Consider the following 230686-nt stretch of genomic DNA (forward strand, 5'->3'; position numbering starts at 1 on the left):
GGCGCGGGTGATCTGCTGGACGATGGGGTGGTCCTCTTCCAGGCGCAGGGCGCGGCGCTGGGTGAATCCCTCCAGGCGCTCCGGCAGTCCGAAGCGGGATACGGCAGGCGCGGTGAGGACGATCAGCGGGTCGGCGTCGCGGCCGTTTCGGTGCAGCCGCGGGGCGCCCAGGTGGGACTCGGCCAGGGTCCACTCCACCAGCTCCGGGAGGGTGGTGGCCGGGCAGTCCAGCACGAGGCCGTCGATGCCGTAGGCGGTCCCGTCACCGTCCAGCACCGCCAACGGCCCGGACTGGTACGGGGATACGCCCAGATTGGGGATGGGGGTGGGGGTGGGGGTGGGGGTGGGGGTGGGGTGTTTGCGGGCCGCCGGGCGCTGCGGTGTGGACGGTGCGGGTGCGGGTGCCGGCTGGGGTTCCGGCGCGGTTGCCGGGGCCGTTGCCGGGGCGGCAGGGGTGCGGCCGATGCTGTTCCCGCTCGTCCCGGCAGCGGCCTGTGGAGGAGGAGTTTGTGCGGGGGTGGGGGCGTTGTGGGTGGTCGTGGGGGGTGCGGCCGCCGTACCGGGCCCAGGGACGGTGCCGGCCGGGGGATATTTGGCCGGGTACTTGGCCGCCCAGCCCTCCAGCAGTCGCTGGTATGCGGCCAGCCGCGGCGGGCGTGGCTCGGACCGGCCGTTCTCCCAGTTCTTCACCGTCTGCAACGTGCTCTTCAAAGCCTTCGCCAACCGCGCCTGAGTGACCCCGGCAGCCTCCCGCAACCGGGCGCGCTCCGCGGGTGGCGGCAGCTGCGGCTCCTGCTCCAGGAGCTCGTCCACCGACGCGAACAGCTCTTCCTCCGTGGCCATTTCCGCCACCACCTCCCCCCGGGACACTAGCAAAAATTACCCTTGGATTTATCCCCCTGATTTCTCGGACGGTTCTGTTCCGGCGGGTGGCAGACGAGGGGATGGCGGCCGCGCAGCAGAACGGTGCCGTGCCGGTGGGCCGCCTCGTCCGATTCTGCGACCTGCCGGGCATCACGCAGACTGCACGGTCCCGACCGTTGCCCAGTTCGCTGCGAAGGCGGCGCCCCGCCGACGTCTCGGGAACGACGCCCGACCGAACCCGCGCCTTGTGAGCAGGGGTTGCCGCCGGGGTGGTGGATGCAGAACAGGCCCGCCGGGGCCGAGGCGGTGGCGTGCCCGGGTGGGTCGCAGGACAGGCGTGGGAGACGACACCTCTGCAGAGGCGTGAGTGTGAACGAAGGTGCTGACCTCTCGGGTGCCGATGCGGGCGGGTTGGGTGATGCCCGGGTCTGCTCCGGTTCTCCAGCCAGGGACAAGAGGGCCCGGGGGCATTCACAGCGGGCTTGCAGCACTGACCGACCGCGGCACACGCCAGGGCGTGGCCGTCTTGCACAGCCCGCGCCGGGGAAGCTGCGGGGGCCGTGGCGAGGGCCTTGCTGAAGGCAAAGGCGATGCAGCGGCCGCGGGTTCCCACTGTCGGTGAGCAGCGCGAGAGTGGTGACATTCCGGTGTCGGTGCCTGCATGGAGGGCGAGACGGCGATCGCGGAAGCGGCCGTCGCAGCACGTTCATCCCACGCGCAGCGGATGAGATCCAGGCATGGCGGCGCCGGCCCGAGACGGCTCAATGGCCGAGCTTCTCCTCGCTCGGCGCAGGCGCGTAGCCGATCTTGCCCTTGCCGGTGACCAGTCGGCTTCCAGCGGGCCGGCGCCGGCGGGGTTCCTCGAAACCAGGCGCGCGACGCCTGTCCGGTTTCCCGGGCCCGGCGCGGCAAGCGGGCCGAGGCCACGAACGGCACCCTCGCCATGGTCGGCGCGGTGATCAGCCCTCACCGTTGAGACCCCGCACTGGCAGCGGCCCCGGCCGCGATGTGGCGCGGCGTCACATGCCGATGGCTCGTGTGACGCAGCCTCATGCGGTGGACGGGGCCGCATCGTTTGCCGCCCACGGGCGGGCGGCCGGGACCGTCAGAAGCCGGGGCAGGACTGTAAAGGCCGGGCTGTAAAGGCCGGGCTGTAAGGGCCGGGCTGTAAGGGCCGGGGCGGAATTCACTGCGGCATCCAGTGGCATCGTGAGGTGCCGTGAGGTGCCGCATCCCGGTGGGCGGGCCGCTGTGTGCGGCGCAGTTCCGAATGGAGGGAGGAATGTTCCGGCGGGGGGCTCTCCACATGAAATGCTGAAATGCGTTATCCGGTTGCATTTCGGAGACAGCGGACATTCTTTGCGGCAGGGCGCGGAATGAATTATTGAAGTTCGCGCATGCGCAGTTAACCGGCCTCCTGCGGTGGTAAAGGTGTCAGCGAACCATGTGCCTGCGGGGTCTGTCCAACTCCGCCGGCAAAGGGGCGTGTGCAGAAGATCGCTGACCAGGCCGGGTGAGGTTCCGGGCAGCCGGCCGCCGCAAAAAAAAGGGGGCGCCGTCGTGTGGAATCGCATTGCTTCGGTGGAATACGCGGGACGGGCCGGGGCCGGCTGTGTGGTGGCCCCCGGTGTCATCCTCACCGCCCGTCACCTCGTCGAGTACACCCCCGGCTTCGAGAACGAGCCGCGCATCGTGCAGATCTCGAACCACGCGACCGACGGACCGCGGGTGCATGCCGAACTGGCCTGGCAGCGCGGGGAGACGGCCCTGCTGCGGTGCCGGCCGCGCGATCTGGGGCAGGAATTCCCGCCGGTGCGGTGGGGGGAGCCGGCGTGTACGAAGCCGCCCGCGCCGCGGCCGGAGTGCTGCGCGGTCGGGCTGCCGCGCGAGGCGATGCTGCGTATCTTCGGCGAACCCGCCGGCAGGGAAGCCCCGTTCGGCTTCGGGCAGCCGCAGGGTGTGGCGGGGCGGATCAGCAGCGTCGAGACTGCCTCCCGTCTCTACAGCCTGCAGATAGATCACCAGCCGCCGGAGCACCTGCGCGGGGAGGGCTCCCCCTGGCGGGGCATGGCCGGAGCAGCCGTCTTCTGCGGGGAGTTGCTCATCGGCGTGGTCGCGCACCCTCCCGCGGGATGGAGCCACGGGCGTCTGGAGGCGGTGCCTGCGCGGCAGTTGCTGGAGGACCGGGGATTCTGCGACATCATCGCCGCAGCCGGGGGCGGGATCAGGCCGCGGCTGGAAGCCGCGGACCTGGCCGGGCTCTTCGACGGACGGCCCCAACCCGTCGCGGCCGCCTCGTACTTGCTCTCGGCCCGGTCCGAAGTCGTGGATTTCCTGGGGCTGGATGCCGAGATCGGCGCACTGTCCGGCTGGTGCCACACACCTCAGGCGGTGGACGTCGCCGTCCTGGAGGGCGTGGCCGGGTCCGGCAAGACACGGCTGAGCACAGAGCTGGCACGCCGCCTCTCGGAACGGCGCGCGGAGACCGAGTCCGATCCCAGCGGCCCGGACGTTCCCTGGACGGCAGGATTCCTCTCCCAGGTGCCGGCATGGCACCCCGCCCCGTGGGAGATGCTGCGGCACCTGACGCGCCCGGCGCTGATCGTCATCGACGACGCCGAAAGCCGTCTCGAACAGGTCGAGGAACTGCTGACCGCGCTCACGGGCCATCAAGCGCCCCCGGGGCGGCGGATACGGGTACTGCTGACGGCCCGCTCCACCCGCGGCTGGTGGGAACAGCTCAAAGCCCGCCACCCGGGCGCGACCACCGGGACATCGGTCGTCCTCAACCCCCGCGCCATCTACCGGCACTACACGCCCGCCCAGGTACAGGAACTGGCCGAACTGAGCTTCAGCAAACACATCCTGACCCTCCACCGCGCCGGCGTGCAGGACGACTGGGACGCCTACGAAGCCGCCGACCGGCGCGCAGCACTCCCCACCCCCGACAAGCACAGCACCGAAGGCAACACCGGCGCACGCGGCGCCAGGGAAGGCGACGGCAGGGGCGTGCCGGGGGTTTGGGCCGTCCACATGGACGCCCTGGCCGGCGTACTGCTGCAATCCCCCGGCGAACCCACCGACGACCATCCCGCCACCGTGACGCTCCTCGACCACGAACTGCAGTACGTGCAGCGAGCCGCGGCAATCGAGGATTTGACCGACGTCTCCCCGGAGCTGCTGCGGACACTGATCACCGTGCAGGGCATGGCCGGCGCGCAGGACAAGGAAGAGGCCGACGCCGTCATACGCACCGCATGGGACTTCCACCACCGGGACGCACCCTGCCCACTGCACGCGGACACGCTCCTCAGACTGCGGCGTGCGGCCGCGGATGTGTATCCCGCAGTGGACGGGGCCTACTTCGCCCCGGCGGGTCCCGCGGCTGTGACGGCGGCACTGATCGAACATGCCGAAGAGACCTCCGGCGGCACCTTCCTCGACACTGTGCTCCCCTCCCCCGGATTCTCCCCGCATCAGCGGCGGCAGTGCCTTGCAGCCGTAGCGCGCGCGATCTCCACACAGCCGCACCTGGTCCAAGGCGCCACCCATGCGATCGCGGCGCACCCCGATGTACTGGCCAGACCCGCGGCAGGCATCGCACGGCAGCTACCCGAACCCTGGCAAGTGGCATGGCTGAAGTCGATCGAGAAAGCCACACCCGGCCGCGACTCCCCTCGCCCACAAGCAGCCACCACCGGCACAGAAACAGCTGCGGCACCCGCCGCGGAGGAACCCTGGGCCCCCCAGGACACAACAACAACAACACCCGCCCACTTGGGCCCGGTGGACGCGGCTGAACGGGTGTGGGTCATCGGAGACGCTCCGGCATAGCTCTCGGACCGGGTGATGGGCTGGACCCCCCTCCGGTTCGAACACGACGGCCGTGCCCTGATGGTTCGGGCCGAACTGGGGAGGGAGGACGGCGCACCGTAGGCCCGCGAGATGACGGGCGCCTTCACCGCAAAGGCGGACAAGCTGTTTTGCGAGGTGGTGTCAGTACACCGGGGCCGGGATCGCGTACAACGTCTTCCGTTCCTGGACTGACGGAAATGCACGAGCGCTGACGGAATGCACGAGCGCTGAGGTGCGGTCCCGAGTCTTGGCATCATGCCAGGGCGTTCAGCGGGGTTCGTTATCCGGTCGCAATTTTTTCACCAGCGACAACGTCGGCGCGTGATGCAAGGATGCAGCGCAACTCACCCTTTCGGGTACGGCTTTGCCGAACGACCCTGCTGGAGGCTCAAAGGTGTCTGCGCGTGTCCCGATTCGTCCGGTCGCAGTGGCGCTCCCCTTTGTCCTGGCGTCCGGCCTGGTGGCTGGTTGCACCAGCACCAAGTCCTCCGGGGCCGGGGCGGGAGGCTCGAAGGTCCAGCTGGTCGCGCAGGGCAAGCTGACGGTGTGCACACATCTGCCCTACGCACCCTTCCAGTTCAAGAAGTCGGGCAAGATCGTCGGCTTCGACGTCGACATGATGGACTTGGTGGCCGAGAAGCTCAAGGTCGATCAGAAGATCGTGGACACGCCCTGGGAGGGCATCCAGTCCGGCGAGGACCTCAACGCCAACAAGTGCGACGCCGCCGCCGCCGGCATGACCATCAACGACGTGCGCAAGAAGAACCTGGATTTCTCGGCGCCGTACTTCGAGGCCACGCAGGCCCTGATCGTCAAGAAGGGCGCCAAGTACTCCTCGCTGGAGGACCTCAAGGGCAAGAAGCTGGGCGTCCAGGCCTCCACCACCGGTGAGGAGTACGCCAAGAAGCAGGCCCCGAAGGGCGTCGAGCTCGTCCAGTTCGAGGATGTCGCCCTGCTGCTCACCGCGGTCAAGTCCGGCCAGGTCGCCGCGGGCATCAACGACAACGGCGTGCTCTACGACTACGTCAAGAAGAACCCGGACACGGATGTCGCGGCCGAGTTCGACACCGGTGAGCAGTACGGCTTCGGCGTGCGCAAGGGGAACTCCGCCCTGCGCAAGCAGATCAACGAGGCGCTGAAGAAGGCCAAGTCCGACGGCACGTACGACAAGATCTACAAGAAGTGGTTCGGCACCGCGCCCGAGAAGTAGGCCCCGATCCGGCCCGAAGACCGGGAAATGCCCCCGAGCAGGCAGCAGTTGAGGAGTGCACACCACATGTCCATGTCCCGCCGGCAGCGGACGCGGGCCGTCCGGGGCGTCCAGTACGGGGTGCTGGCTCTTGTCGTGGCCGCCGTGGCCTTCGGCGCGAACTGGGGCGAGATCCGCCGCGCCTTCTTCGACCTCGACGTGGCGCAGGCCCAGTTCCCCGACATCATCACCACCGCTCTGGTCAACACCGTCGTCTACACCCTCCTCGGGTTCGGCTTCGGTCTCGCGCTGGGCCTGATCCTGGCACTGATGCGGCTGTCGTCTGTGCCGCCCTACCGGTGGCTGGCGACGGTGTACATCGAATTCTTCCGCGGTGTGCCGGCACTGCTGGTCTTCATCGCACTCGGCTTCGGCGTCCCGATCGCCTTCCAGGTCGTCATCAACCAGTACGTCACCGTGATGCTCGCCCTCGGCCTCGTCGGCGCCGCCTATATGGCGGAGACGATCAGGGCCGGCATCCAGGCCGTGCCCAGGGGCCAGGTGGAAGCGGCCCGTTCACTGGGCATGTCGCAGGGCCGGGCCATGCGCTCGATAGTCATCCCGCAAGCGTTCCGGATCGTCCTGCCGCCGCTGACCAACGAGTTGATCCTGCTGACCAAGGACTCCTCGCTTGTCTATCTCCTCGGTCTCTCCCTCGGCCAGTACGAGCTGGCCAAGTTCGGCCGTGACGCACTGAACGAGAACCGCAGTCTGACCCCGATTCTCGTCGCCGGGCTGTGCTACCTGATCATCACCCTCCCGCTCGGCCACCTGGTTCGGCGACTCGAGGCACGTACCGCGAAGGCCAGGTGACCCAGGTGACCGATCACAAGGCGGACGAGGTCGCGATCCGCGTCGCGGGGCTGCACAAGTCCTTCGGCGAGCTCGAGGTCCTCAAGGGCATCGACGTCACGGTGCGCCCCGGTGAGGTCGTGTGCGTCATCGGCCCGTCCGGCTCAGGCAAGTCGACGCTGCTTCGGTGCGTGAACCTGCTGGAGGAGCCGACGACGGGAACCGTCTCGCTGTCCGGCACCGAACTGACCGACCCCGACGTGGACATCGACCGGGTCCGGCGCCGCGTCGGCATGGTCTTCCAGAGCTTCAATCTCTTCCCCCACCTGTCCGTGCTGGACAATCTGACCATCGCCCAACGGCGCGTCCTGGGGCGCACCAAGGACGAGGCCGAGCGGATCGGTCGGGCCAATCTGCAGCGGGTGGGGGTCTCCGAGAAGGAGTCGGTCTACCCGGCCCAGCTCTCCGGCGGTCAGCAGCAGCGGGTGGCCATCGCACGCGCCCTGTCCATGGAGCCGGAGCTGATGCTCTTCGACGAGCCGACGTCCGCACTCGACCCGGAACTCGTCGGCGACGTCCTCGCCGTCATGCGCCGTCTCGCCGATGAGGGCATGACAATGATGGTCGTCACCCACGAGATGAGCTTCGCCCGCGAAGTCGCGGACCGCGTGGTCTTCATGGACGGCGGCGTCATCGTCGAGGAGGGCACCCCGAGCCGGGTGATCGGCGACCCGCAGCATCAGCGCACCCGCACCTTCCTCTCCCGGGTGCTCGACCCGGCCGCCGCCGCGGTCACCGAGGACGGCGCGCCACCGGCCTGATGGGTCTCGACGTCGCGAACCATCAGCAATCTCCTTCCGTGACGGTGAGGTTGTCGGGAGCTACTTCCTGCCCTGCAACGCTGCGGCGTGGCGCGGCACTCGTCCTCCGAGTTCGACCACTGCGCAATTGACAACCACCACCGTGCGGGCCTCAGCCGATGGTTCATGCCGCGCAGTGCGGCGGCCCGGCTCAGGTCAGGCCTGGCTGCGTTTCGGGCGGCGCCGACGTCCCGTCACATCCGCTGTGCGGCAACGTGCGGGCGCGTGCCGTCGGTTCGGGCCTCCAGCGCACGCAGCACGGCGACCATGTCCTCGCCGCCGTGGCCCTGCGCGACGGTCTCGTCGAAGAGGGTGTGGCAGACATCGAGGAGAGGGGAGGCCAGGTCGGCCTTGCGGGCGGCTTCCGCGATCAGCCGGTTGTTCATCAGGACGTCCTTGGCCGACGCCTGCACGGTGAAGTCACGGTCCAGCAGCTTGGGCACCTTCATGCGGAAGACAGGGCTCGCCATCGGGCCCGCCTCCAGGACGTCCAGGAACCGGCGTTGGTCGAGCCCGTGCCGGTCGGCGAAGTGGAAGGCTTCTGTCAGTCCGGTGACCTGCGTGATCAGGAACAGGTTGACCGAGAGTTTCATCAACAAGGCGCCTGGGACCGGGCCGCAGTCGAACGTCTCACGGCACATGGGGGCGGCCAGGGGCCGTACGGTCTCCACGGCGGCTTCGTCGCCTGCCAGCATCGCCACCAACTGCCCCTGTTCGGCGGGGACTCGGGATCCCGAGACCGGCGCTTCGGCGTACTGCCCGCCCGCGGCACGGATATCGGCCTCCAATGCGGCCGAGTAATCCGGCGATGTCGTGCCCGTGTGGACGACGATGCGTCCGGCGACTCGCTCGGCGAAACCCGGTGTGCCCCGCCCCAGAACCGCATCGATCGCCGACTCGCCGGCCAGCATGAGGATCACGACACCGGCCCGATCGAAGACCTCGGCGGGGCTCGCCGCGACTTCGGCTCCGGCCTCCCTCAGGGCTTCGCACCGGGCCGTGGTGCGGTTCCATACGACGAGCGGTGTCCCGGTCCGGGCAAGGTTGAGCGCCATGGGCTGTCCCATGACTCCGAGGCCGATGAAACCCACGTACACGATGCACCGCCGTCTCTGACCGGCACCCGGATCGAGCCGTCGCTGCTTCTCCGCAGGTTCGCGAGCCGTCGGCCCCTCTATGACAGTGGTCATAGTAGTACGGCCTATGACCGCTGTCATAGAGTGCCACCGAAAACTCTTGAGCAGCAGCGGGAGGGCGAGAGATGACCACGTCGGAACGTGGGCCACGAGAGCGGATGGTCTTCAGCGCGGCTCAGCTCATCCGGCGCGACGGAGTCTCCGCAGCGGGGATGCGTGACGTCGCCGCGCACGCCAGGGCGCCCCGCGGATCGCTTCAGCACTACTTTCCCGGCGGCAAGGAGCAACTCGTCAACGAGGCGGTGGGCTGGGCGGGACGGTACGCGGGCGATCGTGTTGCGCGCTTTCTTGCCGCACTGCCCGAGCCGAAGCCCAGCGAGCTGTTCGCCGAGATGGTGCGCCAGTGGACCGATGAGTACCGGACGGCCGGCTTCGCGGGCGGCTGCCCCGTCGCCGCTGCCACCGTGGACTGCGCGGAGTCCACGGTGTCCACACGCGAGGCCGCATCCGCCGCTTTCACCACCTGGACCGGGTCCGTGGCCCAGGCCCTGGCGGACATGGGTGTGCCCGAGGAGCGGGCCGAAGCCCTGGCCACAGTCGTGATCGGTGCACTGGAAGGGGCCATTCTCATGGCCCGGGCCGAGCGGGACGTCCGCGCCCTGACGACCATGGCCCGGGAGCTCGGTCCCCTGCTCGACGCAGCGGTGGGAAGAGGCGCCTGACCAAGCCATCGTTTGCCAGGCCCCCGGCCGGCACACCCGTCAGCCGCAGGTTGAACCGGTGGTCTGGCGGTTCGCCCAAGGCGCCGTCCAGTATTCAGGCGGATCGCCAGGCACCACCGACGCCAACTGCCGGACGGGCTCAGGGACTCGAGAGCAGACCGCCTCTGATCGTGGGCGTGGTCAGAGGGCGAAGATTCTTCGTGCGTTGCCGGACAGGAACAGTTCGGCAGTCTCGTCGTCCAGGCCGAGTTCACCGAGGTGTTCCAGCGCCCGACAAGGAGTGATCATCGGGTAGTTCGTGCCGAACAGGACCTTGCTGCGGCCGCGGCCGCGTAGGTAGTCGACCAGCTCATGCGGGTAGCGGCGGGTGGTATAGGCGCTGGTGTCGATGTAGACGTTGGCGTGCTTGTCGGCCACCGCAATCATCTCCGTGGTCCACGGGTAGCCGATGTGTCCGCACACGATGGTCAGTTCGGGGAAGTCGAGGGCAACCTGGTCGATGTACGGGATGGGGCGGCCGGTCTCGGACGGTCGCAGCGGACCGGTGTGACCGACCTGGGTGCAGAAGGGGATTCCGAGTTCGACGCAGGCGGAGTACAGGGGGTAGTAGAGCCGGTCGGTGGGCGGGAGTTGCCACAGCCAGGGCACGATTCGCAGGGCTACGAAACCGAGTTCCTCCACCGCGCGGCGCAGTTCTCGCACAGCCCTGACCGGGCGAGTGAGGTCGGCACCGGCTACGCCGCGCAGCAGCCCGTCGGACTGTGCAACGAACTCGGCCACCTCATCGTTGCTGATCAGCGGCCCCTGCGGGCCGTACCAGGCTGCGGACAGTGCGATCTCGACCTCCGCCGCGGACATCGCAGCCATCGTGGCCTGGACCGGCAACGGCTCCTCCAGCAACTCCAGTCCCGTCCACCGGCGCAACGACTCGAACATCTCGTGGTTGGAGTGCCGGAGTGTGGGGTGCTGCATCCATGCGTCGATCACCGGCACAGGCTCCCTGCCTCTCGTCTGAGGTTGCCGTTTCTACCGCACCGGAAGGCGGCTGGGCGTTCGCTTGCCGGCGACCATGAACGTACCTGCTCTCTGTCCCTGTGCCGCAGAGTTGGGCGTGCCGGACCGCCTCAGGACGTCCCGCTGCCTGCGGGGAAGCGTGCCGCCCATGCCTCGAACGGAAGCGCCACCGAGGTCATCACCGTTGACAGGGTTCGATACCAGCCGGTCAGCAGGAGAAGCTCCACCAACTGGGCGTCATCGTAGGCCTGTTGCAGTTTCAGCCAGGTGCTCTCGCTGAGCGTGGCCTGATCGTGGAGCTCGTCCGCGGCGGTGACCAGCAGTCGGGTGTGCTCGTCGAAGACGGCGGCCTCAGCCGGCTGAGTCACGAACGCTTCGAGCAGATCCTGATCGAGGCCGGCTTCAAGGCCGGGACCCGCCGCGTGAACGCCCCACTCGTACTCGGCGCCGGCGCGTGCGGTGGTCCGGCTGATCAGCACTTCCCGGTCACGCGGAGGCAGTGCTCCGTGGTTGAGAGGCCGGATGCCATCGGGTGCATGCGGCTTGCCAATTGACGATGTACAGCGAGGAGCCGGAAGAGAAGCAGTGGCTCCATCTCCACCTCGGGCGGCATCCACTTGGCCAGCAGCCGTTCCGTGTCGTCGTCATAGGGAGGCGCCACCGGGGACATCCGCGGTCCGCTGCTCGCTGATGACGAGGTCGCATCTCCTTCGGCCTGGGGCGCGTCACACTCATGACGCTGGCGATCGGGCACTTCAACCTCCGTTGCTACTTTTTTAGTAGCACAAGCATGCCGCTACCTTTCCCGTAGCGCAACACTGCAGATCGGGGAGCATTGAGAGATGAGCGATGCGCCCATCCCAGCTGAAGACACCCCCGCTCCTGGCAGGTCCGTACGCGGATCGCAGACCGGACGACCGATCATGGCCGCCTTCGACCTGCTGACGCCGGACTCTTCGCATTCTGCGGGAACTGCGCAATGACCCTGTCGCCTTCCGTGCTCTGCAGCAGCAGTGCGACGACGTATCGCCGACCGTCCTGACCACTCGCCTCCGCGAACTGCGCTCGGCCGGCCTGGCGGAACACGCCCCTGACAAGGCTCAGCAGCTGACCCCTCTGGACCAGGACCTCTGAGAGGCACTCGTCCTGCTGCAGGCCTGGTCCGAACGATGGACTCAGAGCAGATCCGACTCCGCCACCGACCTCAACTGCCCCTGCCCGGGTTGGCCTGAAGTCAAGTCAGAGGGCGATCCCACGAGGCCTGTTCAAGAAGCCGCCGTCGAGGCCCTCTTGGGCCTCGACGGCGGCTCCGATCCCATAAGCGTTGGATAGGCAGCCCGGCGAAGAGCGAATCCGGGGAAACCGCGCAGCCCACGAAGGCGAGTCCAGGCGTCGGCACTCAAGGTCGCCTCGTCGTGCAGCTGATCGACTGCGGTGACCAGGAGCCGAGTGCGCTCGTCGAATGCGGGAGCGTCGGCCGGCCGCGTGGCGAGCGCGTCCAGCAGCCCTTGATCCAGGCCGACGGCGGGGCCGAAGAGCGCCGCGTGCACACCCCACTCGTACTCCGCACCGGCGCGGGCCGTGATCCGGCTGATCACCACCTCCCGATCACGGACAGGCAGCAGCCCCTTCGTGAGCAGACCGGCCGCCAGCGGACCCAGTCGAGCGAACAAGTCACGATGCAGGGCGAACACCCGGAACAGCAGCAGGGGTTCGACGTCCGACTGCGGCGGCATCAGCTTGCGAAGCAGCCGTTCTGTGTCTTCGCCGTAAGGGGGTGACAGGGCCTGGGTCCTGGGTCCGGCGACCTCCGCCGGTGGGGTTCCGGGCTTGACGGAAGGCCCCGTACTCCGCCGGTTGTTCATCTCCGGACTCCCTTGCTACGTTTTTAGTAGCACCTCGGACTGTCGGCACAGTCCTGACCACGCAAGCCCCCCGAAGGGAGATCTGCAGGCATCCGGATCAGTTCCTGATCAACCGCGTCTTGGCCGCTGCGAGATGCCGAGATCCATGGAGTTCCCCGAAGCGGCCGTGAAGGCTGTTGTCACCCTGGCCCTGGCGGAGGACGCCGCCGACGACGACATCAGCACGAGGTGGAGCGTTCCGGCAGACCTGCCGGAACAGGCTGAGATCATCACCCGGCAGTCCGGAGTGGCTGCCGGGGCGTCCGTCATCGCGGCGGTCTTCGCTCAGGTCGACCCCGAGGTGGAGGTGCGTGAGCGCGTCGCGGACGGTTCCCAGGTGGAGCCGGGGGACGTCCTGGTCCGACTCTCCGGACGGGCACGCAGTCTGATCACCGGTGAGCGGACGGCCTTGAACCTGCTGCAACGGATGTGCGGCATCGCCTCTTTGACGCGCCGCTACGTCGCGGTCGTGACCGATCTTCCGGTGCGGATTCTCGACACCCGCAAGACGGCACCAGGGCTGCGCGCCCTGGACAAGTACGCAGTCGCGGTGGGCGGCGGCGGCAATCACCGACTGAACCTGTCGGCCATGGTGCTGCTGAAAGAGAACCACATCGCGGCAGCGGGCGGCGTCACCGCGGCGATCGCCGCCGTCCGCAAGGGGATGGCGGAGGAAGGCAGGGACGTACTGATCGACGTCGAGGTGCAGACCGTGGAAGAGGCGGTGGAAGCCCTCCGCGCCCACACGTCCTGGATCATGCTCGACAACATGCCTGTGCAGAAGATCCAGCAGGTGGTCCAGGCACGCGCGAGCATCGCGGACGGCCAGGGCATCCTTCTTGAGGCCTCCGGCGCGATCACCCTGGAACGCATCCGTCCCATCGCCGAAGCGGGGGTGGATGTGATCTCGGTGGGTGCCCTGACCCACAGCGCACCGGCTCTCGACCTGAGCATGCTGCTCGCCGAAGCCTGACCGGGCGTCGGATAATCGCCGCATGGCGGAGATCATCCAGCGCACCGGCACGTGGACGTTCGACGGCGAGACACTGCGGATCGTGCCTGCCATGGGAAAACACATGCACCCGCTGCGCAAAGTGCTGGGCGAAGTGGCTGTACCGATCACAGCGATCTCCGGCATCGCGTACGAGCCGGGCCGCAAGGGCGGCCGGTTGCGGTTGCGGCTACGGGAGGGAGCCGACCCGCTCGCACAGGTGGCGAGCGGGCGCCTGCCGGACGCCTCGGACCCGTACCAACTGCCGGTGGAGAAAGACCGCACCGGCGTCGCCGAGTACTTCGTGGAGGAACTCCGCCGCACCCTGCTGCTGGACGAGGTGCCGGACACGCCCAGCGACCGCTATCTGCTGCCCGGGCCCCCGGTTCCGCTCACGGCGGGCGGCACCGACGGGACCGCTTCGTTCGACGGCGAGCGCGTCCAGCTGGAGTGGAACTGGATGGCCAACGAGAGCAAGTCGCACAGAGGCCCGAGCATCTTCGCCCTCGACGAACTGGACGGTGTGGAGTGGACGCCCGCGATCGGCTGGGAAAACGGCTCGCTGCGCTTCCGCCCGAAGGGCGGGCACGCCGTCCTCAAGCCGGAACATGACCCGACCTGCCTGATGCTGTGGGGCATTCGGCAGGCCCGCGAGACAGGCGGCTCGGTCCTGCTGGCCGCCGCGGTGACCGCCCGGCTTCCTCATCCGGCCGGAGCGAAGCCATCTGCGGGAGCTGGCGCTGACGCGCTTCCCTCGTACCTCGTCAAGGACGGGGGCGAGGGCCCGGCGGAGACACCGGGTGACTCGACCGCCGCGGACCACGACCGGCTGCTGCGGCGCCTGCGCGAACTCGGCGAACTGCACCGCGAAGGCATCCTCACCGACGAGGAGTTCAGCGCGGCCAAGAAGGCGGTCATCGACCGCTTCTGACGCCCGGCCCGGCCGAGTCCGGTGCCCGGCTCCTGCCGCCAGGGCAGAAGGCCTCGGCGACACGCTCGGCGTCAGGACGTCACCGTCCCTCGTCCGCCCCGGCACCTGCGGCGAGCGGCCCGCCGCTCGTCCCCCAGTACTGCGCCACTGCGCCTGGGGGGGGCAGCCGACGGCGACGCCAGCGGGCGCGGCTCCGACAGCGGGACGAGGCCGGAGCGTGGCTCCGGTTACCTCGCTCGGCCGCATGAAGATGCGCAGGGCTTGCCGGTCCCATTTGTCCAGGTAAGGCTACGAAGAGTGAGCCGTGTTATCGCCTCTCAACGCCTCACCCTTCTCGAGGACGGAGAGTTCCCATGCCTGACCGTTCCGGTTCAACACGCTCGAATGGCAAGCAGCAGCAGGTTCAGGAGACGGTCATGTATCCGATGCGAACGATGAGGACTGCTGCCGAGAGAGTCCCTGGGTCGGAGCGTGTCAGGGGGGTTTTCGACGACATGCTGGACACCGTTGGAATCGTTTCGCCGCGTGCCAGGCGCGTTGCGGCGTACACGGGGGCGGGGATCCTCGGCGTGGCGGGTGTCGTCGAGTGGCCGGTGGCCGTGGTGGGCGCCGCGGCGGTGTGGCTGACGCAGCCACGGCCTGCGGACATGGATGGCGAGGCCGAGGACACGGACGTGGCCCGGACGCAGAAGCGGACCGCGAAGCGAGCTGCCTCCAGGTCGGGCAACGGCTCGAGGACGGCGAAGAAGGGATCGAGCAAGAGCACCGCGAAGAAGACCACCGCCAAGAAGACCACCGCCAAGAAGACCACGAGCGCCTCGCGTGCAAAGGCTGGCGGACAGAAGAAGACCTGAGCCCTCCGTCACCGCCGCGATGACCCTTCCCCCACGCCCGCACGGAATCCCCGCGAAGGTGAGGAATGCTGCTTCGATTGCTCGCCGGGCTGCCCAAGCTGACCACCTCTCTTGTCCAGAGCGTCATGGCCGTGCCCGCCAAGACCACTCGCCGGATCTCCCCGCCGGTGGCCGCGGCGGCACGCCTGACGGGCAGGCTTGTGAGCGTCGGTGCGCATGAAGCGGTGAGCGGCGCGACGGAAGTGTGGGCGTCCGCGGGGCGTTTCGGCAGAGTCGGCCGGATCGCGATGACGCCCCAAGCCGGTCACTGGCGCGCGGGGTCCCGGATGCACTTGGGTCTGCGGTACCCCCCTGACGCACCGGTGCGCACCGCGGAACTGCTCAAGACCGCCGCCGGGAAAGTGGCCGTCGAACTGGCCGAGCACCCTGATGTGCTGCTCGCCTACTGGGACGGCGGCCTGGGGTGCGTGGTCGTCAGGACCGTCGAGGACGCGGTCGGCGAGCGTGTGGCCGACAGGGCATCCGAACTCGCGGCCAAGCATGGGCTTGAACGAATCGACGAACCGACGCCGGCGTATGGCCACCAGGGTGACGTCAGGAACGTCCGCGTCAATGTTGCCGCGCTCGCGTTCGACGCGGCAGGCATCGCCACGGTCTTCGCGGGGCGAGCGGTGCTTCCGGCGCGCGCGCCGGAAGCCCTCGTGGCGTCGGTCTCCCTCCTGCGTGAGGACTCGCGAGTGCGTGCGGCATTGAGCCGCCTGCTGGGCTCGGACGCGAGCGACCTGCTCCTGGGCGCAGCCCAGGCGGCTGTCTTGGGGATCGCGCAGTCACCGGGACCTCTGCTGCTCGACGCCGCGCTGCGGGCCACTCAGTTGGTGCGATCGCTCGCCCAGCTCGCAACGTTCGAGGCAGTGCACGACACGCTCTGTGCTCCGGACCGCCTGACGGTGGCAAGAGACGCCACCGTGCTTCCGGCGCTGCGGAGATGCCCGGACGAGTCGTACTCGGACACGGCCGTCAACGGGATGCTGGGCGGTGCCCTCGCCACGCTCCTCTTCACCCGCAGCCTCGACAAGGCGGCGGAGACCGTACTGGCCGGTGTGCCCAAGGCCGCACGGTTCGGTCCGTCGGCCTTCACCGCAGTGCTCGCCGCTGCTCTCGCGCAAGAGGACATGCTGGTCGGCGATCCCGCGAGGCTGCGCCGTCTGGAACTCGTGGACACCGTGGTGCTGCATTCCGGAGCACTCCGCAGCACGCGCCGCACTGTGCTCGAAGTCCATCCCACCACGACGGGCTGGGACCATCGCCGGTTGTGGCACGCGGCCATGAACACACTCAACGATCCCGAGGCCGGGGCGAAATCACCCGGGGAGCCACCCCTCGTGCTTCGTCCGGTGCCCGATGAGACGACGTCGGAAGCGGGGCTGATGATCGCCTCGGTGCTCGGCAGAGATGTGGGAACCGTCCTGGTCGGCTGGGAAGTCGAGCCCATGGCCGAGGCCGCGCTGGACGCGGCGCGCCGGGCCGGGCTGCACGTCGTGGTGGTGGACGAGCACGGCCTCGGCGAGTTCGGCACCCTGGCAGATCAACTAACCTCAGGGGAGGTCCCGTTCGCCGGAACCGTCGCCGCTCTCCAGGACGAGGGCCGTACGGTCCTCACCGTGGCGCGAGTCCCGCATGACCGCCGGACTGAACAACCGGAGCGGGCTCCTTCCGCTCGCGACGTCATCGACGGGTTGCTGAGCGGTGACATCGCCGTCGCGGTCGCCGACGAGGGCAGTGCCGTCGTATGGGGCGCCGATCTGCTGTCCCTGCGCGGGCTGGAAGGCGTCTGGCGGTTGCTGTCCGCGGTGACCTTGTCCCAAGCGGTCAGCGGGTGGGGCAAGTTCTTCGCGGAGGCGGGCGCCGCGCTCTCCGAGCTGCTGGTGCTCACCCGGGAGGCACGGTCCCAGCAGACGCCCGCCTCCCTCGACGTACGTCTCAGCCCGGTCACCGTCGCCACCGCCGCATCGCTGACGTGGGGCTGGGCAGCCGCACTGGTCGTGGCCGCCGGAACAATGCCACGGCCCGAACCGCGAGTGCCCTGGCATGCTCTGCCACCGCACGAAGTCATGGCGCGGCTGCGAAAGGCGGCACGGACCGCGCCCACGGGGTGGTCGGTGACACGACGTCTTGCCGGCCGTCTCGCACGGGAGATGGCGGGGTACCCGGTGCTTGCGCCCGTACGGATGGGGGCTCAGCTTGCCCGCGCCGTGTGGGCTGAACTCGACGATCCGTTCACCCCCGTGCTGGTGGTCGGCGCCACCGCGTCCGCGCTGCTGGGCTCGGCGGTCGATGCCTACCTCGTCATCGGCGCCGTAGGGCTGAACGCCCTGGTCGGCGGGGTCCAACGGCTGCGCGCGCAGAGGGCGCTGTTCGCGCTCGCCACCGAGCAGCGGCCCATGGCCCGACGGCTTGAGCCCTCGACCGGTGAGGTCTCCGTCGTCGAGGCTGCCCGCCTGGCGCAGGGCGAAGTGATCGAGCTGCGCGTCAACGACGTGGTCCCGGCAGACGCGCGGCTGCTGGAGGTCGACGGGTGCGAGGTCGACGAATCCTCGCTGACCGGCGAGTCGTTGCCGACTCCCAAACATGTGGCCGCCGTTCCGGGTGCCTCACTCGCCGACCGAAGCTGCATGGTCTTCGAGGGCACCACCGTGGTGGCCGGCTCCGCGCGGGCCGTCGTGGTGGGTACCGGCCACCAGACGGAAGCGGGTCGTGCTGCATCTCTCGCCGCTCGGGTCCCCATCTCGGCAGGAGTACAAGCACGTCTGCACAGACTGACCAGGCGAGTGCTGCCCTTCACACTCGCGGGCGGTGCAGCCGTCACCGGTCTGTCCTTGTTGCGCGGACGTCCGATGCGTATGGCGCTCCAGGGAGGACTCGCGGTCGCGGTCGCGGCCGTGCCCGAGGGCATGCCCCTGGTGGCGACCGTGGCACAGATGGCCGCCGCACGGCGTCTCAGCCGGCTCGGTGTCCTCGTCCGTACGCCGCGCAGCTTGGAGGCGCTGGGCCGCGTCAACGCGGTCTGCTTCGACAAGACCGGAACGCTCACGGAGAACAAGCTGCGCGTCGTCAGTGTCGTCACCGCGAGCGGTGACCAGCACACGGCGACCGACCCCAAGGCGTCTCTGGTTCTGCGCATCGCCGCCCGCGCGTGCCCCGCCGCAGCGGACCGGGTGGGTGTCCACGCCCATGCCACCGACGAAGCCGTCCTGGCGGCCGCCCCGCGTGAGGCCGGATGGACCACTGTGCGGGCCGAACCCTTCGAATCGAGCCGCGGGTTCGCGGCCGCCATCGGAAGGGTCGCGCAGGGTGACGAAAAACTGGTGGTCAAGGGCGCGCCGGAGGTCGTACTGCCCTGCTGCCCCGATTCGGACGCGGCGGCCGTCGAATTGGCAAACACCCTCGCTGCCCAGGGTCTGCGGCTGATCGCCGTGGCCCAGCGTCCCCTCGGGGTGAACGAGGCCGCCGATGCCCTGGACAAGCCGCTCGAACTGCTGGAACTCATCGGGTTCGTAGCTCTGGCCGACACCCCGCGCGCCAGCTCCGCCCCGCTCGTGTCCGGGTTGCGAGAGGCAGGCGTACGTCCCGTCATGCTGACCGGCGACCATCCTCAGACCGCCCGATGCATGGCGATCGCCCTCGGCTGGCCCTCCGACGTCACAGTGGTCACGGGCCACGACCTGGCGGCGCTCGACCGGGCAGGGCGAGCTCGCATCCTCAAGGACTGCGGCGTCGTGGCCCGCGTCGCACCCGAACAGAAGCTCCAGGTCGTCGAGGCACTCCGGGAGGCGGGACGCGTCGTCGGCATGGTCGGGGACGGCGCGAACGACGCCGCCGCAATCCGGGCCGCCGACGTCGGGATCGGCATCGGCGCCCGCGGTTCAGCGGCCGCACGCAATGCTGCCGACCTCGTGATCACCAACAACGAACTCTCGGTGCTCATCGACGCCATCACCGAGGGGCGGGCCCTGTGGCGCAACGTGGCCGACGCCATCAGCATCCTGCTCGGCGGCAATGCGGGAGAGGTCGGCTTCTCCGTACTGGGCACGCTGCTCTCCGGTACATCACCGCTGTCCGCGCGCCAGCTGCTCCTGGTCAACCTGCTCACCGACATGTTCCCGGCCATGGCGATCGCGGTCACGCCTCACGACCGGGGCCCCGCCTCGGAGGACACCCTGACCGAGACGCGCTCCGTGGGTCTCGCCAACCTGGGGGAACCGCTCACACACGAGATCCGCCAACGTGGCCTGATCACAGGAGCGGGCGCGGCGACGGCGTGGCTGTTCGGCAGCCTCACCCCCGGATCCGCACAGCGCACCAGCACCATGGCCCTGTGCGGCGTGATCGGTTCCCAGCTCACCCAGACCGTGGTCGGACGCCGTGACAGCCCCCTTGTCCTCGGCACGGTCATCAGCACCGCCGCCGTTCTCGTCGCCCTCGTCCAGACGCCCGTCGTCAGTCGCTTCTTCGGGTGCACGCCCTTGGGCCCACTGGCCTGGACCGGAGTAGCCGTTGCCATCGGGACTTCTTCGGTGGGGCCCCGAGTGGTGCCCCAGGCCGACCAGTTGCTCTCGCAGCTCACCTCTCGGCTGGGGTCTGTGCTGTCAACTCGGGACGGGTCCGCCCCGCTGAGTGTTCTCCGACTTCGAACCCGCAGGTCATCGGGGCTGGTATGAGTCAGTGATCTCGTACTCAGCTCCGGGCGGGCAACGGCCGAGGCGTTCCTTGGGCCGTCGGCGGCGAACCGCAGCTCCTACGCATCGGTCCTCGGAGTGAAGAACGTGCGGGTCGCGGTGAGTTCGGTCCGATCGGCCACGAGTGCCGCGAACCGGGCGAACACTCGGTCCCGGTGCGGTGCCAACACCGTCAACTCGCCGGGCGTCTCTTCGCGAAGACGGGGAGCAGCGGCCACCTCCTGCGGAGACGCCGTTCCCAAGAACGCGTCCACTGCGACCTCGTCCACCTCCAGGTGAAACTGCAGTCCCCACGCGGCCCTTCCCACCCGGAACGCCTGCACCGGATACCGATCGCAGGAGGCCAACAACACCGCCTTCTCCGGCAAGTCCATGGTGTCGCCGTGCCAACTCAGAACCCGCAGCCGCTCAGGTGTATCGGAAAGCAGCGGATCGCAGTCGGCCTCGGGGCTGAAAGCCACTTCGCCCCAACCCAGCTGCAGCCCGGATCCCACCCGGGCCGTGCCGCCCGCGGCCAGGGCAAGCAGCTGTGCCCCCAGACAGATCCCGAGCACCGGCACTTCATCGGCCAACGCCATGCGCAGCGACTCCAGTTCGGCGTGGCGTGAGGGAAAGCCGTCGTCGCTGTATGCAGCCTGCGCTCCGCCCATCACCACGAGTGCATCGACATCGGTCAGAGTCTCCGGCACCGGGTCGCCTGCCCACACCTGGCACAGAAGCATCCGCAGCCCGGCAGCTGACAGCGCCTCCCCGAGCTTGTACGGGCCTTCCCCACGTGCATGCTCCACGACCAGTACACCCACAGCCTCACCCCATTCTGCAGATGCACATCAGATTACGGTGATCACCGGTGGCTGCAAGGTGATACGGGCACTTCAACGTGCACCTGGGGAATCGCGGGAAAGGTCGTTTTCGTCACGCTGGAGGCGGTGATGCGCATGTCAGCACTCGTCGGGGGCACTCAGCCGTCCCGAACCCCGTCCAAGGAGTGTTTCGTGATCATCGGGATCGTCTTCGTCTGTGTTGCCGTGGCCGTGCTGGCATTCCTGTTGCCCCGGTTCTCACACCGTCCGCAGCGCGGGGCACAGCGTTCCTTGGGGCCGGCTCCCGTACCGCGGGCAAGGCGCCCGGCTCGCTTGGTCGCCTGCTGAGCAAGCCGTTCCGCAGCAGTTCCCGCGCCGTCGCCAAGAGCGGCAGCGCGGGCCGCCGCACCCGTCGGCGCTTGCCGTTCTGATGCGATTTGGGGCGCGGTTGTTCAAGTCCGGCTGTGGCTCGCCAGGGCGCGAAGTGTCCGCCGGCCTCCTCGGTGTGACCACCGGATCTGCAGCGTAAGAGCGCACCTTGGGCCGGCCACCGCTTCGGTGTCCGTTCCAGCAGACGCCGGGGCAGGTCGGGGTCCCGTATTGCCGGTTCTCCTACTGGCCGTCGTCCTGCGGAGGGCTCAGCACTGCGTCGGTATCGGCCCCAGGTGTTCGCGGAGGCGACGGCGTGTCCGGAACCGTCCGGGAGAAGCGGGGCGCGGGAGCTGCCTGTGTCACTCCGCCCTCGGTGATGTGCGTGCTGCGAGCGGTCATGTGCGGATCCGTCGCCGCTTCAGCGAAGGTGAGGACCGGGGTGACGCAGGCGTCGCCGGTGGCGAAAACTGCAGTCCACTCGTCGCGGGTGCGGGTGGCGAAAGCCGCGGTGAATGCCTCTCGCAGTGCGGGCCACCCCGAGCGTTCGTACTGTGGTGGCAGTTCGTCCGAGTCCAGCCCGAGGCCGGTCAAGAGGAGCGCGAAGAACTGCGGTTCAAGGGCGCCGACCGCCACATGGCGGCCGTCGGCACAGCGGTAGGTGTCGTAGAAGGGTGCCCCTCCGTCGAGGAGATTCTGAGCGGGGCGGTCGTTCCAGGCGCCCTGCGCCCGGAAGGACCAGATGGCCTGCGAGAGCGAGGTGACCCCGTCCACGACGGCCGCGTCGATCACCTGCCCCTGGCCCGAGTTCTGCCGTTCCCACAGCGCGGCAATGACACCCATCACGAGATAGAGGGATCCTCCGCCGAAGTCGCCGATGAGATTGAGCGGTACGGACGGGCGGCCTTGAGGATCGGTGATCGCGTGGAGAACGCCGCTGAGGGACAGGTAGTTGATGTCGTGGCCGGCCGACTGCGCCCTTGGCCCTGTCTGTCCCCAGCCGGTCATCCGGGCGTAGACGAGTGAGGGGTTGAGCCGGAGACATGCTTCGGGACCGACTCCCAACCGTTCGGCCACTCCGGGACGAAAGCCCTCGATGACGACATCCGCGATCGCGATGAGATCCAGGGCGGCCCGAAGTCCGTCCGCAGTCTTCAAGTCCGCATGCACCGACCGCTTTCCGCGCTGCAGCCAGTCGGGTGTGCCGGGTTGAAGGACTTGGTACTCACCGCTGGGCCGTTCCACCCGGACAACGTCGGCACCCAGGTCGGCGAGCAGCATGGCCGCGTGCGGAGCGGGACCGATGCCGCCGAACTCGATGACGCTCAAGGTGCGAAGCGGTCCTGACATTGGTTCCCCTCTGGGTGCTGTGCTGTGCTGTGCCGTGCCGTCCCGCGGGCTTGCTGCGCGCTGGGCGAGGGCCCCAGGGATGTCGCTCCGACCTCACGGGCGGGAACGTCACCTGGGTGGCAGCCGGACGGCACCGTCGAGTCGAATGGTCTCTCCGTTGAGCATCGGGTTCGTCGCTATGTGCTCGACGAGTGCCGCGTACTCCTCGGGACGTCCGAGCCTGCTGGGGTGCGGCACTTGCGCGCCGAGGGACTGCTTCGCCTCCTCGGGCAGCGCAGCCAGCATGGGCGTCTCGAACAGACCGGGAGCGATGGAGACGACCCTGATCAGTCGGTCGGCCAGGTCACGGGCGAGCGGGAGCGTGAGACCGGCGACGCCCCCCTTCGAGGCGGCGTATGCGGCCTGGCCGATCTGGCCCTCGAAGGCCGCGACAGAAGCGGTGTTGACGATGATGCCGCGCTCACCGTCGACTGGTGTTCCGGCAGCTATGCGGGCTGCTGCCAGGCGGGCGATGTTGAAAGTGCCGAAAAGGTTGACCTGGACGACGCGGGCGAAGTCGTCCAGGTCAAGAGGACCGCTCCTCCCCAGTACACGGCCTGGGGTGGCTACCCCTGCGCAGTTCACGGCGAGGCGCAGCGGTCCCTGGCGTTCGGCGGTCTCCAGAGCAGCGAGGACGTCCTGTTCGCTGGTGACGTCGGCCGCCGCGAAGAGGGCACTCTCCCCCAGCTCTTCGGAAACGGCTTCGCCCTCGGAGGAGGGCAGATCCACCAGGGTTACCTGGGCTCCGGCCTCCACAAGCCGCCTGGCGGTTGCCTGTCCCAGTCCCGACGCTCCGCCGGTGACCAGGCACGCGGCTCCCTGAAGCTTCATGAGCTGCTCCTCAACTGCCCGACGCTGCACGGAAGAAGGGCGAGTACGGATCCCGGCAGCGCGGAAGAAGATGCGGCTTGCCGTGTGGCCGGTGATGGAGGTGTGCCGATTCGGCTCATGGCAGCCGCTCCAGTACGGTCGCGTTCGCCATTCCGCCGGCCTCGCACATCGTCTGCAGGCCGTACCTGGCGCCATGGTTCTCAAGCGTTTGAAGGAGCGTCGAAGCGATACGCAGTCCTGACGCGCCGAGCGGATGCCCCAGCGCGATGGCTCCTCCGTTCACGTTCAGTTTCTCGCCGGGCACGCCGCACTCCCGTTGCCAGGCCAGCGGTACGGCCGCGAACGCTTCGTTGACTTCGAAGAAGTCGATGTCGTCCAGCGACAGGCCAGCACGGCGCAGGACCTGTTCGGTCGCCGGGACGACAGCCATCAGCATCAGCACCGGATCATCGCCGGTGACCGCTGTGCTGTGCACCCGGGCTCTGCCGCGCAGTCCCAGGGCTGCCGCCTTCTCTCCGCTCATCACCAGCGCTGCGGACGCCCCGTCGGTGAGCGGCGATGAATTGCCCGCGGTCACGGACCAATTGATCTCCGGGAAGCGATCGAGCATGGTCTCGTCCCTGAAGGACGGTGCGAGCCGTGCAAGACCTTCCATGGTGGTGTCCCCGCGCAGGGTCTCATCCGCCGTGAGTTCACAGCCCTCGGCCGCCACGAGGTCGGGTGCGTAGAGCCCGGATGCGCTGGCTTCCGCTGCGCGTGCGTGTGAAGTGCAGGCGTAGGCGTCGAGTTCCTCTCTGATCAACTTCCAGCGTGCCGCCACGAGTTCGGCGGAGATGCCCTGCGGTACCAGCTGGGGCGCGAACCGTTCGGCGACTCCGGGGCCGTGGGGGTCGGCATCGCCCACGTTCGACCACAGCGGCGCCCTGCTCATGGATTCCACGCCGCATGCGATGACGACGTCCGCGGCGCCCGCGATGACCGTGTGCGCGGCGAAGTGCAGTGCCTGCTGGCTCGAACCGCACTGACGGTCGACCGTGGTGGCCGGCACGCTCACCGGAAAGCCCGCCGCCAGAACGGCACTTCGTGTGATGTTGGAGGACTGAACACCCGCCTGCGTGACACATCCGCCCACCACGTCCTCGATGACGGACGTCTCGATCCCGTTGCGCTCGACCAACTCACGCAGCACCGCGGCCAGCAGATCCGCAGGGTGCAGATGGGAGAGTGCCCCGCCTGGCTTGCCCTTTCCGCTGACGGTGCGCACCACATCGACGATCACCGCGTCACGCATCGCCTGGCACCTCCAGCGCGGTGGGTCCTGTCATGACAGCTCCACTCCCCTCTTGCGCAACGACTCGTCCACGGCGGGGTGTTCGTCGAGGAAGTCCGTCCGGATCGCCGCAACTCGCTTCTGCCACCGGGCCATTTCCGTTTCGGGTGCGGAGGCGAACGTCGCGCCTTTGGCCACGGTCTGTTTGATCACCCTCTGGTCGTCCCGCAGCATCCGCCGCCAGCCGTCGGTCAGTTGACGTCCGGATGCGACGAGCGCCGCACGTTGCTGCTTCGGGATTCCGGCCAGCCACCGTTCTTCGGCGACGAGTGCGTAGGTGATGAACATCAGCCCGGGTACCTGCAGCGCGTGCGGGGCGTGCTGGCGGACCTCGGTCGACCAGCCTCCGGGCGAGGTGAAGACCCCGTCGACCTTGCCGCCTCGAATCGCCTCCCGCAGACGCGGGATGGGAATTGCCACGGGCTCCGCTCCGAGCCCGCGCATGATCCGTTCGTAGATGCCGTCGCCGGCCACCCGTATCTTCTTGCCCTTCACATCCTCGAGCCGGCTCACGTCCTTCTCGGGGAACGCGAAGAGCTGGTCGGCTCCCCGCATGAGGCCGAGCAGAACAAGGCCGTGCGGTCGCACCTGCTCGTCCAGGACTGCGGCGACCGCGTTCCGCCGGCCGGCCTCACCCATGACCGAGTCGTCCAGCCCGAAGGGCAGGTTCATGAAGCCCGTCTTGGTCTCCAGGGCCTCCAGATGGGCCATGTTCACCGCCGCCAGGTCGGCACGCCCCCCTCTCACTGCGTCGAGCGACTCCCGTCCGGCGAGGACGGTGCGCTGAGGGTTGATCCGTACGGTGACGACGCCCTCCGAACGCGTCCTCACCGACGCGGCGAAATCCTCGAAGTACGGGATCCGCGGGTGACCGGGCGGTATGTCGTGCACGAGCGTGACCCGGCTCGTCTTCCCGGGCGGTTTCTCAGCGCCGGAGCTGCATGAGACCGTGCCGACCAGCAAGCCGGTGAGGGAGCATCCGAAGCTTCTACGGCTGAGCATGAGGGCCCTCCTTCTGTGAACGCAGGGCCGACCGCAGCAACTTGCCGACGGAGTTACGGGGCAGCGCGTCCATGTAGTCGAACAGTCGTGGAGTGGCGTGAGCGCCGACCCTTCGGGTCACGGCGGCTCGCATTTCTGCTTCCAACTCCTCGGCAGGAGTCTCGGGTTGGGTGCGTACGATCACGGCGCGGACCACGGTGCCGCCATTGCGCCCGGTCCCGGCGACGGCCGCGGCCTCGGCGACGCCGGGGTGCTCGCTCAGGACGCGTTCCACCTCGACCGGGCTCACGTTGTAGCCGGAGGTGATGATCATGTCGTCCTCGCGTCCGAGGAACTGCCAACGGCCGTCGGGCAGCACACGGGCGCGGTCATCGGTGACGAACAGATTTCCGTGCCACTTCGTCTCCCAAGCTTCCGGCCGGTTCTCGTAGCCGCTGCTGAGGCGGTACTTGGGTCGTTCGACTGCGATCAGCCCGCTCTCGCCATCGCCCACGGGTTCGCCGTTGTGGTCCACGAGACGAACGGTGAAGCCGGGTACGGGCCCGCCGAGTGTGCCGGGCTGCGGAGCGGCACCGCCCGCCAAGTCGGCCAGCACCATGCCGATTTCACTCAGCCCGTAACCGTCGCGGATGGTTGGTGCACCCGACTCGCCCCAGGCGGCTGCGGTATGAGCGTCGAGGGGCTCCCCCGCCGCTGCGGCGGACATGAGGTCGGGCGCTCCCTCACGGCGCAACGCCGGCAGAAGCTTCCGGTACGCACTGGGCGCGGCCGCGATACTGCTGACCCCTTCCTCACGCAGCACCCGCGTCCAGGCGGCCGGGTCGAAGTCCCCGCTGTAGAGCACCCGCGGCACGCCCATCGCCATCGGGGCCGCACCGGTGGAATACAGACCGTAGGCCCAGCCCGGGTCCGCGGCCGTGAACAGCAGATCGCGCGAGGAGACACCGAGCGAGTACCGCGCGAAGGGAAGCACGGCCAGCAGCGCCGAGTGCGGCATGACGCATGACTTGGGGTCTCCGGAGGTGCCGCTGGTGAACAGCAACGTTGCCGGGTCCCGTGCAGCGGTCGCCGCTGCGGGGCTGTCAGCGGGGCTGCGGTCCCACTCCGCCCAGAAGCTCTCATCGCCCCGCACCAGGCCCGAGCCGCGGGGACCGGTGACGGTGAAGACCCTCAGCTCCTCGTCGAGCTCGGCCAGGGCAGCGTCCAGCGTGCTCCTCCAGCGGTGGCCGACGACGACGACCTTCGCGCTCGAGGAACGCAGCCGGTAGACGAGTGCGTCCGTGCCGAAGCCACAGAACAGCGGGACATAGACCAGTCCGCTGCGCCAGGCGGCCAGCGCGACGATCCAGCTCTCGATCTGCCGGGACAGCAAGCCGGCGACACGGTCGCCGCGGCGCAGCCCCGCTCGTGCGAACATCCGGCTCGTCTTGGCCGACGCACGGTCCAGTTCGCGGTAGGTCCACCGCTCGGAGGTACCGTCCGCGTGCCGGACGATCAACGCGAGCCTGCCGCGCTCCTGGCCGAACCTGCCGCATGCCTCCTGTGCGGTGTTGAGCGACTCGGCGGGATCGCAGGAGAGCCCTGATTCGATCCGCCGCCATATGGCCGCCGCGCTCATGGGGTCCCGCACATGGAATTCACGGAGATGCACTGCCGGGCCGTCATACCGTCCTCAGCTCGTCTGCGGTGTGCTTCGAAGAGACGGTGAGCAGAGCGACGTACGTGACCACACATGCCCCGGCGATATACGCGGATATCGCCCAGGACCCACCGGCTCGGGCGAAGAGCGCTGCGGCAACGAAAGGCGCTGGCCCACTGGTTATCATCCCGCCGAACTGATACGCGGCGGAGGCGCCGGTATAGCGGTACTCGGCCTGGAAGAGTTCTGCGAGGAAGCCGGCGATCGCGCTGTAGGTGACCGCGTGTCCGACAGTGACCATCAAGATCATCGCGACCAGGATCAGCGGTGTCGACCCTGAATCGAAGAGCCAGAAGAAGGGGAAGGCGATCACCGCCATGTACGCAGATCCCACCAGCAGCGAATTCCGCTTCCCGAACCTGTCGGAGAGCATGGCCGCCCAGGGGATCGTGAAGATGTCCAGCACGCACGCCAGAATCAGGCACGAGAGGATGACCCCACGGGAGACGCCCAGTTCATGCGGCCCGTAGGAGAGCACGAACACCGTGACCACGTAGAAGGGCACGTTGGCGGCGGCCTGGGTGAGCATTCCCACCAGCAGTGGCTTCTTGGCGTGGCGCAGCAGATCCCCGAGCGGGAACGAGGAAAGGGACTGCTCCTCCTGCACCTTCACGAAGTCCGGTGATTCGATCACCTGAAGGCGGATGTAGAGCCCCAGCACAACCAGGACGACCGAGGCGAGGAAAGGCAGTCGCCACCCCCAGTCGGCGACGGATTGCGCCGGGAGCAGTTCCACCGCGAAGAAGGCACTCGAAGAGAGCACCAGTCCGGCCGGTACACCGGCCTGCGGCCAACTCCCGTAAAAGGCCTTGCGTTCCGGAGGTGCGTGTTCGACTGCCAGGAGCACTGCGCCGCCCCATTCCCCACCGACCGCGAATCCCTGGATGAAGCGGACCACGACGAGGAGAACGGGTGCGCCGATGCCGATCTGGTCGTAGGTGGGCAGCACTCCGATGGCGACCGTGCCCACGCCCATCATCAGCAGTGAGAAGACGAGCATCTTCTTGCGTCCGACGCGGTCGCCGAAGTGACCGAAGACGATGCCGCCGAGCGGTCGGGCGGCGAAGGCGACACCGAAGGTCGCGAATGATGCGAGAGTTCCGGCAGTCGGGCTCAGAGTCGGGAAGAACTGCTCGTTGAAGACCAGAGTGGCTGCGGCCCCGAACAGGAAGAAGTCGTACCACTCGATCGCGGTTCCTATGAAGCTCGCGAAGGCGACCTTCGCCGGGTTGCTCTGTGTTCCGGTCAGCTCCTGTGCGGTCACGAGCGGCTCCCTGTGGTCCGTGGACGGGCTGAGCTGTGCGATGACAGAGCTAACACGCCTCCGAGGCCCACGCAATACCCCTTGGAACGATCGGTACATAAAATGTGAGCGACCACTCACACTCGTCCACGGTGCCTCGAGTCGCACCCGGACCTACCTCTGTCGCATCCCTGACCTGCATTTATGGCGCGATGCGTGCGCAGAAAAGACCACCTCGCAACGGCATGCTCACATCGATTGACGTGCATGCACGAAGACGTGGTTGCATCGATTGGATCGATCGGTACACTCCGACCATGCGTACTCCGGCAGAACTCCACGACGGTCCGCCCGCCCCCTCCTCCACCCGCACCGTGCTGGTGACCGGCGGAACTCGGGGGATCGGAGCGGGTGTCAGCAGGGAGCTCGTGAACCGCAGCCGCAATGTCGCGGTGGGATTCCGCAGCGGCCACGAGGCAGCCGCACGGCTGCGCACCCGGGCGCCCGGTCAGGTCCTCCCGGTGCACTACGACCTCGGTGACGAGCGCACCGCAACGACGGCTGTCGCCGCCGTACTCGAGCGGTGGAAGCGCTTGGACTCCTTGATCCTCAATGCCGGCCAGTGGGAAGGCGGACGACTGTCCGAGATGGATGCTCGGGAGTGGTGGCGGATCATCGAGCTCAACCTCGGTGGTGTCGCCGCACTCACGCGTGCCGCCCTCCCCTCACTGTTGCGCTCCAGCGATCCCAGCATCGTTGTCGTCTCCTCGGTCGTCGGAGTCATCGGGCACGCCGGGGACACCGCGTACGCAAGCGCGAAGGCGGCGATGATCGGCTTTGCCCGCTCGCTGGCGAAGGAGACCGGCCGGGACGGGGTCAGGGTCAATGTGCTCGCACCCGGCTTCGTCGATACGGACATGACCGCCCAGGTGCCGCTCACGGCCCGCGAGGGAATTGCCCGCTCGACACTGCTTCGGCGCCTCGGAACGGTCGAGGAGATAGCTCGCGCTGCGGTGTTCCTCAGCGAGGACGCGACCTACTGCACGGGCTCTGTGCTCTCCGCCGACGGCGGTTGGTCGATCTGACCGCGATCAGCACTCACGACATCTTCCAGGAAGGGACCATCGTGTACGACGGACTCAGCGACAAGGAATACGAGCGGCTCGCCGGTGGCATCCACGCCACGATCTGGGAAACCTTCGCCCCCCTTGAATCCCGCATCGAGGACGAGGAGCAACTCCCCTACGACATCGTGCTGCCGGCACTGCGTGAGTGCGGTGCTTTCGGGCTGCTCGTCCCTCGTGAATACGGCGGCAGCGGCCTTTCGATACGTCAATATCTGCCCATCATCGCCGAGTTCGCCAAGATCCAGGGCGGCATCCGCGTCGTCGTGCACGTACACAACTCTTTCGCGCACGCCCTGTCCGAAGTCGGCGACGATGCCCAGCGGGAGGCGATCCTTCCCGGGGCAGCCACCGGGGCGAAATCGGTGGCGTTCGCGTTGACGGAACCCGAGCACGGCACAGGGGCCGATCTCGGGACGACCGCGCGTCGCAGCAGCTCCGGATTCGTCCTGACCGGTCAGAAGTGGCTCATCACCAACTCCGACCTGGCCAGTCACTTCTTCGTGTTCGCCAAGACCGGGACCGAAGAGGTCTCGGCCTTTCTCATCGAGCGGGACGCCCCGGGGCTGAGCATCGAGCCACTGCCCGAGACGATGGGCTGCAAGGGCGGGGAGCACGGCGTGGTCACCCTCGACGACGTGGCCGTCGATACCTCGGCTCTCGTCGGTGCGCCGGGTGAAGGCCAGAAGCACCTGGAGCGAGCGCTGGAGATCAGCCGCGTCTTCATCGCGGCCAGTTCACTGGGCACATCGGAGCGCGCGCTCGAACTGTCCCTGGCCCACGCCCAGTCGAGGGTGACCTTCGGCAAGGCCATCGGGCAGCGACAGGCCATCCAGCGCTACCTCGCCGAGATGGCCACGGACGTCTACGCCCTGCGGGGCATGCTGGCCGATTCGGCTGCGAAGTGGGACGCGGGCACACGGATACCCGCGGAATCCTCAATGGTCAAACAGTTCGGTCTGGAGGCCGTTGGCCGTGTGACCGACCGGGCGCTGCTGGTGCACGGCGGCATCGGCTACACACGAAAGCACCCGATCGAGCGCCTCTATCGTGACGCCCGTCTCAACTGGCTCGAGGAGGGCACGCCCACCATTCAGTACATGGTCGCAGCCCGTGAGCTGCTGTCAGGGTTCCGCTTCCGCGACGACTTCGGACCTATAGGCTGGAACAGGGGCGATGTCCGGGTCCAGGGGAAAGCAGGCGCATGAGCACCAACTACGGGGAGAACCGGGAACGCGTCATCGCAATCGCAGCCGCGTTGTTCGCCCGTAACAGCTACCACGGCACCGGTGTTGCCGAAATCTGCACGGCCGTCGGCCTGGGGCGCGGAGCCTTGTACCACTACATCGGAAATAAGGAGTCTCTCCTCTACGAAATCAGCAGGACCCAGGTCGACCGAATGAACGACCAGGCTGAAGAGCTGGTGCGTGCCGGGCTTCCCGCTGAGAAGCTCCTGAGGGAGATGGCACGGCAACTCCTGCGGAACATCGCGAGTCACCGTTCCGAGTGGGCGGTGTTCTTCCGGGAGTACACGGCGCTCACAGGAGAGAAGCGGGACAAGCTCGTGGCTGCCCGTGAACGCTACGAAGGCTATTGGCGGCAGGCTCTCGACCGCGGCGTCGACGAGAAGGTGCTGCAACCCATGCCCCGACTGCTCGTCAAGGGAATTCTGGGCATGCTCAACTACACGTACCTGTGGTTCGAACCCGAAGGACCGGTCACTCCGGACGAGTTGGCCGACGAATTCCTCGACGCGCTGCTGGACGGCGTGCGTCTGAAGTCCTGAGACACCAGCTGACGCCCTTGGACGCCCTAACGCTACGCACGGGCCCCTACTCATGCGCCAGGCCGGGCGCCGGCCCCGCACGGTTCGTCGAGGTCCGGTACCGAGGTTACTGAGGGAGACTGCGTTCGGGCGGGCGGGCGGCGGGACAGCAGGCATCCGGTCAGCGCGGCGGCGAGGCCGGCCAGCCCGGCCGCCGCGAAGCCCCCCGCCGGCTCAGACAGGTCGATCACTCCCCCGACGATCGGGGATCCCAACGCGAAGCCTGCGCCCAGCGCTGACGAATGCAGGCCCGTCGCCTCGCCACGCACGCCGGCGGGCGCGAGCCGGCTCACCGCGTCGGTCACCGCGGACAGACTCGGCGCGGCGAGCAGCCCTGCACCGACAACGGCCACGCACAACCAGGGCCAACCGTGAGCCAGCCCGGCGGGAATGGTCGCCAGCCCGAGCAGACCGAGCGGGAGCCACGTTGGCAGCGGCCGGGAGAGCGTGCCGTACACCAGCCCGCCGATGATGGAGGCCAGGCCGTACGCCGCCATCACCACGGCGGCCCAGGACACCTGGCCGGCTTCTTCGAGGGCGGCGACGATGGCCAGGTCGGTGCCGCTGAGCAGCATCGTGGTGCCGAACGCCATCACCAGCACGGCGATCATGCGGGGGCCCAGCCATTCCCGGCGGCGGGGGCGGCCGGCCGTGTCCGCATCCACCTCGTCCTCGGCACGCAGGGAAGGGTTGAGCAGGGCCATCCCGGCTCCGCCGACCACGAGCGCGGCGCCGACACCCCACGTCACCGCGCCAGGAGATGCCTTCGCCGCAAAGAGGATCACGATCGGCGGGCCCACCATGTAGGACAGCTCGCCCTGCACCGATTCCAGCGCGAACGCGGCCTGGCGCTGTCCCCCCGTCGTCATCGCGGCGATCGCCTGCCTGGTCACCGACTGGGCCGGCACCATCAGCAGACCCCCGGCGAAGGCGGCGACCAGCAGGGTTCCGTACGGCAGGGTCGGCACGCTCAGCCAGAACACGACTTGCGCCACGGCCGTTACCAGCAGCACAGTGCGCGGGCCCCGCCGGTCGATCAGGTGGCCGAGGAGCGGCCCGCCCAGAGCCAGCCCGGCGGTCAGTGTCGCTGCGACACCGCCCGCTGCCGCGTAGTTCATGTGCAGGCCCAGCACGACATGCATCATCAGCGCGATCACGGCAGAAGTGATCGCGGTACGGGCGAGCAGCGAAACTCCCAGCAGGGATGCCATCCCTGGCACGGCGAGCACCTGTCGGTATCTGGTCACCTGCGTGACGCTAGATCGTCGATGGCGTCATAGGAACCGGCTAATCTGCTGGAGCTGGCATAATGAATATTTATGGCCAGCGAACTTGAGACCGCGTTGTTGCGGTCGTTCGTCACCGCCGTGCGCGCCGGCAGTATCAGCCGTGCCGCGGCCGCGCTCGGACAAACCCAGCCCGCGCTCAGCCAGCAGTTGCGGAAACTCGAGCGCGCGGTCGGCCGTCCGCTGCTCCATCGATCGCCGTCCGGCGTCTCGCCGACCCGGGCGGGTGAGGAGCTCCTGCCGTACGCCGAGCGCATTCTCTCGTTGTGTGCGCAGGCACTCACCGAAGCTGGGCGCGCGCTCACCGGCCACTGTCGTGTCGGGTTGCTCGAAGATCTCGCCGCGTCCCAGCTTTCACAGGCCCTCGCCGACCTCGCCCGGCTGCACCCTGACGCGACGCTGGAAGTGCTCGACTTGTCCAGCGCTGAAATGCGGGAGGCCTACGACGCGGGCAGCGTCCAACTCGTACTCGATCACGTGCTGGACGTTCCCGGGCCGCCGCGCTGGACGGTACGCCGCCCGCTGGTCTGGGCGATCGGTCAGGGTGTGGACCTGGCTGCCGATCCGCTGCCGGTCGTGTTGTTCTCGAACCCCTGCATCTGGCGTACTTCAGTGCTGGAAGCGCTGCAACGTGCCGACCGGGACTGGCGGGTGGCGTTCGAGAGCAACAGCCTCGTCGGTGTGCTCGCCGCAGTACGGGCCGGGCTCGGCGTCGCGGCGCTCATGCCCGCGAACCTCGAACCGGCCATGGCCTGCCACGACGCGGACGCCCTGCCCACCCTGCCGGACGTCGAACTCGGACTCGTACGGCACCCGCGGACTGAAGGTGATCTGCTGATCGATGCCGTGGAGACCGCGCTACGACGCACGATCTGAGATTCGCGGGTGTCCGGCGAGGGCGAGCGCCGAAGTCGCCCCCGGTGACGGCGCGTTGTGCACGTGCACGATGCGCTCAGTGCTGCGGTGCGCGGGGCGGGACGTGCTCTGCCCCCAAGTACGGCACGAGCCTTCCGCCTCAGGTCTGCATCGTGCCTGGGGTCCCCGGCCGGCAACGTGCTCGTGCGGAACAACCCCAGCACCACCAGCATGACCACCCCGAACGACCCTCACGCCCACCACCCTGACCAGCTACTTGAAGAGGGCGCCGCTTCACTGAAGCTCGCAGCCACGGAGCGTCACGGAGTCCACGTAGGTTTGGTTTCCGAAGCTCGATCGCCGGTTACCGGAAAGTCATATTCGGCGCGGAAACGGCTCCGTCCTGCCAGCGGTAGAGGTCGCGCAGCAGGGAAATCTCGGCGCCGTGATGGATCAGCTCCCTGTTGACGTGCAGGACGATGCCCTCCATGGGAAACCGCTCGGGACCCACCGTGGGCGGATTCTCCAGGTCAGCGTCCGAGAGCTCGCGGACCCCCGCGTTCCATTTCCCATACATCTCATCGAGCTGTTGTAGCGCCTCGTCAGCGGTCCCCGCGTAGGCGAATGTCTGGGAGTCGACATCCCGGCCGCCGAAGTGCCATCCGACCCGATAGCCCAGGCAGGAGACGATGATGTGCGCCAGCCGCCAGGCAATCGTGGTCACCGGCGCCGGCACCGGGTCAGGGGACGCGGAGTCCATCGTCCATTCCCCCGAACCTGCCGACATCGGTGCGGCCGACGTGCCATGTGGGCGGATGCTCCAGCAGCCACGCACCGGCTCCCAGAAGTACTCCGCATCGGCAAGACCGTGCAGCCTCGGCCGCAGGTTCTTGTGCCAGTGCCGGTCCAGTTGGTCCGCGATTCGCTCGCTTCTTGTCACTTCCGCACACTACATACACCGGGTACCTGGCTGCGACCCTCGCGGACGCCGTCGCCGGCCGTGGGCCGCGAGTGCTCGGACGAGGCCCGACCCACGGGACCTCGGGCACCGAATGCGCGTGCAGAGGCGACAAGTTCGGTCCCCCTGAGGTGGTTCAGGACACCACGTCCTTCCGGGCGAACCCCCGGAAGGCGAGGGCGAACAGCACCAGGGCATAGGCCACCGAGACGGAAGTCCCCTTGATCATCCCTGTCCACTCCAGCTGGGGCTGTATCGCGTCCGCCCACGCGAATTGCCAGTGCGCGGGCAGGAACTCCCGCCAGGAGCCGAGAGCTTCGACCGCGTCCAGCAGATTGCCGACGATGGTCAGCCCGACCGCTCCGCCGACCGCGCCCAGCGGCGCGTCCGTGACGGTGGAGAGCCAGAACGCCAGCCCTGCCGTGACCAGTTGGGAGACGAAGACGAATGCGACGGCGAGGGCCAGTCTGAACAGGGCATCGGTGGCCGGAATCGAGCTGCCCGTCGGGCTCTGAAGTGGTTGCCATCCGTAGGCGACCGTGCCCACAGCAAGGGAGATGAGGGGCAGCAGCACGATCGCGGCCAGGCTGAAGGTCAGTGCGACCACGAGCTTGCTCCACAGCAGCCGCGCGCGGGGCACGGGTGCGGCGAGCAGATACCGCAGTGACGACCATCCCGCCTCCGAGGCGACGGTGTCTCCGAAGAACAGTGCCACCGGGATCACCAGCAGGAAGCCGGCCGAGAGGAACAGCGCCGAAGCGGCGAAGTTGAGCCCGGAGGCGGTCGCGGTGTCCATCAGGTTGATCCGTTGTTCCCGCCCTCCCCCACCGTCGTCGTCGCCCCCGCCGATGGCGAAGGCCGCTACCAGGACGAAGGGCAGGACGGTCAGGATCACCGCCACCACCGCAGTGCGGCGGCGCCGAAGCTGTCGTACGGCTTCCACACGGAAGGGGAGGGTGCGGCCTGCTCGGAAGCCGGTCGCGGTATCCAACTGGCCGGTCACGAGGTCTCTCCTTCGATCAGGGTGAGGAAGGCGTCCTCGAGTCGACGGTGCGGGCCGAGACCGTTCACGGGGATCTCCATTCCGACCAGTTCCGCCAGCAACCGGGACGGGCTCGTGCCGCCCAGCCGTACCAGCAAGCCTTCGTCGGCCCGTGCGGCGGAGATGACACCTGGCAGTCCGGCCACCTTCCCCACCAGGGCGTCCGACGGAGGTGGGCCGTCGATGCCGATCAGCAGCGTCTCGCCGGAGCCTGTGATCTCCGCGACCGCCCCCGCCTGCACCAGTCGGCCGCGGTCCATGACCACAAGGTGGGTGCAGGTCTGCTCCACCTCGGCCAGGAGGTGGGAGGAAACGATCACGGTGCGGCCCTGGGCGGCGTATCGGATCATGACGTCGCGCATCTCGCGGATCTGCGGCGGATCGAGTCCGTTGGTCGGCTCGTCGAGGATGAGCAGATCAGGCAGGCCGAGCATGGCCTGGGCGATGGCGAGCCGCTGCCGCATGCCCTGGGAGTAGGTGCGCACTGCGCGTTGGAGCGCGTCCCCGAGGCCGGCGATCTCCAGGACTTCGTCAATGCGGGCGTCTGGGGCGGGACGGGCGGTCGCGGCCCAGTACAGCTCCAGGTTGGCTCGCCCGGACAGATGCGGAAGGAAGCCGGGGCCCTCGACGAAGGAGCCCACCCGGGAGAGCACCGGCGCGCCCGGCCGTACCGCGTGCCCGTAGATCCGGATCTCACCGTCGTCGGGCTTGATCAGGCCCATCAGCATGCGGAGGACGGTGGTCTTGCCCGCGCCGTTGGGGCCGAGCAGACCGAGCACTTGACCCTTCTCGACGCGGAAGGACAGGTCCCGTACGGCGTACCGGTCGGCGGACTTCGAATAGCGCTTCGTCAGCCCGGTGATCTCCAGAGGCACTTCTGCCAGCTTCGGATCGGGAGCCGGGGCCGAGGTGCGGCGCCTGCCGCTCACCAGCAGGACCGCGACGACGGCCCCGGCGAGGGGCAGACCCCAGACCCAGGCGGGCAGCGGGACGGTCTCGGCGGTGACACCGCGCGCGGTGGGAACGCTCAGTTCGCTCTCCACCGTGGCGGTGTACGAGCTCGGTTCGGCGGGAGAGGCGTAGCCGAGGTCGGTGGTGGCGAGCACGAGCCGCAGCCGGTGACCCGCCTCGACCTCGTGGTTCACGGCGGGCAGGCGGAGCTGGACGGTCCGGCCCTTCTGCGCGTCGGCGACCCTGATGGGCGAGACGAGCTGCGAAGGCAGTCTCTGGGCGCCGCCAGGCCCGACGTCGTACACCTTCGCAAAGAGCACGGTGTCGTCGGCGCTCTCGGACTTCACTCGCACCGTGACGGTGGGCGAACCGGTGACGCGCAGGGAACTCTTCAGCGGCTGGGAGTCGAAGCGTGCGTGCTGGCCTGGGAAGTCGATGTTCAGCCCGCCGACGCCGAGGGAGGACAGCTGCGAGAGGCCGCTGCTGAGGCTGGGAATGGCGGAGATCGACGGTGGTCCCGCGCCCGGCGGGTTGTTGAAGGGCTTCTGCGCGGGGTCGAGGGTGACCTTGCGGGCACCGTTGTTCAGCCCGGGATAAGCGGTGCCGGTGGCGCCGCGTGTCTGGAGCGTGCCGTCCGTGGAGTCCATCCCCCCGGCCTCGGTGACGCGGAAGGCCGGACCCGCCTCCACGCCCTTCTCGCCCTTCAGGTAGCGGTCGAACCAGGCCGTCGTACGGGTGTCGAGGCGGGCCGTCTCCAAGTCACCGCCGTCGTGGCCGCCTGCGAACCAGTCGACGGAGACGGGCGCTCCGTTGGCACGGATCGCCTTGGCCATGGCGTCCGCCTGGCCGAGCGGGAAGAGGGAGTCGGACTGGCCCTGGGCGATCAGCGTGGGCACCTTGATCCGGTCCCCCACGGCGGACGGGCTGCGCGCTGCGAGCAGTTCACGGGCGGCGGCGTCCGGCTTGCCGCTCACCGCCACCCGCTCGTACATCTCGCACAGCTCCGCCTCGAAGCGGCCACAGCCGCCCTCGGGAGAGCCGGAGCCGAAGAAGACGCCGGCCCAGAGCTTCTTGAAGACCCCGTCCGGGAACAGCGCGTCGGCCAGGTTCCAGTACGTCATCCGCGGCGCGAGGGCATCGACCCGTTCGTCGTGGCCGGCCGCGAGCAGCGCGATCGCGCCGCCGTAGGAGGCACCGGCCACGCCGACCCGCGGGTCGCCGGTCTCGTCGAGCCGCACCTCGGGGCGCTCGGCCAGCCAGTCGATGAGGCGGGACACGTCTGCGACCTCATGCTTCGGGTCGTTGAGGCCTATCTGACCGGTTGAGGCTCCGAAGCCGCGTGCCGACCAGGTCAGCACGGCGTATCCCTCCCGGGCCAGCTTCTGCGCCTGGGCACGCACGCCGTCCTTGCTGCCGCCGAAGCCGTGGCCGAGGAGCACTGCGGGCCGCTTCTCGGACCGGGAGCCCGAGGTGAAGTACGAGGTGTCGATCTGCGCGCCCGGCATGTCGAGGACGCGGTCTGCGCGATGGACCGGCGGTTGCCCTTCGGATGCCAGCGCGTTCCACGTGCCTGCCCCGGCGAGCGTGACGAGGGCGGCAGCCGCGACGAACAGCCGTCTCGAGCGGCCGCGCACCGTGCCGCGCAGTCGGGCTGACAGTTGAGCCGGCCGGCTCCCACCGCTTTTTCGCAGGTCCATGCTGGAACTTTAGAAGCACGGATCCTGTGTTTCGGGGGCCTTCAGGTGGATCCCTGGTTGCGCTCCGGGGCGTATGCTCACCTGCCCGCGTACAACTGACGGGGTACGGCCGTCTCTCGGGTGCTCGCCGCCCAGCGCCTCGTCAACAGCCGGCCCGGACCGCCGTTGTCGGTTCAGCCCGTGCGGTAGAGCGCGGTGAGCAGCTCGATGGCGGCCTGGGTTGCCGGGTGCGGGTCGCCCCGCCACCAGGTGAGGCGTACGGCGATGGGCTCTGCGTCGCGGACGGGCCGGTAGACGATGCCGGGCCGCTGGTACTGGTTGGCGGTGGACTCCGCCGTCACCCCGACGCTTCGGCCGGTGGCGATCGCGGTGAGCCAGTCGTCGATGTCGTGTATCTCCTTCGTGGCCAAGCCGGAGTCCGGTGGCCACAGCTCAGGTGTGGTGGTGCCCGTCCGGCGGTCGATCAGCAGGGTGCGTCCGCTGATGTCGGAGAGCCAGAGCGACCGGCGCCTGGCCATCGAGTCGTCGGCGGCCATGGCGCAGTAGCGGCGTTCCAGCCCCACGATGGCCGAGTCGAAGCGACGGTCGTCCACTGGTTTGCGCATCACGGCGAGGTCGCATGACCCTTCCGCCAGTCCGGCGGTGGCCGTGTTGGCGCGGACGAGTTGCAGGTCGGTCTCCGGGTGCTGGGCGGCCCAGCGGCGCTGGAAGGCGGTCGTGTGGCGGCCGAGTGCCGACCAGGCGTAGCCGATCCGCAGGTGCGCGTCCCCGGCGGTGGCCGTCCGGTACAGGTCGTCCATGTCGGCGAGGACACGTCGGGCCTGCGCCACCACGCGCAGCCCGGTGCCGGTAGGGGTCACTTCGCGGGAGGTCCGGCGCAACAGCCGTACGCCGAGGGTTCGTTCGAGCGAGGCCAGCGTGCGGGAGGCCGCTGCTTGGGAGATCCCGAGGGCGATGGCGGCGTCGGTGAAGGTGCCTTCATCGACGATCGCGACGAGGCAGCGCAGCTGCCGCAGGTCGGCACCATCCATGACTACAGCGTATAGGTGAGCCCGCAGATGCATTTGGCGCATGCAGCGGGACGCCTCACGATCGGCACATGCAAGCAGCGCCAGAACGGTCAGCGGTACCCGGTCACTGGAGGACGTCGGCATCCGCGGCTTCCAGACCCGGCCGGAACTCAGGCGTGGTCGCGATGGTCGGCAGCGGTCTGTCCAACCAGGTCGGCGCGGCGATCGGGTCCCTGGCCTTCCCCGTCATCGGGCCCGTGGGCGTCGTAGCGGTACGTCAGTACGTCGCCGCAATCGCCCTGATGTCGCTCGCTCGCCCCCGCCTGAAGGCGTTCACGTGGCACCAGTGGTGGCCCGTACTGCTGCTGGGCCTGGCGTTCGGTTCGATGAACTTGTCTCTGTACTGCGCCATCGACCGCATCGGTCTCGGGCTGGCGGTGACCCTCGAGTTCCTCGGTCCGCTCAGCATCGCCCTGGCTGCCTCGCGCCGCCGGACCGACGCGTGCTGCGCGATCATCGCTGCTGCAGGTGTCGTCACCTTGATGCGCCCGCAGCCCTCCACCGACTACCTGGGAATGGGGCTGGGCTTGCTGGCGGCCGTCTGCTGGGCGTCCTACATCATGCTCAACCGCACCGTCGGACGACGCGTCCCCGGAGCGCAGGGGTCGGCAGCCGCCGCTGCGCTCTCTGGCCTGGTCTTCCTCCCGGTCGGCATCACTCTGGTCCTGCGGCATCCGCCGACCACGGGCGCCGTCGCCTACGCCGTGGCCGCCGGAGTGCTCTCCTCGGCCGTGCCGTACCTCGCGGACCTCTTCAGCCTGCGCCGCGTACCGGCCCACGCGTTCGGGCTCTTCATGAGCATCAACCCCGTGCTCGCCGCCGTGACGGGCTGGATCATCCTCGGACAGCGGCTGGGCTGGAGCGAGAGCGCCAGCATCGGTGCCATCGTCGCAGCCAACACGCTCAGCATCGTCACGTCTCGCAGGTGATGAATGACCGGTGGCTGCCTGGCCGCGTCCCGGTCCACACGCCGCGGAGCCATGCTTCAGGCAGCGACTGTCCGGACCGGGCAGCAAGTCGACTGCGACGGTCACCGCAGGGGGAGTTCGTCCTTCAGCCCGTCATTACGGGCACCGGGTCTGCTCCCACGCTGCTTGGGCGCTGAGAGTCACATCGGGTTTGAGCATCGTGCCGTCGAATTCCTCAACGGGGCGGCTGTCTGCGGCAATTCGATGGATCCAGTCGAAGTTGGCGAGGGCCCCGCGGCCCAGCGCCACCATGTCGGCGTGCCCGTCTTCTAGTACGTGGCGAGCCCGGACCCGATCGTGCATTCCGCCGTTGGCGATGACCGGCAGGCCGGTGACATCCCGGGCGAGCCGCGTGACGGTGACGTCCGCGTCCAGTGTGGCCGTCTCGAGCCAGTCCCGCCCCTCACTGGCCAGATGGATGAAATCGGCTCCGGCATCGGCGACTGCGCTGAAGATCGTCTCGGCTTCCTGAACGCCTCCGGGCCAACGGTATTCGAGGTCGTTGACCTTGGTCTGGGACAGCCGGATTCCGACCGGGTAGGCGTGTCCGACCGCCCTGCGCACAGCGGTGAGAACCTCGGCCGCGAGACGTACCCGGCCTCGAACGTCTCCGCCGTAGGCGTCGTCGCGCAGGTTGGTGTAGGTGGTCAGGAACTGGTCGATGAGGTAGCCGTTGGCTCCGTGGACTTCGACCCCGTCGAATCCGGCTGCCTTCGCGCGGACGGCTGCGGCTGCGAATCCGGCGATGACGTCATCGATGTCGGACGTCGTTGCGGCCGTGGGAAGCGCGAAGGACCCCTCCCCGCCGTAGGCGGACATCTTGGTTCCCTTGGGAGCGACAGCTGACGGAGCGATCAGCCTCTCGCGATGGTGGTTGTGCTGCACCAAGGCGCCGGCGTGCATCAACTGGAGCATGATCTTGGAGCCTTCGGTGTGCACAGCGTCGGTGACGGCGCGCCATCCTTCGACCTGCTCCTCGGTCACGGCTGCCGGCTGGTTCGGATACGCCTGGCTGTGCAGGTGGTCGGTGTACGTGCCTTCGCTGACTATCAGCCCGAATCCTCCTGCCGCAAAGCGGGCGTAGTACTTGGCCATTCTTGCGGTGGGGACGCCGTCTCCTGCGGTACTGACGCGCGACATCGGTGCAACGACCGCCCTGTTGGACAGATCGAGCCCGCCGAGCCGCACAGGTGCCAAGACGGGGTGATTCGACACTGGTACTCCTTCGATACTCACAACGAAACGCAGCCGACCGCTGGTTTCGCGGTCGCTGGCACGGCCGTTGGGCTGGGATCGCACGAAACGGCCCACAGACAGAATGTGATGTACTTCCAGGAGTAACAAGTACGGTCTTTTTTGGTACGTAGTATCAAGTTGTATACCGACTCAGGAGCGGGCAATGGGTGAACCTCGGGCCGACACACCGGATTACTGCGTAATCGAGGCGGCCATGGAGGTCATCGGCGGCAAGTGGAAGATGGCGATCTTGAATCTTCTGATTCCAGGGCCGCAGCGGTTCAGTGAACTCCGGCGGGCGATGCCGACCATCACGCAACGGATGCTGACCCGCCAGCTTCGTGAACTCGAAGGCGACGGCCTGGTGCAACGCACGGTCTATCCGCAAGTGCCGCCGAAGGTGGAATACGCCCTGACAGAAGTCGGCTCGAGTCTGCAAGCCATCGCCCACCAACTGGAATCGTGGGGCCAGTGGTATCGCGAACAGCTTGCGAGCAGCCGGCCGTTGCCGCCCACCTGACACTGACCGGCCGGGGGCGACCGGCGCCTTCAGGAACGTGGATCCCGCCAGGGACTCCGGCAGTCGCGCAGGCCCGGTGAGCGAGCAACCCGGCTGCCCGGAGGCGGCCCTCAGCTCAGCGGCAACGCCGCGTTGCCCGTGCCCGCGCCACCGTCGACGCTCAAGGACGCCCCCGTGATCCAGCCCGCGTCGGGGCCGCACAGAAACGCCACCGCCCCGGCGACGTCCTCGGGCGTGCCCGCGCGGGGCCAGGGCTGTCCACCGCGGATGGAGCGCACGTAGTCGGCACCCAGCGGATTGACTTCGCTGCTCACTTCTATGAAGCCGGGCGAGACCGCGTTGACGCTGATCTCGTGCTGGGCCATCTCCAGCGCGAAGGCCTTCGTCAGCATGTCCAGGCCGGCCTTCGAGACGCAGTAGTGCGCGGCGCCACGGCGCGCTCTGGTGGACGCCCCGGAGCTGATGTTGACGATGTGGCCGCCGCGCCCTTCCTCGACGAGCCGCTGCGCGAAGGCGCGGGAGAGCGAGAAGACGGCGGAGAGATTGACGTCAAGCACTGTGTCCCAGGACTCGTCCGCCATGTCGAGCAGGGGCGTGCTGGGGTACAGCCCGGCAGCGTTGACCAGGATGTCCAGCCCTGACCACACCTCACGGGCGGCGTCGACGAAGCCGGGCAGGGACTCCCTGTCCCTGAGGTCCACGGCGAGCGGCACCGCCTCCTCGGGCGGTCCCAACCCTGCTGCCACGTCCGCCAGTCGGTCCTGGCGCTGATCTGCGAGGACGACACGAGCGCCGTCGCGGTGCAACCGCCGTGCGATTGCGGCGCCGATGCCACCGGCCGCGCCGGTGACCAGGGCTCGGCGGCTCTCCGCCACCGCTGGTGGTCCCGTCATCGTTCAGTCCTCGCCTCTCTGCACACGTCCGCCCTCGCCGTCGGCCCGTATGTCAGCTCCGTCAAAGGTGTACGAGGCGTCGAAGCGTCCCCTCAACGCCGCGTAGTCGTCGCGGACTTGAGCCGCGGCGCGGTCGTGTCGCCCCCGGCAGTCGTCGTCGGTCCGGCCCCCGGCGTCCAGGACGCGGCGCGCCTCCGCTGCACCGTCAGCCAGCAGGTCGACCACGCACCAGGCGAGCAGGACGGCAGGTTCGAGGGCTGCCGCGACGTGGTCGGTGACCTGGTAGTCGGGACTGTGCGCGTCGCCCACGGCTCCGGCGGTGAACGGGTGCAGCACGGGCATCACTTCGCCCAGGTCGCCCATGTCGGTGGAGGCGCCGCGATGCCAGCCCCTGACGACCTGCCCGGGCCCGAACAATGTCTCCGCGTTCGCGCGGCACAGTTCCACCAGGTCCGGATCCTGATGGTGCGGAAGGTAGTTGAGGGTGGTCTCGATTGTGGCCGTGGTCCCCAGGGCGACTGCTCCGGCACGCACCGCGCGGTCCACCGCCGCGCATGCGTCCCGCAGGGCGGCGACCGTGCGGGCTCGGATGACGATCTCCAACTCCGCGCGGTCGGGCACGGCGGTCGGGGCCGAACCACCGTGCGGCATCACGGCGTTGACGCGCACCGCGTCGTCGTCACGGAAGGTCTCGCGCTGCGCGTCGATCGCGGCGAGCGCGAGCGTCGCCGACTTGAGCGCGTTCACGCCACGCCACGGGGACGCACCGGCGTGGCTGGCCCGTCCCTGGAAGAGGACTTGTTTGACCACCGAGCCGTTGTGGCTGTCGCCCACGGACAGACGTGGAGCGCCCTCGCCCGCCGTATGGCACAGCATCGCCATGTCGATGTCGTCGAAGGCGCCGCGCGCGATGAGGTCGGCCTTGCCGACGAGGTGGCGCAGTTCACCGGCCCGCACGAGCTCGCGCCGCCAGGCCAGTTCCGTGCTCTCCTCGGCCGGTACGGCGAAGAAGACCACGTCGCCGTCGAGTTGCTCCCGTACCGCGGCGAGACCGGCCGCCGCACCCAGCATCGAGGCGATCTGAGCGTGGTGGCCGCAGGCGTGCGCCGCGCCGGTGGCGGGATCGGCGAGTGGGTGGGACGGCAGCAGCAGCGCGTCGAGTTCGCCCAGGACCGCGACGGTCGGTCCGCTGCCGCGGCCGGTCATACGCGCCTTGACACCGGTACGGGACAGCCCGCGTTCGAAGGGCAGCCCCATGCCGGTGAACCAGTCGGCCACGAGCGCCGCGCTCCGCTCCTCCCTGAACCCGGCCTCCGGGTGGCGCTGCACGTCCTCGCTGACGTTCAGCACGCGGTCACGGGAGCGTTCGACGGCTTCGCGCACCGCCCGCTTGACCTGAGTGGCCTGGCCCACGGTGGTCAAGCGGGCTCCCCGGCAACGCTGTTGGAGGGCGCACTGAGGTGCCGTCCGAGTCCGCGGCGGAAGCCCTCGGCCGTCTGCGGGGTGATGAGTGCGCCGATCACGGCCACCCCTGCGCCGAAGACCAAGAAGGAGAAGGCGACTTCGAAGGAGTAGTGCTCGGCAAGGAACCCCATCACGAACGGGGACACCGCACCGGCCAACTGGCCGCCGAAGTTGACCATGCCGCCGCCCACGCCTGCGTATTCGGCGGGCAGCATGCGCAGCGGAAGCCCGAAGATCTGCATGTACGCGAGGTACATCACCAACGTGCCGGCCGTCTCCCAGAGGATGAACTCCCCGGCGGTCTCCGCCCGCACCATGAAGATCAGCAGCACTGCCGTGATCAGCATGACGGGGATGACGACCCTGCGATGGTTCCCGCGCAGGTAGCGGTCGAACACCCAGCCTCCGAGCACCATGCTGACGGCCGCGGCGAACCACGGGATTCCCGCGAGCACACCCGCGCCGGTCAGGGACACGCCTTTGCTCTCACGCAGGAACGTCGGCACCCAGGAGACGAGCCCCCAACCGATGATGTTGAAGCCGCAGAACATCAATGTGAAGCGCCACATCACCGACGAGCGCAGCAGCCGCAACGCGTCCCGCACGGGCACCTGCACGGGAGCCGCCGTCTTCGCGGCCGGGGCGTCGCCGTCCGTGGCGGTCTCCTCGTCCTTCCTGGTGAGGGCGGGCGGCAGGCCCTTCCACAGGACGAAGACCATCCCGGCGCCCAGCACCGCCACGGCGAAGAACGCACCGCGCCAGCCGAACGCCGCCACCAGGGGCGCGGCGACCATCGGGGCGATCGCGGCCCCGAAGGGGTTCGAGGCGGACATGGCTCCATTCGCGGTCAACCGCTGCTTGCGCGTGGTGCGTTCACTGATCGCCTTGATCGACGCCGCGGGGAAGATGCCCTGCAGCGCACCGAAGAGACCGCGCAGCGCCAGCATCGAACCGAGCCCGCGAGCCAGTCCGCAGGCCGCCGTGAACACACTCCATCCGGCTGCCGCCACCAGCATGGTGCGTTTGGCACCCCAACTGTCCGCCAGGATTCCGCCGGGTATCTGGAAGAGCGCGTACGTGATGAAGAACGCGGTGAGCACCAGGCCCTGTTCGGTCTCGCCGAGGGAGAATTCGTCGCCTATCTCCGGCAGCGCGACGGTGATGACCAGACGGTCGATGTAGTCGACCAGCCAGGCGAGGAACAGCACGACGACGGTCACCTGGGCCACTCTCGACGCGGGCGGGCGCCGGGCCGTGCCGGTCGTCCTCCCCGCGTCACCCGAGTTGTCGGCGCCCTTCGTATTCTCCGTCTCCAGTCCCATGCTTCGCCTCCATGCAGCGCGTCGGGAGACCACCACCCGGCGTGGGCACGGATGATGCAGAGCAGTCTGCAAACCCGGCGCACCGAGCGGCTTGTGGGGGGCGACGAGGTTATGGCCGATCATTCATGCCGTACTCCAAGGGCGAAGAGCTGTATGCCCGCGCTGAGCCGCTCGTGCGGATCGGCCAGGTCCAGGCCGGTCAACTCACGTACGCGGCCGAGCCGGTAGCGGAGCGTGTTCGCGTGGATGTTCAGCGCACGGGCCGCCGTCCCGGTGTCCCCGAAGGCGTCGAGGTAGACCGCCAGCGTCGAGGTGTAGTCGGTGCCGCGTCTGCGGTCGTGCGCCCGGAGACGCGAAACCGGGCCCGCCTGGAGACGTTCGTCGGTGGCCACCGTCTCGCTCAGAACGATGAGGTTGGCCGTACCGCGCACGTCGTCGTACGAGGCGCAGCGCACTCCCCTTCGGCCTCGCCGCTTCAATGCCCGTACCACCAGCTCGGCCTCCGTGCGGGACGCGGGCAGCTCACCGATGTGGGCGACGCTCGGGCCCATGCCCACCAGCAGCTCCACGCCTACCGATTCGGCCACGGACGCGGCCATGCCGGACGCGGCCCGTGTGATCCCCTCCGGATCGGCGGCATCGAGCAGGACGATGACGACGCGGTCCGGTCCCGTCGTGGCCACCGCACGCCAGCGGTATCCGGCGAGGTGGCGCAGCGACTCCTCGCGTACGCGGTGCGCCACGGCCGGGCCTCCCGCCGGCGGGCCGCTCCCGCCGCCTGAGGCCGTGAGATCAGCGAAGTCCGCGACGATGACGGCCGCGGGCACATCGGGCGGGATCCCCAGGTGCGCGCCAGCCGTCCGCGGATCGACCTCTCCGAGCAGCAGCCGCCCGACCAGTTCCTCGCTCATCCGGTGCCGGGCCAGCTCCTCCTGATCGAGGCCGAGCAGACGGACCGCCGCCACCGGGGCGGTCTCCGCGAGGAGCGAGGCGGCGTTCCCGGCGAGCGGTCCGCCGCTCTCCGCGACCCAGATCGAACCCAGGTTCTCCTTCCCCGCCCGCACGGCCACGGCCAGCCTGCGGCCCGCGCCGAGTTCGGGGACGGCCTCCACCGCGACCACGCCGTCGTCCGACCACAGCCTGCGGTAGACGCCCAACTGCGTCAGCTTGCTGCGGTACCCGGGCGGACCGTGCTGCTCCAGCACTGCCGCCCTGCGCATGTCGTCGTCGCCCTCGGTGAGGCGTGAGGCGGCGAGCAGCTCCTGCCCCGGCGTGAAGATCATGACCGAGCCGTGCACGAGTCCCGCGAGAGTATTGGCCAGGCTCGAGAGGTCCTGCTGGCGGGAGAGCACCCCCACGTTTCCGTGCCGTGGCGTGGCCGCAAGGGCGAGCAGCGCCCGCAGCCTGCCGATCACCTCGGCCCACTCCAGCTCGGTCGACAACCCCAGCAGAGCCACGCCGTGTCCTTCGGCGAGGGCTGCCGCTCCCGGCGGGGGTCCCCCGCGGTTCCGGACGAGCACAGCGCGCGCGCCGTCGGAGGCAGCGGCGGCGAGCAGCTCCGGGAGGCCCCCCTGACCGTCGGCACCGCGAGTACCACTCGGAGCACGGGGGCTGCCGGCAGCGCCGGTACCGATGGCCAGCAACAGGTCGGCGTGGTGCGGGTGTTCGTCGCACTGCTCGCGTACGGCGATGTCCGAGACGGGCACCTCCAGGCCGTGCGGGGCGGCCCAGACCTCGGCCCCGTCCGGGCCGAGGGACTCGATGACCGCCGCCAGCGTCACCGGTCCGGCACGCCCGGCATCTCCGTACCCCGGGTCCGCCTGCCCGCGCTCTCCCGGGCTGCCCGCCGTGGGCTTGTGCTCCGCCATGAAGGATCAGCTCCAAAGCTTGGTGGCTGGCACAGACTGTCGCACGGCGACGGCCGGTGATGCTGGTCGGCGACCACGGGACTTACGCACGTCCGGTCCCGCCCACCCGGTACCACCCGGCGAACGCGGCAAAGGAGCCTCGCTGTGCCAGCCTCGTCCCTGCCTGATCCGCAGGACTTCCTCGAGAAGCTCATCGCGGAAAGGCACGCCATGCTCGACGACCTGGACAGGCTGGTCTCCGCCGAGTCGCCCTCCTCGGATCCCGTTGCGCTGCGCACCTGCCGGTCCGTGCTGGAGGACATCGGCACGCGACTGCTCGGCGAGCGGCCCACCGTGCTCCCCGACGCGGACAGCCCGGAGGGAAACGGGACCCCGGGCGGCCTGCTGTGGCGACTCGGCCCGGCCGGACGCCCGCCGGTGCTGCTCGTCGGACACCTCGACACCGTCTGGCCCCTGGGGACGCTGCGCCACCGCCCCTTCGACGTACGCGAGTCGCGGGCCACGGGGCCCGGCGTCTTCGACATGAAGGCGGGGCTGGTCCAGGGTCTGCACGCGCTGGCCGGGCTGCATGCCGCGACGGGCGCCTACCCGTCCGTGGCCTTCCTCGTCACCACGGACGAAGAGGTCGGATCACCACTGGGCGGCCCCGTCGTCACCAAGTTGGCAGGGGAGTCGCGCGCCGCGCTCGTCCTGGAGGGGGCAGCCGACGGCGGAGCGCTCAAGCACGCGCGGAAGGGCTGGTCCTTCTACGACATCTCCGTGACGGGACGGGCCGCCCACGCCGGCCTCGATCCACATCAGGGCCGCAACGCCCTGGTGGACCTGGCCGGTCTCGTCGTCCGCCTGAGCCAGTTGGCGTCCGCCGACGGGGAGACGACGGTGACACCCACGATGGCCGCAGCCGGAACCACGCAGAACACCGTCCCGGACCGCGCTCACGTGACGATCGACGTACGGGCCCCGGACTCGGCGGCGCAGCGGGAGTTGGATGCTGCGTTGCGCCGACTGGTCGCCGGGACTGCCCAGTTGCCGTACGAGATCAGCGGCGGGATCAACCGCCCGCCGCTCGAGGAGACGCAGGCACGCGAACTCCTGGGGCTCGCACGCACCGCCTTCGGCCGCCTCGGGCTGCACTGGCCGGGCTCGGCACGGGTCGGAGGTGTCTCCGACGGCAATCTGTGCGCCGCGGCCGGCGCTCCGACACTGGACGGACTCGGCGCTGTGGGCGGCGGCGCGCACGCCGATCACGAGTGGGCCGACATCGCTCGCATGCCGGAACGGGCCGCGCTCGTAGGGCAGATGACTGCCGACCTCGACAGCACGCCCCGGCCCGACTGACCGATACGAGGAACGTTACGCTCCCCGCCGGGTTCGGAACGACGCCGAAGGAGGCCTCGTGTCCGCTCAGGACCTCCACCCCAGTGCCAGGTCGACCGCCGTCCAGGCAAGCGCTGTCGCACCATCGGTGAGGGTCCGCTCGGCGACCTCGCCGATGCAATGATCGGCGAACTCCTTCTGATGGTTCAGCACCGGAAAACAGTCGAGTCCGATGTAGGGGTGAATGGCGGGGACGACCTGCGAGACGTTGCCCATGTCCGTCGACGCGCGGCACATCTGCGTCTCGGGGCCCTCGGTGGCAAGTTGGCGCCCCAACTCGACGGCATTCTGCTCGTACAACTTCAACGCCGACTCTTGGGTGCGGAAGTCGGAGTACGGCTGCGACTCCGGCTCGATCTCCAAGTCGCACCCGGTGGCCAGAGCACCCGCCTCGAAGCAGCGGCGCACCTTCTCCTCGGTTTCGGCAAGTTCCGCCAAGTCCTTCGCGCGCACATACCAACGTCCCGCCGTCGTCTGTGGGATGGCGTTCGGAGCCTCTCCGCCTGAAGTGACGATGCCGTGCACACGGACGCTCGTCGGCAACTGCTGGCGCAGCATCCCGATCGCGACCTGCGCGATCGTGAACGCGTCCGCCGCGTTTCTTCCATGGGTCGGGTAGGCCGCCGCATGCGCGGCCTTGCCCCTGTAGCGGATCGCCGAGTGCGACACGGCGAAGGGGGCGGCGCGGGCGACGTCCACCGGGGCCGGGTGGGCCATCATCGCGAAGTCGAGGCCCTCGAACGCGCCGCGGTCCAGCATCTCGATCTTGCCGCCACCGCCCTCCTCGGCAGGGGTACCGAAGACCTCGACGGTGATTCCGAGTTCGTCTGCTCGCTGGGCCAGCGCGATCGCCGCACCCACCGACATCGCCGAAATGAGGTTGTGCCCGCACGCATGGCCGATGCCCGGCAAGGCGTCGTACTCGGCCATGAAGCCGATGCGCTGCGCACCTGATCCGAGCCGGGCGTGAAAGGCGGTCGGCAGGCCGACGAAGCTCTCCGTGACCTCGAAGCCGTTGCGGCGCAGGACCTCGGCCACGTTCCTGGCGGACTCGATCTCCTGCCACGCCGTCTCGGGGTTTCGGTACAGGCTCTCCGACAGCGCGATCAGTTCGCCGCGGATGCTCTCGACGTCTCCCTGGACGCGCCTCTTCGCCTCACTCATCGCCGGGCACCCCGTATGCCGGGGCCGTACTGGGGTCGATGCCGCGCGTCACGTAGTCCCGACGCTGCGGCAGCCACCTCTCCAGCAGCACCTCCAGGTCCGAGATCGGAGTCTCGCTCCAGTCGACACGGAGGTCGGTCTCGCGCCACCCGGAGTCGCGAACGACCGCGAGTCCCGCCGAGTGGAGATCGCCGGCTTCGCCACCGGCGGTCAGGCCGGCCTTCAGCGCTGTGAGCAGCTGCCGCTCGAACTCGCCGGCGGTGGACTCGAACCCCTTCAGGACGGCATCGACGACACCGGCGTTGTCGAGCAGGTTACCGGCGGCCACTGCGTTCTCCGACGTGCGTGAGTGGTGGACACCGAGGGTCCGCACACCGGAATGGACTGCCGGAGCGTGCTGAGCTCCGATGACGGCCACCTGGCGGTAGTCCATCGTGTCATCGTGTTCGCGGAGTCCGGCCAGAGCCTCGTCCGCCGCGTCCCCCGCGGCGAGCCTGTCGAGGAGCCAGTCACCGAACCGGGGGTCGGTGATGTTCTGGGAGGCCACGACTCCCACACCACTGCGAAGGTGAAGGCAGCGCGCAGCCACGCAGGGAGAGGACGAAGTGACCGCCATTCCGAAGGCGCCTGAGTCGTCCCTGGCCAGGATGGAGAACGTCATGCGCGCTCCCCGAGAACGGCCGTGGCATCGATCTCGACGAGCCACTCGGGACGGGCGAGCGCCTGGACGACAATGCCGGTCGAGACCGGGTGAACGCCCTTGAGCCAACGCCCCATCACGCGGTACACGGTCTCGCGGTAGCGGATGTCGGTGAGGTAGACGACGACCTTGACGATGTCCTGGAGCTCACCGCCGGCCTCTTCCAGCAGCATGGCGATGTTCGACATCGCCTTCTCCGCCTGGGCCTCGACGTCGCCGATGCCCACGCTCTCGCGGGTTTCCAGATCCTGCCCGATCTGACCCCGCAGATACACGACGCCACCGGCGACGACGGCCTGGCACAGATCGTTGTCGAGATTCTGCTCGGGGTAGGTGTCCTTGGTGTTGAAGGTACGGATTCTGGTGTGCTTCATGAGCGTTCCCCAATCTCTTGGAGCTCCCGGGCCGAACCAGCGGGCGGCTCCCACTACGTGGTCGCCGCCGCCTCCGCGGAGTTGTAGGCGCGGTAGGCCCGGCGGATCATGATGTGGTCGGCGAGGAATCCGGCGTCGTGCCAGACACCCCAGATGAAGCTCGATCCGCGCCGTGACTGCCACGGCAGGCCGAGGAAGAAGACGCCGGGCTCGGACGAGATGCCACGACGGTGCTGCGGTCGCCCCTTCTCGTCGAACGCGTCGACCTTCAGCCAGCCGTAGTCCTGTGTGAAGCCGGTGGCCCAGACGATCGAGGTCACGCCCGCCCCGGCGAGGTCGAGTTCGAGCAGGGGGTTCGTCACACAATCCGGGTCGGGCTGGAGGTGGTGGGCCCCTGGCTCCTCGGGTAGGTCGAGGCCGTTGCGTTCGATGTAGGCGTCGGCCTCCTGGAGCAGTGACAGGTAGTTGGCGTCACCCAGGGCGATGTTCTGCTCGAGGTCCGAAGCGAAGCGGATCTTCCCGTCCTTGTAGGACTCTGCCGTCCCGACCAGCCTGATGCCGTCCGCGGCGAGGTTGCGGAAGTCGACGGTGTGGCCGCCCCTGGCGCCGCTGACCGCGATGGTGACGTGCTCGGCGCCCTGGGGCGGCGTTGCCGCCTCCCACTTGTTGAGGACACCGAGCCACCAGACGAAGTCACGGCCGCGGTAGCGTCGCGGGGGCCGGTCGTGCGGGCTGACGGCGAGGTAGACCTCGCGGCCCGACCCACGGAGTTCATCGGCGATCTGCACACCGGAGGACCCGGCCCCGATCACGAGGACGGCCCCTTCCGGCAGCTGCCGCGGGTTGCAGTAGGTGCTGGAGTGGATCTGCTGGATGCCGGCCGCGTCAGGCACGACGGCCGGGATCACCGGCTTCTGGAAGGGACCCGTCGCGGCCACCACGTAGCGGGCGTCGATGGTGCCCTCCGAGGTGACCACGTGGAATCCGGGCTCGCCGATGTTCTTGGTCACGGATATCACCTCGACCCCGGTGCGGATCGGAGCGTTGATCTTCTCCGCGTACTCCGCAAGATAGGCCGCCACCTCTTCCTTCGTGGGGAAGGCGTCGGGTGCGCATGGGAATTCCAGGTTCGGGAAACGGTCGTGCCACGCAGGGCCGTTGGCCACGAGGGAGTCCCAACGGGACGTCCGCCACCGCTCGGCGACGCGGTCGCGCTCCAGGACGATGTGCGGGACACCGTGGTTACCGAGGTGCTCGCTCATGGCGATCCCGGCCTGGCCCCCGCCCACGACGACAACTTCCGTCGCTGTGCTCGACATCCGTACGTACCTCCACTCGATATCATCTGGTGCACCGCCCGTTGGCGACTCGTCCGGGAAGGAATCACTTTGTCCTGCAACCGGCGACGGCGGAGGCGAGGTGGAGTGAGGAGCGTCTGCCGTCCTGGCCAGTCGGCGATTCCTACGTCGAGACACTCAGGAACTCGACGAGTTCTGCTTCAATGCGCAGCACTTACTTGACTCCCTTTGTCTTCACGACATTGCCCGGGGTCGGATGTTCACCACCGTACGGAGAAGCGGTCTCGTCATCCAGAATGGATTTCCGTAGGTCCCTTCGGTTATCTCAATACCTCGGGCCTGAGGAGATGCACGGCCATCTCGATGAAAGTCGCGACCCGTTTGCTGGGCACGCGGTCGCCCGGCGTGACCGCGACGACATCCAATCCCTCGTGTCTGACTGTGAGTTCCTTGGCCACGTACGGCAGGCCCTCGTAACTGACCGTCGTCCTCGGCCGTTGACTCAGCAGCGAATACCCCGCACCCCTGGCGACCAGACAGCGCACCAGCTCGGAATTGGGCGTGCGGAAGCGGATGTTGGGGGTCACACCCTCCGCATCGAAGACGGACAGGAAGTACTGCCCGCCCGGCTCGAGGTCGAAGAGGATATAGGGCTCCTCCGCCAGTTCACGCAATGCCACGGTGTCCGCCTGGGCAAGGCTGTGCTCAGGATGCAGCAGGACGTAGGGCGGCACGGCCGTCAGCTTGGTGGCGGTGTGGCCGAGGTCCGTCAAATGGTTCCGGAATCGGTACGCATACATGACGGCCACGTCGCTCTTGCCCTGTTCCATCTGTTCCAGGAGCGCGTGCTGCGATCCTTCCGAGAAGTTCACGTCCACAGCCGGGTAATGGAGCATGAACTCGGTGACGATGGCGGGAAGAAGGAGGGGCGCAATCGTCGAATAGCAACCGATGTGAAGTTCCCCTGCCAACTCCCCACTCAGGCCGGCCACCCGGCGCTCCAGGCTCGAGACCTCCCGCAGCAGGCGCCTGGCCTCGGCCAGGACCATCTGGCCGTCACGGGTGAGCGAGAGTCCCCGGGCATGCCGCACGAAGAGGTTGATCTTGAGGACGCGCTCGAGGTCGGCGATCGCGGAGGAGACCGTCGACTGCGAGAGATGGAGTGCCTGCGCCGCGGCAGTGACCGTCCCATGTTCGGCGACCGCGACCAGGTAGTCGAGCTGTCGCAGGGTCACGTTGATCATGAGCACTCCTGTCCGCCACGGTGCACCGACAGCGGGGCCGGCCTGTCGGCGGCCTTCATCGCTGCTGCTCAGCGTACGGGGGCAGAGAGTCCGCCTCCCGCGGAGACGTCCGACTCGTGGAGGAGGTCGGTGCTCTTGGTCTCCGGGATCGTCAGGACCGTCAGCAGGCCCACGATGCCGACGACGATGAGGGTGTAGGCCGGGATCATCGGGTCATCCGTTGCCGAGATGAGCCACGTGTTGATGTACGGCAGGGTGCCGGCGAAGGCGGCACCGGCAATCGCGTAGGCCATGGACAGACCGCTCTGCCGGGTGCGGGTGGGGAAGAGCTCGGCGACGGTCGCGGAGTGCGTGCCCAGGATGATCGCCAGAATGGCGGCAAGGCCGGCGGTCGCCGCGAAGGCAGCGGACTCGGAGCCTTGGCGCATGAGGAGGAACAGGGGCACCGCACCCACGATGAGCATCCCGGCAGCGCTCAGCAGGACCGGCTTGCGCCCCACATGGTCGGAGGCGATGCCGGAGAGCGGGATGAGGGCGATGGCGACCAGCGACGCGGCCGTCGAGAGCAGAGCGGCCTGATCGGGGTGCAGCCCCACAATCTCCTCCTGGTAGGTGAGGAGGTAGACCAGCACCACGTAGAACGTGCAGTTCATGAAGGTCTCAATACCGATGGTCTGGAAGAACTGCTTGCGGTTGCTCTTGAAGACCTCGGTGACGGGCGAGGCCGGGATGGTGTCGAGTTCCTCCAGCGCGCGGTACTCCGGGGTGTCCTCGACCTTCAGGCGTATGTACAGACCGACGAGGGCCAGGGGAACCGTCAGGAGGAAGGGAATGCGCCAGCCGCCGGCGAAGATCGCCTCTTCGCTCAACGTCGCATGGAGCGCCCACACGACGAAGGACGCGAGCAGGAAGCCGAGTACGGAGCCGACCTCGATGGCCGAGGTCCCCAGACCACGACGCTTCGCCGGGGAGTACTCCGCGAGGAAGGCGGCGGCTGAACCGAACTCACCACCGGCCGCGAGACCCTGGATGATCCGGGCGACGACGAGGAGTATCGGAGCAACCACACCGATCGTGTCGTAGCCCGGGATCAGACCGAGCAGCAGAGTTCCGGCGGCCATGGAAATGATGACCAGGGAGAGGGTCTTCTTGCGGCCGAAGCGATCACCCAGGTGCCCGAAGATGACCGATCCGAGGGGTCGGACAAAGAAGGCGATGGCGAAAACGGCGAAAACGGAGAGGAGGCTCGCCGTGCCGTCCTGGTTGGGGAAGAAGATGTCCGCCACGGTCGTGGCCATATAGGCGTAGACCGCCCAGTCGAACCAGTGGACGAGGACGCCGATAGACCCAGCGATGACACTGCGTCGTAGACCTTTTTGCGTTGTCCGGTCATCCGCAAGCGTGGTTGCCATCGATGCTCCTACATCAGCGGGGAATCTCCCGGTAGCCGGGGTGCGCAGCAGCGTAGGTGGCCATCTCGGTCCCAACCAGAGGAAAAAATCGATGGTCCCCACGGTCTCGTCGATGCCTTTTCCCACAGGGGCCGCAAGACGTCAGGGATGTGCGGCCGATGCTGCCGAGGCGTTCGCGATTGGTCCGGCCCGTGAACGGGGCGGCGGCCCGCGCCGCGGGGCGGCGATCAAGTTGCCCACCTGCCCTTCTGGGCTCGGTACCGAACAAGCTGACGTCGTCGATGACGTGACCTGACAGCGGCGCGAGAACGCCTCGCAGAGGGCGGGAACTCTGCGATGTCGATGCGGTGGTGGCGCCGCAAATGAGCCGTCAGCACCGTCGTCGAAGTGGCATCCCAGACCGTCCGGACCGCTGCCCGTCCCGTGCCAGTAGCATGAGCCCTTAAAGGTACACACCAATGCGACCTCACCACGATCACCGACCTGCAGGAGAGCGCGCTGTACTCCGGCCTGAAGGTCGCCGAGAAACTCAACCCCGACGGACCGCAGCTCACTTCCTTCAAGCAGCGGCTCGCGGACGACGACCTCCTCGACACCTCGTACGACATCCCTGACCGGGTCCGCGTCCTCCCCAGGCAACCGTCATCCAACCCACCACAGGAGAACGACCATGACCGACAAGGACGTTGAAAGGACCGGAGGGCAGGCACACCCGCAGGCTCCTTGGTGGGCGGGCCTCGGGACGCTTGGCGCCCTCACTCTGATCGTCCTCGGTGGAATCGCGGCAGCCTGGACCTTCCTCGCCCCCGCCGCAGGGCTGTCATGGCTGCCCTTCACCCCGGACGAACCGGCGGTCGGCCACCACCAGGCCGCCAAGATCGTCGCCATCGGCCTGGTGATCCTGGGAACCGCCCTGCTGGGCCGCCGCGATCGCACCGCGGTCGCCGAGGAGCCGGAGAAGCCACAGCGGACCTGAGCGGCTGGACGAGCCTCCCGCCCCCCTGTCAGCGCTCGGCGCTGGTCAGGCCGGTCTGCGGCCTCTCGACGACGAGAGTGATCCCGGTGATGAACCGGGCCCACCCCGAAGGCAGGAACGGCACTGCGCGCAGCCCGATCCGCGCCGAATCCAGTACCGACGACGGCGCGCTGGCCCTTACCGATCACTCGGCGACCGGGAAGATGTTGCTGCGCCCTGGCGGTCGCGGACGCTTGCCGCGAGTACGGGATCACTGTCGCCACATGATGAGTTCTCGTCCCGATCATGGATGAACCTGCAAGGTTTGCTCAACTTCGGGCAGGCACCCCCGTTGAGGCTGCCGCCTCGTTCTCGCACCACCCCGCGTAAGGAGCCGATGATGGCATTTCCCAGTGACCTCGAGATCGCTCGATCGGCGGCGTTGAAGCCGATCGAGGATGTGGCCAATGGGATGGGTCTGAGCAGCCGGTCGCTGCAGGCGTACGGCGATGATGTGTGCAAGGTGCGGCTGGAGGCACTGGACGACCTCGCCGACCGGCCGCGCGGCAAGTACGTGGTCGTATCGGCGATCACTCCGACGCCGTTGGGCGAGGGGAAGACCACCACCACAGTGGGACTCGGCCAGGCGTTCGCGCACATCGGGAGGAAGGCTTCGATCGCGATCCGGCAGCCGTCGATGGGTCCGACATTCGGCATCAAGGGCGGCGCCGCGGGGGGTGGCTATTCCCAGGTCGTGCCGATGGAACTGCTGAACCTGCACCTGACCGGGGACTCCCATGCGGTGACCGCGGCGCACAACCTGCTGTCCGCGACGATCGACAACCACCTCTTCCAGGGCAACGACCTGGACCTGGACCCGCACCAGATCACCTGGCGGCGCGTTCTCGACATCAACGACCGCGCGCTGCGCAACGTCATCGTCGGGCTGGGGTCGCGGGCGGACGGGGTGCCGCGGCAGACCGGGTTCGACATCACCGCCGCCAGCGAGGTGATGGCCGTGCTGGGGCTGACCACTTCGCTGCCTGATCTGCGGGCGCGGCTGGGGCGGATCGTGGTCGGCTACACCCGCGGCGGCGAACCGGTCACTGCCGAACAGCTGCAGGCGGCGGGGTCGATGGCGGTGATCATGCGGGAAGCGATCAAGCCCAACCTGATGCAGACCCTGGAGAACACCCCCGTCCTCGTGCATGCCGGCCCCTTCGGCAACATCGCAACGGGCAACTCCTCAGTGATCGCGGATTCGATCGGCCTGCGCTGTTCCGAATTCCATGTGACGGAGGCCGGATTCGGCGCGGACATGGGCGCCGAACGGTTCTTCAACATCAAGTGCCGCACATCCGGCGAGTCCCCCGACGCGGCCGTCGTCGTCGCCACCGTCCGCGCCCTCAAGGCCCATTCGGGCAAGTACAAGATCGTCGCAGGCAAGGAACTCTCCCCGGAACTGCTGGCGGAGAACCCCGACGATGTTGCGCTCGGGGCGGAGAACCTTCGCAAGCAGATCGACAATATCCGGATGCACGGCATCCCGGCCGTGGTCGCGATCAACGCGTTCCCCACCGACCACCCCTCGGAACACCAGGTGATACAGAAGATCGCTGCCGAGATGGGTGCCAGGTCGGCGGTGTGCACCAACTTCGCCGACGGCGGACGCGGGGCGACAGAGCTGGCCGAAGCGGTCGCTGAAGCGTGCGAGGAACCCTCGAAGTTCCAGCTTCTCTACCCCGACGCCGCCACCCTGCGCGAAAAGATCGAGACCGTCGCCACAAAGGTCTACGGCGCCGAGGGCGTCGACTACACCGCCGCAGCCGAACGCCAACTCGACACCTACGAACGAGCCGGCTTCAGCAACCTCCCCGTCTGCATTGCCAAGACCCACCTCTCGATCTCCTCGGACGCTGCCCTCAAGGGCGCACCCACCGGCTGGCGGCTCCCCGTCCGCGAGGTCCGCGCGTCCGCCGGAGCCGGGTTCGTCTATCCCCTGTGCGGTGCGATGCGCACCATGCCGGGGCTCGGCAGCAACCCCGCCGCGGCCCGCATCGACCTTGACGAGAACAGCGAAATCGTCGGACTGTCGTGAGCGAACCGACCGATTTCCCGTCGGCGACCGTCCGCGGGTTCCTCGACCAGGTAGCCGCACGCACGCCCGCGCCGAGTGGCGGCGCGGCGTGTGCGGTCGCCGTCGGGACAGCGGCGGCGCTGGTCGCGATGGCGGCCCGCTTCTCCACGAAACAACTGCCCGACGCCGACCGGCTCGCGGCGAGCGCCGACGAACTGCGCGCGGAGGCGCTGCCGTTGGCAGACGCGGACGCGGAGGTGTACGGGGAGCTGCTCGCCGCTTCCCGTGACAAGGGGCCCGGCCACCAGGAGCGGTTCACCGAGGCATGCCGTGCGGCGTGCGACGTGCCGTTGCGGATGGCCGACACCGCGGTCAGGGTCGCCGAACTGGCCGAGCGGGTGGGCACCGAGGGCAATCCGAACCTCCGCGGCGACGCATACACGGCGGTGATGCTGTGCTCCGCGGCCGCGGAGTCGGCGGCTGTGCTCGTTGAGATCAACACTCGTGCAGGCAACCTCCGCAACGAACGGGCGCGCAGAGCCACCGATCACACGCTCGCCGTCGCACGGGCGGTGGCGGCCCTGAGGGAAGACCTCGGGCCGCCGTCGGCTTCGGAGTCTGGCCGAGCAGCCCGGCCATCGCCTGAATAAAGCTTTCGCGCGCGCCGCCGTCCGGATGGTGGGGTGGCACGGTGACCAACCACGATGAGTCGGCGGCTGTCCGACCGTTGACACTGGCTTGGGTGAGCCGGCACCTCGAGGTCGGCGAACGGATCGTCGCAACCGAGGCGCTGCACGGCGGCATCACTGCCGAAATGCGGAGGCTGACCCTCGGCACACGGGACGGAGGCACCCGTGACCTCGTGCTGCGGACCTTCGTCGACGTGGAGGACGCCGAGGACAGTCTGAACAGGGAGGCCGGCGCCCTGACCCTGCTCACGGGGGCCAGCGTGCCGGCTCCTGAACTGGTCGCGGTTGATCCGACCGCCGCGCAGTGCGAGCATCCATCGCTCCTCATGACACATCTGCCGGGCCGGACGTTCCTCGACGATGAGGGATTGGAGACGCGCCTCCCTCTGCTGGCCCGTCAACTCGTGGCGATCCACGTCATGCGACCGGCCGAGCGGCCCCGGGAGTATGTGGCGTTGACGACCGCCGACACCGTGGTGACTCCGAAGGGCGCCGACGCGGCGGCATGGGCCGCAGCCATCGACGTGATCCGCAAGCCTGCGCCGCCCTACGAAGGGCGCTTCCTGCACAGGGACTTCCACCCCGGCAACGTGCTGTTCGACCTGCCGCCCCGAAGGTCGGCAGGTGCCCGGATCACCGGCGTGGTCGACTGGGCAGGGGCCTCCTGGGGCCCGGCGGACCTCGATGTCGCGCACTGCTCCACCAATCTCGCGCTGCTGCACGGCCCGGCGTGGGGTCTCGGGTTCGCTGAGGCGTATGAGGAGGCCGGCGGGGTGCTGGCCGCGGCCGCGAGCGAGCGGCTGTACTGGCGGGTGCGGGACGGGCTGGCGTTCTCAGAGGACCTGCGGTTGGTGGCGCAGGCGTGGCGGGAGGCAGGGAGGACAGAGCTGACGACGCGAGCCGTGGAGGAGCGGCTGGATGCCTATGTCACCGCGCTGATGGACACGCTGGGCTGAACGACCCCGGTCCAGGGCCTCGTTCGGGACCTGCATCGGCACCCGTGACAAAGGTAAAGCGATGCTTCGATCTCGCCCGGCAGCCGGAGGATGCGACCTAGGGTGCTTCCCGTAGCAGGCTCAACTCTCGCCGATTGGGCGCTCCTTCGTGCGAACTGGCCGACTTGCCAGCCGCACCCAGTGCGGGCACTTCTGAGTCGTGCCGAGCCGGTGGGCGTCGTACTCCCCGCTGAGAACGCAGAGTTCGCAGAGTTCGCAGAGCATGTGCCTGCCACGGGCCACGGGGGCCAGCAGGGAAGCCCAAGGGAAGGACATCCATGGAATCGCTCAGCAGGAGACGTGCCCTCGCGCTCGGCAGCGGCGCCGCTCTCGGCACGGCGGGCATCCTGGCCGGTGCCGCCGGGGCGGACGCGGCACGTGCAAAGGCCGATGGCCCTGAAAGTGCAGGCGATTGGCAACGTCTCGTCGTCGTGACCGCGAACATCGGACGCGACCATCTGGACGAACGCGAACGGGCCATCCGCGACGTACGGCACGCCGTGTCGATCGACGGCGAACTCGAGACGCCTCTCGTGGGCTGGCAGGAGATCGGCGAAGGAGACGATGACGGGAAGGAGGCCGGGTTCATCCGCAAGCATTTCGGGAGCTCGTTCCACAACCTTTTCGTCGCCGACAAGGTCGCCGGCCAAGTCCCGATATCGGTCCCGCGCACGTTCAACGTCGTCGACCGCCGAATGACCTTCGCCCACGGCGGCAAGTCCGATGTCTCCCCGCACCGCGTCATCACAGAGGCAGTTCTGGAACTCGCTGCCGACCCACAGGTGAGGTTCGTGTTCGCGAATACCCACTACGTTGCCGGTGCCTGGAACGGCAAGGACGACCCCGCAGAGGCGTGGCGGGTCAAGATGTGGGGACGGCACTTCCGCAAGCACCGCGACGACGTGCTCAAGCACTGGCACGACAAGGGCTACCCGGTCATCTGGACCGGCGACGTCAACCGCAGCCCCATGCCGCTGCTCATTCCTCATGAGGAGAAGCGCGCTTTCCCCCGCGGCATCGACCAGATCGCCTGGCTGCCCGGCACCAATGGCACGGAGATCAGGCTCAAGCGCACGGCGAGCGTACCGATGCACGTCGACGGACACGACGCCCGCGTCGCAATCATGCAGGTCCGGCGAGGCTGACGCGGCTTCCCCACGGACGGCCGCACTGGCCCACCCGCGCATCGGTGACACCTACACCTGCCTCGCCGACTTGATCCCGGCCGACCCGCGCACGTCGTGCTCCGCCTCCGGATCCGTCACTGGATCAGCCATGCCGACCGACGCCAGTGATGAGTTGTCGCGCTCGCACCCGTCACACCTACGACGGGACACGACGAGGCGGAAGGACGATGACGTGATGAGTGCGGACACGCGGCTGGAGGAGCTGTGCATGAGCGGGCTGGGCGAGGTCGACGAGCCGGCGTTCTCGGGGCTGTCGGAGCGGCACCGGCGGGAGTTGCACGTGCACTGCTACCGGATGCTCGGATCGTTCGAGGACGCCGAGGACACCGTTCAGGAGACGTTCCTGCGTGCCTGGCGGCGGCGGGAGACCTTCGAGGGGCGGTCGACGTTCCGGGCCTGGCTGTACCGGATCGCCACCAACGCCTGTCTGGACCTGCTGGCCAAGCGCCGCCCGGAGCCCGCGACCGGCGGCGAGGTGCTGTGGCTGCAGCCCTACCCGGACCGGCTGCTCGACGAGCTGCCCGCGCGTGACACTGACGAGCCTGAGACCCTCGCCGTCGCGCGGGAGACGATCGAGCTGGCGTACCTGGTCGCAGTCCAGCACCTCGCGCCGCGCCCGCGGGCCGTGCTGATCCTGCGGGACGTGCTGGGCTGGCCTGCGAAGGACGTCGCCGAGCTCCTCGGGGACTCCGTCAACTCCGTGAACAGTGCGCTGCAGCGGGCCCGCGCCGGCATGCGGGAGCACCTGCCCGCCGAGCGGCAGGACTGGACCGGCGGCGAGGAGGACGCCGGGACACGCGAGCTGGTGCGCCGCTATACCGACGCGAGCGTGGCCACGGACGTGGACCGGCTCGCCACACTGCTGCGGGACGATGTCCGCTGCTCGATGCCGCCCACGCCGGGCCTGTACATCGGCCGCGACACGGTGGTGACGTACTGGGCCGAGAGCGGCTTCGAGGGCATGAAGGGTCTGCGCACCGTCCTCACCTCCGTGAACCGGCAACCCGCCATCGCCTTCTACCACTGGCAGAAGCGGGAGGGCACGTACCTGCCTCTGACGATCGACGTCCTGCGCGTCACCGGCGGGACGATCACCGAGATCATCACCTTCCACGACGACCAGTTCCCGCGACTGGGGCTGCCGGAGCGACTGCCGCCGGAGGGCACGGAGTAGTCCCGGTGTGGACTCTCGCGCTGCGCGGTGGCGCGCGTGTCGCGGTGGTCGCGGAGGAGTGGTGCGACGCGTTCGGCGTCGTCACCAGCGGGCGGGTGCAGCTGGAGCTGCGCGACGGCGAGCGCGGGCCCGTCCTCGGACGCGACGCCGGGTTCTGGTTCCGCGGCACCGGCGTCCGCGCCCTGCGGAACCCCGGCCGTCGCACGGCGAGGGTGCGCATCGTCACCCCCAGGTCCAGGACCGTCACATACCGGTCAACTCACCCCGTACGCCAGTTGCCGAATGACGGAGGAACGATATGAACAGCATGAATGACAGCGGGATCGTCGCAGGCCCGGCATCGGGCCGGACCAGCCACACCCACAGACTCCGCCGGCTCTCCGGCACCGGCTTCATGGCCACGATCGCCGCGACAGTGGCCACCACCCTCGCCGCTGCGCTTGCCCAGGCCGTTGGCGTCGACTTCGAGGTACCCGATGGTGGCGAGACGATCCCCTTGTCCGGGTTCGCCGTGGTGACCGGCTTCTTCTCGGTCGTGGGCGTCGTCATTGCCGTCGCTCTTCTTCGTTGGAGCGCTCGCCCCGCCGAGCGGTTCGTGTGGACGGCGGTGTCGCTGACCGCGATCTCGTTGGTCCCGCCCGTCCTCTCCGGGGCAAACACCGCCACCACCCTCGCCCTCGTCGGGCTGCACCTCGTCCCTGCGGCGGTGATGATTCCCACCCTGATAGGCGGCCTCCGCAACCGGCCCTCTCCACCGAATCGCACGGCTTCCGGGTAGCTATAACGTCGATCCAAGGACACATGGTGAGAGGGGAGCGAGACATGGTGGACGCATCGGACCGTGCGAAGCGGACGCCGGCCGGACGGCTACGGGAGTTGCTCGCCGCAGCACCGTCGCAGGGCCCGCTCCTCGCCCCGGGAGCCTACGATGCGCTGTCCGGTCGCCTGGTCGCCGACGCCGGGTTCGACGCCGTCTACATGACCGGGTTCGGCAGCACCGCGTCGCTCATCGGGCAGCCGGACATCGGGCTGCTCACCGGGACCGAGATGGCCGGCAACGCCCGACGGATCGCCGCCGCCATCGGCGATACGCCGCTGATCGCCGATGCGGACACCGGCTACGGCAACGCGCTCAACGTCGCCCGCACCGTGGAGACCTACGAGCGGTCCGGCGTTGCCGGCATCCAACTCGAGGACCAGGTGATGCCCAAGCGATGCGGGCACATGGCCGGAAAGCGGGTCATCCCCGCAGCGGAGATGACCGGGAAGATCCGCGCCGCCTGCGACGCCCGGCGTGATCCGGACACCGTGATCATCGCCCGGACCGATGCGGTCGCCACCGATGGTGTCGACGCGGCACTGGACCGCGCGCGAGCATTCCGGGACGCCGGAGCGGACGTGCTGTTCGTCGAGGCACCGACCGGAGAATCGGACATCGAGAGGATCGCCGGCACACTCGCCGCCGATACCCCACTGCTCTTCAACTGGGCCGAAGGCGGCAGGACGCCGCCACTGCCGCTGTCCCGTCTGCGCGAGTTGGGCTTCGCGCTGGTCCTCTACCCGATCGGCACTCTGCTGGCCGCCACCGCGGGGGTGCGCTCGCTGCTGTCGACCCTGCGCCGCGACGGGACGCCAACTGCCGCCCTGAGCGGCCCGCAGAGTGTCAGCCTCCCCGGCTTCGACGAGTTCAACGAGCTGGTGGGACTTCCGGCCGCGCGGGAGCGCGAAGCCCGCTACAGCTGATACGGGCGAGGATGTCTCGCCCGTGAAGGCGGGCGGGAAGGCACCGGTTCCTGCCGTCGTGGACGTGGCACGATCGTCTGAGACACGGATTCTGAGGCCATGACGACCACGCACCCGGAACTCCCCCGCCTCTACTCGCTCGATGCGACAGCGCGCCGGCGTTTCGAAGGTCAGGGCTTCGCCAAGCTTCCCGGCGTGCTCTCCCCCGGCACCGTCCGCAGCTACGAGCCGGACATCACTTCGCGGGTCATCGAGCTGAACACCCGGCATCTCCTTCTCGCTGAGCGGGATACCTCCGGCAAGGCGTTCCTACAGGTGACCAACCTGTGGCAGCACAGCGAGGTCGTCCGGGACTTCGTCTTCTCCACTCGACCGGCCGGCGTCGCGGCCGAGTTGCTCGGCGTCGACGCGGTACGCCTTTACCACGATCAGGCGCTCTGCAAGGAGGCAGGCGGCGGCATCACTCCCTGACACGCCGACCAGTCCTACTTGCCGCTGTCCACCGACCGCACGGTCACAGCCTGGATCCCCTTGCAGCAGACGCCTGTCCAGATGGGACCCCTGACCTTCGCTGTCGGCAGGCACCGCTTCGTCCACGGCCGTGACCGCCGATCAGCGACGCGTCCGAACACGAACTCCAACGCGCCCTTGTCGAGCGGGACTTCGCTGTGCTCGAGACGCCCTACGAGCTGGGCGATGTCAGCCTCCACAACGGCTGGACCTTCCATCGCGCCTCACCCAACGGCGCGGTCACCCCGCGACGCGTGATGACAGTCATCTACATGGACGCTGACATCACCGTCGCCGAACCGGTCAACGACAATCAGCGCGCGGATCTTACTGCCTGGATGCCGGGCACTGCCGTCGGCGAGATCCCCGCGACGTACCCCCCTCTACCGTCGTCGACCCACCCGAGCCGTGCCAGGAAAATCCGGCATGGAAGAGGCAGATGCTGTCGCGCCCATTGACATCCGGAGGCGGCAGGAGTTGGCTGCCGCGCAACATGTTAACGATAACACCCGCACGTGAGGGGCCGGTCCCATGCATGGACGCCGTCACAGCACGACCCCGAGAGCCACCTTGAACCGCCGAGGTCTCCTCGCGGCGGCCGGTGCCGCCGCCCTGACCACCGCCTGCGGAACCGCCGCGGGCCAGCCTCCCGGCGAGGTCGCCCTCCACGGCGACAACGCGGGGTGGGGCAAACCGATCGCCGCCGCGGGCCGGCGGATGAAGTCGATCTCGGGCATCGGACTGGTCCCGCAGGTCATACCGTCGCTCGAGTCGTTCGAGCAGATCGTCAAGTCCTCACTGCGCACCAGCAAGACGCCGGACATGCTCAAGTACTGGTCGGGGTACCGCCTGCAGGATCTGGCACGCACCGGCGGCATCATCGAGATGACCGGCCACTGGGAAAGGGCCGAGGCGCGCGGCTGGGTCTACCCGGAACTGCGCAGTGCCTTCACCTACAAGAACCGCGTGTGGGCCCTGCCGATGAACCTGGCCTACTGGGTCTTCTTCTACAACACCGAGGTCTTCGCCGAGCACGACCTCGAAGCCCCGCAGACCTGGGAGGACTTCCTCGCGGCCTGCAAGCGCCTCAAGAGCGCCGGCATCACACCGCTGCACGCCACGACCGACGGCCGCTGGCCCGCCTTCATCTGGTTCATGGAGGTCCTTGTCCGGCAGGACCCCCGCTTCTACCAGGACTTGATGAACGGGCGCGGAAGCTACAACGACCCGCGCGCGGTGCGGGCGTTGCGCACGATCGCCTCCTTCTTCGACAACGACTGGTTCACGCCCATGGACATGAGCCATGAGGACGCGGCCGCCGCTGTGGTACACGGCAAGGTCGGGATGATGCCCGGCGGCACCTTCCTCACACCCAGCCTGCAGGCCGCCGGCGGCAAGCCGGGCGGCAATGTGGACGCCTTCGTGCTGCCCATGGCCGACCCCCGGGCGCGGCCCAGCATGATCTTCGAATCGAGTGCACTGGTGTGCACGAGCAAGGGCCCGGACCGCGAGGAAGCCGTCAAAGCGGCGGGGCAGTGGCTGCATCCGCGGGTGGCCGAGGCGTTCGCGCACACCCTGCAGGACGGCTGTCCCAACCCCCGTGTGGATCCGGCCAATCCGATGGTCGACGGCATCGCCCGCACCGCGAAGGAGAAGCGGCTGTGGATGCTCAACCGCTTCTGGGAGCAGGGTCCGCCGGAACTGGTGGAGTCGACCGTAGATGACCTGGCGGGGTTCCTGCTCGACCCGCCCAGCTACCGCCAGGTGCTCAGGACGATGCAGGAGCGCGCCGACGAGGCGTGGCAGGTGTGGAGGGAGGCGGAGAAGGTATGAGCGAGACGCTGAGCACTGCCGGGCCGATTCGGGTCAAGCGGCGGATCCCCACCCGGACGCCCGGGCAGGCCTCCGGCGCCGCGACGGCGCGGGGCCGGCTGGGCAGCCCCGCCGGATCGCTGGTGTGGGCCGCCCCGGCGCTGGCCTTCGTCGGAGTCCTGCTGGTCTATCCGTTCTTCCGCAGCGTCTACGGCAGCCTCTTCGAGGACAACGGCTTCACCAGCGAATTCATCGGGCTCGACAACTATGTCCGGCTGGCGGAGGACCCCATCCTGGGCCGTTCGCTGATCAACACGGTGATGTGGGTCGCGGGGACGTTGCTGCTTCCGGTGGTGGCCGGGCTGCTGATCGCGGTCGCCACGCACCGGATGCGCCTGGGGAATCTGGCGCAACTGGTGATCGTCCTGCCGTATGCGATCTCCGGGGCGTCGACGGCCGTGCTGTGGAAGTTCATGCTGACCTCGGACGGCGCCGTCAACCAGGTGCTCGGTGCGGTCGGTCTGGGTTCGCTGGCGCAGCCGTGGCTGCTGGAGTGGCCGCAGAACACCGTGTCCCTGATCATCGCCGGCACCTGGCAGGCGACCGGCATCAACGTGGTGCTCTTCACCATCGGGCTGCGTGCCATCCCTCGCGACATCGTCGAGGCGGCGCACCTGGACGGCGTGAGCGGCTGGAGCATGTTCCGCCACATCACGTTGCCGCAGCTGCGGGCCATGACGGTGGTGGTCGTCGGCATGGCCATCGTCAACTCCCTCAAGGCGTTCGACCTGATCTGGGTGCTCACGCAGGGCGGCCCGTCCCGGTCCTCCGAGACCCTGGCCCTGACGATGTACCGCGAGGCCTTCCGGCTCTTCCACGTCGGCTACGGCTCGGCCGTGGCCCTGATTCTGTCCGTCATCGTCGTCGCCGCGTCATGGCTGTATCTGCGCCGCCAGATGCCCGGCGCCCGGGACTGAGGAGGCAGGATGATGGGACGTGCGCTGCGCAACTTGTTCGTCGCCGGATGCGTGCTGCTCTGGCTGATCCCGCTCTATCTGCTGATCGTCAACGCCCTTACCCCGGCGGGCGGTTACACCGGCACGCCCGACTGGGCACCGCGCGGGTTCGCGATCCTCGACAACCTGCACATCGCGTGGAGCGAGGCGGGCATCGGGGAGAGCTTCCTGGTCTCGCTGCTGTATTCGGTGGTGTGCGGCTCGGTGGCAGTACTCGTCGCCGCGATGGCGGCGTTCGCCGTCGTGGTGCTGCCGGTTCCCAGGCCCGCGTTCTGGTTCTGGCTGATCTACTCCGGGACGCTCTTCCCGCTTCAGATGTTCCTCGCGCCGCTGTTCGGGCTGTACGCGGACGCCAACCTCTACGACACGCGGCTCGGTCTGATGCTGGTGTATGCGGCGTGGGCGGTGCCGTTCGCGTTCTTCCTCATCCGCAACCAGATGACGACCATGCCGCCGGAGGTCACCGAGGCGGCGATGCTGGACGGGGCGTCCTTCCGCCGGATCTTCTGGCGCATCCACGTGCCGCTGATGAGCTCCGGTCTGGGAGCGGCGTTCATCTTCCAGTTCACCGCCGTATGGAACGACCTGCTGCTGGGCATCACGCTCAGCCGCAGCCCCGAGGTGCAGCCGGTGATGGCGGCGCTGACAACGCTCAACTCCGCGTACGGCTCCTCCGGTCCGCCCGTGATCCTGGCCGGGGCCCTGATCGTCTCGGTGCCCACTCTGCTCGTCTTCCTCCTCTTCCGCGGTCTCTTCCTCCGCGGAGTCACCGCCATCGCCCGATGAAAGCGAGTGCCGCATGACGACCCGTGCTCTCGTACGGACAAACGACTGGGACCATGAGCGGATCCACGACAGCCTGCGCGAGTCCGTGGTCTCGGCGGAGGGCCGGCTGTCGGACCGCCACCTGCGGCTGATCCAGGAGCCGCTGCTCAGCCGCTCCGGCGACGGGCTGCTGCAGTCGCTGCGCGTGGAGACGGCCGACGGCTCCGCCGTGCCGGATGAGCTGGCGGTACGCACCGGATCGGGTGCGGCACTGCCCGTCGAACGGCGCCCCGGGCCGGCGGGTTCGGTGCGGCTGATGGTGCCGGCCGTCGAGTCCGCGCAGCAGGTCACCGTCGGGGTGCCGGGCGGAGAGGACGAGGGCCTCGCGGTGACGCTGACGCCGCAGCGGCGGTGGACGGTCCATCTGGTTCACCACTCGCACCTCGACATCGGATACACCGATCCGCAGGGGTTGGTGCTGGCCGAGCACCTGTCCTACCTGGATTCGTGTCTGGAGCTGACACGGGCGACGGACGACTGGCCCGCCGACTCGCAGTTCCGCTGGTGCGTGGAGTCGCTGTGGTCCTTCCAGCAGTGGGCCGCGGCCAGGCCCGCGGAGCAGGTGGAGGAGTTCGTACGCCGGGTCAGGCAAGGACGTATCGAGCTGACGGCGATGCCCTTCAACCTGCACACCGAGACCTGCTCCACCGATGAACTCCACGAACTCCTGCGCTCCGCACGGACGGTGGGCGACGAGTGGGGCCTGACACTCACCTCCGCGATGCAGACGGACGTGCCGGGGTCGGTCGTGGGACTCGTCGACGCGCTCGCCTCGGCAGGCGTGAAGTATCTATCGGTGGCGCACAATTGGGCGGGCCGTTCCGTGCCGCACCTCGTGGGCGGGGACAAGCTGCCCCGGCTGTTCCGCTGGGCGGCCCCCAGCGGCAACAGCCTGCTGGTGTGGGTGACGGACACCCCGCACGGCCTGGCCTACATGGAGGGCCCGCTGCTCGGCTTCGACACGGACTACGGACGTGTCGACGATCTGCTGCCCGCCTATCTGACGGCGCTGGCCACGCGCCCCTACCCGTATCCGGGCGGCGTCTTCGGCTGGAGCATGGACCAGGAGGAGAGCGAACGCGAGCCCTACCCGTGGGACGTGCTCCATCTGCGCGTACAGGGCAAGTTCGGGGACAACGCGCCGCCGCGCCGCATCATCGCCGACACCGTCCGCCGCTGGAACGAGACCTGGGCCTACCCGCAGCTGCGGCTCTCCCGCAACGAGGACTTCTTCACCGACGCCGAGAGCCGCCTCGGCGACAGTATCCGGACCTTCGAGGGCGACTGGACGGACTGGTGGGTCGACGGAGTCGGCTCGGGTGCCCACCCCCTGTCGATGGCCCGCACCGCCCAGCCCACGGCCGCCGACGCTCAGACCATCGGCACCTTCGCCGGAATACTCGGCGCGGACGGCGCCCATCAGGAGACCGCCGGGGCCGCCGGCGTCTATGAGGCGGTTTCCCTCTTCGACGAGCACACCTGGGGCGCGGCCGACCCCTGGACCCACGGCCACGAGCACATGCACTCCGGCGAGCAGCAGTGGCACTGGAAGTACGGGCAGGCGCTGCGCGCCCACGACGACTCCCGTTCGCTGCTGGACCGCGCCACGGCGCGGCTCGGGCAGCGACTGGCCCCCGCCGAGGGGGCGGACGCGTCGTACCACGTGGTCAACACCTGCTCATGGCCGCGTACCGAGGTCGCGGAGATCTTCCTGCCGGAGAGCAGCGTCGGGCTCGGCGCGTCCGTGGCAGTGCACGACGCCCGAACGGGACACCTCCTCGACCACGAGGAACGCGCCCAGGTCAACCCCGAACACCGCGACGCGGGACGCTTCCTGCGCGTGCGCGTGGAGGACGTGCCACCGGCGGGGTCGGTACGCCTCGACATCCTCGCGGGGCCCGAGCCGGCGGAGACACCACGTGCCGCTCCACCGTGGAATCCGACCGGCGGTCCCGAGAAGCACGACCCCGGCGAGAGCGCGGCACGGGCGCAGGCCCACGCGGACCCCACCCTGCTGGAGAACGAGTTCCTCGCGGTGCGGGTCGATCTGGCTCGCGCGTGCGTGTCCTCCGTGGTCGACAAGGCGACCGGCCGGGAACTGGTACGCACGGACGCGACCGTCGGATTCAACGCCTACATCCACGACAGCTACACCACCGCCGGAGGCTTCAACCACAATTCCAGCCGCACCACGGCCTCCGAGCGGCTGGAGCACCTGGGGGCGCGCGTGGTCGCGCCGCCCGCGGCGCTGATCGCCCGTACGTCCACCGCCACTTCGGAGTCCGTCACGTACGAGACGGGGCCCGGCGGCGCGAAGCGGGTGCGCACCACCCTGACCCTGCCCCGCGGCATCGCAAGGCTCGACATCGACAACCGCGTCGACAAGGACGCCACGCTGGGCAAGGAGAGCGCCTACTTCGCGTTCCCCTTCGCCTTCGACGACCCCGAGGTACGGATGGAGGCCTCTGGCGGCGTCACCGGCAGCGGCCTTCCCGTCGTGCCCGGCTCGGCTCTCCATATGCGGGCAGTGCGCCGCTGGATCACGCTCGCCGAGGACGACTGGACCGTCGCCTGGGCCACGCAGGACGCACCGCTGGTGCAGTCCGGCAACATCGCCCTGCCGTACGCGCCGTTCCCCCGGACGCTGGAGCACGACGAGCCGGCCACGGTCTTCTCCTGGATTTACAACAACCTCTGGGACACCAACTTCCCGAGCGAGCAGGGCTTCGACTTCAGCTTCCGCTACAGCCTGGCCTGCGCCTCGGGCCCGGCCGCGATCGGCATCGGCCCGCGCACGGCGGCGGCCGGCAGCCGCCCGCTGCACGCCGTACGGGCACGAGGCGGCCCCGTCGGCGGGGGCGGGGACGGGGACGGTTCGGACGGCGGGGGTGCCCGCTCGCTGCTGAGCGACTCCCTCGCCTTCGCCGAACTCGGCGACCCGCGCGTGCGTCTCGTCGGCGCGACGACTCCCGGCCCCGGCAATGCCGTTCTGCTGCGGCTGCAGTCCTTCGCCGAGGAACACCTGACGTGCCCGGTACGGGCGCTCTTCCCCGTGACGGCCGCGCACAGCGCCGACTACCTCGGCCGCGCCGTGAGCCCACTCCAACTCGCCGACGGGGGCACGCGCGTGGACATTCCCCCGCTGAGCACGGCGGCGGTGCTTCTCGAACGTCCGTGAAGCGGCGCCCGACGCCGCACCCTGTTTCCGTCCCGAAGGAGAACGTGTGTACCGGCTCGACCCGCGATACGACCCCGCGCCGCAGGCCCGCCTCGCCACCGGCTGGCAGGCCGTGTCCGCGGAACTGCCGCAAGGGCCGGCGGTCGTGGCGGTGGACGGGCCACCCGCCGTGGACTGGGACACGCTGCTGAGCCGGCTGGCGGAGCAACTCTCCTACCGGGGCGCGGCGGTGGAGGTGCTCGACGTGCGCGACCACTACGCAGCGGCGGAGGTCGTGGTGCGGCGCACCGTGCGGCCCGAGGACGCCGGTGACCCCTACTACTGCAAGCTCGCCGGCAATCCGCTGGAGCACCTCTTCGACACGCTCCCGGAGCCGGCCCCGCCGCAGCAGGGCGTGCTGCTGATCTGCGGGCCGGGCGCGGCCGCACTCGCACACGACGTGCTGTGGTACGCGGACGTGCCCAAGCGCCATGCGGAGGCTGCTGTAGCGGCGGGTACCGGGTCCAACCTCGGGCTGCCCGGCCGGCGCGGCGAGTTGCGCCGGCTGTTCTACGTCGACTGGCCCATGCTCGACCGGCACCGGGACGCCATGGCGCCCCGCGTCGAAGCCTGGCTCGACGTGCAGGAGCCCCAACACCCCGTACTCATCGACGGGGACGGGCTGCGCGCGACGCTGGCTACGCTCGCCCGGCGGCCCGTGCGCACCCGGCCGTACTTCAACTCCACGCCGTGGGGCGGCCATTGGGCGCAGCGCACGCTCGGCTTCAACCCGGGCGCACGCAACACCGCCCTGGGCTACGAACTGATCGCCCCGGAGTCCGGTGTGCTCATCGGCGAGGGCCCCAGGGCACAGGCCGAGATTCCCTTCCAACTGCTGTGCGTGCTGCATCCGTTGGAGATGCTGGGCTCCGGAGTGCATGCCCGCTACGGCACGTCGTTCCCCATCCGCTTCGACTACCTGGACACCGTCGGCGGCGGCAATCTCTCGCTGCACTGCCATCCCCAGGAGCGGTACATGCGGGAGCGCTTCGGCTGGCACTACACGCAGCACGAGACGTACTACATGACCGTCGGCGGCCACGACACGCGCGTCTTCCTCGGCCTGCGGGAGGACGCCGACGTCGCGCTGTTCCGGAAGCAGATCGAGGACGCCGTCTCCGAGGGCACGCCCATGCGTCCCGAGGACCACGTGCTGACGTTCCCGGCCGAGCGGGGACGGCTGTTCATGATCCCCGCCGGCACGCCGCATGCGAGCGGCACCGGCAACCTCGTACTGGAGATCAGCGCCACTCCCTACCTCTACAGCCTCCGCTTCTACGACTGGCTGCGCCCGGACGCCGACGGCAACCCCCGTCCGCTCCCCTACGAGCACGGCCTGGCCAACCTCGACACACGGCGCCGCGGCGACGACGTCGCCCATGATCTGGTGCCGCAACCACGCACCGTGCGCGGCGGGGACGGCTGGCGCGAGGAAGTCCTCGGCGCGCTCCCGGAGATGTTCTACGAGGTGCGCCGCATGGTCCTCGACGGCACCGCGGCCGCCGAGGACGACACCGAGGGCCGCTTCCACGTGCTGAACGTCGTCGAGGGCGAAGGTGTGATCGTGGAGACCGCGTCCGGACACCGGCACGAACTCGCCCACGCGGAGACCCTGACCGTGCCCGCGGCGGTCGGCCCGTACCGGCTGCATCCTGCGGGCGGCGGCCCGGCCAAGGTCGTCAAGGCGCTCGTACGGACACAGGATGCGCTGTGAGAGCCGTACTCGAGATCGGCGGCACCCATGTGACCGCAGCGATGGCCGACCCCGGTAGTGCCGAGGTCACCGCACGGGTCAGCCGGCGGCTCGATGCGCAGAGCAGCGCGGAGAACATCCTCGGCAGCGTCATCTCCTGCGCCGCCGGGCTTCCCGCACCGCCCGGCGCCGTGTGGGGAGTGGCCGTGCCCGGTCCTTTCGACTACGCCCGGGGCATCGGACTCTTCGAGGGCGTCGGCAAGTTCGACAGCCTGCGCGGCATCGACATACGCGCGGCGCTGCTCGACGGACTCCCCCGCCGCCCCGCCGGCATGGTCTTCCTCAACGACGCGCACGCCTTCCTCCTCGGGGAATGGCACGCGGGAGCGGCGCAGGGCCACGCGCGCTGTGCCGGCATCACACTCGGCACGGGCGTGGGCTCGGCCTTCCTCGCGGACGGCTCCCCGCAGACCGAGGGGCGCGGCGTGCCGCCCCAGGGCCGCGTCGATCTGCTGCAGTTGGACGGGCGGCCGCTGGAGGAGTCGGTCTCCCGCCGTGCCATCCGCGAACGGTACGGCCACGCGCAGCTCGACGTGGACGTCATCGCCTCCCGCGCACGCAGCGGCGAGGAGCGGGCGCGGACCGTTCTCGACGAGGCGTTCACCCCCCTGGGCCGCGTGCTGGCACCGTATCTGGCCTCCTTCGGTGCCTCGGTTCTCATCGCTGGCGGTTCGATGACGGGCTCCTGGGACCTGATCGGCCCCGCGCTCCGCGCCGGACTGGGGGATACTCCGGTCACGGTGAGGACCAGCCGTCTCACCGGCGACGCCGCGCTCGTCGGCGCGGCCGTCGCGGCGGCTGCGACGTGAGAGGGGGCATGGCCGGCATGGCGGACGGGCGAGCGGCGAAGGGCGGGAAACCGACACTGCGGGACGTCGCCGAACTGGCGGGCGTCAGCTCCATGACGGCCTCGCGCGTGCTGCGCGGCGACCCGCGCGCCTCGGCGGCGACGCGGGAGCGCGTACAGGCGGCGGCCGACGAACTGGGCTACATGCCCAATCACTTGGCCCGCAGTCTGCGCCTCGGCGAGGGCACGGGACTCGTCGGTCTCCTCGTCACCAACCTCGCCAACCCCTTCTACTCGCAGCTCGCGCTCGGGGTCGACTCGGTGCTCGCACCGCACGGCCTGAAGACCGTCATCGCCAACACCAAGCAGGACCCGGTCACCGAGAGGGAACTCGTCGACGACCTCGTCGCGCGGCGCGTCGACGGCATCGTCGCCGTGCCCGCCTCCACCGACCAGCGCCATCTGGCCACGGCCGCGGCGGGCGGGGTGCCCGTCGTCCTGGCCAGCCGTCCGCCCGAGGGGTTCGAGGCCGACTGCGTCCTGGTGGACGACTTCGGCGGAGCACGCCGCGCCACCGAGGACCTGCTCGCCCAGGGCCACCGCAGGATCGGCTTCGTCGGTTCGCCCCGGACCGTCTACACCGGCACGCAGCGTCTGAAGGGCTTCACCGACGCCCTTGATGCCGCGGGGCTTCCCGTCGACGAACGCTACGTACGGCAGGGGCAGAAGACGACCGGGGAGGCCACGCTCGCCGCGCGGGAGCTCCTCTCGCTGCCCGATCCGCCCACCGCGCTGTTCTGCTCCAACAACCGCAACACCATCGGTGCGTACCACGCCATCCGCGCGGCGGGCCGCTCCACCGCCCTCACCGGATTCGACGACTTCGAACTCGCCGACGCCCTGGGACTTCCGCTCACCGTCGTCGCGTACGACACCGACCAACTCGGCCGCCGCTCCGCGGAGTTGCTCGTCTCTCGCATACGACCCGCCGACCAGCCGTCGTCCGGGAAGCCTCGCGAGCCCCGCCGGATCACCGTGCCCACCGAACTCGTCACGTACAACTCGGGGGGCAAGCAGGTCCGCTGAGCGCCGGGGCAAGCACACGGGGAGCAGCGAGAATCATCGGGCGGACGGTGCCGGCAACCCTGCGGGGCCAACGGCGTACGGCGTCAGGCGAAGAAGCAGCGCTACTGTGTGAGCGCCTCGTAGTCCACCATTCCGGTCTCTTCCAGCACGGAGACGTGATCGAGGACGATGGAGTTGGCCCTGGTCGCCAATGACCGCACCATCGAGTTGCTGGTCTGATCGCGTACGAGACTCACGAGGGCCAAGGACGAACCCCCCTGCTTCCGGAGACGGTTGACGAGGACCTCGTCGGCCTTCTTGCCGTTCGCGTTCTCGATCTCGAGCAGGTACTTCCGCTGGTCGTCCGTCGCCCGGTTCGGCAGCGACACCTTCAACGTGCGGCTGGCCTCGATGACGCGCTTGTCCAACTCACCGCAGCCCTCGACGACATGGTCGCCGACGAGCCGTACCGACCTCTCCGTGCTTCGCTGTGCAGCGCGGCCGGCAGGCACTTCCCACAGCCCTGCACTCCGCACGCTCCGCAGGAAGTCACGGTCGAGCGACGTGAGCGGTCCGTATTCGGTCTTCCAGGTTCCCTTGCCGTCGTCCTGCCATCCGGCCCTTGAGAGCGCGATGGTGCGGTTCCCGTCGAAGAAGTAGACGGGAATCAGCAGCGCGGCAAGCGTTGCGACGACGCCGAGAACAACCAGCACGGTGCCGGCCACTCGCCCGGACGGCTTGACGGAACGCATCAGAATCCCTCCCCACACACGCCATCGAAGCGCGGTGAACATTCTGTGCTCATTATTGGTGTGCGCGAGGCAGAGTTTGCGGCTTAGTCCTGATCTGACAAGTCCGTTGCGGCATCAGCCGGCGGCGCACCATCCGGCTCACTCGTCACGGTGGTGGCGACGAGCGTGGCGCACCCGAACACATGGCACCAGCCCTGCACGGATCAGGGGTTCAGCCGTCGCCCCCTGCACGACCGAGCCAAGTCGCCGCGCACGCACGGCACTTGAGGATAGCCGGTCGGACGTCCGGTCACGCGGATACCTGTCGGGTCCGGGAGGACACGAGCGGCATGTTAGGTTTGCCTAACCTAACTGCGTCACGTTCGCGTGGCCGTACGATCCCCGACCCAGTCATGGGAGAACCTGGATGCGCCCCTTCCGCACCCGCGTCACAGAGCCGACGCCCGCCGAGCGCGTGCGGTCGATCTTGGCCGCCGCCCATTCGATGACGGTGGTGAGCGACGGGCTGCATGCCGAGGTGCACCGGCTCCGCGGCACGGAGTCGGTGGGCAACTTCCACCTTCACGCACCGCCCGAAGGCGCTCCCACCAGGGACGGGATGCGTCTCCCGGTGAGACTGGAGCTGACCGACATCGCACCCACGCCGGTGCGCGAACGGCTGCGGGCCCGAGTCACCTTGACCGGAGTGCTGGCGGCCCCGTTCGACCCGGAGGCCACGGAGAGCACCTGTATGGAGTTCGGCCAAGCGGTCCTGGAAGACTCCCGCGGACGAGAATTCGTAGCGCTCGGCGAACTGCAGGAGGCGATCCCTGACCCCTTGGCCACCAGCGAAGCGAGCATGCTGACGCATCTCTGGGACGACCACAGTGAATGCGTTCCCCTGCTCCTGCGTCTCGTGCGACCGCAGCCGGACAGGGGCATCGTGCGCGCGGTTCCGGTGGCACTGGACCGGCTCGGCGCGACGCTGCGCCTCGAGTATCCGAGTGCCGATCATGATGTCCGGCTGCCGTTCGCGACACCCGCAGAGAATCCCGACCAGGCCAGCTCCCGGATCCGGGCCCTGCTGGACGCCGCCCGCCGGGTGTCCCACCCCAACCACCTGCTGGCTTGATCGCGGGGGCTCTGCCAACCGGAAGACACATGCCAAAGGCCGCCCGGCCGTACACCGGGCGGCCTTCCACTTCCGTCGATTCAGCTCAGGAGGTTCGCCGGCCGCGCTTCGCGCGGTCGTCCCCGGCCGGCTCACCGCTCTGGGAGGGCCGCCGGCCTGCGCCGAAGCCCGAACTGGAGGCCGCCGCGCGGATACACACCGTCCGCGAGGACGATCTGCTGCACTGGCTGCCGGAGGCGGAGGCGGAGGCGGGCACCGCACCTCGCGGGGCACGGCAGTGGACACCGAGTACCTGACAGTCGTGCGCGGGCTCCGCCGCCTGGGACGAGGCTCGCGTGGTGCACGCCGCCGCGGGCAGCAGTAGCCCTGCGCCCGCAATGACGTGCGCGGCGCCCCGGAGTTGACGGAACGGCACCGTTCCGCCCTTTATGTACTGCTCCGTTCGGCCAAGTCGCATTTCAAAGTCCTTACCGGTCTGCAACCATCTCGTGACGGCGCCCGACGGCGGCGCCAGGTGGGGGTGAGTTCAGCGATGAGCAAGGTCGTGCTGGATGTGTCGGTGTCCCTGGACGGGTTCACGGCCGGCCCGAACGTCCGTGAGGCGGAGCCGATGGGGGACGGCGGGGAAGGCCTGCACGAGTGGATGGCCGGGTCAGGGTCCGAGGGCGAGATCGACGCCGCGATACGCAGGGAAGTGGACGCAGCGGTGGGGGCGACGGTCATCGGGCGGCGCACCTTCGATCTCGGCCTGCGCCCCTGGGGCGGTACTCCGTGGCCCGGCGTCCCGAGCTTCGTGGTCACTCACCGGACACGGGAGGACCTCCTCGGTGACAACGGCGGCACGTTCGTCTTCGCCGGGATGCGGTCGGCGGTTGAGCGTGCCAAGGAGGCTGCCGGGGGCAAGGACGTTCTGGTGCTGGGCGCCGACGTCGCCCGCCAGTTGCTCACGGGCGGCCTGCTCGACGAGTTGTATATCCACCTCGTTCCGGTCCTGCTGGGCGGCGGGACGCCGCTGTTCGCCGGTGAGCGGGCCCAGTTGGCCGCGGAGGGAAAGGCGGTCTCCGGGGCCGTGACCCACCTGCGCTTCCGTGTCGAAAACGGCCAAGTACCCGCCGTGTCATAGCTTTTCGCGCGTCGCGACAGCATGGAGCGGTGTTGCAGGGGACTCGGTGCCGGGGCTGCGTGCACTGCTTGCCCAGGACCGGCTGCGACGGCGGCGGCGCATCTTCGCCCATGCCAGCGCAGCCCCTGCCACTGTCGCGGCGACCCCGGCGAGCACGGGGCCGACGGCGAGAGCGCGCTGAAATGATGTCGCGGCCGCGTATCCGATACCGGCCTCGGCGGTGGCCCACACCAGCGCGGCCATGGCGCTGTAGGGGGCGATGCGGCGGTAAGGCAGGCGGGTCGCACCGGCGAGGTGGGGCGTGACGGTGCGGACCACCGGAACGAAGCGGGAGAGAAAGACGGCCTGGCCGCCACAGCGTGCCATCAGTGCCTCGGCACGCCCCCACGCGGCAGTCGGGACGCGGCAGCCGAGCCGTCCGGTGCGCAGACGGTCGCCGAGCAGTCCTCCCGTGCGGTGCGCGACGAAGTCCCCCGCGATCACGGCGCACATGGCGACCACGATCACCAACGAGAGGCTCAGGAATCCGGATTGTGCCAGCGCACCGGCCGTCAGCAGCAGCGTGAGGGTAGGAATGAAGGCACCGATCAGCAGGACGGACTCGGCCAGGACGGCCACCGTCACCATCGTGTAGGCGGCGCCGGCGGGCACTTGGCCAAGAGTGTCGGACACGACCGTCATCGACTCGCCCCAGCCGCGGCCTCCCGCGAATCCGTGCGCCGGAATTCGCTCGCGGGGCGCCTGAGTTGCCACACCGTGGCCGGAGGCAGGTTGGCCCACACCGTGGGGCAACCGGTGGCATAGCGGCGCTGGTAGTCGGAGAGGACTCTCTCCACTGCCCGGTGCCGGTGCGCCTGCGCTGCGGACGCCAGCAGGGTGCGGGCGTGCCGGGTGCCCCGGTAGGCGAAGTAGGTCAAGATACCGCCCGGATGCAGGAGTTCCAGATACCGATCCATGATCGCTTCCACGTTGTGCGGAGAAAAATTGGTGAAGGGCAGGCCCGAGACGATCACGTCATAGCGCCGGTCGATGTCCAGACACGCGACGTGGGAGGCGTGGACGCGGATCTGCTCGGACCCTCCGGCCGCACCCGGATACGTGCCGACGAGGTCGCGCAGCCGCTCGGCGAAACGCGGGTTGGCCTCGACGACGTCGAGATAACTGCCCTGTGTCAGCTGCGGGATCAGGGCCCGGGTGACCGCTCCGGTCCCGGCCCCCACCTCGAGGATGTTGAGCGGCCGTGCCGCCTGTGCGCGCACCGGCTCGGTCAGCGCGCGAGCCAGGGACTTGCCGCTCGGCGCTACAGCCCCGACGGTGCGCAGGTCGCGGGCAGCTTCGAGGAGGAACGTCCAGCTCCCGCCAGGACGTTGCGCGGGGATACGGTCGGGTGACGCAGGCGAGTGGCTCATGGCTGCGACGCTAGGAAGCCGGCCCGCACCTGCAACTCCGTCGTTGTACGACGGCGTCCCCCTACGAAAGTAGGGGGTCAGCATGGAAGATCGTCGGACGAAGACCTCCTGACCGGGCACTTAGGATCGCTGGGTGGGCTGGAGAGAGCACCCTTCGTGGGTCGCATACGGGCGCTACGGCCTGGTGGTGCTGGTCACCTTCGGCGCCGTTCAGTACGGCGCCGTGTCCACCGATGCCGGGTATCTGACGTCGGGGACCGCGGCAGCGGTGCTGTGCGGGCTGGCCCTGCTCGTCCGCCGCCCCCACTGGCTCCTCGCCCCGCTCCTGGTCACCGCGGCAACGGGCCTGTGGGGATGGCCGATGTTGCCGCTGCTGCTGATCGCGCTGTTCGACCTGGCCGCAAGCCACCGCGTCGTCGTGGCCATGGGATGTGGCGCCGCCGTGCTGGTCACCGAGATGCTGCTGTCCTCGGCGACCTCGTCGTTCACGGAGCGCTTCAGCCTGCTCCTGCTTGTGGTCGTGGGGTGCGGGCACTGGGCGGGCAGAGGCCGTCAGGTGAAGGTGCTGAACGCTCAGGTCGAACATCTGCGCATCGAGCGGAAGTTGCGGGAGGAGGCCGCCCGAGCCGCCGAACGCTCCCGGATCGCCGCCGAGATGCACGATGTGCTGGCCCACCGGCTGAGCCTCATCGCGCTTCACACCGGCGTGCTGACCGCCACGACCAGCACGCTGCCCCCGGTGGTCGGAGAACGCCTCACCCTCCTGCGCACCGCCTCCACCGACGCGCTGGCCGACTTGCGGGACGTCCTCGGTGCCCTGCACGGTCCCGGGAAGAACGCCACCGGGGATGCTGCTTCCGCACCTGTCCTGCGCGACGTGCACGAGTTGGCCGACGAGGCCCGAACAGCAGGGCAGGAGGTCGAGATGACCGTCGACGGGCAGCCGGGGAAGGCTCCCACCGTTCACCAACTGGCAGTCCATCGCCTGGTTCAGGAAGCGCTGACGAATGCCCGCAAGCACGCTGAGGGTGCACGGGTGACCGTCCGGATCGACTACGGGCCACCCGTCACCGTCGTCGAGGTGACCAACGGCCCCGGCAGCGCGGCCACAGACACGACCGTCTCCTCAGGCTTCGGGATGGTCGGCCTGCGCGAGCGCGTCACCACCCTCGGCGGCCGTCTGGAAGGCGGGCCTCACGACGCCGGCAGCTGGCGCCTCGCCGCCCGCATCCCCTACCCCGCAGACGCCGAACAGAACGGCATCCGTACATGATCCGCGCCATGATCGTCGATGACGATGCCCTGGTCCGTCTCGGTCTGACCGACCTCCTCAACGGCGACGACGGCATCGAGGTCGCCGCCCAGGCATCCGACGGCGTGCATGCCATCGAACTGGCCAGGGCCCATCGCGTCGATGTCGCACTGGTCGACGTCCGCATGCCCCGCATGGACGGCATCGCCGCCACCACCCGGCTGCGTGCCCTCCCCCACCCCCCGAAGGTGATCACGCTGACCACCTTCGACCTCGACGAGTACGTCTACAACGCCCTCGCCGCCGGGGCCGACGCCTTCCTGCTCAAGGACACCGACCCGGCCGAGATCCTGCGCGCCGTCCACCTCGTCGCCGCCGGCTCGGCCATGCTCCACCCCGCCGCGGCCCGCCGCCTCATCGACCGCTACCACGCGACCAGCCGGCCCCGAGCGGCCACCGCACGTACCCGGATCGAGCAGCTCACGCCCCGCGAACGCGAGGTGCTGGCCCTGCTGAGCAGGGGCGACACCAACGCCGACATCGCCACGGGTCTCGGAATGCGCGAGAGCACCGTCAAAGCCCACGTCAGCCGCATCCTCACGACGCTGGACGTCGCCAACCGCGTCCAGGCGGCGCTGCTGGCACGCGACGCGGGCCTCACGGCATGACGGCGAGGATGCCGCATCCGCGCTCGCTGAGGCCGAAGACAACTCTGGGTCGCCCACCTGCATTTGAAGGCCGGAGCCATATACCTTGAGCACCCAGCAGCGCGGACGTGTTCGACCGCCGGACCGGCCCGGGCCCAGAGGTTCACGGCCACGCGCCGCGGTGCACCCACCGATCGCTGCCCGAACTCTCGCCTCGTCCACGTCCACAATGCCAACGGAGGAGATCCGGATGCCAAGACTGCGCGCACACCTCGCCGCGGTAGTTGTCGTGAGCGCTGTCTTGCCCATGACCCCTGCCCTGGCCGAGCAGCAGCCCGCCGGGTGCACGGATCCCTCGGTGCAACTGACTGTGGAGGAGCAGCGCTTGGCCAAGGCGGTGCCCCAGGAGATCCTGCAGCGTTCCGGCTTCGACCCGGTCGCCTCGGATTTCACCAAGGCTCTGTGCGGCACGGACTCCTACGCTGCAGCGGAGAAGTTGGTCGTGCGACACGGTCAACGGGTTTGGCAGCGCGCGGTGGACCGGGCACAGGGGCGCGGCCCGGCGGGCGGGGACCTGAGTCGCGCGGATGACCGGCCCTTGTACTGGGCGCGGTTGGGGATGACGGGGGCGCTGCGGCAGTGGCAGCCCGGCTTCGATCTCTCCGATGCTCAGCGCTCGGCCCTGCGTGACCGGCTGGAGCAGACCTCTCGCGGTCAGGACGCCATCGACTTCCCCGACGGGAAGGACGGCGGGCAGGACAAGGGGACGAAGCGGATGCTGGTCACCGGCTTCGACCCGTTCACGCTGGACAAGGACATACGGATCAGCAATCCGTCCGGGGCCAACGCGCTGGCGCTGGACGGCACGGTGCTGCGCACCAAGGCCGGTCCGGTCAGGATCGAGACGGCCATGTTCCCCGTACGCTGGGCCGACTTCACCCGCGGCATGGTCGAGCAGACTCTGCGTCCGCATCTGCCGAAGGTGGATCTGTTCACCACGGTCAGCCAGGGCAGGCCCGGCCAGTTCGACGTCGAGCGCAACAACGGGGCCTGGCGTGGGACCTTCCCCGACAACGACAACATCTCGGCCTCCGGCATCGTCCCGGTGTCCCAGCCCGCTACGCAGCCTCAGTGGACGACCACCACGCTTCCCTACCAGGACATCGTGTCCGCCCCGACGGGCCGCTTCCCGGTGAAGGACAACACGGAGGTGGTGGAGATCCCGGCGGGCGAGACTGAGCCGGTGACGCGTCCGGACGGTCCGACCGAGGGCTCCACCGCGCGTGAAGGCGGTGGCGGGGACTACCTGTCCAACGAGATCGCGTACCGAGCGACGCTGCTGCGCGACCGGCTCGGCCTGAACATTCCCGGCGGCCACGTGCACACCCCGGTCCTCGAGTTCGGCCAGGGCAACACAGACCCGGCCACGGGCGAGATCACCGACCCGGAGTTCCTCCAGAACCGGCAGGACATCATCGATCAGGTCCGTTCGATCCTCCGGGTGGCGGCCGAGCGCTGACAGCCGGGCGCGCAGCGCCGGCCTGAACCCGAGCCAGAGCTGGAAGCGGCCAGGAGCCTGGCTCGGGTTCAGGCCGGCGAGCGTCGCTGTCCTGACGCAGCAGCCGGCTGATGTCAGTGAGCCAGGTTCCGCATGTACTTGCCGAACCTCTCCAGGCCGTCGATGTTGCGGGGACCGCTGATGCCCTCGTTGTAGTCGAGGATGAAGAAGTTGTCCTTCTTCACGGCGGGCAACTCCCTCGTTTGCGGCGACCTCTTGAGAAAATCGATCTTCTTCTTTGCGGGCTTGTCCCCGTAGTCCAGGATGACGACGACCTCAGGCTCGGCCTTGGTGACACTCTCCCAGTTCACCTGCGCCCAGCGCTCGTCGAGGTTCGAGAAGACGTTCTTTCCACCGGATTTCTCGATGATGTCGTTGGGCGGGACCTGATTCCCCGCGGTGAAGGGCTGGTCGGTACCCGAGTCATAAAGGAAGACGGAAGCCGGATCGCCCTTCGGCGCCTTCGAAGCGACGGCCTTCTCGCGCTCCCTGAGATCGTCGACGACCTTCTTCGCCTTCTCCTCCGCCTTGAATATCTTCCCGAGCCGTTCGAGGTCGGTGTACAGGGCTTCGAAGGGCTTCTTCTTCTCAGGGAACTTCGGGTAGTTGTAGCAGCTCTCGGTGTGCATGAAGCTCTGGATCTTGAGTTTGTCGAGGATCTCCGGGGTGATGCCCCGTTGATCGCTGAAGCCGGAGTTCCAGCCGGCCACGACGAAGTCCGCCTTGGCATCGACGACGAGTTCCTTGTTGAGGAGATCGTCGCTGAGCTTCTTGACCTTGGCGTATTCGGATGCCCAAGGCGACTCGTTCACAGGTGGGTTGGCCGGTGGCATCACGTATCCGTGGACGTGTTTCGTCAAGCCGAGGCTGAAGAGTTTGTCAGCGCTTCCCCCTTCATAGGCGACCGTGCGCTTGGGGGTGGAGTATTCGACCGGCTCACCACACCTCTTGACGGTGACCTTCTCGGACTTCTTCCCGTCGGTCGCGACATCCGCTCCGCATCCGCTGAGCAGTAGTGCGGCAGCCGCGGTCGAGCCGACGGCGGCGCGTCGCCGTGCGGGGTTCAGTGGCCGGGTGGAGGGCATGATGTGTCACTTCCGTTCGGTGATGGAGGGGTGAGGGAGTACAGCAGCTGCGGATCGCCTGTCAGCGGGTGAGTGACGACGGTTGGGCGGACGCCGAAGACTTCGTGAACGAGCTCGGGAGTCAAGACCTTCTCGGGAGCCCCGCTGGCGACCAGGCATCCGTCGGAGAGCACACCGAGCTGGTCGCACGCCGCAGCTGCGAGATTCAGATCGTGCAGCACGATCAAGATGGTCAGCCCCGTGCCACGCAGCAGCGACAGCAGTTCGACCTGGTGCCGCACGTCGAGATGGTTGGTCGGCTCGTCGAGGACGAGGATCGTGGGCTCCTGGACGAGAGCACGGGCCACGAGAACGCGTTGACGCTCGCCGCCCGAGAGTGTCAGCACGCCGCGACGGGCCAAGTGACTGATGTCGAGCCGCACCATGGCCCGCTCGCACAGCTCCCGCTCCCTGGTGCTGAGGACCTGGTTGCCCCGGACGTGGGGCGTACGGCCCAGAGCGACGACCTCTTCCACGGTGAAGTCGAGTTCGACCTCGCCGTCCTGGGCGAGGGCGGCGACGAGTTGAGCACTTCGCCGCATGCTCAGGCGCGGCAGGTCCCGCTCACCGAGCCGTACAGTGCCGGAACTCGGGCGCAGGGCACGGTAGATGCACTTCAGCGCGGTGGACTTGCCGCTCCCGTTGGGTCCGACGAGGCCCACGCACCGGCCGTCCGCCACGTTCAGGGAGAGGTCGCGCAGGAGCTTCTTGCCGTCGGTCACGACCGACAGCCCGTCGAGGGTCAGGTCCATCAGCGGCCTCCGAACATGTAAGCCTTGCGGCGCAGCAAGGTGACGAACACCGGGACACCGATGAGTGCGGTGATGACGCCGAGAGGCAGTTCCCGCGGAGCCACGAGCGTTCGGGCCACAAGGTCCACCCACACCATGAAGACCGCTCCCACGAGCGGACTGACCGCGAGTACACGCGCGTGGGTCGCCCCGACGACCATGCGCACCAAGTGGGGCATCACCAGACCGACGAAGCTGATGGCACCGCTCACGGCGACCATGGCACCGGTCACGAGCGAGATGAGAACCAGGAGTGCCTTGCGGTGCCGGTCGGGGTCGATGCCCAAGCTCGCCGCCGTCTCGTCGCCCAGTGCCATCACGTCCAGGGCGCGGCTGCAGCGGTTCAGCACGAGGACACCGAGCAGCACCGCCAGGGCGACGGCGGGCAGGGCTGCCCACGTTGCAGCACCGAAGCTGCCCATGGTCCAGTACAGGACCGTGCTGGTGGCCTCGCTGTTGGGGATCAAGTAGATGATCACGCTCATCACGGCCTGGAAGCCGAGCGCCATGGCGACGCCGGTCAGGATGAGGCGAAGTGGCGACAGCCCCGCTCGGCTCGCGGCAGCGGCGTATACGAGGGCCGATGCTGCCAGCGCCCCCAGGAAGGCTCCGGCCGACGTGGCGTAGCTCCCCAGCCCCGCGAGTCCTCCGGTGACGGTGACGCCGACCGCGCCGACGGACGCGCCGGAGGAGACGCCCAATACATACGGGTCGGCCAGCGCATTGCGCACCATCGCCTGGATGGCGACCCCGATGGTGCTCAGCCCCGCCCCCACCAGCGCGGCCAGCAGTACGCGAGGAGTGCGGATCTCCCAGACGATCTGATAGGTCGTCGCCTCGCTCGCGCCGATCTCCCCGCCGCTCAGGGCCGCCCACAGGTACCGGGCCGTCTCGCCCGGCGTGATCACCGCCGAGCCGAGACCGATCGCCACGACGACGGACACCAGAAGCAGGGCGAGGAGGGCAACGCAGGCCGGAATCAGGCCCCTTCGCGAGGTGGGTGGCCGGGCCTCACGGGCCTCTCCGTTCGCCGTGCGAGAGGCACTGCCCACGGGTGGCATGGGTGAGCCCGTCATGTGTCGTCGGAGTCAGTTGAGGCGTCGCCCTCTTCGCTCTCCGGAGAGGAGGACCGGGTGACCAGGAACGCCGCTACCGAGGCGACCGCCATCAGTGCGCCGAAGACCAGAGCGACCCCGGGATAGCCGGCGAGACCGAGGCCGACGCCGCCGAGGGAAGCCCCCACGAAGACGCCCAGGCTCATTCCCGCCGCGTTGATGCTCAGCGCCGATCCGCGCAGCGCCCCGCAGCGCCGGACGAGCAGACTCACGGCGCACGCGGCGACGACCGCGTGGCTGGCCGCATGGAGCGACGTGAGGACGAGAGCCGGCGCAAGCCGGTGCGTGAAGTAGAACCCGACTACGGAAGCCAGCGCGGCGACGAGGCCGAGACAAAGCAAGTACTCGGTACGCACCCGGGGTTGAGCGGAATTCGTGAGCCGTCCCGTGAGGAGGTTGCTCACGAAGAACGAGGCGCCGCTGAGCGTCCAGACCAACGAGAAGAGGCCGGGGTCGAGTTGGAACCGGCTGTCGTAGTACGCGGCCAAGTACGCCAAGTACCCCATGAACACGGCCGTGCGCAGGAGGGAGATCAGCAGCAGCGGCACGGCACCCCGCACCGCGGCGAGGGCCCTGAAGGAAGCGAGGTAGGTCAATTTCGCGTCGCTGTCGGCCTCTTGCTCCGTGCCCCGGGAGGTTCGCCGGGAGAGCAGGATCACCGCGAGCAGCAGCGAGACCGCCGAGACGGCGAGGAGGTCCCCCTCCCACCCCCAGAAGAGCGCGGGCAGCGCGATCACGGGCGCCGCCAGCATCGCCGTCATGGACTGGATGGCCGTGACCAGCGTCGCGGCTCTGCCGGCCGCCTTCCCCGAACCGAATCGGTCGGCCGCCGCCGCCGTCAGAGCCGGATTGAGCACGGCTGTCCCACCCCCGACGAGCAGGCAGAACGCCACGAGAAGGAGGTATTCGCCGCTCGCTCCGAGAGCGGCCGAGACGGCGAGCACCCCGAGCCCGCCGGCGGCTGCCCACTCCTTGGGGACACGGTCGATCAGCGGCGCCAGTGCCGTACCCACCAGCAGGGCCGCCAGCCCGCCGAGTCCACGGAGCCCGCCCATGGCAGCGACGCTGCTTCCGGACCCGTCCGCGATCGGTACCAGATATGTACTGAAGACGGTGAACGGCAGCAGCCCGACCGCGGAGGCCAGCAGGATGGGCCACAACTCGCGTGCCATCCTCAAGTCGCTCGGCAGCTGCCCACCCGTGTCCGGATCCTCGTGCCTCATCTGTGAAGTCCCGGAGCCGGTACTCATGAGACCTCCTCGAGCACCGTGGCGAGGCTGTCGGCCCGGTAGCGGTACAGCACAGTGGCGTCCGCGCTGAACTGGGAGAACGGGAAGGCCTCGGCCGACAGAGCAGTCACGCCGCTGGGCAGGAACGCGCGGGCGACGGAGCTCCCGGTCTGCGCGTAGACCACGAGCGGGACGTCGTGGTGCCTGCAGTGCTCGAGAATCAGGTCGAACGTGCCGTTGCTGAGCGTCATTCCGGTGGCCACCACGGCGTCGGCCTGCCCGAGGAGTTCGGTCATGTCGTCGGAGACCGGCTCGCCCCACTGGGTGGTCCGCAGGTTCAGGTCGCACGGCAGACAGACGCCGCCCTGGTCGCGTATCGCTTCGATCAGTGGATTCACCACACCGATCAGGGCGACCCGGGCGCCTGGTTCGATGTCGAGCAGTCCGGCGATGGCGGCGTCCCGCGCCCTTGCCCTGCTCTCCGGGGTTCCGGTGGGCAGTGTGACCGGTTCGGCGTCGCCGGACGCCCGGTGCGGCCACACATGGGACAGATAGGCATCCAGCGCGGCGACACGCACCGGAGTCGTCTCGCTCCGAAGCAACGTCTCCAGAGGGAAACCGGAAGCGTTCTCGCAGAAATCGGGGCTCAGTTCGCCCGCTTCGAAGGAGCAGGCTCCGAAGCTTTCCCCTACACGCAGCAGGAGATAGTGATTGTGGTAGGTGACCTCGCTGCCCGCCAGCCGTGTGGTGTGATAGAGCCAGAAGGCGCTGGTGACGGTCACGCCTTCCGGGTCGGGCCCGTAGGCACCCTCCAGCACTTCCTCGGTCAATTCCGCGACGGTGTGCGGCTTCGGGTTCGGCATTCTCAGTTCTCTCGTCGAATGGTGGGCCTGATGCTGCTCTCCGAGCAGGAGCCGACTGTTCTCGGCGTCGGTCGGGTTTCGTGCGCTTGCGTCAAGTCCCGCGTCGCGCCACGGAGATGTCGGGCCACGAGGCGGTCGACCACGGCTGCCTCAATTCGTCGAGCGACGTGATCTCGTGGGGGCGCAAGGCGTCGATGTCTTCGGCTCTGCGGTGCTGGGCGAAGGCGCTGTCGACATAGCGGTGTCCGGTGTCGGCGGCGATGAAGACGTAGGTCCGCGCGGTGCTTCTGCGGCGTCGCTCCCAAAGAGTGGTCAGGTACGCGGCCCCGGCTGAGAGACCCGCGAATATCCCGGCGCTGCGCAGCAGTTCGACAGCGCCGGACAGGGCGCATTCGAAGCTCACCCAGTGAATCCGTTCGTAGAGCGCGTGCCGTACGTTCTTGAACTCGATGGCGCTGCCAATGCCGGCGATGATCATGTCGGGGTCCGACACATGCTCCGACCCGAACGTCACGCTGCCGAAGGGCTGTACGCCCACGACGGTCACGTCCCGGCCGGCTTCCCTCAGGTAGGTGGCAATGGCGCCCGTCGACGCCCCGGAACCGACGCCGCCGACCAACGAGATTCCGCCCGGCGGGATTTCCCGGTCCATGGCTTCGGCGACCTCGCGGTAGCCGTAGTAGTGGATCTCGTCGTGGTACTGCCGCATCCAGTGGTACGAAGGGTTCGCCTTGAGGATCTCGGAAATGCGGCGTACTCGCAGTTCCTGGTCCAGCCGCAGATTCTTCGACGGCTCGACCTGCTCCAGAGTGACGCCGAGAATCTCCAGCTGCGTGCGGAGCGTGCGGTCCACGGTCGTGGAGCCCACGATGTGGCACTTGAGTCCGAAGCGATGGCAGGCGAGTGCCAGTGCCTGTGCGTAGATGCCGCTCGAGCTGTCGATGAGCGTGTCGCCCTGCTTCACTGCCCCGGAGTCGAGCAGGTGACGAACAGCCCCCAGGGCCGAATAGATCTTCATCGTCTCGAAACGCAGGCAGACCAGATCCGCTCGTACGCGGATCAGATCGGGCTGCTTCACGGCTTCCGCTATGTGTGTGTGCATCTCAGGGCCTGTCAGACCGCTGCGTTGCGTCGCAAGGTGAACAGGAAGGTCTGCACATCGTCCGTGACCCACGTCTGATGGTGGATCACCTCCGGGAGGAACCCGGATCCGATCGCGTACGCGACGATGTCCCGTAGTGCGGAGGTGTTGGAGACGATGAAGTAGATCTCGCCGTCGTCCGCCAGCAGACCCCGCTGCACGATCTGGTCGAAGAACCGCGCGGCGATCTCCTTGCCCACGCACACGTTCCGCACGACGGTCGGGTCGTCGCTCACTTGCTGGCTCACAGCGGGCGGGTTGAAGGTGATGACGTCGAATCGCGCGCCGTCGGGGACCCCTTCGAACAGGTCGGAGACCAGCGGGATGAAGACCGTTCCGGGCCGCTCCCCCACAAGTCGCTCGTAGTGCTCCGTCATCGCCCGCACGCTCACGGGGTCGATGTCCATCGCGTGGATCTCCCTCGCCCCTTGGAGCCCGGCGACGACGGCTTCGACCCCCAGGCCGACGCCCATGGCCCCGTAGCACCTCCCGCTGACGGGGATGGTCCCGTCCAGTACCCGGTCGTGGATCATCCAGCTCGTCTCTCCAGGCATGAAGACACCGGGAGGCAGATCGAACGTCCAGTCCCTGTAGGCGTAAGGGCGTTGCGTGTGAAGGTCCGCCTTGGGCGTGTTGAGGGCAATGATCTCGTCCGCGGGCAGCGTGTTCGGGAGGCTTTCGTGAAGTGCCCATGCCCTGGCCTCAGCCGGGTCGTCGGCGAAGAGTGCGGTGTTCCTGCGGCTCTGCTCCCGCATGGCTCCTCCTGCTGAGTTCATCGCGTGGGACCTGCGCAGCCGACTGCGCTGCCGCGCAGTGGTCCCAATACGTCGTTGTGGCTCCTCCGGCCCGGCCTTCACCCCGCCAGTGGGAGACGGCCGCTGCCGAACGACTGCCTGCGTCCAGCGCAGCATTCGCTAAATGGAAATGATTGTCAAGAGCGTTTGGAGTAGTCTGGCGGTCGCGACGACCCGGCATCCCCCGGATCACGCCGAAGCCGACCGCGCAGCAGGGTGCGACGGACAGCAGCACCGCACGGCGGGTGCTCGGACAGGTGCCCGTCGTCCCACGTGGCTCAAGCGGCCGACGAAGAAGGATGAGGAGTGGAAGACGTGCAGCTGTCCCGCGATGTGACACCGCGACCAGGGACAACAACGGGAGTGGGAACAGCTTTTGGCACCTTCGGCGAGCTGCTCCAGGGTGCTCTGCCGGAGGAGGGCGGTGACTTCTTGGTCACCCTGCCCGTCGCCCGTTGGAGCATGGCCACGTTCCGGCAGGATCCCGAAGCCGGTGGGATCGCGGTGCGCCCCTCGCACAAGAAGAAGGCTCTTCAACTCACTCGCATGATCGCCGAGGAGGTTCCGGGGTCTGTCGGAGGAATCCTGACCTTGAGCAGTGTGATCCCCGAGGGCAAAGGGCTGGCCAGTTCCTCGGCCGACCTGGTCGCGACGGCCCGAGCCGTGTCGAACGCCCTGAACACGCCGATGCCGCCCGCCAGGATCGAGAGTCTGCTGGCGCGGATCGAGCCGACCGACGGCGTGCTCTACCCGGCGATCGTCGCATTCCACCATCGCGCGGTGCGGCTCCGGGCGATCCTGGGGTCTCTTCCGACGATGACTGTGGTGGGTGTCGACGAGGGCGGCGCTGTGGACACCGTCGACGTCAATCGCACCCCCAAAGTCTTCTCCACAGCGGAGACTTGCGAGTACGCCCGGCTGCTGGACAGGCTCGCCGACGCCATCCCGCGACACGACCTGGAAGAAGTCGGCAGAGTCGCGACCCGAAGCGCCCTGATGAACCAGTCGCTCCGCCACAAGCGGTCGCTGGAGCCGATGCTGGAGATCTGCCGGGACGTCGGCGGCCTCGGCGTGGCCATCGGGCACAGCGGCACAACTCTCGGAATTCTTCTGGACGCCCGTGACCCCTCCTGCACACGGAGAGCCACCGCAGCCGCCCGAGCATGCGCCGATCTGGCCGGCAACGTCGCCGTGTACCGGACTCTCAGCTTCCCCCGCGTTCCCAGCCGGCCCGTCGATTCACTTCTGCCCGCCTGAGAGCTCACCCTGGTGGAGACTCAGCAGATCACCCACGGGTCCCTCATGGCCCGGACCGGCGCCACAGAGCCGTCCGCACGATGTGCTCCGCGATGGCGAGCGCCGAAGTCGCCCCCGGTGACGGCGCGTTACGCACGTGCACGATGTGCTCGGTCCCCGAGTTGACGAAGTCGTCGACCAGGGCGCCGCGGCCATCCATCGCCCGGCGCCGGATGCCCCGCGGCCCGCGCGTGACGTCGTGGTGGGCGAGGGCCGGAACGTACTTCCGCGCTTCGGCGACGAAGCGCCGCGAACTGAGGGCGGTGCGCGCCTCGCGGGCCGCCGCAGGGAGGTTGCGGGCTGCGAACTGCCGGAATCCCGCGAACCCGAGAATTCCCCGCGCGTCTCGGGGATCGAACCGCCGGTCTTCATAGGACTCCCGTCCCCGAGAAGGTGGACTCGTCGTTCCACTCCGGGCGGATGCCGTCCCGCGTCGTGTGCCACCTCCGGTCAGGCGAGGTCGTCCAGACGACAGTGACCGATGCGGTCTGGGCAGCAGCTCCGAAGACCCGATCACGACTCGGTGGTCAAGTGCACCGCTCTGATGGAACCTCCCCGGGGCCGTGCCGCAACGAGAAGGCTGGTCGACGGGATCATGGACCTCGACCGCGTCACGGACCTCGCCACGATCCTGCCAGGGTTACCCATGCCGGGTCCGGGCCTCAGCGAGTACGGAAGTTGCGGTGACCCCGTATTGCGGCGATGACGAGCACGGCGACGGCCGTGACCACGAGCACGTTGTGGAGCCAGCCTGCAGCGGTATCGAGCAACCGCGTCAGTGAGGTGCCGGCGTAACTGTCCGGCACGTCAGCCTTTGTGGCCCCCCACAGCATGAGAGCGCTGGTGATCAGGCTGGCCGTGCACAGGATGAGGCGGATCAGGGTCCTCCTGCTGCGGAAGCGTTCGAGAACGGCCAACAGAAGCAGGAAACCCAGGAGATAGACCACCCATGCGCAGATGACCAGAAGCTGCATCAACACGCAAGGGCCTCCCGTGACAGGGCAGTTCAGCAACGGCGGCCTCACTGTAGCCGCGCACATATCGCGGTGCTCCCCCGCGAGCAGGGCTTCTGCGGTTTCTTCACAGGTCTGCGGCCAGGCCTTCTCGTCTCCCTCCTTACAGCGGTTCCCGGACCTGACGGTGCCGCCGGGCGGATCCGTTCGTGCCGCCTGGCTCCAGCGAGCGGTCATTCTCCCCGTCCATGCGTCCTCTCTCCGAGGACCGGACCCCCGCATGCGCTTCCCAACTCGCCACCGGACACCCGGTACTTCGGGGCGGACGGAGGCGGGCGTTCAGCAGCACGAGAAAGCCCTCAGCTCTCCCCCGCCTGGGCGCCTCACGGCTGGCCGCCGGACTGGTCGACGAGCTGCGGCTGATCGCGCCGACGGTGGTGGGCAGTGGCCGGCGGCTGTTCCCGGAAAGCGGCACTCCTGCCGGGCTCAAGCTCCTCAACTCCGAGACGACACCGAGCGGCGTCACGGCCCAGGTCTACGAGTGCACAGGCCCGCTCCACTAGGGGACGTACGAGGCAGGCGGTCACTCCTGAGCAGTCGCAGCAGCGTGGCAATCACCGGGGTTTCAGCGTGAACCGGATTGCGGGTCGGCCGTAACGGCTGGGAGGTCATCGCCGGCGGGGCAACGTGGAGCGACGCACGATGAGTTCGGGCTGGAACGCGATGCGCTGGTGCTCGTGTTCGGGATCCCCACTCGTCTCGTGGAGCAGCAACTCGGCCGCGGTCCGCCCCATCCGCACCGCAGGCTGGCGAACCGAAGTCAGCGGGACCGCGGCGGCCTCGGCGAACTCGATGTCGTCGTAGCCCACGATCGAGACGTCCTCGGGCACGCGGACACCTGCAGCGAACAGGGTCTGCAACACCCCCAGAGCGAGGAGGTCGTTGGAGCAGAAGATCGCGGTGGGGCGAGTGTGCAGGCCGAGGAAGCGTGAGCCGGCGTCGCGGCCGGACGCCACGTCGTCCGCTCCCTGCTCCAGGACCGTCAGGTCTTCCGCTCGGAGTCCGGCGTCGCTGAGTGCCTTCAGCGCTCCGGCCAGCCGGTCCTCGCACTGTGCGAGGTGCAGGGGGCCGGTGACGTAGGCAAGGGAGGTGTGCCCGGCCTCGATCAGGTGGCGCACGGCCAGCTCCCCGCCCGATACGTCGTCCACCGACACGGAGCACGCCTCATCGGCGGCGACAATCCGGTCCACGAAGACGTACGGAATGCCGTTGCGCTGGAAGGACTTGATGGTCTTCCCGGACAGGTCCGCGGGCGTGATGAGCACGCCGCGCACGCGCTGCTCGGCGAACAGGGACAGGTACAGCGCCTCGGCCGTCTTGTCGTGTTCGCTGTTGCAGAGCATGACGCCCAACCCCTGAGCCCGGGCTGCCTGTTCCACTCCCCGCGCGACGTCGGCGAAGAACGGGTTGCCGATGTCGAGGACCAGCAGCGCCATGATGCGGCTCTCTCCGACGCGGAGCTGGCGTGCGGACTCGCTGCGAACGTAGCCGAGTTCGTCCACGGCCCGCAGCACGCGGGCACGGGTGTCGGGCGAGACACGGTCGGGCCTGTTCAGCGCATTCGAGACGGTGCCGATGGAGACGCCCACCTGCCGCGCGACGTCTTTGATGCTGACCATGCCGCTCTTCCCGCCTCCGACGGCTTCCACTGGTGTGCGTTCCTCCCTGGCCGCGTATCCCGCGCACCCTAGCCTACGCGGCGAAAAACGTTTCATCCTGCACGCAGCCAGGCCTTCCAACAGCACCAGTCGATCGTTCCGCACGTCACCTCGGTCGCAGTTCTGCGTGTGCGCCTGCCATGACCGTCTCACCGGAAGGGCTCCACCAGCGACAGGAAGGCCGGCGGCACCGGGCGAGCGAGACAGTCGACCCGTGGCCGGTCACGCGCGCCGGCACTGCCTTCTCGACACACACTCGACGGCGCCGGTGTCCGGCGGGTCCTGCCCCGGACCCGGTTGCGCCCCGCACGTGTCGAGGTATTGAAACGATTCGATTCAGGTTGCTCCAGGTGTTGTCACCCCCAGAACGGAGGGCTACGGTGCCGCGCTAAATACGTTTCAATGCCCAGCCTCGGCGAGGACTAGGAGACCGCCATGGCATCCTCCGAAGCGGTCGGCGTCGACCCGGCGGACGACAGCGGAACAATCACGCGCCAGCAGTGGAAGTGGGCGATTCTGGCCGGAATGGCGTCGTACATCGATGCCGGCTCCATCGTCGCGCTCAGTGCGGGCCTGTCCCTCTTCCAGTCCGAACTCGGCCTCAGCAGCGGCGCCGTCGGCGCGCTCGCCGCCATTGGCCCGAACGCGATCGGTTGCGCTCTCGGCGCGTTCATCGGCGGCCGGCTGGGAGACAAGCTCGGCCGCAAGCGCATCTACAAGTACGACCTGCTGGTGTACGCGGCGGGAGCGCTGTTGATCGCGCTGTCGTTCAACTCCCCGATGTTGTTCATCGGTACGTTCGTCGTCGGCGTCGCGGTGGGCGCCGACGTCCCCGCCTCACTGGCGCTGGTGGGCGAGTTCTCGCCCGCGAAGGCCCGCGGCAAGCTGCTCGGCTTCACCCAAGTCGCTTGGAACGCGGGACCGTTGATCGTGCTGCTGCTCGCCTTCGGGCTCGCACCCCTCGAAATGCTCGGCATCCGCATCGTGTTCCTTCACCTGGTGGTGGTCGCGATCGTCACCTGGGCCATGCGCCAAGGCCTGACCGAATCGCCTCGGTGGCAGCAGGCGTCCACTGCGCGGAGCACGTCCCGGCACGAACTGCGCAGCCTGTTCCGTGGCGCGAATCTGCAGGCACTGCTGTGGACGCTCTCCATCTACACGTTCTGGAACCTCGCTGCCGGCACCAAGGGAACTTTCAACCCGTACATCATCAAGTCGCTGAATGCCGGCTCCCAAGCGGTCAGCGTGGGACTCACCGCGCTGGGCTTCTTCCTCGGCATGGTGGCGACGGTGGTGCTTTTCATGCGGCTGGCCGACCGGTCCCACGCCACGCGCAAGCGGATGTGGGCCATCGGGGCGTCGATGGAGATCATCGCGTTCGCGATCTATCTGTTCCTCCCCTTCAACATCCCGGTGATCATCGGCAATCTGGTCTTCTGGGCCGTGGGTGCCGCTCTTGCCGGTGAGGCGATGTACAAGGTCTTCAGTCAGGAGCTCTTCCCGACCATCCTGCGCGGCACCGCCCAGGGGCTCACCTTCGGCACCGCCCGGGTCGTGCTCGGGATCTGGAGCTTCTTCGTCCCCGTCCTCGCCACCACCGGGATCGAGCCCGTCGCGGGGCTGCTCGTGGTGTTCCTCGTCATCAGCGGCACCGTGCGCTACTTCTTCATGCCCGACACCTCGGGCAAGTCACTCGAGCAGATCGAATCGGAGCGTGCGACGGCATGAGTGCGGAGTCCGTGGTCATCAACCCGGTGCGGTTCGAGCACCTCGACTCGCCGCTCGGCATCGGTACATCGGCGCCGCGTCTGTCCTGGCAGGTCAGCACGGACAACCCGGCGTGGCGCCAGACCGCGTACGAGGTCGAACTGGACGGCGCGACGACCGTCCGCGTCGACTCACCCGAACAGGTCCTGGTCCCCTGGCCGTTCGAACCGCTGCCTTCCCGTACTCGGGCATCTGTACGGGTGCGTGCGGCATCGGGCGACCGGTGGACGGAGTTCAGCGAGCCGTCCATCGTGGAGACAGGCCTGCTCCAACCCGGGGACTGGACCGCCCGGTTCATCAGTCCGGCCGCCATCGGCGGTATCGGAGATCCGGCGCCCGTGCTGACGGGGACGGCTCTCCTTCGCCCCGGCATCGCGTCCGCCCGCCTGTACGCCACCGCACACGGTGTCTACGCGGTGAAGCTCAACGGCAGCCAGGTGGGCGATCACGTGCTCGCACCCGGCTGGACGAGCTACCACCATCGGTTGCGGTACCAGACCTTCGACGTCACGGACTTGGTACGCGAAGGCGAGAACGCGTTCGAGGTGCTGCTGGGCAACGGCTGGTACCGAGGCCGGATGGGTCTGGGAGGTGGCCGGCGAGCGGTCTACGGCGACCGGCTGTCCCTGTGCGCCCAGTTGGAGGTGGTCTATCGCGACGGCTCACGCGAGGCCATCGGCACCGACGAGACGTGGGCCGCCCACGAGAGCGGCATCCTCGACAACGAGCTGTACGACGGGCAGCGCACCGATCTGCGTGCACGCGAGTCCCGCGTGGACGGCGTCGAGGTCGTCGACGCCGACCTGGACCGGCTCGTCGCACCCACGGGACCACCGGTACGGGTCACCCAAGTGGTGCCCGCCACCCGGGTCTTCGGGTCACCGTCCGGCCGGACGCTGGTGGACTTCGGGCAGAACCTGGTCGGCTGGGTGCGGCTCCGGGTGCGTGGGACGAAGTCGGGTGACGAGATCACCGTCCGCCACGCGGAGGTTCTCGAGAACGGCGAACTCGGCGTACGCCCGCTGCGCACCGCGCAGGCGACCGACAGCTACGTGCTCGCGGACGACGACGAAGCGGTGCTCGAGCCCAACCTGACCTTTCACGGTTTCCGCTACGCCGAGGTCTCCGGCGTTCCCGATCTCCGGGAGGCCGACGTGGAGGCGGTCGTCGTGGGAACGCAGCTGCGGCGCACCGGTTGGTTCTCCTGTTCGGAGCCGGACCTGGAACAGTTCCACGAGAACGTCGTGTGGAGCACCCGCGGCAACTTCCTCGACATCCCGACGGACTGTCCGCAGCGGGACGAACGTCTCGGCTGGACCGGCGACATCCAGGTCTTCGCCCCCACCGCGAGCTTTCTCTTCGACACCGCGGGATTCCTGGAGTCCTGGCTCGGCGACCTCGCCGCGGACCAGCTTCCGGACGGATCGGTGCCGTGGGTGATACCGGACCTGCGGAACCCTCGGGAGTCGGTGAGCAAGGAGAACCCCACGGCGGCCGCGTGGGGCGACGCGTCGACCGTCGTCCCGTGGGTGCTCCATGAGCGCTTCGGCGACGCCGGAATCCTCGCGCGGCAGTTCAGCAGCATGTGCGGCTGGGTGGACAAGATCGCGTCGCTGACGAAGGACGGCGTGTGCGTCGGGGGGTTCCAGTTCGGCGACTGGCTGGACCCCACCGCGCCGCCTGACGACCCCTTCGCCGCGAAGGCCGACGCCGACGTCGTGGCCACGGCACACCTCGCCCGGTCTGCGGAGATCGTCGCCGAGACGGCACGCGTGCTGGGACGGGAGACCGAGGCCGGCCACTACGCAGCACTCGCCGCTCGCACCCGGGAGTCCTTCGCTCGTGAATACGTGACCAGTTCGGGCCGCGTACTCAGCGACGCACCGACGGTCTACGCGCTCGCCCTCGAATGGGCGCTGCTGCCCGAGGAGTCACAACGGCAGACCGCCGCACGGCAGCTCGCGGATCTCGTGCGCGTGAACGGGTTCCGGATCAGCACCGGTTTCGTCGGCACCCCCCTGATCACGGACGCCCTCACCTCCACCGGCCGGCTCGACCTGGCGTACAACCTGCTGCTGGAGCGGGGCTGCCCGTCATGGCTGTACCCGGTGACCATGGGTGCGACCACGATCTGGGAACGCTGGGACAGCATGCTGCCGGACGGCTCCATCAACCCCGGCCAGATGACGTCGTTCAACCACTACGCGCTCGGCGCGGTGGCGGACTGGATGCATCGCGTGATCGCCGGGCTCACCCCGGCGGCCCCCGGCTACCGGGAGTTCACGGTCAGGCCGCGACCGCACCGTCCGCTGACGCACGCCTCGGCGCGGCATCTCACGCCGTACGGCGAGGCTTCGGTCGCATGGCAGCGCGCGGACGGTCAGTTCTCCCTGGAGGTCGTGGTGCCTGTTGGTACGAGCGCCACGGTGCACCTGCCGGGACGGGAACCGATGGCCGTGCGGCATGGCCGGCACTCATGGACCGTTCCTGAGCCGGATCCCGCTCAAGAAACCACCCCCAGGACGGTGCGCGAGCTCATGGACAGGGCGGAGCTATGGCCGGAAGCAGTCTCGGTACTCGTCGGCAACAGGCTTGTCCCGGACGCCGCCGAGGTGCCCGGACGAGCCGCCAGGTACTTGGACCATCCGGCTGCGAGCCTCCCCCGGCTGGTGGCGGACAAGGACGTCGGTGAGCGCGCGGAACGCGCCTGCCAGGAGTTGGAGGAACTACTCCGCTAGCTCCACGTCGAACTGGTCACGAGTGGGGCGAGCACGACGTGGCTGGGGTGGTCACCGCGCTGAGAGGTGAGTGTGCGCGGAGTCCTCGCAGGGCTGATTCCCGTGATGTTTCGGCAAGTTGGTGACCTCACCCGCCGTCCCTCGCCCACCGCCGTCCGCATGGCGCACCCGCCGGAGGCGCGGCCGGTCACTCTGCGGGCGTCGGCGGCCACCTCAGCAGCGGCGTCACGGCGAGGGCGTCCGCACCGAGTACGGTGACGAGCACCGCCGGTCCGTCCAGGGGCGTGACGACGGCGTCGGGGCCCATCAGGCACGGCACCGCCGGATCATGGGCCGGATCCGGGTCCACGACGAGCAGTTGCCCCACAGCACGGTTCCCGCCCAGTACCGCACCGCTCTCCCACCCGGGGGCTCCCGCTCCGACGTCGAGCTGCTGGTCGAGCAGGGGGCGGCCGCCACGGTTGACGGTGACCCTGGTGGTGAGACGCCCCGGTTCCTCACCGGTGCGCCCGAGCACGGAGACGTCCCGCAGCTCGAGGCGGGCGGTGGGGGCGAGTTCGACGTGCACGGTCTGACGCAGGTCGCTGCGTGAGGCCGAGATGAGAGGCCCGGGCAGCCACCGCAGATGTGCGTGCTCGCCCACGGTCAGCCGCACGTCGTATCGAGCTGCGTCACCGCCGCGACCAGGCAGTGCGAGGGTGGCCGCGACGGTGTCCATCCGCAGCCTGGCACCGTCCTCGACCCGTACGTCCAGGGTCAGTTGGTCGCCGCCGAGTGGGGCGCTCATGGCGCCGACGAGGGTGACTCGTGCTTCGCCTGCCGCACCGTCCTGCGCAGCTCGCGTGAGGCGCGGGGTGAGCGGTCCCGTACCGCTGACCAGCGGGACTGCGGTACCGCCGCGGCCGTCCGCGACTGCTGTGACGCGGGCACCGGCCCGCACGGCGAAAGCGCGAGGCTGCCGTGCGCGGGCTCTCGCGCCGTCTTCCTCGACAGTCGCCGCTGTGCTGCCCTCGCCCGCTGTGCCGCTCACGCGGTCACGGTCCCCTGCTTCTTCCAGGCCGCGAGCCGGGCACGCGTCCAGTCGGCGACCGGGGTCACGCCGTCCCCGGCCTTCAGCGAGGTGAAGGCGACGGGGCGGCTGCCGCGCTGTGCCACCGCGTCCCGGGCCATGGCGGCCAGGTCGGAGCCGACGTGCGGGGCGAGGTCGGTCTTGTTGATCACGAGGAGGTCCGCGGTGGTGATGCCGGGGCCGCCCTTGCGGGGGATGTCGTCACCGGCCGACACGTCGATGACGAAGATCTGGGCGTCGACGAGGCCCCTGGAGAAGGTGGCGGTGAGGTTGTCGCCCCCGGACTCGACGAGGACCAGGTCGAGACCACCGCTGGAGGCCGCGGCGTGCTCCAGGTCCTCGACCGCTTCCAGGTTGGCGGAGATGTCGTCGCGGATGGCTGTGTGAGGGCAGGCACCGGTCTCGACGGCGGCGATCCGCTCGGGCGGCAGCACGGCCTCGCGCAGCAGGAACGCTGCGTCCTCCCGTGTGTAGATGTCGTTGGTGACCACGGCGAGCGAGAACTCCTCGCGCAGCGCCCGGCAGAGCGCCGCCACGGTGGCGGTCTTCCCCGAGCCGACGGGCCCACCGAGGCCGATTCGCAGGGCCCTGCGCGCCTCGTCGGGGTGCACGGCCGCGCTGACCGGTCGGGCGCTGTGGGTGTGTCGCTGTGGGAACGGGGCGGCTTGATCGAGGTGCATTGCGGCGGCTCCTTGCTCGGACAGTGAACTGATCGTGGTGCGGCTCATCGGGTGCTTGTGGCGAGGGGCGACGAGACGTGGCCGCGGCCGGCTCGGGGCGGGTCTACGAAGCGAAGAGACGCACCGGCCAGGTGGCGTGGTCCTCCGCCGTGATCTCCAGCAGCGGCGCGGCAGCGGCCGGGATTGCGTCGATGCCGCCATGCGCGGCTCGTGCCCCCTCTCCAGCGATCCCGGTGACGGATGGTGCAAGCCGGGCGAGTACCGCTGCGGCTTCGAAGGGGTCGAGGCCGAGAAGCCTTACCGCGGCGGTGGCCGGCGTCGAGACCGCGTCGTACGCGGCGGCGTGGGCGGCATCGAGCGGCGTCACTCCGGCAGCGCGGGCCACGAGGCCGAGTACCACCGGCTGGTGTGCACCGCCCGGGCGCGCCTGTGCCAAGTCGTCGAGCGTCGCCGACGGCCATGCCGCACGGCCCGCCCGCATCAGCTGGCGGCCGAGCCTTCGGGACGTGCGACGCAGGGCAGGTGACGGTGTACGCGCGTCGGCCGCCTCGTCGAGATCCAGTGGGTCGTGACCTCCGGCGGCAGCGGCGGCGAGGCCTGCGGCGACCAGGCCTGCCGTGTGGAGGCGGCCTCGGCAGAAGTCCGCGAGCGTGGCGGAGTCGACGATGCGGCCGGCCCTCACCGCGGCTTCGGCTCCGCCGGAGTGTGCGTGTGTCCCGGCGGGGAACCGCCCGTCGGCGAGGACGAGAAGGGCTGCCGTGGTCATCTCGAAGCCCTGGCCGGTGTGTTGGTTGCGGTGCGGGTCATCTGCGCGTCCTTCCGTACAGCCGCGTCAGAAGAGGAAGTAGCGCTGCGACATGGGCAGTTCTGCAGCGGGAGCCGGGTCGACGGCTTCGCCGTCGATGGTGACGGTGAAGGTGTCGGGATCGACGGCGACGTCGGGGAGCGCATCGTTGCCGCGCATGTCCGACTTCGTGACGGCGCGGGTGTCGCGTGCGGCGACGAACTGCTTGCCCAGGCCGAGTCGTTCCGGCAGTCCGTCCTCCAGCGCGGCAGCGTTTGCAAAGTTGAGCGAGTTCGCGGCCGGGGCGCGGCCCATGGCCCCGAACATGGGCCGGGGCAGCACGGGTTGGGGCGTGGGGATGGACGCGTTGGCGTCACCCATCTGCGCGTATGCGATCTGCCCGCCCTTCAGGACGAGTTGAGGCTTCACCCCGAAGAAGGGCGGCTCCCACAGCACCAGGTCCGCCAACTTGCCCGGCTCGACAGAACCGATCTCTGCGTCGAGTCCCTGCGCGACGGCGGGGTTGATCGTGTACTTGGCGACGTAACGGCGGGCGCGCGTGTTGTCGGAGCGGCCGTCGCCGGGCAGGGACCCGCGTCGCTGCTTCATCACGTGCGCGGTCTGCCAAGTGCGCAGGGCCACTTCGCCGATACGGCCCATGGCCTGGGAGTCGGAGGAGATGATCGAGATGGCGCCCATGTCGTGCAGGACGTCCTCGGCGGCGATGGTGGACGGCCTGATCCGGGACTCGGCGAAGGCGAGGTCCTCGGGGACGGCAGGGTTGAGGTGGTGGCAGACCATCAGCATGTCGAGGTGTTCGTCGACCGTGTTGACCGTGTGGGGACGGGTGGGGTTGGTCGAGGAGGGCAGCACGTTGGGCTGTCCGACGACGGTGATGATGTCGGGTGCGTGGCCTCCTCCCGCACCCTCTGTGTGATACGCGTGGATGCCTCGGCCCGCGATCGCGGCAAGGGTGTCTCCGACGAAGCCTGCTTCGTTGAGCGTGTCGGTGTGGATGGCGAGCTGGGCACCGGTTTCCTCGCAGACAGCGAGGCACGCGTCGATGGCCGCGGGGGTCGCGCCCCAGTCCTCATGGATCTTGAATCCCACGGCGCCGCCGCGGAGTTGGCTGTGCAGCGCGTCGTGGGAGACCGTGTTCCCCTTGCCCAGCAGCCCCACGTTGACGGGCATGTCGTCCATGGCGGCGAAGGTTCGGGCCAGATGCCACGGACCGGGTGTCACTGTGGTCGCCTTGCTGCCCTCCGCCGGTCCCGTTCCGCCCCCGAGAAGCGTCGTGACTCCGGACGCCAGCGCCTCGTCGATGAGCTGCGGGCATACGAAGTGGACGTGGGCGTCAACGCCGCCCGCGGTGAGGATCCTGCCGTTCCCGGCGATGATCTCGGTTTCGGGCCCGATGACGAGAGCGGGGTGCACGCCGTCCATGGTGTCCGGGTTCCCGGCCTTTGCCAGCGCGGTGATCCGGCCGTCCCGGATACCGACGTCCGCCTTGATCACGCCCCAGTGGTCCAGAACGAGTGCACCGGTGATGACGGTGTCGGCCGCACCTTCGGCGCGTGTCGTGCGCGCCTGGCCCATGGATTCGCGGATGACCTTGCCGCCTCCGAAGACCGCCTCGTCTCCCGCCCGTCCCGGCCCGCCGCAGCGGTCCTCCTCGACCTCGATGAGGAGGTCGGTGTCGGCGAGCCGTACCCGGTCGCCGGTGGTCGGGCCGAACAGTTCCGCGTAGACGGCCCGGGGAATCACGCCGCCCTCATCGGTCATGGACATCTCCGTCGTCCGGAGCGGACCCGCCGCCATCGAGTGGTCCGCCTGTCTGACCGCGAAGTCCGGCGATCACGCGCCGGCCGCCGAGCGGGACGAGTGCGACCTCGACGGGGATGCCGGGCTCGAACCGTACGGCCGTTCCCGCGGCGATGGCCAGGCGCCTGCCGTGAGCGGCGGGCCTGTCGAACTCCAATCCCGGGTTGGCCTCCGCGAAGTGGTAGTGCGAGCCGACTTGTACGGGCCGGTCCGCGGCGTTCAGCACAGTGAGCCGGGTGATCTCGGCGCCCTTGTTGAGCGTCACCGGGTCATCGCCGTGGAGGATCTCTCCCGGTATCACGTTGCGACGCTCCTTCCGCTGCTTCCAGGTCCGGGTCACGGGACGGGCCGGTGGACGGTGACGAGTTTCGTGCCATCGGGGAAAGTGGCCTCGACCTGCACGTCGCCGAGCATCTCGGGAACCCCGTCCATGACGTCCTCGCGGCTGAGGACCTGGCGGCCCGAATCCATCAGCTCGGTCACCGACCGACCGTCCCTTGCCCCCTCCAGCACGTGGGAGGTGATCAGTGCGACGGTCTCCGGATGATTGAGCAGTACGCCGCGTTCCTTCCGCCTCGCCGCGACGTCGGCGGCAACATGGATGAGCAGGCGCTCCTGCTCGTGCGGTGTCAGCTGCATCGTCTCCGCTCCGCCCTTCTTCGCCTCTCCCCATGGCCGGGACATGGCCCCGCAGGTCGAGGCAGGCTATGCCGGGAGCGTTTCAGTGGCGTTAACGCTGGAAATGGCGGCAACGCCGTGACGGAGCCGGCCCGGTCACGGGTCGTTGGCGGCACCCTGTGCCGGTGCGGGGTGCGTGTCCGGGGCGAGGACGTGGTCGCCGGCCTTGTCCGTGCTCAGGCACAAGGAGCAGACGACGGCGTCATGGGACGGGCAGGCGGTCACGTCCGGGCGTTCGTACCGCTGTCGGCACACGTGGCACTCGTAGCCCACGGCGCTGGGGTTGCCGTCCATGTCCTGGCGCGGTTCGGCGATGCCGTCATCGGCGCGGCGGAGGTAGTACCGCCCCTTGGTGATGACGGCCGTCGCCGGTGTCAGGACGAAGGCGATGAGCGCGGCGGCAAGCGGCGAATACGGCTGCAGGGCATCCCCGAACGCATGGAAGTAGAGAGCGATCGACAGTACGGATGCCGCAACGAACGCGATGACCCCCACGGGATTGACCGCATACAACATGCCGCGCCTGAACTCCGGTGTCTTCGGGGAGAGTCGGAGCAGGTACTTGTTGACGGTGATGTCTGTGGCGACGGTGACGACCCACGCGATGGCGCAGTTCGAGTAGAAGCCCAGGATGGCGTTGAGGAAGCTGAACATGTCGGCCTCCATCAGCGTCAGGGCCATGGCGAGATTGACGAGGACGAAGACCAGCCGGCCGGGATAGCGCTTGGTGACCCTGGTGAAGGAGTTGGTCCACGCAAGTGATCCCGAGTAGGCGTTCGTCACGTTGATCTTCACCTGACTGATCACGACGAGGACCACGGCGACGGGAATCACCAGCCACGGCGGCAACATCGCGCTGAACGCGCCACGGAACTGTTCGATGGGTTCCGTGGCTGCGGCGGGACCCACTTCCGCGAGCACGTACACGGCGAGAAAGACGCCGGCGGCCTGCTTCAGCGCCCCGAGCACCACCCAGCCGGGCCCTGCGGTGAGCACCGCCGTCCACCACGAGACGCGGTTGCCGGGCGTCTTGGGCGGCATGAAGCGCAGATAGTCGATCTGCTCCCCGATCTGCGCGATCAGCGAGAGGCAGACTCCTGCTCCCAGCAGCACGGGGCCGATGCTGACCTCGCCTTGGCCGCCGGCTCCCTCGTACGACAGGAAGCGGTGCACCGATTCCGGGTCGGTGCTCACCAGGTAGAGCAGCGGCCCCACCATTAGCAGCAGCCACAGCGGCGTAGTCCATACCTGGAGCTTGCTGAGCGCCTTCATGCCGTATACAACCAGCGGTATCACCAACAGCGTGGAGACCAAGTACCCCAGCCACAGCGGCAGTTGAAGCCCGATTCGCAGCCCCTGAGCCATGATCGAGCCTTCGAGGGCGAAGAAGATGAACGTGAAGCTGGCGAAGATGACGCTGGTGAGGACCGAGCCGTAGTAGCCGAAGCCGGAACCGCGAGTTATCAGGTCGAGGTCGATGTTGTACCGGGCCGCGTAGTAGGCGAGCGGAACGCCCGTGACGAAGATGACGACAGCGGCGACCCCGATCGCAGCCAGCGCGTTCCCGGAACCGTGCGCGAGACCGATGCCGGCGCCTATGGAGAAGTCGGCCAGGTACGCGATGCCACCGAGCGCCGTCGTCGCCACGACCGCCGGCGTCCATCGCCGGTAACTGCGCGGCGCGTAGCGGAGCGTGTAGTCCTCCAGCGTCTCGCGTGCCTGGTCCGGCTGTGACCTGCCGGGTGCGGCGTCCTCGGACTCCGAATCGTGCGAGACCAGTTGCTGCTGGGTGCTCATGGTGCCTCCATGGGCGCGATCGCCGCGATTCGACGCAATCGCGCTGCGATGCGGTGAACAGCCTCGACGTCGCCGGCGGGCAGGCGGGGTGGTGCAGCGGCACGGTTCGCGGCGGCGACGGGGGTACGGCCCTCACGGGACACCGACGGCCCGCAAAGTCACCGGGGTTCGGCTCCCTGCGTGCGGAGGCCGGTCACGCGTCCGTACGCAGGGTGGCCGAACCCCGGTGCGCGGCACACGCTAGAAGGCCCCTGTTGCACGGCGATTGCAGGGCGGAGGACATGGAGTTTCCGACTGCGGCCGAGCCGGACCGGCCGCAGGCAGCGCACACCCCCCAGAACCTGTGGGAAGGGCGTCGCGCGCTGTACGGGCCCGTGATGGCCCTCTGGGGAGAGTCCAGCTTCGTCGGACACCACTACGACGTCGAGACGGTGTGGCGGGAGTACGCCACCGACGTACAGGGCGAAGCACTCCCCTGCGACCACTACCTGCCGGAGGAAGCCCCGTCCGGGACGACGGAGCGTCCGCGGAGCTTCCTCGGCGGAGCGCAGGACCGAGCATGAACCGCGGTGGCGTCGAGCCAGCCGAGGGGTACTTCACCTGTCACTATGCTCAATCCCGCCGCCACTGCCCGCCCACTCGCTGGGCAGATTGCGCAATGGAGTGTGCGGTGATTGTGCGGTCATCATCACCCTGCTCTCATATTGAGGCAATCTGCTGACTTCGATGCTTCGGACGGGCGGCATGAAGACCACGGACGACATGACAGGGACGGCCACGGCCGCCGAGGTGGATGCTCGGCGCACCGGCGGGACCGACCTCAAGACCCTTGAGGCGGTCGAGCAGCGTGTGCTGTGGCTTGCGACATCGGTCATCGACCACGCCAACCGCGTCCGCCCGAACCCGTCCGGGCTGAAGGTCGGCGGCCATCAGGCATCCAGCGCCTCCATGACGTCGATCATGACGGCGCTGTGGTTCCACGAACTCGGCCGCGACGACCGCGTGTCGGTCAAACCGCACGCCTCCCCCGTCCTGCACGCGGTGAACTATCTGCTGGGTGAGCTGGAGGAGTCGTACCTGACGACACTGCGCAGCTACGGCGGTCTCCAGAGCTACCCGAGCCGCGAGAAGGACCCGGACCCGGTCGACTACTCGACCGGGTCGGTCGGCATCGGCGCGACGGCGCCGATCTGGGGCGCGATCGCACGCCGGTATGTGAACGGACGCTTCGGGGGCGGCAGTTCGGGCCGGCAGTACTCGCTCTTGGGGGACGCCGAACTCGACGAGGGCGCCTGCTGGGAGGCGGTGCTCGACCCGGCGGTGACCGACCTGGGTGAGGTCGTGTGGATCGTCGACTTCAATCGTCAGTCCCTGGACCGGGTCGTGCCGAACATCTCGGCGACCCGCTTGCAGGGCATGTTCCACGCGGCCGGATGGCAGGTCATCACCGTCAAGTACGGGCGCCTGCTGGAGGAGTTGTTCGCACGGACAGGCGGGGACGCGCTGCGCGCCCGCATCGACGAGATGACGAACCCCGAGTATCAGCGGCTGCTGCGCTGCTCCGCCGGGCAACTGAGGGAGCGCCTGCCCGGGTCCGGGCCGGGGCAGAAGGCGATCGCGCAGTTGCTGGCCGGGCTCGACGACGACTCGGTGGTCAACCTGCTGCGAAACCTCGGCGGCCACGACCTCGGGGCGCTCATCGATGCCTACTCCCGCATCGACGACACCAGGCCCACCGTCGTCTTCGCCTACACCGTCAAGGGCCACGGACTGCCCACCGCCGGGCACCCGCAGAACCACTCGGCGCTGCTCACGGGTGAACAGATGCAGGAGCTGGCGGCACGCGTGGGCGCCGACGCGGACGCGCCCTGGGCCCGCTTCCCACACGGCAGCGCCGAGGCCGAGTTGTGTGAGCGCACGGCGGCGAGGCTGCGCCGCCAGGAAACACCGCCGCAGCAACCCCCCGCGATTCCCGCGGACTTCGGGCGCACGCCCTCCGGGAAGGGCTCGACCCAGCAGGCCCTCGGCCGGGCCTTGCTGGACCTGACTCGGCAAGCCCCCGAGGCAGCAGGACACGTGGTGACCGTCTGCCCGGACGTTGCCTCGACGACGAACCTGGGCGGCTGGCTCAACAAGGTCGGAACGTGGTCGGCCACGCAGCGCCGGGACTGGTTCGACGACGACGCCGAGACGATCCTCCACTGGCGTGAGCAGCCGGCCGGGCAGCACATCGAGCTCGGCATCGCCGAGACGAATCTGGTCGGGCTGCTGGGTGAGCTGGGTGCCACATGGAGCCGTTGGGGCACGCCGCTGCTGCCGATCGGCGTGGTCTACGACCCGTTCGTGGGCCGGGCCCTGGAGCCGTGGTCCTTCGGCATGTACGCGGGCGGGCAGTCGATCCTCGTGGGGACGCCGTCGGGGGTGAGCCTCGCGCCGGAGGGCGGCGCCCACCAGTCGGTCATCACACCCTCGATCGGCCTGGAACAGCCCGGATGCACCGCGTATGAACCGGCGTTCGCCCTCGATCTGGAGTGGTGCCTGCTCGCGGGACTGGCCAACCTCGGTAAGTCAGGGGGCAGTTCGACGTATCTCCGGCTGTCCACCCGTCCCGTGGAACAGGCGCTCGCGGCCGTCCCGGGCGACTCCGCGGCGCGGGAGCGGCGGCGCAGGCAGTCCGTGGCCGGGGGCTATCTGCTGCGCCGGCACGAGACTCCTTCGTTGACGATCGCCGCGGCCGGTGTGATGGTCACCGAGGCGCTCACCGCGGCGGACCGCCTGGAAGGGCTCGGCGTCGGCGCGGACGTCGTCTGCGTCACCAGCCCCGACCTGCTCTTCCGTGCCGTTCAAGCGCGGCAGGGTCTGCAGGACGGTCCGGACTGGATCCTCGATCAGACCTTCCCCCGGGAGCGTGCCCGTCCGCTGGTGACCGTCCTTGACGGGCATCCGCACACCCTGGCGTTCCTCGCGGGCATCAACGAAGTGCCTGCCCGCGCCCTCGGGGTGACCGGCTTCGGGCAGAGCGGCAACCTCGCCGACGTCCACCGGCATCACGGGATCGACGCGGACAGCATCGTCGCGGCGGCGCTGGACCTGGCGGACTGACTTCAGACGCCGAGGGCGATGAGGGGCGGGCGTCGTGCAGGCCGACGTCATGCTCCGGTCCGGCCGCCGGCGGTGCGCCGTGTCAGGCTCCATGTGAACTGGCTTCTGCCAAGCAGGAGTTGAGCACCGCCCGCCACGTCGGCTGCTACTTCGCCAGGGACCGTGCCGCGTCCAGCGCGAGTGCCCACGGGTAGGCCTTCCGGTCGCCCTGCCCGGGCGGGTTGGGCTGAAAGCCGCCCTCACCGAACAGCACTCGCACCCCGACGTTCCGCAGCGTCTCGATGCTCGGACCGAACTGCGGGTGCGTGGCGTACTCGCTGTTGACGCACGGCATCACCACCAGCGGCCACCGCTTGCCGATGGCCTCGGCCACCTGACCCGTGACGAAGTTCGTCGTGAGTCCGAGTGCGCTCGCGTTGACGGTGTTGAGCGTCGCCGGTGCGAGGATCGTGACGTCCGCGCGGGGCCACATCTCGCCCTCGCCGAATTTCCGCGGAGTGCTGCGTACCCGATGCCCGGTCTGCCCTTCGAGCGCGGCCAGTTGGCCCTCCGTCCATTCGGCGGCCGTCGGTGTCAGACCGACGCATACGGTCCAGCCGTCGGTCTGCGCACGCCAGACGATGTCGACCAGGTCGACCACGGGCGGTGCGGCGGAGCCCAGGAGGTGCAGCACTCGGGAAGCCATGCAGGTATCCCACCACAGCGGACCGCGCCGGAACCGGCCTGTAGGGGAGGCCGGTTACTGAGCCTTTTCCAACTTCAGCCGGAGCAGGTCGCAGGGAGGCTCGGGACGACGACCTGGGTCCTGGCCCGGAGAGGTGCGGTCATACGAGTGCTGCTGAGCCCGAATTCGCGCGACCGGCTCGCCACAGATCGCGGAGCAACGCGATCTCGGCCATGTGATGGATGAGTTCGAGGTTGGCCCCCAACAGCACGCCGATGAAGGGCTCGTCGGGGTCGGAGCCGTACGGGTACTGCGAGAAGCCGGCCGTGTCGAGCTGCTCTTCCGTGACGGCGGCGACGCTGTCACGCCAGCGGTCGATCAGCGCCCAGAAACGCTCGAGTGCCAAGGCGGCGGAGGGTGTGAAGTCGACGAGCAGCTTCGGCTCCTGTCGCCGTTCGCCGAAGGCCCACTCCCAGCCGCCCGCGAAACAGCAGTGCAGGTGCCCCAGCCGCCACGCGATGGTGGTGACAGCTGTTTCGTCCGGCTCCGGCGTGCCGGTGTGAGCGAGGACCTGCTCGACCCGCTCGACGCTCACGCTCCAGTCATCCGCGATCTTGGCGATGCTCATGCCACCGGCGGCCTGCCGGGCCACCTCTGCGTACTCGCCGGCCGGGATGTCCGGGGCGCCCAGGTCGAGCACCCACTCGCCGGGCCCGAACGCCCTTGGCGTCGCGGCCTCGCCGCGGCGCCGGATGGACCAGCAACCGGCCACCGGCTCCCACAGGTACTCCTCGTCGCTGAGCCCGGTCAGGCGTACCTGGGCCATCTCCCTGGCGTGGTCGAACTGCTCGAGCACGATGCTCAGTCGGTCGGTCCGCGCGCCCTCGGTCTCCATGCCCCGCTCCCCCTTCGCGGGCGCGATCCGAGCCGAACCGCGCCCAGCCGGAAATTAGCGGCTCACCTCACGGGACGCGACCGAATTTCCTGCGCGCCCACGACAACAGGTCGCCCGGCGGCCCCTGTTGAGGAACTCCCCCGTCAGGACCGCCTCGGGCGCCCTCCGTTCGCACCTGCGCCCTGGAACTCCTTGAGGTGGCTGCCGAGGAAGGTGCGGATCAGGCCGGCGGTCTCGTCGAGGGCCGACTCCAGGAGGAAGTGGCCTCCGTCGAGCAAGTGCACCTCGGCGTCCGGCTGGTCGCGCGTGAAGGCACGGGCGCCGTCGGGCCCGAAGATGGGGTCGTTCCGGCCCCAGACGGCCAGCAGCGGCGGGCGCCTGTCGCGCAGGTACTCGTGGACGCGCGGATAGAGCGGAACGTTCGTGGCGTAGTCGCGGAACAGCTTGAGCTGTACGCGGTCGTTCCCGGGGCGGGAGACCATCTGGTGATCGTGGTGCCAGGTGTCGGGGTCGACCCGCGTCTCGTCCGGGACGCCGGTGACGTACTGCCACTTGATCATGTCGAGGCTCAGTGCCGGGGCCAGGGCCGCCTCGTTCTCGGGCGTCGGGGCCTGCTGGTAGTCGAAGATCGGCTGCCAGAACTCCTGGACGAAGCCCTCCTCGTAGGCGTTGCCGCTCTGACTCACCAGGGCGGTGACGGCGTCCGGGTTCCGCAGCGCGAGGCGCCAGCCGATCGGGGCGCCGTAGTCCTGGACGTACATGGCGTACCGCGTGACGCCGAGCTGGTCGAGCAGCCCGGCGGTGTGATCGGCGAGCGCATCGAAGGTGTAGTCGAAGTCGTCGGCGGACGGCGCGTCCGAGTAGCCGAAGCCCAGGTGGTCGGGGGCGATGACGCGGTAGCGGTCGGCCAGCGCAGGGATCAGGTGGCGGAACATGAACGAGCTGGTCGGAAAGCCGTGCAGCAGCAGGAGGACGGGCGCGTCGCGCGGCCCGGCCTCTCGGTAGAAGAGCTGCCGGCCCTGCACAGTGACGAAGCGGTGGTGCACTTCCGCCATGATCTCGCCGCCCTCCTCAAGGCCGGTATGCGGCCTAATGATCGATTTTCTTCATATTGCACCGGTACCGGATGGGGCGGATCCCGAAACGCCCGGGCGACGCCACATGCCCCTGCCTGCGGGCCGGCGCCCCCTGATCACCGCTCCTCCCCGGCCTTCCGCGACCACGGACCGGCCGGGACCACCCGCCGCCGAGCGTTACGGTCGAAAGTGGGAGGAAGGGGGACACGATGCCGTCCCGGATGCTGCACGACAGCGCTCTGAACGACCTGCGCAAGGGGTTCACGGGCGAAATCCTCACCCCCGACGATCCGGCCTACGAGGAGACCCGGCCCGTCTTCAACGCCATGATCGACCGCTCCCCCGCTGTGATCACTCTGCCCCGCAACGAGGCCGAGGTCGCCCGGGCCGTCGAGTACGGCCGTTTGGAAGGTCTGCAGATCGCTGTGCGCGGCGGAGGTCACAGCGTTGCGGGCAACTCTCTTTCCGACGGCTTGGTCGTGGACCTGCGTCACTTGAACTCCGTCACCGTCGATCCCGGAGCCCGGACCGTACGCGTGGGCGGCGGCGCCACCATGGCCGATCTCGACAGGGCGACCCAGCCCTACGCGCTGGCCACGACCGGTGGACGGGTCTCCACGACCGGCGTCGGCGGATTCGTTCTCGGCGGAGGCTCGGGCTGGCTGGAGCGGGCCTTCGGCCTGGCCTGCGACAACCTGCTTGCCGTCGAGCTCGTGACCGCCCACGGCGATCTCGTGCGGGCCACCGGCCACAACAACAGCGAACTGTTCTGGGCGTTGCACGGCGGCGGAGGCAACTTCGGCGTGGCGACGTCCATGACGCTGCGCTTGCATCCGCTGCCCGCCCTGACCACCGCCCTGCTGATGTGGCCGCCGGAGGCCGGGCCCGAAGTGGTGCGCGCCTACCGGGACTTCATCGACGCGGCGCCGGACCAGGTCGGCGGAGGGCTGATCTATCTCATGGGGGGCGAGGAGCCGTTCGTTCCGGAGGATCTGGTGGGGAAACTCGCATGCGTGTCGCTGATCACCTACACCGGTGAGGAGGCACAGGCCCGTGACGTCATGGCACCGATGCTCGGCCTCGGGCACACGGGAGAGCTGATCGCGCAGATGCCGTACGCCCAGGTGCAGAGCATGCTGGACGACCCGCCCGGCTTCCGCAACTACTGGTCGGCGGAGCACCTCGACACCTTCCCCGACGAGGCGGTCGACCTCTTCTGCGCACGGGCCGACGACATGGTGATGCCCTCGCCCTCGCAGCATGTCCTCTTCCCGCAGGGCGGCGCGGTCGCGCGGGACGCGGATCTGTATCCGCTTCCCTGGCGCAGCGCCGCATGGACGGTGCACCCGTTCGGTCTCTGGTCGGATCCCGCCGACGACGCCCGGGCCAAGGAGTGGGCCCGTGACCTGCGCAACGACTTGAAGCCCTGGGCGAGCGGCGCCGTCTATCTCAACTTCATCGGCCAGGAGGGACGTGACCGCGTCGTCGCCGGCTTCGGGCCTGAGAACTACCGGCGGCTGGCCGCGGTCAAGGCACAGTACGACCCGGACAACGTCTTCCGCCTCAACCACAACATCAAGCCGGCCACCTGAACGGCACTCCGGGCGTCTCTCCGCTCCCCGCCGTGACGTGTGACAGGCAGCGCGGGCACGTCACTGCTCGTCAAGAGCAGCGCTGAGCAGTCTGCGGGTGCCTTCCTCGACATGGTCGGCGTAGTAGTCGTAGAGCGCCTGCCGTCCCAGTCGGGCTGCCAGCTCGGCGTCGCCGTCGCGGACCGCGGCCAGGACCTGCCGGTGGTGGGCGATGGAGCGTTCCATCCACACGGTGGTCTCGCCAGCGGCCGCGATCTTCCCCTCGATGACCTCGACGACGGCATCATGAACGGCACGTGCGCACAGCCCGAGCAGCGAGTTGCCGCTGGCTTCGGCGACCGCCTGGTGGAAGAGCGCATCGGCCTCGCTGAACGCGTGCAGACCGGAGGCGCCAGTGCTGAGCGCCTCCATCCGCACGATCTGCTCCTCCATGCGCACCAGGTCGTTCTCGCTGTGCAGCCGCGCCGCGAGCCGGTTGCTCTCGGCGTCCAACACCATCCGGAACTGCACGAGTTCGCCGAGCGTCGACAGGTGTGAGCGGGCCAGACGCCCGAGCGTGCGGCTGAGATTGTCCGGGGTGACGCCCAGGACCTCGGCACCCAGCGGATCCCCCGGCCGGGAGCGCACCAGCCCGGCGGACTGCAGCACGCGCAGGGCCTCGCGGACGGTGGAGCGTCCGACGGCGAACTGGCTGACGAGTTCGCGCTCCCCGGGGAGCCGTGAACCGGGCGGGAGATCGCCGCTGAGGATGCGCTCCTCGATCTGCTCCGCGACACGCTGATACGCGCGCACCGGCTCCACCGGACGGAAGATGGCTCCCTCGGCGGACATGTACTTCCCCCTCGTCGTCCCGGTCGGCTGTGGCCTGCCGCCCACTGAGCCGGACGCCGGTCCGGAAGGACGAGCGCCGTCTACCCCCTTGACCGACCCGTGAGCGCCCTAGGAGAGTACGGGAAGTCAACTGGTCTGACCAGTGTCCTGGCTCTCTGGCCAGGACACATGGAGGTTGCCGCATGCATTCCGGTCCCGGTGCCGGTCCAGATACTCCTCCCACTGCTCCACCGAGTCCGGTGGTCGACGCGGAGGCCGCCGTCCGCCTCACCCGCGACCTCGTGCGGCTGCGCACGGTGAGCGACGCGGGGGCGCAGGACGTCGAAGGTCCGGCCGTCCGCCTTCTCGCGGGCCTGTTCACGGAGTTCGGCTGGGAGCACGAGGTGATCGAGGTCGCGCCCGGCCGCACGAACCTCGTGGCCGTCGTCGAAGGAGGCGGCGGCGACGGGCCGACGCTGATGTTCGAGGGCCACACCGACGTCGTGACGGAAGGGCGCGCCGAGGACTGGAGCGTCGATCCCTACGGCGGGGAGATCCGCGACGGCAGGCTGTGGGGCCGCGGCTCGGCCGATATGAAGTCGGGTCTGGCGGCGATGATCCACGGCGTGCGGGGCCTGCAGCTGGGGGGCCCGTTCCCCGGACGGATCGTGCTCGGCGTGCTGTGCGACGAGGAAGAGATGATGCTCGGCGCCAAGGCGTTCGCGGCGTCGCCGGCGGCGGCCGAGGTGGACGGCGTCATCGTGTGCGAGCCCGAAGGCTACGAGGTGTGCACCTCGGCCCGCGGCGGCATCCGCATCCGCCTCGGTCTCACCGGGGTGATGGCACACGGCGCGATGCCGCAGGAGGCGCGGTCCCCCCTGGTCGCCGGGGCCCGGATCGTCGAGGCTCTGGCCGGTGTGGAGGAGTGGGCGGTGCGGCGCTTCGGCACCCATCGGCACGCCGGCTCGGTGACCGTCACTCCGACCGTGCTGCATGCCGGGGACCCGGGTCAGCTGAACGTCATTCCGGCGCACGGGATGGTCGGCGTGGATGTGCGTACCGTTCCGGGAACCGACCACGAGGAGCTGATCGGCAGGGTGCTGCAGGCGGCCACCGACGCCGCCGGCACCGTGGGTGTCACCGTCGAGTTGACCGTCGTCGACGACCGGCCCGCCGTCGAGATCGACGAGAACCATCCCGTGGTCACGGCCCTCATGACAGGGCACCGCGACGAGCACGGCACGCCGCCCGCCATCGGTGCGGTCCCCGGCACCACTGACGGGACCATCCTCACGCGGGACGCCGCGCTGCCGACCGTGGTCTACGGGCCGGGCGGCAAGTGGATCGCGCACCAGAAGGACGAGTACGTCGAGGTGGCGGAGATCGGCGAGTACGCGAGGGTGTACGCGGCGGCCGCCCGGCACTTCCTGACGGCCGGAACGAAGGGGGGTCCCCTGTGAGCTTCTCCCCCGCTCCGGGCTCTCCCGCGCAGCTGGTCTCACTCCCGGAGGGCCTGACCGATTCGCTTCCCGTGGGCGAGGAATTGGTGCCGACCGCCCTCAGTGAGCCGGTGCGCTTCCCGTACGACGGCAGCGAGATCGCTCCCGCCCCGGTCGGCGACGAAGCGCTCGCGCGGCGGGCGGCGGAGCACGCCGCGGGGCTGCGCAAGCAGGTCGCCAAGCTGCCGACGCGGGTGCGCAGGCAGGTCCTCGCCGGCGTCGCCACCGCACTGGAGGAGGTCGCCGGCGGCATGGAGGACCTGCTCGTGCTGGAGACGGGCAAGCCCCGCGTGGACTGCCGCACCGAGGTCGTGCGGGCGATCGCCACCTGGGAGGCCGCGGCCGGCGAGGTCTTCCATGTGCACGGTGAGACGGTTCCGCTGGACGGGCTCGCCTCCGGCGACGGGATGACGGGCTTCTGGACCCGGCGTCCCGTCGGTGTCGTCGTGGGCGTCGCCGGGTTCAACTACCCCATGATGCTGGCCTCTCACAAGATCGCCCCGGCGCTCGCGGCGGGCTGCCCCGTCATCGTCAAGCCCGCTCCAGCGACGCCGCTGGCCACGCTGTGGCTGGTCCGTCTGGTACGGGAGCAGCTCACGGCAGCGGGCGCACCGGCGGGCGCGGTGCAGCTGGTCACCGGCGACGCCGCGGTGGGCGAGGCGCTCACGACGCACCCGGAGGTCGCTGCGGTCTCGTTCACCGGGTCCGCCGAGATCGGGCACCGCATCGCGCGCCAGGCGGCGCCGCGCAAGGTCGTGCTGGAGCTGGGCTCCAACGCGGCGCTGGTCGTGGCCGCGGACGCCGATCTCGACGCGGCGGCCGACGCCGTCGTGCGCGGCGGCTTCTACGCCTCGGGCCAGGCGTGCATCTCCGTGCAGCGGGTGATCGCCGTAGAGGAGGTCGCCGTGGAGCTGGAGCGGAGGATCGCGGATCGGCTGCCGCACGTCGTCGTCGGTGATCCGCGCGAGGAGGACACGCGCGTCTCGGCGCTCATCGACGAGGCGGCCACGGAACGGGTGTGCTCCTGGATCGAGCGCGCCTGCGCGGCGGGAGCACAGGTCGTGCACGGCGGTACGCGCAGCGGCCGGTGCATCACGCCGACGCTGCTGACCGGTGTGCCCGACGGTGAGCCCGCGTGGGACGAGGAGATCTTCGGCCCGGCGGTGTGCCTGCGGGCCGTACCGGATCTGGACGCGGCGTACGCGACGGTCAACGCCAGCCGTTACGGGCTGCACGCGGCGGTCTTCACCCGGGACCTGGGCTCGGCCTTCGATGCCGTCGAGGAACTGGAGGCCGGCGGCGTGGTGATCAACGAAGTGCCGGGCTACCGCTGCGACATCGCACCGTACGGCGGAGTGAAGGACTCGGGCACGGGCCGCGAGGGACCGCGGTTCGCGATCGAGGAGATGACGGTGACGCGGATGGCGGTGTTCCGCCGGTGACCGACGCACGCGAGAAGGCAGAGGAGGCCAGGGTGGGGTACGCGGACCTGTTCCGTCTCGACGGCAGGCGGGTGGCGGTCGTCGGCGCCGCCAGCGGCATCGGCAGGGAGTCGGTGCGGGCGCTGGCGGCGCAGGGCGCCGAGGTGCTCGTGGCCGACAAGGACGTGCGGGGCGCGGAGGAGACGGCGCGGCGGGCCGCCGGTGAGCCGCCCGCTCCCGGATCCCGGACGGGCCCCGTCAGCGTGCATTTCCTCGACGTACTGGACGACGGCGCGGTGCGGGACGCCGTGGCCGAGTGGGGCGTGCTGGACGGACTCGTCGTCACCGTGGGCGCCAACGTGCGTAAGCGGATCGCCGATTACACGCTCTCCGACTTCGAGCGGGTCGTCTCCCTCAACCTCCGCGCGTATCTCACCCTCGTGCAGTCGGTGGCACCGGCGATGGCCGAGCGCGGACGCGGCAGCGTGGTGGGCCTGACGTCGATGCGGGCCTTCCAGGTCGAGGCGGGGCAGAGCGTCTACGCGGCCTCGAAGGCGGGCCTGGTGCAGTTCCTGCGTACCGCCGCGGCGGAGTGGGGGCCGCGCGGGGTTCGCTTCAACGCCGTCGCACCAGGTGTGGTGCGTACCCCGCTGACCGATCAGATCGCCGCGGATCCCCAGTGGTACGACGCCTACGCGCAGGCGTCGGCGCTCGGACGCTGGGCAGGCGCGGAAGAGATCGCGGGCGCCGTGACGTATCTCGTCTCGGACGCCTCGACGTTCGTCACCGGCAGTGTGCTGACCGTGGACGGCGGCTGGACAGCGGTGGATGGACGCTACGAACCGTCCGTGTGACCGGTTCCGGCCGCGGACCGGTACCCGAGTGAGCGAACAGCAGCACAGGCAGCGCCACAGAAGGAGAGATATGTCCGACAGCCTCTCAGACGCGGAGCAGGAGGGCGCGGGCGGGCCGGCCCGGCTGCCCTTCCGTGCGCTGCCCGCGGCGAACCGGCGCCGCCGTTCGCTGTGGCTGCTGCTGGTGCCCGGTGTGCTGTACTGCGCGGCACCCGTCGTGGCCAACAGCATCGAGCCGCGCATCCTCGGGGTTCCGTTCCTGCTGGCGTGGATCATCATGGCGTCCGTCGTCAGCCCCCCGATCATCTGGGTCGCGGCCCGGCTCGATCCGGCGTACCGGTCGGACGCGCTGGAACCCATACCCGCGGACGACGTCCCCGGCGCGGCGGCAGACGGCGCCACCGGGGACGGCCCCGCAGCCGGCGGACAGCGCGGAACGGCGGGTGGTGCGGCATGAGTTCGTCAGCTGCGATAGCGACAACGATCTTCGGTCTGGCGATGGTGGCCACCATCGTCGTGGGCCTGCTCAGTGCGCGCGGCCGGGACAAGGGCCTGGCGGAGTGGTCGGTCTCCAGCCGGGGTCTGGGCGTGCTGTTCATCTGGCTGCTGATGGCCGGCGAGACCTACACCAGCTTCTCGTTCCTGGGCACGGCCGGCTGGTCGTTCTCCATGGGTGTTCCGATCCTGTATCTGGTGGCGTATCTGACGACGGGCTTCGCCGTCGCGTACGTGGTGGGGCCAGCCCTGTGGACGTACGCGAGCCGGCACCAGCTGATCTCGATCGCCGACATGGCCGAACACCGCTTCCGTTCCCGGCCGTTGGGGATACTCGTCGCGGTGGTGACCACGGTCTTCATCGTCCCCTACATCCAGGTGCAGATTCAGGGCATGGGCGTGGTGGTCAACGCCATGACGTACGGGAGCATCGATCTTCGCGTCGCCGCGGTGATCTCCTTCGTCGTCGCCGAGGTCTTCATCCTGGTGTCCGGACTGCGCGGCTCGGCGTGGGTCAGTGCGCTCAAGGACGTCCTGGTGATCGCCGTGGTGGTCTTCCTCGCGGTGTACGTACCCGTCCATTTCGTCGACGGCGTGGGCGACTTGATGCACCGGATGGTGACGGAGAAGCCGGAGTGGCTGACCTTCCCCGGCCATGAGTCGAACGGCCTCGACGGCACATGGTTCGTCACGACCCTCCTGCTGAACGCCGTGACCATCACGATCTTCCCGACGACGGTCGCCGGGTATCTCAGTGCCAGGTCCCCGAATGCCCTGCGGCGCAACGCCGTTCTGCTGCCCTGGTACCAACTGCTGCTGTTCATCCCGATGATGGTCGGCGCGACCGCGCTGTTCGTCGTGCCTAATCTCAAGAACCCCGACCTGGCACTGTTCTCACTCGTCACCGACGCTCTGCCGGCTCCGCTGGTCGCGGTGATCGGAGTGGCGGGGGCGCTGTCGGCGATCGTGCCGATGAGTGTGTTCATGCTGGCCATCGGCACACTGTGGGGCCGCACCCTGCTGGGCGGCGGCAACGGCGCCGACCCGCGCAGCCGCCGCAGCGGAACGGAACCGGCCGACGACCAGCGCACCAAGCGGCTCTCGCAGCTGGTGTGTCTCCTGGCGGGGCTGCTGGCGCTGGCCGGGGCTCTGTTCTTCCCCAACACCCTTGTCCAGCTGTCGGTTCTCTCCTACGAGGGGCTGGCGCAACTCGTTCCCGCCGTACTGCTGGCGCTGTACTGGCGCCGCATGCCGGCGTCAGCGGCCGTCGCCGGAATGCTGGTGGGGCTGACGGTGATGACGCTGCTGTGGGCCACCGGCAACGACCCCCTCAACGGCATCAATGGCGGTGTCATCGCCCTGGCGGCTAACCTCGCCGTGACCGGCGCCGTCACCGCGCTGCGTCCCGCCACCGGCGGACCGCCCGCGGCGGCGGATCGGGCGGCGGCGAGTCCCGCGTCCACTACCGGGGAGGTCTCGTGACTCAGAACCTCCACGAACTGCGCCCGGTGATCTACCGCGCCGCCCGCATCGTCAGCCAGCAGGCGCGCGGCGGCCCGGAACCGGAGGCGATCGCCGTCGCAGGCGGCCGGATCTCCGCCACGGGCACGGCATTCCAGCTCCGGGAGCGATTCCCGGGCGCCGAAGTGGTCGACTTCGGCGACGCGGCGCTCGTGCCGGGCCTCAACGACGCGCACATCCATCTCGCCATCGCAGCCGAGGACTTGCTGCATCTCGACCTGTCCGCCGGGGCCGTCTCCAGCATCGAGGACCTCCTCGGGCAGGTACGGGCCGAGGCGGCGCAAGCGGAGCCCGGGGAGTGGATTCGCGGCAGCCGCTACGACGACACGAAGACCGGCGCGCTCAACCGCTGGGACCTGGACCGGGCGGCTCCGGGGCATCCCGTGCTCGTCGTGCAGGTCGCGGGCCACTGGGGAGTCGCCAACTCCGCTGCGCTGCGCGCCCTGCACATCGACGAGGACTCTTCCCCTCCCGATGGCGGAGGCTTCGGGCGCGACGCGGACGGACGCCTCGACGGGCGGCTCGTCGAGCGGGCGCTGATGAACGTCGTCTATCCCGCCACGGCCCGCGGCGGCGCCTCACCCCTGCCGGCCAGCTCACCCCAGGAGAAGCTGCGCGGCCTGGCCCGCGCTCAACGGCAGTGGCACGCCGCCGGACTGACCTCCGTGTGCGACGCCCTCATCGCTCCCGAGGACATCTCTCTGCTGCGGCGGGCACGAGCGCGCGACGAACTGACCCTGCGCGTCGGCATGTTGCTCTCCATCGACCACTATTCCGCCGCGCAGGCGCTGGGTGTCGGCAGCGGCTTCGGCGACGACATGCTGCGACTCGTCGGCGTGAAGGCGTTCGTCGACGGGGCGATCGGCGGCCGCACCTGCCTGCTGACCGAGCCCTACGCGGACTCGGACGACCACGGACTGCAGACGACGCCCACCGAGGAGCTCCTCTCCCAGGTCCGCACCGTGCACGGCGACGGCAACCGCATCGGTGTCCACGCCAACGGGGACGCGGCGATCCGACTCGTCCTCGACGCCTTCGAGGCGGCGCAGCGGGAAATGCCCCGGCCGGGACTGCGTCACCGCATCGAGCACTGCAGCATCGTCGACGCGGGCATCCTGAAGCGGATGCGTCAACTGGGAGCTGTCGCAGTCCCGTTCGCGGGTTACGTGGGCTATCACGGCGGTGCGCTCAACCGCTGGTACGGCCCGGACCGCGCCGAGCGGATGTTCGCGCACCGCTCCTTCCTGGACGCCGGTGTCGCGGTGGCGGGTTCGTCGGACTATCCGTGCGGCCCCTACCAGCCGCTGCTCGGCATCCAGTCGATGGTCACCCGCGAGGGCATGGACGACGGCGTGCCGGTCGGTGTGAAGCAGAGGATCAGCGCGGAGGAAGCGCTGGCGGTCTTCACACTCGGGTCGGCCGAGGCGGAAGGCACCGACCGTGTGAAGGGGCGTCTGGAGCCGGGACATCTCGCCGATTTCACCGTCCTGGGCGAGGACATCCTCACCATCGACCCCGGCGGCATCGCCTCGGTGCCGGTACGGGCAACCTACGTGGGCGGTGAGTGCGTCCACGAGGCGTGAACGCGGGCACGACATCGGCGGGACGAGGCCGGACGGACAGGGCCGGACGGGCCACTGGGGTCCGTCCGGCCCTGCTCCTACCCCCGCCGGGCCACCCTCACTGGGTACGCGGTTGGAGCGCCGGGTCCACGCAGCGCGAGGGCTCGAGACGGTCGGCGAGGGTTCGCAGCGTCCGAGCGAGCGTCGCCCGCGACCGGTGTGCCTTCGGCGGTTTCTCCGGGTCCGGGACGACGGGTGCGTCGGGCAGCGCGGAGTGGGCCAGGTGCCTGGTGGCGTCCGCGACGATCGGGCCTTCTATCGGGAACATGTCCTCTCCTTACTGATCAGCGGTTCGGCACGGGCCGTTGCGGCCCGTGAGGTGAGCGCGGCCGGACAGGCCGGTTCGACCGGCCGGCCTGAATCTTGCGGGCTGGGAATCGGTATCGGCCGGGAGTCGGAGTTGACGGGGATCGGGACCGGTCGGGTCAGTGGGGTGCGGGACCTGTGGTGGCCCGTACGACCAGTTCGGTGGGGAGCTTGATGCGGGGCACCTTCTGCTCCTCCGGCGGTTCGAGGAGCAGCCGGCCGGCGATGCGGCCCTTCTCCCCCATGGGCTGGCGCACCGTCGTCAGGCGGGCCCGCTCCGCCTCGGGGACGTCGTCGAAGCCGGCGACGGAGATGTCGCGGCCCACGACGAGGCCCCGCTGCTCGCAGGCGTCGAGCACCCCGAGCGCGAGCACGTCACCGATCGCGAGCACGGCGGTGGGCCGGTCGGCGACATCGAGGAAGTGAGCGGCTGCGGAGGCCGCCGCGGAGCGGGAGTTGCGGCCCGCGGCGACGACGCGGACACTCCGCCAGTCGACTCCCACCTCCTCCAGCGCGTCCCGGTAGCCCCCGAGGCGGCCCTGCAAGTCCCCGCAGTCGGAGGCGAGTTGCTCCTCCACGGTCGCGGGGCCCGAGGTGCCCGGTGCGACGACCTGATCGACCATCACCGCGATCCGCCGGTGACCGAGCCGGACGATGTGCTCGGCGGCGAGCCGCGCCGAAGCCCGTTCGTCGATGCCGACGTACGGGATTGAGGGATCGTCTCTCTCGTCGGTGGTCACCATCGGCAGGCCCCGTGCCCGGATCAGCGCCTTGGCGGGATGGCCCACGGGGACGCAGTAGAGGCAGAAACCGTCGACCACCGCGTTCCGTACGGCCGTTTCCGGATCGTCGGTGCCGGGCGGCACCGGAGCATCCGTGTCGCCCGCCGGGCCGTAGGCACGGGGCGGCATGGGGATGAGCAGCAGGCCGGTGCCGGAGGCTTCGGCAACCTCGGCGACTCCGCGCAGAAAGCCCACGGAGTACGGGTCGGCGAAAGCGTACGAGAGGGTCTCGGTGAAGAGCAGGCCGATCGCTCCTGCCCTCCCACGCCGCAGTGAACGCGCCGTCGCGTCGGGCCCGGAGTAGCCCAGGCGCCGCGCGGCGTCGAAGATCCGCTCGCGCAGGTCCTTGTTGAGCTGGTCGGGGCGGCCGTATGCGTTGGAGACGGTCGTCCGCGACACCCCGACCTCGTCCGCGACGGTCTGCAGCGTCGCCCGTTTCCCACGCGAGTCCTTGGCCCCCACCGCCCGCCCACCCGTCTTCTGTATCGATTAAGTCTGTATCGATACAGTAGCCGGGCGCCGCAGCGGATGTCCAGTTCTTTTTTCGCGAGAGGGGCTTGTTCAGGCCGATTCGGCGGCCTGCTTGATGCGCCGGCCGAAGTCGTCCGCGTCCTTGCGCGCGGCGTTCAGGGCGACGCCCGCGATCATCTTGCCGACGCCGTGACCGGTCAGCGAGTTGAAGAGCCGCACACGCGTGGTGGAGTCGCCGGACCGCTCGAGGTCGTAGCCACCCTCCTCCGCGGTCACCAGATTCTCCGAGGTCTCCGTCCAGCGGATCCTGGTGGGCGCCTCGAACTCCGTGATGCGGAACTCCCGGCGGGTGCGCACCCCGGCGTCCTTGACCGTGCTCCTGTAGACCGTGCCCACTCCCGGCGGCCCCTCGGTCACCTTGGCCATCTCCAGCACCCTGGGGCTGAACTTGGGGTCGTTCTCACCGTCGGCGAGGAAGGCGAAGACCTCCTCGATGGGGCGATCGATCTCCGTGGTCACCTCGAACTGTCCGGCCATCGTCTCTCCCCTGCCTCTGATCGCTCCCTCGCGGCGGCAAGCCGCTCAGGGCTGCTTCCGGGCCTGCTTGCCGGCTTTGCTCGCGGCGTCCCGTTCGGACGTGGCACTCGCGGTGCTCAGCACACCGCCGGCGCTCTCCAGGTGCGCGCGGACGAACCACTGGAAGAGTTCGAGGTCGCGCAGCTGCTCGATGAGCATGTCCTGCGTGATCAGGTCGGTCTCTTCGGTGGCACGCACCGCCTCCCGGTGGTCCGCGATGACCCCGGTGTAGACGAGGTCCAGGGCGCCGAGGTGTTCGATGGCTTCGGCACGGCCGATGGCGTAGTCCTCCCACTGCCGCTCGGCCACGAGAGCACCCGGGGTGCCGTGCGGCGAACCGCCGAGAGTGGAGATGCGCTCCGCCGTCGTGTCGGTCATCTTACGTACGGAGTCGACCTGGGGATCCAGCATTTCGTGCACCGCGATGAAGTGCGGGCCGACGACGTTCCAGTGGATGTGCTTGAGCGTCAGGGCGAGGTCGTTGAGAGCGTGCAGACGCATGGTCAGCAGCCGGATGACGTCGCCGCCCTCCTGCTGGGACATGCCGGGGACCGTGTACTTCGGTTCGGGTGCGCTCCTGGGCACGGCTCTCTCTCCCTCTCGGCATGGACGGCCCGCCCCGGGTCGGCGGCTTCTCCCCATGCCAACACCGCTCGCGCCCTCCCGCGCGCCGGGAGCCCACCGAGTCCTCCATTCGGTACGGGTGACCCCCGCTTCCCCGGCGCACATGTACCGGCGCGCGCGGGCGGCTTCAGCGGACGCGGTCAGGCGGGCGGCGCCGAGACGCTCCGTACGAGCGAGCTGAGCCGCTGGTCCGCCGGCGGTGCAAGGCTCGCCTGGCCCAGGGCGGTGAGCGCGGACGCGGTGAGCTGGCCGATGCGGGCCTCGACGGCGGCGACGGCGCCGAGCCCGGTGAGCAGGTCCCGGATCCGCTGGAGTTCCTCCGTGTGCAGTTCCTTGTTGCCGAGCGCTGCACGCAGTTGCTGCTCTGCGTCGTGCCTGCCGTGTGCGCGGGCCCGCTGCAGCGCGATGGCCACCAAATATGTGGAAGCGCCGTCCCTGATGTCGTCGCCCGCCGGTTTGCCCGTACGGGCGGACCCTCCGAAGACGCCGAGGAGATCGTCGCGCAGCTGGAAGGCCACGCCGGCGCTGCGCCCGGCCCGGCGGAGCGCGGCGACGAGGTCGGGGTCGGCGCCCGCCATGGCCGCGCCCAGGTGGAGCGGCCGCTCGACCGTGTAGAGGCCGCTCTTGAGATAGGCCACCCGCAGCGACTCCTCGGGCGAGTCCACGCCGGTGCCCTGCCCGTACAGGTCCAGGTACTGGCCGGCGATGGTCTCGGTGCGCATGGCCTGCCAGGCGGGGCCGACCGCCCGTCTCGCCCTGTTGTCGAGTCCGGAGGTCTCGTACAGGTCGTCCGCCCACACCAGGGCGAGGTCGCCCGCGAGGATCGCGGCGGAGACGCCGAACGCGTCGGGGTTGCCGCGCAGGCCCGCGGCCCGGTGCTGGTTGGCGAAGGCGACGTGCGCGGCGGGCGCGCCCCGCCGCAGCAGTGAGCCGTCCATCAGGTCGTCGTGGATGAGCGCACAGCCCTGGATCAGCTCCAGGGCCGTGGCGACCTTGAGGACGGCCTCGGCGCCGGCTCCGCGGGGCGCGCCCCCTGCGCCCCGCCATCCCCACCAGACGAAGGCGGGACGGGTGCGCCTGCCGCCGCGCAGGACGACGTCGGCGAGCAGGTCGATGACGTCCTCGGCGAACCGGTCGCTGCTGCGGGCGGCCTCCTCACGGCGCACCGCGATGTGCCGGGACAGCAGCGCCTCGATGACGGCCGCGGTGTCCTGGTCGGGGTCGATGCCGAGCGTGCGGACGTCCCGGACGTCCTGGTTCCCCTCGCGTACATGGGCGCTCGGCCGGCGCTGCATGGCGGCTCCTTCCCGGGAGTTCGGCCCGGCAGCGCAGGCACGACCATTCGCGCTCACGGACGGTGAAGGAAGATGTACGACGAGTTTTTCAGCCATGCCGCCCGCGTGCACCTCCGGGCCGCGCGCGTGCCGCACGGCCGTACGGGCGCTCGTGACGCCATGCGGGGCGATGCCAGGACGGGAAGCGCAGGCATTCACCCCAGCTGGGAGGGCACTCGTGGCATGAAAGCCATGAAACAGATGAAAGGCGGCATACAGCAATGTCGAGGGGCAGAAAGATCCCAGGGCGCGACCGGCCGCACTGGAGGACTCAGGGAAGCGCGGCGGTCGGCAGGGTCCGTCGCAAGATCGCCGAAGGCACGCGCACCGTGGCCCGTACGGACGCCGCTGTTGCGGTCCCTCCCGCCACTCCCGACCGGGTCGGCGGGCCGCGGACCGGTTCCTCCGGGACGACGGGCGGACAGGAAAACCTCGGCGGAAGAGGGGGGTGCGACTCATGAGCGACATGAAGCAGCAGGACCAACACGACGCGCTCTTCGCCGACTTCGCGAAGGCCGTGAATCTGCCCGCGGGCCAGCTCGAACGGTGGCTGGAGACGGAGCGGTCGCGCAACGTGGGCCGCCACAAGGGGCAGCGCGAGAGTCACGGGCACGCCGCGGGACGTCGCATCGTGAAGCTTCTGCGGACCCCCAGGGCGGACTTCACCGCGGACGACCTGGTCCACATGCGCAGGGCGATCCACCACATAGACCGGCAGCTCAAGCACCGCCCGCGGGGCGACATCAGCGAGACGGACTGGCGCTTCGCCCTCATGAACTGGGGGCACGACCCGCAGCGCTGACGGCACCGACGGGCCGGCCGGGATGCCGCGGATCGGCTCGGATGCCGGACCCCCTGGTCCGTGCTGCTGCGCGGCCGGGACGGCGGAGCGAGGATGGAGTCATGCTGCTCGTCGACATCGCCCGGACCTCGAGGGAGGTCACGACTGTCTCGTCGCGCAAGGAGAAGGTGGCGCTGCTGGCGGAGCTGTTCCGCGCCGCCTCGCCCGATGAAGTGCCGGTGGTCGTCACGTACTTGGCGGGCCGCCTGCCCCAACGCAGGACGGGGGTGGGCTTCCGCACCCTCTCCGAGCCCCATGCGCCCTCGTCCGAGGCGCAGTTGACGATCGCCGACGTGGACGCCGCGCTTGAGGAGATCGCCGGTGTGCGCGGCCAGGGCGCCCAGACCGAGCGGAAGCGGCTGCTGGCGGCGCTGATGTCGGCGGCGACGGAGGAGGAGCAGCACTTCCTCTTCCGGCTGCTCACGGGCGAGTTGCGGCAGGGAGCGCTGGACGCCTTCGCCGTGGAGGGTCTCGCGGAGGCGGTCTCGGTGCCTGCGGGGCAGGTGCGGCGTGCGGTGATGTTCGGAGGTTCGCTCGGCGCGGTCGCCAGTGCGCTGCTGGCCGAAGGACCCTCGGCACTGGAGGCGTTCCGTCTGGAGACGGGACGCCCGGTGCAGCCGATGCTGGCGCAGAGCGCGAAGAACGTGCTGGAGGCCGTGGACAAGCTCGGCCCGTGCGCGGTGGAGGAAAAGCTCGACGGAATCCGGGTGCAGGTGCACAAGGACGGCACGAGCGTGCGGATCTACACGCGCACCCTGGATGACATCACCGCCCGGCTCCCCGAACTCTCAGAACTTGTGGGTGGGTTGGCCGTTCAGCAGGCCGTGCTGGACGGCGAAGTGATCGCCCTGGACGAGCAGGGCCGGCCCCGTCCGTTCCAGGAGGTCTCCCAGCGTGTGGGCTCGCATGTGGACGTGCCGACGGCACGGGTGACGCTGCCGGTCACGCCGCGCTTCTTCGACGTGCTCTCCGTGGACGGACGTGACCTTGTGGACCTGGACGCGGCGCGGCGACACGAGGCTCTCGCGCAAGTCGTCCCGGAGCCCCTGCGGGTCAGGCGCATGGTGGTCCAGGATCCGCAGGCGGACGAAGAGCGGCGCGCGGCCGAGGAGTTCGCACACCGGGTCCTGGAGGAGGGCCATGAGGGCGTCATGGTCAAGGCGCTCGATTCCACCTACAGCGCTGGACGCAGAGGTGCCTCGTGGCTGAAGGTGAAGCCCGTCTTCACCCTCGATCTGGTGGTGCTGGCCGCGGAGTGGGGCCACGGGCGCCGCACGGGACGGCTGTCGAACCTGCATCTGGGCGCGCGGTGGCCGGACGGTTCGTTCGCGATGCTCGGCAAGACCTTCAAGGGGCTCACGGACGAGCTGCTGGCCTGGCAGACCGAGCACCTTCGCGGCATCGCCGAGCGCGAGCATCCCTGGGGCGTGACGGTGCGGCCGGAACTGGTGGTGGAGATCGCGGTCGACGGGCTGCAGCGCTCCACGCGGTATCCGGCGGGGGTGACGCTGCGCTTCGCGCGGGTGGTGCGCTATCGGCCCGACAAGCCGGCGTCGCAGGCCGACACGGTCGACGACGTCCTCGCGCTCCAGCGGTAGCCGGCGGAGCGCGAGGACGGCGGTACATCCGCAGCGGGAGCGGCGCGGATGACCGAGCCGCCGGGTCGAACAGCCGCCGCGGCGGGGGCCGTTCAGCCGCGCGGGACGACCATCGAGAGGACCTTCGGCAGCGGGTACCAGTCGGAGGTCGTGATACTGGCGTGCGAGGCGGCGAGTTGGGTGACCCGGTCCCGGGCGTCCTGCTCGCTCGGCTCGGTGTTGTCGATCTCCGGGGCGACCTTGTGTGCGTCGGTCATGATCGTGAGATAGCCGTGCTGCTGGTACCAGGCGGTGTCGATGTCGCCTCCGGCGAACGTCGCTGCGTCGCCGTCGAAGACGACGAACCAGGGCCGCAGGGCCTCTTCGTAGCGCTCGGTACGGGGGTCGCCCTTCTCCGCGCCGTGCACCGCGGGGAAGGCGCCGGCCTCGCCGAGTGTGCCCTTGGCGGAGAGGTCCTTGAGGTGGGTGGCGTACTCCTCGTCCGTCCACAGGTCGTCGGCGGGGTTGTCCTCCTCGACGGTGCCCGGGATGAGTTCGAACACGAACTTGCCCGCCATGGCGTCCCGGTCGGGCCAGCCTGTGCTGCCCACGGCCTCGTCGAGGTTGGCGTGCGACCCGGTGACATCGGAAGGACGCAGGAGCGCGTCGCCCAGCTTCTCGCTGAGCAGCGAGTCGAGTTCGTCAGGGCCGCGGTCCGCCTTGTTGTAGAAGCCGTCCTTCATCTCGACCTTGATGAGGACGGGCGGATGGCCGGGGTGTGCGTCGTGCCAGGCGCGCATGTCGGCGAGGCAGCCGTCGAGGCTCTGGTCGCGTTCCTTGGTACGCAGTTCGTCCGCCGACGCCGCGTTCTCGCAGTTGTTGTCGTTGCCGGTCGGGTTGCTGTGGGAGACGCGCCAGCCCTTGCCGATGACGTTGGTCCACACGTCGAGTTCGAGGAGGGAGGCGCCCGAGTCGAGCGCGTCCGCGAAGTACTCGTACTTGTCCTGCTCGTAGGCGTTGTGCACACCGACGCTCGTGGTGTCGCCGTAGGTGGGGGCGGCGGCCTTCTCGGGGCCTGCCTGGGCGGTGACGGGGATGGCGAGCGCGGTGGCAGCGGTGACCAGAGCGGCCGTCGAGATGGCGACGGCCAGGCGGGATCTGCTCATGGGCTGAGTCCTTGGTGGTGTGGGGGGTCCAAGTGAGCATCAGCGTAGAGCGATTCGCGTGCCGCGGGTACGGTGCGCGGAGAAAGTGCGGAGAGCGGGAAGGTTCAGGACGCCGCTCATGAGGGCCCCTCGCCGGGATGCTTGTCCGGCAAGGGGCCCTGGGATCGGGCGGGTTGACGCTGCCGCTCAGCGGCGGCGGCGCTTCGAGCGGTCCAGGGCCGATACCCCGAGTGCTGCCAGAACCAGCTGTATGAGCCACTCGACCCAGTCGACTCCGTTGGTGTCACCCACCCCGAAGTACGTGGCTATGGCCGAGCCTATGAGCGCGGCCACGATGCCGACCCCGATCGTCAGGAGAATACCGACCCGCTGACGTCCGGGCACGATGAGCCGCCCCAGCACACCGATGATGGTCCCGATCACGATGGCGCTGATGATGCCTGAGATCTCCATGATCTCCCCTTGTCGGTCGTCGTGTTCCCTCCTTCTGCCCGCTTCCCGGGCCCGCACGCAGGGCTTTTCACCTGGCCCCGGTGGGCAACGGAGCATCGTGTCCGGTGGCCACCGGACGGTGTCATGCAGGACTGCGACACTGGCCGGTGTCCGGTCGGCACGCACCGCACCCGCCGCAGCGGTTCGGCGGTAGATCCGTACGGCCCGTCGTCACAGGAGGTCGCACGAGTGGACGCGCTCATCCCCCCTCCCCCGTCGCGCCCGGCGCCCGGGGCGGTGCATCTGCCCGGGTGGCTCGGCCTCCAGGAGCAGCGCGACCTGGTCTCCGCCTGCCGGGAATGGGCGGCCGGGCCCGTGCCGCTGCGGCACACGAGGCTGCCGCGCGGCGGCGTGATGTCGGTACGGACGGTGTGCCTGGGATGGCACTGGCAGCCCTACCGCTACACGCGCACCGCCGACGACGTGAACGGGCTCCGCGTGGCCGAATTCCCCGAGTGGCTGGCGCGGCTCGGCCGGCGGGCACTCGCCGACGCGTACGGGGACGACGCGGCTGCCCGCGAGTACTCGCCCGACACCGCCCTGATCAACTTCTACGACGGCAGCGCACGAATGGGCATGCACCAGGACAAGGACGAGAGGTCGGCGGCACCGGTCGTCTCTTTGAGCATCGGCGACACCTGCGTCTTCCGCTTCGGGAACACCGAATCGCGGAGCAGGCCCTACACGGACCTTCATCTCGCCTCCGGTGACCTGTTCGTCTTCGGCGGCCCGTCCCGCTTCGCGTACCACGGCGTGACGAAGGTCTTCCCGGGCACGGGCGGTGCGGCAACGGGGATGGCGTCCGGGAGGCTCAACCTCACGCTCCGGGTGACGGGCCTGACGGACTGAAACGACTGCCATGGCCAGGGCGAAAATCGCCGCCCGGCAGGTATAGGTCACGGCTCGCTGTCCACCCGGGCGGCATGGACGAGAACGACCCCGAGGACCCCCGCCACTCGCCCGGTCTGGAGCCGGGCGGGCAGGTGCCGCCCGGGGAGACGCCGCCCGGCGAGGACAGCACGGCCGGAGCAGGTCCGGACGAGCGCCACAACCCGGCCAAGGGCTGGGCGAAGACGCCCGTGATCATCCTGGCGCTGCTCGTCGCCGTCTTCTTCATCTACTTCCTGGCCTGGGCGATCGAGCTCTGAACTGAGGCCGCCGCGCCCGCAGCGGCGGTCGAGTACCGGTACGTCCACGCGCCTCCTGACCCACGCCGCCCCGGGCACACCTGAGGCCGTGGGCCGACAGGTGGGAAGGGGTTTCACCTGCTGCCCACGGCCTTGTGCCGTGCCCGCCTTCGCGGGCCCGTTCTGCTGCCTACGGCCCCGGCGTCACGGCGCCGGCGGCGCAGGCTGCGGTTCCGGTTCCGGTGGGACCGGCTCCGGCGTGGGAGACGGCGGAATCGGATCCGGTGCAGGTCCCGGCGGAGGGGCGGGCGTCGGGGTCGGCACCGGATCCGGTGCCGGTCCGGGCCCCGGCCCACCGGGCCCGGGCGGCGGAGTGGGGTTAGGAGGGACCGGGTCTGGCCGCCTGCAGGCCGGGAACCTCGTGCCTGACTGCTGTGGCATCACAACTCCAGCGGATCTACGTAGCGGCATATCCGTCCAGGTCCGGGTGCCCGCTCGCGCGGCCACCACTCCCCTCCCCGCGCCCCGTCCCTACCGGGACGCACACGCGTCTCCGGCCTGCGGAAACCCGGCTGCGCCAAGGGTGGTCAGTCCGCGGACACCTCGCTGCGGTCACCGCCCCAGAGCGTGTGGAAGGACCCGTCCCGGTCGGTGCGCCGATAGGTGTGCGCCCCGAAGAAGTCGCGCTGCCCCTGGGTGAGCGAGGCGGGCAGGCGTGCGCTGCGCAGGCTGTCGTACGCGGCGAGCGCGGCGGAGAAACCGGGCACGGGGATGCCGTGCTCCACCGCAGTGGCCACGACCGTGCGCCAGTCGCCCTGCGCGTCGCCGATCTCCTTGGAGAAGTGCTCGTCCGCCAGCAGCGTCGGCAGATCGGGCCGGCCGGCGAACGCGGCGCGGATGCGGTCCAGGAACACGGCACGGATGATGCAGCCCGCACGCCAGATGGCCGCGACGGCACCCGGGTCGATCTCCCATCCGTACTCCTGGCTGCCGCTGCTGATCATGTTCCAGCCCTGTGCGTACGACGTGATCTTCGAGGCGTACAGGGCCTGTTCGACCTGTCCCGCGAACCGCTCGGCGTCGGCCGGGGAGAGCGCGGCAGCAGCGGGACCCGGCAGATGGGAGCTGGCAGAACGCAGGTCGGCGTGGCCGGAGAGGGAGCGGGCGAAGACCGCCTCGGCGATGCCGGAGACGGGCACTCCCAGATCGAGCGCGGTCTGCACGGTCCAGCGGCCGGTGCCCTTCTGCTCGGCCTCATCGGCGACGACGTCGACGAAGGGCTTCCCGGTCGCGGCGTCGGTGTGCGAGAGGACCTCCGCGGTGATCTCGATGAGGTAGGAGTCCAGGCGGCCGGAGTTCCACTCGCGGAAGGTCTCGGCGATGCGGGCGGGACTGTATCCGGCGATGTCGCGCAGCAGGTGGTAGGCCTCGCCGATCAGCTGCATGTCGGCGTACTCGATGCCGTTGTGCACCATCTTCACGAAGTGGCCCGCACCGTCCGGGCCCACGTGAGTGGTGCAGGGTGTGCCGTCGGGGGCCTTGGCGGCGATGCTCTCCAGCATCGGGCGGAGCGAGTCGTATGCCTCGGCGGAGCCGCCGGGCATGATGCTCGGCCCGTGGAGTGCGCCTTCCTCACCGCCCGAGATACCCGTACCGACGAAGTGCAGTCCGCGTTCGCGCAGCGCCTTCTCGCGGCGCCGGGTGTCGGCGTAGTGGGCGTTGCCGCCGTCGATGATGACGTCGCCGGGTTCGAGCAGCGCGGCGAACTCGTCGATGACGGCGTCGGTGGGGGCTCCCGCCTTGACCATGATCACCAGCCGCCGCGGCCGCTCCAGGGCGGCGACGAACTCCTCCGCAGTCTCCGCGGCGATGAAGCTTCCTTCATCTGAGAAGTCGCGCACGAGGTCACGCGTCCTGGAGACGGTCCTGTTGTGCAGGGCCACGGTGTATCCGTGGCGGGCGAAGTTCCGGGCGAGGTTGCGGCCCATGACGGCGAGGCCGGTGACGCCGATGTGTGCGCTGCTGCTCATGCTGATGCTCCTGGGATGAGCGGACCGACGGGCCGGTCCGCTCGGCTCGGGGTTGACGGAGTGCGGGTGTTTCCGTGGGTCGTACGGCGGGAGATGTCAGCGGATGCGTCTGGGAAGAGGCAGGGGCAGGGCGGGCAGACCGTCGAGGCTGACACCGACGTGCTCCTTCTTCTCGCAGTATGTGGCGAAGGACTCGTCGGTCTCGCGCGCGAAGCGCTGCGTGTGCAGCGGCCGGTCTCCCCGGTAGTCCATGAAGGGCACCGCGAAGCCGCATGTGTCGCTGATGCGTTCCGCGCGCACTGTGATGACGGCACGCAGGTCCGTGCGCCGCTGCATGCTGTCGTCGAAGTGCGGGAGCAGTTCCTGCCAGCGCGGGTCGTCGCGGAAGACGGGCACGCCGGTGCCGTGGATGCGCACGATGCGGGGCGGTCCGTCGAAGGCGCACCACATCAGGGTGACGCGGCCGTTCTCACGCAGATGGGCGATGGTCTCGGCTCCGCTGCCGCCGAGGTCCAGGTACCCGACGGTGACGTCGCCGAGCACGGCGAACGACCCGGCGAGCCCTTTCGGCGAGACGTTGACATGCCCGTCGGCCGCCAGCGGGGCGGTCGCGGTGAAGAAGATGTGCTGCTCCTCGATGAAGTCACGGAGCCGCTCGTCGATGCGTTCGTAGATCTTCCCCATCCCGGCATTGTGGGCCCGGCGGCGGCCCGGGCGTGCGCGGATCCGCGAAAGCACGCCGCACCCGCGCAGGCCCGCACCATCACGGGCCCGGTACTTCCGTACGACCCCTGCGTCCCATGGGGGGTCGTGAGCCTCACGCGCCGGCCTCAGCTCAGGGGTGTGCCGTCCACGACCGTCTCGATGCCGTCCGCGAGGAAGCACAGATATCCCGCGATGCGCGTGGCCTCGTCCAAGGGCTGCTCGTAGCACCAGGCCGCGTCCTCGATGACGCCGTCGGCGGTGCGCAGCGTCCGGTAGGAGGCCTGGCCCTTGTAGGGGCAGTGCGTGTGGGTGGCGCTCGGGCTCAGCAGTTCCGCGCGCACGTCCTGCTGCGGCAGATAGAAGCGGTTGGGCAGGCCCGTCTCGGAGAGCAGGAACGCGCGGCGGCTCTCGGCGACGTCCGTACCGCCGGCCCTGACCACGACATGGCGGCTGGTGGGACGTGCGTCGATGCGGTGGTACGGGTCGCGCACATGCCCGCTGACCTCCTCGTCCTCGTCGAACCAGGCGTCCAGGGCGGACCAGTACACGGCCGCGTGGCCCTTGAGCCACTCCGCGCCCTCCAGCGGCTCGGGGTAACTCCACACGGCGTTCTCGACGAAGCGGTCACCCACCCGCACGCTCCAGTAGCGGGCGTCCCCCTTGAAGGGGCAGTGGGTGCTGTGGGGGCTCTCCTCCAGGGTCTCCTCGCGCAGGTCGGCGAAGGGGACGTAGAGCTGGGGCAGCAGGTTGCTCTCGTGCAGGAGCATTGCGTCGGTGGAGTCCAGCACCGTGCTGCTGCCCAGCAACCCGCGTACACGGCGCTGGAACTGCTGCCACAGCAGCCGGTGTGCCGGGCCGTCGATCGTGTAGTTGACGGTCTCCGGGGACCGCGATGCGAGCGGTCCGCCGCCGAGCGTGAGGGTCATGGTCCGGCCTTCCGGATCGGTGTGGCGGTGCGGTGCGTTTCCCACTCTCGCACCGCCGGGGACATACGGGCGCCCGATCCCGTATGCGTCCGCGAAGCACGAGCGGACGCGGACTCAGGCCGCCGTCCCGGCCGCCATGATGCGTTCCAGTGTGCGGCGGCCCATCCGGCTCATGTCCGGGTTGCTCCTGGCGTAGTACCAGGCTGCGCCCATCGCCTGCTCGAACGCCCATGCCTTGCCACGCTCCCACTCGAGGGCGTCGCACCCGAGAGCGTCGCGGAGCACCTGCCGCGGCCCGGCCGCGAGCAGATGCCATGCGCCGACGAGGTCGAGAGCGGGGTCGGCCGGTCCCAGACCGCCGACGTCGAGAATCCCGGCCAGCCGTCCCTGGGACACGAGCACGTTGCCGGGGATGAGATCACCGTGGCACATGACATCGGCGGCACCACTGGGCGGCAGCTCCCTCAGGGCCGTCCACGTCCGGCGGAGCCGGGGCACGTCCAGGAGCTCCTCGCTCTTCTCGAAGCAGGTCTGAATCCATGCGTCGTGTGCGCGCAGGTCACCGCCGCGGCCTTCTCCGTCCCAGGTGCGGCCGTGCGTGCCGATCGCGCGCACGCCGTGCACGAACTCGGCCAGGTCGTGTGCGAACGCAACCGATTCGCCCGGGTCCTCGTCGGTGGCCACGACGCCGGGCAGCCACGTCTGCACCGACCAGGGAAGCGGGTAGCCCCGGCCCGGCCCGCCCAGTGCCACCGGCTCGGGCGTGGCGAACGGCGTGCGGCCCGCCAGCTCGCGGGCCGCTTCCGCCTCGGACTCCAGCCACCGCCACGTCGCGGGGACGTCTCCCTGGCGCAGCGGGAACCGGGCCGTGAACCGGTCGCCGAGGCGGAAGATGGCGTTGACCGTCCCCTGCGAGGCGAGAGCCCGCACCGGCAGGCTCCGCCACTGCGGGAACTGATCGTCCACCAGCTCGCGCACGGTCTCCGGCGAGACGCTCAGCTGGTCGTCGTGCATGTCCACACCGGGAGCGTCACGCGCCACGCTTCCGGGCCGCAACCGGGTTTCGGCCCGGAGGCCCGCCGCACCCGGCCCCACCCGGCCCCACCCGGCCCCACCCGGCCGCCAACGCGCTTGCCCGCGCTCACGGTGCGCACCGGAACCCGATGTCTTCACGATCGCCCCGGGCAGCGCCGGATCAGTCCGCTTCCGGTTCGGTTCCGGACTGCAGGACGCGGCCCACCAACTCGGCCAGCAGTTCACCGACGTCGTAGCGCGCGATGACGTCGGGCACCGTGAGGTCATCCACGATCAGCCCGAACATCGCGAGGTAGAGCAGAACGACCCCCGTGGGGTCACCCGGCAGACCGGCGTCGAAGTGGAAGCGGATGTTGGCGTCCAGTTCCTCGCTGAACGCCCGGGACAGGTCGTCCCGGAGTTCGGGGCGCCTGGTGGCCTCAAGGCGTAGTTCCAGCATGGCCAGGTGACTGCTGCGATCGCGTCGCATGCGCCCCAGGACCTCGTGCATCAGCGTCACCACAAGCTCCCTCGACGCAGGTGCCTGCATGGTGCCGGCGAGCGCGGACTCATCAGGCGTCAGCCGTTCCCGGGTGCGATGCATGACCTGGCGAAGCAGTTCGGCCCGCTTGGCGAAGTAGTTGGACGCGGTGCCCGAAGGCACGCCCGCCTCGGAGTCGACGGCACGCAGCGTCAGTCCGCGCGAGCCCTCCCGGGCGAGAACTTCGATGGCTGCATCGAGCAGAGCGGCGCGGCGCTCCGGGTTCTGTCGCATCGTCTCCACCTCGTCATCGAAACCACTGTGGACAGAGTACTATGGACATACCACTTCAGTTGCAGTACTTTGAACTCCGGACGCCGCCGGCGCCGAGTCGAAATGCGGGTGTTCAGCACGCCGCTGAGCCCATGAAGGAGATGCGATGCGAGCACTGACGTACTACGTAGGTGCCACTCTCGACGGCTTCATCGCCGACTCCGACGGACAGTTCGGGTTCCTCCCCATCGAGCCCGACGTGATGGAGGCGATGAACGCGCAGCACCCGGAGACCGTGCCTGTGCAGGCGCGCGAGCCGTTCGGGCTGACCGGAGTGGCCAACAAGCGGTTCGACACCGTGCTGATGGGCCGCGCAACGTATGAGCCGGCGCTGCAGGCAGGCATCACCAGCCCCTACTCCCATCTGCGGCAGTGCGTGTTCTCCCGGACGTTGGGTTCCGGCGACAAGGACGTGGAGATCATCTCCAGCGACCCGGTCGAGTTCGTCCGAGACCTCAAACGCCAGGACGGCATGGACATCTGGCTGTGCGGCGGAGGAAAGCTGGCCGGTGCACTGATCGGCGAGATCGACGAACTGATCCTCAAGAGGTACCCGTTGGCCATCGGAAGCGGGGTCCCCTTGTTCACAGGTTGCGGCTTCACGGCCTTCGTTCCGACGACGAGCCGCCGCTTCGAGTCCGGTGCGGATGTCACGACCTTCGCAAAGCGGTGACCGGCCACTCCGCCGCGTCCGGCTCCCACGTGTTCCTCCGTCACGTACGGGCGGACCGCGGGCAGCCCGACCGGCAACTGGACCTCTGGAGCGGCGACGTGCTGTCGATCCAGCCGGGCAGCGCGTCGTGACCGGAAACACGGCGCGAACCCCGGGCATCCGGCGGGCAACCCGCCGCGACCTGACCGAGGTGGCCGCTCTGGCGGCGGAGCACGCGGCGTACGAGAAGTCCGACCCGCCGGCGGCGGACCTCGCCGAACGTCTTCAGGGGGCCCTGTTCGACTCCGAGTCCCCCCGCGCGATGTGCCTCGTGGCCGAGGCACCGGGCGGCGGGCTTGCCGGATATGCGACCTTCGCCATCGAGTTCGCCACCTGGCGGGGACGCGAGTATCTGCACATGGACTGCCTGTACCTGCGCGAAGAGCATCGGGGGAACGGACTGGGCGCACGGTTCATGGACGCCGTCGTCGCGGAGGCGGTGGCCATGGAGCTGGGCGAGGTGCAGTGGCAGACACCGTCGTGGAACGAGAGTGCGATCCGGTTCTACGACCGCCTCGACATCACGCGGCGGGACAAGGTGCGCTTCACCCTCCAGCTGCCCCGCGGCTGAGCGGCTGCCTCCCTCACCCGTGGCGCTGCGGCGCTCGTGACGAAGAGGCCTCTCCGGGCGAGCCCGGAGAGGCCTCTCGCGACAGCCGACCGATGCCGGCTGAACGGCGCCTTCACCCTCAGCGGATGGGAACGCCCGAGAGGGTACGGGCGATGACCAGACGCTGGATCTCGCTGGTGCCCTCGAAGATCGTGTAGATGGCCGCGTCCCTGTGCATCCGCTCGACCGGGTATTCGCGTGTGTAGCCGTTGCCGCCGAGGATCTGCATGGCCTGGGCGGTGACCGTCTTCGCCGTCTCACCGGCGTAGAGCTTCGACATGGAGCCCTCGGCCGAGTCGAACGGCTTACCCGCCGCCGCCATCCACGACGCGCGCCACACCAGCAGACGGGCCGCGTCGATGCGGGTGCGCATGTCGGCCAACTGGAAGGCGACGCCCTGATTGTCGATGATGGGGCGCCCGAACTGGACGCGCTCCTTTGCGTAGTCGAGGGCGACCTCGTACGCGGCGCGGGCGATGCCCACGGCTTGCGCACCCACCGAGGGCCGGGACGCCTCGAAGGTGGCCATGGCCGCGTTCTTCACGCGCTCACCGCCCTTCTTGGCGCGCTCGCGCGCGCGGGCAAGACGCTCGTCCAGCTTCTCCTTCCCGCCCAGCAAGCAGCTGCCGGGGAGGCGTACGTCCTCGAGGACGACCTCGGCGGTGTGGGAGGCCCGGATGCCGTGCTTCTTGAACTTCTGGCCCTGGGAGAGGCCGGGCGTGCCGGGCGGGACGATGAAGGAGGCGTGGCCCTTGCTGCCCAGTTCCGGGTCGACGACGGCGACGACGACGTGGACGTTGGCGATGCCGCCGTTGGTGGCCCAGGTCTTGGTGCCGTTGAGCACCCACTCGTCCTTGGCCTCGTCGTAGACGGCGCGGGTGCGCATGGCCGACACGTCGGAGCCGGCATCGGGTTCGGAGGAGCAGAAGGCGGCGACCTTCACATCACCGGGGTCGCCGTACATCTGCGGGACCCAGGTGCCGATCTGCTCCTCGGTGCCGTTGGCCATCACGCCGATGGCCGCCAGACCGGTGCCCACGATGGACAGAGCGATCCCCGCGTCCCCCCAGAACAGCTCCTCCATCGTCATTGCGATGCCGAGGCCGGTCGGGTCGAAGAACTGCTGCGCGTAGAAATCGAGTGAGTACAGACCGATCTTCGCGGCTTCCTGGATGACGGGCCAAGGAGTCTCTTCGCGCTCGTCCCATTCCGCTGCGGCAGGGCGGATCACATCGGCGGCGAAACCGTGGATCCATTCACGGATCTCCTTCTGATCGTCATTGAGATCGAGCGCGAATGCGGTGTCGCCCATGACCGGTCCTTCCAGCAGCTGAGTTACCAATGGTAATGGCAAGTCTGTTACTGGTCGGTAATGGATGTCAACTCCCGGTCTCGACCGTTCGTCCGGCTGCGCCGGGTGTTACGTTTCGCTGGGGTAGCGAGAATGAAAAGGGAGGGGAGGCGCCATGGAGACCAGACAGCCGACGGAGCAGCGAAGCTCCGCCGATGGCCGCCGCAAGGAGCTGCTCGAGGCCGCCGACCGCGTCGTCCTTCGCGACGGTCCCGGTGCCTCGATGAACGCCATTGCCGCCGAGGCGGGCATCACCAAGCCCATTCTCTACCGGCACTTCGGTGACAAGGAAGGTCTCTACCGCGCGCTGGCCGTACGGCACACGGACGCCCTGATCGGCGCGCTCCGAGCCGCGCTGGACGCCCCCGCCGAGAGGCGAAAAGACCGCGTCGAGGCCACGCTGGACACCTACCTCGCCGCGATCGAGAGCCGCCCGCAGGTCTACCGCTTCCTCATGCACCCCTCCGAAGGCGCCTCGGGCGGCGACCGCGGCTTCGAAGCCGGGCAGCACTCCGCTCCCCTGCTGCGCCGCCTGGGCGACGAGCTGGGCAAGGTCATCGAGGAACGTCTCGACCTGGGCCCCGGCGGCCAGGAGACGGCACGCATCTGGGGACACGGCGTCGTGGGGATGGCGTACGCGGCCGGTGACTGGTGGCTGCGTGAACGTCCCTGCTCCCGCGCCGAGTTGGTCAGGCAGCTCGCCGACCTGCTGTGGGGCCGGCTGGCGATGGCCGACGATCGTCCCGGAGCCCCAGGCAGTCCCTGAACACTTGCGGGAGCCCCGCGCCCAGACGGGACCCCCGCGGACGCACCCACGGACCCAGGGTCCCGGACGCACCGGCGGTCCGAGCGGCAGGATGCGCAACTTCCCTGTGGGTGAGGCGGTTCGGGCGCGGCGGCGGACCTCGGTAGGCTGCTCCCGACCGAGGGGCAAGGAGGAGCAGGACGATGGCAGGCAACCAGGAGCCGCTGTCTCCGCGGGCCAGGCTGGCCGTGACGGCAGGCAAGGCCGCGGCAGCGGTATCGCGTGCGGCGGGTCGCGGCAGCGGATCGGTGATCGGCGGCAAGGTCGCGCTCAGACTCAATCCCGACCTGCTGGCCCAGGTGGCCCATCACCTGGACGTTGTCCTGGTGTCCGCGACGAACGGCAAGACGACCACCACGCGGCTGATCGCGGAGGCGCTGCGCGCCAACGGCGGCGTGGTCTCCAACGCCCTGGGCGCGAACATGCCCGCCGGGATCACCTCGGCTCTCGCGGGCGGATCGGACGCCCAGTACGGCGTGATCGAGGTGGACGAGAAGTACCTCGCCACGGTCGCACGCGATGTGACCCCCAAGGCGATCGCGCTGCTGAACCTCTCCCGCGACCAGCTCGACCGCGCCGCCGAGACGCGCATGCTGGCCGAGCGCTGGCGCGAGGGCCTCTCCGGCACGAAGGCCGTGGTCATCGCCAACGCCGACGACCCCCTCGTCGTCTGGGCCGCCTCTTCCGCGCCGAACGTGGTGTGGGTCGCCGCCGGCCAGGAGTGGAAGGACGACGCGTGGTCGTGCCCGGCGTGCGGCGGCGTGATGCAGCGTCCGGACGACGACTGGTTCTGCGCCGAGTGCGGCTTCCGCCGCCCCACCCCGAGCTGGGCGCTCTCCGGTGACGAGGTGCTGGACCCGCACGGTTCGGCCTGGCCTATCAAGCTTCAGCTGCCCGGCCGCGCCAACAAGGCCAACGCCACCACCTCCGCCGCCGTGGCCGCGGCGTTCGGCGTGCCCCCGCAGGTGGCGCTGGAGCGCATGCACGCGGTGACCGCCGTCGCCGGCCGCTACGACGTGGTGGACTACCGCGGGCGTCAGGTCCGGCTGCTGCTGGCGAAGAACCCCGCGGGCTGGCTCGAGACCTTCTCCCTCATCGATGCTCCCCCCGCTCCGGTCATCCTCTCGGTCAACGCCCGCGGCGCCGACGGCACCGACACCTCATGGCTGTGGGACGTGGACTACTCACGTCTGGCAGGCCACCCGATCTGCGTGATCGGTGACCGCAAACTGGACCTGGCAGTACGTCTGGAGGTCGCCGGCGTCGACTTCCAGGTCTGCGAAAGCCCGGCCGAAGCGGTCTCGATGTCCCCGCCCGGACGCATCGAGGCGATCGCGAACTACACGGCCTTCCAGGATCTGCGCCGCGTCGTCGGCAACTGAACCCATCGACCCGCTCAAGGAGTTGGCGAGCATGAGTGACACGGGCCTGCGAGTGGTGTGGGTCTACCCCGACCTCCTCAGCACCTACGGGGACCAGGGCAACGCCCTGGTCGTCGAGCGGCGCGCGCATCAGCGCGGACTGAAGGTGCAGCGCACCGACATCCGTTCCGACCAGCAGGTGCCCACGTCCGCGGATATCTATCTGATCGGCGGCGGCGAGGACCGGCCGCAGCGGCTGGCCGCGGAGCGGCTGCTGCGCGACGGCGGGCTGCACCGGGCCGTCGACAACGGCGCCATCATCTTCTCCGTCTGCGCCGGCTACCAGATCCTGGGCCGAGAGTTCGTCAACGACCTCGGTGAGCCGCAGCAGGGCCTCGGACTGCTGGACGTCGTCAGCACGCGCGGCGAGGCGGAACGGTGCGTCGGTGACGTACTGGCCGACATCGACCCGGAACTGGGCCTGCCGGAGCTGACGGGCTTCGAGAACCACCAGGGCATCACGAAGGTCGGTCCCGGGGCACGGCCGCTGGCGCAGGTGCGGCTGGGCAAGGGCAACGGCACGGGCGACGGCACCGAGGGCGCGTGGAACGACACCGTCTTCGGTACGTACATGCACGGACCCGTGCTGGCCCGCAATCCGCAGATCGCCGACCACCTCATCAAGCTGGCACTGGATGTGAACGCGTTGCTGTCCGTCGACGACCAGTGGTACGAGGCGCTTCGCAAGGAGCGGATTTCGGCGGCCCTCCAGCCTGCCTGACGTTCCCCGCTTCCTCTCCCCCGCCCCGGGAGCACCTTCCGGGGCGGGGGATTCGCACGCCCGGGCACAGCCGGGGGTCCCCACGGACCGCGGAACCGGGGGGAATACGCTTGTCGGGCAGAACGCCCAAGTCAGGAGAGAGCGCGGATGGACCACGGCGGACACGGCATGACGACGGATCTGCCGCCGTTCACACTCGGCCGCGGTCTGGAGTTCACCGGTGAGCCGTTCTTCCTGGTGGGGTGCCTCCTGGCGCTGGTCCTCTACGGCGGCGCCGTGGTGCGGCTCCGCAGGCGGGGCGACGCGTGGCCCGTCGCCCGTACCGTCGCGTGGGTCCTGGGGGTGCTCGCCGTCGCGGTGGCGATGTGCACGGCACTGAACGAGTACGGGATGCTGCTCTTCAGCGTCCACATGGTGCAGCACATGATCATCAGCATGCTCGCGCCGATCCTCCTGCTGCTGGGAGCTCCGGTGACGCTGGCACTGCGGGCGCTGCCGTCGGCGGGGCGCGGCCGCAAGGGGCCGCGGGAGCTGCTCGTGGCGCTGCTGCACAGCCGCGTCCTGCGTGTGCTGACCCACCCCGGTTTCACGATCCCGCTGTTCATCGCGAGTCTCTACGCCCTGTACTTCACGCCGATCTTCGACTTCCTGATGCGCTCCACGGCCGGGCACCTGGCGATGATGGCGCACTTCCTGCTGGTCGGGCTGGTCTTCTTCTGGCCGATCATGGGCGTCGATCCCGGCCCGCACCGGCCCGGTTATCTGATGCGGATGCTGGAGCTGTTCGCCGGGATGCCCTTCCACGCCTTCTTCGGCATCGCGCTGATGATGGCCACCGAGCCGATGATCGCCACGTACGCGAACCCGCCGGCGTCGCTGCAGGTGACGGCGCTGTCGGACCAGACAGCGGCGGGCGGGATCGCCTGGGCGTTCAGCGAGATCCCCTCGGTGCTGGTACTCCTCGCGCTGGTCTTCCAGTGGCACAGGTCGGAGGAGCGCGAGGCACGGCGCAGGGACAGGATGGCCGACCGCGACGGCGACAAGGAGCTCGCCGAGTACAACGCCTATCTGGCCTCCCTGCAGGCCCGTCAGCAGTGACCGGGGGCAGTAGCGCCACTGCCCCCGCGCGAGCGACCATAGGAGTCGGACCCGGTTCCCTTTGCACGCGATCCCCGTCGCCGGCCGGGTTGCCGGGAGGAGGGTGTTGTGATGCCTCGCTCTGCCAAGGCTCTGACCGTCGGTACGGTGGCGGCGCTCATTCTCGTGACGGCCTACACGGTGACCATGGGGAGCAGCGGCTGGCTCTGGTTCGGGTGGGTCGTTCTGGCTCTGGTCACGGTGGGGGCGGTATCCACGAAGCGCAGCTGAGTCCCCGTCCGGTGGGCCCCCTCCCCCGCATGCGGTGGTGGGGGCTACTCTGCGATCTCATCGGAACGCATGGGGGAAGGCCGTAGCGTGTTCTACAACTTGTTCAAGTACGTACTGCTGGGGCCCCTGTTGCGGCTGTACTTCCGCCCGCGGATCGAGGGGCTCGAGAACATTCCGGATGAGGGTGCGGCCATCGTGGCCGGCAATCACCTCTCCGTCTCCGACCACTTCCTGATGCCGGCGATCCTCCGACGGCGCATCACATTCCTGGCGAAGTCCGAGTACTTCACGGGGCCGGGCCTGAAGGGGCGGCTCACGGCGGCCTTCTTCCGCAGCGTGGGCCAGATCCCGGTGGACCGCTCGGGCAAGGGTGCCGGCCAGGCCGCCATCGACGAGGGCCTCGGTGTGCTCAGCAGGAGCGAGTTGCTGGGCATCTATCCCGAGGGCACTCGTTCCCACGACGGACGGCTGTACAAGGGCCGCGTCGGTGTCGCATCGATGGCGCTCCAGGCGGGCGTGAAGGTCATTCCCTGCGCGATGGTGGGCACCTTCGAACTGCAGCCGCCGGGACGGAAGATGCCCCGGTTCGGCAAGGTGACGATCCGTTTCGGTGAGCCGCTGGACTTCACGCGCTACGCGGGGATGGAGAGCGAGCGCACGGTGCTGAGGGCGGTCACGGACGAGATCATCCACGAGATCCTTCAGCTGTCCGGCCAGGAGTACGTCGACTTGTACGCGCCTGAGGCGAAGGCGCTTCAGGCGAAGGAGCGGCAGGAGGCCCGTGCACGTGGGCGCAGCGAGGAGCGCAAGGACTCCTGAACCGGATCCCCCCCCGGACGGCTTCGGGAGGCCCGAACGACGAAGGGGACGGCCGGAGTTCCGGCCGTCCCCTTCGTGCGCCGTGCGGTGCGGGCTCCCGGATCAGCGCGGGGCGTGCAGCGAGGCCAGGCCGGGCTTGATTTCGGCGGAGGTCAGGCCCTCGCCGATGATCTGCGGCACCGGCTTCGAGTGCGGAGCGCACACCGCGTCCTTCTCCCCGACACCGCCCTCGAGCAGATAGGTCTCGACGCGCTCGTTGATGCAGGGGTTCCGGACGTTGGTGATGCCGTGCGATCCCGCGTCCCGCTCGGTGATCAGGCGTGAGCCCTTCAGACGCTTGTGCACCTCGACTGCGCCGCCGTACGGCGTGGCGGCGTCCCGCTCGGACTGAGCGATCAGAACGGGCGGCAGTCCCTTGTCCGCACCGACCTCCACCGGCTGCTGCTGCTTGACGGGCCAAGTGGCGCACGGCAGGTTCAGCCAGGCGTTCGACCAGGTGAGGAACGGGTACTTCTCGTGCAGCCTGGTGTTGTCCCGGTCCCACTTCTTCCAGCTGGTGGGCCACTTGGCGTCGGTGCACTCGACGGCGGTGTAGACGGCGTTGCCGTTCTCCGCCGCCTTGTTGCCGGCCTTGTCCGCCATGTCGGGGCCGGCGGCGTCGACGAGTGCCTTCTCGTCACCCTTGACGTGCGAGGACCACGCCTTGGCAACAGGAGCCCACATCTGGTCGTAGTACGGGGCGTTCTGGAAGAAACCGAGCAGTTCGGCCGGTCCGACGACGCCGCCGATGGGCTTCTTCTTCGCCTCGGCCCGCAGCTTCTTCCACTGCGCCTCGACCTTCGCGGCGGTGTCGCCGAGGCCGTAGGTGGCATCGTGCTCGGCGACCCACTTCGTCCAGTCCTCCCAGCGTCCTTGGAAAGCGACGTCCTGGTCGAGGTTGTTCTTGTACCAGATCTGGTCACGGGAGGGGTTGACGACGCTGTCCACGATCATGCGGCGCACATGCGTGGGGAAGAGGGTGCTGTAGACGGAGCCGATGTAGGTGCCGTAGGAGACGCCGAGGTAGTTCAGCTTCTTGTCGCCCAGCGCGGCACGGATGACATCGAGGTCGCGGGCCGTGTTGGGCGTCGTCATGTGCGGCAGAAGACTGCCGCTGCGCTCCTTGCAGCCGTCGGCGTACTCCTGGGCCAGCTTGCGCTGCGCCCGCTTGTCCGCCTCGTCGTCAGGCACCGGGTCCAGCTTCGGAGCCTTGACGAACTCCTGCGGGTCCATGCAGGAGATGGGTGACGAGTGGCCCACCCCGCGCGGGTCGAAGCCCACGAAGTCGTATGCCCTGGCCGTCTTGGTCCACAGGGCGTTGTCCCTGGTGACACGCGTGGGGAAGGACATGCCGGAGCCGCCGGGGCCGCCCGGGTTGTAGATCAGCGAGCCCTGGCGGTCCTCCTTGCCGCCGGTGCTCTTGGCGCGGTCGAGGGCGATCTTGATGGTCCGTCCACCCGGGTCGGCGTAGTCGACGGGCACGGTGACGAAGCCGCACTGGATGGGCTTCGCAAGGCCCCAGTCCTTGGGACAGTCCTTCCAGTCGACGCCCTCCTTCGCCGCTCGGACGGCCGCGGCCTTCACACCACGGGCCTCGGCACCCCCACCGGGCGCGGCCTGGCCGCTTCCGGAGTCCGCGAACGCCGAGGGGACGAAGATGAGACCTGCCGTGAGCGCCGCTGCGCCGGCGGCGGCGAGGCTCGTATTGCGTATGTTCACTGGGGGCTCCCCCCTGAAGTGGGCCGCTGGACGCAACAGTGATCGTTGATCACAGTTGCGCCGATCCTTCCTGCCCACCGCAGGCAGGGGACAGAGCGCGCTTGCGATCTTTACCAAGTCGTGAATCTACCGGCCCTCTCCGAGGCGCGCCTGTGCAGCGCGGCCATCCGGGCGCACCGGCGTCACCCTGCCCTGTGGGCCCGGCCCGCAGGTCATCCCCCGTGCTCCGGCGAGGAGTTGCCGGCCGTCACTCCGGTGCCTTCTCCGGCTTGCGCAGTTCCGGGACGTTCATGGTGACCAACGCCCGCAGGCCCTCCTGGAATTCGGCCGGGTCAAGGCCGCCGAAGAGCGCCTGCTGCACGAAGTAGCCCTGGACCGTGCCGATGAGAGCACGTGCCAGATGGTCGGATTTGACCTCGGGGTCCACCCAGCCGCGGGCCTGGTACGCCTCGACGAGCACCACCCACTGGCCGAGCAGACCCTGGTACCCGTCCGCGAGGACGCGTGCCACGTCGGGATTGCGCAGCGTCTCGCCCCACACCTGCATCAGCAGCTGTGGCAGCGCGCGCTGGTCGTCGGAGTCGCCCAGCGACTTGCGGAGCCGGGAGAGGACGGTACCGAAGAGCTCGTCCGGAGTGGGCGGCGGATCGGCGGCGGCGACCGTCGCGTAGGCCTCGCGCACGCTCTCCAGCGTCTCCGCGGCGACCGCGGCGACGATCTCCTCCTTGCTGCGGAAGTAGCGGTAGACCGCACCTGCCGAAAGGCCCGCCTCCTTGAGCACGTCCTGCATGGACGTGGCGTGGAAGCCGTTGCTCTTGAAGCAGCGACGGGCGCCGTCGAGGATCTGCCGCCGCCTTGCGTCGAGGTGCTCCTGGGAAACGCGGGCCATGCCCGAAGAGTAAAACGAACGTTCATTCTTGACAAGCGGGACCCGGAGCGGGACCGTGAGCAAGGTAAAACGAACGATCCTTCTCTTTAGATCGGGAGGGCCACCGCATGCCCGGTTCCTCGCTCCGTCGCCCACCGGCGCCGCACCCCCGCGCGCTCCTCGCCGTCCTCCTTCTCGTCCCGGCGATCCTCGCCCTCGCGCTGTGGGCGTTCGCCTGGCCGGCCGCCCGTACGGCACCCCGTGATCTCCCCGTCGGCGTCGCCGGGCCGCCGGCCGCCGCCGCGTCCGTCGAGCAGAAACTGAGCCGGGACGGGGAGGCGTTCGAGATACACCGGTACGACGACGAGGCGGCCGCCCGCGACGCCATCGAGCACCGCGAGGTCTACGGCGCGGTCGTCGTGACCCCGAAGGGACCGCACGCGCTGACGGCGAGCGCGGCGAGCCCCACGGTGGCCCAGGCCCTGCAGCAGGCTGTGGGCGGGCCCTCCCCGGCCGGTACGGCGTCGCGTTCGACGGACGTGGTCGCCGCCCCCGAGGTCGATCCGCGGGGTGCGGCGCTGAGTTCGAGCGTGCTGCCACTGGCGATCGGCGGGGTGGCGGCCGGCGCCATGGTCACGGTGCTCGGGCTGCGCGGCACCCGGGCAGTCGCCGCGCTGCTGGGTTCGGCGGCGCTCTCCGGCGCGGTGGCCGCCGCGCTCACACACAGCTGGCTCGGTGTGCTCACCGGCGACTGGTGGGCGGAGTCGGCCTCGTTCGGACTGATCTCGCTCGCGGTGAGCGCGAGCGTGACAGGTCTCGGCGCGCTGCTGGGACCGGCGGGCATCGGATCGGGGGCGATGGTGATGGTGCTGTTCGGCAACCCGTTCTCAGGTGTGACCTCCGCCCCGGAGATGCTGCCCGAGCCTCTCGGGACGATCGGCCAGTGGCTGCCACCGGGTGCCGGGGCGACGCTGCTGCGCTCCGTCGGCTTCTTCGACGGCAGTGCCTCCGACTCCCCCGTGCTGGTGCTCACCGTGTGGGCCGTGGCGGGCCTCACGTTCGTCACCGTCGGCGGGCTGCGCAAGCAGACCACCGGGTCGCCTGAAGACCCGTCGCGCACGAGACCTCGGGTTCCGACTCCCTGAACAGCGACGCCGCACCCTCGAGTACGGGCCGTACGCCGCCTGTTGGGGCACGTGGGCGGCGTTCAGCCCCTTGTTCATCCGATGTCCGGACGTTCCGGCACCTCCCATCGCGACTCTCCGTATGCCGCAACCCCGCGTCCGGTGAACGCTCTTGACGGAGCGGTGACGCTCGGATGATTCTCGTGTGGACGCAACACCGAGCAGTAACTTCGAACCCCCCACAAACATCGGAGTCCCTGTGATCCGCAAAGAGAAGCGTCGTGTGCTCATCATCGCCTCCGCGAGCACCGCGTTGGCGGCCTCACTCCTCGGGGCAGGCGCCGCTCAGGCGGCCAAGCCCGAGCAGGCGGCAGCACCCGACATATCCGTGGACGCTGTCCAGAAGGACCTCAAGGAACTGCAGTCCGTGGCCGAGGAGAACGGCGGCAACCGCGCACACGGCGAACCGGGCTTCAAGGCGTCCATCGACCTCATCAAGAAGAAGCTCGACGACGCCGGATTCAAGACCGACGTCCAGGAGTTCGACCACGGCGGGACGACCGGATACAACCTCATCGCCGACTGGCCGAAGGGCGGCTCCGAGGACAACACGGTGATGGCCGGCTCCCACCTGGACTCGGTGGGCAGCGGCCCCGGAATCAACGACAACGGTTCGGGCTCCGCCGGAATCCTCGAAGTCGCTCTCGCCGTCGCCAAGGAGAAGCTGGAGCCGAAGAAGCACCTGCGCTTCGCCTGGTGGGGCGCCGAGGAAGAAGGCCTGGTCGGCTCGCAGAAGTACGTCGGCAGCCTCTCCGAGGGCGACGTGAAGAAGATCAACACCTACTTGAACTTCGACATGATCGCCTCACCCAACGCGGGTTACTTCGTCTACGACGACGACGCGGCCGTGCAGAAGGTCTTCCAGGACTACTTCAAGTCCAAGGACATCACCACGGCCACGTCCTCCGAGGTGAACGGGCGCAGCGACCACGCGTCGTTCGCGGACGCGGGCGTGACCGTCGGCGGCACCTTCACCGGCGCCGGCGAGACCATGACCGAGGAGCAGGCCAAGCAGTGGGACGGCAAGGCGGGTGAGCCGTACGACAAGTGCTACCACTCGGAATGCGACGACATCTCGAACGTCAACGAGAAGGCACTCGACCTGAACAGCGACGCCATCGCGCACGCCGTCTGGGAGCTCAGCTCCTAGGCCTCAGCGCAGTTCCTTCACAGTGAGCCGGGCGGGGCCTCGCCCCGTCCGGCTCAACTCTCCCGGCCCGGCCGCCTGTTATCGGTGGCCGGGCCGCGGTGCTGCGCGGCGATTCCGAAGCGCTGTCGTTCGCCTTCAGCGGACGGCACCTCACGCACCGCCGAGACGGTGCTGATCACGCCTTCTTCGGCCGCCTCGTTCAGCTTCTCGAGTTTTTCCAGGTCAGCAGCCGATACGAGCGCCACCAGCGGCTTGCCGTGCCGCGTGACCACCACACGCTCGCTGCCGTAGACCACACGGTTGATCAGATCCGCGAGGGCCGCGCGTGCTTGCGTCACCGGAATCTCGTACGTCATGCTCCCAGCATAACTTCATGTACGTCCTGTACATTTTTGACGTTCCAGCCCTGGCCCAGGGAGAGGTGGCGCTAATGCCCGAAAGACCGTCAGCCCGCTATGTCCTTCCGGAGCTGACCGAGCGCACCAGCGCCGGCGTCCGCACGCTCGATCCGTACTCCAAGCTCCTGGACGAGCGGATCGTCTTCCTGGGTACGCAGATCGACGACACGGCCGCGAACGACGTCATGGCCCAGCTCATCCACCTCGAGGCGGCCGCCCCCGACCAGGACATCTCGCTGTACATCAACTCCCCCGGCGGCTCGTTCACGGCGATGTCCGCGGTCTACGACACGATGCGGTACGTCAGCTGCGACATCGAGACCGTGTGCCTGGGGCAGGCGGCCTCCTCCGCGTCGGTGCTGCTGGCCGCCGGAACTCCCGGCAAGCGCCTGGCACTTCCCGGCGCGCGCATCGTCATCCATCAGCCGGCCTTCGCCGAGGCCGTGCAGGGTCAGGCCGACGATCTGGCCATCCAGGCGAAGGAACTGCTGCGCACACGGGGTCTGCTGGAGGAGATGTACGTGCAGCACACCGGGCAGACCCTGGAGACCGTCCGGGCAGACCTGGAGCGCGACAAGATCTTCGATGCCGAAGGTGCCGTGGAATACGGGCTGGTCGACCGTCTCACCGCCAGCCGCAGGACCGAAGGCTCCGGCCGTCACCCCTCCGAGAGGTGAGGGCCGGTGCTTCCTCCCGAGCTGCCGCCGCTGCCCGCCATGACCGGCGCGGAGTGCCAGGTGATCGACGCGTACCTGGAGGTGGTCGACGTTCTCGGCCGCATCAACCCGGCGCGGGGCGAGCACACCTACAGCGGGCTGCGCGCGGCACAGGCGCTGGTGGGCAAGGCCGCTGCGCTCCGCGACGCGCTGACATTGATGCACGAGCGCGGCGAGAGCGAACTGCACAGCGCGACCCTGGCAACCGCGCTGCGCGTGCTGGACGGTGAGCGGCGCTCCTCACTGGTGGGGCTGCCGCCCGTCCGGCCGCGCGCGGGCGGCGGCCCTGCCTGAGGAGTGGACGGCGGGACGTCGGCCCGGGCGTTGGAGCTTGTGTCCGTCACCTGCTCAGCGAGCGTCGGCCGGTGCCGTGCTGGCGATGGTGCCGGCCGCCCATTCCAGTTGCTCCTCGCTGAGGTCCGCGTGCGCCGTCAGACGCAGCCGGGAGATGCCGTCCGGCACCGACGGCGGCCTGAAGCAACCGACATGAAGCCCTGCGGCTCGGCAGTCCGCTGCCCAGCGCACGGCGTCCTCGGGTGCGGGCGCCCGTACGGAGATCACCGCGGCGTCGGGACGGCCGGCGCGCAGGCCGGCTTCGGTCAGCCTCTCGTACAGGAGGGTGGCGGCGGCGCGCACTCGGAGGGAGCGCTCCGGCTCGCGCCGCACCACCCGCAGGGCGGCGAGCGCAGCACCCGCCGCCGCGGGCGCGAGTCCGGTGTCGAAGATGAACGTGCGGGCGGTGTCGACGAGATGGGCGATAACGTGTGCCGGTCCCAGGACCGCCCCGCCCTGGCTGCCGAGGGACTTGGAGAGGGTGACGGTGGCGACTGTACCCGTGGCACCGGCGAGGCCAGCGGCCTGCAGCGCACCCCGGCCGCCCTCGCCGAGCACGCCCAGGCCATGGGCGTCGTCGACGACGAGGGCCGCTCCCTGCGCTCGGCACACCTCCGCGAGGCCGGTGAGCGGTGCCGCGTCGCCGTCGACAGAGAAGATGGAGTCGGTGACGGCGAGCGCCTGCCCGATGTGCCCGTCCAGCACCTTGCGTACCGCTTCTGGATCCGCGTGCGGGACGACGTGGGTCTCGGCGCGGGAGAGGCGGCAGCCGTCGATGAGCGAGGCGTGGTTGCCGGAGTCCGAGACCAGCAGGCCTCCGGGTGCGGTGAGGGCAGTGATCGCGGCGAGGTTCGCCGCGTAGCCGGAGGAGAAGACGAGTGCCGCCTCGAACCCGCAGAACTCGGCCAGTTCCGCCTCGAGTTCGGCATGCAGTGCCGTGGATCCGGTGACCAGGCGCGAACCGGTGGAGCCGGCTCCCCATGTCTGCGCCGCCACTGCGGCGGCGCCGGTCACCTCGGGATGGCGGGCCAGGCTCAGATAGTCGTTGCCCGCCAGATCCAGCAGCGGTGAGCGGGCGGGACGGGGGCGCAGCTCGCGCACCAGCCCGGCACGCTGCCGGGCGCGGCGGGCCCCGCCGGTCCACGCGAAGGGGTCCTCCCCCGGTGCGGGCCGCGCATCATGGCCGGTCTCGTCGGACACGCCTGACGAGCCGGTGGCGGCACGGAACTCATCGGGCATGGCTCGTCCTCCTCGTGTCCGCCCGGCTCAGTAGCGGGCCGGGCCCGTCCGCAACGCGAGCAGGGACGAGGCCCGGAAACCGGAACCGGCAACCGGGCACGCGGCACGCTCTTTTGTCGGCACTCCATAGACGGTAGCCCCTGGGCCGCAGGGCCGTGGTGTGGCGATACACACACCTCGCACAGGCAGTGTTGTGAGTTCCCCCCTTGGCCTTGAGCGGCGGAATTGCAAGGATCGCCATCATGGAGCTGCTGAATGACTTGGTTGAGAAGGGTCTGCGCCGCGAGCTGCCGACACGTGACGAGGCCCGCGCCGTTTTGGAGACCTCCGACGATGAACTGCTGGACGTTGTGGCCGCCGCCGGGAAGGTGCGCCGCCACTGGTTCGGGCGGAGGGTGAAACTCAACTACCTCGTCAACCTCAAGTCGGGCCTGTGCCCGGAGGATTGCTCGTACTGCTCGCAGCGGCTCGGTTCGCAGGCGGAGATCCTCAAGTACACCTGGCTGAAGCCGGACGAGGCGACCTCGGCCGCCGAGGCCGGTCTCAAGGGCGGCGCGAAGCGGGTCTGTCTGGTGGCCAGCGGCCGGGGACCGACGGACCGCGACATCGACCGTGTCTCCAAGACCATCTCCGCCATCAAGGACCAGCACGAGGACGTCGAGGTGTGCGCCTGCCTCGGACTGCTCTCCGACGGCCAGGCGGCCCGCCTGCAGGAGGCCGGCGCCGACGCCTACAACCACAACCTCAACACCTCCGAGGCGACGTACGGGGACATCTGCACCACCCACGACTACTCCGACCGGCAGGAGACCGTGCGTCAGGCGCAGAGCGCCGGCCTGTCCGCCTGTTCCGGGCTGATCGCGGGCATGGGTGAGAGCGACGAGGACCTGGTGGACGTGGTCTTCGCGCTGCGCGAGATGGACCCGGACTCGGTGCCGGTCAACTTCCTCATCCCCTTCGAGGGGACGCCGCTGGCGAGCGAGTGGAATCTGACTCCGCAACGGGCGCTCCGCATCCTCGCGATGGTGCGGTTCGTGCACCCGGACGCCGAGGTGCGGCTGGCCGGCGGACGCGAGGTTCATCTGCGCTCGATGCAGCCGCTCGCGCTGCACCTGGCGAACTCCATCTTCCTCGGCGACTACCTGACCAGCGAGGGGCAGGAGGGCCAGTCCGACCTGGACATGATCGCGGACGCGGGATTCGAGGTCGAGGGCGCGGAGACCACCACGCTGCCCGAGCACCGCGAGCAGGCGGGGAAGCGCCCCGAAGAACTGGTCGCCGTGCGCAGGCGGGGAGCCGGCACCGCGCTGCCGCCCAATGCCTGAGCGGGCCCGACTTCCCATGGACCGCACCACATCGGGCCCTCAAGTCCCGTTGGAGCCGGACGAGTTGCTCGACCTGGACCGGCGGCACGTATGGCATCCGTACGGGCCCATGCCCGGCCGCACCGCGCCGCTGGTCGTCGAGTCGGCCGACGGTGTGCGTCTGCGTCTGGCCGAGGAGTTCTGCGGCCGGCGGGAGCTGGTGGACGGGATGTCCTCATGGTGGTCGGCCGTGCACGGCTACAACCACCCGGTGCTCAACGATGCGGCGCACACGCAGCTGGAGCGCATGAGCCACGTGATGTTCGGCGGGCTGACCCACGAACCGGCCGTACGTCTCGCGAAGCGGCTCGTCGACATCACACCGGAGGGCCTCGAACACGTCTTCCTCGCCGACTCCGGGTCGGTCTCGGTCGAGGTCGCCGTCAAGATGTGCCTGCAGTACTGGCGTTCGCGAGGGCGGGGAGCGAAGCGGCGGCTGATGACCTGGCGGGGCGGATACCACGGCGACACCTGGCAGCCGATGTCGGTCTGCGACCCGGAAGGCGGCATGCACGAGCTGTGGTCGGGGGTGCTCCCACGGCAGGTCTTCGCGGACACCCCGCCCTCCGGCTTCGAGACAGCCCCGGACGAGAGGTATGTGCGTCACCTCCACGAGACGGTCGGCCGGCACGCGGACGAACTCGCCGCGGTGATCGTGGAGCCCGTCGTGCAAGGAGCAGGAGGCATGCGCTTCCACTCCCCCGCCTACGTGCGGGCACTGCGTGAGGCGTGCGACGAGCACGACGTGCTGTTCGTACTGGATGAGATCGCCACCGGATTCGGCCGCACGGGAGCCCTGTTCGCCGCGGAGCACGCCGGTGTCACACCGGATGTGATGTGCCTCGGCAAGGCGCTGACCGGCGGCTACCTCACGCTCGCGGCAGCGCTGTGTACCCGGCGGGTGGCCGACGGGATCTCGCGGGGCGAGGTGCCGGTGCTGGCACACGGCCCGACCTTCATGGGGAATCCGCTGGCCACCGCCGTCGCGGACGCCTCCGTCGGCCTGCTGCTGGAGGGGGACTGGGCGGGCGAGGTACGTCGCGTCGAGAACGGACTGCGTGAGGGACTGGCGCCTGCCACGGAGCTGCCCGGCGTGACCGATGTGCGGGTGCTGGGCGCCATCGGCGTGCTCCAGCTCGACCACGACGTCGACATGGCCGCAGCGACACGGGCGGCCGCGAGCAGCGGCGTATGGCTGCGGCCGTTCCGCGACATGGTCTATGCGATGCCGCCGTATGTGACGAGCGACGAGGACGTGTCGGCGATCTGCGCGGCGATGCTCGCCGCGGCGTCGGAGGGCTGAGGCGGTGCGCGGGATCACCGTCGTCACCGGGACGGGCACCGAGGTCGGCAAGACGGTCGCCACGGCGGCGATGGCCGCGGCGGCCCTGTCACAGGGGCTGTCCGTGGCGGTGCTGAAACCCGCCCAGACGGGCGTGGCCGAGGGCGAGCCCGCCGATGTGGAGCAGGTACGGCAGCTGGCGGGCGACGAGGTCACCGGGGCCGAACTCGTCCGCTACCCCGAACCGTTGGCGCCCGGTACCGCCGCGCGGCGGTCTGGTCTCGCCTGTGTCGCTCCCGCTCAGATCGCGGAGGCCGCGCGCCACCTGGCGGACCGGCACGACCTGGTGCTGGTCGAGGGCGCGGGCGGGCTCCTCGTGCGCTACGACGAGGCCGGGTCGACGCTCGCGGACGCGGCCCGGCTGCTGGACGCCGAGGTGGTGGTGGTCGCCGCCGCCGGTCTGGGCACGCTGAACGCGACGGCGCTGACCACGGAGGCCCTGCGCGCCCGCGGGCTGCGAACCCTCGGCGTGGTGATCGGCAGCTTCCCCACCGAGCCCGATCTGGCGACACGCTGCAACGTGGAGGACCTGCCGGCGGCCGCTGGGGCTGTGCTGGCCGGTGTGCTGCCCGCCGGCGCGGGAGCGATGAGCTCCTCCGACTTCCGTGCGGCGGCGCCGAGTTGGCTCACGGGTGCACTCGGCGGCAGCCGCACGGACATCTGAGGCTCTCACTCCCGGCCGGAACCCGCTCATACCGTTCGGCAGGGCAGAATCAGGGCAACCTGCCCTGCCGTCCCGACGGGTCAGGCGCCGCGGCAACCCACCGGAAGGAGCGGACATGCCTGCACCGGAGACACGCCCGCCACGTGAACGACCCGTACGCCACCCGCTGTTCGCGCGCTTCTACGAGCGGCTGAGCGAAGCGGCGGACGTACGGGCCGGGGTGAAGGAACACCGGGAGGAGCTGCTGGCCGGGCTCTCGGGCAGGGTGATCGAGATCGGGGCCGGCAACGGCCTCAACTTCGCCCGCTATCCCACGAGCGTCACCCGTGTGACCGCCGTGGAACCCGAGCCGCACCTGCGTGCGGCCGCCGACGCGGCGGCACGGAGCGAAGCGGTGCGGGTGCCCGTGCAGGTGGTCCCGGGCAGGGCGGACGCACTCCCCGCGGAGGACGGGACCTTCGACGCGGCGGTCTTCTCGCTGGTGCTGTGCTCCCTCCCCGATGTCTCCCGCGCCCTCGCAGAGGTGCTGCGCGTGGTGCGGCCGGGCGGTGAACTGCGCTTCTACGAGCACGGCCGAGCTGAGGGACGGCCCCGGATGGCCCGCTTCCAGCGGGTACTGGACGGCACGGTGTGGCCCCTGCTCTTCGGCGGCTGTCACACGAGCAGGGACCCGGTCGGCGAGATCACCGCTGCCGGATTCACGGAGGTCTCCTTCCGCCGGCTGCTCGTGCCGAAGGACGGCCCGGTCTTCCCGTCCTCGTTCCATGTGCTCGGCGGCGCACTGCGGCCCTGAATTCCCCCTGCGGACCGGACAGCCGGGCGGGGAGCAGCGGATCCTGTTGTGTCAGCTCGTCCACTTGTGCAGTTCGAGGGCGATGTCGCGCACGCCCGCGGAGCCGTCCTTGACGAGCCATGCCAGGTCACGGATCTTCTCGGGCGAGGCCTGGACGCGCAGTCCGCTGGCGACGAGATAGCCGTAGGCGACGGCACACGCGAACAGGGCGTTGCCGCGTTCCAGCGCGGGCACGTGGAGCAGAAGCTGCAGCAGCGCGGCTGCCCGGTCCTGCGGCTCGGCGTAGACGGGGCGCTCGAGTATTGTCGCTTCGTGCCTGCTGACGGCGGCGACGAGAGCCCCGTAGTCGGTGACGCGCGGATCACCAGGGGCCTTCGACTCCGCGACCATCAGAAGCCAGGCAAGGTCGATACGGAGAGTCACGTACGCGGAAGGCCCTCGCTCTCGCGGTGCCCGGGCTCCGGAAACTCCTCGGCGAAGACCGACTCGTAGCTCTTCATGAACTCCGACGCCGCTTCGACGAACGTCTGGCCCGCCTCCCCCGCGTCCCGCTCGACGAGCTCCTCGATGTAGCGGTTCATGCTCACCCCCCGCTCGAGGGCGCGCTCTCGCGCCGTGTGTGCGGTCGCTTCGTCCACCCGGACGTTCAGCTGAGTCTTCGACACACCTCAAAGCTAGCACCCATCTGCTAGCAGCGGCTATGGGGCGGAGCCCGGGCATTGCCCGTCCAGGGCCGCTGTCAGTGCCCCGCCCTACAGTTCTGCGTCGTGAGGGACTGCGGGGAAGCCCGTGACCGACGTAGGGGGAGACAGCGTGAACTGGGCGGGATGGGCCGTGGTCGCACTGGTGGCGGTCACAGGTGGATGGATGCTCTTCGACGGGCTTCACGCGCTCGTCACGGGCGATTTCGTGACGCCCAGCAGCGGTACGCACGCCGGCCGGCTCGGCCCCTGGTCCAACCTGGTCTCGGGTATCGGGCTCGACCCCAGATCGCTGCTGGTGATGTGGGTCTTCGTCGGCTACGCGGCGGTGTATCTCGCCTCGGTGGCCGCCTTCGCCGCGGGGGCGTCGCAGGCATGGTGGGCGGTGACCCTGCTCGCCGTGCTCGGGCTGTGGTACGTGCCGTTCGGGACCGTGGCGAACCTGATCGTGCTGCTGCTGATGCTCACGCCCTCGCTGCGCATACGCGGCTGACAGCCGAGCGGCGAAGAGCGGGGGCCGAACGCCTGGTCCGGGCAGCATGCGCGCCGCTTCCCTGGGAACTCGGCGCCGCTACCGTCCGTCTACGATGAACCACCGCCGTCATTTCCGGACTCGGGTCCGGTGACGCCCGCGCCCCGGCACCGAGCAGATGCAGCCCTGACCGAAAGGTGTGAGAGTCCGCCCATGGGCGACCCTCCCAACAGCACACAGCACCGTGACCGGCACGGCGTGACCGCGCCCTCCCGCGCCGCATCGCTCCCCGCGTCCCGCCACGCTTTCCCCTCCGCAGCGGAGGCGGCCCGGTGACCGAGGTGCTCTTCCTCCTCGTCGCGCTGCTGCTCGCCCTGGCCTGCGGCGCGTTCGTCGCCGCCGAGTTCTCACTGACCACGGTGGAGCGCGCCGATCTGGAACGTGCGGTGCAGCGGGGCGAGCGTGGCGCACGCAGCGCGATGGAAGCAGTGCGGTCGCTGACCTTCCAGCTGTCGGGTGCGCAGCTCGGGATCACGGTCACCAACCTCGTCGTCGGCATGCTCGCCGAGCCGTCGATCGCGAAGCTGATCGCAGGACCGCTGAGGGCGGTGGGTGTGCCGTCGTCGGCGGCGCCCTCCGCCGCACTGGTCCTCGGCACCGCGCTCTCCACGCTCGTGCTGATGGTGGTCGGCGAGCTCGTCCCGAAGAACTGGGCGATCTCCCAGCCGCTGCCCATCGCCAAGGCGGTGGCCACACCGCAGCGGGTCTTCTCCACGGTCTTCCGTCCGCTGATCCGGCATCTGAACAACACGGCCAACCGGATCGTGTCCAGGATGGGGCTCGAACCCACCGAGGAGCTGGCCTCCGCCCGCTCCCCCCGCGAACTCGTCGCGCTCGCCCGCCACTCGGCCAAGGAGGGTGCACTGGAGCCGGACACCGCGGACCTGTTCGTGAGGACGCTGCACCTGGCAGAGCTGACGGCGGAGAACGTCATGACCCCGCGCGTGCAGGTCACCTCGCTCGATGTGCAGGCGAACGCCGAGGACGTGGCCAACGCCACTCGCGCCACCGGGCTCTCCCGTTTCCCGGTGGTGCGCGGCGGACTCGACACGGTCGTCGGCATCGTACGGATCAAGGACGTGCTGGCGGTTCCGGCCGACGACCGTGCGCGCTATCCGGTGACGGAGCTGATGCGGGAGCCCCTGCTCGTGCCGGAGTCGCTGACGGTGGACCGGCTGCTGGACCGCATGCCGGGCGGGGACCGCAGCATCGCCGTCGTCATCGACGAGTACGGCGGCACGGCGGGCGTCGTCACCCTCGAGGACATCATCGAGGAGGTCGTCGGCGAGGTGCGCGACGAGCACGACCCCCAGGAACCCCCGGACCTCGCCCCCGCGGGCCGCGACCCGGACGGGCGGCGCGTCTTCGACGCGGACGGTGCCACACGCATCGACCAGTTGGAGGCCATCGGACTGCGAGCTCCCGAGGGTCCGTACGAGACGCTGGCCGGCCTCGTCGCCACCGAGCTCGGAAGGATTCCCGAGCGGGGCGACTCGCTGGATGTCGCCGACTGGCACATCGAGGTCGTCGACGCGCACGGACGCCGTGCCGCCCGCGCACAGCTGACCGCTCCACCGGAGCCCGAGGAGGAGCACGGCGCCGAGGAGGAGGTGGACCGATGACGGTGATTCAGCTGTTGATCGGGCTCCTGACCCTCGTCGCCAACGCCTTCTTCGTGGGCGCGGAGTTCGGACTGATCTCCGTTCGGCGCGCGCAGATCGAGCCGCTCGCCGAGCAGGGCGACAGGCGGGCGATCCGGGTCCTGTGGGGCCTGGAGAACGTCTCCGCGCTGCTGGCCGCGGCTCAGCTGGGCATCACGCTGTGCACGCTGGTCCTCGGTGTGGTGGCCGAGCCCGCGATCGAGCATCTGCTGGAGCCCCTCTTCCATCTGACGGGCGTCAGCGAGGGCGTCGCCGGCATCATCTCCTTCGTCATCGCGCTGACGGCGGCGACGTACGCGCACATGCTGCTGGGTGAGATGGTGCCCAAGAACATCGCTCTGGCCGCGCCGGAGCGTGCGGCGCTGCTGCTGGGTCCGCCGCTGGTGGCGCTCTCGCGCGCGCTGCGTCCGGTGATCTTCACGGTCAACGCCTTCGCCAACAGCCTGCTGAAACTGCTGCGCGTGGAGCCGCGGGGCGAGGTCATCTCGACGTTCTCGGACGACGAGCTGGCGCAGATGGTCGCCGACTCCAGCGAGGCGGGTCTGCTCGACGAACGCTCCACCGAGCGGCTGCGTGACGCGCTGGAGCTCGGCCGGCGTCCCGTCGGGGCGATCGCGAAACCCACCGAGGCCGTGGTCGCGGCCCGGCTGGGGGTGACTCCGGAGGAGCTGGAGCAGCTCTCGGCCAGCTCGGGTTTCTCCCGCTTCCCGGTGGTCGACAGCAAGGGGCGGGCGCTGGGGTACCTGCACGTCAAGGACGCGCTGGACGCCCTCCCCCGCGACGCGGCCTTCCCCGCCACGGCGATGCGCCCCATCGCCCGGGTCCACGCGTCGATGCCGCTGGACGACGTGCTGGGAGCGATGCGCTCCAGCAGCACGCACCTCGCGGCGGTGATGGACGACGGCGGGCGCACGGCGGGCGTCGTCACCATGGAGGACGTGCTGCGCGAACTGGTCCACCGCAGTCCGGAGGAGGAGCCGAGCAGGAGCCGAGAGCGGTGAAAGGTCGCCCTGAGCAACCGGATACGATGAACTGCCGTGAGCACCACGCAGGACTCTCCAGACGCCTCCGCGACCCGCGAGGCCCCCGTCATACGCAGCTTCGTCGCCATCGGTGACTCCTTCACCGAAGGAATGTCCGACCGGCTCCCGGACGGCAGTTACCGCGGCTGGGCGGACCTGCTCGCGAGGCGTCTCGCCACCCACGCCGCAGGCTCGGCACCTGCCCAGGGGCCGCCGGCGGAGGGCGAAGGCTTCCGGTACGCGAACCTCGCGGTGCGCGGCAAGCTCATCGGGCAGATCGCCTCGGAACAGGTGGATGCCGCCGCCGCGATGAATGCCGACCTGGTGACGCTCGTCGGCGGCCTCAACGACACGCTGCGCCCCCGGTGCGACATGGGCAGGGTGTGCGGCGTGCTGGAGGAGAGCGTGGGCAAGCTGGCGCCGAGCTGCGGACAGTTGGTGCTGATGCGCAGTCCCGGACGCAACGGCCCCGGCCTGGACCGCTACCGGTCCCGCATGGAGCACCTGTTCGGCTTCATCGACGAGCTGGCCGCACGGCACGGCGCGACCGTCGTCGATCTCTACACCGGTGGGCCGCTGGCCGATCCGCGGCTGTGGGCCGACGACAGGCTGCACCTGACCGACGAGGGCCACCGCCGGGTCGCCGAAGCGGTGTGCCAGCAGCTCGGCCATTCCGCCGTCTCGGACTGGCGCGCGCCCCTCGCGCCCTCCCCCTCACTGTCGTGGCTGGCCCGGCGCCGAGCCGATGTGCGCTTCACACGCGAGCACCTCGTGCCCTGGATCGGGCGGCGGCTGACCGGCCGCTCCAGCGGTGACGGCCGGTTTCCCAAGCGGCCGGAGCTGACCGCGCTGGCCTGCGAGGACACCCCGTAGAGGGCGAAGGGGCACCCCGTAGAATCGGGTGATGTGACTGACAAGCCCCGCATCCCCGACGTCCTTGCCTCCCGCTACGCCTCCGCCCAGCTGGCCCGTCTGTGGTCCCCCGAGCAGAAGGTGGTGCTGGAGCGACGGCTGTGGCTGGCGGTGCTGCGGGCCCAGCGCGACCTGGGTGTCGACGTGCCGGAACAGGCGGTCGCCGACTACGAGCGGGTGCTGGAGAACGTCGACCTGGCGTCCATCGCTGCACGGGAGCGGGTCACCCGGCACGATGTGAAGGCCCGCATCGAGGAGTTCAACGCACTGGCCGGGCACGAGCACGTGCACAAGGGCATGACCTCCCGGGACCTGACCGAGAACGTCGAGCAGCTGCAGATCCGGCTGTCGCTGGAGCTGGCGCGGGACCGTACCGTCGCGCTGCTGGCTCGGCTGGGCCGACTGGCCGGGGAGCACGCCGAACTGGTCGTCGCCGGACGTTCGCACAACGTGGCCGCACAGGCCACCACTCTCGGAAAGCGCTTCGCCACCGGCGCGGACGAACTCCTCGTCGCATACCGGCGGTTGACGGAGCTGATCGCGCGCTACCCGCTGCGCGGCGTCAAGGGCCCGGTCGGCACCTCGCAGGACATGCTGGATCTGCTCGGCGGGGACGAGGAGAAGCTCTCCGAGCTGGAGCGCAGGGTCGCCTCCCATCTCGGCTTCGCGCACACACTCACGTCCGTCGGGCAGGTCTACCCCAGATCGCTCGACCATGACGCGGTGACGGCTCTGGTCCAGCTGGCCGCGGCGCCCTCGTCGCTGGCGAAGACGATCCGGCTGATGGCGGGGCAGGAGCTCGTCACGGAGGGCTTCAAGGAGGGGCAGGTCGGCTCCTCCGCGATGCCGCACAAGATGAACACCCGTTCCTGCGAGCGCGTCAACGGCCTGATGGTCGTCCTGCGCGGGTACGCGTCGATGACCGGCGAGCTGGCCGGTGACCAGTGGAACGAGGGCGACGTGTCCTGCTCCGTGGTGCGCCGCGTGGCTCTGCCCGACGCGTTCTTCGCCCTCGACGGGCTGATGGAGACCTTCCTGACGGTCCTGGAGGAGTTCGGCACCTTCCCCGCCGTCGTGGAACGCGAGCTCGACCGCTACCTCCCCTTCCTCGCCACCACGAAGGTGCTGATGGCGTCCGTACGGGCGGGAGTCGGGCGGGAGACGGCGCACGAGGTCATCAAGGAGCACGCGGTCGCCTCTGCGCTGGCGCTGCGGGCCGGAGCGGAGCGCAACGAGCTGCTGGACCGGCTCGCCGAGGACCGGCGAATCCCGCTCGGACACGGCGAGTTGAGCGCGCTGATGGACGACCGTCTTGCCTTCACCGGCGCCGCCGCCGGCCAGGTCGGCACGGTCGTCGCCCGCATCGAGGAGATCACGAAGGAGCACCCTGAGGCCGCCGCCTACACCCCGGGGGCGATCCTCTGACGCGGCGCGCACCCCGCCCAAGCAGGGAAGAGCTGGAGGCGGCCCGCGACAGGCTCGTTCCGGACGTGGCGGCGGAAGGGCTGCGCGTGCTCTTCTGCGGCATCAATCCGGGTCTGATGTCGGCGGCCACGGGGCACCACTTTGCCCGTCCCGGCAACAGATTCTGGCCCGTCCTGCATGCGTCCGGGTTCACACCGCGCCTGCTGCGGCCGGACGAGGAGCGCGAACTGCTCACCTACGGGCTGGGCATCACCAACGTCGTGGAACGGGCCACCGCGCAGGCCGGCGAGCTGAGTTCCGAGGAGTACCGGGAAGGCGGCAGGCAGCTCGCCCGCAAGGTCTCACGGCTTCGGCCCAAGTGGCTGGCCGTGGTGGGCGTGACAGCCTACCGAACGGCCTTCGGCGAACGTGCGGCCCAGATCGGCCCGCAGGAACGGATGATCGGCGGCGCGCGGGTGTGGGTGCTGCCCAACCCCAGCGGGCTGAACGCACATTGGACGCCGAAGGCCATGGCCGAGGAGTTCTCCCGGCTGCGGGAAGCCGCCCTGGCGCAGGAGGCCGCGGAGTCCGAACAGGGCGGCTAGGGAGGGTCGTTGACGGTAACGGCCGCGATCAGCTGGAAGGGCAGCACCGGACCCAGCTGCGAGACGCCCACGGCGACCCACCGGCCGTCCGCCTGCCACAGCTCCACGTACGGGACGCCTCCGCTCAGCCCCTGCCAGGGCTCGGCCATCTCCTCTCCCCCGGTTCCGCGCATCAGGGTGCTGCTCAGGCTGAAGACCTGCGGCTCGCCCCATCGTCCGGTGAGCAGCACGCTCAACGCCCCGCACTCCGCCTCGTACTGCTCCCCGGCGACGAGCCGGCCCGAGCCGTCGTCCTCCCAGAACTCCTCGCTCGTCGCCAGCTCGGCCAGGTGGTAGCCCGGACCGCTGACCACTCCGGCCTGCCGGCCCCGCTGCTCCGGGAAGGGGCGGACACGTAACAGGTCGATGGTGGCGAGGTGTTGTGCGAGGTCGTTCATTCCCCCAGTAAACCGCCACCGGCCGACAGCGGAGCATGTCTCATCCCCGCAGACTCCGCTTCGCCCAAGTCCGGCCACACCGGGGCCAGATATCCGTACTCGCGGTAACTGCGGCTTCCGGATACCATCCGGCTCAGGGCGGAGGCAAGGAGGCGGACTTGACGCGGCTCTCCGGCAGAGATCCCTCTCTGCTGCGACGGATCAACTCGACCGCTGTACTGCGCGTGCTGCGCACCGAGTTCGGCCGGTCCCCGCTGACACTCACGGACCTGGCGAACGCCACGGAGCTGTCGCGTCCCACCGTGGAGGGCGTGATCGAGGGGCTCGTCGGCGCGGGGCTCGCGGCCGAGGCAGAGGAGAACTCCGGCGGCACGCAGCACGCCGCGCGGCGCGGGCGTCCCGCCCGGCGTTTCCGCTTCAAGGCCGAGGCGGGCCACGCCATCGGGGTCGAGATCGGCGTCCACCGGATCGTCGCCGTGCTCTCCGACCTGACCGGTGAGGTCGCCGGTACGGTCACCCACGAGGTGGACGAGGACGCCCCCGCCGCCGAGCGGCTGATGCGGGCCCACAGCACCGTCTCCGAGCTCATCAGCATGAGCGGCACGGGATGCGATTCGCTGCGCGCGGTGGGTGTGGGCACCCCGGGAATCGTCGAGGCCGACGGCACCGTGCGGTTGGGCACGGCACTGCCCGGCTGGACCGGCCTGGCGCTGGGCGAGAAGCTCCGGGAGACGGCCTTCGGCTGCCCGGTCATCGTGGAGAACGACGCCAACGCCGCTGTCGTCGCGGAGCGTTGGCAGGGCGCGGCGGAAGGCGCCGAGGACGTCGTGATGGTGCTCGTCGGGCTGAGCCCGGGGGCGGGCTCGCTGATCGGCGGGCGGCTGCACCGTGGGTTCGGCGGGGCCGCCGGCGAGATCGGCGCGCTGCATCTGCTGGGCCGCGAGGCGACGCCGGAGCGGCTGCTGTCGACCACGGGCGAACCGCTTCACCCCCTGGACGAGGCGGCCGTCGCCAAGGTCTTCGCCCTGGCACGCGCGGGCGACGAGCAGGCGGAGCGAGCCATGGAGCGGTTCATGCAACGGCTCGTGCACGACGTGGCGGCGCTGGTGCTGGCCCTCGACCCGGAGCTCGTGGTCGTCGGGGGCTGGGCCTCAGGACTTGACGACGTACTGAGGCCGCTGCGCGACGAGTTGGAGCGCTACTGCCTGCGGCCGCCGCGTGTCGCCCTGTCGGTGCTGGGTGAGGCGGCCGTCGCCACGGGCGCACTGCGGCTCGCTCTCGACAAAGTCGAGAGCGAGCTCTTCAGCGTCAGCGGTGGCTGAGACGCCCCGCGGCCGCGGCGCGGTGGCGCCGCGGCGCAGCCTCCGGCGCGGGGCCCTCCGGGGCCGGCACGACCGGTGCGGGCACCTTCTCGCCGAAGGTGAGGCGGCAGGTGTCCGCCCGGTAGGTGGAGACCGAGACGGCAGCGGTGACGCCCTGTGAGACGTAGCGGGTGGTGACGACCAGCACGGGAGCGCCGGGCAGCCGATCGAGCTGGCGGGCGTCGTCGGCGCGCACGGAGCCGAGTTCCACCGTCCGTTCCTGGCCGTCCAGTTCGAGGCGGTGCAGTTCGCGCAGCACAGCGCGGCCGCGTGCGGTGCCCCCGGCCGAGTCCATGGCGGGCAGCCCGGGAACCGAGGTGTGCGGCACGTAGAGCAGTTCCGTCGCCACGGGCTGACCGTGCGTCATGCGGGTGCGCCGCACCGAGTGCACCGGTTCACCTGCGTCCCGGCCCAGCAGCGCGGCCACGGCGGCCGGCGCGGTCGTCTCCTCGCTCTCGCCGGTCTGCCATGCGTCGTCGGGAGCGCCGGGCCAGCCCTGCTCGCCGGGACCGACGTCCACGCCGAAGCGGGGCGGCGCGACAGTCGTGCCGACGCCACGGCGGCGCTGCAGGCGGCCTTCGAGTTCGAGCTGTTCCAGGGCCTGACGGAGGGTGGCGCGCGCGACGCCGAAGCGGGCGGCCAGCTCGCGCTCGTTGGGCAGGATCTCGCCGACCTCGAACTCGGAGTCCAGCGCGTCCGACAGCACGGTCTTCAAGTGCCAGTACTTCGGCTCCGGCACCGCGTCCAGCTGAGTGGTCCCCACTGTGGCTCCGCCTTCCCCTGCATCCGCCGGCCCGTGCGGAACGGGCTTTATTCGAGCTTGTTTCTTAAAGGTCCTTGCGTATGGCCGACCTTAGGGCGAGGCCGGGACCTTGGTCAAGACCAATCAAGCACCGACGGTGACTGTTCAGCGGGCACAGCGGGTGAGATGATCGATCATCGTTCGCCTACCGAGGAGCGGAGGGTCCCATGGCAGGGCAGCAGCGGATCACGGTCGTCACCGGCGGCAGCCGCGGAATCGGCTCCGCCGTCGCCGTGCGCCTGGCGCGCGCCGGCCACGACATCGCCATCGGGTACGAGCGCTCCCGCGAGGCCGCCGAGGACACCGCGCGTGCCGTCCGCGCCCACGGAGTACGGGCACTGCCCGTACAGCTGGACACCAGCGTCGAGGAGGACGTGGACCGGCTCTTCGACACGGTGCGTGATGAACTCGGGCCCGTCACCGGGCTGGTGAACAACGCGGGGGTGACGGGGCCCCTGGGGCGCTTCACCGAGACACCCACGGACGTGATGCGCCGCGTGCTCAACGTGAACGTGCTGGGAGCGCTGCTCTGTGCACGCCGTGCCCTGCTGGAGATGTCGACGGCCCACGGCGGTGGCGGCGGCTGCGTCGTGAACATCTCCTCCGGGGCCGCGACGCTGGGCGCGCCGGGCGAGTACGTGCACTACGCCGCCTCCAAGGCCGCCGTCGACGCGATGACGGTCGGCCTCGCCAAGGAGTTCGGGCCGGAGGGCGTGCGGGTCAACTCCGTGCAGCCGGGGGCGGTCATCACCGACATGCACGCGACCATGGGCGACCCGGACCGCCCGTGGAAGAAGGCCCGGACGATCCCGGTGGGGCGGCCGGGCGAGCCCGACGAGGTCGCGGCCGCGGTGGCCTGGCTGCTCTCGGACGAGGCGTCGTTCACGACGGGCGCGGTGCTGAGGGTGACCGGCGGGGCCTGAGGAGCGGACCGCTCACCGCATGCGGTCCGCGTGACTCACCGTGCCTGGAGGTGGGCCAGCTTGTCGGGGTTGGCAACCAGGTACACGCTCTGGATGACGCCGTCCGCCACGTCCAGGAGCATCACGGCGGACGGCTTGCCGCCGAGCGAACCGACCAGCGCCGCCGCGCCGTTGATCTCCGCGAACTCGAACTCCAGGTCCGCGACCCCCTGTTGGGCGATGGCGGCCATGAAGCGTCCCACCTTGCCGGCCGAAGTGATCGTCCGCATGGGCGCCTTGGCCTTGCCTCCGCCGTCGCCGACCAGACGCGCGTCCGGAGCGAGCATGGCGAGCAGCCCGTCCAGGTCTCCCCTGGTGGCCGCGTCGAGGAACCGCTGGGTCAGCTCGCGCTGCTGCACGGGGTCGACCTCGTAGCGGGGTGTGCGCTCCGCCACATGACTGCGGGCGCGGGCGGCGAGCTGCCGCACCGCGGCCGGGCTGCGGTCGAGGACGGCGGCGATCTCCTCGTGCGGGAAGCCGAACGCCTCGCGGAGCACGAACACGGCGCGCTCCAGCGGCGAGAGGGATTCCAGCACGACCAGGACGGCGACGGAGACGGACTCGGTCAGCACGACGCGGTCCGCGCCGTCGGGAACCACCTCGGCACGGACGTCGGTGGGGAGGGGCTCGGGGAGCCACGGCCCGACGTAGGTCTCACGCCGCGACTGCGCCGAGCGAAGCCGGTCCAGGGCGAGCCGCGTGGTGGCGCGTACGAGGAACGCGCGGGGCTGCCGCACTTCCGCGCGGTCGGCCGAGGCCCAGCGCAGCCAGGTGTCCTGGACGACGTCCTCCGCGTCGGCGACGCGGCCCAGCATGCGGTAGGCGACCCCCATCAGGACCGGCCGGTGCTCCTCGAAGACCGCGGTCCCGTCGCTCTCTTCGACGTCCACGGATCCATGATGTCACCCCGGTCCGGCACGGTTGTGCGCACCCGCGTCCCGGCCGCGCCGGGCGCGTACTCATCTGGAGGGTTCCGCGACGGGTCACTTGCTGACATCGTGTCTACGTACCGATGCGGCCCCCGCAGGAGGCCGTCCGGTGCCCGACGTACGAGAACCGACGAGGAGTGGACCATGACAGCCGTCGCCTCCCCCCATGCGCCCGTGCCCGTCACCGAGTCCTTCGTGCACGTCTCCCCCGACGGGCGGCCGGACTTCGACCTCGCCTACGAGCGCCGCGGAAGCGGCGAGCCGGTCGTCCTGCTGCACGGCATCGGGCACCACTGGCAGGCATGGGAGCCGGTGCTGAGCGTCCTGGCCGCCTCCTGCGAGGTGATCGCGATCGACCTGCCGGGCTTCGGCGCCTCACCGCAGCTGCCGGACGGCGTCTCCTACGAACTGGGCAGCGTCATACCGCTGTTGAACGACGCGTTCGCCGCGCTGGGCCTGGAGCGTCCTCATGTGGTGGGCAATTCCCTGGGTGGCCTGCTCGCGCTGGAGCTCGCGCTGCACGGACACGCCCGTTCCGTCACGGCCCTCTCCCCCGCCGGTTTCTGGAAGGGCTGGGAGCGGCGCTACGCCTACGCCGTGCTGATGGGGATGCGCGCCGGCGCCAAGGGGATACCGGACGGAGTGCTCCGGGGCATGGCCCGCAGTGCCGTCGGCCGCGCGGCGCTCACCAGCACCATCTACGCCCGGCCGGGACGCCGTTCCCCGGAGGCCGTCGTGGCCGAGACGCGCTCGATGCGTGCGGCCACCGGGTTCGCCCCGACGCTCGAGGTCGGTCGGAGCCCGGATGTGATCTTCGACCAGGACATTCCCGGCCTTCCCGTGACGATCGGATGGGGCGAGAAGGACCGGCTGCTGCTGCGCCGTCAGGCCAGCAGGGCGAAGAAGGCGATACCGGAGGCACGTCTCGTACCGCTGCCCGGCTGCGGTCACGTGCCGATGAACGACGACCCCGCCCTGGTGGCCAGGCTGGTGCTGGAGACGGTACGGGCTGCGGCCTGAGGCGGAAGCGCACACAGGGAAGTCGGCCGCGCGGCGCGGGACCCGGCCAGTGCCGGGTCCCGCATCTGCTCAGGGCCGGTGCTCCGCGGGCACCTCTTCCCCGGCGGGCACCGGGCCCGGCGGAGTGCCGTCGCCGAAGGGCCGCCCGCCCAGCTGCTCGCGGTCGTGCGGGGCCAGCCAGCCCGCGAGATCCGGTCCGGCCGGGACGATGCCCGTCGGGTTGATGCCCGTGTGCACCCCGTAGTAGTGCCGCTTGATGTGGTCGAAGTCGACCGTGTCGCCGAAGCCGGGGGTCTGGTACAGGTCACGGGCGTACGCCCACAGCACCGGATCCTCGGCGATCTTGGAGCGGTTGCACTTGAAGTGGCCGTGGTAGACGGCGTCGAAGCGTACGAGGGTGACGAAGAGACGGATGTCGGCCTCGGTGATGGTCTCCCCGACCAGGTAGCGGCGGCCGGCCAGCCGTTCGGAGAGCAGGTCCAGGCGACGGAAGACGTCGCCGTACGCCCGCTCGTGCTCCTCCTGCCCGGCCGCGAAGCCGGACCGGTAGACGCCGTTGTTGACGTCCTCGTAGACGCCCTCCATCACCTCGTCGATCTCGTCCCGCAGCTTCTCCGGGTACAGATCCGGGGCACCGGAGCGGTGCAGACCCGTCCACTCTGTGGCCAGGTCCAAGGTCAGCTGCTGGTAGTCGTTGGTGACCAGCCGGCCGCTGGGGACATCGACGATCGCGGGGACGCTCACCCCGCCCGGGTACTCGCTCTCGCGGGCGTCGTACGCCTCGTGCAGGAAGCGGATGCCGAGTACCGGGTCCTTGTCCCCCGGGTCGAGGGTGAAGCGCCAACTGCGGTCGTCCTGAAGGGGATCGGTGATGGCGAGCGACAGCGCTCCCTCAAGTCCCAGCAGCCGACGCGAGATCGCCGCCCGGCTCGCCCACGGACAGGCACGGCTGATGACGAGGCGGTAGCGGTCCGCCTCGACGGGCCAGCCGTCCGCGCCGTCAGCGGTGATCCGGTCCGTGAAGTGGCTCCTGGACCGCTTGAAGGTCTTGCGTCCCAACGCGGCGTTGCCCGATGCGGTGCTGTCTGCCGTCTCGCTCGCCGTGCCCCCCTGCCCGGTTCTGCCCTGCGCCGTGCTGCCGGTCGCGTCGCCGTCGCGGCTCAATGTGCGTTCCTTCCCTGTGGGTCTCGGATGATCCCCTACCCCCGTCCGGACAGGTCCACCGCAGGGCAGCCGGGACGTGACGGAAACGCCGGGCACGAACCGGACCCCGACCGCGCGCGAACCTCAGCCCCCGCCCTCCGGTGCCCAGCCCCGCGTCGAGAGCACCAGCCGGTAGCCGTCGGGATCCTGAACGGTCACGCCCCATCGGTCCCAGTACGGGTTGCGGGCGGGAACGCGCGTACCGCCGCATCGCTCAAGCCGCTCGACGAGGCTGTCGGGTACGGGCCCGTCCATGTAGATCACCAGCAGATCCTCGTCGGTGGGCCGGGGCCTCACCGGGGTCCGCGGGTCGAGGGCCAGCTCCAGGTGCCAGCCGGCATCCCGCCACCCGGTCATCAGCAGCGCGTACCGCTCGCCGTCACCACTCCCGTCATCATCAGCGTCCGCTCCGGCCGACGCTGCCTCCGTGCGGAAGAGGACGTCCATGCCCAGTCCCTCGGTCCAGAAGTGCTCGGCCGCCGTCAGGTCCTTCGACGGCCTTGCGATGCGGATGTGGTGACGGCCGTACACGGCGACTCCCGGTGCTCGTCGGTGTGAGCGGTGTGCCGAGAGGCCGCCGCACACCGGCACCGTAGGCGCGCCGCACCGGCGGTGCATCGGGCCCGGGCCGGAGGAGGTTCTCCGCCCCTGGAACCGGGCCCGGCCCGCCCGTGACGGGACGTCAGACGATCTCCTCGCTCATTTCCGCGAGTTCACGGTCGCCGCTGCTGGTGCTGAACGTCGGAGTCGTGTACGACCCGCGCCCGGCCACAGCCCACCAGAAGGACGCCAGTCCGAGCACGCAGATCAGCGCGATGGGCGCGTAGTTGAAGGACTCGACGTTGACCGGGTTCGTCTGCGGGAGGCAGAAGAGCACCGTCACGAAGGCGACCCACACCACGGCCGTCCAGCCGATGGGAACGCTCCAGCGGCCCAGGTTCCACTTCCCCTGACGGAAGCGCTCCTTGTACCGCAGCCGGAGGAAGATCGGGATTGCGTAGGCCGGGGTGATGCCGATGACGGCGATGGCGGTGACCGCGCCGTAGGCCGCCTTGCTGTAGAGGGCGGGCAGCGCGAGCAGCGCCGCCACGGCGACGGTCAGCAGCACGGCAGCCGCCGGAGTGCCAGTACGCGGACTCACACGCCGCCACAGCGCGGAGAAGGGCAGCGCCCCGTCGCGGGAGAAGGCGAAGACCATGCGGCTTGACGCGGCGACCTCGGCGTTGCCGCAGAAGAGCTGGGCGATGATCACGATGAGCAGCAGCAGCTTCGCGCCGGTCAGGCCCAGCGCGTCGAGGAAGATCTGCGCGGGCGGCACACCCGTGGCGCTGTTCTGGGTGCCCGCGTAGTCCTGGATGGTGAAGGTCACCCCGACGAGCAGGACGAAGCCCGCGACCCACGACCATCCGAGGGCGCGGACGATGCCCCGTGCGGCGCTGACCTCCGCGTCGGTGGTCTCCTCCGACAGATGGGCGCTGGCGTCGTACCCGGTGAACGTGTACTGCGCCAGCAGCAACCCGATCATCACGACATAGAGCGAACTGGACCAGCCGGTGTGGTTGACGAACTCACCGAAGACGAAGGAAGCCGTGCGGTGCTCGGAGGGCACGAAGGCCAGCACACCGACGATCACGGCCACACCGGCGAAGTGCCACCACACGCTCACCGAGTTGAGCACGCTGACCAGTCGCACCCCGAAGAGGTTGAGGGCGGCGTGCAGCACGAGGATGCACAGGAAGATCAGCATCACGACGCCCGGTGTCGGATCGACTCCCCACTGGAGGTTGAGCAGCGCGCCCGTGAACAGGGCCGCACCGTAGTCGATTCCCGCGAGGGTCCCGAGCAGCCCCAGGAGATTCAGCCACCCGGTGTACCAGCCCCACCGGCGCCCGCCGAGCTGGTCGGCCATGTAGTACAGCGCGCCGGAGGTCGGGTACGCGCTGGTGACCTCGGCCAGTCCGGCACCGACGAACATCACCATCAGGCCGACCAGGAGCCAGCCCCACACCATCACCGCGGGCCCTCCGGTTATCAGGCCGAACCCGTACAGCGTCATGCATCCGGAAAGGACGGACACGACCGAGAAGCTGATGGCGAAATTGCCGAACGGGCCCATGCGCCGGATCAGAACGGGGTGGTAGCCCAGATCGCGCAGCTTGGCGTCGTCGTCGATCCGGTCGTCACGGCGATGCCTGACCGTGGGAATCAACGGAACCTCCTGGTGGGGCGAGGGAGTAGAGGAGAGACGGGGGGCGGCGGGTCTGGGAGGGGCGGTGAGAGCGGGGCGGGTGCGGTGATCAGCTGTCCGCGGCGAAGGACTCTTCGCGTGCCCGGCAGTACTCCGCCCTGGCGGCTTCGGGACGTTCGGGATCCTCGGCGACCTGGAGCCAGGGCTGCTGGGTGAAGTAGGGGCCCAGCGCGGCGAAGACGCGAGCCGCGTCCACCGCCCGCTTGCCCGCCCACAGGGCGTGAGCCAGGTGGTTGAGGTCCAGAACGGACTGGCTGGTGGGGTCCGTGTGGTCGAACCAGCCGTGCAGAGCCGTACGGGCATCGAGGGCGACGGGATCGTGGGCCCACTGCTGCCGCAGCAGCGGATCCGTCCTGCCTTCCGCAACCTGGCGGCGGTACTGCTCGACGTAGGCGTAGAGCGGGAGCGCCAGCAGCGCCGACCCGGCGGGGGCCCATGAGGAGACCCAGCGGACGAAGTCGACCGCTGAGGCACGCGTGGAGAAACTCCCCTCCGAGCGCGCGTGCAGGAAGTGGAGCATGCGGTGGTGGGCCTCGCGGTTGTATCTGTCGCGCTCGTAGACGCGGTAGAGCAGTCCCCAGGGGCCGGGCGGCAGCATGGGCTCGGCTGCGCGCTCGCGGTGCTCACCACGCTCCTGGCGCTCATCGAGGCGTGCGAGCGCGAGCAGGCACACCCACGGCACGGGATCGGCGGGCAGCATCTCGGCGGCGGCGTGGCACTCCTGGCGGGCTGTCTTCTCCAACTCGCCCGCGCTGTGGTGGTGTTCACGACGCGCGCGGACGGCCCGCTCCACCGACACCCTCGCGAGCATGGTGTGAGCGTCGGCGCTGCGGGGGTCCTCCTGGAGCCAGGCCTCCACCACCTGCGATCCGGCAGCAACGACGCCCAGCACCTGCGAACGGGCCGTCCGAAGACCCCATGAGGTGCCCGTGCGGTCGAGAAGCGCGCGCATCGCCATCCAGCGACCTGCCCGCAACTCCTCGAGCGCGCCGCGCAGTTCGTTGTCGAAGCCGGCCGGGCTGTACACGGGACGGATCCCGCGGCCCTGCCCCCCGGTCGTCCGCCGCATCAGCTCTGCTCCGTTACCACCCGGCGCGGCAGCGAACGGCGCGGCAGGCTGGGAGGAGGCAGGGGCGGGTGGTGCGGCATCACGGCAGTTCCTCAACGACAGGGGCAGGGAACGCGGCAGCCTGCGCAGGGCCCTTGGCAGGCGAGAAGGGATGCGTTGCCGCGTGTCCCGGATTCATCACCGAACTTAACTCCTCGGAGGTCACGAGCTGGCATTGGGGATTGTGACGGTCCTGCGCCGAAAGTCCGCCGGGCGGAAGGGTGTTCGGCGTCCGTGCCGCTGCTGCGTCCGTCCCGCGGCGCTCTCCGCGACCCCTTTCCGCAGGCCCCTCCCCCGCGGTGGTCCCGCCGCTCCCCGTCACGGAACCGTGCGAGCGTCGGCATGGACGCGTGCGCGCACGGAACAGCGCCGACGCTCCAGGTCAGGACGCATGGAGAGAGCTTGGGGGCAGCCGGGACGGCCGTCAAGCCTCCGGATGGGATGCGTACCAGAACGCCGGAGGCGGGCCGGAGTGACCGGAACCCTTTCTGCCGTTGCGGCGTCGGTGTTCACTGAGTCCAGTGTTCACCGCTGCGCTCGCCGAGGTGTCGCGTGCACCGCCCATGGGGCGGTGATACGTATCGCCCCGTTCGGTCCGTACAAGCCTGCTCCGTCCAACAGCGATCCAGGAGGCTCGTCCATGGCGCACGAGGACCCCATCTCCCGCACGACCGGCGGCACGGCACCGGGACGGCGCGCGATGCTGCGCGGCTCGCTCGCCGCTTCCGCCGCTCTCTCCCTGCCCGCGCTCTCGGGTGCCGCCCCGTCGCACGCGCTCGCGGGGCGTCCGGAGGCCAAGTGGGGTGTGCAGGCCGGTGATGTGACGACCTCTTCGGGCCTGGTGTGGGTGCGGGCCGACCGCCGGGCCAGGATGCTCGTCGAGACCTCGGCGACGGAGTCGTTCCGCCATGCGCGCCGCTGGGAGGGCCCCGTCGTGGGGCCCGGCACCGACTTCACCGGTGTCACACCCGTGCGGGGGCTACCCGCAGGGGAGCAGATCTTCTACCGCGTCACGCTCGCGGACCCCGACGATCCGCGTCGTACGGGAGAGCCGGTGCGCGGCACCTTCCGCACGGCGCCGGACCGGCGCCGGAAGGGCGTGCGGTTCCTGTGGTCCGGGGACCTGGCGGGGCAGGGCTGGGGCATCAACCCCGACCGGGGCGGCTATGCGATCTTCGAGGAGATGCGCGGCCTGGACCCGGACTTCTTCCTCAACAGCGGCGACACCATCTACGCCGACGGGCCCATCACGGAGAAGGTCGAACTGCCGGACGGCGGCGTGTGGCGCAACGTCACCACCGAGGAGAAGTCCAAGGTAGCCGAGACCCTCGCCGAGTTCCGCGGCAACTTCCGCTACAACCTGCTGGACGAGAACCTCCGCCGTTTCCAGGCGCAGGTGCCCTCGATCGTCCAGTGGGACGACCACGAGGTGCTCAACAACTGGTATCCGGGCGAGATCCTCGAGGACGACCGCTACACGGTGAAGGACGTCGACACGCTCGCCGCCCGGTCACTGCGGGCCTTCAGTGAGTACCACCCGCTCACCACGCTCCCGGCGAAGGACCGGCACGGACGCGTCTACCGCGTCGTCCACCACGGCCCGATGCTGGACGTCTTCGCCCTCGACATGCGCACCTACCGCAACGCCAACTCCCCCGGCAAGCAGGAGCAGGATCCCCAAGGCATCCTGGGCGAGACCCAGTTGACGTGGCTGAAGAAGGCGCTGTCGCGCTCGCGGGCCGTGTGGAAGGTCATCGCTGCGGACATGCCCCTCGGCCTCGCTGTGCCCGACGGCAAGACCGATTTCGAGGGCGTCGCACAGACCGACCCGGGCAAGCCGCTGGGCAGGGAACTCCAGATCGCCGAACTACTGCGCCACATCAAGAGTGAACGCATCACCGGCACCGTGTGGTTCACCACCGACGTCCACTACACCTCGGCGCAGCACTACGACCCGTCACAGGCGGCCTTCAAAAACTTCGAACCCTTCTGGGAGTTCGTGTCTGGTCCGCTCAACGCCGGCGGATTCCCCGCCCTGAAGCTCGACAGCACCTTCGGACCCTCGCAGGCCTTCATCAAGGCGCCGCAGAAGGCCAACACGCCGCCCAGCGACGGCGGTCAGTACTTCGGACAGGTCGACATCGACGGCGGCAGCGGCGAGTTGACGGTCCGGCTGCGGGAGCAGGGAGGCGAGGTCCTGTTCACGAAGGTGCTGCAGCCGGGCCGGGTCGGCCAGTGAGCGCGGGGCCGGTGGCGGCGTGACTGACGGTCAGCAACCGCTCGGCTACCCGGGCGTGGGAGCAACCGGCAAGAGCCACGCGCACTGTCCGGCGGGTTTCCGCACCCTGCGGGTCAGCAGCAGAGTGGGCCGCGGCGACGCCGAATTCGCCGTCGCCGCGGATGCGGTGATGACGTGGCGGCTCCACCGGACGGCGGGTGTGCGCTTCGGCACGGACGCGGTCCGGGCGGCTCCCGGCGTGGAGGTCGTCGTGGGCCTGGGCGTCGGTGCGCTGCGCACCCACGCGCCGTGCCGGGTGGTGTGGACCGTGGAGGAGGAGCGGCGCACCGGATGGGCGTACGGAACGCTCCCCGGCCATCCGGTGCGCGGCGAGGAGGCGTTCGTCGTCGTCCACGACGAGGACGGGACCGTGCTGCTGGAGGTCCTTGCCTTCAGCCTGCCGGCGAGCTGGCTCACGGTGGCCGCGGGCCCGCTGCTGCCCGTCTTCCAGAGGTGGTACGCCCGCAGATGCGGGCGCGTGCTGCGCAGGCTCGTACGCCAAGAGTCAGGGACCGGTGGCACGGGTCGCGGTCCTCGTGACGACGGGGAAGAAAGCGGCATCGACCGGACAGAACATCCTTAACTCATCGGTCACAAGGCGTTCTTGATCAGGCAATGCCGGTGCGTGAGAGTGATGTCATGACTGACATGTCACAGAACGAGCAGCGATCCCGGCAGGACCTCCGCGGCCTCCTCGCAGGGCTAGGCAACTGCCGCTCGCTGTTCCGCCGACACCGCCCGCAGTCACCGCCGGGAGACGCCGCAGGCGCCGTCCTGGCCGGAGTGAAGTCCCAGTCGACCGGGGCGACTTCGCTGTGGCGGATGCGCACGACCGTTCCGGACGAGCCGGGGACCCTCGCGCAGCTGTGCGGGGCGTTCGCCCGGCAGGGGGTGGACATCGTTTCGTTGCAGACTTTTCCCCTGGGCCTTCGGCCCGGGGAGACCCCGGCCCACGGAGCCGGAGAGAGCACGTGCCCGGAGGGACCCAACAGGGAGAGCGCGGCCCTCGGCCCGAAGGCGGACGGCAAGGACGGGGAGGGCCGGAAGGACGTCGAGGGCTCAAGCGGGCGCGCGACGCCCGGCGGTGAGCACGCGATGGACGAGTTCGTCCTTCGCGCGCCCGAGGAACTGGAGGCCGCCGAACTCACAAGGCTCGTGAACGAGGCGGGCGGAATCAGCACCTGGGTGGAGCGCGCCGACGCGCACGACCTCGTCGACACCCCGACGCGTGTGCTGCGCCTGGCCGCCCGCACCGCCCTCGACACCGCCGAACTCCCCCTCGCACTACGGCAGTTGCTCGGCCGGTGCACTGTGCGGTCCGTGCCACCCGTCTCACCCGTCTCCGGAGTGCCGTCGACACTCGAGGTGCCGCCGGAGGGAACGTACGAAGAGACCGTGCTGCGGCTGCCGGACCCGGCCGGTGGCGTCCTCGTCATCGAACGGCCTCAACTGCCCTTCACGCCCGCCGAGTTCGCACGCGCCGGTGCCCTCGTGGAGCTCGATCGGGTGCTGGGCGCCGGCGCCCGTGTCCCGCGCTCCCCGGACAGGCTGACCCTGCCCGAGGGCCTGCCGGTCACCGTGCGCCGCGCGGACACCGCCGACCTGGATGCCGCCGTGAAGATGCACGAGCGGTGCTCGACCTCGACGCTGGCCCAGCGCTACCACGGACCTGTGAGCGAGGCCGACCGCTACCTGCGCCACCTGCTCTCGCCGCACTTCGGCCGGACGCTGTCGGCCCGGACGGCGTCGGGGAAGCTGGTCGCGCTCGGCCACCTGCTGTGGGACGGCGACGAGGCCGAGGTCGCCCTCATCGTGGAGGACGACTGGCAGCACAGGGGCATCGGCACCGAACTCCTGCGCCGGCTGGCCCGGTTGGCGATCGAGGCGGGGTCCTCCGACATCTACGCCGTCACCCAGGCGTCGAACACGGCCATGGTCGCCGCAATGCGCAAGCTCGGGATGCCCCTCGACCACCAGGTCGAGGACCGGACGCTCGTCATCACCGCCCGGCTCACGGGTGACGCTCCCGGTGTCGTGGGCAGCGCGCATGCTTGCGCGTCGACGTCCGTCTCCGCCGCGTCCGCCGTGGCCCCGGCCGGTGCCCCGGCAGCCTCCGAAGGACGGAGCTGAGCGGGCCGGCGGCCGCGCGGGCAGAAGCACCGGACCCGAACTGCCGCAGGGCGACCGCGGCGGGCCGGTGACCTGTGGAAGCCTCGCGGGCCCCCGGCACGGCAGATGCTGATGACGCCGGGGGCCTGCGCGTACCAGGATGGGAACATGTCCGATCCCATGAACCCCACCCCCCTGCCGCGACAGGTCGCCGACGCCTACGTCGACGCTCTCGTCGAACTCGACCCGATCACCGGTACCTACCTCGGAGTGCCGGAGAGTCACAGCCGCCTTCCCGACTTCTCCCCTGCGGGTCAGGAGGGCCTCGCCGAGCTGAGCCGCACCACATTGCGCCGTCTCGCCGAGGCCGAGGAGCGGCCCGGAGCCGACAGCGACGCGGAACGGCGCTGCGCCCGGCTGCTGCGGGAACGGCTGACGGCGGAACTCGCCGTGCACGACGCGCAGGAAGGCCTGCGTGCCGTCAGCAACCTCCACTCCCCCGCCCACGCGGTGCGCGGGATCTTCACCGTCATGCCGTCCGAGACGCTGGCGGACTGGACCAACGTCGCCCAGCGGCTGCGCGCCGTGCCCGAGGCCCTCGACGGCTACCGGGAGTCGCTCGAGGCCGGTCTGGCCAAGGGGCTGCACGCGGGGCCCCGCCAGGTCTCCACCGTCCTCGGGCAGCTGGACGAGTGGGTGGGCGAAAGCGAGGGAGGCGACGGCAAGGGCTGGTTCGCCGCCTTCGCGGCGGAAGGCCCCGAGGCGCTGCACGAGGTCCTCGCGTCTGCCGCCGCCGAAGCCACCGGCGCGATCAGGGAGCTTCGCGACTGGCTCCGAGACGTGTACCAGCCCGGCGTCGCCGGCTCCCCGGAGACCGTCGGCCGCGAGCGGTACGCCCGGTGGGCCCGCTACTGGAACGGCGCGGACCTCGACCTGGACGAGGCGTACGCCTACGGCTGGGCCGAATTCCACCGTCTGCTCGGCGAGATGCGCACCGAGGCGGAGAAGATCCTCCCGCGCGCGGCGACTCCGTGGGAGGCGCTTCGCCATCTCGACACCGAGGGCGAGGCCGTCGAAGGCGTCGATGAGGTGCGCGAGTGGCTTCAGGGCCTCATGGACGAGGCCATCGAGAAGCTGGACGGCACCCACTTCGAACTGGCCGAGCGCGTCAAGCGCGTGGAGTCCCGCATCGCTCCCCCGGGCGGCGCGGCGGCGCCGTACTACACCCAGCCGTCACTGGACTTCTCCCGCCCGGGCCGCACTTGGCTGCCCACCATGGGTGAGACCCGCTTCCCCGTCTACGACCTGGTCTCCACCTGGTACCACGAGGGCGTTCCGGGCCACCATCTGCAGCTGGCGCAGTGGGCACACGTCGCCGACGAACTCTCCCGCTACCAGACGACGGTCGGCATGGTCAGCGCCAACGCCGAGGGCTGGGCCCTGTACGCGGAGCGGCTCATGGACGAGCTCGGCTTCCTCGCCAACGCCGAGCAGCGGCTGGGCTATCTGGACGCGCAGATGATGCGCGCGACGCGGGTCATCGTCGACATCGGCATGCATCTTCAGCTGCGCATCCCGGACGACTCGCCATTCCGTCCGGGCGAGCAGTGGACCCCTGAACTCGCGCAGGAGTTCTTCGGCATGCACAGCGGTCGCCCCGCGGACTTCGTGGAGAGCGAGCTCGTGCGCTACCTCGGCATGCCGGGGCAGGCGATCGGCTACAAGCTGGGCGAGCGCGCATGGCTGACGGGACGTGAGGCGGCGCGCAAGGCGCACGGGGACGAGTTCGACCCGAAGCGGTGGCACATGGCTGCTCTCTCGCAGGGGTCGCTGGGTCTGGACGACCTGGTCGCGGAGCTGTCGGCGCTCTGACGCCCCACCAGGACCCTCTCGTCTGGAAGAACGTGGCGTGTGCGCCCGGCTGTTGAGGCCGGGCGCAACACCAGCATGGTTCGTCGGTTGAGCGACTTGGCGACAAATCGGCCCGTCGACTGGTCGGTTCATTGACCGTCACGGTGAACGCGCGAAGCCGTTCTCGGAGTTGATGACCTCGCCGGTGATCCAGGCCGACTCGTCGGTGGTGAGCCAGGAGACGAGGCGTGCCGGGTCGTCCGGCGTGGCCCAGCGGCCGCCCGGGAACAGCGCTGCGACTGCGGCGTGTTCCTCACCGCTGAGGTAACCGGTGTCCACGGGTCCGGGGTTGACCGCGTTGACGGTGATGCGGGGCGCCAGCGCCGTCGCGAGCGTGCGTACGGACGAGGCCAGTGCGCCCTTCGCGAGGCTGTAGCAGACCTCCTCGGGCATTCCGCCGCGTACGTCCTGGCCCGAGGTCATCACGACGATCCGGCCGGCCGGGCCGTCGTCCGGGCGCGGTAGGCGTGCGAAGGCCTGGATCAACAGGATCACCGAGCGCGTGTTCACAGCCCAGTGCGCATCGAGCATCCCTTCGTCGACCGTCTCGAGCGGCCCGTCGCTGCCGCTGAGCGCGTGGTTGGCCACGAGGATGTCCAGCCCGTCACCGCCCAGTGCCTCCGCCGCCTCGGCGATCAGGCGGGACGGCGCTCCTACTGCCGTGAGGTCGCCGGGACCGTGTGCGACGGTCGCGCCCGGTGCGGCAACCTCGCGCACGTCGTCGGCGAGGGCCTCGGGTTCTTCAGAGTCGCTGCCCCATGGCTGTGCGGAATCGTGAGGACGGTGGTGGTGCAGGTAGACGCTCGCGCCGTAGGCCGCCAGGCGGCGGGCCACGGCATGGCCGATGCCGGCACGGCGGCTGGCTCCGGTGATGAGGGCGGTGCGGCCGCGCAGCGGCAGCGGATCGCGGCGGGGTGAGGGAGTCATGGCGCACAGCCTGGTGCCCCCCGGCCCGCACGTCAGGTGGATTTCCCGCGCGGCGGACACGCCACCCCCTCAGGCGTGGGCCGGTGCCGACCGGTGGTGCAGCGCCGAGCCCTTCCGCGACTTGGTGATCTCCAGTTGGACGGGGATGCGTTGCCGCAGGTCGGCGACATGGCTGACGATTCCGACGCACCTGTCTCGTTCCCTCAGCGAGTCCAGGACGTCGAGGATCTCGTCGAGTGTCTGCTCGTCGAGGCTGCCGAATCCCTCGTCGATGAAGAGGGTCTCCAGTCGTGTGCCGCCGGCCTCGTCGGTGACGACGTCGGCGAGACCGAGGGCCAGCGCGAGGGACGCGGAGAACGTCTCACCGCCGGAGAGCGTCGCCGTGTCGCGCTCCGCGCCGGTCCAGGCGTCGATGACATGGAGACCGAGGCCGGAGCGTGCCCGCCCGAAGGAGCGTGCGTCGGAGTGGACGAGGGTGTAGCGGCCCGCGGACATGCGGGACAGACGTGCGCTCGCGGCCGCGGCCACCTGCTCCAGGCGGGCGGCCAGCACATAGGACTCCAGGCGCATCCGGTGCTCGTTCTCCGCCGAGGTACCGGCCGCCAGACCCGCGAGGCGCGCCACCCGCTCATGGACCTCACGCAGGGGGGCGAGCCTCTGCGCTCCGTCGACGGCCTGCCGGGTGAGCCTGTCGAGCTCGGCACAGCGCGTGCGGGCGGCCTCCTCGGCGGCCGAGGCCGCGCGCAGGCGGCGGGTGGCCTCATCCGTGGCGTGCTGTGCGGCCTCGGGGTCCGCGGGCGGGAGCGCCGCCGCCGCGATCAGGTCCGGGTCCTTCAGCTCCGTGCCGACGGTGGCCTCGGTCGCCCGCCACTCCTCCAACCGTATTGCGAGGACGCGCTGTTCATCGTCGCCGAGGACCGCGGCGCCCGCGGCCTCGGGACCCTCGAATCCAGCGCGGTCCGCTGCGGCGGCAAGCTGGGCGGCGGTCTCCTCCACACGGCTGCCGGTCTCATGTGCCCTGCGGGCGGCGTCGGCGGCCTCGTCGAGCAGGGCGGTACGGCGCTGGAGGACCGCTGCACGTTCGGCGACGCTGGGGGCATCTCCGCGGGCCTTCTCCAACTGGGCCGTCGCCGTGGCCCGTTCACGCTGGAGAGCCTCCCGGTGCGACGCACGGGCAGCGACGCGGCGCTCGGCGGTCTGCTGCTGAGCGACGCGTTCGGAGTGTTCCCGCTCGGCCCGCGCGAAAGATTCCCGTGCGGCGTGGGCGTCGGCCGCTTCTTCGCGTGCCCGCTCATGTGCCTCGGTCAGCTCCCCGACAGTCGCGCTGAGTGCGCCGGTCTCCTCCCCGTGCGACTCGGCGACGGCCGCGGCCAGCGCTTCCCGAAGGCGGTGCGCCGCGGCGTCCGCCTCCTCACGCGCTGCTTCGGCTGTGCGGTACGCGGCCCATGCCCCGTCCTCGGCTGCCTGGTCGACGGCTCCGGCTCCGGGGAGCGCCGGATCGGGGTGCGCGGTCGCCCCGCAGACGGTGCAGGGCTCGCCGTCACGCAACTGGGCGGCGAGTTCGGCGGCGATGCCGCGCAGCCGCTGGTCCTTCAGATTCAGCCACTCCTCGTGGGCCTCGGCCGCCGACTCACGTGCGGTCAGAAGCCGCTGCCCGGCTTGAGCCTCCTGCTGCGTCAGCTCGTCTCGGCGCCGGGCGGCGTCGAGACGCTGCTTAGCGGGATCCAGCCGGCCCGCCAACTGCTCGGCGCGAGTGGCGGCTTCCTGCGCGCGGTCGACGCGCTGCTGGTGCGTGTGGCGCTCGCTCTCCCAGCGTGAGAGCCAGTCCGTGGCCTCGCGCAGGGTCTCCTCGTCCGTGCGCGATTCGCGTTCCAGATCGGCGAGTTCACCGTCGATGTCGCGGCGGCGTTCCTCCGCGCGCCGCGCCCCCTCCAGTGAGCCGAGCTCCTGGCGGTATTCCCCCGCCATGCGCGCCAGTTCGGGGGCGGGTGCCTCGCCCAGCCCGGCAGGCAGCCGTCCGCGGCAATGCGTCTGCTCGGCCATCGCCTTCTCATGGGCGGCGACGGCCGACTCGTGGAGGGCGACCGCGGGGGCCACAGCGGCGGCGGCGCGGGCGCGCTCCAGGCGCTGCCGGGTCTCCTCGCGCTCGGCCGCTCGCTCCTCCAGGTCCCGGGCGCGTTCCTCCGCGTCGGCGTACTGCCGCTGCCGTCGGACGAGTTCACGGGTCTCGGCGAGCTGCGACATCGCCTCGGCGTGGGCCGATTCGGCGGAGGCGGAGGCGATGACCGCGATGTCCAGCCGTTCGCGGGCGCTCGCACGGGCCAGGGCGGCCCATTCCAGTACGGCGGCCGTCAGCCCCGGGGCGCCCGGCGAGAGGGAATCCTCGCCGGTGGACCCGTCCTGGGGTTGGCCCTGCCGACGCGTGGCGTCGCGTGCGCGCTGTCCTGGCAGCGCGCCGCCCGCGTCCTCCTCGGCGGTGCCCACTCCGCCGGGGGCGGTCCCGTCCGGGTCGCCGCCACTGCCGAACGCCTGCCGCATGCGGTGCAGGAGGCCGAGCAGCGTCTCGTCCCCCGCGCGCACCTCGTCCTGCGCGCTTCGCCGCATTCGGGCCAGCTGTTCCTCTGCTGCGGCGAACCGGCCCGTGTCGAAGAGCCGCCCGAGCAGCTTTGCGCGGTCCTCGGCGCTCGCCCGGAGGAAGCGGGCGAAGTCGCCCTGCGGAAGCAGGACGACCTGGCAGAACTGGTCGCGGCTCATGCCGGTGAGTTGGGCGATCTCTTCGCCGATCTCCTGGTGCGAGCGGCTCAGGCCCCGCCATTCCCCGGTGCCGGCGTCGCACTCGCGCAGCCACGACTGCGCACGCTCCCGCGTGCTGCCGGTGCCCCGGCGCTTGGGGCGGCTCTGTTCCGGGCGGCGGGTGATCTCGAGCCGGCGGCCGCCCACGGTGAGGTCGAGGACGACCTCGGTCAGCGTGCCGGGCGCGGCGTGATCGCTGCGGAGCGTCCCGCCTGGCTGCTGGCGCGCACCGGGGACGGTGCCGTAGAGGGCGAAGCAGACGGCGTCGAGCACGGAGGTCTTGCCCGCGCCCGTCGGACCGTGGAGGAGGAAGAGCCCGGCGGCGGACAGTTCGTCGAAGTCGACGTGCTGCGTGCCTGCGAAGGGCCCGAAGGCCGTGACCGTCAGCCGGTGCAGCCTCATCCGCGGACCTCCTCGCGCTCCGGGGAGCCTTCGGCGCCGGCCCCGCCGTACGCCCCCGGCGCCCGGTCCTGCGCCCGGTACGGTGCCTCGTCCGCCATGTCTTCCGCACGGGCGGCCTCCAGGGCCTCGCCGAGCATCCTGCGCTCCCTGCTGTCGGCGGCCCGGCCGGTGCGGACGTGACCCACGAAGTCCTCGGCGATCTCCTGGTCACTGCGGCCCTTCAGCCGCCGCGCGTAGGAGACCTGGGGCTCCGACTCGCCGGTGGGCTCGGGGTCGAAGACCAGGCTGACGATGTGCGGGAACCGCTCGGACAGGAGAGCCATCGGCCCGTGCGGCCGTGTGGCGTCGGTGAGGGTGGCCTCGACCCACGCCTCCTCGTGGGCCGCGTGGGCCGGCTCGTGCAGGAGTTCTTCCAGGCTGCCGCGCAGCCGGGCGAGAGGCCGCGGGACGGGGCAGTCGATGCGTCGCGCGTCGACCTCTCCCTCTGCGTCGAGGTCGATGATCCACATGGACTTGCGGTGGGCGGCCTCGGAGAAGGAGTAGGCGAGCGGCGAACCCGAGTAGCGCACGCGCTCGCTGATGGTCTGACAGCCATGGAGATGACCGAGCGCCGCGTAGTGGACGCCGTCGAAGACCGAGGCGGGCACCGAGGCCACTCCCCCGACCGTGATGTCCCGCTCGCTGTCGGAGGATTCACCTCCGTGGACGAAGGCGTGGGCGAGTACGACGCCGCGCGTCGTGGCGGGGCGGGAGGCAAGATCGGCGCGGACCCGGTCCATCGCGGCCCGCAGCACGGCCGTGTGGCCGCTGTCCTCGGCGCCCAGCGACGCGGACACGAGCCCCGGCTCCAGGTACGGCAGCCCGTAACAGGCCACGTCTCCGCGCGCGTCGGAGAGCAGCACCGGGGTGCCGCAGCCCTCCGGATCGGTACGCAGGTGGACACCGGCGTGCTCCATCAGCCCGGAGCCGACGCCCAGGCGGCGGGCCGAGTCGTGGTTGCCGGAGATCATGACGGTGGGCACGCCCAGCCGCGCGAGCCGGTGAAGGGCCTCGTCGAAGAGCGAGACCGCGGCCAGTGGGGGCACCGCTCTGTCGTAGACGTCGCCTGCGACGAGGACGGCGTCGACGCGCTCCTCCTCGACGGTCCGGAGCAGGTGGCTCAGGAAGTCCCGCTGGGCCTCGAGCAGGCTGACACGGTGAAAGCTCCGGCCCAGGTGCCAGTCCGATGTGTGCAGCAATCTCACAGCACTGCTCCCGCCCGCACGCGCACTCCCCGTCGTAGGTCGTCTGAACACCGACTGGTCTACCAGTCGCCACTGACAACGCGGGAATCGCCTTGTGCGGTGCGGACGTTCACCACCTTCGCGTCAAGGGCCTCACCCAACGACCCTGAGGAGCCATTCATCTGACGAACCATCGCCGGCCCGCATGGCGGGGGCGCACGGAAGCCGCGGGTCGCAGGGTGAGTTGAGGTTCGTCGCGGGCGGCGTCAGTCACATCTGGTGAGCGTCAGTCCGCCGAGGGGCGCAGCCGCAGCCCCTGCATGCCGCCGTCGACGGCGAGTTCGATGCCGGTCGTGGCACCGGCCGACGGCCCGGCCAGGTAGCACACGGCGGCAGCGACCTCTGCCCCCGAGACCAGTCGCCCCAATGGCTGCCGCGCCTCGAGGGCGGCCCGTTCGGCTGCCGGGTCGGGAGCGGAATCCAGCAGCCGGCCGATCCACGGGGTGTCGGCCGTACCGGGGTTGACGCAGTTCACGCGGATGCCCTCGCGGACGTGGTCGGCGGCCATCGCGCGTGTGAGGGAGAGGACGGCGCCCTTGCTCGCCGAGTACAGGGCCCGCTGAGGGATCCCCGCGGTCGCCGCGACGGAGCAGGTGTTGACGATCGCGGCGCCGCCCGGTGCCCCGCCGTCCCCTCCCGCCGCTGCGCGGCGCAGCAGCGGGAGGGCTGCGGCGCTGACCCGGGCCATGCCGGTCACGTTGACGTCGAGAACCCGGTGCCACTCCTCGTCGTCGTTGTCCTCGACCGTGCCCTGGGCGCCGATGCCGGCGTTGTTCACCAGCACGTGAAGACGTCCGTAGCGTTCGTCGACCGCGCTCAGCGCGCCGTTCACGGACGCGCGGTCGGTCACGTCGCAGGGCAGGCCCTCCAGCCCCGGCGGCAGTGCGTCACAGGCGACGTCCAGGACGCATACCCGCGCGCCCCGCCGCGCCAGTTCGGTGGCCACGGCGAGGCCGATGCCGGACGCACCCCCGGTCACGACGGCGACCTGCCCGCCGAACTCGCCCTCGGGAGATGCCGTTTGCTGAGCCATGGCTGCCTCGCCGTCCTTCGTATGTGCCGGATGTGCTGACGGGTGCCGGATACGGCGGGGAGTGACCGGACGCACCGGAGCGCGGCCCGCGGTCCCCGCCGCATCCTGGCGATGCGCTCAGGAGAGCGTAAGGGCGGGTGCGTACATGTCCATCCACAGGGCCAGGTCGAGTGAATGCTCAAGGCCGTGCCTGTGCCCCGGGCTGATCCGGGCGCTGTCGTCGTCCACGGCGCTCTGCAGCCACCGGCGGCTGACGAGTTCGAAGACGGGGTGCGAGGGCGCGGCCAGGATGTCGGATGCCGTCTTCTGAACGGCGGCGACGTACTGCGGGTCCTGCGTGGACGGGTAAGGGCTCTTGAGCCGGTCGTACACGGAGCGCGGCAGCACGTCCGCGGTGGCCTCGCGCAGCAGGCTCTTCTCCCGGCCGTCGAATGACTTCAGGCTCCATGGCGTGTTGTAGACGTACTCCACGAGCCGGTGGTCGCAGAAGGGCACGCGGACCTCCAGGCCGACGGCCATGCTGGCGCGGTCCTTGCGGTCCAGCAGTACGCGGACGAAACGTGTCAGGTGCAGGTGGCAGATCTTCCGCATGCGGAACTCGAAGTCGCTCTCGCCTTCCAGGCGTTGGATGCCGGAGACCGCCTCGTTGTAGCCGTCCTGGGTGTACGACGTCAGGTCGAGGGCCTTGCGTGCTTCCTCGGTGAGGTATTCACCGGGTTCTCCGGCCATCTGCTGTATCCGTGCGAGCCAGGGAAAGGTGTCCGACTGCTGTGCCAGCGGGTCGAAGAACTGCTTGTACCCGCCGAAGACTTCGTCGGCCGACTCGCCCGACAGCGCCACTGTCGACTGTTCGCGTATCGCCTTGAACAGCAGGTACAGCGAGGTGTCGATATCGCCGAAGCCCATCGGCAGGTCGCGTGCCCGGATCATCGTCGACCGCAGCCGCGGATCGGCGAGTTCCTCCGAGGAGAGGACGATGTCCTCGTGCCGCGTTCCCGCACCGGCCGCGACGTCGTGCACGAACGGCCCGTCGGGCGTGTCCCGCAGGGCGTCGGCGACGAAGTTCTCGGTGTGGCCGACGAAGTCCACCGCGAAGCTGCGAACGCGCTGTCCCCCAGCGGCCAGTTGCTGTGCGGCCATTCCTGTCAGTGCCGAGGAGTCGAGGCCGCCGGAGAGCAGGGTGCAGCGCGGGACGTCGGCGACGAGCTGGCGGCGGACGATGTCCTCGAGCAGGTCGCGTACGTGGGCGACCGAGGTCTCCTGGTCGTCGGTGTGGGGCCTGGTCTCCAGGGACCAGTAGCGCGTACTGCGGATGCCTGTGCGCCCGACCGTGACCACGGTCCCGGGCTCGACCTCCCGCATGCCCTCCCAGATGGCATGGCCCGGAGTCTTGATCAGGGTGAACAGTTCGCGCAGTCCGTCGGCGCCGACGGCGGGGCGGGCGAGCGGGTTGGCGAGGATCGCCTTCGGCTCGGACCCGAACAGGACGCCGTCGTCGGTCGGGTAGTAGTAGAAGGGCTTGATGCCCATGCGGTCACGGATCATCACGAGCTTCTGCTCGCGCTCGTCCCAGATCGCGAACGCATACATGCCGTTGAGGCGTTCGGCGACAGCCTCGCCCCACTCCAGGTAGCCCCGCAGCACGACCTCGGTGTCGGAGGAGGTGCTGAAGTGGTGCCCCCGTGTGCGCAGTTCGCTGCGCAGCCCTTCGAAGTTGTAGCACTCCCCCGAATACACCATGGCGACCGTGTGCTCCGAGGAAGCCTCGGTGCTCATGGGCTGGCGTCCTCCGGGCAGGTCGATCACGGCCAGCCTCCGGTGGCCCAGAGCGGCCGGGCCCGCGATCCAGGTTCCGCTGTCGTCGGGGCCGCGGCAGGACATCGTCTCCGTCATCGCCTCGACGGTCTCGCGTTCACGCGACAGCTCGCGGTCGAACGAGACCCAGCCGGCGATTCCGCACATGCTCTCTCCCACTCCGGGCCGGCCGGCGCCGGCCCCTGGTCCAATCAGTTGCATATGGCAACTACCTGGCCAGGGTCAGCCCTTTCGGTTGCCTCGGTCAACCGGATGACGGCACGCCGCGAATTCCGGCCGGTTCGGCAGTCGGCGACGAGCGGCGGCCGCACGCTCTCAGTTGTCGGCCCCGGCCTCGTCGCCCGTCGTCCGGCCGGCCACCAGGTCCCGCGGCCGTCCGCTCTGGTAGAGCAGTCCCGTCACGATCAGTCCGGCCGCGAAGAATCCCGCAGCGGACCAGTAGGCGATCGCGAAGCTGTGGACGTTCGCCCGTGCGATCAGGTCCGGCGAGCGCGGATGGGTGCGTGTGTAGTCGCTGAAGGCGTGGGCCGCCATGGTGTTGAACAGGGACGTGCCGACCGAACCGCCCACCTGCTGCATCGTGTTGACGGTCGCGGAGGCCACACCCTGGTCCCGCTTGACGACACCCAGCGTGGCCAGGCTGATCGCGGACGGCATGACGAGGCCCAGCCCCACACCCAGCACCAGCAGAGGCGGCAGGACATGTGCCGCGTAGCCGCTGTGCAGGCTCAGCGCGGTGAGCCAGACCAGCCCGACCGTGGCGAGCCCCATGCCCGTGGGCACCACGGGCTTCGGCCCGATGCGCGGGATCAGTACGTTCGTGGAGAGCTGCGCGGTGGCGACCAGCGCGAGGACCATCGGCAGGAACGCCAGACCCGTCTTGACGGGCGAGTAGTCGAGCGTCCTCTGCAGGTAGAACGTGAGGAACAGGAAGACGCCGAACATCCCCGCACCCGCGATGAAGATGCTGATGAAGGACGCGGCGCGGTTGCGGTCCCGCACGACACGCGGCGGCAGCAGCGGGTTGCGGGTGCGCGACTCGTGGACGACGAAGCCGGCCAGCAGCAAGCCGCTGACCGTGAGCGAGCCCCAGCACCGCCAGTCGCCCCAGTTCTCCGTATCGGCGCTGGAGAAGCCGTAGACCAGGCAGAAGAGCCCGCCGCCGACCAGCGCGGTTCCCAGCAGATCCAGCTTCGGGCGCTGCGTGGGCCGGTGCGGAGACAGGATCGCCATGCCGCAGATCACGCCCACCACGGCGATGAAGACGTTGACGTACAGCGTCCAGCGCCAGCTCAGATGCTCGGTGAGCACACCCCCCAGCAGCAGCCCGATCGCCGCCCCGGACCCCGCGATGGCGCCGAAGATGCCGAACGCACGCGAGCGTTCACGCGGCTGGGTGAACGTGGTCGTCAGCAGGGACAGCGCGGAGGGAGCGAGCAGCGCCCCGAACATGCCCTGGAGCGCCCGGGCACCCACCAGCGCCGAGAAGGTGCTCGCGGCCCCGCCCAGAGCGGACGCGGCGCCGAATCCGATGAGGCCCGCCACGAACATCCTGCGGCGCCCGACCAGGTCGGACAGCCGGCCGCCGAGCAGGAGCAGACTGCCGAAGGCCAGCGTGTACGCGGTGATGACCCACTGCCGGCCGTCGTTGGAGAAGGCGAGGTCCCGCTGCGCGGAGGGAAGTGCGATGTTCACAATCGTCGCGTCCAGGACGACCATCAGCTGGGCCAGAGCGATGACCGTCAGCGCCAACCAGCGGTGAGGGGTCGGGTTCTCCTCACCGGCGGCCGGGGCGGACCCTGCGCCCGCACCGCCGCCGGGAGACGGACCGGCCGGACTGGGGGCCATCGACGGACCTCTCGACTCCACGGCTGACGGGACGGAGACGCTTCGCAGTCGTCACGTTATGTCCGGTTTCCGGGGGCCGCAAAAGATCAGCCGCGGGTCTCAGCGCCAGGACGGCGGCAAGGACGAGGTCCTGGGACGGCCAGGGCGCGGGCGCCTCCGCGACCTTGGAAGCACGCGGAGACGTCAGGGGTTCCCGTATGCCTCGCCGCCGACCGCCAGTCGAGCCGTTCCGGCGGTGCTGTCCGCGAGCCAGCCCCGGAAGTCGTCGAGTTCCGCCTCCGGCAGTCCCACTTCGATCGTCACCTCGACTCCGTAAGTGACCTCGCGCACCGAACGCCCGCTGGAGCGCAGGTCGTTCTCCAGCCTGCCCGCACGCTGGTGGTCGGTCGTGACGGTCACCAGCCGGTAGCGCTGCCGCACGCGGGTACCGACGGCGTCCAGCGCCTCGCCGACGGCTCCGCCGTAAGCGCGGATCAGGCCGCCCGCCCCCAGCTTCGTTCCGCCGAAGTAGCGGACGACCACCGCTACGGCGCAGCGGATCCCGCGCCGCGTGAGCATCTGCAGCATGGGCAGGCCCGCGGTACCGCCCGGTTCCCCGTCGTCATCGGACTTCTGCAGGCCCCCGTCCGCGCCGATGACGTACGCCCAGCAGTGATGTGTCGCCCCCGGGTGCTCCGCGCGCACCCGCGCGATGAAGGCCTTCGCCTCCTCCTCGGAGGCCGCGGGAGCCAGGACGCACACGAAGCGCGAGCGGCTGAGCTCGGTCTCGTGCTCTCCCTCACCGGCCACGGTGACGTACTGCTCCTGCATACGGGCACCCTACGTGCGGGCCCACCGGGGCCCGGACCGGGAATGGACGGGCCGCTACTGCTCGTTGGAGAGATCATGTATGCAGACGCTGAGACCGTACGCAGGATCCTGACGGAGTCGGGCGACACATGGGCGGTCGTCGGCCTGTCCACGAACCAGGCGCGCGCGGCGTACGGCGTCGCGGGTGTCCTCCAGCGCTTCGGCAAGCGCGTGGTACCGGTGCACCCCAAGGCAGAGACGGTGCACGGGGAGCAGGGCTACGCGAGGCTGGCCGAGATCCCCTTCCCCGTCGACGTCGTGGACGTCTTCGTCAATTCCGAGCTCGCGGGGGATGTCGCGGACGCGGCCGTGGACATCGGCGCGAAGGCGGTCTGGTTCCAGCTGGGAGTGATCGACGAGGCTGCCTACGAGCGCACGCGTTCCTCCGGCCTGGAGATGGTCATGGACCGCTGTCCCGCGATCGAGATCCCGAAACTCAAGTGAACCGCACCCCTTGGCATCGCTATGGTGAGTGGTCGTGATCACGACCCGGATGGCGTCCCCTGACGACGCTCCTGAACTGGTGCGGCTGCGGCGGCTGATGTTCCTGGGCATGCACGGACGGGACGAGCCGGGCCCGTGGGAGCGGGACGCGGAGCGGATGGCCCGCCGCCAGCTGGATCGGGAGCTCCCGGGCGGGGAATGGCTGGGCGCGTTCGTGGTGGACGGCGAGGGGCCGGGGCCACTGCATCTGGCGGCGTGCGCGGTGGGCAGAATCGAGGAGCGCCTGCCCGCGCCGAGGCATCCCGCCGGGCGCTTCGGCTTCGTCTTCAGCGTCTGCACGGACGAGCGCTATCGGGGGCGCGGCTACGCACGGGCCACGACCGAGGCCCTGCTGGAATGGTTCGCCGAGCGGGACGTGACCCGGGTCGACCTCCACGCGAGCGCGGACGCAGAACCTCTGTACCGCTCCATGGGCTTCAGCGAGCACTCGATCGCGCTCTCCATCAACCTGTCAGGGCGCGGCTGAGGGCGTTCGGGCCGGCCGCGAGGCACGCCGGTTACGGCGCACGCTCAGATGCCCAGGCCCTCCAGGACGACGGCGCCCGGCAGTTCGGCCAGTGCCTTGCCCGGGACGATGAGCTTGCCGCGCCGGAGCCCGCTGCCGATCAGCGTCCAGGGCAGATCGGTGACCGCGGAGTCGATGAGGACGGGCCAGCCTTCCGGAAGCCCGATCGGCGTGATGCCCCCGTACTCCATGCCGGTCTCCGCGACGGCGGTGTCCATGGGCGCGAACGACGCCTTGCGCGCCTCCAGTTGGCGCCGGACCGCGCCGTTGACGTCGACGCGCGTGGTGGAGAGCACCACACACGCGGCGAGCGAGCGTTCGCCGCCGCGCTTCGCCGCGACGACGACGCAGTTGGCGGACGTGCCGAGGAGGTCGTCGCCGTAGTTCTCGATGAAGACGGCCGTGTCCGCCTTCTCCGGGTCCGTGTCGACGTGGAGCAGCTGGTTGCGCGGCACCTCGCCCTTCCAGCCACGGACGGCGTCGGCCGCCGGGCCGGTGAAGTGCTCGACCGACGCGGCAGGGGTGGCCGATTCGAAGTTCCCGATGGGTGCGCGCATGCGCGGCACGTTAACACCGGCCACGGACCACGGGAGAGCCGGTCAGCGCGGTGCGGGGACGGAGATGGCCATGGTCATCTCGACCGGCTCCCGGCCCTCGTTGCGGTAGCTGTGCGGCACGTTGGCCTCGAAAGAGGCGGAGGTTCCCGCGGGCACCTCGTAGTCCTTGCCCTCGACGTTCAGCGTGAGCTTGCCCTCGCGCACGTGCACCAGTTCGGTCGTCCCGGCCGGGTGCGGGTCGGAGCGGCTTCCGTCGCCGGGCATGAGCCGCCACGACCACAGCTCCAGCGGGCCCGGAGACTCGGCACCGGCCAGCAGCGTGCTGTGGCTTCCCGCCTCGGTGGACCACAGCCGCACCGCCTGCTCCGCCGGCACGAGACGCACCTGCGGTTCCTGGTCGAAGTCGAGCAGGGTGGTGATGCTCACGCCGAGGGCGTCCCCCACCTTGACGACGGTGCCCACGCTCGGGTTCGTGCGGCCCTGCTCGATCTGGATGAGCATCCCCCGGCTCACACCGGCGCGGGCCGCGAGCGCGTCGAGGGTGTAGCCGCGCTCCTGCCGCCGGCGCTTCAGATTGCGGGCCAGGGACTGCGTGAGGTGGTCGAGATCGGTCACAGGATCCGTACACCGTCCAATATTATGGATGACAGAGTTCAGTTTGATAAACTACGCTGAGTTGTACTTCCTTGTTCACGCCACTGTACTGCGAGGTGTCTCATGACCGCTGCTCTGGCCCTGGTCACCAGCCTGATGTGGGGGCTGGCCGACTTCGGCGGAGGGCTGCTCACCAGGCGCATGTCCGCGCTGACGGTCGTGGTGGTCTCCCAGGCCCTGGCGACCGTGGTGCTCGGGGCGATCGTGATCGCCATGGGCGGCTGGAGCGAGTGGGGCGGGCAGCTGTGGTTCGCGGCGGCCGCGGGTCTCGTGGGTCCGGTGGCCATGCTCGCCTTCTACAAAGCGCTCTCCCAGGGGCCGATGGGTGTGGTCTCACCGCTGGCCTCGCTCGCCGTCGTCGTCCCCGTCGCGGCCGGTCTGGGACTGGGCGAGCGGCCCGGCTGGATCCAGGCAGCTGGGATCACCGTGGCAGTCGCCGGCGTGGTCCTCGCGGGCGGCCCGGAGCTGCGCGGCGCACCCGTGCAGCGGAAGACGATCACTCTCACCCTCATCTCGGCACTGGGGTTCGGCGCGGTGATGGCGCTGATCGAGCACGCCGGCACGAGCACCATGGCCGGCCTCTTCCTCGCGCTCTTCGTGCAGCGCGTGTGCAACGTCACCGTGGGAGGTGCCGCCCTGTACGTGCAGGTCAGGCGGGGCACGCCCGCGCTGCCCGCCGAAGGGGGCCGCAGGGCCCTGACCATGGCGCTGCCCGCGCTGGCCTTCGTGGGCCTCGCGGACGTTGCCGCCAACGGCACGTACATGCTGGCCACCTCGTACGGGCCCGTGACGACGGCCGCGGTGCTCGCGTCGCTCTACCCCGTGGTCACGGCGCTCGCGGCGCGGGGTGTGCTGCGGGAGAGGCTGCGGGCGGTGCAGACCGCCGGGGCGGGACTTGCCCTGGTCGGCACAGTGCTGCTGGCGTCGTCCTGATCATCCGTACGTCTGCGTCCCGGCCGGGTCGACGAGGCGGCGGGGCGGGCTACTCCTCCTCGCAGGAGGCCAGTTCGGCTGCCGCACGCAGCTGCTGAGGTGTGACGCCCTCCGGCACCGGTACGGGCGCGGGCGTGCGCAGCGGCGGCTGCCAGCCCCGCTCACCCTCCCAGCGGCGCACGATCCGCGCGGGGGCGCCGGCGACCACGGCGTGACCGGGGACCTCGCCCCGCACGACCGCGCCGGCGGCGACGACCACGTTCCGTCCCAGCCGCGCCCCCGGCAGGATCACGGCCCCGGCACCGAGCCAGCTGCCGCTGCCGATCTCCACGGCGGCGCTGCGCGGCCACTGCTTGCCGACGGGTTCGTGCGGGTCGTCGTAGGAGTGGTTGGTCGAGGTGATGTAGACGTACGGGCCGCAGTAGACGTCGTCGCCGAAGGTGACGGACCCCTGGACGTCCGCGATGACGTGGCTGCCGCGTCCGAGGACCACACCGTTGCCGATGGTGAGGACCGGGTGCGGTCCGAGGTCGAGGTCCGGCAGCATCCCGGCCGCGAGGGTGACCTCCTGCCCGATCACGCAGTGGTCGCCGAGCTCTATCCAAGGCGTGCCGAAGACGGTGCCCTGCGGGAAGGCGAGCCTGGTGCCGGTCCCGATGCGGCGGAATGCGTAGGGTCCGGGGCGCTCCGCGGTGATGGCACCTGCGTACTGCGCCCGGCGCCATATCCCGTGCACGGCACGGGAGGCGAGAGCAGCGAAGGTGTTCCGGATGGATCGCACGCCGTCACGGTAGCCGTGCGGGGCCCCGCGGACCCGTACAGGCCCCTGTGATCTTCCGCCCACCCATCGCATACGGTTCAAGTAGGGGCCGGTGCCCACCGGCCGGGGATTGAGCGGAGACGACGATGACGGAACAGCGAGCGGTGATCGCGGCTGTGAGCGGCAGGGAGCCCAAGCTCGACGAGGACGCCTACACCGCACCGACGTCCGTGGTCGTGGGGGCCGTGACCATCGGCGCGGGATCAAGCATCTGGTACGGAGCGGTGATGCGCGCGGACTGCGACGTGATCACCCTCGGCGAGGGCTCCAACATCCAGGACAACTGCACGGTCCACGCCGACCCGGGATTCCCCACGCACATCGGCTCGGGTGTCTCGGTGGGGCACAACGCGGTACTGCACGGCTGCACGGTGGAGGACGACGTCCTCGTCGGCATGAGCGCCACGGTTCTCAACGGGGCCGTCATCGGGGCCGGTTCACTGGTCGCCGCCCACGCTCTCGTGCCGCAGGGCATGCAGGTGCCGCCGGGATCGCTGGTGGCGGGTGTGCCGGCGAAGATCAAGCGGGAGCTGACGTCGGAGGAGCACGAGGGCATCAAGGCCAACGCGGCCGTGTACCAGCACCTCGCCCGTAACCACCGGGACGAATTCTCTCCCGTGGAGGACTGAGCTCCGGGCTTCAGTCGCCGGCGCGGACCGCTCCGGATCCGGCGCGGTCCTCGCCGGATCCGCTGTCCGGCTCTCCATCCGCGGCCAGAGCGACGTGTTCGGCCTCGGCCTTGCGGGCGCGCCGCCGCATGACGATCATCGAGCCGACGCCGAAGAGCACGGCGATCACCAGGCCCATCCACGAGAAACGCTTGAGCCAGGCCTCGGCGACGATGCCGACGTAGTAGATGACGGCCGTCGTGCCGCCCGCCCAGACGATGCCGCCCAGCACGTTCGCCGTGAGGAACTTCCAGTAGGGCATCTTCAGCACACCCGCGAGCGGCCCGGCGAAGATGCGCAGCAGCGCGACGAAGCGGCCGAAGAAGACCGCCCACATCCCCCACTTCTCGAAGGCCCGCTCCGCGCTGGCGACATGATGCGGGCCGAAGTGCTTCGGGAACTTCCCGCCGAGCCACGTCAGCAGCGGTTTGCCGCCTCTGCGGCCGATCGCGTAGCCGATGGAGTCGCCGATGATCGCGCCCGCGCTGGCGCAGGTGCCGAGGATCAGGGGATCGATCTCGTGGTGCTGCGAGGCGAGGAGCGCGGAAGAGACGAGGACGATCTCGCCCGGGAGCGGAATGCCCAGGCTCTCCAGCCCGATGACGACTCCGACCAGGAGGTACACACTCACGGCCGGCACGGTCTCGAGCCACTCCTGGACGTGCAACTGGGCTTCCTCCCGCCGGTGATGGACGCGGGAGGCCTTGTCCTGCCCGTCCCGCGCACGCGCCCGGACCGTCGCGGGGCGCGCGTGCGGGCAGCCTAACCGATGCCGGGAAACACGGGGCGGCGCCACGGGAGGGCGCCGCAGGTCACGCCGCCCAAGCGGAAGCCGGACTCCTCGGGCGGTCAGTTGTGCGGGCGCAGCGTCCAGATGATCGTCATCTCGCCGGTCACGGCGCCGTCCTCGCGGGAGATCTTCACCTCCACGGGGAATTCGGGCCGCTCCCCCGCGTCCAGTTCGGCCAGCACCTCCGCGACGGGCCTGCCCAGTTCGGCGGTCGCGGTCACGGGGCCCATGGCCAGCTTCTTGTAGCCGATCTCGGCCCGTACGGCCAGCGGCACCGCGCGCGAGAGCTGGTCGCCGAACGCGGCCAGGACGATCGCGCCGCTGGCCGACTCGGCGAGCGTGAACATGGCGCCGGCGTGCGGGCCGCCGACGTGGTTGTGGTAAGCACCCTGGTCGGGCAGCGAGACGACTGCCCGCTCGGGGCTCGTCTCGGAGAACTCGAGGCCGAGGGTGCGGACCATCGGGACGGTGTCCGCCATCATCTGGCCGATGGACGGAAGGGAATCTGTGGAGGACATGGCCGGATGTTACCACTCAGTAACTGCTCCTGGCCAGGGGCGTCGTCCTCCGTCCGGCCTCCCGCCGTACTCAGCCGATGGTGAAGGCGCCGTCGGGCGGCTCCGGTGAGGGCGCCGCGTCACCGTCCTGGACGGGTGCAGCCCCGTCGGTGAGACGCTCCAGCCCCGCGCCGTGCTCGACCCGTGCGGGAAAGGTGTCCGAGGCCGTTCTGCGGGCGAGCGCGTCCACGGGGAAGGGCTCGTGCGAGGCGACCAGCACGATGTTGCCGAAGCGCCGGCCGCGCAGCATGGAAGGCTCGGCGATGAGACACATGTGCTCGAACGCCGTACGGAACGTGGCGACTTGGGAACCGGCGAAGCGGAAGGGCGCGGCGTCGGCCACATTGACGACGCAGACGCCGTCGTCCCGCAGTACGCGGCGTACGGCCTGCGCGTAGGTGACGGTGGTCAGATGCGCCGGCACATGCACTCCGCCGTAGACGTCGGCTGTCACGACGTCCGCCGACGCGGCTGGTGAGGCGTCGAGGAAGGCGCGGGCGTCCTGTGCCGCCACGGCGATCCCGGAGCCGGGCGTCAGGGGCAGATACTCCTCGACGAAGACGAGCAGCGCCTCGTCGGTGTCGGCGACGCGCTGCCGGGATCCGGGACGGGTAGCCGCCACGTACCGGGGAAGGGTGAGCGCGCCGCCGCCCAAGTGCACGACGTCCAGGGCCTGTTCGGGAGGTGCCGCCAGATCCAGTACGTGGGCCACGCGGCGCGCGTACTCGAATTCCAGGTACGTCGGATCGCGCAGGTCAACATAGGACTGGGGCGCGCCGTCGACCGTGAGCAGCCAGCCGCCCTCGTGGTCGATGTCGGGCAGCAGCTTTGCGGTGCCGCCTTGAACGGCACGTGTCACGGGTATCGGCTCGTCGTCCACCAGCCCATTGTGGCTTCGGCCCGGACGTGCAGGCAGTCCGCCCTCCGCACGTCCGGGCCGGGCCTCACGCGGGCCTCGCGCCGGTCTCGACCTTCGCCCCGTTCACTCCTCCCCGACGCTGACGACCGTTCCCGCGCCAACGGTGCGGCCGCCCTCACGTACCGCGAAGCCGAGGCCCGGCTCCAGCGGGACTTCGTGGCCGAGCTCGACGTCGAGCGTCACGGTCTCGCCGGGCAGTGCCACGCCGTCCGCGCCGAGGGTGACCTCGCCGACCACGTCCGCCGTGCGCAGATAGAACTGCGGCCGGTACCCGCTGTGCACCGGGGTGCGCCGGCCGCCGTCCCGCATGGGGAGCAGACGGACCTGGGCCGTGAAGCGCCGGCGTGGCGCGAGACTGCCGGGGACGGCGACGATGTGCCCCCGGCGGACAGCGTCCCGGGGCACGCCGCGCAGCAGGAGCGCGACGCTGTCTCCGGCCTGGGCCTCCTCCATGGGTTTGCCGAAGGTCTCGACGCCGGTCACGACGGTCTCGGTTGCCGCCCCGAGCACCTCCACCTTGTCGCCGACGCGCACGGTGCCGCGTTCGACCGCGCCAGTGACGACGGTGCCGCGTCCGGTGATCGTCAGCACGTTCTCCACCGGCAGCAGGAACGGCGCACTCAGATGCCGCTCGGGGTCGGGGACGTAGGTGTCCACGGCGTCCAGCAGCGCCTCGATCGCGGCCGTCCAGCGCGGGTCGCCCTCCAGCGCACGCAGGCCGGAGACCCGCACGACGGGGAGGGTGTCGCCGGCATAGCCGTGAGCGCTCAGCAGCTCGCGGACCTCCAGCTCGACCAGCTCTGTCAGTTCCTCCTCCCCGGCGTCGGCCTTGTTCAGTGCGACGACGATGTGCTCGACGCCGACCTGCCGCGCGAGCAGCACGTGCTCGGCGGTCTGCGGCATCACGCCGTCGACGGCCGAGACGACCAGGATCGCGCCGTCCAGCTGCGCCGCGCCGGTGACCATGTTCTTGATGAAGTCCGCGTGACCTGGCATGTCGACATGCGCGTAATGCCTGGTCCCGGACTCGTACTCGACGTGCGCGATGGTGATGGTGATGCCGCGGGCCGCCTCCTCGGGTGCCTTGTCGATGCGGTCGAACGGCACGAACGTGCCAGTGCCGCGGTCGCTGAGGACCTTGGTGATGGCGGCGGTGAGCGTCGTCTTGCCGTGATCGACGTGCCCCATGGTTCCGATGTTCAGATGCGGCTTGCTGCGCACATAAGCCTGCTTGGCCATGTTCTTCCTCGTCTGCTGCGCGCCGTGACACGGCGCGGTGATGGCCGGGACCCCTCGGACCAGCCGACCCTCCCCCTGCGGGGTCCTCGGTGCGATCCGGGAAGGGTCAGCCTCGGGCGCCGCCGGCGGCCACTGCGGCAGCGGCTGCCAGGGCGGTGTCGGTGGCTGATGAAACAGCCGAGGCGGCGATGGGCCGTGTGTCCGAGAGGAACGAGAAAGCGGCAGCCCTGAGCACGCCCGCTGCCGCGGGCCGTGCCATGTGGAGGGTCTGCCGGAACATGACCTTGATGGTTGCGCCCCAACGGGCGTACGTCGACTGATTTTTCTCCTGTCCCGACGAGCGCGTCCGCGCTGCGTCCGGGAGTTGCGAAGTCGCCGCTGAGACGGGTGCCACCGACGCGGTCACTTGAGTTACCCGGACGCGGAAGTGACCGTTCCGGGGAGAAGCGATGCCCTTCTCGCCCGGCGGGCGATCACATTCGTCGGTTACGCTCGCCGCGTGTCCGTCCCCTCCACGCAGCAGTCAGACGGTCTCCCCAGCCGACTGGCCCAGGCGCTGCTCTCCCCGAGGTGCCGGCTCGCAGTACTGCTGGTGCTGCTGTGCGCGGCGGGGATATCGATGCTGGTGTACGAGCCGCAGCGGTTCGTCACCCATGGGCTGCCCGCGCATCTCTCGGGCGGTCTCGCGGGTTTCTTCTTCACCGTGGCCTACGGGCTGTGCACCGCCGCCTTCGTTCCCCGTCCCGTCCTCAACGTCGCCGCGGGCGCGCTCTTCGGCACACAGGCCGGAACCGTCGCCGCCGTCGCCGGTACCGTCATCGGCTCCGGCCTCGCATTCGGTCTGGGCCGCGTCCTCGGGCAGGACGCACTGCGTCCGCTGCTGCGGGCCCGCTGGGTGACCGCCGTCGACCGTCAGCTGAGCCGGCACGGATTCCGTTCGATGCTGGTGATCAGACTTCTCCCCGGCGTTCCCTTCGCGGCTTCCAACTACGGCGCCGCCGTCTCCCGCATGGGATGGACGGCCTTCCTCGCCGCGACGGCACTGGGTGTGGTCCCCAACACCGCCGCGTATGTGATCGCCGGCAGCCACGCCACGGCGCCCACCTCGCCCGTCTTCCTCGCCGCCTTCGGCTTCATCGCGCTCTCCGGTCTCGGAGGCGCCGTGCTGGCCTGGCGCAAGCGCCACGTGCTCGGCAGCGAGCCAGCGGGATGCGCGACGAAGACCCTTTACAAGCAAGGCGCCTCACGCTCCTGAGGGCTCATCACCCCCCGCTCGCCCGTCATCCGTGTGGCTGTAGTCTGCTCCGCGTGATCATTGCCGCGGCGAGGACGGGTCAGAGTAGATGTCTTGGTTCGAATCGTTCATTCTCGGGCTCGTCCAGGGACTGACCGAATTTCTCCCGATCTCCTCCAGCGCCCACCTTCGGCTCACCGCGGCCTTCGCCGGCTGGCAGGACCCGGGCGCCGCCTTCACCGCCGTCACTCAGATCGGCACAGAAGCGGCAGTCATCATCTACTTCCGCAAGGACATCGGGCGCATCATCTCCGCCTGGAGCCGTTCCCTGGTCGACCGCAGCATGCGGCGCAACCACGACGCGGAGCTGGGCTGGCTGGTGATCGTGGGATCGATCCCGATCGGCGTGCTCGGGCTGCTGTTCAAGGACCAGATCGAGGGCCCGTTCCGGGACCTGCGGCTCATCGCGACGACGCTGATCGTCCTCGGCATCATCCTCGGCATCGCCGACAGGCTCGCAGCCCAGGGCGGACGTTCCGGGAAGGGCAAGAGGGCACGCCCGCGCAAGACGATCGAGGAACTGAACGTCAAGGACGGTCTGCTCTACGGCTGTGCGCAGGCGCTGGCGCTGGTTCCCGGCGTCTCGAGGTCGGGCGCCACCATCAGCGGCGGGCTCTTCATGGGCTACACCCGCGAGGCCGCCGCCCGCTACTCCTTCCTGCTCGCGATCCCGGCCGTGATGGCCTCGGGCTTCTTGGAGCTGACGGAGATCGGCAAGGGGCACGTCTCGTGGGGGCCGACCATCTTCGCGACGGTTCTCGCCTTCGTCGTGGCCTACGCGGTCATCGCGTGGTTCATGAGCTACATCTCCACCCGCAGCTTCATGCCTTTCGTGATCTACCGCGTGGTGCTGGGCATCGCGATTCTCGTGCTCGTCGCCACGGGCACCCTCACCCCGAACGAGGGCGCCTCCTCCGGCGGTGTCTCGTCCGGCTGAGCCCGTGCGGCCGCATGTAGGACGTGCGGTGCACACGCATCGGCGGGTGTACTCCTGAGGCCGTACGGCAGGACTCACCCGCCGGACGAGGACAGGGCGCCGGACACGAGGCATCGTTGACGGTATGAACCGGATGCGGGAATTCCACCTGGATCGTCCGTGAACGCCCTACTGGCAGCGGTGCTGCTGTCGCTGGTCTCGGCCTTCTGCTACGCCACCGCCGCCATCGTCCAGGAGCGCATCGCGGCGACCACACGGCCCAGCCGGTACGGGCTGCTCCGCTCGCACCGGTGGTGGGGAGCGGTGGCACTGAACAGCCTGGGCGCCATTCTCCACGTGGGCGCGCTGGGTCTGGGCCCTCTGACCGTCGTACAGCCCCTCGGCGTCCTCACGCTGGTACTGGCGGCCCCGCTGGCGGCCCTGCTCGTCAGACGGCCGGTGAGCGCCTCGGCGTGGCACGGCATCTTCATCGTCTCGGGCGGACTGGCGGTGCTCATCGTCCTCACAGGTTCGACGCCTGTGCGCGGCCTCGGCGGAGCGGGCCAAATCGGCCTGACGGTGGCCGTGGCGTGCCTGCTCGCTCTACTGCTGGTCACAGCGACGACCGTCGGACGGCGGGTGCCGATGCTGAGGTCCGTCGCGCTCGCGGCCGCGGCGGGCGTGGCCTACGGGGCGGCCTCGGTATTCATCAAGACGGTTGCGGACGGCTGGAGTCCTACGCTCCCCGGTGTCCTGTCCACCGCGCCGCTACTGGTCCTGATCGGCGTTCTCGCCGCGAGCGGCCTGGCCGCTTCGCAGTCCTCCTACCGGGGCGGCGGGCTGGCAGCGCCACTGGCGACGACGACCGTGGTCAACCCCGCCTTCGCGGCCGCCGTGGGCATCGTGATGCTCGGCGAGGGCTTCCGCTTCGGGACAGCGGGTGCCGTCGGGGCACTCGTGGCCGGAGCGGTCACCGCCTGGGGACTCGCCGTGCTCGCGGCCGACAGCGCCGGACACCGGCTCAGGCCGTCCAGACCGCCGCAGGTTCCCGCCGAAGGCCCCGGGCCGGTCCTCATCCGCGCTCCCGGACGGCTGTCCGGAGCGGTGCACCAGGCGGTGGTGCGGATGCCGCCCGTACGGGCGAGCACACGACCGCCGGCCTCGCGCCGCTGACGAGCGACCGCACCGTCGCACCGCTGACAACGAGGTGCCCGGCCGGGCCCGTCCGGCTACATGCCACTGCCGGTACGCGGCAGTTGGAGCGCCGGCGTGCGATGCCGGACGAGTGGGCGCACGCTCCGTCCCGTCATCCGGGCTTGTTCTCATGGCCGTTGACACCGGGTGCGCGCTCGGCGGGCACACGCGGGAGCTGCCGCGCGGAGGTCGCGATCCGCGGGGTGAGGCCCACGCGGGCCCTGCCCTGATCGCCATATCGGCGCACCGTCCGCCGGCTGACGGCGCCGCCGCGATCCCCCCGCGCCTTTCCAGCGGCCGGGCGATGTCCCGCGGCACCTCGTTCATGGCCACGGAGAACATCGTGGTCACAGAATCTTTACATCGTGTTCATAGTCACCATCGGGGCCTCGGCGGGCAGGCCGAAGCGCGCGCCGAATGTCGTGTTTCAGAGGAAGAATCCACTTCATTCGCGCCCACGCAATTGGTCGGCGAATGAGGCAAACAAAAGCCCATTTACGCAAGGGCGGTTACGCGTTGAATTCGCAAGTTCCCTGCGGAATTCAACCCGCACTCGCAGCTATACATGGTGAGGGTGACCGGCCGGTACGCAGCGAGCAGATCAAGCCAATGTCCCGCGTGGGAGCGGCCGATTCGTGTCGCGGCAAGGGCATGACGAGTCGCCGCGAAAAGGACAGAACGGCAAAGTCGCCGTATGCGCTTCGATGGCTGACGGTGCGTCGGGCGGCGGGCTTCCCCACAGAGCTCGACTGCCGCCCTCACCTGGGCATTCCACCATTCTCGGCGCGCCTCCCACAGGGCGGCGGAACCTCGCCGGACCCCCGTCCGGAACGCCCTGTGACCACGCCGGGGCGGATTTCCGCGCCACCTGTCCTCCCACCGTCCCTGCGGTGAGGACAAGCCCCTCCCAGTACAGCCCGAGTACACCGCCGCTGAAGAGCGGCATCATGCCATCAGGGGAACCGGGGGAAGACCGACCATCACCGACCATCCGATCAGGAGTGGTGGACCATGAGATTCCGAAGGCTGCTGGACCGGCCCCCGACGAGGGCGACACAGTTCACAGGGGGATTACTGAATCTTTCCGGGTCGCTCGCGTTCTCGGCTGGCTACACTCACGCCCCATGCGATCCATGAACCACAGCCGACGGAGGCGTGCAGACGGGAATAACCCGATATTCATTGCCAGTTCAGGTCGGCGAAGAAGACTCGTCCGATATGCGGCAGTGACCGTCGGGACCGCCTGCACCGGGTACATGGCGCTCTTCGTAGCTGTTTTCGGTGGCGTGCAGCCTGCCGGGGATCACCCCCCGCGCATGGACGAACCGCTGCCGAGCAGCTCCTCACAGGACGACTCCGACGTACCGGCGGGCGCACACTTCCCGGCCCGCTCAGCCTCCCCCCACAATTCGTCCTCCCCCCACGACCCCAAGGCCTCGACCAGGCCCGACCGCAAGACCACACCCCCCACCCCCTACAGCGACAACGACCCCGCCAAGACCACCCCCACGCCTGGTAATTCCTCGGCCCGTCCCGGCGGCGCGACCAGGTGAGCCGGCACGCGCTGCGCCGAGACCCCCGCGGGCACTGGTTGCTGCTTCTGCTCTTCCTGCCCGTGGTGACGGCTGCCCTGCTCTTCGAGGGCTGGACGAATCACGAGGTCGACGCCGCACGCACCAAGGCCCCGTGCACCACGCCGATCCCGCGCGCCGCCGACAACGGGGACCCGGTGCTGCGGCTGTCCGGGACGAAGGTCGAGACCGCGGCCATGCCTGCCCGCACGGCCGCGCTCACCTTCAACGGCGGCCCGGACCCCCGGTGGACTCCGCGCATCCTCGACCTGCTGCGCAGCCACCACGCCAAGGCCACTTTCTTCATCTACGGATCGCAGGCCACCAGCCATCCCGAGCTCGTGCGGCGCATCCACGCCGAGGGCCACGAGATCGGTTCGTACACCTACACGGGCGGTGACCTGGGCATCGCCTCGCCCGTCCGCTCCCAGTTGGAGCTCTCGCTGACGCAGACCGCGCTCGCGGGCACCGCCGGCGTCAACACGGGACTTCTGCGCCTTCCCCACACCAAGGCGGCGGACACGATGTGCGGCAAGGAGTGGACCGCGGCGCAGCGCAGCGCCGACCAGGGCTATCTCCTCGTCGCCACCGACAAGAGGTCCCGCAAGCCGTCTCAGGGAGTGATACGGCAGTACAGCCATACCGACCTCGGTTATCACGAAGCTGAGCAGTTGCTCCGCAACCGGAACGTCAAGAAGTTCACTACCGTCACAGGGGGGCTGGGGCAGCAGTCAGCGATGACGACGGTGTCCGCGGCGGACCGGCTGCGGGGTGAGGGGCTGATATGGGCGCGGACCCTGGGCAGCTTCTTCACCAGTGCCATGGCCTGGGCGCTGGGCATCGCCGGCGGGCTCGGCGTGCTGCGGCTTCTGATGCTCGTGCTGTTCGCCCGTGTCCACATGAGGCGCCTGCAGAGGTTCCGTCCGGGATCGCCGTGGCTGCGGGAGGTGAACGAACCTGTCACTGTCCTGGTCCCGGCGCACAACGAGGAGGCCGGGATCGAGTCGACCGTCCGTTCCCTTCTGGCCTCGACGCACCCCTACCTCCAGGTCATCGTCATCGACGACGGCTCAACGGACCGGACCGCGCAGATCGCCGAGGGCGTCCGCGACCCGCGTGTGACGGTCGTGCGGCAGCCCAACGCGGGCAAGCCGGGCGCGCTCAACACCGGTCTTGGCTACGCGCGTCACGACATCGTCGTGATGGTCGACGCCGACACGGTCTTCGAGCCCGACGCCCTCTACCGGCTCATCCAGCCGCTCGCCCACCCGGCGATCGGCGCGGTGAGCGGCAACACCAAGGTCGGCAACAGGACCAGGCTGCTGGGCAGATGGCAGCACCTGGAGTACGTCTTCGGGTTCAACCTGGACCGAAGGATGTTCGAGGTCCTGGAGTGCATGCCGACCGTTCCGGGTGCCATCGGTGCCTTCCGCAGGGACGCGTTGATGGGCATCGGGGGCGTCAGCGACGACACCCTGGCCGAGGACACCGACCTGACGATGGCTCTGTGGCGGGCCGGATGGCGCGTGGTCTACGAGGAGTCGGCCATCGCCTGGACCGAAGTGCCGGGAAGCCTGGGGCAGTTGTGGCGGCAGCGGTACCGCTGGTGTTACGGCACGCTCCAGTCCATGTGGAAGCACCGCCGTGCCGTCCTGGAGGTCGGCCCGGCCGGGCGCTTCGGCCGCAGGGGCCTGAGCTATCTGGCTCTCTTCCAGATCGCGCTGCCCCTGTTCGCGCCGGTCGTCGATGTCTTCTTCCTGTACGGCATCTTCTTCCGCGATCCGGCACAGGCGGTGAGCGTCTGGCTCGGCTTCATGGCCGTCCAGATGGTCACGGCTGCGTACGCCCTGCGGCTGGACAAGGAGCGGATGCGCGAGCTGTGGGCGCTGCCGCTCCAGCTGTTCGTCTACAGGCAGTTGCTGTATCTGGTCATCATCCAGTCGGTGGTGACCGCCATGCTCGGCAACCGGCTCAAGTGGCAGCGCATGAACCGCTCCGGCACGGCCGACGAGTACCTGCTCAGCGAACCGGTGGAGCGCAAGAGTCTGCTCTCGAAGTGAACGACCGCATCTGACCGAATCGACGTGACCGAAGGAGAGTCGGACCATGAGGGACCCACTTGACCAGTGGGCCGCGGGTGGGACGCCAGACGCGTCCCAGGGGGATTCTCCGGGCCACACCGCCGAGTTGGCCGGCGAGTGGCGGCAGTACGGACCCGAGGGCTCGAGCGTCCACGGCTGGGCCGGAACCGGCCAGGGGTGGGCGGTCTCGGACCCGGTGAACGTCCGGGGCCCGTCACGCCAGAACTCGGACCAGCCGCTGCGGCCCTCCTGGGAGACCAGGGGCACGATCAAGGGCGAAGTGGCCAGGTCACGTACGGAGCCGGTGGGACGTCCGGCGACGGTGCCGGCATACACCCCGGTGCCGCGCCCCGCGCAGGACCCGCAGCCCGGCAGACCCTCAGGCCCGGGCGGACCGGCGGGCCCCGGCGGACCGGGCGGGCGCGTCGGGACCGGCGGCCCGGGTGGCGGGCCGGGCGGCAGGCCGCCCTCACGGGAGAACAACTCCCGCTTCGGCCCCACTCCCCCACGCGCGCCGCGCCGCCCCAAGCGCCGACGGCCGCTCAGACGCGCGGCCGTCGTGCTGCTCGCCACGATCCTCGCCGGCTCCGGCGGTACGTTCGCCTGGGCCGAGACGAAGCTCCAACGCGACGTGGACCTCAACAAGTTCACCGACCGTCCGCCCGCCGGCAAGGGCACCAACTACCTCATCGTGGGCTCCGACAGCCGTGAGGGCCTCTCCGAGGCGGACAGGAAGAAGCTGAAGACGGGTGTCTTCGGCGGGCGCCGCACCGACTCGATGATCCTCATGCACAAGGGCGAGAACGGCACCACCATGATGAGCCTCCCCCGCGACTCATGGGTGACCGTCCCCGGCTACAAGCGCCCGTCCACCGGGAAGACGTCGAAGGCAGCGAAGAACAAGCTCAACGCGGCCTTCTCGCTGGGCGGTCCGGAACTGCTGATATCCACCATCGAGCAAAACACCGGTCTGCGCATCGACCACTACGCCGAGATCGGGTTCGCCGGGTTCGTCAACATCGTCGATGCCGTCGGCGGTGTTCCGATGTGCATCGAGCGGGACATCAAGGACGAGGACTCCGGTGCCGACCTGCGGCGGGGCTGCCAGAACCTCAACGGGGCGGAGGCTCTCGCCTTCGTGCGGCAGCGCCACCAGGAGGCCAAGGGGGACCTCGGCCGTACGCAGAACCAGCAGAAGTTCCTCTCCGCCCTTGCGAAGAAGGCGACTTCGCCGGGCACGATGCTCAACCCGTCCGACATGTATCCGGCGCTCAACGCGGGGCTGGACACTCTCGTCGTCGACCAGGACATGAGCATGCGGGCGCTGACCAGCATGTTCCGCTCCGTCCAGGGCGTGTCCAAGGGAGGCGGGAAGCAGGTCAACGTGCCCACGGCGGGCGGCATCGCGACGTCGAAGGGCAGCGCGCTGCGCTGGAACACGGTGGAGGCAAAGAAGCTCTTCGCCCAGCTGAAGGAAGACCGGCCGGTCACCGTCACCACCAAGTGACCCCGTTCCGGGGCTCGTTGACGGTGGCCCACCGGGAGCAGACGGGCAAGTCAGCAGATACGGTGCTGACATGGGGTACGGGGCGCGGCACGAGCACGGCACGGACGGCGAACAGGCGGGGCGGGGCTACGGATTGCTGGTGGCGGCCACTCCGCCGGGCAGACACCCGGCAGTCTCCGCCACCGAAGCCCTTCCGGCGCTGGCCGCGACTCCCCCGTCGGTTCTGCTCGGCACCGGAACGGGCAGCGTCGTCCAGCTCGCCGACCCCGGCGACCCCAACACCGTCCTGTCACACCTGCGTACGGCCGCCGCGCACGACGGGCCGCTGCTGGTCTATCTGTCGGGGCAGCTCATGCTCGACTCGCGTGAGCATCTGCCGCATCTGGCCCTGACTCGTTCCACACCGCGCTCCGTGCGCTACACGGGCCTGCCCTGGCACTGGCTGTCCGCGGAGTTCGGGCGCAGACCCCCGGGGCTGACGGCCGTCATCGCCGACCTGGTCGCCGACGAGACGATGTGGCAGCGGCGTTCGCAGCATCTCCTCGCGGGCGGACTGGTCCTGTACGGGTCGCTCTCGGCGCCGCCCGCCAGGCGAGGGACGTCCGCGCCGGAGTACAGCCGCGCCCTGGCCGCGGTCCTGCGCGTGAGCCGAGTGCGGCCGCCCCTGGACGAGCTGCACCAACTCACCTTGCACCAGGCAGGGTTCGGCTTCGGCGACGCTGAGCGGATGCTGCTCGGCACCGGCCCCTCGCCGACCGCCTCCGGGACGGGACACGTGCCCGCTCCGGCACCCGGAGCTGCGGCGGCGCCCACTGCGATGGCGGCACCTGCACCCATGGTGGTGCCCCGGGCGGAGTCCCCTGCCGCGACCGTCACACCCCTCCCCGCACCCGCGACGCCCGCGGTGCCTCCCCGACCGTCGTCTCCCCCGCCTGCGCCTCCCGGTGCCGCGCCGACAACTCGGGCTCCGGGAGCACCTCCCGCGCAACCCCCCGCGTCCGACCCCGAAGCGGCCCCGCGCGTCAAGGACACCGAGGTCCCCGCGGACGTGCCCGCCGGCGTGCACGACGCCATATACCAGGCAGCCCGCGAGGGTCGGCACAGCGAGGCCGCGACGATCGCGGCCCAGTGGGAGACGGCCGCCCTGCGCGCGTCCGGTCCGCACTCCAAGGAGGCCGTCCACTGGGTGGAGGTACGAGCCGACCTCGCCCACCAGGCGGGGGACGCCGGCCGGGCCTGCACCCTGTGGCTGCAGGCTGCCGCCGTACGGCTCCAGCGCGGTCAGGCCGCGGACGCGGCCGAGGTCTTCGGCGCCGTCGACCGCGCCCACCACTGCTGGCACCAGGTCACCGACCCCTCGCAGGCCTACCCCCTCGGTGTGCAGCTGGCGGAGCTGAGGGAGCTGGCGCCGGGGCGCAGGCCGGGTGCGGTGCGCGACGTGCGGGACCGACTCGCGTCCCTCACGGCCGCTCCGGGCGAGCAGGCGGCAGCGGGCTGACAACTCCCCGCCGGAGCACGGAAGCCGGTGCCCCGGCCCGGGGACGTGCCGGCGCCGCGGTGTCAGTGCGAGTGGCGGGGCACCTCGCTGCCGCCGGAGCCCGTGAGAAAGTCCAGGTCTGCGCCGCGGTCGGCCTGCATGACGTGGTCGGTGTACAGCTTCGCCCAGCCGCGGCGCGCCCGGCCCTCGTCCTCGGTGTCCCGGTCGGCCGCAACTTCCTTGGCGCGGGCGGCCAGTTCGGCCTCGTCCACGCACACGTCGAGCCTCCGCCCCGGCACGTCGAGTTCGACGGTGTCCCCCGTCCGCACGAGGGCGAGGGGACCGCCGACGGCCGCCTCGGGGGCGACGTGCAGGACGCACGTGCCGTATCCGGTGCCGCTCATGCGCGCGTCACTGATGCGGACGACGTCCTCGATGCCCGCCTCCAGCAGCTTCTTCGGCACGGGAACGTTCCCCACTTCGGGGAAGCCCGGGTAGCCCTTCGGCCCGGCGTTGCGCACGACGATGACGGTGGTCCGGTCGACCGGCAGCTCCGGGTCGTCGGCCGCGGCCGTGTAGTCCTCGACGCGGTCGAAGACGAGGGCCTTCCCGCGGTGGTTGAGCAGGTCCGGGTCGGCCGCGGAGACCTTCAGCACCGCGCCGTCGGGGCACAGGCTGCCGTACAGGACGACGGTTCCCGCTCCCGCAGGCATGAACGGCTCGGCGACCGTGCGGATGACCTCGCGGTTGTAGCACTCCGCGTCGGCGATCTCCTCGCCGATGGCCCGTCCCGTGACGGTGACCGACTCCCGGTGGATGAGGTCTCCCAGTTCACGCATCACGACGGGGAGACCGCCCGCGTAGTAGAAGTCCTCCATCAGGAAGCGGCCGGAGGGCATCATGTCGGCCAGTACGGGGACTTGGGCCGTCAGCTCGTCGAACTCGCCGAGTTCCAGGGGCACTCCGACACGGCCGGCGAGGGCCAGCAGGTGTACCACCGCGTTGGTCGATCCGCCGAGGGCCGCGTTCACACGGATCGCGTTCTCGAAGGCTTCTCGCGTGAGCACCTGAGACGGCCGCAGATCCTGCTCGACGAGCTGGACGGCCCGCCGGCCGGACGCCTGCGCCAGGACATAACGCCTTGCGTCGACGGCGGGGATCGCCGCGCCACCGGACATCTGCATGCCCAGGCTCTCCGCCATGCAAGCCATCGTCGAGGCGGTGCCCATCGTCATGCAGTGGCCGCGGCTGCGTGACATGCAGCCCTCCGCCTCACGGAGGTCCTCCTGCGTGAGCTTGCCGGCGCGCATCTCCTCACTGAGCTTCCACACCGCGGTGCCGGAACCGATGTCCCTGCCACGGAACTTGCCGTTGAGCATCGGCCCGCCGGTCACCATGATCGACGGGATGTCGACGCTCGCGGCGCCCATCAGCATGGCCGGGGTCGTCTTGTCGCAGCCGGACAGCAGCACCACACCGTCGAGGGGGTTGGCCCGCAGCGTCTCCTCGACCTCCATCGCCATCAGATTGCGGTAGAGCATCGTGGTGGGGCGCATGAGCGGTTCGCCGAGCGACATGGTGTTGAACTCCAGCGGCAGCCCGCCGGCTTCCCATACGCCGCGCTTGACGGCCTCCGCCACGTCGCGCAAGTGGGCGTTGCAGGGGGTGAGTTCGGACCAGCTGTTGCCGATACCGATCACGGGCCGCCCGTCGAAGACCTCAGGGCCGAATCCCTGGTTGCGCATCCAGGACCGGTGGATGAAGCCGTTGCGGCCCTCCGCGGCGAACCAGGCCGCACTGCGGCGGGCGGCTCCGTCGTTGCTGCTCATGCTCACTCCCTGGTGCTGCTGCTCGTTGCATGACTGCCCCCGGGTCAACTGCGATCTTGGTGCGCGGTCGCTGCCGGGTCAACGGTCGCGTTCGACCCGCTGCCCGAGCGGGGGTGGCGCGTCATGCTTCCCGGTACCCCACTTCGAGGGCTCCGTGCCGAGCCGGAAGTCGAGGGAGCGGCCGCGGCGTATGTCCTCCGTGCTGATCCATGTACGGGAGATCTCCGAGCCGTTGGCGGAGGCCGAGCGTATGTAGCGGTCCGCCGAGTTACCTCGCGGCGCACGGATGGTGAAGTGCCCGTTCGGATACATCTCACGGTCGAGGGTCAAGTCCACACGCTCGAACGCCGGGGTGTTCAGACCCCAGGTGTCCGTGCCGGGGGCCACCGGGAAGATGCCCATGGCCGAGAGGACCATCCACGACGACATGGTGCCCAGGTCGTCGTTGCCGGTGACCCCGTCCGGGGAGTCGGTGAAGCGGCACAGGGCGGCGTCGACGACGTCGGTGGTCTTCCAGGGGGACCCGGTGGAGAGGTAGGTGTACGGCGCGATGAGGTCGTGCTCGTTCTGCGGGTTGTACTTGTCGGAGTCGTAGTAGTCGTAGGGGCTGTCGACCCACACGTCGCTCGCCGTCTTCCGTGGATCCACGGCGAGTTGGTCGTAGGCGAAGAAGGAGTCCAGACGCTTCTCGGTTGCCTCGGGTCCGCCGGTACGGGACATCAGACCCGGAACGTCCTGCGGCACCATCCACATGTACTGCCAGGGCGTTCCCTCGTGGAAGCCCTCACTCCTGGACGGATCGGCGGGCCCGTGGAAGGTGCCGTCAGCCTTGCGGGCACGGAAGAACCCGGTGCCGGGGTCGATGATGTTGCGGTAGTTGCGGGAGCGCTCCGCATATCGATCGGCGTCGGCCGTGTGACCGAGATCACGTGCCATCTGGGCGAGGGCCGCGTCGGCCGCCGCATATTCGAGGGTGGCCGAGCCGCTGTGCTTGAAGTCGGGACTGCCTGGTTTCTCCCGCTTCCTTCCGGGCTCGTGCGGGATGTATCCGTCCTTGATGTACTCCTTGTTCGCCATCCGCCCCAAATAGGGGGAATCTGCGGGCGGTACACCGTCGGCGTTCTTCTTCAGCGCCCGGTAGGCGCGGTCTTCGTCACCCTTGAGCAGACCCTGCTGGTAGGCGTTCGTGAGGAACGGCGTGACCGGGTCACCGGCCATGATGTTCGTCTCCCGCGTGGCATAGCCCCACCGGGGCAGCCAGCCGCCCTGTTGGTCCACGTCCAGCAGCGAGAGCGCCATGTCGCGGGACTCGCGCGGGGCGACGAGCGCGAGCAGCTGCGCCTGGGTGCGGTAGGTGTCCCACAATGACCAGTTCTGGTAGTAGGTGTGCCCCTTCGAGCGGTGGATCTTCTGGTCCCAGCCCCTGTAGCGCCGGTCGACGTCCTCGCCCGTGTTGGGGTGCAGCAGCGCCCGGTAGAGCGAGGAGTAGAAGACCCGCAGGCGCGCCTCGCTGCCGCCGCTCACCCGTACGCTGCTCAGCCGCTCCTGCCATGCCTGGCGGGCGGCGTCGCGGGTCTCGTCGAACGAACGGCCGCCTTCCGCGTCGAGATTGCGCGTGGCGCCCTCGGCGTCGACGTACGACAGCGCCGTCACCGCCTCCACGTCGCGGTCGCCGCCCCGGGTGTCGAAGCGGGCGTACGCCCCGCGCCGTCCGCCGCCGGTCGAGGACTCGCTCCCTTCCGTGACCTTGTCCCCGTCCCATGTGCCATGGGAGACGAACGGCCGGTCGAAACGGGTCACGGCCCATACGGTGTAGGGCTCGGTGCCCTGGCAGAAGCCGCTTCCGGTGACTTTGGTGGCGATGGTCCGCTCGTCCAGGACGCGCACCGAGCTGTCGGTGACCTTGTGCAGCGCCTGGCCGGAGTTGAGCAGCACGTTCGCCTTGCCGGTGGCGGGAAAGGTGTAGCGCTGGTGCCCGGTGTGCCGGTCCGCGGTGAGCTCCGCCTTCGTGCCGCCGTAGTCGTCGAGGGCGACCTTGTACGAACCGGGTGAGGCGCTCTCGTTCCCGTGGCGGAAGCCGGAGGCGTAGTCGTTGTTGTCGGTGCTGGTGATCTCGCCGGTGGTGGGCATGACCGGCAGGTCACCACCGATGCCGCACCCCACCCCGGAGAGGTGGACGGAGGAGAAGCCGCGGATGCGGTCGTCGTCCCAGTCGTAGCCGGTGGTGCTGCCGGTGGTGTCGGGTGAGAGCTGCACCTTCCCGAACGGGACGGCGGCACCCGGGAAAGCGTTGCCTTCGTTGCGGGTGCCTATGAAAGGGTCGACGAACGCGGCCGGGTCTTTGACGGAGCCCGCGTACGTCTCCCCTCCCGCGCACGGGGCAGCGGGCGGAGAGGCCCCGACGAGACCCGCGCAGAGCGTCGCGGTGGCCAGACCCAGCAGGGTCCGGATCCGTTTCGCTCGTAGCACTTGGGCCTCCGACCGGGACATCGTTGTCGAACGGCCCAGCGTCGCCACCGCGTGGGCGGCTGTCTATGCCCCAGGTCACAACAATCCGTACGGTCCCCTCCGGTGCATGCGCCCTCCCCCGCCGGGGAAGCCCTCCGCACAGTCGGTGATCCGGTGACCGGACGGTGGAGGCGACGCATGGCCGCAGGACAGGAGGGCGACCGGCTTGCCGGGAGGCGCGCCTCCCGCTGGGTACGTCCGGTGTCGGCGGCGGTCGCGGGTGCGCTGCCTGCGTTCGCCTTTCCGGAACCGTCCCTGTGGTGGCTCGCGTGGGTGGCGCTGGTGCCGTGGCTGCTGCTGGTACGCGGAGCCGGCACGGACGGGCAGGCGCTGGTGGCGGGCTGGGCCGGCGGTACGGGTTTCATGCTCGCCGTGCACCACTGGCTGCTGCCGAGCCTGCACGTCTTCCTCTTCGTACTGGCGGCGCTGCTGGGGCTGTTGTGGGCGCCGTGGGGATGGCTCGTGAGACGGCTGCTGGGCGGGAGTCCGGGGCCGGGCAGCGTGGCGGCAGCCGTCGTACTGGTGCCGTCGGGCTGGCTCTTCGTCGAACTGGTCCGTTCCTGGGAGTACTTGGGGGGGCCGTGGGGGCTGCTCGGCGCGAGCCAGTGGGAGATCGGGCCCGCTCTGCGGCTGGCGTCCCTGGGCGGTGTGTGGCTGGTCAGCTTCGTGCTGGTCGCTGCGAACACGGCCCTGTCGGCTGCGGCGGCGCTCCTCCTCGCACGCGGTGCGGGCCGTCCGGCGGTGTCCGTGACATCGGCGGCCGCTGCTGCCGTGGCCCTCGCCGTCTGCGGTGGTGCTCTCGCCGGGGCGTGGGCCTGGGCGCCGGCGCCGCGCACGGACGGGAAGATGCGCGTCGCCGTCGTCCAGCCCGGAGTGGTCAAGGGCCAGCGCGCGCGGCTGGAGCGCAGCGAGGAGCTGACCCGCCGGCTCGCGGGACGGAAGATGGATCTGATCGTGTGGGGCGAGAGCAGCGTCAGCTTCGACCTGGGCGCCCATCCGCGGCTGCGCGAGCAGCTGGGGGACCTCTCCTCACAAGTCGGCGCACGGATCCTGGTCAATGTGGACGCGCGCCGCTCCGACCGGCCCGGCATCTACAAGAGTTCGGTGCTCATCGGCCCGGACGGTCCGATCGGCAAGCGTTACGACAAGACCCGCCTCGTGCCCTTCGGCGAGTACGTCCCCGCCCGGTCCCTGCTCGGCTGGGCCACGTCGGTGGGCCGGGCGGCCGGCGAGGACCGGCTCCGCGGCGACGGACCGGTGATGATGAAAGCGGCGGGCGTGAAGTTCGGGCCGCTGGTGTGCTTCGAGAGCGCCTTCCCCGACATGAGCCGTCAACTGGCCCTCGATGGGGCGGGATTGATCATCACCCAGTCCTCCACCTCGACGTTCCAGGACAGTTGGGCACCGGCGCAGCACGCCTCCCTGGGCGCGCTGCGCGCCGCGGAAACCGGGCGGCCGATAGTGCACGCCACCCTCACCGGCGTCAGCGCGGTGTACGGGCCGCGTGGTGAACGCACCGGCCCCTGGCTCGGCACCGACCGCAGCACCAGCGAGATCTACACGGTGCCGCTGGCCACCGGCACGACGCTCTACCTCCGCACCGGCGACTGGATCGTGCACGCGGCGCTGGCGGCGCTGGCCGTTTACGGGGCGGTGACGGCGGCCCGCGCACTGCGCGGCCGCAGGGGGAGGGACACGGATGCGTCGGGGCGCTCCGACTCCTCACCCTCCGCCCGCCGCTGACGCACCGTCCGCGCGGCCGCCACTCCGGCCCACTCGTCCGCCGAGGGTGTCCTGGTGCCCCGGCGGGCTCCAGTCGGCGATCCCGTCGAGCGCGCGCAAAGCCAGGTGCGGGCCCAACCGGTTGACCGCGGCCACGGCGGCGTCGCGCAGGGCACAGGCGGGAGCGGAGGTCAGGGTGACGAGCCGGCCGACCCTGATCCCGCGCCGGACCACCTCGCTGGTCCGGGGCAGCCGGTCACGCGTGTACGCGGCCAGGGCGTCGGGAACGTGAGCACCCGGCGCGGCGTGATGGGCGAGCACGACGGCGTCCTCGACGGCCTGGTTGCCGCCCTGACCGAGCGTCGGCGGCATGGCGTGGGCAGCGTCGCCGAGGAGGGCCACACGCCCCCGGTGGTAGGCCGGGAGCGGTGCGGTGGCCTGGTGGACGTCGTTGCGCAGCACATCGTCCGGCCCCGCGGCGTCGAGAATCGCGGGCACCGGGTCGTGCCACGTGCCGAACCGGCGCCGCAGCTCCGCGAGTTCACCGTCCGGTGCGCGCTGCCCGGCCGGTACCGCCGCGGCGGCGTAGGCGTAGACGCGTCCGTCGTGCAGCGGCTGCGTGCCCCACAGGACACCGCGGCCCCACGTCTCGTGCGGCGCGTAGGCCACTTCGGGTGCCGGGACGACGAGCCGCCAGGCGGTGAAGCCCGCGTACCGGGGACCGGGTGATCCGGGGAAGAGGACGGAACGCGCCGGTGAGTGGACGCCGTCGGCGGCGACGACGAGGTCCGCCTCCCACTCCTGCGCACCAGTGCGCACCCGCGCCGGCCGGTCCGCGTCGCCGGGGTCCGCGACCTCCGCCGCCGCGTCCGTGCGCACTGCTCCCCCGGGCAGCCGGGAGTGGAGCAGCGAGATCAACGTGGCCCTGTGCAGCGCCACGAGCGGGCCTCCGAAGCGGGCGGCCGCGGCGTCCTGGCTCGTATGGGACAGCCACCGCCCGGACGGTGTGCGCAGCCCTCCCTCGGCGGTCCACGCACGCATGGACCTGACGGTGTCTCCGAGGCCGATCATGTCCAGCGCCCGCAGCGAGTTGGGCGTCAACCCCAGGCCCGCGCCCACGGCTTCGATGGACGGGGCCCGTTCGAGGACGGTGACCCGCCACCCCTGCTGATGCAGTGCGACGGCGGCGGTGAGCCCGCCGATGCCGGCTCCGATGACGAGTGCGCTGGGCTGGGAGCGGGGCTCGGACATGCTGCGGTCTCCTTCTCCGTCGGATGACCTCCACACGGTCACTACATCTGTAGTGTACTACGGCTGTAGTGACGGGATCACCGCAGCGGTCCCGTCGTACATTTGCTGCCATGACCGCGCCCCGTTCCTCTCCCCCGGCCACCCGCTCCGAGGTGATCGCCGACGCCGCGATCTCTCTTCTGGCGGGGGGCGGGTTGCGTGCGCTGACCCACCGGGCCGTGGATGAGGCGGCCGGCCTTCCGCAGGGGTCGACCTCCAACCACGCACGTACGCGGGCGGCACTCATCGAGGCGGCGGTGCGGCGACTGGCCGTGCGGGAGTCGCAGGTCATCTCCTTCGAGGAGATGCCGCGAGGCGAGGACGCCGACGAACTCGCGGACGGGCTGGCGCTGGCCATGTCCCGCTATCTCACTCGCGACCCGTCGCTGCTCATCGCACGGTACGAGCTGGCGCTGGAGATCACACGGCGGCCGGAGCTGCGGGAGATGTATGTACGCACCGGGACGAGCGCCTTCCGGGAGCCGCTCATGGCGATGCTGAGGCGGGCCGGGTCCACAGAACCAGAGCGGCACACGCTCTCCCTGGTCGCCTGGTGCGACGGCATGCTCTTCTCGTGCACCGCCGGCTCCTACGCCGAGGAGGTCCCCACCCGGGACGAACTGCGCACCGGGCTGCGGGAGTTGCTCCAGGGAATGCTCGGCACACTCCCTGCACGACCGAAGGGCTGAGCACCGGCGCCGCGGCGGCGGACCGGACGGGGCCGGAACATCAGGGCCCCGGAGGCTCGCTGGTGCGAACCGCGAGCGACGAGTCAGACCGGCCCCAGCCGGCTCTCCAGCCTTCCTACCGCGGCCCTGATGCCCGCCCCGTACTCGTCGTCGGCCAGCGAACCCAGCGCGCCCTGCGCACGGCGCAGTTCACGACGTGCGGAACCGCTGTCCCCCAGCTTGGCATGGTCCGCGGCAAGGTTGAGATACAGCGACGGGTAGAGGGAGCGCACGGCCAGCGAGTGCTCTCCCCACTCGACCTTCTCCTCGGTGAGCGCGTCCGCCGCCGCCAGCGCGCGGCGGTCCCACTCCAGTTCGGCTCCGGGGTCGTCCTGGGTGTCCGCCATGTAGTGCGCGATGGTGAGGCGATGGAAGAGGTCACCCTCGCCCGTCGTCTCCGACCACAGCAGCGCGAGGCGGTTGCGCGCCTCCTCCCGGTCGCCGGCGCGGTGGAGCATGATCGCCTGCCCGATCCGGACCAGGACCCCGTCCGGGGACGTCTCCTGCTGCGGCTCCATCACGGCACTCCTCCTCCACCGGCCCACCGGGTGCTGCTGTCACCTGCAACGACGACGCTAGCCGCAGGCACTGACAATCCCGCTCAGGCGCGTGCGCCGGACTCCGGGATGCGCCAGTCGACGGGCGGATGACCCGCGGCGGCGACCGCTTCGTCGATCAGGCTGAAGGGGCGGGAGCCGAAGAACTTCCGTGCCGAGAGCGGTGAGGGGTGCGCGCCCTCAACGACCGTGTGCCGTTCGGTGTCGATGAGCGGAAGCTTCTTCTTGGCGTAGTTGCCCCACAGCACGAACACCGCGGGGGTCTCCCGTGCCGCCACGGCGCGGATGACGGCGTCCGTGAACGTCTCCCAGCCCTTCCCCTTGTGGGAGTTGGCCTCCCCCGCCCTGACGGTCAGCACCGCGTTGAGGAGCAGCACGCCCTGCTCTGCCCACGGCATCAGATATCCGCTGTCCGGAACGGGGTGGCCCAGGTCGTCGCGCATCTCCTTGTAGATGTTGCGCAGCGACGGAGGTGTGCGGACACCGGGACGCACGGAGAAGCACAGCCCGTGCCCCTGGCCTTCACCGTGGTACGGGTCCTGACCGAGGATCAGTACCTTCACCCGGTCGTAGGGGGTCGCGTGCAGCGCGGCGAAGACCTCCTCGCGCGGCGGGTAGACCGGACCGCGCTCGCGCTCCTGCTCGACGAACTCGGCGAGCTCCTTGAAGTAGGGCTTGCCGGTCTCCTCGCCCAGGGCCTGCTGCCACGAGTCCGGCAGGGTGCCCAGCATGTCGTTCAACTCTCGTACCTCCGCGGCGGCTTCGGGCTCCGTCGTTTGCCGCCACGAACCTACTGGCTGCCACTGACACTCCCGCCGGGACCCGCCACCGACGGCCGGCGGCCGCATCGCACCCTGAACCCCCGTCGCGAACCGGCCGCAGAAACGACGAAGGCCGGGAGCGCGCGCCGCCGCGGCGGCAGTCGCTGCTCCCGGCCGGTGCCGGTCTACCAGCTGGACTTCTTGTGCAGCTCCCACAGGCGCGGCAGCGTGGAGGGGTCGAGGACCCATTCGACGCCGGCCACGTCCTTGAGCGAGGCCACGTACACCCGGCCCTGCCACAGCGGCAGCAGCCTTGCGTCCTTGGCGATGATCTTCTGTGCCTGGGTGAAGTCGCGGCTGGCTGTCGCGCGGTTGCTCTCCTTGCGCGACTTGGGCAGCAGCTTGTCGGTGATCTCGCGGTTGTCGTAGGGCGTGGCGAGCGCGTTGTTCTTGCCGACGAACGGCGCGACGTAGTTGTCGGCGTCCGGGAAGTCGGGGAACCAGCCGCGGCCGAAGACCGGGTACTTGCCCTTGCTGTAGCCCTCGACGAACTCGGACCAGGGACGGCCCTGGACGGAGACGTCGAAGAGCCCGGACTTGTTGAGCTGGCGCTTGAGCTCGGCGAACGTTTCTCCAGTCGTGGAGCCGTAGCGGTCCGTGGTGTACCAGAGCTTGAGCGGCACCTTCTTGGTGATGCCGGCTTCGGTCAGCGTCTGCTTCGCCTTGTCCCTGGAGGGGTCGCCGTAGCGGTCGTAGTAGGCGGCGGTGTGCCCGGTGATGCCGCCGGGGACCATGGAGTACAGCGGGTCGGTCGTGCGGTTGTAGACGTTGCGCACGAGCGCCTTGCGGTCGATCAGCTCGGCGACGGCCTTGCGCACGGCGGCGTTTCCGGCCATCCGGTCCTTCGGATTGAAGACGAGATAGCTGATCTCGGTGCCCAGGAGCTCGGTCAGCTCCACCTCCTGGTTCCCGTTCGCCTGCGACTTCTGGAAACCGCTGACCTGATCCGGAGTCAGCCCTCGGAAGGCGACATCGATCTTCTTGTCCTTGAGCGCGCTCACCATCTTCTTGGAGTCCTGGAAGTACTCGATGGTGACGACGTCGTTCTTGGGCTTCGCGGGACCGCGGTAACCGTTGTACTTCGTCAGCTCGGCCCTCTTGCCCTTGCTGTAGGACTTCAGCGAGTACGGGCCCGACCCCACGAGCTTGCTGCCCTTGCGGAGCTTCTTCGCCGGGTAGGTCTCAGGGTCGACGATCGCCGTCGCTGGGGTGGCGAGGATGAAGGGGAATGTGGCGTCGGACTTCTTCAGGTGGAAGACGACGGTGCGCTTGTCGGGCGCTTCCGTCCGCTCCAGGCTGCCCATCAGGCCGAGCGGTCCGGACTTCGCCTTGATCGCCATGACGCGGTCGACCGAATGCTTCACCGCGCTGGCGTCGAGCGGATTCCCGTTGGAGAACTTCAGCCCCTCCTTGAGGGTGCAGCGGTAGACGCGGCTGGCGGAGTCGGTGAAGCCGCAGCGCTTGGCGGCATCGGGCTCCGGGGAGGAGCTGCTGCTGGGGAAGGACAGCAGGGTCTGGAAGACGTTCTTGTAAAGCTCCCACGATCCGTCCCAGGCCGCCGCCGGGTCGAGAGTGCTGGGCGCGCTGGTGGTCCCCGTGACGATCTCCCGGCGCTTCTCGTTGCCGTCGTCACCCGACATCGAACTGCACCCAGCGACCATGGCCGTTGATATGACAACGGTCGCTGCGATCCTCAGAGGTCCGTTCCGGTCGAACACCTGCGCGCTCCTAGTCGGCGAGGGGGGCACTACTGCCGATGCAGTTGCAAAAGGGAAATAGCCGCCGGCCGGTCGAAGCGTCGCTAGCGTTTTCTCCACGCCTTCGTACGGAGGTACGGGGGCGCCCTACGCGGAGCCGCTGGCCGATGGGCGAGAGAGACCCTACCTCAGCATCCGACCCTCGAACATGCAGTGGTCAACCATTCGTCAATTACCAACGAGACACGCGCCATTCCGATGACTGCGGGTGCCGGTCCGGCGACGGACCGGCACCCGAATTCCCCCAGGGGAGAGGTGCGCACGTGGCGGGAAATCGCTACTCGACTCCGGCATTGAGCGCGAGTCCGCCGTCGACGACCAGAGTCTGGCCGGTGATCCACGCCGATTCGGCGGAAGTGAGGAAAGCGGCGGCCCCGCCGATGTCCTCCGGCACTCCCAGCCGGTTCATCGGGTATCGCGCTGCAGCTTCCTGCTCACGCCCCTCGTAGAGGGCCGCGGCGAACTTCGTCTTCACGACCGCCGGGGCGACCGCGTTGACGCGCACACTCGGCGCGAATTCGTGAGCCAACTGCGTTGTGAGATTGATCATCGCGGCCTTGCTGATGCCGTAGGCGCCGATGAAGGGCGAAGCAGACATTCCGGCGATGGAGGCGATGTTGACGATCGTCCCGCCGTTGTCCCGCTGCCACGCCGCAAAGGTGGACTGGGCGAAGCCGAGCGCGGAGATCACGTTGGTCTCGAAGACCTTGCGGGCCACGTCGAGGTCCAGCTCCGCGATCGGACCGAAGACCGGATTTGTGCCCGCGTTGTTCACGAGGTGATCGATCCGTCCGTAGGCCTCCATGACCTGTTCGACGGCGATCCGGCGGTGCTCGTCGTCGTGTGCCTTGCCGGCGACGTACATCGCGCGCTGCGGACCGAGTGAATCGACGGCCTCCTTGAGGGCGTCCTCGTTGCGGCCCGTGATGCACACGCGGTGCCCCCGGGCCATCAGCGCCTCGGCGACGCCGTACCCGATGCCCCGGCTGCCGCCCGTGACGATCGCGACCTCACCGCTGTCCTGCTGTGCTGCGTCCTGTGCCATGTTCTTCGACCCTCCGGTCAGTTGAGCGGGCCGCCGGCCACGTACAGCACCTGACCGGAGACGAAGCCGGCCTGCTCAGCGCTGAAGAAGGCGATGGCGTTGGCGATGTCGTCGGGACGGCCGACGCGCTGCACGGGGATCTGCGAGGCGGCGGCGGCCTGGAAGTCCTCGAAGCCCATGCCGACGCGCTCCGCGGTGGCCGCAGTCATGTCGGTGACGATGAAGCCCGGGGCGACGGAGTTGGCTGTGATGCCGAACTTGCCCAGCTCCTTGGCGAGGGTCTTGGTGAAGCCCTGCATGCCGGCCTTGGCCGCGGCGTAGTTGACCTGGCCGCGGTTGCCGAGCGCCGAGGAGGAGGAGAGGTTCACGATCCGCCCGAATCCGGCGTCGACCATGTGCTTCTGGCAGGCGCGGGACATCAGGAACGCTCCGCGCAGGTGCACGTTCATGACCGTGTCCCAGTCGGCGTCGCTCATCTTGAACAACAGGTTGTCCCGCAGCACGCCCGCGTTGTTCACGAGCACGGTCGGCGGGCCGAGTTCGTCGATGACCCGTGCGACGGCGCTGTCCACCTGCGCGGAGTCGGAGACGTCGCAGCCCACGGCGATGGCCTTGCCGCCATCGGCTGTGATCTTCTCGACCGTCTCCTTGCAGGCCGACTCGTCGAGGTCGAGCACGGCTACGGCGCGGCCCTCCGCCGCGAGCCGTACCGCTGTGGCCGCGCCGATGCCCCGCGCCGCACCGGTGACGATCGCGACGCGCTGGTCGGTGGTGGACATGCTGAGTTCTCCTCGCCCTGATGATTGGTGAGCAACCGCTTAGTACCTTGTGGCAGTCGTGACGCTATGAGTCCCGACACCCGCTGTCAACGGGTGCCCGTAGACATGAGATTCACCGCACCAGCAGCTCCAGCAGCCGCTCGGCCTCCGCCTCGGGGTCACTGGTCAGCCCGGTGTGCACGGGGCCCGGCTGCACCACCGTGCTGCGTGGAGCGACGAGCCAGCGGAAGCGGGTGCCGGGTGCCTCGTCCGCGGCCTGCCCGGCGGCGACCCCTCCGTGGCAGACGCCCTCGGCGGCGAGCAGCGCCGCACGTACGCCGTCCAGGTCCGCACCGGGATCGAGCGCACGCAGCCTCTCCTCGTCCAGATGCGTGCGGGCGACGACGAGCGACCTGGCACGGCAGTAGACGACCACGCCCGCGTTCATCGTCTCCCCCCGCTCGACGCGCGGGACCACACGCAGCAGCGCGTACTCGAACACCTCGCGCCCGGCGCCCTTCTCGGCGCTCACCGGCGTGCGCTCCGCTCGCCGCGCCGCCCGTGCGGCAGTTCTCCGGTCAGCCAGCCCGGCGCCCGCGAAGGGCCGTCGGGGCTCGGTTCGCCAATCGTGATCCGCTCGTGAAGACCGGGGACGCGTGCGGAGAGCGTCCTCACGTACGCGTCGCGCAGCTCGCCGGGGCCCGCGAATCCCGGCTCGTCCGCGAGCCATTCGTCGGGGACCGCGGCGGCGCACTCGGCGAGGAGATCACCGGTCACCCGTGGCGCCAGCTCCTCCGCCGCCGAGGCCACGTCCGGCCCGAAGGGGGCGAGTACATGGTCGGACGCGTCGTACGGTCTGGAGGCGCTGGACGAGGAGGCCGACGCCGAGGGCCAGTTGTGATGCCAGACGAGCGTCGCACCGTGGTCGATGAGCCACATCTCGCCGTGCCAGACGAGCAGGTTCGGATTGCGCCAGGACCGGTCGACGTTCCCCACCAGTGCGTCGAACCACACCACCCGGCCCGCCTCGGCCGCGCCCACGGCGAAGGCCAGCGGGTCCAGGCCCAGCGAACCGGGCAGGAAGTCCATGCCGAGGTTGAGGCCGCCGCTGGCCTTGAGCAGGTCCTGGACCTCCTCATCGGGCTCGCTCAGGCCGATGACCGGGTCGAGCTGGATGACCACCAGCTCCGGGACGCGCAGGCCGAGCAGCTGCGCGAGCCGGCCCGCGAGAACCTCGGCCACGAGTGTCTTGCGGCCCTGCCCCGCGCCGGTGAACTTCATGACGTACGTGCCGAGATCGTCCGCCTCGACGATCCCGGGCAGTGAACCGCCCTCCCGCAGCGGGGTGACGTAGCGGGTGGCGGTGACTTCGCGCAGCATCCGCTCAGGCTAGCCGTCCGCTCACCCACGCGGCACCGCCGATAATCGGGTGCCCCCGTTCCCGGGGCGGTGGGATCGTGCGCGCATGACTTCTCCCGGTATGCCCGGCACCCCCGGCACTGCTGCCCGCTCGTTCCCGGCCGAGGCCATGGCCGCCTTCCCCCGTCAGTTCGCCCGCACCCGGCGCTTCTCCCTCGGAACCGTGCGCCAAGTGACGCTCTCCCCGGACGGAAAGCGCGCGCTGTTCCTGCGCACGCGCAGCGGCGCCGATACCTCCTGCGGACTGTGGATACGGGATGCCGACGGGGAACGCCCCCTCGCCGACCCAGCGACGCTCGAGCCCGGATCCCCCGCGGGACCACCCACCCCCGAGGAGGCGGCACGGAGGGAGCGTGACCGCGATCTGTCCACGGGCATCACCGGGTACGCCACCGACGACGCCATGGAACTCGCCGTCTTCGCCGTGGACGGCAGGCTCTGGGCGGTACGTACGGGACAGGGCGAGCCTTTCGGCCTGCCGGCCGCCGGCCCGGTCACCGATCCCCGCCCCTCCCCCGACGGCCGGCTCATCGCGTACGTCACCGGCGGCGCGCTCCACGTCATGGTGGCGGACGGCACGGGCGACCGGTGTCTCGCGAGGCCAGGAGCGGACGACGAACGGACGGTCACCTACGGTCTGACCGACCATGTCTCGGCCGAGTCCCTGGGGCGCGGCCGCGGGTACTGGTGGGCACCCGACGGCAGCGCGCTGCTCGTCGCACGCGTGGACAACACACGCGTGCGCCGCCGCTTCCTCGGCGACCCGGCCGATCCGGGACGGCCGCCGCGCGTGCAGCACTACCCGGAGGCCGGCACCGCCAACGCCGATGTCTCGCTCCACCTGCTGCGCCTGGACGGGACGGCCGCCGAAGTCGACCGGGACCGCGAGGCGTTCGAGTACGTCGTGGCGGCAGGCTGGGACGCGCACGGCCCACTGGCCACCGTGCAGAGCCGCGACCAGCGCACCCTGCTGACCCTCGGGATCGACGCCGGGAGTGGTGCGACGCGGGTGCTCGCGCGGCAGCAGGACGAGCACTGGGTCGAGCTGCTGCCGGGCGCCTACTGCCGCACCGCGTCGGGAGCCCTGGTGCTTCCCCACGAGAGCGGGGACCAGCGCGGGCTGCGCGTCGGCGAGCAGGTGGTGACGCCGCCGGGGCTGCAGGTCTCCCGGGTGCTCGGCACCGACGGGGAGACGGTGCTGTTCAGCGCCGGCGACGACCCCCTGGAGACCCACGTCTGGTCCTGGTCCCCGGACAAGGAAAGCATCCCCATCAGCGACGGTCCGGGGCTGCACTCCGCGGTGCAGCGCGGCGGCACGGTGGTGCTCGACAGCCTCACGCCCGACGGCCCACGCGTGACGGTCACCCGCGACGGCGTCACCGCCGGCTCCATCCCCTCGCTCGCCGAGGAGCCGCTGATCCGGCGGCAGCCGGAACTGCTGACGCTGGGGGAACGGCGGCTGCGCAGCGCCCTGTTCGTGCCCAGCTGGTACGAGCGCGGCGCCCCTGACGCGTCCCCGCTTCCCGTGCTGGTCGCGCCCTACGGCGGACCGGGGATGAGGCTCGTGGTGCGGGCCCGCATCTGGCCGGCGCTGGTCGCGCAGTGGTTCGCGGAGCACGGCTACGCGGTGCTGATCACGGACGGCCGGGGTACGCCCGGGCGCGGCCCCTCGTGGGAGAAGGCGATCTGGGGCGACCAGTTCACTGCCGTACTGGAGGATCAGATCGACGCGCTGCACGCGGCCGCCGAGACCGTGCCGTGTCTGGATCTGAGCCGCGTCGGCATCCAGGGCTGGTCCTTCGGCGGCGCGCTGGCCACGGCGGCCGTCCTGCGGCGCCCCGACGTCTTCCATGCGGCGGTCGCGGGCGCTCCGGCAATCGACCCGCGCCTGTACGACACGCACTGGAAGGAGCGCTTCCTCGGTCACCCGGACCGGTACCCGGAACACTACGACCGCTGCACCCTGAGCAAGGAGGCACATCTGCTGCGGCGTCCTCTGCTGCTGGTGCACGGAACCGCCGACGACAACGTCGCATTCGCACACACCCTGCGGATGTCCGCGGCGCTGCTGGCCGCCGGACGGGAACACTCGGTGCTGCCGTTGCCCGGCCAGTCGCACATCGTAAGCGACCCTGTGACGGCCGAGCGGCTGCTCCTGACTCAATTGCTTTTTCTTGACAAAGCCCTTCGCAGTTGACCAGCCCGTGTGCAGGATTCACAGGGCAGAGGCAAGCAAAGGCAAATGCGTGCAGCTCCCGACAGAACAGGAAGTCCTCCATGACAGCATCGACCACCCGCAGGTCCGTGCTCGCCGCCGCGGGCGCCGCCTCGGCCGCCGTGACTCTCGCCGCCTGCGGATCGGGCGGCAGCGAGAGCAGCGACGAGAACGCCGGCGGTGACGGCGGCAGCGAGGCCGGGAAGGGCGAACTCGGCAAGGCCGCCGATATCCCGGAGGGCGGCGGCAAGGTGTTCAAGGAGCAGAAGGTCGTCGTGACCCGTCCCAGCGGGTCGGAGTACAAGGCCTTCTCCGCGACCTGCACGCACAAGGGCTGCTCGGTCTCGGAGGTGAAGGACGGGACGATCATCTGCCCCTGCCACGACAGCAAGTTCGACATCTCCGACGGCAGCGTCAAAGGCGGTCCCGCGACCAAGCCGCTTCCTCCTGCGAAGGTCTCCGTGAAGGGCGGCAACATCCACCTCGCCGAGGGCTGAGGTCCCGCCTCCCTGCCGTCGTCAGAGAGGCTCGCCGCGGCTACACCGCGATGTCGCGTGCGGCCTTCTCCAGCGCCGCCACTGCGGCTCTGATCGACGGCCTGCGGTCGGCGTCCTCCCGCCAGACCGCGTAGATGCGACGCCGCAGGGTGTGGTGCACGGGCACGAGCGCCACACCCTGCGGCACAGGTCCCCGTCCCAGCCGCGGGGTGACCGCGACACCGAGACCTGCAGCCACCAGCGACAGCTGCGTGTGGTGTTCCGCCGCCGTGTGCGAGAGGCGCGGTTCGATGCCCTCGGCGCGCAGCGTCCGCATCAGCCACTCATGGCAGAACTCGCCTTCCGGCCAGGAGATCCACTCCTCCTCCGCCACCTCCGTCAGCTCCAGGCGCCGTCGGCCCGCCAGCGGGTGGGCAGCGGGCATGGCGAGATCGACGGGGTCCTCCAGCAAGAGCACCCTGCTCAGCCCGGCGGGCAGTGAGAGCGCCCTGTTGTGCCAGTCCAGGACGATCGCGAGGTCGGTGCCACCTCGGATCAGCCGGGGCAGCGCCACTTCGGCCTCCGACTCCGTAAGGCGCGGCCGCAGTTGGGGATGCTCCCGGCGCAACTGCGTGAGGGCCGCGGGGAAGAGTCCCCGCGCGGCCGTGGGGAAAGCGCTCAGCAGCAACTCGCCCGCCGCCTGACCCCGGTGCGCCTCCAGGTCCGCCTGCGCGACCTCCAGCAGCGACAAGATCCTCTCGGCGTGCTCCGCAAGCAGCCGACCGGCATCCGTCAGCCGGACGCCCCTTCCGCTCCTGGACAGCAGTTGCTGTCCCGTCTCCCGTTCCAGCTTCGCCATCTGCTGGGAGATCGCGGACGTTGTGACGTACAGGGCATCGGCGGCCCCGCCGACCGTTCCGTGCACGGAGATCTCGTGCAGCACCCGCAGGCGCTCCAGATTGAACATGTAAGCAACGCTACGCCTTTCCGTCCACAGATACTCGCTTGTGCTAAGAGATGAGCGGCGGGATCGTTGCTCCCATGACCACGTCCACGCGGCCCTCGGGCAGTGCTCCTCGGCCGGCCACTCCCCCGCCCTCCGCAGGTGAACCGCAAGGGACGCCGCAGTCGCTGACGCCTCCGCCGCCGCGGCGCCTCCTCGACTGGCGTGTGCGCTTCGCCGTGCTGGCGCTGGTGTGGGGCTTCAGCTTCCTGTTCATCAAGGTCGGCACCGAGGCGTACGCACCGCTCCAAGTCGCCCTGGGCCGCATGGTGTTCGGGGCCGCGGTGCTCGCCGTGGCGCTGGCGGTCAAGCGCGAGCGTCTGCCCGGGCGCATGCGGATCTGGGGCCACCTGGCCGTCTCCGCGATCTTCCTCAACACCCTGCCGTACTCGCTCTTCGCCTACGCCGAACTCACCATCTCCTCCAGCCTGGCGGGCATCTGCAACGCCACCAGCCCGCTCTTCGGCATGCTGCTGTCGCTTGCCGCCCTCTCCGAGGACCGCCCCACACGCCGCAGAGTGGCCGGCCTGGTGGTCGGCTTCGGCGGTGTGCTGGTGGTGCTCGGCGCGTGGCGCGGATTCTCCGGGCAGGACCCGGCGGGTACGGCCATGGCCCTCGGCGCGGCCGCCAGCTACGCGGTCGGCTGGCTGTACGTGCGCCGAACCCTCGCCGACAGCCCGCACTCGGCACTGTCCATGTCGGGTGGGCAGTTGCTGCTCGGCTCGGCCCAACTGCTCGTGCTGACGGGGCTGTTCACGTCGCTGCCGACGCGCTTCGCGGTAGTGCCGCTGCTCGCGGTGCTGGCGCTGGGCGCTCTGGGCACAGGGCTCGCCTTCCTCATCCAGTACGGCATCGTCGCGGAAGTGGGCCCGACGACCGGGCAGATGGTCACCTACTTCATCCCCGTCATCGCGACGGTCGCGGGTGTGACCGTGCTCGGCGAACCTCTCACCTGGAACACTCCTGCCGGAGCGCTGATCGTGCTGCTGGGCGCCGCCCTCACACAGCTCGGGCCGCGTCGCGCACCGGATGCGGCAGCGAGCGGCGCGAACGACGGCGGCACACGTCAGTCGTAACGCCGGGCCGCGGCGGGACGGAGTGCGGCGGCGACGGCATCTGCGAGTTCCTCCGCGTCCTCCACCGTCAGCGGTGAGACGGTCAGGCGCACACCGGGCGGCGAAGCGAGCCGGAAGCGCGCCCCCGGAGCGACGGCCCAGCCCGACTGCAGAAGGCGTGTGACGGCACCCGTCTCGTCCGGCACCGGCACCCACACGTTCATGCCGCTGCGCCCGTGTGCCTCGACGCCGAGCGCCTCCAGTGCCCGTACGAGTGCGTTCCGGCGCTGCCCGTAGGAGCGCGCCACCGCCGCCACGTCGACCGCCCGCGTGTTCCAGAGGTGCAGTACGGCGTCCTGGAGGAGATGGCTGACCCAGCCGGGACCGAGCAGCTGGCGGCCGCGCACCCGGTCGAGAGTGACGGCATCGCCGGTGACGACCGCGAGCCGCAGATCGGGCCCGTACGCCTTGGCCGTGGAGCGCACCAGGGCCCAGCAATCGGTGCCGCCCGCAAGAGAGTTGAGGGGTTCCTCGACGATGCCGTGCCCGTGGTCGTCCTCAATGAGCAGCGTCCCGCGATACCGGGCGAGCACCTCACGCAGACTGCGGGCACGGACGGCGGTCACCGCAGCGCCCGTCGGGTTCTGGGCACGGGCCGTGACGATCAGGGCGCGAGCGCCCTCGCGCAGTGCACGCTCGGCCTCCTCGGGGAGCGGACCCTCGTCGTCGACAGCCACGGGCAGCGTCTTCAACCCGAGTGCGGGGACGAGATCGAGCAGGCTCCCCCATCCCGGATCCTCGACGGCGACGGCGTCTCCGGCGCGCAGGTGTGCCGCGAGGACCCTCTCGATGGCGTCGAGCGCCCCCGAGCTCACCGCGACCGGCCCGTCCGGCACACCATCCTCGTCCAGTTGACGGCGGGCCGCAGCGGCGAGCGGTTCGCTCACGGCCGGGTCGCCGTAGAGCGCCGCACGACGGGAGGCGTTGTCCGCCGCCGAGGAAAGGGCCGAATGCAGCGGCGGCAGCAGCCCGGTGTCGGGGTTGCCGGTGGAGATGTCCACGCATCCCACGGGCACTTCGGCACGGATGGCCTCCCGCGGTGTGCTGGCGGGCCGTTCGCGTACGCGGCTCCCGCGGCGCCCGGCCGTCTCGATGACTCCGCGTTCACGAAGGCTTCGGTACGCGGCCGCGACCGTGTTCGCGTTGACGCCCAGCTCGTGCGCCAACTCCCGCATGGGTGGGAGGAGTCGGCCCGGGGCGAGATCACCCACCCGCACGCCGTTCTCCACGCTCGCTGCGATCTCAGCTGCGCGCCGTCCCTCGATCCGGTATTCTCCTAGCACGAACGATATTCTGCACTAGTACAAAACGAAACGCAAGGGAGAGTTCCTTGGCGTACACCGTCCCTTCCCCGGGCACCTCCTCCGACCCGTACGTCCGCACGGAGCGCACCGTCCCCACTCGGCACCGCGAACGCGCCTCCTACGACCGCGAGTTGGTGCACTCGATCCTCGACGAGGACTACATCTGTCATCTGGGGTTCGTCCGCGACGGCGCACCGGTGGTTCTTCCCACGCTGTACGCCCGCAGGGGCGAGCACGTCTATCTGCACGGGTCCACGGGCTCGCGTCCGTTGCGGGAGGCAGACGCCGACGAAGGGCTGCCGGTATGTCTCACCGTCACCCGAGTCGACGGCCTCGTTCTCGCCCGCTCCGCCTTCCACCACTCGCTCAACTACCGCTCGGTGATGGTCCACGGGACCGCGTACCGGGTCACCAAGGACGGGGAACTCACCGCCGCCCTCGACGCCTTGGTCGACGGCGTGGTGCCGGGGCGCGCGGCCGACTCCCGCCGTGCCGACGCCAGGGAACTGGCCGCCACGGCCGTCCTGCGCCTTGATCTGGAGGAGGTCTCCGCGAAGATCCGTCAGGGCGGTCCATCCGACGACGCGGAGGACCTCGCTCTCCCTCACTGGAGCGGTGTCGTCCCTGTCAGCCGGGTCTACGGCACCCCCGTCCCCGCCGAGGATCTGGCTCCCGGCACGGAGCTGCCCGCGTACCTCAAGGGCCGCTGACGCGGGGGTGGTTCAGCCGGTTCAGCGCCGTGACATGCCGATGGGCGGCCCCGGTTCAGGCGTGGGCGTCGTCCGGCAGGGCACCGTCAACCGCCGTGCCGGACTCCGTCCCGCCGGATGCGACCGGCTCGTCCTGCTGCTGCTTGGGTGCCGAGCTCTGCGCGATGAAGGCACCGAGCAGCACCACGGCACCGCCCACGAGCTGTACGGGGGCGAGGTGTTCACCGAGCAGCACCCAGGCGAGCACGGTCGCGATGACGGCTTCGAGGCAGGCCACGACGCCGGCGACCTGCGGGGAGAGCCTGCGTACCGAGACGACTCCGGTCAGATACGCGGCGACCGTCGCCACCAGCACGATCCAGGCCAGCAGCACGAGCGCCGGCACCGTTCTGCCGTCCATGGGGGCCTGACTTGCCAGAACGTGCCATTCCATCTCCCACGGCCTGGCCAGCACGGTGAGCAGGAGCGCGCCGATGAGCAGGCCGTAGGCGATCACGCCCATGGGGTCGGAGGGGCGGCGACCGTCCGACCCGTCACTGCCGTGGTCCGAGAGCACGAAGTAGCCCACCTGACAGCAGGCCGCGCCCAGCGCCAGCAGCAGCCCCAAGAGGTCGAGCGTCAGCCCGGACCAGACGCGCACCACGCAGGCCAGGCCGCCCACGGCGAGGACGACGCCCACGCCCGCCGCCCGGCTCACGGGCCGTCGCTGTACGAACCGCACCCAGCCCAGCACCAGCGCGGGTGCGAGGTATTCGATGAGCAGGGCGACGCCGACGGGGATGCGGGAGAGCGCAGCGAAGTAGCACGCCTGCACACCGGCGACGGCGAGCAGGCCGAACCCGAGGAGAAGGCCGGGGCGTTCACGCACGAGCTCCCGGTGACGCCAGGCGAGGGGCAGCATGACGCAGGCCGCACCCGCGACCCGGAGCCAGGTCACATGAAGGGGCTCGAGACCGGCCTCGATCAGCGGTTTGGCTGCGGGTCCCGAACCTCCGAACGCGAAGGCCGAGACGAGCGCCAGCGTCAGACCGAGGCTTCCTCCGCGCACGGAAGGACCCGGCCGCGTCGTGTCATGCATGCGCCCATCATGTCAACGACCGACAGGAGTGTCACCCCTGATACTCATGACACTCGACGGGTGTCCAGTTCGCCCGGCCTCGGCCTTCTGACGCCGAGCCCCGTGGCGATTCCGCGCACATCCACTCCGGCGATACGCAGCACTTCCGCGGCACGGCAGTCCGCATCGGCGACCAGGCCGGCGAAGAGGTCGACGCCGTCCGCACGATCGGCGCCACGCGCCCTGACGCAGCCCAGCGCCACCTCCATCGCCATCACTGCAGCCGGCGACCAGCCCGGCAGCAGGCCCTCGTCGACTCCGGCACACGGGATGCCGGCCTTCTCCACCGAATGCCGCCAGCGCAGGCCGTATCCGATGCTGCGCTGCGCGAGATAGCCGAGGAGCTTCGCGGTCAGCGGACCTCCACCGCCGAGGAACGCCCGTACGACGGGATCCGATTCGAGAAGGCTGTGCAGCAGATGCGCGGTGTCCACGTCCCGGTCGCCACCCCTGGAGGCCCGTCGGCGCGCGGTCGCGACGACGGCTGCCAGCTGTTCGCTCAGCCGGTCCTCGATCACCGCGCCTGCCGCTCTGCCGGCAGGCACTGGGGGCGTACTGATGTCCACAGCACCACCACATCACACGCACATCCGGCCACACATCCCCGCCGCGGGGCATATGCGCGTACCCCGATGGGAGGTGCGTGCCGCAGGGGCCTCCTCCTTGAGGAGGAGCACGGCCTACTAGGGCTTCAGGGTGGGCATGAAGGAACCGAATGCCCGGAAGGTCGCGTCTTGTTCTCCAACAGCCCCCCATACGGCAGCACTTGGAGATTTCCATGG

Annotated in this window: 211 protein-coding genes and 1 pseudogene (1 of these 212 cut by a window edge); 105 read left to right on the plus strand and 107 right to left on the minus strand. The window is 69.8% G+C overall.

From position 1 onward, the window contains the following. Positions 1–843 (minus strand): helix-turn-helix domain-containing protein (locus I004_RS0121365; RefSeq protein WP_028437177.1); only part of this gene is annotated, 843 nt, incomplete at its 3' end. Between the two features lie 1602 nt (positions 844–2445). Here I004_RS0121365 and I004_RS0121370 point away from each other — a divergent pair. The 4 genes from I004_RS0121370 to I004_RS0121385 all read left to right on the plus strand — a co-directional run bounded on the left by I004_RS0121370 (position 2446) and on the right by I004_RS0121385 (position 7581). Continuing rightward, positions 2446–4698 carry a trypsin-like peptidase domain-containing protein gene (locus I004_RS0121370; protein WP_158677066.1) on the plus strand — a complete coding sequence of 751 codons (2253 nt, stop codon included), beginning with the start codon at positions 2446–2448 and terminating at the stop codon, positions 4696–4698. 448 nt (positions 4699–5146) lie between these two features. Continuing rightward, positions 5147–5929, plus strand: a complete 783-nt coding sequence (locus tag I004_RS0121375) for a basic amino acid ABC transporter substrate-binding protein (protein WP_028437179.1) — start codon at positions 5147–5149, stop codon at positions 5927–5929. Between the two features lie 66 nt (positions 5930–5995). Then, on the plus strand, positions 5996–6781 hold the full coding sequence (locus tag I004_RS0121380) for an amino acid ABC transporter permease (RefSeq protein ID WP_028437180.1): 786 nt from the start codon (positions 5996–5998) through the stop codon (positions 6779–6781). 5 nt (positions 6782–6786) lie between these two features. Further along, on the plus strand, positions 6787–7581 hold the full coding sequence (locus I004_RS0121385; RefSeq protein WP_037977245.1) for an amino acid ABC transporter ATP-binding protein: 795 nt from the start codon (positions 6787–6789) through the stop codon (positions 7579–7581). Positions 7582–7814: 233 nt separating this feature from the next. Here I004_RS0121385 and I004_RS0121390 read toward each other — a convergent pair whose 3' ends face one another. After that, a complete protein-coding gene (locus tag I004_RS0121390; protein ID WP_028437182.1) occupies positions 7815–8717 on the minus strand; it encodes an NAD(P)-dependent oxidoreductase in 903 nt (300 codons plus the stop codon). Between the two features lie 164 nt (positions 8718–8881). Between I004_RS0121390 and I004_RS0121395 the strand changes: the two genes are divergently transcribed. Next, positions 8882–9478 carry a TetR/AcrR family transcriptional regulator gene (locus tag I004_RS0121395; RefSeq protein ID WP_028437183.1) on the plus strand — a complete coding sequence of 199 codons (597 nt, stop codon included), beginning with the start codon at positions 8882–8884 and terminating at the stop codon, positions 9476–9478. 180 nt (positions 9479–9658) lie between these two features. On the opposite strand, the gene I004_RS0121400 is transcribed toward I004_RS0121395, so the two are convergent. Both I004_RS0121400 and I004_RS35255 read right to left on the minus strand, forming a co-directional pair. Beyond that, complete coding sequence (locus I004_RS0121400; protein ID WP_486580163.1) at positions 9659–10465, minus strand: amidohydrolase family protein; 807 nt, start codon at positions 10463–10465, stop codon at positions 9659–9661. A 137-nt stretch (positions 10466–10602) separates the two neighbouring features. Then, positions 10603–10971 carry a carboxymuconolactone decarboxylase family protein gene (locus I004_RS35255; protein WP_486580164.1) on the minus strand — a complete coding sequence of 123 codons (369 nt, stop codon included), beginning with the start codon at positions 10969–10971 and terminating at the stop codon, positions 10603–10605. A 523-nt stretch (positions 10972–11494) separates the two neighbouring features. Here I004_RS35255 and I004_RS40430 point away from each other — a divergent pair. After that, a complete protein-coding gene (locus I004_RS40430) occupies positions 11495–11626 on the plus strand; it encodes a hypothetical protein (RefSeq protein ID WP_486580173.1) in 132 nt (43 codons plus the stop codon). A 131-nt stretch (positions 11627–11757) separates the two neighbouring features. On the opposite strand, the gene I004_RS35260 is transcribed toward I004_RS40430, so the two are convergent. Further along, positions 11758–12357: a carboxymuconolactone decarboxylase family protein gene (locus tag I004_RS35260; RefSeq protein ID WP_051345292.1), complete on the minus strand. Its 600-nt coding sequence runs from the start codon at positions 12355–12357 to the stop codon at positions 11758–11760. Between the two features lie 145 nt (positions 12358–12502). Between I004_RS35260 and nadC the strand changes: the two genes are divergently transcribed. From nadC to I004_RS35270, 4 genes are all read left to right on the plus strand, one after another. Next, a complete protein-coding gene (gene nadC / locus I004_RS0121415) occupies positions 12503–13369 on the plus strand; it encodes a carboxylating nicotinate-nucleotide diphosphorylase (RefSeq protein ID WP_028437185.1) in 867 nt (288 codons plus the stop codon). Positions 13370–13391: 22 nt separating this feature from the next. Then, positions 13392–14318, plus strand: a complete 927-nt coding sequence (locus I004_RS0121420; protein ID WP_028437186.1) for a DUF4429 domain-containing protein — start codon at positions 13392–13394, stop codon at positions 14316–14318. Between the two features lie 494 nt (positions 14319–14812). Beyond that, complete coding sequence (locus I004_RS39890; RefSeq protein WP_051345293.1) at positions 14813–15172, plus strand: hypothetical protein; 360 nt, start codon at positions 14813–14815, stop codon at positions 15170–15172. A 65-nt stretch (positions 15173–15237) separates the two neighbouring features. After that, on the plus strand, positions 15238–19890 hold the full coding sequence (locus tag I004_RS35270; RefSeq protein WP_051345294.1) for a cation-translocating P-type ATPase: 4653 nt from the start codon (positions 15238–15240) through the stop codon (positions 19888–19890). A gap of 77 nt (positions 19891–19967) precedes the next feature. Here the strand turns inward: I004_RS35270 and I004_RS35275 are convergent, their stop codons facing one another. Then, the gene (locus I004_RS35275; RefSeq protein ID WP_051345295.1) at positions 19968–20711 is read right to left on the minus strand and encodes a type 1 glutamine amidotransferase; all 744 of its coding nucleotides are present in this window, start codon (positions 20709–20711) and stop codon (positions 19968–19970) included. 135 nt (positions 20712–20846) lie between these two features. Between I004_RS35275 and I004_RS40435 the strand changes: the two are divergent. Next, positions 20847–21142, plus strand: a pseudogene (locus I004_RS40435) (DUF6411 family protein). A gap of 181 nt (positions 21143–21323) precedes the next feature. On the opposite strand, the gene I004_RS0121440 reads toward I004_RS40435, so the two are convergent. The 6 genes from I004_RS0121440 to I004_RS0121465 all read right to left on the minus strand — a co-directional run bounded on the left by I004_RS0121440 (position 21324) and on the right by I004_RS0121465 (position 28595). Then, a complete protein-coding gene (locus I004_RS0121440) occupies positions 21324–22430 on the minus strand; it encodes a CaiB/BaiF CoA transferase family protein (protein ID WP_028437187.1) in 1107 nt (368 codons plus the stop codon). Between the two features lie 108 nt (positions 22431–22538). Further along, a complete protein-coding gene (locus tag I004_RS0121445; RefSeq protein WP_028437188.1) occupies positions 22539–23300 on the minus strand; it encodes an SDR family NAD(P)-dependent oxidoreductase in 762 nt (253 codons plus the stop codon). 115 nt (positions 23301–23415) lie between these two features. Beyond that, positions 23416–24591, minus strand: coding sequence for a thiolase family protein (locus I004_RS0121450; protein WP_028437189.1), 1176 nt, complete (start codon positions 24589–24591; stop codon positions 23416–23418). Positions 24592–24621: 30 nt separating this feature from the next. After that, positions 24622–25632 carry a TRAP transporter substrate-binding protein DctP gene (locus tag I004_RS0121455; protein ID WP_028437190.1) on the minus strand — a complete coding sequence of 337 codons (1011 nt, stop codon included), beginning with the start codon at positions 25630–25632 and terminating at the stop codon, positions 24622–24624. After that, positions 25619–27283 carry an AMP-binding protein gene (locus I004_RS0121460; protein ID WP_199779438.1) on the minus strand — a complete coding sequence of 555 codons (1665 nt, stop codon included), beginning with the start codon at positions 27281–27283 and terminating at the stop codon, positions 25619–25621. Before I004_RS0121460 ends, I004_RS0121455 begins: the two co-directional genes overlap by 14 nt. 10 nt (positions 27284–27293) lie before the next feature. Further along, positions 27294–28595, minus strand: coding sequence for an MFS transporter (locus I004_RS0121465; protein ID WP_051345296.1), 1302 nt, complete (start codon positions 28593–28595; stop codon positions 27294–27296). Positions 28596–28891: 296 nt separating this feature from the next. Here I004_RS0121465 and I004_RS0121470 point away from each other — a divergent pair, with 296 nt between their 5' ends. Genes I004_RS0121470 through I004_RS0121480 form a run of 3 tightly spaced genes read left to right on the plus strand, consistent with a single transcriptional unit; the run spans position 28892 to position 31484 of the window. After that, the gene (locus I004_RS0121470) at positions 28892–29659 is read left to right on the plus strand and encodes an SDR family oxidoreductase (protein ID WP_051345297.1); all 768 of its coding nucleotides are present in this window, start codon (positions 28892–28894) and stop codon (positions 29657–29659) included. Next, positions 29647–30906: an acyl-CoA dehydrogenase family protein gene (locus tag I004_RS35280; RefSeq protein ID WP_199779439.1), complete on the plus strand. Its 1260-nt coding sequence runs from the start codon at positions 29647–29649 to the stop codon at positions 30904–30906. The genes I004_RS0121470 and I004_RS35280 overlap by 13 nt, the downstream gene beginning before the upstream one ends. Further along, complete coding sequence (locus tag I004_RS0121480) at positions 30903–31484, plus strand: TetR-type transcription factor C-terminal domain-containing protein (protein ID WP_028437194.1); 582 nt, start codon at positions 30903–30905, stop codon at positions 31482–31484. Before I004_RS35280 ends, I004_RS0121480 begins: the two co-directional genes overlap by 4 nt. Positions 31485–31534: 50 nt before the next feature. On the opposite strand, the gene I004_RS0121485 is transcribed toward I004_RS0121480, so the two are convergent. After that, positions 31535–32770, minus strand: coding sequence for an MFS transporter (locus tag I004_RS0121485; protein WP_028437195.1), 1236 nt, complete (start codon positions 32768–32770; stop codon positions 31535–31537). Positions 32771–32842: 72 nt separating this feature from the next. On the opposite strand from I004_RS0121485, the gene I004_RS0121490 reads away from it, so the two are divergent. Further along, positions 32843–33685 carry a LysR family transcriptional regulator gene (locus I004_RS0121490; protein WP_037977247.1) on the plus strand — a complete coding sequence of 281 codons (843 nt, stop codon included), beginning with the start codon at positions 32843–32845 and terminating at the stop codon, positions 33683–33685. Between the two features lie 343 nt (positions 33686–34028). On the opposite strand, the gene I004_RS0121495 is transcribed toward I004_RS0121490, so the two are convergent. The 4 genes from I004_RS0121495 to I004_RS0121510 form a co-directional block, all read right to left on the minus strand. Next, positions 34029–34604, minus strand: a complete 576-nt coding sequence (locus I004_RS0121495; RefSeq protein WP_028437197.1) for a DinB family protein — start codon at positions 34602–34604, stop codon at positions 34029–34031. 154 nt (positions 34605–34758) lie between these two features. Beyond that, on the minus strand, positions 34759–35625 hold the full coding sequence (locus I004_RS0121500; protein WP_028437198.1) for an ABC transporter permease: 867 nt from the start codon (positions 35623–35625) through the stop codon (positions 34759–34761). Beyond that, positions 35622–38312: an alpha/beta fold hydrolase gene (locus I004_RS0121505; RefSeq protein WP_078511580.1), complete on the minus strand. Its 2691-nt coding sequence runs from the start codon at positions 38310–38312 to the stop codon at positions 35622–35624. Before I004_RS0121505 ends, I004_RS0121500 begins: the two co-directional genes overlap by 4 nt. Before the next feature lie 173 nt (positions 38313–38485). After that, positions 38486–39343 (minus strand): LysR family transcriptional regulator, encoded by an 858-nt coding sequence (locus I004_RS0121510; RefSeq protein ID WP_028437200.1) that lies wholly within the window; start codon positions 39341–39343, stop codon positions 38486–38488. A 164-nt stretch (positions 39344–39507) separates the two neighbouring features. On the opposite strand from I004_RS0121510, the gene I004_RS0121515 reads away from it, so the two are divergent. Continuing rightward, positions 39508–40311, plus strand: coding sequence for an EamA family transporter (locus tag I004_RS0121515; protein ID WP_037977312.1), 804 nt, complete (start codon positions 39508–39510; stop codon positions 40309–40311). Positions 40312–40446: 135 nt separating this feature from the next. Here I004_RS0121515 and I004_RS0121520 read toward each other — a convergent pair whose 3' ends face one another. After that, positions 40447–41565, minus strand: a complete 1119-nt coding sequence (locus I004_RS0121520) for an NADH:flavin oxidoreductase (protein WP_037977252.1) — start codon at positions 41563–41565, stop codon at positions 40447–40449. A 184-nt stretch (positions 41566–41749) separates the two neighbouring features. Here I004_RS0121520 and I004_RS0121525 point away from each other — a divergent pair, with 184 nt between their 5' ends. Beyond that, positions 41750–42106, plus strand: a complete 357-nt coding sequence (locus I004_RS0121525; protein WP_028437203.1) for a winged helix-turn-helix transcriptional regulator — start codon at positions 41750–41752, stop codon at positions 42104–42106. Between the two features lie 110 nt (positions 42107–42216). On the opposite strand, the gene I004_RS35285 is transcribed toward I004_RS0121525, so the two are convergent. From I004_RS35285 to I004_RS0121545, 4 genes are all read right to left on the minus strand, one after another. Continuing rightward, a complete protein-coding gene (locus I004_RS35285) occupies positions 42217–42999 on the minus strand; it encodes an SDR family oxidoreductase (RefSeq protein ID WP_051345299.1) in 783 nt (260 codons plus the stop codon). Between the two features lie 3 nt (positions 43000–43002). Further along, complete coding sequence (locus I004_RS35290) at positions 43003–44412, minus strand: amidohydrolase (RefSeq protein ID WP_486580174.1); 1410 nt, start codon at positions 44410–44412, stop codon at positions 43003–43005. 5 nt (positions 44413–44417) lie between these two features. After that, positions 44418–45785: an MFS transporter gene (locus I004_RS0121540; RefSeq protein ID WP_051345301.1), complete on the minus strand. Its 1368-nt coding sequence runs from the start codon at positions 45783–45785 to the stop codon at positions 44418–44420. A 119-nt stretch (positions 45786–45904) separates the two neighbouring features. Then, positions 45905–47653, minus strand: a complete 1749-nt coding sequence (locus tag I004_RS0121545; protein WP_028437205.1) for a PucR family transcriptional regulator — start codon at positions 47651–47653, stop codon at positions 45905–45907. Positions 47654–47797: 144 nt separating this feature from the next. Here I004_RS0121545 and I004_RS35295 point away from each other — a divergent pair, with 144 nt between their 5' ends. Further along, positions 47798–48991 carry a M20/M25/M40 family metallo-hydrolase gene (locus tag I004_RS35295; RefSeq protein WP_486580165.1) on the plus strand — a complete coding sequence of 398 codons (1194 nt, stop codon included), beginning with the start codon at positions 47798–47800 and terminating at the stop codon, positions 48989–48991. Between the two features lie 66 nt (positions 48992–49057). Here the strand turns inward: I004_RS35295 and I004_RS0121555 are convergent, their stop codons facing one another. The 6 genes from I004_RS0121555 to I004_RS0121580 all read right to left on the minus strand — a co-directional run bounded on the left by I004_RS0121555 (position 49058) and on the right by I004_RS0121580 (position 55222). Then, positions 49058–50194 (minus strand): M20 family metallopeptidase, encoded by a 1137-nt coding sequence (locus I004_RS0121555; protein WP_028437206.1) that lies wholly within the window; start codon positions 50192–50194, stop codon positions 49058–49060. Next, positions 50187–50855, minus strand: a complete 669-nt coding sequence (locus I004_RS0121560; protein WP_028437207.1) for a DUF1028 domain-containing protein — start codon at positions 50853–50855, stop codon at positions 50187–50189. Before I004_RS0121560 ends, I004_RS0121555 begins: the two co-directional genes overlap by 8 nt. Then, positions 50852–51268: a RidA family protein gene (locus tag I004_RS0121565; RefSeq protein ID WP_028437208.1), complete on the minus strand. Its 417-nt coding sequence runs from the start codon at positions 51266–51268 to the stop codon at positions 50852–50854. The genes I004_RS0121560 and I004_RS0121565 overlap by 4 nt, the downstream gene beginning before the upstream one ends. Before the next feature lie 53 nt (positions 51269–51321). Further along, positions 51322–52587: a flavin-containing monooxygenase gene (locus tag I004_RS0121570; RefSeq protein WP_028437209.1), complete on the minus strand. Its 1266-nt coding sequence runs from the start codon at positions 52585–52587 to the stop codon at positions 51322–51324. A 299-nt stretch (positions 52588–52886) separates the two neighbouring features. Next, positions 52887–53810 (minus strand): LysR family transcriptional regulator, encoded by a 924-nt coding sequence (locus tag I004_RS0121575; RefSeq protein WP_037977254.1) that lies wholly within the window; start codon positions 53808–53810, stop codon positions 52887–52889. A gap of 68 nt (positions 53811–53878) precedes the next feature. After that, the gene (locus I004_RS0121580) at positions 53879–55222 is read right to left on the minus strand and encodes an MFS transporter (protein ID WP_028437211.1); all 1344 of its coding nucleotides are present in this window, start codon (positions 55220–55222) and stop codon (positions 53879–53881) included. Positions 55223–55892: 670 nt separating this feature from the next. Here I004_RS0121580 and I004_RS0121585 point away from each other — a divergent pair. The 17 genes from I004_RS0121585 (at position 55893) to I004_RS0121670 (ending at position 75048) form a co-directional block, all read left to right on the plus strand. After that, entirely contained in the window at positions 55893–56198 is a 306-nt protein-coding gene (locus I004_RS0121585) for a hypothetical protein (protein WP_028437212.1), read from the plus strand. Positions 56199–56577: 379 nt separating this feature from the next. Then, the gene (locus I004_RS0121595) at positions 56578–58275 is read left to right on the plus strand and encodes a formate--tetrahydrofolate ligase (protein ID WP_028437213.1); all 1698 of its coding nucleotides are present in this window, start codon (positions 56578–56580) and stop codon (positions 58273–58275) included. Then, positions 58272–58904, plus strand: coding sequence for a cyclodeaminase/cyclohydrolase family protein (locus tag I004_RS0121600; RefSeq protein WP_028437214.1), 633 nt, complete (start codon positions 58272–58274; stop codon positions 58902–58904). The genes I004_RS0121595 and I004_RS0121600 overlap by 4 nt, the downstream gene beginning before the upstream one ends. Positions 58905–58996: 92 nt before the next feature. Continuing rightward, positions 58997–59899 (plus strand): phosphotransferase family protein, encoded by a 903-nt coding sequence (locus tag I004_RS0121605; RefSeq protein WP_486580166.1) that lies wholly within the window; start codon positions 58997–58999, stop codon positions 59897–59899. Positions 59900–60216: 317 nt separating this feature from the next. After that, the gene (locus tag I004_RS0121610) at positions 60217–61083 is read left to right on the plus strand and encodes a hypothetical protein (RefSeq protein WP_028437216.1); all 867 of its coding nucleotides are present in this window, start codon (positions 60217–60219) and stop codon (positions 61081–61083) included. 217 nt (positions 61084–61300) lie between these two features. Further along, positions 61301–62299, plus strand: coding sequence for an RNA polymerase subunit sigma-70 (locus I004_RS0121615; protein ID WP_028437217.1), 999 nt, complete (start codon positions 61301–61303; stop codon positions 62297–62299). Positions 62300–62304: 5 nt separating this feature from the next. After that, positions 62305–62601 carry a hypothetical protein gene (locus I004_RS0121620; protein WP_028437218.1) on the plus strand — a complete coding sequence of 99 codons (297 nt, stop codon included), beginning with the start codon at positions 62305–62307 and terminating at the stop codon, positions 62599–62601. Continuing rightward, the gene (locus tag I004_RS0121625; protein ID WP_028437219.1) at positions 62598–63077 is read left to right on the plus strand and encodes a DUF6069 family protein; all 480 of its coding nucleotides are present in this window, start codon (positions 62598–62600) and stop codon (positions 63075–63077) included. Before I004_RS0121620 ends, I004_RS0121625 begins: the two co-directional genes overlap by 4 nt. Positions 63078–63121: 44 nt before the next feature. Further along, complete coding sequence (locus I004_RS0121630; protein WP_028437220.1) at positions 63122–64042, plus strand: isocitrate lyase/PEP mutase family protein; 921 nt, start codon at positions 63122–63124, stop codon at positions 64040–64042. Between the two features lie 99 nt (positions 64043–64141). Next, positions 64142–64513 carry a hypothetical protein gene (locus I004_RS39895; RefSeq protein ID WP_199779440.1) on the plus strand — a complete coding sequence of 124 codons (372 nt, stop codon included), beginning with the start codon at positions 64142–64144 and terminating at the stop codon, positions 64511–64513. A gap of 609 nt (positions 64514–65122) precedes the next feature. Next, complete coding sequence (locus I004_RS0121640) at positions 65123–66385, plus strand: ABC transporter substrate-binding protein (RefSeq protein WP_486580167.1); 1263 nt, start codon at positions 65123–65125, stop codon at positions 66383–66385. Beyond that, positions 66382–67341 (plus strand): carbohydrate ABC transporter permease, encoded by a 960-nt coding sequence (locus I004_RS0121645; protein WP_028437222.1) that lies wholly within the window; start codon positions 66382–66384, stop codon positions 67339–67341. Before I004_RS0121640 ends, I004_RS0121645 begins: the two co-directional genes overlap by 4 nt. 12 nt (positions 67342–67353) lie before the next feature. Then, entirely contained in the window at positions 67354–68166 is an 813-nt protein-coding gene (locus tag I004_RS0121650) for a carbohydrate ABC transporter permease (RefSeq protein ID WP_037977318.1), read from the plus strand. Between the two features lie 13 nt (positions 68167–68179). Next, complete coding sequence (locus tag I004_RS0121655) at positions 68180–71383, plus strand: glycoside hydrolase family 38 N-terminal domain-containing protein (protein ID WP_028437224.1); 3204 nt, start codon at positions 68180–68182, stop codon at positions 71381–71383. 46 nt (positions 71384–71429) lie between these two features. Further along, positions 71430–73136 (plus strand): class I mannose-6-phosphate isomerase, encoded by a 1707-nt coding sequence (locus tag I004_RS0121660; RefSeq protein WP_028437225.1) that lies wholly within the window; start codon positions 71430–71432, stop codon positions 73134–73136. Then, on the plus strand, positions 73133–73984 hold the full coding sequence (locus I004_RS0121665; protein ID WP_028437226.1) for an ROK family protein: 852 nt from the start codon (positions 73133–73135) through the stop codon (positions 73982–73984). Before I004_RS0121660 ends, I004_RS0121665 begins: the two co-directional genes overlap by 4 nt. Before the next feature lie 17 nt (positions 73985–74001). Then, entirely contained in the window at positions 74002–75048 is a 1047-nt protein-coding gene (locus I004_RS0121670; protein ID WP_028437227.1) for a substrate-binding domain-containing protein, read from the plus strand. Positions 75049–75149: 101 nt separating this feature from the next. Here the strand turns inward: I004_RS0121670 and I004_RS0121675 are convergent, their stop codons facing one another. Then, the gene (locus tag I004_RS0121675; protein ID WP_028437228.1) at positions 75150–75779 is read right to left on the minus strand and encodes a DUF4142 domain-containing protein; all 630 of its coding nucleotides are present in this window, start codon (positions 75777–75779) and stop codon (positions 75150–75152) included. Between the two features lie 406 nt (positions 75780–76185). On the opposite strand from I004_RS0121675, the gene I004_RS0121680 reads away from it, so the two are divergent. Both I004_RS0121680 and I004_RS0121690 read left to right on the plus strand, forming a co-directional pair. Further along, on the plus strand, positions 76186–76890 hold the full coding sequence (locus I004_RS0121680) for a DUF2470 domain-containing protein (protein ID WP_028437229.1): 705 nt from the start codon (positions 76186–76188) through the stop codon (positions 76888–76890). 532 nt (positions 76891–77422) lie between these two features. Next, positions 77423–78013, plus strand: a complete 591-nt coding sequence (locus tag I004_RS0121690; RefSeq protein WP_028437231.1) for a dihydrofolate reductase family protein — start codon at positions 77423–77425, stop codon at positions 78011–78013. On the opposite strand, the gene I004_RS35305 is transcribed toward I004_RS0121690, so the two are convergent. Beyond that, complete coding sequence (locus I004_RS35305; RefSeq protein WP_051345302.1) at positions 78008–78694, minus strand: VTT domain-containing protein; 687 nt, start codon at positions 78692–78694, stop codon at positions 78008–78010. The genes I004_RS0121690 and I004_RS35305 overlap by 6 nt on opposite strands. Next, positions 78691–79422: a methyltransferase gene (locus I004_RS0121700; protein WP_028437232.1), complete on the minus strand. Its 732-nt coding sequence runs from the start codon at positions 79420–79422 to the stop codon at positions 78691–78693. Before I004_RS0121700 ends, I004_RS35305 begins: the two co-directional genes overlap by 4 nt. A gap of 133 nt (positions 79423–79555) precedes the next feature. Between I004_RS0121700 and I004_RS0121705 the strand changes: the two genes are divergently transcribed. From I004_RS0121705 to I004_RS0121715, 3 genes are all read left to right on the plus strand, one after another. Beyond that, positions 79556–80695 carry a histidine kinase gene (locus tag I004_RS0121705; protein WP_028437233.1) on the plus strand — a complete coding sequence of 380 codons (1140 nt, stop codon included), beginning with the start codon at positions 79556–79558 and terminating at the stop codon, positions 80693–80695. Further along, a complete protein-coding gene (locus I004_RS0121710; RefSeq protein WP_028437234.1) occupies positions 80692–81342 on the plus strand; it encodes a response regulator transcription factor in 651 nt (216 codons plus the stop codon). The genes I004_RS0121705 and I004_RS0121710 overlap by 4 nt, the downstream gene beginning before the upstream one ends. 229 nt (positions 81343–81571) lie before the next feature. Further along, entirely contained in the window at positions 81572–82840 is a 1269-nt protein-coding gene (locus I004_RS0121715; protein WP_037977258.1) for a C15 family peptidase, read from the plus strand. Positions 82841–82953: 113 nt separating this feature from the next. Here the strand turns inward: I004_RS0121715 and I004_RS0121720 are convergent, their stop codons facing one another. From I004_RS0121720 to I004_RS0121750, 7 genes are all read right to left on the minus strand, one after another. Then, positions 82954–83964 (minus strand): ABC transporter substrate-binding protein, encoded by a 1011-nt coding sequence (locus I004_RS0121720; RefSeq protein WP_028437236.1) that lies wholly within the window; start codon positions 83962–83964, stop codon positions 82954–82956. Beyond that, positions 83943–84755, minus strand: a complete 813-nt coding sequence (locus tag I004_RS0121725; RefSeq protein ID WP_028437237.1) for an ABC transporter ATP-binding protein — start codon at positions 84753–84755, stop codon at positions 83943–83945. The genes I004_RS0121720 and I004_RS0121725 overlap by 22 nt, the downstream gene beginning before the upstream one ends. After that, entirely contained in the window at positions 84755–85774 is a 1020-nt protein-coding gene (locus tag I004_RS0121730; RefSeq protein WP_028437238.1) for an iron ABC transporter permease, read from the minus strand. The genes I004_RS0121725 and I004_RS0121730 overlap by 1 nt, the downstream gene beginning before the upstream one ends. 92 nt (positions 85775–85866) lie before the next feature. Then, a complete protein-coding gene (locus I004_RS0121735) occupies positions 85867–87159 on the minus strand; it encodes an MFS transporter (protein WP_028437239.1) in 1293 nt (430 codons plus the stop codon). Beyond that, positions 87156–88001 (minus strand): Rossmann-like domain-containing protein, encoded by an 846-nt coding sequence (locus I004_RS0121740; RefSeq protein WP_028437240.1) that lies wholly within the window; start codon positions 87999–88001, stop codon positions 87156–87158. The genes I004_RS0121735 and I004_RS0121740 overlap by 4 nt, the downstream gene beginning before the upstream one ends. A gap of 91 nt (positions 88002–88092) precedes the next feature. Beyond that, entirely contained in the window at positions 88093–89103 is a 1011-nt protein-coding gene (locus tag I004_RS0121745; RefSeq protein WP_028437241.1) for a pyridoxal-phosphate dependent enzyme, read from the minus strand. A gap of 11 nt (positions 89104–89114) precedes the next feature. Further along, positions 89115–89897 (minus strand): methyltransferase, encoded by a 783-nt coding sequence (locus tag I004_RS0121750; RefSeq protein WP_028437242.1) that lies wholly within the window; start codon positions 89895–89897, stop codon positions 89115–89117. A gap of 402 nt (positions 89898–90299) precedes the next feature. On the opposite strand from I004_RS0121750, the gene I004_RS0121755 reads away from it, so the two are divergent. After that, entirely contained in the window at positions 90300–91193 is an 894-nt protein-coding gene (locus tag I004_RS0121755; RefSeq protein ID WP_486580168.1) for a GHMP family kinase ATP-binding protein, read from the plus strand. A 43-nt stretch (positions 91194–91236) separates the two neighbouring features. Here I004_RS0121755 and I004_RS39565 read toward each other — a convergent pair whose 3' ends face one another. Continuing rightward, complete coding sequence (locus I004_RS39565) at positions 91237–91392, minus strand: hypothetical protein (protein WP_158677069.1); 156 nt, start codon at positions 91390–91392, stop codon at positions 91237–91239. A 502-nt stretch (positions 91393–91894) separates the two neighbouring features. Then, entirely contained in the window at positions 91895–92212 is a 318-nt protein-coding gene (locus I004_RS0121765; protein WP_028437244.1) for a hypothetical protein, read from the minus strand. A 221-nt stretch (positions 92213–92433) separates the two neighbouring features. Between I004_RS0121765 and I004_RS37660 the strand changes: the two genes are divergently transcribed. Continuing rightward, positions 92434–92748, plus strand: coding sequence for a dihydrofolate reductase family protein (locus tag I004_RS37660; protein WP_028437245.1), 315 nt, complete (start codon positions 92434–92436; stop codon positions 92746–92748). Positions 92749–92853: 105 nt separating this feature from the next. On the opposite strand, the gene I004_RS0121780 is transcribed toward I004_RS37660, so the two are convergent. Beyond that, positions 92854–93864 carry a LacI family DNA-binding transcriptional regulator gene (locus I004_RS0121780; RefSeq protein ID WP_028437246.1) on the minus strand — a complete coding sequence of 337 codons (1011 nt, stop codon included), beginning with the start codon at positions 93862–93864 and terminating at the stop codon, positions 92854–92856. Positions 93865–94338: 474 nt separating this feature from the next. Between I004_RS0121780 and I004_RS0121785 the strand changes: the two genes are divergently transcribed. Next, positions 94339–95631 carry an MFS transporter gene (locus I004_RS0121785; protein WP_028437247.1) on the plus strand — a complete coding sequence of 431 codons (1293 nt, stop codon included), beginning with the start codon at positions 94339–94341 and terminating at the stop codon, positions 95629–95631. Beyond that, on the plus strand, positions 95628–98408 hold the full coding sequence (locus I004_RS0121790) for a family 78 glycoside hydrolase catalytic domain (RefSeq protein WP_199779441.1): 2781 nt from the start codon (positions 95628–95630) through the stop codon (positions 98406–98408). Before I004_RS0121785 ends, I004_RS0121790 begins: the two co-directional genes overlap by 4 nt. Before the next feature lie 187 nt (positions 98409–98595). Here I004_RS0121790 and I004_RS0121795 read toward each other — a convergent pair whose 3' ends face one another. The 7 genes from I004_RS0121795 to I004_RS0121825 form a co-directional block, all read right to left on the minus strand. Beyond that, entirely contained in the window at positions 98596–99438 is an 843-nt protein-coding gene (locus I004_RS0121795; RefSeq protein WP_078511582.1) for an urease accessory protein UreD, read from the minus strand. Further along, positions 99435–100157 carry an urease accessory protein UreG gene (gene ureG / locus I004_RS0121800; RefSeq protein WP_028437250.1) on the minus strand — a complete coding sequence of 241 codons (723 nt, stop codon included), beginning with the start codon at positions 100155–100157 and terminating at the stop codon, positions 99435–99437. Before ureG ends, I004_RS0121795 begins: the two co-directional genes overlap by 4 nt. A gap of 103 nt (positions 100158–100260) precedes the next feature. Then, positions 100261–100923 carry an urease accessory UreF family protein gene (locus I004_RS0121805; protein WP_028437251.1) on the minus strand — a complete coding sequence of 221 codons (663 nt, stop codon included), beginning with the start codon at positions 100921–100923 and terminating at the stop codon, positions 100261–100263. A gap of 66 nt (positions 100924–100989) precedes the next feature. Continuing rightward, on the minus strand, positions 100990–102723 hold the full coding sequence (locus I004_RS0121810; RefSeq protein ID WP_028437252.1) for an urease subunit alpha: 1734 nt from the start codon (positions 102721–102723) through the stop codon (positions 100990–100992). Then, complete coding sequence (locus I004_RS0121815; protein ID WP_028437253.1) at positions 102713–103063, minus strand: urease subunit beta; 351 nt, start codon at positions 103061–103063, stop codon at positions 102713–102715. The genes I004_RS0121810 and I004_RS0121815 overlap by 11 nt, the downstream gene beginning before the upstream one ends. Before the next feature lie 35 nt (positions 103064–103098). Then, on the minus strand, positions 103099–103401 hold the full coding sequence (locus tag I004_RS0121820) for an urease subunit gamma (RefSeq protein ID WP_028437254.1): 303 nt from the start codon (positions 103399–103401) through the stop codon (positions 103099–103101). A gap of 135 nt (positions 103402–103536) precedes the next feature. Next, entirely contained in the window at positions 103537–105237 is a 1701-nt protein-coding gene (locus I004_RS0121825) for an allantoin permease (protein ID WP_028437255.1), read from the minus strand. A 281-nt stretch (positions 105238–105518) separates the two neighbouring features. Between I004_RS0121825 and I004_RS0121830 the strand changes: the two genes are divergently transcribed. Together I004_RS0121830 and I004_RS0121835 are read left to right on the plus strand one after the other, a co-directional pair. Next, complete coding sequence (locus tag I004_RS0121830; RefSeq protein ID WP_028437256.1) at positions 105519–105800, plus strand: hypothetical protein; 282 nt, start codon at positions 105519–105521, stop codon at positions 105798–105800. 199 nt (positions 105801–105999) lie between these two features. Continuing rightward, positions 106000–108339: a transketolase-like TK C-terminal-containing protein gene (locus I004_RS0121835; RefSeq protein WP_028437257.1), complete on the plus strand. Its 2340-nt coding sequence runs from the start codon at positions 106000–106002 to the stop codon at positions 108337–108339. 145 nt (positions 108340–108484) lie between these two features. Here the strand turns inward: I004_RS0121835 and I004_RS0121840 are convergent, their stop codons facing one another. The 3 genes from I004_RS0121840 to I004_RS35320 all read right to left on the minus strand — a co-directional run bounded on the left by I004_RS0121840 (position 108485) and on the right by I004_RS35320 (position 110953). Beyond that, on the minus strand, positions 108485–109024 hold the full coding sequence (locus tag I004_RS0121840; RefSeq protein WP_028437258.1) for a flavoprotein: 540 nt from the start codon (positions 109022–109024) through the stop codon (positions 108485–108487). Positions 109025–109163: 139 nt separating this feature from the next. Next, positions 109164–109898, minus strand: a complete 735-nt coding sequence (locus tag I004_RS0121845) for a DinB family protein (RefSeq protein ID WP_028437259.1) — start codon at positions 109896–109898, stop codon at positions 109164–109166. A 143-nt stretch (positions 109899–110041) separates the two neighbouring features. Continuing rightward, entirely contained in the window at positions 110042–110953 is a 912-nt protein-coding gene (locus tag I004_RS35320) for an alpha/beta hydrolase (protein ID WP_051345304.1), read from the minus strand. Positions 110954–111183: 230 nt separating this feature from the next. Between I004_RS35320 and I004_RS0121855 the strand changes: the two genes are divergently transcribed. Next, positions 111184–112566, plus strand: a complete 1383-nt coding sequence (locus tag I004_RS0121855) for an FAD-binding oxidoreductase (protein WP_028437260.1) — start codon at positions 111184–111186, stop codon at positions 112564–112566. Positions 112567–112626: 60 nt separating this feature from the next. Here I004_RS0121855 and I004_RS0121860 read toward each other — a convergent pair whose 3' ends face one another. Beyond that, positions 112627–113397, minus strand: coding sequence for a FadR/GntR family transcriptional regulator (locus tag I004_RS0121860; protein ID WP_028437261.1), 771 nt, complete (start codon positions 113395–113397; stop codon positions 112627–112629). Between the two features lie 239 nt (positions 113398–113636). Here I004_RS0121860 and I004_RS0121865 point away from each other — a divergent pair, with 239 nt between their 5' ends. From I004_RS0121865 to I004_RS0121890, 6 genes are all read left to right on the plus strand, one after another. Beyond that, positions 113637–114836 (plus strand): ArgE/DapE family deacylase, encoded by a 1200-nt coding sequence (locus I004_RS0121865; protein WP_037977263.1) that lies wholly within the window; start codon positions 113637–113639, stop codon positions 114834–114836. Next, positions 114833–116317, plus strand: a complete 1485-nt coding sequence (locus I004_RS0121870; protein WP_486580169.1) for an aldehyde dehydrogenase family protein — start codon at positions 114833–114835, stop codon at positions 116315–116317. The genes I004_RS0121865 and I004_RS0121870 overlap by 4 nt, the downstream gene beginning before the upstream one ends. Beyond that, on the plus strand, positions 116314–117150 hold the full coding sequence (locus tag I004_RS0121875; protein WP_486580170.1) for an SDR family NAD(P)-dependent oxidoreductase: 837 nt from the start codon (positions 116314–116316) through the stop codon (positions 117148–117150). Before I004_RS0121870 ends, I004_RS0121875 begins: the two co-directional genes overlap by 4 nt. Positions 117151–117220: 70 nt before the next feature. Then, positions 117221–117607, plus strand: coding sequence for a DUF3311 domain-containing protein (locus I004_RS37665; protein ID WP_078511586.1), 387 nt, complete (start codon positions 117221–117223; stop codon positions 117605–117607). Further along, positions 117604–119127 (plus strand): sodium:solute symporter family protein, encoded by a 1524-nt coding sequence (locus I004_RS0121885; RefSeq protein ID WP_028437265.1) that lies wholly within the window; start codon positions 117604–117606, stop codon positions 119125–119127. Before I004_RS37665 ends, I004_RS0121885 begins: the two co-directional genes overlap by 4 nt. Next, positions 119124–120749 (plus strand): amidohydrolase, encoded by a 1626-nt coding sequence (locus I004_RS0121890; protein ID WP_028437266.1) that lies wholly within the window; start codon positions 119124–119126, stop codon positions 120747–120749. The genes I004_RS0121885 and I004_RS0121890 overlap by 4 nt, the downstream gene beginning before the upstream one ends. A 97-nt stretch (positions 120750–120846) precedes the next feature. Here the strand turns inward: I004_RS0121890 and I004_RS0121895 are convergent, their stop codons facing one another. The 5 genes from I004_RS0121895 to I004_RS0121915 form a co-directional block, all read right to left on the minus strand. Next, positions 120847–121056 (minus strand): hypothetical protein, encoded by a 210-nt coding sequence (locus I004_RS0121895; RefSeq protein WP_037977265.1) that lies wholly within the window; start codon positions 121054–121056, stop codon positions 120847–120849. Between the two features lie 157 nt (positions 121057–121213). After that, on the minus strand, positions 121214–122338 hold the full coding sequence (locus tag I004_RS0121900) for a LacI family DNA-binding transcriptional regulator (RefSeq protein ID WP_028437268.1): 1125 nt from the start codon (positions 122336–122338) through the stop codon (positions 121214–121216). Positions 122339–122437: 99 nt separating this feature from the next. Next, positions 122438–122884, minus strand: a complete 447-nt coding sequence (locus tag I004_RS0121905; RefSeq protein WP_028437269.1) for an SRPBCC family protein — start codon at positions 122882–122884, stop codon at positions 122438–122440. A gap of 45 nt (positions 122885–122929) precedes the next feature. After that, complete coding sequence (locus tag I004_RS0121910; RefSeq protein WP_051345319.1) at positions 122930–123466, minus strand: Dps family protein; 537 nt, start codon at positions 123464–123466, stop codon at positions 122930–122932. A 221-nt stretch (positions 123467–123687) separates the two neighbouring features. Continuing rightward, positions 123688–124842, minus strand: coding sequence for a polyprenyl synthetase family protein (locus I004_RS0121915; RefSeq protein WP_078511587.1), 1155 nt, complete (start codon positions 124840–124842; stop codon positions 123688–123690). A gap of 496 nt (positions 124843–125338) precedes the next feature. On the opposite strand from I004_RS0121915, the gene I004_RS0121920 reads away from it, so the two are divergent. Together I004_RS0121920 and I004_RS0121925 are read left to right on the plus strand one after the other, a co-directional pair. Next, positions 125339–125683, plus strand: coding sequence for a DUF3140 domain-containing protein (locus I004_RS0121920; protein ID WP_028437272.1), 345 nt, complete (start codon positions 125339–125341; stop codon positions 125681–125683). A gap of 101 nt (positions 125684–125784) precedes the next feature. Then, positions 125785–127320: an ATP-dependent DNA ligase gene (locus I004_RS0121925; protein ID WP_028437273.1), complete on the plus strand. Its 1536-nt coding sequence runs from the start codon at positions 125785–125787 to the stop codon at positions 127318–127320. 92 nt (positions 127321–127412) lie between these two features. On the opposite strand, the gene I004_RS0121930 is transcribed toward I004_RS0121925, so the two are convergent. Beyond that, the gene (locus I004_RS0121930; RefSeq protein WP_028437274.1) at positions 127413–128465 is read right to left on the minus strand and encodes a phosphatidylinositol-specific phospholipase C domain-containing protein; all 1053 of its coding nucleotides are present in this window, start codon (positions 128463–128465) and stop codon (positions 127413–127415) included. 186 nt (positions 128466–128651) lie between these two features. Next, positions 128652–128918 (minus strand): GlsB/YeaQ/YmgE family stress response membrane protein, encoded by a 267-nt coding sequence (locus I004_RS0121935; protein ID WP_028437275.1) that lies wholly within the window; start codon positions 128916–128918, stop codon positions 128652–128654. Positions 128919–129146: 228 nt separating this feature from the next. Here I004_RS0121935 and I004_RS0121940 point away from each other — a divergent pair, with 228 nt between their 5' ends. Then, positions 129147–129806: an alpha-ketoglutarate-dependent dioxygenase AlkB gene (locus tag I004_RS0121940; RefSeq protein ID WP_028437276.1), complete on the plus strand. Its 660-nt coding sequence runs from the start codon at positions 129147–129149 to the stop codon at positions 129804–129806. A 74-nt stretch (positions 129807–129880) separates the two neighbouring features. Further along, positions 129881–130105, plus strand: a complete 225-nt coding sequence (locus I004_RS0121945) for a DUF6480 family protein (RefSeq protein ID WP_028437277.1) — start codon at positions 129881–129883, stop codon at positions 130103–130105. 566 nt (positions 130106–130671) lie between these two features. Here I004_RS0121945 and gndA read toward each other — a convergent pair. The 5 genes from gndA to I004_RS0121970 all read right to left on the minus strand — a co-directional run bounded on the left by gndA (position 130672) and on the right by I004_RS0121970 (position 135534). Continuing rightward, positions 130672–132114, minus strand: coding sequence for an NADP-dependent phosphogluconate dehydrogenase (gene gndA, locus I004_RS0121950; RefSeq protein WP_028437278.1), 1443 nt, complete (start codon positions 132112–132114; stop codon positions 130672–130674). Positions 132115–132210: 96 nt separating this feature from the next. Then, positions 132211–132798, minus strand: coding sequence for a pyridoxamine 5'-phosphate oxidase family protein (locus I004_RS0121955; RefSeq protein WP_028437279.1), 588 nt, complete (start codon positions 132796–132798; stop codon positions 132211–132213). A gap of 146 nt (positions 132799–132944) precedes the next feature. Further along, positions 132945–133745, minus strand: a complete 801-nt coding sequence (locus I004_RS0121960; protein WP_028437280.1) for a DUF427 domain-containing protein — start codon at positions 133743–133745, stop codon at positions 132945–132947. Between the two features lie 114 nt (positions 133746–133859). After that, on the minus strand, positions 133860–134759 hold the full coding sequence (locus tag I004_RS0121965) for an aminoglycoside phosphotransferase family protein (RefSeq protein WP_037977345.1): 900 nt from the start codon (positions 134757–134759) through the stop codon (positions 133860–133862). Between the two features lie 181 nt (positions 134760–134940). Continuing rightward, the gene (locus tag I004_RS0121970; RefSeq protein WP_028437282.1) at positions 134941–135534 is read right to left on the minus strand and encodes a TetR family transcriptional regulator; all 594 of its coding nucleotides are present in this window, start codon (positions 135532–135534) and stop codon (positions 134941–134943) included. Positions 135535–135679: 145 nt separating this feature from the next. On the opposite strand from I004_RS0121970, the gene I004_RS0121975 reads away from it, so the two are divergent. From I004_RS0121975 to I004_RS0121985, 3 genes are read left to right on the plus strand one after another with little or no spacing between them, the layout of a single operon-like run. After that, entirely contained in the window at positions 135680–136246 is a 567-nt protein-coding gene (locus tag I004_RS0121975) for a dihydrofolate reductase family protein (RefSeq protein ID WP_028437283.1), read from the plus strand. After that, positions 136243–136377, plus strand: coding sequence for a hypothetical protein (locus I004_RS40440; RefSeq protein WP_486580171.1), 135 nt, complete (start codon positions 136243–136245; stop codon positions 136375–136377). Before I004_RS0121975 ends, I004_RS40440 begins: the two co-directional genes overlap by 4 nt. Beyond that, positions 136374–136856 carry a GNAT family N-acetyltransferase gene (locus I004_RS0121985; RefSeq protein ID WP_028437284.1) on the plus strand — a complete coding sequence of 161 codons (483 nt, stop codon included), beginning with the start codon at positions 136374–136376 and terminating at the stop codon, positions 136854–136856. The genes I004_RS40440 and I004_RS0121985 overlap by 4 nt, the downstream gene beginning before the upstream one ends. 118 nt (positions 136857–136974) lie before the next feature. Here the strand turns inward: I004_RS0121985 and I004_RS0121990 are convergent, their stop codons facing one another. After that, a complete protein-coding gene (locus tag I004_RS0121990; RefSeq protein WP_028437285.1) occupies positions 136975–138207 on the minus strand; it encodes an acyl-CoA dehydrogenase family protein in 1233 nt (410 codons plus the stop codon). Between the two features lie 154 nt (positions 138208–138361). Between I004_RS0121990 and I004_RS0121995 the strand changes: the two genes are divergently transcribed. From I004_RS0121995 to I004_RS0122020, 6 genes are all read left to right on the plus strand, one after another. Next, a complete protein-coding gene (locus I004_RS0121995; RefSeq protein ID WP_028437286.1) occupies positions 138362–139012 on the plus strand; it encodes a TetR/AcrR family transcriptional regulator in 651 nt (216 codons plus the stop codon). 182 nt (positions 139013–139194) lie between these two features. Then, on the plus strand, positions 139195–140433 hold the full coding sequence (locus tag I004_RS0122000) for a MurT ligase domain-containing protein (RefSeq protein WP_028437287.1): 1239 nt from the start codon (positions 139195–139197) through the stop codon (positions 140431–140433). A 31-nt stretch (positions 140434–140464) separates the two neighbouring features. Continuing rightward, a complete protein-coding gene (locus tag I004_RS0122005; RefSeq protein WP_028437288.1) occupies positions 140465–141193 on the plus strand; it encodes a glutamine amidotransferase in 729 nt (242 codons plus the stop codon). A 147-nt stretch (positions 141194–141340) separates the two neighbouring features. After that, positions 141341–142291, plus strand: coding sequence for a cytochrome c oxidase assembly protein (locus I004_RS0122010; RefSeq protein ID WP_028437289.1), 951 nt, complete (start codon positions 141341–141343; stop codon positions 142289–142291). 111 nt (positions 142292–142402) lie between these two features. Continuing rightward, positions 142403–142561: a hypothetical protein gene (locus I004_RS39900; RefSeq protein ID WP_028437290.1), complete on the plus strand. Its 159-nt coding sequence runs from the start codon at positions 142403–142405 to the stop codon at positions 142559–142561. Between the two features lie 87 nt (positions 142562–142648). Next, the gene (locus I004_RS0122020; RefSeq protein WP_028437291.1) at positions 142649–143380 is read left to right on the plus strand and encodes a lysophospholipid acyltransferase family protein; all 732 of its coding nucleotides are present in this window, start codon (positions 142649–142651) and stop codon (positions 143378–143380) included. Positions 143381–143482: 102 nt separating this feature from the next. On the opposite strand, the gene I004_RS35330 is transcribed toward I004_RS0122020, so the two are convergent. Both I004_RS35330 and I004_RS0122030 read right to left on the minus strand, forming a co-directional pair. Beyond that, on the minus strand, positions 143483–145132 hold the full coding sequence (locus I004_RS35330) for an alpha/beta hydrolase (RefSeq protein WP_078511629.1): 1650 nt from the start codon (positions 145130–145132) through the stop codon (positions 143483–143485). Between the two features lie 253 nt (positions 145133–145385). After that, complete coding sequence (locus I004_RS0122030) at positions 145386–146027, minus strand: TetR/AcrR family transcriptional regulator (RefSeq protein ID WP_028437292.1); 642 nt, start codon at positions 146025–146027, stop codon at positions 145386–145388. 107 nt (positions 146028–146134) lie between these two features. Between I004_RS0122030 and I004_RS35335 the strand changes: the two genes are divergently transcribed. Then, on the plus strand, positions 146135–147151 hold the full coding sequence (locus I004_RS35335) for an ABC transporter permease (RefSeq protein WP_051345305.1): 1017 nt from the start codon (positions 146135–146137) through the stop codon (positions 147149–147151). A 238-nt stretch (positions 147152–147389) separates the two neighbouring features. Continuing rightward, the gene (locus tag I004_RS0122040; RefSeq protein ID WP_051345306.1) at positions 147390–148340 is read left to right on the plus strand and encodes a M28 family metallopeptidase; all 951 of its coding nucleotides are present in this window, start codon (positions 147390–147392) and stop codon (positions 148338–148340) included. A 53-nt stretch (positions 148341–148393) separates the two neighbouring features. Here the strand turns inward: I004_RS0122040 and I004_RS0122045 are convergent, their stop codons facing one another. Beyond that, complete coding sequence (locus I004_RS0122045) at positions 148394–148696, minus strand: type II toxin-antitoxin system Phd/YefM family antitoxin (RefSeq protein ID WP_028437294.1); 303 nt, start codon at positions 148694–148696, stop codon at positions 148394–148396. 74 nt (positions 148697–148770) lie between these two features. Here I004_RS0122045 and I004_RS0122050 point away from each other — a divergent pair, with 74 nt between their 5' ends. After that, on the plus strand, positions 148771–149415 hold the full coding sequence (locus tag I004_RS0122050; RefSeq protein WP_028437295.1) for an ATP-dependent Clp protease proteolytic subunit: 645 nt from the start codon (positions 148771–148773) through the stop codon (positions 149413–149415). 6 nt (positions 149416–149421) lie between these two features. After that, positions 149422–149748, plus strand: a complete 327-nt coding sequence (locus tag I004_RS0122055; protein ID WP_028437296.1) for a hypothetical protein — start codon at positions 149422–149424, stop codon at positions 149746–149748. 54 nt (positions 149749–149802) lie between these two features. Here I004_RS0122055 and I004_RS35340 read toward each other — a convergent pair whose 3' ends face one another. Then, entirely contained in the window at positions 149803–151026 is a 1224-nt protein-coding gene (locus I004_RS35340; protein WP_078511592.1) for an 8-amino-7-oxononanoate synthase, read from the minus strand. A gap of 242 nt (positions 151027–151268) precedes the next feature. On the opposite strand from I004_RS35340, the gene bioB reads away from it, so the two are divergent. From bioB to I004_RS0122080, 4 genes are all read left to right on the plus strand, one after another. Beyond that, positions 151269–152351: a biotin synthase BioB gene (gene bioB / locus I004_RS0122065; protein ID WP_028437297.1), complete on the plus strand. Its 1083-nt coding sequence runs from the start codon at positions 151269–151271 to the stop codon at positions 152349–152351. A gap of 16 nt (positions 152352–152367) precedes the next feature. Then, the gene (locus I004_RS0122070) at positions 152368–153693 is read left to right on the plus strand and encodes an adenosylmethionine--8-amino-7-oxononanoate transaminase (protein WP_037977270.1); all 1326 of its coding nucleotides are present in this window, start codon (positions 152368–152370) and stop codon (positions 153691–153693) included. Positions 153694–153697: 4 nt separating this feature from the next. After that, positions 153698–154396, plus strand: a complete 699-nt coding sequence (gene bioD / locus I004_RS0122075) for a dethiobiotin synthase (protein ID WP_028437299.1) — start codon at positions 153698–153700, stop codon at positions 154394–154396. 115 nt (positions 154397–154511) lie between these two features. After that, positions 154512–155189 (plus strand): class I SAM-dependent methyltransferase, encoded by a 678-nt coding sequence (locus I004_RS0122080; protein ID WP_028437300.1) that lies wholly within the window; start codon positions 154512–154514, stop codon positions 155187–155189. 51 nt (positions 155190–155240) lie between these two features. Here I004_RS0122080 and I004_RS0122085 read toward each other — a convergent pair whose 3' ends face one another. Then, on the minus strand, positions 155241–155612 hold the full coding sequence (locus tag I004_RS0122085) for a hypothetical protein (protein ID WP_028437301.1): 372 nt from the start codon (positions 155610–155612) through the stop codon (positions 155241–155243). Next, a complete protein-coding gene (locus I004_RS0122090; protein ID WP_028437302.1) occupies positions 155609–155854 on the minus strand; it encodes a toxin-antitoxin system HicB family antitoxin in 246 nt (81 codons plus the stop codon). The genes I004_RS0122085 and I004_RS0122090 overlap by 4 nt, the downstream gene beginning before the upstream one ends. Before the next feature lie 148 nt (positions 155855–156002). On the opposite strand from I004_RS0122090, the gene I004_RS35345 reads away from it, so the two are divergent. From I004_RS35345 to mug, 6 genes are all read left to right on the plus strand, one after another. Then, positions 156003–156383, plus strand: a complete 381-nt coding sequence (locus I004_RS35345) for a hypothetical protein (RefSeq protein ID WP_037977272.1) — start codon at positions 156003–156005, stop codon at positions 156381–156383. Between the two features lie 311 nt (positions 156384–156694). Further along, positions 156695–158044, plus strand: a complete 1350-nt coding sequence (locus I004_RS0122100) for a hemolysin family protein (protein WP_028437304.1) — start codon at positions 156695–156697, stop codon at positions 158042–158044. Continuing rightward, positions 158041–159084 carry a hemolysin family protein gene (locus tag I004_RS0122105; protein WP_028437305.1) on the plus strand — a complete coding sequence of 348 codons (1044 nt, stop codon included), beginning with the start codon at positions 158041–158043 and terminating at the stop codon, positions 159082–159084. Before I004_RS0122100 ends, I004_RS0122105 begins: the two co-directional genes overlap by 4 nt. Positions 159085–159120: 36 nt before the next feature. After that, positions 159121–159978, plus strand: a complete 858-nt coding sequence (locus I004_RS0122110) for an SGNH/GDSL hydrolase family protein (RefSeq protein ID WP_028437306.1) — start codon at positions 159121–159123, stop codon at positions 159976–159978. Between the two features lie 33 nt (positions 159979–160011). After that, complete coding sequence (gene purB, locus I004_RS0122115; protein WP_028437307.1) at positions 160012–161442, plus strand: adenylosuccinate lyase; 1431 nt, start codon at positions 160012–160014, stop codon at positions 161440–161442. 65 nt (positions 161443–161507) lie between these two features. After that, complete coding sequence (gene mug / locus I004_RS0122120; RefSeq protein WP_037977274.1) at positions 161508–162026, plus strand: G/U mismatch-specific DNA glycosylase; 519 nt, start codon at positions 161508–161510, stop codon at positions 162024–162026. On the opposite strand, the gene I004_RS0122125 is transcribed toward mug, so the two are convergent. Further along, complete coding sequence (locus I004_RS0122125; RefSeq protein ID WP_028437309.1) at positions 162023–162463, minus strand: hypothetical protein; 441 nt, start codon at positions 162461–162463, stop codon at positions 162023–162025. The genes mug and I004_RS0122125 overlap by 4 nt on opposite strands. 158 nt (positions 162464–162621) lie before the next feature. Here I004_RS0122125 and I004_RS0122130 point away from each other — a divergent pair, with 158 nt between their 5' ends. Continuing rightward, positions 162622–163785, plus strand: a complete 1164-nt coding sequence (locus tag I004_RS0122130) for an ROK family protein (protein ID WP_028437310.1) — start codon at positions 162622–162624, stop codon at positions 163783–163785. Here I004_RS0122130 and I004_RS35350 read toward each other — a convergent pair. After that, on the minus strand, positions 163772–164587 hold the full coding sequence (locus tag I004_RS35350) for a GntR family transcriptional regulator (protein ID WP_078511598.1): 816 nt from the start codon (positions 164585–164587) through the stop codon (positions 163772–163774). The two genes, I004_RS0122130 and I004_RS35350, sit on opposite strands and share 14 nt — an antisense overlap. Before the next feature lie 206 nt (positions 164588–164793). Here I004_RS35350 and I004_RS0122140 point away from each other — a divergent pair, with 206 nt between their 5' ends. After that, positions 164794–165549 carry an SDR family oxidoreductase gene (locus tag I004_RS0122140; RefSeq protein WP_028437311.1) on the plus strand — a complete coding sequence of 252 codons (756 nt, stop codon included), beginning with the start codon at positions 164794–164796 and terminating at the stop codon, positions 165547–165549. Between the two features lie 35 nt (positions 165550–165584). On the opposite strand, the gene I004_RS0122145 is transcribed toward I004_RS0122140, so the two are convergent. Beyond that, positions 165585–166478, minus strand: a complete 894-nt coding sequence (locus tag I004_RS0122145; RefSeq protein WP_028437312.1) for an RNA polymerase sigma-70 factor — start codon at positions 166476–166478, stop codon at positions 165585–165587. A gap of 183 nt (positions 166479–166661) precedes the next feature. Between I004_RS0122145 and I004_RS0122150 the strand changes: the two genes are divergently transcribed. Beyond that, positions 166662–167537: an alpha/beta fold hydrolase gene (locus tag I004_RS0122150; protein ID WP_028437313.1), complete on the plus strand. Its 876-nt coding sequence runs from the start codon at positions 166662–166664 to the stop codon at positions 167535–167537. Positions 167538–167606: 69 nt separating this feature from the next. On the opposite strand, the gene I004_RS0122155 is transcribed toward I004_RS0122150, so the two are convergent. From I004_RS0122155 to I004_RS39105, 4 genes are all read right to left on the minus strand, one after another. Then, positions 167607–168596, minus strand: a complete 990-nt coding sequence (locus tag I004_RS0122155) for a glutathione S-transferase C-terminal domain-containing protein (protein ID WP_028437314.1) — start codon at positions 168594–168596, stop codon at positions 167607–167609. Between the two features lie 228 nt (positions 168597–168824). Then, complete coding sequence (locus I004_RS0122160) at positions 168825–169271, minus strand: VOC family protein (RefSeq protein ID WP_028437315.1); 447 nt, start codon at positions 169269–169271, stop codon at positions 168825–168827. A gap of 151 nt (positions 169272–169422) precedes the next feature. Beyond that, positions 169423–170949 carry an amino acid permease gene (locus tag I004_RS0122165; RefSeq protein ID WP_028437316.1) on the minus strand — a complete coding sequence of 509 codons (1527 nt, stop codon included), beginning with the start codon at positions 170947–170949 and terminating at the stop codon, positions 169423–169425. An 88-nt stretch (positions 170950–171037) separates the two neighbouring features. Continuing rightward, a complete protein-coding gene (locus I004_RS39105) occupies positions 171038–172057 on the minus strand; it encodes a hypothetical protein (protein WP_037977276.1) in 1020 nt (339 codons plus the stop codon). A 679-nt stretch (positions 172058–172736) separates the two neighbouring features. Between I004_RS39105 and I004_RS0122175 the strand changes: the two genes are divergently transcribed. The 4 genes from I004_RS0122175 (at position 172737) to I004_RS0122190 (ending at position 178355) form a co-directional block, all read left to right on the plus strand. Further along, positions 172737–174335 (plus strand): alkaline phosphatase D family protein, encoded by a 1599-nt coding sequence (locus I004_RS0122175; RefSeq protein WP_037977279.1) that lies wholly within the window; start codon positions 172737–172739, stop codon positions 174333–174335. Between the two features lie 19 nt (positions 174336–174354). Beyond that, positions 174355–174957 carry a DUF1990 domain-containing protein gene (locus I004_RS35355; protein ID WP_078511604.1) on the plus strand — a complete coding sequence of 201 codons (603 nt, stop codon included), beginning with the start codon at positions 174355–174357 and terminating at the stop codon, positions 174955–174957. Between the two features lie 56 nt (positions 174958–175013). Further along, positions 175014–176504, plus strand: a complete 1491-nt coding sequence (locus tag I004_RS35360; RefSeq protein WP_486580172.1) for a GNAT family N-acetyltransferase — start codon at positions 175014–175016, stop codon at positions 176502–176504. Between the two features lie 147 nt (positions 176505–176651). Beyond that, positions 176652–178355, plus strand: coding sequence for a DUF885 domain-containing protein (locus tag I004_RS0122190; protein WP_028437319.1), 1704 nt, complete (start codon positions 176652–176654; stop codon positions 178353–178355). A gap of 138 nt (positions 178356–178493) precedes the next feature. Here the strand turns inward: I004_RS0122190 and I004_RS0122195 are convergent, their stop codons facing one another. The 7 genes from I004_RS0122195 to I004_RS0122225 form a co-directional block, all read right to left on the minus strand. After that, entirely contained in the window at positions 178494–179321 is an 828-nt protein-coding gene (locus tag I004_RS0122195; RefSeq protein ID WP_037977281.1) for an SDR family oxidoreductase, read from the minus strand. A 69-nt stretch (positions 179322–179390) separates the two neighbouring features. Beyond that, complete coding sequence (locus I004_RS0122200) at positions 179391–182516, minus strand: AAA family ATPase (RefSeq protein ID WP_028437321.1); 3126 nt, start codon at positions 182514–182516, stop codon at positions 179391–179393. Continuing rightward, positions 182513–183760 carry an exonuclease SbcCD subunit D gene (locus I004_RS35365; RefSeq protein WP_078511606.1) on the minus strand — a complete coding sequence of 416 codons (1248 nt, stop codon included), beginning with the start codon at positions 183758–183760 and terminating at the stop codon, positions 182513–182515. Before I004_RS35365 ends, I004_RS0122200 begins: the two co-directional genes overlap by 4 nt. A 265-nt stretch (positions 183761–184025) precedes the next feature. Continuing rightward, positions 184026–184832 (minus strand): SDR family oxidoreductase, encoded by an 807-nt coding sequence (locus tag I004_RS0122210; protein ID WP_028437322.1) that lies wholly within the window; start codon positions 184830–184832, stop codon positions 184026–184028. Positions 184833–184949: 117 nt separating this feature from the next. Then, entirely contained in the window at positions 184950–186794 is a 1845-nt protein-coding gene (gene asnB, locus I004_RS0122215) for an asparagine synthase (glutamine-hydrolyzing) (RefSeq protein ID WP_028437323.1), read from the minus strand. A gap of 168 nt (positions 186795–186962) precedes the next feature. After that, positions 186963–188495 (minus strand): MFS transporter, encoded by a 1533-nt coding sequence (locus I004_RS35370; protein ID WP_051345308.1) that lies wholly within the window; start codon positions 188493–188495, stop codon positions 186963–186965. Positions 188496–188678: 183 nt separating this feature from the next. After that, a complete protein-coding gene (locus I004_RS0122225) occupies positions 188679–189305 on the minus strand; it encodes a YigZ family protein (RefSeq protein WP_028437324.1) in 627 nt (208 codons plus the stop codon). Between the two features lie 75 nt (positions 189306–189380). Here I004_RS0122225 and I004_RS0122230 point away from each other — a divergent pair, with 75 nt between their 5' ends. Both I004_RS0122230 and I004_RS0122235 read left to right on the plus strand, forming a co-directional pair. After that, complete coding sequence (locus tag I004_RS0122230; RefSeq protein WP_028437325.1) at positions 189381–189788, plus strand: CoA-binding protein; 408 nt, start codon at positions 189381–189383, stop codon at positions 189786–189788. Positions 189789–189822: 34 nt separating this feature from the next. Then, positions 189823–190314, plus strand: coding sequence for a GNAT family N-acetyltransferase (locus tag I004_RS0122235; RefSeq protein WP_028437326.1), 492 nt, complete (start codon positions 189823–189825; stop codon positions 190312–190314). 44 nt (positions 190315–190358) lie between these two features. Here the strand turns inward: I004_RS0122235 and I004_RS0122240 are convergent, their stop codons facing one another. Beyond that, complete coding sequence (locus tag I004_RS0122240; RefSeq protein ID WP_028437327.1) at positions 190359–190910, minus strand: YbaK/EbsC family protein; 552 nt, start codon at positions 190908–190910, stop codon at positions 190359–190361. Positions 190911–190952: 42 nt separating this feature from the next. Further along, entirely contained in the window at positions 190953–191525 is a 573-nt protein-coding gene (locus I004_RS0122245) for an XRE family transcriptional regulator (protein ID WP_028437328.1), read from the minus strand. Between the two features lie 102 nt (positions 191526–191627). Here I004_RS0122245 and I004_RS0122250 point away from each other — a divergent pair, with 102 nt between their 5' ends. Beyond that, the gene (locus tag I004_RS0122250) at positions 191628–192497 is read left to right on the plus strand and encodes a DMT family transporter (RefSeq protein WP_028437329.1); all 870 of its coding nucleotides are present in this window, start codon (positions 191628–191630) and stop codon (positions 192495–192497) included. A gap of 49 nt (positions 192498–192546) precedes the next feature. On the opposite strand, the gene I004_RS0122255 is transcribed toward I004_RS0122250, so the two are convergent. Beyond that, positions 192547–193278 (minus strand): acyltransferase, encoded by a 732-nt coding sequence (locus I004_RS0122255; RefSeq protein ID WP_028437330.1) that lies wholly within the window; start codon positions 193276–193278, stop codon positions 192547–192549. A gap of 125 nt (positions 193279–193403) precedes the next feature. Here I004_RS0122255 and I004_RS0122260 point away from each other — a divergent pair, with 125 nt between their 5' ends. Continuing rightward, positions 193404–193946 (plus strand): gamma carbonic anhydrase family protein, encoded by a 543-nt coding sequence (locus tag I004_RS0122260; RefSeq protein WP_028437331.1) that lies wholly within the window; start codon positions 193404–193406, stop codon positions 193944–193946. Positions 193947–193956: 10 nt separating this feature from the next. On the opposite strand, the gene I004_RS35375 is transcribed toward I004_RS0122260, so the two are convergent. From I004_RS35375 to I004_RS39575, 5 genes are all read right to left on the minus strand, one after another. Next, entirely contained in the window at positions 193957–194652 is a 696-nt protein-coding gene (locus I004_RS35375) for a DedA family protein (protein WP_051345309.1), read from the minus strand. 182 nt (positions 194653–194834) lie between these two features. Further along, positions 194835–195293, minus strand: coding sequence for a DUF4442 domain-containing protein (locus I004_RS0122270; RefSeq protein ID WP_028437332.1), 459 nt, complete (start codon positions 195291–195293; stop codon positions 194835–194837). A gap of 70 nt (positions 195294–195363) precedes the next feature. Continuing rightward, on the minus strand, positions 195364–196215 hold the full coding sequence (locus I004_RS0122275; RefSeq protein ID WP_028437333.1) for a fused MFS/spermidine synthase: 852 nt from the start codon (positions 196213–196215) through the stop codon (positions 195364–195366). A gap of 99 nt (positions 196216–196314) precedes the next feature. Then, positions 196315–197490, minus strand: a complete 1176-nt coding sequence (gene tuf / locus I004_RS0122280) for an elongation factor Tu (protein WP_028437334.1) — start codon at positions 197488–197490, stop codon at positions 196315–196317. A 106-nt stretch (positions 197491–197596) separates the two neighbouring features. Beyond that, the gene (locus tag I004_RS39575) at positions 197597–197770 is read right to left on the minus strand and encodes a hypothetical protein (protein ID WP_158677070.1); all 174 of its coding nucleotides are present in this window, start codon (positions 197768–197770) and stop codon (positions 197597–197599) included. A 219-nt stretch (positions 197771–197989) separates the two neighbouring features. Here I004_RS39575 and I004_RS35380 point away from each other — a divergent pair, with 219 nt between their 5' ends. The 7 genes from I004_RS35380 (at position 197990) to I004_RS0122320 (ending at position 207551) form a co-directional block, all read left to right on the plus strand. Continuing rightward, the gene (locus I004_RS35380) at positions 197990–198745 is read left to right on the plus strand and encodes a TVP38/TMEM64 family protein (RefSeq protein ID WP_051345322.1); all 756 of its coding nucleotides are present in this window, start codon (positions 197990–197992) and stop codon (positions 198743–198745) included. Positions 198746–198833: 88 nt separating this feature from the next. After that, a complete protein-coding gene (locus I004_RS0122295) occupies positions 198834–199721 on the plus strand; it encodes an undecaprenyl-diphosphate phosphatase (RefSeq protein WP_028437335.1) in 888 nt (295 codons plus the stop codon). Between the two features lie 159 nt (positions 199722–199880). Continuing rightward, the gene (locus I004_RS35385; protein ID WP_078511610.1) at positions 199881–200873 is read left to right on the plus strand and encodes a DMT family transporter; all 993 of its coding nucleotides are present in this window, start codon (positions 199881–199883) and stop codon (positions 200871–200873) included. A 1337-nt stretch (positions 200874–202210) separates the two neighbouring features. Next, positions 202211–202447 (plus strand): hypothetical protein, encoded by a 237-nt coding sequence (locus tag I004_RS39580; protein WP_158677071.1) that lies wholly within the window; start codon positions 202211–202213, stop codon positions 202445–202447. Further along, positions 202444–204525: a bifunctional polysaccharide deacetylase/glycosyltransferase family 2 protein gene (locus I004_RS0122310; protein WP_028437336.1), complete on the plus strand. Its 2082-nt coding sequence runs from the start codon at positions 202444–202446 to the stop codon at positions 204523–204525. The genes I004_RS39580 and I004_RS0122310 overlap by 4 nt, the downstream gene beginning before the upstream one ends. Positions 204526–204571: 46 nt before the next feature. After that, positions 204572–206053 carry an LCP family protein gene (locus I004_RS35390; protein WP_078511612.1) on the plus strand — a complete coding sequence of 494 codons (1482 nt, stop codon included), beginning with the start codon at positions 204572–204574 and terminating at the stop codon, positions 206051–206053. A gap of 70 nt (positions 206054–206123) precedes the next feature. Further along, positions 206124–207551: a hypothetical protein gene (locus tag I004_RS0122320; protein ID WP_028437337.1), complete on the plus strand. Its 1428-nt coding sequence runs from the start codon at positions 206124–206126 to the stop codon at positions 207549–207551. A 62-nt stretch (positions 207552–207613) separates the two neighbouring features. On the opposite strand, the gene I004_RS0122325 is transcribed toward I004_RS0122320, so the two are convergent. Together I004_RS0122325 and I004_RS0122330 are read right to left on the minus strand one after the other, a co-directional pair. Continuing rightward, on the minus strand, positions 207614–209359 hold the full coding sequence (locus I004_RS0122325) for an IlvD/Edd family dehydratase (RefSeq protein WP_028437338.1): 1746 nt from the start codon (positions 209357–209359) through the stop codon (positions 207614–207616). A 78-nt stretch (positions 209360–209437) separates the two neighbouring features. Then, positions 209438–211849 (minus strand): GH92 family glycosyl hydrolase, encoded by a 2412-nt coding sequence (locus I004_RS0122330; RefSeq protein WP_051345310.1) that lies wholly within the window; start codon positions 211847–211849, stop codon positions 209438–209440. A 156-nt stretch (positions 211850–212005) separates the two neighbouring features. Here I004_RS0122330 and lnt point away from each other — a divergent pair, with 156 nt between their 5' ends. Further along, positions 212006–213610: an apolipoprotein N-acyltransferase gene (gene lnt / locus I004_RS35395; RefSeq protein ID WP_037977379.1), complete on the plus strand. Its 1605-nt coding sequence runs from the start codon at positions 212006–212008 to the stop codon at positions 213608–213610. On the opposite strand, the gene I004_RS0122340 is transcribed toward lnt, so the two are convergent. Beyond that, entirely contained in the window at positions 213590–214840 is a 1251-nt protein-coding gene (locus I004_RS0122340; protein ID WP_028437340.1) for an FAD-dependent monooxygenase, read from the minus strand. The two genes, lnt and I004_RS0122340, sit on opposite strands and share 21 nt — an antisense overlap. Positions 214841–214950: 110 nt before the next feature. On the opposite strand from I004_RS0122340, the gene I004_RS0122345 reads away from it, so the two are divergent. Continuing rightward, positions 214951–215568, plus strand: a complete 618-nt coding sequence (locus tag I004_RS0122345) for a TetR family transcriptional regulator (protein ID WP_028437341.1) — start codon at positions 214951–214953, stop codon at positions 215566–215568. Between the two features lie 83 nt (positions 215569–215651). On the opposite strand, the gene I004_RS35400 is transcribed toward I004_RS0122345, so the two are convergent. The 7 genes from I004_RS35400 to I004_RS0122380 all read right to left on the minus strand — a co-directional run bounded on the left by I004_RS35400 (position 215652) and on the right by I004_RS0122380 (position 221925). Then, complete coding sequence (locus tag I004_RS35400) at positions 215652–216125, minus strand: hypothetical protein (RefSeq protein ID WP_106965408.1); 474 nt, start codon at positions 216123–216125, stop codon at positions 215652–215654. Between the two features lie 83 nt (positions 216126–216208). Next, positions 216209–216895, minus strand: coding sequence for a uracil-DNA glycosylase (gene ung, locus I004_RS0122355; protein WP_028437342.1), 687 nt, complete (start codon positions 216893–216895; stop codon positions 216209–216211). Between the two features lie 215 nt (positions 216896–217110). Further along, a complete protein-coding gene (locus tag I004_RS0122360) occupies positions 217111–218703 on the minus strand; it encodes an ABC transporter substrate-binding protein (protein WP_028437343.1) in 1593 nt (530 codons plus the stop codon). Between the two features lie 316 nt (positions 218704–219019). Next, positions 219020–219787 carry an SDR family oxidoreductase gene (locus tag I004_RS0122365; protein ID WP_028437344.1) on the minus strand — a complete coding sequence of 256 codons (768 nt, stop codon included), beginning with the start codon at positions 219785–219787 and terminating at the stop codon, positions 219020–219022. A 17-nt stretch (positions 219788–219804) separates the two neighbouring features. Further along, the gene (gene fabG / locus I004_RS0122370) at positions 219805–220566 is read right to left on the minus strand and encodes a 3-oxoacyl-ACP reductase FabG (protein ID WP_028437345.1); all 762 of its coding nucleotides are present in this window, start codon (positions 220564–220566) and stop codon (positions 219805–219807) included. A gap of 112 nt (positions 220567–220678) precedes the next feature. Continuing rightward, positions 220679–221077, minus strand: coding sequence for a DUF3037 domain-containing protein (locus I004_RS0122375; RefSeq protein ID WP_028437346.1), 399 nt, complete (start codon positions 221075–221077; stop codon positions 220679–220681). Continuing rightward, complete coding sequence (locus I004_RS0122380; RefSeq protein ID WP_028437347.1) at positions 221074–221925, minus strand: HipA family kinase; 852 nt, start codon at positions 221923–221925, stop codon at positions 221074–221076. Before I004_RS0122380 ends, I004_RS0122375 begins: the two co-directional genes overlap by 4 nt. Positions 221926–222010: 85 nt before the next feature. Here I004_RS0122380 and I004_RS0122385 point away from each other — a divergent pair, with 85 nt between their 5' ends. Both I004_RS0122385 and I004_RS0122390 read left to right on the plus strand, forming a co-directional pair. Then, a complete protein-coding gene (locus I004_RS0122385) occupies positions 222011–224161 on the plus strand; it encodes an alpha/beta fold hydrolase (protein WP_078511614.1) in 2151 nt (716 codons plus the stop codon). Between the two features lie 80 nt (positions 224162–224241). Further along, positions 224242–224676, plus strand: a complete 435-nt coding sequence (locus I004_RS0122390; protein ID WP_028437349.1) for a Rieske (2Fe-2S) protein — start codon at positions 224242–224244, stop codon at positions 224674–224676. Positions 224677–224716: 40 nt separating this feature from the next. On the opposite strand, the gene I004_RS0122395 is transcribed toward I004_RS0122390, so the two are convergent. After that, the gene (locus I004_RS0122395; protein ID WP_028437350.1) at positions 224717–225622 is read right to left on the minus strand and encodes a LysR family transcriptional regulator; all 906 of its coding nucleotides are present in this window, start codon (positions 225620–225622) and stop codon (positions 224717–224719) included. Positions 225623–225696: 74 nt separating this feature from the next. Here I004_RS0122395 and I004_RS35405 point away from each other — a divergent pair, with 74 nt between their 5' ends. Beyond that, complete coding sequence (locus tag I004_RS35405; protein WP_037977283.1) at positions 225697–226734, plus strand: DMT family transporter; 1038 nt, start codon at positions 225697–225699, stop codon at positions 226732–226734. Here the strand turns inward: I004_RS35405 and I004_RS0122405 are convergent. Next, positions 226725–228056, minus strand: coding sequence for an aminotransferase class I/II-fold pyridoxal phosphate-dependent enzyme (locus I004_RS0122405; RefSeq protein ID WP_078511616.1), 1332 nt, complete (start codon positions 228054–228056; stop codon positions 226725–226727). The genes I004_RS35405 and I004_RS0122405 overlap by 10 nt on opposite strands. Positions 228057–228103: 47 nt before the next feature. Between I004_RS0122405 and I004_RS0122410 the strand changes: the two genes are divergently transcribed. Then, entirely contained in the window at positions 228104–228787 is a 684-nt protein-coding gene (locus tag I004_RS0122410; RefSeq protein ID WP_028437352.1) for a pyridoxamine 5'-phosphate oxidase family protein, read from the plus strand. 55 nt (positions 228788–228842) lie between these two features. On the opposite strand, the gene I004_RS0122415 is transcribed toward I004_RS0122410, so the two are convergent. Both I004_RS0122415 and I004_RS0122420 read right to left on the minus strand, forming a co-directional pair. Then, a complete protein-coding gene (locus I004_RS0122415) occupies positions 228843–229865 on the minus strand; it encodes a DMT family transporter (protein WP_028437353.1) in 1023 nt (340 codons plus the stop codon). 44 nt (positions 229866–229909) lie between these two features. After that, complete coding sequence (locus I004_RS0122420) at positions 229910–230449, minus strand: hypothetical protein (RefSeq protein ID WP_028437354.1); 540 nt, start codon at positions 230447–230449, stop codon at positions 229910–229912. A gap of 233 nt (positions 230450–230682) precedes the next feature. On the opposite strand from I004_RS0122420, the gene I004_RS37670 reads away from it, so the two are divergent. Beyond that, on the plus strand, positions 230683–230686 hold the start of the coding sequence (locus tag I004_RS37670) for a DUF4232 domain-containing protein (protein WP_051345312.1). 677 nt of this gene lie beyond the right edge of the window; 4 of the gene's 681 nt are visible here — the first part of the coding sequence; its start codon is at positions 230683–230685; its stop codon lies beyond the right edge, outside the window.

Source organism: Streptomyces sp. TAA486 (genome assembly GCF_000426165.1).

Bases quoted from the DNA above. Each gene is read 5' to 3' on its own strand.
- ureG (WP_028437250.1), bottom strand. From the start codon at position 100,157: ATGCACCTCGATCAAGCCGCCCCGTTCCCACAGCGACACACCCACAGC.
- I004_RS0121560 (WP_028437207.1), bottom strand. From the start codon at position 50,855: ATGACGTTCTCCATCCTGGCCAGGGACGACTCAGGCGCCTTCGGAATG.
- I004_RS0121975 (WP_028437283.1), top strand. From the start codon at position 135,680: ATGCGAGCACTGACGTACTACGTAGGTGCCACTCTCGACGGCTTCATC.
- I004_RS37665 (WP_078511586.1), top strand. From the start codon at position 117,221: ATGTCCGACAGCCTCTCAGACGCGGAGCAGGAGGGCGCGGGCGGGCCG.
- I004_RS0121930 (WP_028437274.1), bottom strand. From the start codon at position 128,465: ATGAGCAGATCCCGCCTGGCCGTCGCCATCTCGACGGCCGCTCTGGTC.
- I004_RS0122385 (WP_078511614.1), top strand. From the start codon at position 222,011: ATGACTTCTCCCGGTATGCCCGGCACCCCCGGCACTGCTGCCCGCTCG.
- I004_RS35320 (WP_051345304.1), bottom strand. From the start codon at position 110,953: ATGGCGGAAGTGCACCACCGCTTCGTCACTGTGCAGGGCCGGCAGCTC.
- I004_RS0121700 (WP_028437232.1), bottom strand. From the start codon at position 79,422: ATGAGCCACTCGCCTGCGTCACCCGACCGTATCCCCGCGCAACGTCCT.
- I004_RS0121470 (WP_051345297.1), top strand. From the start codon at position 28,892: ATGCGTACTCCGGCAGAACTCCACGACGGTCCGCCCGCCCCCTCCTCC.
- I004_RS0122240 (WP_028437327.1), bottom strand. From the start codon at position 190,910: ATGCGCGCACCCATCGGGAACTTCGAATCGGCCACCCCTGCCGCGTCG.
- I004_RS0121725 (WP_028437237.1), bottom strand. From the start codon at position 84,755: ATGGACCTGACCCTCGACGGGCTGTCGGTCGTGACCGACGGCAAGAAG.
- I004_RS0121935 (WP_028437275.1), bottom strand. From the start codon at position 128,918: ATGGAGATCTCAGGCATCATCAGCGCCATCGTGATCGGGACCATCATC.
- I004_RS0122380 (WP_028437347.1), bottom strand. From the start codon at position 221,925: ATGCTGCGCGAAGTCACCGCCACCCGCTACGTCACCCCGCTGCGGGAG.
- I004_RS0122030 (WP_028437292.1), bottom strand. From the start codon at position 146,027: ATGGCCCGCGTTTCCCAGGAGCACCTCGACGCAAGGCGGCGGCAGATC.
- I004_RS0121715 (WP_037977258.1), top strand. From the start codon at position 81,572: ATGCCAAGACTGCGCGCACACCTCGCCGCGGTAGTTGTCGTGAGCGCT.
- I004_RS0121615 (WP_028437217.1), top strand. From the start codon at position 61,301: ATGAGTGCGGACACGCGGCTGGAGGAGCTGTGCATGAGCGGGCTGGGC.
- I004_RS0121905 (WP_028437269.1), bottom strand. From the start codon at position 122,884: ATGGCCGGACAGTTCGAGGTGACCACGGAGATCGATCGCCCCATCGAG.
- I004_RS0121380 (WP_028437180.1), top strand. From the start codon at position 5,996: ATGTCCATGTCCCGCCGGCAGCGGACGCGGGCCGTCCGGGGCGTCCAG.
- I004_RS0121970 (WP_028437282.1), bottom strand. From the start codon at position 135,534: ATGCGACAGAACCCGGAGCGCCGCGCCGCTCTGCTCGATGCAGCCATC.
- I004_RS0121990 (WP_028437285.1), bottom strand. From the start codon at position 138,207: ATGGGCGACACCGCATTCGCGCTCGATCTCAATGACGATCAGAAGGAG.
- I004_RS0122050 (WP_028437295.1), top strand. From the start codon at position 148,771: ATGCCCGAAAGACCGTCAGCCCGCTATGTCCTTCCGGAGCTGACCGAG.
- I004_RS0122390 (WP_028437349.1), top strand. From the start codon at position 224,242: ATGACAGCATCGACCACCCGCAGGTCCGTGCTCGCCGCCGCGGGCGCC.
- I004_RS35305 (WP_051345302.1), bottom strand. From the start codon at position 78,694: ATGACGGTCGTGTCCGACACTCTTGGCCAAGTGCCCGCCGGCGCCGCC.
- I004_RS0122195 (WP_037977281.1), bottom strand. From the start codon at position 179,321: ATGACTCCCTCACCCCGCCGCGATCCGCTGCCGCTGCGCGGCCGCACC.
- I004_RS0122415 (WP_028437353.1), bottom strand. From the start codon at position 229,865: ATGCATGACACGACGCGGCCGGGTCCTTCCGTGCGCGGAGGAAGCCTC.
- I004_RS0122005 (WP_028437288.1), top strand. From the start codon at position 140,465: ATGAGTGACACGGGCCTGCGAGTGGTGTGGGTCTACCCCGACCTCCTC.
- asnB (WP_028437323.1), bottom strand. From the start codon at position 186,794: ATGTGCGGAATCGCCGGCTGGGTCTCGTTCGACCGCGAGCTGTCGCGT.
- I004_RS35285 (WP_051345299.1), bottom strand. From the start codon at position 42,999: ATGACGGGACCACCAGCGGTGGCGGAGAGCCGCCGAGCCCTGGTCACC.
- I004_RS0121555 (WP_028437206.1), bottom strand. From the start codon at position 50,194: ATGAGTGAGGCGAAGAGGCGCGTCCAGGGAGACGTCGAGAGCATCCGC.
- I004_RS0121740 (WP_028437240.1), bottom strand. From the start codon at position 88,001: ATGCCGAACCCGAAGCCGCACACCGTCGCGGAATTGACCGAGGAAGTG.
- I004_RS0122200 (WP_028437321.1), bottom strand. From the start codon at position 182,516: ATGAGGCTGCACCGGCTGACGGTCACGGCCTTCGGGCCCTTCGCAGGC.
- I004_RS0122295 (WP_028437335.1), top strand. From the start codon at position 198,834: ATGTCTTGGTTCGAATCGTTCATTCTCGGGCTCGTCCAGGGACTGACC.
- I004_RS0121805 (WP_028437251.1), bottom strand. From the start codon at position 100,923: ATGACCACGGCAGCCCTTCTCGTCCTCGCCGACGGGCGGTTCCCCGCC.
- I004_RS0122330 (WP_051345310.1), bottom strand. From the start codon at position 211,849: ATGTCCCGGTCGGAGGCCCAAGTGCTACGAGCGAAACGGATCCGGACC.
- bioB (WP_028437297.1), top strand. From the start codon at position 151,269: ATGGAGCTGCTGAATGACTTGGTTGAGAAGGGTCTGCGCCGCGAGCTG.
- I004_RS0122000 (WP_028437287.1), top strand. From the start codon at position 139,195: ATGGCAGGCAACCAGGAGCCGCTGTCTCCGCGGGCCAGGCTGGCCGTG.
- I004_RS0121420 (WP_028437186.1), top strand. From the start codon at position 13,392: ATGGCGGAGATCATCCAGCGCACCGGCACGTGGACGTTCGACGGCGAG.
- I004_RS0121480 (WP_028437194.1), top strand. From the start codon at position 30,903: ATGAGCACCAACTACGGGGAGAACCGGGAACGCGTCATCGCAATCGCA.
- I004_RS0121510 (WP_028437200.1), bottom strand. From the start codon at position 39,343: ATGGATGGTGCCGACCTGCGGCAGCTGCGCTGCCTCGTCGCGATCGTC.
- I004_RS0122250 (WP_028437329.1), top strand. From the start codon at position 191,628: ATGACCGCTGCTCTGGCCCTGGTCACCAGCCTGATGTGGGGGCTGGCC.
- I004_RS0122190 (WP_028437319.1), top strand. From the start codon at position 176,652: ATGTCCGATCCCATGAACCCCACCCCCCTGCCGCGACAGGTCGCCGAC.
- I004_RS35360 (WP_486580172.1), top strand. From the start codon at position 175,014: ATGACTGACATGTCACAGAACGAGCAGCGATCCCGGCAGGACCTCCGC.
- I004_RS0122140 (WP_028437311.1), top strand. From the start codon at position 164,794: ATGGCAGGGCAGCAGCGGATCACGGTCGTCACCGGCGGCAGCCGCGGA.
- I004_RS35340 (WP_078511592.1), bottom strand. From the start codon at position 151,026: ATGCCCGATGAGTTCCGTGCCGCCACCGGCTCGTCAGGCGTGTCCGAC.
- I004_RS0121395 (WP_028437183.1), top strand. From the start codon at position 8,882: ATGACCACGTCGGAACGTGGGCCACGAGAGCGGATGGTCTTCAGCGCG.
- I004_RS0122395 (WP_028437350.1), bottom strand. From the start codon at position 225,622: ATGTTCAATCTGGAGCGCCTGCGGGTGCTGCACGAGATCTCCGTGCAC.
- I004_RS0121585 (WP_028437212.1), top strand. From the start codon at position 55,893: ATGACCGACAAGGACGTTGAAAGGACCGGAGGGCAGGCACACCCGCAG.
- I004_RS0121945 (WP_028437277.1), top strand. From the start codon at position 129,881: ATGGACGAGAACGACCCCGAGGACCCCCGCCACTCGCCCGGTCTGGAG.
- I004_RS0121565 (WP_028437208.1), bottom strand. From the start codon at position 51,268: ATGAAGCACACCAGAATCCGTACCTTCAACACCAAGGACACCTACCCC.
- I004_RS0122325 (WP_028437338.1), bottom strand. From the start codon at position 209,359: ATGAGCAGCAACGACGGAGCCGCCCGCCGCAGTGCGGCCTGGTTCGCC.
- I004_RS0121625 (WP_028437219.1), top strand. From the start codon at position 62,598: ATGAACAGCATGAATGACAGCGGGATCGTCGCAGGCCCGGCATCGGGC.
- I004_RS0121840 (WP_028437258.1), bottom strand. From the start codon at position 109,024: ATGGCTTCCCGAGTGCTGCACCTCCTGGGCTCCGCCGCACCGCCCGTG.
- I004_RS0121575 (WP_037977254.1), bottom strand. From the start codon at position 53,810: ATGATCAACGTGACCCTGCGACAGCTCGACTACCTGGTCGCGGTCGCC.
- I004_RS0122320 (WP_028437337.1), top strand. From the start codon at position 206,124: ATGGGGTACGGGGCGCGGCACGAGCACGGCACGGACGGCGAACAGGCG.
- I004_RS39580 (WP_158677071.1), top strand. From the start codon at position 202,211: ATGGACGAACCGCTGCCGAGCAGCTCCTCACAGGACGACTCCGACGTA.
- I004_RS0121645 (WP_028437222.1), top strand. From the start codon at position 66,382: ATGAGCGAGACGCTGAGCACTGCCGGGCCGATTCGGGTCAAGCGGCGG.
- I004_RS0121525 (WP_028437203.1), top strand. From the start codon at position 41,750: ATGGGTGAACCTCGGGCCGACACACCGGATTACTGCGTAATCGAGGCG.
- nadC (WP_028437185.1), top strand. From the start codon at position 12,503: ATGGAGTTCCCCGAAGCGGCCGTGAAGGCTGTTGTCACCCTGGCCCTG.
- I004_RS0121745 (WP_028437241.1), bottom strand. From the start codon at position 89,103: ATGCACACACACATAGCGGAAGCCGTGAAGCAGCCCGATCTGATCCGC.
- I004_RS35390 (WP_078511612.1), top strand. From the start codon at position 204,572: ATGAGGGACCCACTTGACCAGTGGGCCGCGGGTGGGACGCCAGACGCG.
- I004_RS0121920 (WP_028437272.1), top strand. From the start codon at position 125,339: ATGAGCGACATGAAGCAGCAGGACCAACACGACGCGCTCTTCGCCGAC.
- I004_RS0121650 (WP_037977318.1), top strand. From the start codon at position 67,354: ATGGGACGTGCGCTGCGCAACTTGTTCGTCGCCGGATGCGTGCTGCTC.
- I004_RS0121595 (WP_028437213.1), top strand. From the start codon at position 56,578: ATGGCATTTCCCAGTGACCTCGAGATCGCTCGATCGGCGGCGTTGAAG.
- I004_RS0121785 (WP_028437247.1), top strand. From the start codon at position 94,339: ATGGCATCCTCCGAAGCGGTCGGCGTCGACCCGGCGGACGACAGCGGA.
- I004_RS0121720 (WP_028437236.1), bottom strand. From the start codon at position 83,964: ATGCCCTCCACCCGGCCACTGAACCCCGCACGGCGACGCGCCGCCGTC.
- I004_RS0121515 (WP_037977312.1), top strand. From the start codon at position 39,508: ATGGTCGGCAGCGGTCTGTCCAACCAGGTCGGCGCGGCGATCGGGTCC.
- I004_RS0121835 (WP_028437257.1), top strand. From the start codon at position 106,000: ATGACAGGGACGGCCACGGCCGCCGAGGTGGATGCTCGGCGCACCGGC.
- I004_RS0121855 (WP_028437260.1), top strand. From the start codon at position 111,184: ATGCCGTCCCGGATGCTGCACGACAGCGCTCTGAACGACCTGCGCAAG.
- I004_RS0121790 (WP_199779441.1), top strand. From the start codon at position 95,628: ATGAGTGCGGAGTCCGTGGTCATCAACCCGGTGCGGTTCGAGCACCTC.
- I004_RS35270 (WP_051345294.1), top strand. From the start codon at position 15,238: ATGCTGCTTCGATTGCTCGCCGGGCTGCCCAAGCTGACCACCTCTCTT.
- I004_RS0121445 (WP_028437188.1), bottom strand. From the start codon at position 23,300: ATGAAGCTTCAGGGAGCCGCGTGCCTGGTCACCGGCGGAGCGTCGGGA.
- I004_RS0121915 (WP_078511587.1), bottom strand. From the start codon at position 124,842: ATGCAGCGCCGGCCGAGCGCCCATGTACGCGAGGGGAACCAGGACGTC.
- I004_RS35260 (WP_051345292.1), bottom strand. From the start codon at position 12,357: ATGAACAACCGGCGGAGTACGGGGCCTTCCGTCAAGCCCGGAACCCCA.
- I004_RS0121860 (WP_028437261.1), bottom strand. From the start codon at position 113,397: ATGTCCGCCGAGGGAGCCATCTTCCGTCCGGTGGAGCCGGTGCGCGCG.
- I004_RS0121885 (WP_028437265.1), top strand. From the start codon at position 117,604: ATGAGTTCGTCAGCTGCGATAGCGACAACGATCTTCGGTCTGGCGATG.
- I004_RS0122105 (WP_028437305.1), top strand. From the start codon at position 158,041: ATGACGGTGATTCAGCTGTTGATCGGGCTCCTGACCCTCGTCGCCAAC.
- I004_RS0121675 (WP_028437228.1), bottom strand. From the start codon at position 75,779: ATGCGTTCCGTCAAGCCGTCCGGGCGAGTGGCCGGCACCGTGCTGGTT.
- I004_RS35370 (WP_051345308.1), bottom strand. From the start codon at position 188,495: ATGGCCCCCAGTCCGGCCGGTCCGTCTCCCGGCGGCGGTGCGGGCGCA.
- I004_RS0122365 (WP_028437344.1), bottom strand. From the start codon at position 219,787: ATGGCACAGGACGCAGCACAGCAGGACAGCGGTGAGGTCGCGATCGTC.
- I004_RS0121490 (WP_037977247.1), top strand. From the start codon at position 32,843: ATGGCCAGCGAACTTGAGACCGCGTTGTTGCGGTCGTTCGTCACCGCC.
- I004_RS0121710 (WP_028437234.1), top strand. From the start codon at position 80,692: ATGATCCGCGCCATGATCGTCGATGACGATGCCCTGGTCCGTCTCGGT.
- I004_RS0122260 (WP_028437331.1), top strand. From the start codon at position 193,404: ATGACGGAACAGCGAGCGGTGATCGCGGCTGTGAGCGGCAGGGAGCCC.
- I004_RS0121955 (WP_028437279.1), bottom strand. From the start codon at position 132,798: ATGGGGAAGATCTACGAACGCATCGACGAGCGGCTCCGTGACTTCATC.
- I004_RS0121540 (WP_051345301.1), bottom strand. From the start codon at position 45,785: ATGGGACTGGAGACGGAGAATACGAAGGGCGCCGACAACTCGGGTGAC.
- I004_RS39565 (WP_158677069.1), bottom strand. From the start codon at position 91,392: ATGGATGGCCGCGGCGCCCTGGTCGACGACTTCGTCAACTCGGGGACC.
- I004_RS0121735 (WP_028437239.1), bottom strand. From the start codon at position 87,159: ATGAGTACCGGCTCCGGGACTTCACAGATGAGGCACGAGGATCCGGAC.
- fabG (WP_028437345.1), bottom strand. From the start codon at position 220,566: ATGTCCACCACCGACCAGCGCGTCGCGATCGTCACCGGTGCGGCGCGG.
- I004_RS0122270 (WP_028437332.1), bottom strand. From the start codon at position 195,293: ATGTCCTCCACAGATTCCCTTCCGTCCATCGGCCAGATGATGGCGGAC.
- I004_RS0121630 (WP_028437220.1), top strand. From the start codon at position 63,122: ATGGTGGACGCATCGGACCGTGCGAAGCGGACGCCGGCCGGACGGCTA.
- I004_RS0121680 (WP_028437229.1), top strand. From the start codon at position 76,186: ATGCGCCCCTTCCGCACCCGCGTCACAGAGCCGACGCCCGCCGAGCGC.
- I004_RS0122070 (WP_037977270.1), top strand. From the start codon at position 152,368: ATGGACCGCACCACATCGGGCCCTCAAGTCCCGTTGGAGCCGGACGAG.
- I004_RS0121845 (WP_028437259.1), bottom strand. From the start codon at position 109,898: ATGGAGACCGAGGGCGCGCGGACCGACCGACTGAGCATCGTGCTCGAG.
- I004_RS0121455 (WP_028437190.1), bottom strand. From the start codon at position 25,632: ATGCTCAGCCGTAGAAGCTTCGGATGCTCCCTCACCGGCTTGCTGGTC.
- I004_RS0121830 (WP_028437256.1), top strand. From the start codon at position 105,519: ATGGAGTTTCCGACTGCGGCCGAGCCGGACCGGCCGCAGGCAGCGCAC.
- I004_RS0122045 (WP_028437294.1), bottom strand. From the start codon at position 148,696: ATGACGTACGAGATTCCGGTGACGCAAGCACGCGCGGCCCTCGCGGAT.
- I004_RS0121925 (WP_028437273.1), top strand. From the start codon at position 125,785: ATGCTGCTCGTCGACATCGCCCGGACCTCGAGGGAGGTCACGACTGTC.
- I004_RS0121895 (WP_037977265.1), bottom strand. From the start codon at position 121,056: ATGTTCCCGATAGAAGGCCCGATCGTCGCGGACGCCACCAGGCACCTG.
- I004_RS0121670 (WP_028437227.1), top strand. From the start codon at position 74,002: ATGGCGGACGGGCGAGCGGCGAAGGGCGGGAAACCGACACTGCGGGAC.
- I004_RS0121825 (WP_028437255.1), bottom strand. From the start codon at position 105,237: ATGAGCACCCAGCAGCAACTGGTCTCGCACGATTCGGAGTCCGAGGAC.
- I004_RS0122225 (WP_028437324.1), bottom strand. From the start codon at position 189,305: ATGCAGGAGCAGTACGTCACCGTGGCCGGTGAGGGAGAGCACGAGACC.
- I004_RS39575 (WP_158677070.1), bottom strand. From the start codon at position 197,770: ATGTTCCGGCAGACCCTCCACATGGCACGGCCCGCGGCAGCGGGCGTG.
- I004_RS0121655 (WP_028437224.1), top strand. From the start codon at position 68,180: ATGACGACCCGTGCTCTCGTACGGACAAACGACTGGGACCATGAGCGG.
- I004_RS0121610 (WP_028437216.1), top strand. From the start codon at position 60,217: ATGGAATCGCTCAGCAGGAGACGTGCCCTCGCGCTCGGCAGCGGCGCC.
- ung (WP_028437342.1), bottom strand. From the start codon at position 216,895: ATGCTGGGCACCCTGCCGGACTCGTGGCAGCAGGCCCTGGGCGAGGAG.
- I004_RS0122230 (WP_028437325.1), top strand. From the start codon at position 189,381: ATGTATGCAGACGCTGAGACCGTACGCAGGATCCTGACGGAGTCGGGC.
- I004_RS0121810 (WP_028437252.1), bottom strand. From the start codon at position 102,723: ATGACCGATGAGGGCGGCGTGATTCCCCGGGCCGTCTACGCGGAACTG.
- I004_RS39890 (WP_051345293.1), top strand. From the start codon at position 14,813: ATGCTGGACACCGTTGGAATCGTTTCGCCGCGTGCCAGGCGCGTTGCG.
- I004_RS0122080 (WP_028437300.1), top strand. From the start codon at position 154,512: ATGCCTGCACCGGAGACACGCCCGCCACGTGAACGACCCGTACGCCAC.
- I004_RS37660 (WP_028437245.1), top strand. From the start codon at position 92,434: ATGCGTCCTCTCTCCGAGGACCGGACCCCCGCATGCGCTTCCCAACTC.
- I004_RS0121690 (WP_028437231.1), top strand. From the start codon at position 77,423: ATGAGCAAGGTCGTGCTGGATGTGTCGGTGTCCCTGGACGGGTTCACG.
- I004_RS39105 (WP_037977276.1), bottom strand. From the start codon at position 172,057: ATGCGGCGGACGACCGGGGGGCAGGGCCGCGGGATCCGTCCCGTGTAC.
- I004_RS35405 (WP_037977283.1), top strand. From the start codon at position 225,697: ATGACCACGTCCACGCGGCCCTCGGGCAGTGCTCCTCGGCCGGCCACT.
- I004_RS0121580 (WP_028437211.1), bottom strand. From the start codon at position 55,222: ATGGCAACCACGCTTGCGGATGACCGGACAACGCAAAAAGGTCTACGA.
- I004_RS0122175 (WP_037977279.1), top strand. From the start codon at position 172,737: ATGGCGCACGAGGACCCCATCTCCCGCACGACCGGCGGCACGGCACCG.
- I004_RS39900 (WP_028437290.1), top strand. From the start codon at position 142,403: ATGCCTCGCTCTGCCAAGGCTCTGACCGTCGGTACGGTGGCGGCGCTC.
- I004_RS0121910 (WP_051345319.1), bottom strand. From the start codon at position 123,466: ATGTCCCAGCAGGAGGGCGGCGACGTCATCCGGCTGCTGACCATGCGT.
- I004_RS0122210 (WP_028437322.1), bottom strand. From the start codon at position 184,832: ATGGCTCAGCAAACGGCATCTCCCGAGGGCGAGTTCGGCGGGCAGGTC.
- I004_RS0121995 (WP_028437286.1), top strand. From the start codon at position 138,362: ATGGAGACCAGACAGCCGACGGAGCAGCGAAGCTCCGCCGATGGCCGC.
- tuf (WP_028437334.1), bottom strand. From the start codon at position 197,490: ATGGCCAAGCAGGCTTATGTGCGCAGCAAGCCGCATCTGAACATCGGA.
- lnt (WP_037977379.1), top strand. From the start codon at position 212,006: ATGGCCGCAGGACAGGAGGGCGACCGGCTTGCCGGGAGGCGCGCCTCC.
- I004_RS0121440 (WP_028437187.1), bottom strand. From the start codon at position 22,430: ATGTCAGGACCGCTTCGCACCTTGAGCGTCATCGAGTTCGGCGGCATC.
- I004_RS0122345 (WP_028437341.1), top strand. From the start codon at position 214,951: ATGACCGCGCCCCGTTCCTCTCCCCCGGCCACCCGCTCCGAGGTGATC.
- I004_RS0122340 (WP_028437340.1), bottom strand. From the start codon at position 214,840: ATGTCCGAGCCCCGCTCCCAGCCCAGCGCACTCGTCATCGGAGCCGGC.
- gndA (WP_028437278.1), bottom strand. From the start codon at position 132,114: ATGAGCAGCAGCGCACACATCGGCGTCACCGGCCTCGCCGTCATGGGC.
- I004_RS0121820 (WP_028437254.1), bottom strand. From the start codon at position 103,401: ATGCAGCTGACACCGCACGAGCAGGAGCGCCTGCTCATCCATGTTGCC.
- I004_RS35335 (WP_051345305.1), top strand. From the start codon at position 146,135: ATGCCCGGTTCCTCGCTCCGTCGCCCACCGGCGCCGCACCCCCGCGCG.
- I004_RS0121545 (WP_028437205.1), bottom strand. From the start codon at position 47,653: ATGGCGGAGCACAAGCCCACGGCGGGCAGCCCGGGAGAGCGCGGGCAG.
- I004_RS0121570 (WP_028437209.1), bottom strand. From the start codon at position 52,587: ATGTCGAGCACAGCGACGGAAGTTGTCGTCGTGGGCGGGGGCCAGGCC.
- I004_RS39895 (WP_199779440.1), top strand. From the start codon at position 64,142: ATGACGACCACGCACCCGGAACTCCCCCGCCTCTACTCGCTCGATGCG.
- I004_RS0121960 (WP_028437280.1), bottom strand. From the start codon at position 133,745: ATGACCCTCACGCTCGGCGGCGGACCGCTCGCATCGCGGTCCCCGGAG.
- I004_RS35400 (WP_106965408.1), bottom strand. From the start codon at position 216,125: ATGGAGCCGCAGCAGGAGACGTCCCCGGACGGGGTCCTGGTCCGGATC.
- I004_RS0122150 (WP_028437313.1), top strand. From the start codon at position 166,662: ATGACAGCCGTCGCCTCCCCCCATGCGCCCGTGCCCGTCACCGAGTCC.
- I004_RS0122125 (WP_028437309.1), bottom strand. From the start codon at position 162,463: ATGAACGACCTCGCACAACACCTCGCCACCATCGACCTGTTACGTGTC.
- I004_RS0121965 (WP_037977345.1), bottom strand. From the start codon at position 134,759: ATGCACGACGACCAGCTGAGCGTCTCGCCGGAGACCGTGCGCGAGCTG.
- I004_RS0121450 (WP_028437189.1), bottom strand. From the start codon at position 24,591: ATGCGTGACGCGGTGATCGTCGATGTGGTGCGCACCGTCAGCGGAAAG.
- I004_RS0121780 (WP_028437246.1), bottom strand. From the start codon at position 93,864: ATGGTCAGCATCAAAGACGTCGCGCGGCAGGTGGGCGTCTCCATCGGC.
- I004_RS0121750 (WP_028437242.1), bottom strand. From the start codon at position 89,897: ATGCGGGAGCAGAGCCGCAGGAACACCGCACTCTTCGCCGACGACCCG.
- I004_RS0121505 (WP_078511580.1), bottom strand. From the start codon at position 38,312: ATGGACCTGCGAAAAAGCGGTGGGAGCCGGCCGGCTCAACTGTCAGCC.
- I004_RS0122010 (WP_028437289.1), top strand. From the start codon at position 141,341: ATGGACCACGGCGGACACGGCATGACGACGGATCTGCCGCCGTTCACA.